We start from the raw sequence: 226,060 nt of genomic DNA on the forward strand, positions 1-226,060 counted from the left end.
GAGTCCGCCTGGTCGGCCCCAAGCCGCGCTGGGCCCGCGCCGACGGCGGCGAGGCCGGCCTGCACCCCTCCAACATCCACGACACCCCGTACTCGGTCGGCGCGGTCGACTACACGGGCGACATGCCGGTGCTGCTGGGCCCGGACGGGCCCTCGCTGGGCGGGTTCGTGTGCCCGGCGACCGTCGTCAGCACCGACCGCTGGAAACTGGGCCAGCTCCGCCCCGGCGACACGGTCCGCTTCGTGCCGGTGCGCACCGACGGCTCGGCGCGCCCGGCGATCGTGGACGGCGGCATCCTCGCCCGCGACGGCGACGTGACGTACCGGCGCAGCGGCGACGACAACCTGCTGGTCGAGTTCGGCCCGATGCAACTGGACCTGGCGTTGCGCCTGCGCGTCCACGCGCTGATGGAGGCGGTCGCCGCGCTCGGCCTGGACGGCGTCACCGACCTCACCCCGGGCATCCGCTCGCTCCAGATCCGCACGGCCCCGGACCGGCTGCCCCAGCACCAACTCCTCGCCGCCGTAAGGGAGATCGCCCGGGCCCTGCCCCCGTCCGACGAACTGGTCGTCCCCTCCCGCACGGTCCACCTCCCGCTCTCCTGGGACGACCCGGCGACCCGTGAGGCGATCGCCCGCTACATGGCGGGCGTCCGCGACGACGCCCCCTGGTGCCCGTGGAACATCGAGTTCATCCGCCGCGTCAACGGCCTGAGCTCGGTGGACGACGTCTTCCGCACGGTCTTCGACGCGGAGTACCTCGTCCTCGGCCTGGGCGACGTCTACCTGGGTGCCCCCGTGGCCACCCCCCTCGACCCGCGCCACCGCCTGGTGACCACGAAGTACAACCCGGCACGCACCTGGACCGCCGAGAACTCGGTCGGCATCGGCGGCGCGTACCTGTGCGTCTACGGCATGGAGGGCCCCGGCGGTTACCAGTTCGTGGGCCGTACGACCCAGGTGTGGTCGCCGTGGCGGCAGCGCGGCGCGTTCGAGCCGGGCTCGCCCTGGCTGCTGCGCTTCTTCGACCGCATCAGGTGGTATCCGGTGAGCGCGGACGAACTCCTGGAGCTGCGCGCCGACATCATCTCCGGCCGCTTCGTGCCCCGCATCGAGGAGGGCACCTTCTCGCTCGCCGAGTACCAGGGCTTCCTCGCCGAACACGCCGATGCCATAGCCGAGTTCAGGGTGCGCCAGCAGGCGGCGTTCGCCGCGGAGCGGGACGCGTGGGAGGCGGCGGGCGAGTTCGCCCGGGCCGAGTCGGTGGCCCCGCCGGCGACCGCCCCGGCCGACATCGCGGTCCCCGCGGGAGGCCGTCTGATCGAGGCCGAGTTCGCCGCCTCGGTCTGGCAGGTGAACGTCCAGCCGGGCGACGAGGTGACGGCCGGACAGCCGCTCCTCGCCCTGGAGGCGATGAAGATGGAGTCCAGGGTGCACGCACCGGCGGCCGGTGTCGTCGCGGAGATCCTGGCCGGACCGGGCGACCAGGTGGAGGCGGGCACGGCACTGCTGGTCCTGGCCCCGCCCGCCCACTGAAGGAGGAGCGAGCCATGTCCAGCACCGTCACCCGGGTCCGTGCCGCCTACGACCGTGTCGAGGCCGTCGACCGCCCCGAGATCTGGATCGACCTGCGCCCGCGGGAGGAGGTCGAGGAGGAGGCCCGGGCGGTCGACGAACGGCTCGCGAGGGGCGAGCGGCTCCCCCTCGCGGGCCGCCTGTTCGCCGCCAAGGGCAACATCGACGTGGCGGGCCTGCCCACCACGGCGGGCTGTCCGTCGTACGCCTACCGTCCCGAGGCCGACGCCCCGGTGGTCGCCCGTCTCCGCGCGGCGGGCGCGATCGTGCTGGGCACCACGAACCTGGACCAGTTCGCGACGGGCCTGGTCGGCACCCGCTCCCCGTACGGCGCGGTCCGCAACGCGTACGACCCGGCGAGGGTGAGCGGCGGTTCCAGTGCCGGCTCGGCGGTCGCGGTGGCGCTGGGCATCGTCGACTTCGCCCTCGGCACCGACACGGCGGGCTCGGGCCGCGTCCCGGCCGCCTTCAACGGCATCGTCGGTCTGAAGCCCACCCGCGGCCTGGTTCCCACGGCCGGGGTCGTCCCGGCGTGCGCCTCGATCGACTGCGTGACCGTCTTCGCGCGCACCCTCCCGGAGGCCGAGCAGGCGCTCTCCCACATGGCGACGGGCACCGCCCCGGCCCTGCCCGGACGCCGCCCCGGCCCCTGGCGGATCGCGGTCCCCGCCCGTGAGCAGCTCGGCGAACTGGACGAGGGCTGGGCGCAGGCGTACGAGACGGCGGTGGACCACCTCGTCACGGCCGGCGCGTCCGTCCGCGAACTCGACCTCACGCCGTTCACGCAGGCGGCGGCGATGCTCTACGAGGGCGCGTTCGTGGCCGAGCGCTACACGGCGGTGGGAGCCTTTGTCGACAAGGCGACGGCCGCGGTGGACGACTGTCTCGACCCCACGGTCGCCGCCATCATCACCCGGGCGCGCGACCTCCCGGCCCATCAGCTCTACGCGGACCTGGACCGGCTGGCCGCTCTCCGCACCCGGGCGCTTACCGAACTGGCCGACGCGGACGCGCTGTTGTTGCCGACGACCCCGGGCCACCCCACCCTCGCCGAGGTCGCCGCCGATCCCCTGGGCGCCAACGCCCGCCTGGGCCGCTTCACCAACTCCACGAACCTGTTCGAACTGGCCGCGGTCGCCGTCCCGGCGGGCGAGGTGCACGGCCTGCCGTTCGGCGTGATGCTGATCGGCCCGGCGCACACCGACGAGCGCCTGGCGAGGATCGCGGGCCTGCTCCGGCCGGAGACCCGCCTCGCGGTGGTCGGCGCCCACCTGACGGGCCAGCCGTTGAATCCCCAACTCCTGTCCCTGGGCGCCCGTTACGACCGTACGACCACCACGGCCCCGGTCTACCGGCTGCACGCCCTGCGCACGGACCCGCCGAAGCCGGGCCTGGTCCACGTGGGCGAGGGCGGCGCCGAGATCGAGGCGGAGGTGTGGCGTCTCCCCGCGGAGGCCCTGGGCCACCTCCTGACGGCCCTCCCCCGCCCGATGACCCTGGGCAGGGTGGCCCTGTCGGACGGCACCCACGTCCCCGGCTTCCTGTGCGAACCGAGCGCCCTGGAGGACGCCGAGGACATCACGTCATACGGAGGCTGGCGCGGCTTTCTGCAACGCGGGTCGAGCTGAGGCTGCAGGGGCGCGGGGAACTGCGCGACCGGCCCCCACGCACCCGCACCCGCCCCCGAAGCCGTCACCCCACCGACGAGTAGGCCACGACCCCCCGCAGCAACAGATCAACGGCCTTGCGCGCGTTCTTCGCGACCGTGGACCCCCCGTTCCCGGACACCGGCGCCGCCGCCGAGATCTGCCCCAGCACGTCGATCACCTGCTTGCACCACCGCACGAAGTCCCCGGCCGGCATCTCCGCCTCCCGGAGCACCTCGTCCAGCCCCTTCCCCGAGGCCCACATGTACGCGGACCAGGCGAACCCGAGATCCGGCTCCCGCTGCCCGACGCCCTCGGCCTGGTTGATCCGGAAGTCCTCCTCCAGGGCGTCCAGCCGACCCCAGATCCGCACCATCTCACCGAGCGCCGCCTTGGCCTTCCCGGACGGCAGCTTGGGCGCCATGGCGTCGTCGCCCACCCGGGACTCGTACACCAACGCCGACACGCACGCGGCGAGTTCGGCGGGGGCGAGCCCCTCCCAGACGCCTTCCCGCAGGCACTCGCTGGCCAGCAGGTCGAGCTCGCCGTACAACCGGGCCAGCCGCTTGCCGTGCTCGGTGACCTCGTCGCCGCGCAGGTAGTCCAGCTCGGTCAGCAGGGCCACGATCCGGTCGAAGGTCCGCGCGATGGTGTTCGTACGCCCCTCGATGCGCCGCTCGAGCTGCGAGGTGTCACGCAGCAACCGGTGGTAGCGCTCGGCCCAACGGGCGTGGTCCTCACGGTCGTTGCAGCCGTGGCAGGGGTGGGCCCGGATCGCCGTCCGCAGCCGCGCGATCTCGCGGTCGTCGGCGGCCTGCGACCGCTGCTTCCGCGCCCGCTCCGGCGGAATGTGCCCGGCCTTGGTGCGCAGCGCGGAGGCCAGGTCCCGGCGGGACTGCGGCGAGCGCGGGTTGAAGGACTTGGGGATCCGCATCCGCTCCAGGGCCTCGACCGGCACCGGGAAGTCCATCGACGCGAGCCGCTTGACCTGCCGCTCGGCGGTCAGCACCAGCGGTCGCGGACCGTCGTGGTGCTCGAAGCCCCGGTGGCCGTTGGACCGCCCGGCGGGCAGGCCCGGGTCCAGCACGAGCGCGAGACCGGCGTACTTGCCCGTCGGCACGTGGATGACGTCGCCCGGCTTGAGCTTCTCCAGCGCCACGGCCGCCTCGGCCCGCCGCTGGGAGGCACCCTGCCGGGCCAGCTCCGTCTCCCGGTCCTTGAGTTCGCGGCGCAGCCGCGCGTACTCCTCGAAGTCGCCGAGGTGGCAGGTCATGGAGGCCTTGTAGCCGTCGAGACCCTCCTCGTTGCGCTGCACCTGCCGGGAGATCCCGACGACCGACTTGTCGGCCTGGAACTGTGCGAACGACGTCTCCAGGAGCTCGCGCGAGCGGTGCCGCCCGAACTGCTCCACGAGGTTGACCGCCATGTTGTACGACGGCTTGAAGCTGGAGCGCAGCGGGTACGTGCGCGTGCCGGCGAGTCCCGCCAGGTGCTCGGGGCTGCTGCCGCGCTGCCACAGCACGACCGCGTGGCCCTCGACGTCGATGCCGCGCCGCCCGGCCCGCCCGGTGAGCTGGGTGTACTCGCCGGGGGTGATGTCGGCGTGCTGCTCGCCGTTCCACTTGACGAGCTTCTCCAGCACCACCGAACGCGCGGGCATGTTGATGCCCAGCGCGAGCGTCTCGGTGGCGAACACGGCCTTGACCAGGCCGCGTACGAACAGTTCCTCGACGACCTCCTTGAAGGTCGGCAGCATGCCCGCGTGGTGGGCCGCGATGCCGCGCTCCAGGCCCTCCAGCCACTCGTAGTACCCGAGGACGTGGAGGTCCTCGGTCGGGATGGACGCGGTGCGCTCCTCGACGAGGGCGCGCACCCTGCCCCGCGCCTCGTCGTCGTTCAGCCGCAGTCCCGCGTACAGGCACTGCTGTACGGCGGCCTCGCAGGCGGCGCGGCTGAAGATGAAGGTGATGGCGGGCAGCAGGCCCTCGGCGTCCAGCCGCTCGATGACCTCCGGCCGGCTCGGCGTCCACACCTTCGACCGCTGCCGCCGCTCGCGCTCCCGGTCGGCCTCGCGCATCGCCCGGCCGCGCCTGCGGTCCTGGTACGACGGCCGCTGGGCCTCCATGCGGGCCAGCCGCGCGAGATCGGGGTTGACGGCCTTCTTGTTGCCCTCGCCCTCCTCGAACAGGTCGTACATCCGCCGTCCGGCGAGCACGTGCTGGAACAGCGGCACGGGCCGGTGCTCGGAGACGATCACCTGGGTGTCGCCGCGGACGGTGTCGAGCCAGTCGCCGAACTCCTCGGCGTTGGACACGGTCGCCGACAGCGACACAAGGGTCACCGACTCGGGGAGGTGGATGATCACCTCCTCCCACACGGCGCCCCGGAAGCGGTCGGAGAGGTAGTGCACCTCGTCCATGACCACGTATCCGAGGCCGAGGAGGGTCTGCGAGCCCGCGTACAGCATGTTTCGCAGGACCTCGGTGGTCATCACGACCACGGGGGCGTCGGAGTTGACGCTGTTGTCGCCGGTGAGCAGGCCGACCTTGTCGGCACCGTAACGGCGGCTCAGGTCCGCGTACTTCTGGTTGGACAGCGCCTTGATGGGGGTGGTGTAGAAGCACTTCTTGCCCTGTTGCAGGGCAAGGTGGACGGCGAACTCGCCGACGATCGTCTTGCCGGAGCCGGTGGGGGCGGCCACCAGCACGCCCTTGCCGGCCTCGAGCGCCTTGCAGGCCTCGATCTGGAAGGGGTCGAGACCGAAGTCGTACATCTCGCGGAAGCCCGCGAGCGCGGTGGCCTGCTCGGCTGCCCGCAGGCGGGCTGCCGCGTACCGCTCGGCCGGTGAGAGGTCCTCTGTCATCGTGCTTTCGAGCGTACCCGGCAGCACTGACAACAGGACGATCATTATCCGGATCGGGGTCCGTGAAACCCGCCCTTCGCGCAGTTCAAGGGCCCACCACGGACACCGCCCCGCGGACGCAGCGCGCGCTCAGCGGCAGCGGTCCGAGCGGCTCGCCGTCCGCGTACCCCGTGACGTCCGCCGCGCTGATCCCGACGCTCGCCGCCCGCAGCACGGTGACCTTGGGATGGTCGACGTGGGTGCCGCGGTACACGCTCGGGAACACCCGCAGCAGGGTCGTACGGCTGCAGTCGCCGACCACGGTGATGTCGAACAGCCCGTCGGTGAGGTCCGCCCCCGGACAGATCCGCATGCCGCCGCCGTACGACGATCCGTTGCCGACCGCCACCAGGGTCGCCTCGACCTCGTGGACCCGGCCGTCGTCGAGCGTGATCCGGTACGGGAGGGGCCGGAAGGCGGCCAGCTCGGCGAGCATCGCGAGGTCGTACTTGAGGCGCCCAGCGGGCCATCTCATGCGGTTGCCGCGGTCGTTGACGCGGGAGTCGAAACCGGAGGCGAGGACGGTGCCGAACCAGTGGTCGCCGACCCGCCCCAGGTCGGTGTCGTGGATCCGGCCCTCCTTGAGGGCGTCGGCGATCAGCCGGCCCGCGGCGGCGGGGTCGCACACCGGCAGCCCGAGGGCGCGGGCGAAGTCGTTGCCGGTGCCCGCGGCGACCAGCCCGAAGGGGGTGCTCGTGCCCGCGACGGCCTGCAGGGCGAGGTTGGCCATGCCGTCGCCACCGACCGCGATGAGGGCGCCGGTGCCGTCCCTGACGGCGGCACGCGCGCGTGCGAGGGCGTCGGCGGCGTCCTCGCCGAGTACGGTCCGCACGGCGAAGCCCGCCGCCCGCAACGCGGAAGCGGCCGGCTGCGCCGCGTGGGCGCCCCGGCCGCGCCCTGCGGTGGGGTTGACGAAGAGGGTGATCTCGCTGGTCACGGAAGTGACCCTACGATCCGCTCCCCGGTCGTCAGGTCACGTCGTCATAACCGTTGACCCGGTCCGTGGCGGCCTGCTCGGGCAACGCCCGGCTGGCGGAGACGGTCTCGACCTCGCCGATGTCCTCGGGGGTCAGGTCCAGGTCGGAGGCCTCGTCGTCGTCGGGGCCCTCGGCATCGCGGCGGCGCCTGCGCCGGTCGTTGAGCAGGGAGAAGGCGGTCGCCGCGAAGTACAGGACCCAGATCGGCGCGGCCAGCGCCAGCATCGTCAGCGGGTCGGTGCTCGGCGTGGCGACGGCCGCGAACACCGTGATGGCCATGATCATGCCGCGCCACCAGCCGAGCATCCGCTTGCCGGTGATCAACCCGGTGAGGTTGAGGAAGACCAGCAGCAGGGGCAGCTCGAAGGAGAGGCCGAAGACCAGCACCATGCGCAGGACGAGGTCGAGCAGGTCGTCCAGCGGCAGCAGGTTGGAGGTGCCGCCCGGGGTGAAGCCGATCAGCACCTGTGCCGTGGTCGGCAGGACCGTGTAGGCGAAGTAGGCGCCGATGAGGAACAGCGGGGCGCCCGTGCCGACGAAGGCGTAGGCGTACTTCTTCTCGTGCCGGTGCAGGCCGGGGGCGACGAAGGCCCAGAGCTGGTAGAGCCACACCGGCGAGGCCGCGACGACACCGGCCATCAGCGACACCTTCAGGGCGAGCGTGAAGGGCGCGAGCAGGCCGTTGATCGTGATCTCGGCGCAGGGCTTGGTCGACTTGGTCGACTTGGCCAGTTCCGCGAAGGACTTGTCACAGCCGACCGAGTCGAGGATCGGCTTGGTGATCAAGTTGATGATGTCGTTGTAGAAGAAGGCGGCGACGACCGTGACAAGTACGATGGCCAGCATCGCCTTCGCGAGCCGGTTGCGGAGCTCACGAAGGTGATCCGCGAGAGGCATCCGCCCCTCGGGATCCCTCTCTTCTCTGCGGGCAGACTTGAGCAACCCACGTTCCCATCTCGTGCGGGCGGGCCGGTGGTCACCGGCCCCGCGTCAGCGCTTGGTCGTGTCCGTCGGCTCGGTGACCGGGCGCGAGCTCGTCACGTCGCCGGGGGCGGCCTGGATGGTGCGCTGAGCCGGGTTCTGCTCGTCGGTGGTGGGCGGGCCGGCCGGGGTGGCCGTGTTGCTGCCGCCCTCCTCCTTCATCGCCTTGGCCTCGCTCTTGAGGATGCGAGCGGACTTGCCGAGCGAGCGCGCCATGTCGGGAAGCTTCTTCGCGCCGAACAGCAGGATGATGACGACGAGGATGAGAATGATCTCGGGGGCGCCGAGCCTTCCGAACATAAGTCTTTACCTTCTCACCGAGGCGGCTTGTGGGGTGCTGTCCGACTGATCGGACAAGTGTCCGATCAGTCGTGCTGGCAGCGATCGTAACGCTCAGGGGTGAACGCCTGGCAATCCCTGTGCGTACTCCCGGTTCGCGGCCGAGCCTCGTTATCCGGTCCGCGACCAGCAGCGTACCTGCCGACCCTGCCACGATGACAGGTCGAAGTGGCCCAAAACGCATGCGGTGCCCTACTCACACCCAACTCTCAGCCGTACTCACAGCGAGTCCACAGAACGGGCCGTGCTCACCGCCGCGCGCTCCAGATCCTCCGCTGCCCTGCTGATACGCCGCGCGGAGTCGGTGACCTGGCGCCCCAGACGCTGCGCCTCCAGGAAGACCCGCACGGCGAGCACCCCGAGCACGACGAGACCCACGAAACCCACAGCTACCGCGAACATCGGCCAGAACATGGCACCGAGCCTAGAGGGTGGAGTGCAGGCGCAGCGTGCGGACCCCGCCGCCGGTCAGCAGCTCCACGATCCGCTCACCGGCCGGCTTGCGGACGGCCGCTCCGCACTCGGGGCAGGTGAAGGAGTAGAAGGTGGTGCGGCTGCTCGCGCCGATGGCCAGGCGGAGCGCGCCGGCGGCCAGCTCGAACCGCTCCCGGCAGTCCGGGCAGCCCGCCCTGAAGGTCACCGGAGCCGCGCTTCTCATCCCCGCGAAGGCGGCAGCCACCGTGATGCCCTCACCGGACGTCGCCGACTCGCTCAAAGCCCCTGCTCCTGCCTGTCGTACGGACCGTCGTCCTGCCTGTCGTGCTCCGCGTCCGCCGCGTGCGCGCCCTGCGCCTCGACCCCGTCGTAGGCCGCCAGGGCCTCGCGGGCGGCCTCGCGGGCGCTGTCGGCGAGGCCGCGCGGCGAGACGATGCGGCCGTCGCGGCCGAGCCGGAGCGCCAGCCTGCGCAGCGACGCCGGGTCGGGGGTGCGCAGGGTAATACGCAGCCCGCCGTCGGAAAGCTCATCCGCACTGTCGTGCGGGTAGTACTCGGCGACCCAGCGCCCGCCGGGGCCGACCTCGACGACCACCTCGGGGTCCTCGGCCGCGGGCTGCACGAGCCCCTCCGAGAGGTCCCTGAGCTCGACCTCGGGCGGCGCGGACGGCTCGTCGAGGATCTTGATCTCGGCGACCCGGTCGAGGCGGAAGGTGCGGCGCGCCTCGGAGCGGCGGCACCAGGCCTCGACATAGGTGTGGCCGACGCTGACCAGCCGGATCGGGTCGATCTCACGCTCGGTGAGTTCGTCGCGGGCGGGTGAGTAGTAGCGGATCCACAGCCGTCGGCGCTCGGAGATGGCCCGGTCGACGTCCGCGAAGACGCCGCCCTCGGACTCGAAGGTCACCGACAGGCGGGCGCTGGCCCCGGCGGTCTCACCGGCCGCGGTCTCCACCTTGGCGGTGGCCCGCAGCAGTGCCTGTCGGTCGCCCTCCCGGAGGCCGGGAAGGGTGGCGACCGCGCGGGCGGCCACCAGCAGCGCGGTGGCCTCGTCGGCGGCGAGCCTGAGCGGCTCGGCCGTCTCCTCGCCGAGGGCGGCGGGGTTGTGCCACCAGATCCGCTCCCCGTCGGTGTCGATGTCGAGGAGGTCGCCGCCGCGGAAGCTGGTGCCGCACATGGGCAGCACATCGAGGTCGGAGACCAGCTCGTCCTCGGTGATCCCGAAGGCGCGGGCCACGTCCTCGACCCGTGCGCCGGGACGCTCCTTCAGATAGGTCACCAGCGAGAGCATCCGCCGGGTCTGGTCGATGGCGTTCGTGGGCCTGACCGGTTTGCCTGCCACAGTTCTCTTCCGCTCCCCCTCAGCCCTTGGCCACGGCACGCAGCCGGTCCACCACGTCGGCCCGCAGCTCGGCGGGCTCCAGGACCACCACGTCGGGACCGAACTCGACCAGCCAGGCGTCCAGCCCGTGGCCGTACGGAATCTCCAACTCGTCCCAGCCGTCGCCCAGTTCCCGCACCGCGGTGGCCTTCGCCCGCAAGGGGTAACCGGCACCCGTGCGCAACCGGATCAGCGCGCTGCGGTCGGCGGTCTCCCCCGCCCAGCTCGCCACGGTCTCCCGCACGGTGACGACGTCGGGCACCGGGGCGGTGAACCGCGCCCCGCGCGAACGCACCTTGCCGGTGATCCGCGAGAGCCGGAAGACCCGCTCGGCACCCCGGTCCCGGTCGAATCCGGCCAGGTACCAGTGGCCGCGCCAGCACTCCAGCGCCCACGGCTCGACATGGCGCGGCTCGGGACGGGCGGCGGTGGCCTTGCGGTAGTCGAAGACGACCGGGCGGCGGTCACGGCAGGCGAGCATCAGCGGCTCGAAGGACGCCTCGTGCACCGGGATGCGCGGCTCGAGGGCGCCGTGCGCCTCGTACGGGTCGACGTCCTCGGGCAGCCCGGCCGCGCGCAGTTTCTGCAGCGCGCCGCTGGCCGCGCCGGCGAGCCGGGCCTGCTGCCACACCTTGGCGGCCAGCCCGAGGGCGGCGGCCTCCTCGGCGTCGAGGGTGATGGGCGGCAGCCGGTTGCTGTCGCGGCGGGCCAGGTAGCCGACTTCGCCGTCGAGGTTCTCAACGGTCTCGATCACCAGCCCGAGTTCGCGCAGATCGTCCTTGTCGCGCTCGAACATCCGGTTGAAGGAGTCGTCGGAATTGGCTTCCAGGTAGGCCTCGATGGACTCCCTGAGCTCGCGCTTGCTCAGCGGCCGTCGCGTCCCGAGCAGACACAGCGCCAGGTTCATCAGCCGCTCGGCCTTGGCAATGGCCATCGACGCCCTTCGCCTCCCTATGTGCTTACGGACGATGACCGTACCGCCCCGGAGGAGCAAGGCAAAAGCCGAGGGCCCATGCCCGGACAGGCATGGGCCCTGCTCGATCAGGTCCGGTCGGATGCCGTACGACGATCAGACCGCGACAGGATCTTTTACGACTTCTCCGGTGACTCCGGTACGACGATCAGACGCCGAGGAGGTCGACCACGAAGATCAGGGTCTCACCGGGCTTGATCGCCGGGGTGGGGCTCTGGTTGCCGTAGGCCAGGTGGGCGGGGATGGTGAGCTGGCGGCGACCGCCGACCTTCATGCCCTGCACACCCTGGTCCCAGCCCTTGATGACCCGGCCGCCGCCCAGCGGGAAGCGGAACGGCTGGCCACGGTTCCAGCTCGCGTCGAACTCCTCGCCGGTGCTGAAGGCCACGCCCACGTAGTGGACGGTGACGGTCTGGCCGGCCTGCGCAACCTCGCCGTCGCCCTCCCAGATGTCCTTGATCTCCAGGTCCGCCGGGGGCTCGCCGCCCGGGAAGTCGATCTCGGGCTTGTCGATGCTCACGTCACTCGCTCCTGCTTGTTCACGGAAAGGCAACAGGGACCAGTCTTACATCCCCGCCACGGGGACCTGCGCGCATGTCCCCCGTGCGTCACATCTTCGCGAGGATGTCCACGGTGAAGACCAGCGTGGAGTCCTTCTCGATACCGCTGCCGGCCGGCGGGTTGTCGCCGTAGCCCAGCTTCGGCGGGATGGAGATCAGCACCCGGCTGCCGACCTTCTTGCCGGTCAGACCCTGCGCCCAGCCCTTGACGACCTGCTGGAGCGAGAACGACGCGAGCTGCTTGCGGCTGTACGTCGAGTCGAACTCCTTGCCGGTGTCCCACACCACGCCCTTGTACTGCACGAGCAGTGTGCTGTCGGCCGCGACCTCGTCGCCGTCGCCCTCGATGACGTACTCCGACACCAGCTTGGTCGGCGCGTCGACCTTGGGGATCTCGATCGAGGGGGCCTTGCCGTCGGTGTTGGTGCCGACCTTGGGCAGCTTGGCGTCGCCCTGTGCGACGTTCTTGCCCTTGGCGGAGCTCTTCGCGTTGAAGGTGTCCTGGACGTCGACGACGAACACCAGCGTGTCGGTGCCCTTGATGCCCGCCTGCGCGTTGCCCTCCTTGCCGTAACCCCAGGTGGGCGGCACGGAGAACATGACCCGGCTGCCGGCCTTCTTGCCCGTCAGGGCGTACCGCCAGCCGTCGATGATGCTGTTCTGCGCGAGCTGGATCACCAGCGCCGTCTTGCGGTCGTAGGAGTTGTCGAAGACCTTGGCCGTGTTCCAGATCTGGCCCAGGTAGTGGGCCTGGACGTAGTCGCCCTCGGCGATGGTGGTGCCGCCGCCGGCGATGAGCGTCTTGACCGCGAGGTCCTTCGACGGATCGCCGGTGCCCTTGGCGACCGTCGGCTTCTCACCGAACTTCGTGCCCGCCGTGACCGCGGGCAGCGGGCCGTCGACGATCTTCGGCGGCGGCGCCTGGGAGACCGAGGACGACGGCGAGGGTGACGTGCTGTCGCTCGCCTTGCTCGAGTCGGACTTGTCGTCACCGCAAGCGGCGAGTGTGGCCAGTCCTGCGGGAACGGCGATGAGAAGGGAGCGTCGGCGCACGGTGGGGGCCTCGTAATCGGTCGATCTTGTTGATGGCGTGCGCGCAACTCTACGGCGTGCGAAGGGCGCCGTACGGGAAACGTACGGCGCCCGTGTTGCGTTCCGGCGGTGACGCGGAACGCACTGCTCACATTCCGGCGATCAGTTTCTCCACCCGGTCGTCCACCGACCGGAACGGGTCCTTGCACAACACCGTGCGCTGCGCCTGGTCGTTGAGCTTGAGGTGGACCCAGTCGACGGTGAAGTCCCGGCGCTGTTCCTGGGCCCTGCGGATGAAGTCGCCGCGCAGCCGGGCCCGAGTGGTCTGGGGCGGCACGGACTTGCCCTCGAAGATCTTCAAGTCGTTGCAGATACGGGCTGCTTGACCCTTCTTCTCCAGGAGGTAGTACAGCCCACGACGGCGGTGGATGTCGTGATACGCGAGGTCTATCTGCGCGACCCGCGGGTGGGACATGGTCATGTTGTGCTTGGCCCGGTACCGCTCGATGAGCTTGTACTTCATGACCCAGTCGATCTCGGTGCCGATCCGGTCGAGATCCTCCGCCTCGATCGCGTCCAGCGTGCGGCCCCACAGCTCCAGGACCTGCTCCACGGTTCCGGTGCGGATGCCCCGGCGCTCGCAGAAGTCCACGGCCTTCTCGAAGTACTCGCGCTGCACCTCCAGCGCGGAGGCCTCCCGGCCGCTGGCCAGACGCACCTTGCGCCGGCCGGTGATGTCGTGGCTGACCTCGCGGATCGCCCGGATCGGGTTCTCCAGGGTCAGGTCGCGCATCACGGTGCCCGCCTCGATCATGCGCAGCACCAGGTCGGTCGCGCCGACCTTCAGCAGCATGGTCGTCTCGGACATGTTCGAGTCGCCCACGATGACGTGCAGGCGGCGGTAGCGCTCGGCGTCCGCGTGCGGCTCGTCGCGCGTGTTGATGATCGGCCGGGACCGGGTCGTCGCCGAGGAGACGCCCTCCCAAATGTGCTCGGCCCGCTGGCTGACGCAGTAGACCGCGCCCCGCGGGGTCTGCAGCACCTTGCCGGCACCGCACAGAAGCTGGCGGGTGACCAGGAACGGAATGAGAATGTCCGCGAGCCGGGAGAACTCCCCGTGGCGGGCGACGAGATAGTTCTCGTGGCAGCCGTAGGAGTTGCCGGCCGAATCCGTGTTGTTCTTGAAGAGGTAGACGTCGCCCGCGATTCCTTCCTCGTGCAGGCGTCGTTCGGCGTCCACCAGGAGTCCTTCGAGAATGCGCTCGCCCGCTTTGTCGTGGGTGACCAGTTCGGTCACGTTGTCACATTCGGGTGTCGCGTATTCCGGATGTGAGCCCACGTCGAGATAGAGGCGTGCGCCGTTTCGCAGAAAGACATTGCTGCTGCGGCCCCATGACACGACACGGCGGAAGAGGTACCGCGCCACCTCGTCGGGAGACAGGCGCCGCTGTCCCCTGAACGTACACGTGACGCCGTACTCGTTCTCCAGCCCGAAAATGCGGCGGTCCATGACTGAACATTACGCCCGATCCCCCGAGCTGAAACGGGGTTCGGCCGCACGGTTTGGATCATTTTCCGATGAAGACGCAACCACCACCCGCCCGGCGGGAGCTGACAGGACGCCTCCCGTGACCAGCAGAACCAGCAGGGACACGCCCCCCGCGACACTCGGCACGGCGAAGCCCCACAGCGCCCCGCCGCCCTCGACGACCGGGCCCGCGAGCCCCGTTCCGACCGAGGCGCCGACGGTGAACGTCGTCACCACCCAGGAGAAGGCCTCCGTGACCGTCCCGGCCGGCGCGTGCCGGTCGACCAGGACGAAGGCACAGGCGATCACGGGCGCCAGGAACACACCCGCAAGGACCATCAGCAGCGTCATCGCGACCGCGCCCGGCATCAGCGTCAGCGGCAGGTAACACACCGCCAGGAACCCCACCAGGACCTGCAGTCGCCGCGCCGGCTCACCGGCCCACTGCCGCGCCCCGTACACCGTGCCGCCCACCAGGGCCCCGAGACCGATCCCGGCCATCAGCCAGCCGTACACCGCGTCCCCGCCGTGCTCGTCCGCGTACGGCACCGAAGCGACCGTGATGGACCCGAGCGCCATCCCGACGAACAGGAACGCCCCGAGCAGCGCCAGGAGTCCGGGCGAGCGCAGCGCACCGAGCCAGTGCGCCTCCCGCGGCCCCGAACGCCACGCGCGCGAGGGCGCCGACACCACGACCGACAGGGCCCCGAGGACCCCGATGACGTTCAGCACCACCAGCGCCGCCTGCGCCGACCACAGCGACACGCACAGCGTCACCAGCAACGGCCCCACGGTGAACATGACTTCCTGCGCCACCGCGTCCATCGCGTACGCCGTGTGCACCTGGTCCTGCCGGCGCAGCACGCTCGGCCACAGCGCCCGCAGACCGCCCTCCAGCGGCGGTGTGAACAGCCCCGCGGCCGCCACGGCCGCGTAGGCGAGCGGAAGCGGGTCGGTGCCGGTGAGGGCGAACAGGGCCATCGCGAGCGCCGACACCACGGCGGCCGGGAGCTGCACCCGGGGCTGGCCGTGCAGGTCCACGAGGCGGCCCAGCACCGGCTGCCCCACGGCGTTGGCGACCCCGTAGACGGCCGCCAGAGCCCCCGCGAGGCTGTACGTACCGCCCTCCGCCCGGACGAACAGCACGATCGCGATCGCCGCGGTGGCGTTCGGCAGCCGGCCCACCAGCGTCCCCGTCAGCAGGCGCGCCGCATGCCTCGCCCTGAGGATCTCCAGGTATCCCGCGGCCATGTCCCGCCTCCAAGTAATACGTATAACGTCGACTCCCATACGTACCATGTGCGCTGTTCGGACGTCCAGACGAAGGAGCGGACCCACGGTGGCACGCAGCAGCACGCGACCGACCAGCCGCGACGTCGCACAGGCGGCCGGCGTGTCCCAGGCCGCCGTCTCACTCGTCCTCGGCGACAAATGGCGCGGCCGGGTCTCCGAGACCACCGCCGAACGCGTCCGCGAAGCCGCCCGCGACCTCGGCTACCGGCCCAACCTCGCCGCCCGCAACCTCCGCCTCGGCCACACCCGCACCGTCCTCCTCGTCGTCCCCGCCCTGACCACCGAGTTCTTCGCCGGCGTCTACACCGGCGCCGCACGCGTCGCCGCCGACCACGGCTTCGGCGTCGTCCTCTACCCCTCCCCCGAAGGCGTCGGCCCCGCCCGCGACCCCTTCGCCTCCGCCCAGGCCGCCCTGGACGGCGTCATCGCCTCCTCCATGGCCGCCGACGCCCTCACCGCCATCCGCGGCGACCAGCTCCCTCTCGTCATGCTCGACAGCGACCCCGCCGGCAGCCTCGGCGCCGCCACCGTCAACCTCGACATCGCCGACGGCGTCCGCCAGGTCGCCGACCACCTCCTGGGCCTCGGCCACCGCCGCTTCCTGCACCTCGCCGCCGACGTGCCCTCCTGGACCTTCGACGTCCGCGCACACGAACTCGCCGCACGCCTCGACACCGTCCCCGGCACCTCAGTCCGCACCGCCCACGCACCCATCTCCATCGACGGCGCCCTGGCCGCCGCGGAAGCCGCCCTCGCCGCCCCCGGGCCCCGCCCCACCGCCCTCGTCTGCGACGACGACAAACTCGCCGCCGGCGCCTACAAAGCGGCACGACGACTCGGACTGCGCGTCCCCGACGACATCTCCGTCACCGGCCTCGACGACCTCGCCCTCGCCACCGCCCTCGACCCCGAGCTCACGACCGTACGACTCGACGCCGAGCTCTTCGGCGAACGCGGCATGCACGCCCTCCTCGCCGTCCTGGAGGGCCGTACACCCGACGCGGGCGACATCCCCGTCGAACTCGTCGTACGGGGCTCCACAGCACCCCCCAGCGCCCCCTGAACGCCCTGTGCCCCGGCCGTAGAACCGGCCGGGGCACAGAAAGGGTGACGATCACACGCGACCCGCGGGGCTACTCCTTGTCGGAGCCCTCCGCCTCGTCCGCACTCTCCGCCTCCGTGGACGCACCCCCGGCCTCCAGAAGCCGACCGAGCTGACGCCCCACGATCCGCTTGAACTTGCGCTGCTGCGGACGCGTACGGTCCAGCACCGCGACCTCCAGCCGCTCCGCGGGAATCTCCCGCTCACTGCCGTTGGTGTCCCGGGACAACGCCTGCACCGCCAGCTTGAGCGCCTCCGCCAGACTCATGCCGTCCTGGTGACGCTGATCCAGATAGCTGCTGATCTGCTCCGCGTTGCCACCCACCGCGACCGAGCCGTGCTCGTCCACGATGGAACCGTCGTGCGGCAGCCGGTAGATCTGATCCCCGTCCGGCGTCTCACCGACCTCGGCCACCACCAGCTCCACCTCGTACGGCTTCTCACCGGCCGAGGAGAAGATCGTGCCCAACGTCTGCGCGTAGACGTTGGCGAGACCGCGCGCGGTCACGTCGTCACGGTCATAGGTGTATCCCCGCAGGTCGGCGTAGCGAACGCCACCGATCCGCAGGTTCTCGTACTCGTTGTACTTGCCGGCGGCCGCGAAGCCGATCCGGTCATAGATCTCACTGAACTTGTGCAGCGCACGGGACGGATTCTCACCGACGAACACGATGCCGTCGGCGTACTGCAGCACGACCAGGCTGCGACCACGGGCGATGCCCTTGCGGGCGTACTCCGCCCGGTCGGCCATCGCCTGCTGGGGGGAGACATAGAACGGCGTCGACACCGGTTATCCGTCCCTTTCTGTGGAAGTCACTGCGATCACCTCGAACAAGACGCGTGGCGCCTACAGCAGCGCGGCCCGCGGGCCGTCCGGCTGCTCCAGACGCCGCTCCAGGATCGAACGGGCGATCTCGGAGGACTCCTCGTCGGTGAGCCGACGGAAGCCGTCCTCGGTGATCACGGTGACGATCGGGTAGATCCGGCGGGCGACATCGGGACCACCGGTCGCCGAGTCGTCGTCGGCCGCGTCGTACAGAGCCTGCACCACCAGCGTGGTCGCCTGCTCCTCGCTCAGATCGTCACGGAAGAGCTTCTTCATGGCACCACGCGCGAAGATCGAGCCCGAACCGGTGGCGGCGAAGTTGTGCTCCTCGGAACGACCGCCCGTCACGTCGTACGAGAAGATCCGGCCCCGCTCCCGGTCCACGTCGTACCCCGCGAACAACGGCACCACGGCCAGCCCCTGCATCGCCATGCCCAGGTTGGAACGGATCATCGTGGACAGCCGGTTCGCCTTGCCCTCCAGCGAGAGCTGCGCCCCCTCGACCTTCTCGAAGTGCTCCAGCTCCAACTGGAACAGCTTCACCATCTCCACGGCGAGACCGGCGGTGCCGGCGATCCCGACGGCCGAGTACTCGTCGGCCGGGAACACCTTCTCGATGTCCCGCTGGGCGATGACGTTCCCCATGGTCGCCCGGCGGTCACCGGCGAGCACGACGCCCCCGGGGAACGTGACGGCGACGATGGTCGTCCCATGCGGCGCCTCGATCACGCCCTGCGTGGGCGGCAGTTGCCGGTTGCCCGGCAGCATCTCCGGCTGATGCGCGGACAGGAAGTCCATGAAGGACGACGACCCAGGCGTCAGGAAGGCAGATGGTAGACGCCCGGTGCTACGAGTGTTGGCTTCCACGCGATTCCTTCCACGTAAGCAGCAGCCCGCCTTATGGCATCGGGCCGATCCTTGAACTGCCCCAGTGCGGCATTGCAGCTGAAGCACAGTACGCCTCGGACCCTACCCGTCTTGTGGCAGTGATCCACATGCTCGGCGGGAGCGTCAAGGCAGATGCAGCAGACGCCCTGCTGCGCCACGATCAACCCGTCCAACTCCGCCGGGGTGAGACCGTACTTGCGCTTGAAGTAACTGATCCGGTTCCGTTCGGCACGGCACTCGCGGCAGTAGCTCGACCAGCCGTCCGACGAGGACTTGTTCCGCTCCCACTCGGAGTGCGGCTTCACCTCTTCGCACTGCGGGCACCGCTTGTGTCCTTGCGGGACCAGGACCTTCTCCCGGACCTTCTTCCCCTTCGCCTCCTGGCGCTGCCGGTAATACTCCGCAGAGCACTCACGGCAGTACGCTTGGAGGCCGTCGGGCATGGACTTGTTGCTGGCGAACGCCGCTCGCGGCAGATGCTGCCTACACCGCGAGCAGCGCCGCCGCCCTGGACCTTCGGCCACCCAAACTCCCCCGCACCACCTTCATTTCGAAGGCGCAAGCGACCTACTGGCCACCCTTCTGAACGAAGGACCTCACGAAATCCTCAGCATTCTCCTCGAGCACATCATCGATCTCGTCCAGGACGGAGTCGACGTCGTCGCTCAGCTTCTCCTGGCGTTCCTTGAGGTCCTCGGAGCCCTGCGCCTCCGCAGTCTGCTCCTCGACCTCCTCGGTGTTGCGGGTGGCCTTCTGCTGTCCGCCGCCGGTGTCCTTGGTCGCCATAACCCCTCACCCCGCTCGGTTCGACGTTCTTGATCAGACCCTACAAGCAGGGTCTGACATCGGCCCCGCAGTTCCTACAACGTACGGGGGCCATCTCGATGATTCCCTCTGGCCGGGTTTTCCACCCTGCGGGAGGACTCGGCCCGGGTATCCGTTCAGTTGCCCGACAACACCCTGACCAGGTCTTCTGCCGTGCGACACCGGTCCAGGAGCTCCTTGACGTGATTTCGCGTTCCGCGAAGCGGTTCGAGGGTTGGGACCCGCTGGAGCGAGTCCCGGCCCGGCAGGTCGAAGATCACCGAGTCCCAGGAGGCCGCGGCGACGTCGTCGGCGTACTGCTCCAGGCAGCGGCCGCGGAAGTACGCGCGGGTGTCCTCCGGGGGCTTGGTGCGGGCCCGCTCGACCTCGTCCTCGTCGAGCAGGCGCTTGATGCGGCCGCGGGCCGCGAGGCGGTTGTAGAGGCCCTTGTCGGCGCGTACGTCGGCGTACTGGAGGTCCAGGAGGTGCAGCTTGGCCGCGTCCCAGTCGAGGCCGTCACGGCGCCGGTAGCCCTCCATGAGCTCGCGCTTGGCGACCCAGTCGAGCTCGCCGGCGAGGCTCATGGGGTCGTTCTCCAGGCGGTTGAGGGTGTCCTCCCAGCGGGCGAGGACATCCTTGGTCTGGTCGTCCGCGTCGGAGCCGAAGCGCTCCTCGACGTACTTGCGGGAGAGCTCGTAGTACTCCATCTGAAGCTGGACCGCGGTGAGTGTGCGGCCGCTGCGGAGGGTGACCAGGCGCTGGAGGGTCGGGTCGTGGGAGACCTGGTGGAGGGTGCGGACGGGCTGGTCGACGGCGAGGTCGACGGCGATGAAGCCGTCCTCGATCATCGACAGGACCAGGGCCGTGGTGCCGAGCTTGAGGTAGGTGGAGATCTCCGAGAGGTTCGCGTCGCCGATGATCACGTGGAGGCGGCGGTACTTCTCGGCGTCGGCGTGGGGCTCGTCGCGGGTGTTGATGATCGGGCGCTTCAGGGTGGTCTCGAGGCCTACCTCGACCTCGAAGTAGTCGGCGCGCTGGCTGAGCTGGAAGCCGTGTTCGTGGCCGTCCTGGCCGATGCCGACGCGGCCGGCGCCGGTGACGACCTGGCGGGAGACGAAGAAGGGCGTGAGGTGGCGCACGATGTCCGAGAAGGCGGTTTCCCGCTTCATCAGGTAGTTCTCGTGCGTGCCGTAGGACGCGCCCTTGTTGTCGGTGTTGTTCTTGTAGAGGTGGATGGGCTGGGCGCCGGGGAGCTGGGCGGCCCGCTCGGCGGCCTCGGCCATGATGCGTTCGCCGGCCTTGTCCCAGAGGACGGCGTCGCGGGGGTTGGTGACCTCGGGGGAGCTGTATTCGGGGTGCGCGTGGTCGACGTAGAGCCGTGCGCCGTTGGTGAGGATGACGTTGGCGAGGCCGATGTCCTCGTCGGTGAGCTGGCTGGAGTCGGCGGCCTCGCGGGCGAGGTCGAAGCCCCGCGCGTCCCGCAGCGGATTCTCCTCCTCGAAGTCCCAGCGGGCCCGGCGGGCCCGGTGCATCGCCGCCGCGTAGGCGTTGACGATCTGGGATGAGGTGAGCATGGCATTGGCGTTGGGGTGGCCGGGGACGGAGATCCCGTACTCCGTCTCGATGCCCATTACTCGCCGTACGGTCATGCGGCCCTCCTTGCCCGGCGGCGCCCTCGGTCGGGGGCGGCGCTCAAGTACCGCTGGCGCTCCGGTGCGTGTGCGGTGCCCGTCCCCGCACTGCGCGACTCGGCGGTACCGAAGAGCCTAGAACGGCTCCGCGCTGGTGGGGAGATCATTTGCGTCATTGCCTTGCTCGCCTTTGATCCGGTTGGTTGCCTGAAAAACAGTCGGCTGCGGGTACCCCGTTGTGGGCACCCGCAGCCGCCCTGTCTTTACAGGTACTGACCGGTGTTCGCCACCGTGTCGATGGAGCGTCCGGTGTCGGCGCCCTGCTTTCCGGTGATGAGGGTGCGGATGTAGACGATCCGCTCGCCCTTCTTTCCGGAGATGCGGGCCCAGTCGTCCGGGTTGGTGGTGTTGGGCAGGTCCTCGTTCTCCTTGAACTCGTCCACGCAGGCCTGGAGGAGGTGGGAGACGCGGAGGCCCTTCTGGTTGTGGTCGAGGAAGTCCTTGATCGCCATTTTCTTGGCGCGGCCGACGATGTTCTCGATCATGGCGCCGGAGTTGAAGTCCTTGAAGTAGAGGACTTCCTTGTCTCCGTTGGCGTAGGTGACTTCCAGGAAGCGGTTTTCCTCGGATTCGGCGTACATGTGTTCCACGGCCGTCTGGATCATGCTTCCGACGGTGGTGGCCTTGCTGCCGCCGTGTTCGCCGAGGTCGTCGGCGTGCAGGGGGAGGCGCTCGGTGAGGTACTTGCCGAAGATGTCCTTGGCGGCCTCGGCGTCCGGCCGCTCGATCTTGATCTTCACGTCGAGCCGGCCGGGGCGCAGGATGGCGGGGTCGATCATGTCCTCGCGGTTGGAGGCACCGATGACGACCACGTTCTGCAGGCCTTCGACGCCGTCGATCTCGGCGAGGAGCTGCGGGACGATGGTGTTCTCGACGTCGGAGCTGACGCCGGAGCCGCGGGTGCGGAAGAGGGACTCCATCTCGTCGAAGAAGACGATGACGGGGGTGCCCTCGCTGGCCTTCTCACGGGCACGCTGGAAGACGAGGCGGATCTGCCGCTCGGTCTCGCCGACGTACTTGTTGAGGAGTTCGGGGCCCTTGATGTTGAGGAAGAAGCTCTTGCCGGTGGCCTGGCCGGTGACCTCGGCGACCTTCTTGGCCAGCGAGTTGGCGACGGCCTTGGCGATGAGCGTCTTTCCGCATCCGGGGGGTCCGTAGAGCAGGACGCCCTTGGGCGGGCGCAGTTCGTGCTCCTTGAACAGGTCCGGGTAGAGGTACGGGAGCTCGACCGCGTCGCGGATGGCCTCGATCTGGCCGCCGAGTCCGCCGATCTGCTCGTAGCCGATGTCGGGGACCTCTTCGAGGACGAGTTCCTCGACCTCGCTCTTCGGAACGATCTCGTAGACGTAGCCGGATCGGGGTTCGAGCAGCAGGGCGTCGCCGGGGCGGATGGTGACGTCCAGCAGCGGCTCGGCGAGCCGTACCACCCGTTCCTCGTCGGTGTGCCCGAGCACCAGGGCGCGTTCGCCGTCCTCGAGGATCTCCTTGAGGGTGACGATGTCCCCGACGCGCTCGAACTCCATGGCCTCGACCACGTTGAGCGCTTCGTTGAGCATCACTTCCTGGCCGCGCCGGAGCTCTTCGAGGTCGACGCTGGGGCTGACGTTCACCCGCAGTTTGCGGCCGCCGGTGAAGATGTCGGCGGTGCCGTCCTCGTTCGCTTCGAGGAAGACGCCGAAGCCGGCCGGGGGCTGTGCGAGCCGGTCGACCTCCTCCTTGAGGGCCACGATCTGGTCGCGGGCCTCACGGAGCGTGTTGGCGAGTCGCTCGTTCTGGGCGGACACGCCGGCCAGGTTGGTCTGCAGCTCGACGATCCGCTCTTCGAGAATCCTCGTGTGTCGCGGAGAGTCGGCGAGCTTGCGTCGCAGGACGGCGATCTCCTGCTCAAGGTAGGCAATCTGCCCGGACGGGTCGTCGGACCCTCGTCCCGGGCGGATGCCGCGGTTCATGTCGTCGTCGTGGGCTGCCACGGTCCTCACCTCCTCCAAGGGGAGCTGGACGCTTCCAGACCCTACCTGGGTGGGTGTCGATTGAAACCCCTAGATCACAAAGACTGTCGAGGTGTGTCCGATCTTCACCCTTGCGCTCTCCCTCACGCCAGGGGAATACCCACCGAACAAGATTGGAAAGCTGCCGAAGGTAGGGTCGAAGTGTTCAACACCCGTCAGAGCTGGCCGGATTCCCGTTCGGCTCGACGCATAAACGGCAGGAGAGATGAGAGTGCAGCAGGAGGTCGGGGCCGGCGGCGAGACCCTGGAGGTCTGGATCGATCAGGACCTCTGTACCGGTGACGGCATCTGTGCGCAGTACGCGCCGGAGGTGTTCGAGCTGGACATCGACGGGCTGGCCTACGTCAAAGGCGCCAACGACGAGCTGTTGCAGGACAAGGGCGCCACAACGCCCGTACCGCTGCCGCTTCTCACCGATGTGGTCGACTCGGCGAAGGAGTGTCCGGGCGAGTGCATCCATGTACGTCGGGTTTCGGACAGCGTCGAGATCTACGGTCCGGACGCAGAGTGACCGGAAAGCCACCCTGCGTGATGACTGTCTGATTTCTCACAGATGTGAGCCTGGCGTGAGTGCTTCGGTCAGACGGTGTGTGTGCCCGCGGGGGTCGAGCGGACGAACGCGCCGTCCTTCCACTGCCATTTCGCCTCGTCCTTCACGTCCGGGCAGCAACTGGGTACGTCGGACGTCGAGTAGCCGAGCAGGGTGGCGCGGACGGCGCCGTCGCTCAGCGTGAAGTCGGTGACGGTGTTGCGGGTCTTCGGGCTCAGCAGGGTGGCGACGACCCGGGGTTCGCCGGTGCCCTTCGCGTGTGTGATGACGTAGACGGCGTCGGGCGGGGTGCCCATGGGTGCGTCGCAGTGCACCACGACGACTGTTTCCGGCCGTCCGTCGCCGTCGAGGTCCCCGGAGACCCGTTTCTGCACCTTCGCCTTGACCGGGCCGCAGTCGATCGGGAAATGGACGTCGGCGGGGTCGGGGGCCGTCGTGGCCACCGGGGCGGTTCTGCCCTCGGGGCCGGCCGCCTGGGCCGCTGTCGCGGGGTTGGGCTGCAGGACCGAGGAAAGGGCCACGACTCCCGCCACGGCCGTGGCGGTGGCGAGCCAGTGGATCGGGCGGGTGTGCGTGTGTGCCAGTTCCGGGACGGCGGATTGCTGCACTAGGAGCGTCTCCTGTGAGGGCTGTGCCGGTGGGGGGGTGGCCAGCATGGTGCCACACGTCACAGGTCGGGGGAACGGCGGGGTGGGTACTCGTACGGGTTTTCCCGCCGTTTTCTCTGCCGCTCCCTCAACACGAAGGCGCCGGGGTGGAGTTCCGCTGGTCTGCGGGAACTCCACCCCGGCGCCTTTACGTTGACTGCGGCACGGGGCCGTCTCAGCGGCCGGAGCCTCCGTCGGCGTTGGGGCCGGCGTAGTCCTCGCCGTAGGCGCCCTTGGCGGGGCGGCGGCGGCGCATGGGCGGCTCGACGCCGTCGGCGAGGCGGCGGGCGGTGAGCAGGAAGCCGGTGTGGCCGATCATCCGGTGGTCGGGGCGGACGGCCAGGCCCTCGATGTGCCAGTTGCGGATCATCGTCTCCCAGGCGGTCGGCTCGTTGAAGCAGCCGATCTCGCGGATGGACTCCACGGTCCGGGCGAGCTGGGTGGTGGTGGCGACGTAGCAGCACAGGATGCCGCCGGGCACGAGGGCCTTGGAGACGGCCTCCAGGCACTCCCAGGGGGCGAGCATGTCGAGGATGACACGGTCGACGTCGGCGTCGGACAGGTTGTCCTGGAGGTCGCCGACGGTGAGCTGCCAGGCGGGGTGCGGGCCGCCGAAGTAGCGCTCCACGTTCTGCTTCGCGATGTCGGCGAAGTCCTCGCGGCGCTCGTAGCTGTGCAGCATGCCCTGGTCGCCGATGGCGCGCAGCAGGAAGCTGCTGAGTGAGCCGGAGCCGACGCCGGCCTCCACGACGCGGGCGCCGGGGAAGATGTCGGCGAAGGCGAGGATCTGCCCCGCGTCCTTGGGATAGACCACGGCGGCACCGCGGGGCATGGACAGGACGTAGTCGGGGAGCAGGGGGCGCAGCGCGAGGTAGGCGACGTTACCGGTGGTGCGGACAACGCTGCCCTCGGGTGCCCCGATCAGCTCGTCGTGCGGGAAGGAACCCTTGTGGGTGTGGAAGTTCTTTCCCTCTTCGAGCGTGAACGTGTAGTGGCGGCCCTTGGGGTCGGTGAGCTGAACCTGGTCCCCGACCTTGAAGGGCCCGCGCCTGCGGGCGGCACCGGTCGGTTCGGACATGTGAACAGCCTACCGTTCCACGGAGGGGCCTCCGACCACTAGGAGGGTCTGGCCATGGCCTTCACGAAGGCGCGCTCGACGTCGGCCGCGGACAGGACGCCGTAGATCTCGCCGGTCTCCTCGACGACGAGGTACTCGGTGGCGGGGGTCGCGCGCAGGGTGTCCAGGAGGTCCTCCCCGGCGAGCTCGGCGGAGACGCGCATGCCGTCGGTGAGGTCCTGGGCGAGTCCGCTGACGGCGACCCAGGGGCGGCGGTGTTCGGGTACGCCGACGATGGCGGCCTCGCGGACGAGGGAGAGCGGGGTGCCCTCGGCGTCGACGACGACCAGGGCGCGGGCGCCGGCGTCGTTGGCGCGGCGCAGGGCCTCGGAGAGGGGGGTGTCGCTCTCGACCGGGACCGCGCGGCGGGTGAGGGTGCGGGCGCGCAGGTCGGGGAGGTGTTCGCGCAGGCGGGCCATGCGCAGGCTGTTGCCGGCGCCGGTCCAGATGATCGCGGCGAGGATCGCGGCGAGCAGGGCGTCCATCACGGTGTCCATGCCGACGTTGTCCTCGGCGGAGGAGCCGAGGGCGCCGGACTGGGTGAGCAGCGGGAGGCCGATGAGGACGCAGACGGCGAGGGCGCGGCCGACCCAGGCGGCGGCGATGGTGCCGCTCATGGGCCTGCCGGTGATCTTCCAGACGACGGCGCGGAGCATGCGGCCGCCGTCGAGGGGGAGGCCGGGCAGGAGGTTGAAGGCGGCCACGATGAGGTTGGAGACCATCAGGCCGGCGAGCAGGACGCCGGGGACGGTGCCGGGTTCGACGGGCTGCATGGCGAGGTAGAAGAGGCCGGCGAGGACCAGCGAGAGGAGCGGGCCGACGAAGGCCAGCACGAACTCCCGGCCGGGGGTCTCGGCCTCCTTCTCGATCTCGGAGACCCCGCCGAAGAACTGGAGCTGGATGCGGCGGACGGGGAGCTTGAAGCGCAGGGCCGCGACGGTGTGGGCCAGTTCGTGGACCAGGACGGAGGCGTAGAAGGCGACCGCGAAGAAGAGGGAGACGAGGTAGCGGGCGGCGCCGAGTTCGGGCAGCACGCGCTCCAGTTGGCCGCCGAACACCCAGGTGATGAGCGCGGCGACGAGGAACCAGCTCGGGGCGACGTAGACGGGCACGCCGAAGGGACGGCCCATCAGGAGGCCGCCGCGCGGCTGGGGGGACGGCGGCGGGGGGCTCTTGGGGGCGCCGGAGTGGGCGAGGGTGCGGTGCTCGTGGCCGGGGTGCCCGTCGGGCTGTCCGGTACCGGTCCCGGTGTCCTGGGGGGTGTCGTCGTCCGGGTCCTGCTGTCGTACGGCGGCGGGGCCGTCGCCCGTGTCGTCGGGGTGCGGTGTCGCGGTGGACGGGGCGACCGCCCGGTTGCCGTTCTCGTGCTGGTCGGGGGCCGTGGGGTCGGTGGTGCGGGCCGTGGGCCCTGTGTGGGGCTCGACCGGCCGGTCCGTACCGGGCCGCGGCTGCCCGCTCCCGCCGCTCTCGTCCACGATGTCCCCTCGTTCGAAGCGTCTTCCGCGCCTGCGGTGCGGAAGGGTCTCGGGTCGATGGTATGCGGCGGTCCCGCCGCGGCCCGCCCCGGCACCCCCCGTGTTTCCTCAGGAGCCACAGCGGTCACGGCCGCGAATGGGTCACTGTCAGTGGCGGGCCGTATGGTCTGTGGTCATGGAGACGAGCACGGAGGCCGTGGCCGAGACCTCAGCCGATGCCCCGGAGACAGCGGCAGCGGCCCGCCCGGGCACGGCCGGGCAGCAGGGTGGGGACACGTCCGCCGATGAGCCGGGGGCGACCGAGGTCTCGCTCGCGGCGCGCCCGGGTCCTGCCGATGCGGACAGCGGGCCGTCGGCGACGGTCCCGGTCGGGCAGGAGAGTGAACCGCGGGCGGTCGACGCGGTGCCCGCTCCGCAGCCCGAGGCGACGCAGGAACCGGCCGCAGCGACCACCGACGTGGCACCGACGGTGACCACCGGGACGACGGACACCGCGCCCGAGACGTCTCAGGAGACGGACGCGGACCACGCCGACAGCGCGCCGGCCGCGGCTCCGACCACGCGGGAGAGCGGGGACGGCGCCGCGGATGCTTCCGGAGCCGGGCTCGCGCCGCGGCCCGGGACCGCTCAGGAGACGGACGCGGACCACGCCGACAGCGCGCCGACCGCGCCGCAGAGCGGAGACGGCACCGCGGATACCTCCGAAGCCGGGCTCGCGGCGCGAGCCGGCGCGGGCGAGGGAGCGGAGACCGTCGGTGCTCGGAGCACGCCTGCGCCGGTCGCCCCGGCTGCCGGCGGTCCGGAGGGTGTCGCTGTCGAACCGGACGTCGCGCGTCCCGCTCCCCCACAAGCCCCGGCCGTCGACGAGACGGTGGTGGGCGGCGGTGGCTCGGGTCGGGCGGCCGGCGCGCCCGCTTCGCTCTCTCCCTCGCGGGCCAACGACTTCATGCAGTGTCCGCTGCTGTACCGCTTCCGGGTGATCGACCGGCTGCCGGAGAAGCCGAGTGCGGCGGCGACCCGGGGGACCCTCGTGCACTCGGTGCTGGAGCGGCTGTTCGACGCCCCGGCCGGGGAGCGGACTCCGCCCGCGGCCAAGTCGCTGATCCCCGGCCAGTGGGACCGGCTGCGGGAGAGCCGGCCGGAGGTGCTGGAGCTGTTCGCCGACGACCCGGAGGGCGAGCGGCTGGCGCGGTGGCTCGCCGAGGCGGAGCAGTTGGTCGAGCGGTGGTTCACCTTGGAGGACCCCGCCCGTCTGGAGCCCGCGGAGCGGGAGCTGTTCGTCGAGGCGGAGCTGGACTCGGGGCTGCGGCTGCGCGGCATCATCGACCGGGTGGACGTGGCGCCGACCGGCGAGGTGCGGATCGTCGACTACAAGACCGGCAAGGCGCCCCGGCCGGAGTACGCCGAGGGCGCGCTGTTCCAGATGAAGTTCTACGCCCTGGTGGTGTGGCGGCTGAAGAACGTGATCCCGCGCCGGCTGCAACTCGTCTACCTCGGCAGTGGTGACGTCCTGACGTACGACCCGGTCCTCGCCGACCTGGAGCGCGTCGAGCGCAAGCTGCTGGCGCTGTGGGAGGCGATCCGGCAGGCCACGCGGACGGGCGACTGGCGGCCGCGTCCGACCAAGCTGTGCGGCTGGTGCGATCACCAGGAGCACTGCCCGGAGTTCGGCGGCACTCCCCCGCCCTATCCCCTGCCGGTGGAGGCGGCGTCCGGCGAGCAGGGCAGAATGGGGCCGGGCTAGCGAAGGAGACACACGTGGCCATCCGCGTCCTACTGGTCGACGACCAGCCGCTGCTGCGTACCGGCTTCCGGATGATCCTGGAGGCCGAGCAGGACATCGCGGTCGTGGGCGAGGCCGGAGACGGCCTGCAGGCTCTCGACCAGGTGCGGGCGTTGCAGCCCGACGTGGTCCTGATGGACATCCGTATGCCGCGGATGGACGGTGTGGAGGCGACCCGGCAGATCACCGGTCCCGGGCGGGACGGTCCGGCCAAGGTGCTGGTGCTGACGACGTTCGACCTCGACGAGTACGTGGTGGAGGCGCTGCGGGCGGGGGCCAGCGGGTTCCTGCTCAAGGACGCCCCGGCCAACGAGCTCGTGCAGGCGATCCGGGTGGTGGCCGCGGGTGAGGCGATGCTCGCGCCGAGCATCACGCGCCGGTTGCTCGACAAGTACGCCACGCATCTGCCGTCCGGTGACGAGCCGGTGCCGGACACCCTGCACACGCTGACCGACCGCGAGGTCGAGGTGCTGAAGTTGGTGGCGCGCGGGCTGTCGAACGCGGAGATCGCCGCGGATCTGTTCGTCAGCGAGACCACCGTGAAGACGCATGTCGGCCATGTGCTGACGAAGCTGGGCCTGCGGGACCGGGTGCAGGCCGCGGTGTACGCGTACGAGAGCGGTCTGGTGCGTCCCGGCGCGCAGTAGCGAGGAGTGGTACGGCGAAGAGGGCGCCCCTTTCCTGACCGGGGGCGCCCTCTTCGTGTCCGTGGGGCCGGATCAGCCCTTGCTGAGTTCCCAGAAGCGGAACACCGTGGACGGGTCGAGGCAGTACTCGAGGCCGTAGACGTCGTCGCGGACGACGGCGTACTGCTTGGCCTGCCAGACCGGCAGGACGGGGACGTCCTCGGCGACGAGGTCCTGGAGCGTGCCGAAGGGGTCGTCGGTGGCGGAGCGGTCCGGCTGGGCGGCGGTCTCGGGGATGAGCGAGCCGGTGATCTTGTTGTTGGTGTAGTTGTTCTCCAGCACGTTGCCCTTGCCGAAGAAGGGGGCCGTGAAGTTGTCGGCGTCCGGGTAGTCGGGCACCCAGCCCTTGACGTAGACGCCGTACTTGCCGGCCGCGATGTCCTTCTCGTACTGGTCGAAGGGCACGGACTTCACGTCGGCGTCGAACAGCCCGCTGGCGTCGAGCTGCTGGGCGATCGTCTTGAGTTCCTGGTCGGTGGCGGGGCCGTAGCGGGACGGCGTCGACCACAGGGTCAGCTTCACCTTGCCGGTGATGCCCTCGTCGGCGAGGGCGGCGGCGGCCTTGGACTTGGACGGCTGGGCGCCGTAGGTGTCGAAGAAGGCCGTGTTGTGGCCCGCGATGCCGGCCGGGACGATCGAGTAGAGCGGGGTCGCGGTGCCCTGGTAGACGTCGTGGATGAGGGCTTCGCGGTCGAGGAGGTAGGCGATGGCCTTGCGGACGCCGAGTTGTCCGGTGACCGGGTCGTCCATGTTGAAGACGAGGTGCTGGACCTCGGCGCTGGTGCCCTCGACGACCTCGACGCCGGAGTCGGGCGCGGCGTTCTCGATGTCGGCGATGTCGCCGGCGCTCAGTCCGCGGTAGGCGAGGTCGATCTTGTTGCCGGTGAGGGCGGTCTTCAGGGCGGCCTGGTCGCCGTGGAAGAACTTGAGGGTGACGCCGGAGTTCTGGGGCTCGGCGGCGCCCTCGTAGTTGTCGTTGACGGAGAACACGGCCTGGTCGTCGTCGAACGAGTCGAGCCGGTAGGGGCCGGAGCCGACCGCCTCACCGTCCTCGCGCAGGCCGTCGGCGTCGTACTGCGTGTGGTCGACGATGGAGCCGGCGCCGGAGGCGATCTTGCTCGGGAAGGTCGCGTCGGGGGTGTTCAGCCTGAAGACGACGGTCTTCTCGTCCGGCGTCTCGACCTTGTCCAGCATCGGGAACATGATCGCGGGGCCGGCGTCGTCGTTGATCTTCAGCGTGCGGTCGAAGGAGAACTTGACGTCCTCGGAGGTCAGCGGGTCACCGTTGCTGAACTTGAGGCCGGTCTTGAGGGTGCACTCGTACACCTGTGTCCTGGTGTCGGTGAACTCGCAGCTCTGGGCGGCGTCCGGCTCCGGTTCCGTGCCGCCCTTGGGGAAGCTGAGCAGCGACTGGAAGACGTTGTTGAAGAGCAGCCAGGAGCCGGGGTCGTAGCCGGAGGCCGGGTCCGTGGCGAGGACGTCGTCCGACATCCCCATGACCACGGAGGAGCCGCCGGCACCGGAGTCCCCCGACTCCGTGCCGCAGCCGGTCAGCAGACCGGCGGCGAGCCCTGCCGCGATCGGCAGGACCTGCCACTGGATGCGCTTGTTCACGTGCGAGTGCCTTGTCGTCGGTTCGTGTGGGATCCCGGGCCCGTCCGCCTGGGCCCGGGGCGCGGGAGGCGTCGACGGTGGTCAGTCGCGGACGCCTTGGCCGAGCGGGCCGGTCAGCCGCCGACGCCCTTGCCGAGCTCCCAGAGCTGCAGCGTCGACGAGGAGTTGAGCGCGTAGGCGGTGCCCGTGACGTCGTCGCGTGCGGCGACGTACTGCTTGCCCTGCCACAGCGGCAGCACGGGGACGTCCTTGGCGACGATGTCCTGGATCTCGGTCAGGCTTCCGGCCGCGGAGAGACGGTCGGCCTCGCGGCGGGAGTCCGGGATCAGGGTGTTGCGGATCTCGGTGTTGGTGTAGGGCGAGCCGAGGAAGTTGTCCTTGTCGAGGAACGGCGCGAGGTAGTTGTCGGCGTCGGGGAAGTCCGGGAACCAGCCCATGCCGTAGACGTCGTACTGGCCCTTCTGCTCCGCGGGGCGGAAGGTCTTCCAGAGGGCGCCCTGGATACTGACGTCGAAGAGCCCGCTGGCGTTGAGCTGCTTCTGGAGGTCCTCGAACTCCTCCTTGGTGCCCGACCCGTAGTGGTCGGTCGTGTAATGGAGGGTCAGCTTCACCGGGGTGGTGACGTTGGCCTGCGTCAGCAGCGCCTTTGCCTTGCTGACGCTCGGGTCGCCGTACTTGTTGAAGAACGAGTTGGAGTGGCCGGTGATGGTGGCGGGGACCAGCGAGTAGAGCGGCTCGGCCTGGGTGCCGTAGACCCGGGAGACGAGTTCGCTGCGGTTGATGAGCTGGGCCATCGCCTGGCGCACGGCACGCGACTTCACGGTCGGGGCGTTGGTGTTGAAGGCGAGGTAGCGGATCTCCAGGCCGGCCATCTCGACCAGGTCGACGTCGCCGCCGGACTCGTTCGACAGCTTCTGGATCTGCTGCGGCGACATGGTGCGGGTGATGAGGTCGATGTCGCCCTTCTCGAGGGCGGTGCCCATGGCGTCGGCGTCCGTGTAGGAACGCAGCACGACCTTGTCGTTGTTCACCGTCAACGACCCCTTGTAGTTGGGGTTCTTGGTGAACACGGCGTCGACGAGCTCGTCGTTCTTGACGTCGGCCTTCATGGTGTACGGCCCGGAGCCGTCGACGTCGAAGCCGTCGCGGAGCTTGTTCTTCGCGTAGTCGTCGGGGTTGACGATGCCGGCGACCGGGGTCGACAGCTTGTACGGGAAGGTGGCGTCGGCGGTCTTGAGGTGGAAGATGACCTCGCGGTCGCCCTTCGTCTCGACGGTGTCGATGGTGGAGAGCAGGGCGAAGACGCCGGAGTCGGCCTTGAGGGCGCGGGCGCGGTCGATGGAGTACTTCACGTCGGCCGCGGTGATGGCGTCGCCGTTCGCGAACTTCAGACCGTCGCGCAGGGTGCAGACGTAGCGTTCGTTGCCGCTGTCGCTGAAGCCGCAGGACTGGGCGGCCTCGGGCACCGGGTCGCCCTCGCCCTTGGGCGAGATCATCAGGGTCTGCACGGTCTGGCGCAGGACGTTCCAGGTGCCGACGTCGTAGGCGAAGGCGGGGTCGAGCGGCGCGGGTTCGCTCTTCGTGGCGGTGAACCGGTCTGTGGTGCCGACGCCGATCGCGTCGCCTCCGCCACTGCCGCTGTCGGACCCGCCGCAGGCGGCGAGCACCGGCGCGAGCAGACCTATGACGGCCGGCAGCACCAAAGTCTTGCGGTTCATGCTCGAGTTTCTCCAGAGCTCTTGGGTCCGTGTACCCGGCATGCAGGGGTGGTGCGGCGGATCACGGGGTTAGGGCGATGTTCTCAGCAGGAGATTAGTCGGCGCCTGCACGAGGGTTCGCTGCGACCGGAGTTGGGCTTCCATCACGCTGTGAAACCGGGTGCGGACGCACCGAAAGGCCGCCAGGGGAAGGATTGGTGCACGGTTTCACCAATCAGGACACATGGGCGCGCCCGCGCCTCCCGCAACGGGGTGTCCGGCACAGCATCGGCCGTGTGTCGAGAGGCTGTCGAGTGGGGAACGTCACACTCTCATGGAGGTGTGGGCGAGCTGGAATTCGATCGTCCGGTGGGCCGCCAATTCCGGCGACAGGGCCCAGGGGAATTACCGTGCTATGCGTGCTGCACGCTGGGTGAACACCGGAGGCATTTCCGTCATCGAAGGGTGATCAGACCGCGCAGAAATGCCAGGTCGACCTCTTCGAGCGAGGCGACGACCGTGCGTCCCGGTGCGGCGGGGATGGGCGCGACGGAGGGCACCACCACGACCTGGCAGCCGGCGGCCTCGGCGGCGGCGACACCGGTCGCGGTGTCCTCGACGACCGCGCATCTGGCGGGGTCCGCGCCGAGCCCGGAGGCGGCGAACAGGTACGGGTCGGGGTGCGGCTTGGTGCGGGGCACCTCGTCGCCGGCGACCGTGAGGGCGAAGTGCCGGCGGCCGAGGGACTCGAGGACCCGGTCGATGATCCGCCGGTGCGAGGCGGAGACCAGGGCCGTGGGGATCCGGTGCGCGGACAGTTCGGCCAGCAGCCGGGTGGCGCCGGGCATCAGCGGCAGGGAGCGGCCGATGCGGTCCTCGAAGCCCTGGTTGAGCAGGACGGTGAGCTCGGGGAGGGTGATGTCGGCGCCGGTGGCCTCGATCAGGAAGCCCGCGCTGCGGGTCATGGGGCCGCCGACGACGACATGGCGCCAGGAGTCGTCGAGGGTGTGGCCGAGTGCGGCGAAGACCTCGACCTCGACGTCCCACCAGAAGCCCTCGGTGTCCACCAGGGTGCCGTCCATGTCGAGGAGGACGGCCTGGAGGGCGGAGCCGTCTGCCGAACGGGTCAATGGCGCGGGGACCGTGCTGGTCATCCACGTACCTCCTCGAGGGACGAGCAGGCCGGCTCCCACGAAGGGAACCGGCCTGCGGTGGACCGACCAGTGTACGACTTATCCGATCAGTGTGCTCGGTGAGCCGGGCTCGGCGAGCGGTCAGCGGGCGTTGAAGTACTTCGCCTCCGGGTGGTGGATGACGATCGCGTCCGTGGACTGCTCGGGGTGGAGCTGGAACTCCTCGCTCAGGTGGACGCCGATGCGCTCGGGGCGGAGCAGGTCGGCGATCTTGGCCCGGTCCTCCAGGTTGGGGCAGGCGCCGTAGCCGAGGGAGAAGCGGGCGCCCCGGTACTTCAGGGCGAACATGTCCTCGACGTCGGCCGGGTCCTCGCCCGAGAAGCCGAGCTCGGAGCGCACGCGCGCGTGCCAGTACTCGGCCAGCGCCTCGGCCAACTGGACGGACAGGCCGTGCAGTTCGAGGTAGTCGCGGTAGGCGTTGGCCTCGAAGAGCTCCGCGGTCCGCTCGCCGATGCGCGAGCCGACGGTGACGACCTGGAGGCCGACCACGTCGGTCTCCCCCGACTCCTCGGGGCGGAAGAAGTCGGCGAGGCACAGCCGACGGCCGCGGCGCTGGCGCGGGAAGGTGAAGCGGGTGCGCTCGTTGCCCTGCTCGTCCAGGATGATCAGGTCGTCGTCCTTGGACACGCACGGGAAGTAGCCGTAGACCACGGCGGCTTCCAGGAGGTTCTCCGTCTGGAGCTTGTCCAGCAGGCCGCGCAGCCGGGGCCGTCCGTCCGTCTCGACGAGCTCCTCGTACGTCGGTCCCTCGCCGGTGCGGGCCTGCTTGAGCCCCCACTGGCCCTTGAACAGGGCGCCCTCGTCGAGCCAGGAGGCGTACTCCTTGAGCTGGATGCCCTTGATGACACGGGTGTCCCAGAACGGCGGGGTGGGCACCGGGTTGTCGGTCGACACGTCGGAGCGGACGTGCCCCTCCTCCGGGCGCTCCTCCTCGACGACCGTGGCGCTCGCGCGCACCCGGCGCTGCTTCAGCTCGGGCAGCTTGGCGCCGGGCACACCCCGCTTGACGCCGATGAGGGCGTCCATGAGGCGCAGCCCCTCGAAGGCGTCGCGGGCGTAGCGGACCTCGCCCTCGTAGATCTCGTGGAGGTCCTGTTCGACGTACGCCCTGGTCAGCGCGGCTCCGCCGAGGATGACCGGGAAGTCGGCGGCCAGGCCGCGCTGGTTGAGCTCCTCCAGGTTCTCCTTCATGATCACCGTGGACTTGACCAGGAGGCCCGACATGCCGATGACGTCGGCGCGGTGCTCGGCGGCGGCGTCCAGGATCGCGGAGACCGGCTGCTTGATGCCGAGGTTGACCACGTTGTAGCCGTTGTTGGACAGGATGATGTCGACGAGGTTCTTGCCGATGTCGTGGACGTCGCCGCGGACGGTGGCGAGCACGATGGTGCCCTTGCCGGCCTCGTCGCCCTCGACCTTCTCCATGTGCGGTTCGAGGTAGGCGACGGCGGTCTTCATGACCTCGGCGGACTGCAGGACGAACGGCAACTGCATCTGGCCGGAGCCGAAGAGCTCGCCGACGACCTTCATGCCGTCCAGGAGGGTGTCGTTGACGATGTCCAGTGCGGGGCGCGTCTGGAGGGCCTCGGCGAGGTCGTCCTCCAGGCCGTTCTTCTCGCCGTCGATGATGCGGCGCTTGAGGCGCTCGTCCAGCGGCAGGGCGGCCAGTTCCTCGGCGCGGCCCGCCTTGAGGGACTTGGTGGTGGCGCCCTCGAAGAGGGCCATCAGCTTCTGCAGCGGGTCGTAGCCCTCGGCGCGCCGGTCGTAGATGAGGTCGAGGGCGGTCTGCACCTCTTCCTCGCTGAAGCGGGCGATCGGGAGGATCTTCGACGCGTGGACGATCGCCGAGTCCAGGCCCGCCTTGGTGCACTCGTCGAGGAAGACCGAGTTGAGCAGGACGCGGGCGGCCGGGTTGAGGCCGAAGGAGATGTTGGACAGGCCCAGCGTGGTCTGGACGTCCGGGTGGCGGCGCTTGAGCTCGCGGATCGCCTCGATGGTGGCGACGCCGTCCTTGCGGGACTCCTCCTGACCGGTGCAGATGGTGAAGGTCAGGGTGTCGATGAGGATGTCCGACTCGTGGATGCCCCAGTTGCCGGTCAGGTCGTCGATGAGCCGTTCGGCGATCTCGACCTTCTTCTCGGGGGTGCGGGCCTGGCCCTCCTCGTCGATGGTCAGCGCGATCAGCGCGGCGCCGTGCTCCTGGGCGAGCTTGGTGACCTTCGCGAAGCGGGACTCGGGGCCGTCGCCGTCCTCGTAGTTGACGGAGTTGATGACCGCGCGGCCGCCGAGCTTCTCCAGGCCGGCCTCGATGACCGGGACCTCGGTGGAGTCCAGGACGATCGGCAGGGTGGAGGCGGTGGCGAAGCGGCCGGCGAGCTCCTTCATGTCGGCGACGCCGTCCCGGCCCACGTAGTCCACGCAGAGGTCCAGCATGTGGGCGCCCTCGCGGATCTGCTCGCGGGCCATCTCCACACAGTCGTCCCAGCGGGCCTCCAGCATGGCCTCGCGGAACTTCTTGGAGCCGTTGGCGTTGGTGCGCTCGCCGATGGCCAGGTAGGAGGTGTCCTGGCGGAACGGGACCGTCTGGTAGAGGGAGGCGGCGCCGGGCTCGGGCTGCGGGTGGCGCTCGGCCGGCGTGAGGTCGCGGACCCGTTCGACGACCTGGCGCAGGTGCTCGGGGGTGGTGCCGCAGCAGCCGCCGATCAGGGACAGGCCGTAGTCGCGGACGAAGTTCTCCTGGGCGTCGGCCAGGCCCGCCGGGTCGAGCGGGAAGTGCGCGCCGTCCTTGGTGAGGATGGGCAGACCGGCGTTCGGCATGCACAGCAGCGGGATGCGGGAGTGCCGGGCGAGGTAGCGCAGGTGCTCGCTCATCTCGGCCGGGCCGGTCGAGCAGTTCAGGCCGATCATGTCGATGCCGAGCGGCTCCAGCGCGGTGAGCGCGGCGCCGATCTCGGAGCCGAGCAGCATGGTGCCGGTGGTCTCGAACGCCATCGAGACCACGAGCGGCACGTCGGCGCCGGTGGCCTCCAGCGCGCGGCGGGCGCCCAGCACGGACGCCTTGGTCTGGAGCAGGTCCTGGGTGGTCTCGACGATCAGGGCGTCGGCGCCGCCGGCGAGGAGGCCCTCGACGTTGGCCTGGTAGCCGTCGCGGATCGTGGCGTAGTCGATGTGGCCGAGGGTGGGCAGCTTGGTGCCGGGGCCGACGGAGCCCAGGACCCAGCGCTGGCGGCCGTCGCGGGCGGTGTGCTCGTCGGCCGCCTCACGGGCGATGCGGGCACCGGCCTCGGACAGTTCGTGCACGCGGTCGGCGATGTCGTACTCCGACGCGGCCGTGTGGTTGGACCCGAACGTGTTGGTCTCGACGCAGTCGACGCCCACCGCGAAGTACGCGTCGTGGACCGAACGGACGATGTCGGGCCGGGTGACGTTCAGGATCTCGTTGCAGCCCTCGAGGTTCTCGAAGTCCTCGAGTGTGGGGTCCTGCGCCTGGAGCATGGTGCCCATCGCTCCGTCGGCCACCACCACTCTCGTGGCGAGCGCCTCACGGAGCGCGGACACACGGGTCCGGCTGTCGGCGGAAGGGGTCAGTGGCGACGAGGCCATGAAGGGGCTCCCTCGGTTGCGACGGCTGTCGGCTTCAGGCGCCCGCGAGTCGTCCCACGCCGGGCGCACCACGCCAGAGTAGCCGGGTCCCCTAGAGGATGGACGGCACGTCCACGGGGCGGACGAGGATGGCGGCCAGGTCACCCGCGGGATACCAGTGACACAACAGATGCCGACCGACCATTAGCGGGAGGTCGGCATCGACCGGTAGTGTTCGACATTGCCGAACAGCGGCATCGACGCCGTGGCACTCGGCTGTCGAAGGGGACGGAGGCAGAACGGCGATGGCACGGAACATCCAGTCGCTCGAACGGGCGGCCGCGATGCTGCGGCTCCTCGCGGGCGGCGAGCGGAGACTCGGCCTGTCGGACATCGCCTCGTCCCTGGGCCTGGCCAAGGGCACCGCGCACGGCATCCTGCGCACCCTCCAGCAGGAGGGGTTCGTGGAGCAGGACGAGGCCTCGGGGCGGTATCAGCTCGGCGCCGAGCTGCTGCGCCTGGGCACCACCTACCTCGACGTGCACGAGCTGCGCGCGCGTGCGCTCGTGTGGACGGACGACCTGGCCCGCTCCAGCGGCGAGAGCGTCCACCTGGGCGTGCTGCACCAGCACGGCGTGCTGATCGTGCACCACGTCTTCCGGCCCGACGACAGCCGGCAGGTGCTGGAGATCGGGGCGATGCAGCCCCTGCACTGCACGGCGCTGGGCAAGGTGCTCTCGGCGTACGACCCGGTGGCGCACAGCGAGGCGCTGGAGAGCGACCGCAAGGCGTTCACCGAGCGGACCGTGTGCGACCTGGAGGACTTCGAGCAGATCCTCGACCTCACGCGCGCGCGTGGGTACGCGGCCGACGTGGAGGAGACCTGGGAGGGCGTCGCCTCCATCGCCGCGCCCATCCACGACCGGCGGCGGATGCCGGTGGGCGCGGTCGGCATCACGGGCGCCGTTGAGCGGCTGTGCCGGCCCGACGAGGAGGGTGCGCTGCGTCCCGAGCTGATCGCGGCGGTGCGGGACTGCGCCCGCGCGGTCTCCCGGGACCTGGGTGCCGGGCGGTTCTGACGACCCTGGGACGGGGCCGGTACGTCGGTGACGTGCCGGCCCTCAGTCGTACCCTGACACAACGGCACAAATCGCCGAAACAAGATCGTTGACTCACAGCAGTCAATAACGATCGAGTTTTCGACTACAGAACTCTTGACGTGCGCGTGAGCCCGGAGCAAGACTCCCGTCCATCGGTCGGCATTGTCGAACACCTACCGGCAATACGCGCTAGAGTGTGACAACGCCAAGGGCCGGCATCGCTCTCACCCCGAGAGCAGCTCGAACCTCCGGAGGGACCCGGGGTTCGGTCCCCTGGACGAAGGACAAAGGAGTCGCGGGTGTCCAGCTCCGACATCTTCATCGGTGAGACCATCGGTACCGCCGTACTCATCCTGCTCGGCGGTGGCGTGTGCGCCGCCGTCACGCTGAAGGCCTCCAAGGCCCGTAACGCCGGCTGGCTCGCCATCACCTTCGGGTGGGGCTTCGCCGTGCTGACGGCCGTCTACACCTCGGCGCCGCTCTCGGGCGCCCACCTCAACCCGGCCGTGACACTCGCGCTCGCGCTGAAGAAGGACGGCATCGACTGGAGTGACGTCCCGATCTACTGGGGCGGTCAGCTCCTCGGCGCCATGATCGGTGCCGCACTGGTGTGGGTGGCCTACTACGGCCAGTTCCACGCGCACCTGACCGACAAGGAGATCGTCGGCGCCCCGGGTGCGCAGGCCACGGCCACCAAGGCCGTCGAGGCGCAGGAGAAGGGCGCCGGCCCGGTCCTGGGCATCTTCTCCACCGGCCCCGAGGTCCGCGTCGCCTGGCAGAACGTCGCCACGGAGGTCATCGGCACGATCGTGCTGGTGCTGGCCGTCCTCACGCAGGGCCTGAACGGCGACGGCAAGGGCCTCGGCACCCTGGGCGCCCTGATCACCGCACTGGTCGTCGTCTCCATCGGTCTGTCCCTCGGCGGCCCGACCGGCTACGCGATCAACCCGGCCCGTGACCTCGGCCCGCGTATCGTGCACGCCCTCCTGCCCCTGCCCAACAAGGGCGGCTCCGACTGGAGCTACGCCTGGGTCCCGATCGTCGGTCCGCTGATCGGCGGCGCGATCGCCGCAGGCATCTACAACATCGCTTTCGCCTAGAACACCGAAGAGCCGCAGAGCGCAGCAGTCGTAGAGCAGTCGCAGCCAGCCCCTCACCCACGGATCCCCAGGAGCACACAGTGACCGACGCCCACACCGCCGGCCCCTTCATCGCCGCCATCGACCAGGGCACCACCTCCAGCCGCTGCATCGTCTTCGACCGGGACGGCCGGATCGTCTCGGTCGACCAGAAGGAGCACGAGCAGATCTTCCCGAAGCCGGGCTGGGTCGAGCACAACGCCAACGAGATCTGGACCAACGTCCAGGAGGTCGTCGCCGGAGCCATCCAGAAGGCCGGCATCACCCGCGACGACATCAAGGCCATCGGCATCACCAACCAGCGCGAGACCACGCTGCTGTGGGACAAGAACACCGGTGAGCCCGTCCACAACGCCATCGTCTGGCAGGACACCCGCACCGACGCCCTGTGCAAGGAGCTCGGCCGCAACGTCGGACAGGACCGCTTCCGCCGCGAGACGGGTCTCCCCCTCGCCTCCTACTTCGCCGGCCCGAAGGCCCGCTGGCTGCTCGACAACGTCGAGGGCCTGCGCGAGCGCGCCGAGCGCGGCGACATCCTCTTCGGCACCATGGACACCTGGGTCATCTGGAACCTGACCGGTGGTGTCGACGGCGGCAAGCACTACACCGACGTCACCAACGCCTCCCGCACCATGCTGATGAACCTCCACACCCTGGAGTGGGACGAGAAGATCGCCGAGTCCATCGGCGTGCCGCTGTCGATGCTCCCCGAGATCCGCTCCTCCGCCGAGGTCTACGGCGAGGTCACCGGCGGCAAGCTGGGCGACCTGCTCGGCGGCATCCCGGTCGCCTCGGCGCTCGGCGACCAGCAGGCGGCCCTGTTCGGGCAGACCTGTTTCGCCGAGGGCGAGGCCAAGTCGACGTACGGCACCGGCACCTTCATGCTGATGAACACCGGTGACAAGATCATCAACTCGTACTCGGGGCTGCTGACGACCGTCGGCTACCGCATCGGCGACGAGGCGCCGGTCTACGCCCTGGAGGGCTCGATCGCCGTCACCGGTTCGCTGGTGCAGTGGATGCGCGACCAGATGGGCCTGATCTCCACCGCCGCCGAGATCGAGACGCTCGCGCTCTCGGTCGAGGACAACGGCGGCGCGTACTTCGTGCCCGCCTTCTCCGGACTCTTCGCCCCCTACTGGCGCCCGGACGCCCGCGGTGTGATCGCCGGCCTCACCCGGTACGTCACCAAGGCGCACATCGCGCGCGCCGTCCTGGAGGCCACCGCCTGGCAGACCCGTGAGATCAGTGACGCCATGACCAAGGACTCCGGTGTCGAACTCGCGGCCCTCAAGGTCGACGGCGGCATGACCTCCAACAACCTGTTGATGCAGACGCTCTCGGACTTCCTCGACGCCCCCGTGGTGCGCCCGATGGTCGCCGAGACCACCTGCCTCGGCGCCGCCTACGCCGCCGGTCTCGCCGTCGGCTTCTGGACCAGCACCGGCGACCTGCGCGCCAACTGGCGCCGGGCCGCCGAGTGGACCCCCAACATGGCCGCGGAGAAGCGCGACCGTGAGTACAAGAGCTGGCTCAAGGCCGTCGAGCGGACCATGGGCTGGCTCGAGGACGACGAGAGCTGAGCACCACCCTCAACAGCTCTGACGAGGAGTAAGAACCCCACCATGACCAGTCAGTCCACCCTGCAGTCCGTGCCTGCCCTCGGTACGCACCCGGCCTCCGGCTCCCACCCGAGCCGCGCCGAGACCCGGGAGCAGCTCTCCAAGGCGTCGTACGACCTTCTCGTGATCGGCGGCGGCATCCTGGGCATCTCCACCGCCTGGCACGCCGCGCAGTCCGGCCTCAGGGTGGCTCTGGTCGACGCCGGCGACTTCGCCGGCGCCACCTCCTCCGCCTCCTCCAAGCTGCTCCACGGCGGTCTGCGCTACCTGCAGACCGGCGCGGTGAAGCTGGTGGCGGAGAACCACTTCGAGCGCCGTGCGGTCTCCCGCCAGGTGGCCCCCCACCTGGCGAACCCGCTCACCTTCTACCTCCCCGTGTACAAGGGCGGGCCGCACGGCGCCGCGAAGCTCGGGGCGGGCGTCTTCGCCTACTCCGCGCTCTCGGCGTTCGGTGACGGCGTCGGCCACCTCCTGTCCCCCGCCAGGGCGGCGCAGGACGTGCCCGAGCTGCGCACCGACAACCTCAAGGCCGTGGCCGTGTACGGCGACGACCAGATGAACGACGCGCGCATGGCGCTGATGACGGTCCGCGCGGCCGTCGAGGCGGGCGCGGTCGTGCTCAACCACGCCGAGGTGACCGGTCTCCGCTTCACCAGGGGCCGGGTGACCGGCGCGGACCTGCGCGACCGGCAGTCCGGCGACGAGTTCGGCGTCAACGCCCGCCTCGTGCTGAACGCGACCGGACCGTGGGTCGACCACCTGCGCAGGATGGAGGACCCGAACGCGGCGCCCTCCATCCGCCTGTCCAAGGGCGCCCACCTGGTCCTGAAGCGGACCTCGCCGTGGAAGGCCGCGCTCGCGACCCCCATCGACAAGTACCGGATCACCTTCGCGCTGCCCTGGGAGGACATGCTCCTGCTCGGCACCACGGACGAGGAGTTCGAGGGCGACCCGGCGGACGTCACGGTCACCGAGAAGGACACGGCCCAGATACTCGACGAGGCCGCGTTCTCGGTCCGCGACCAGCAGCTCTCCCGTGATCTGATCACGTACGCCTTCGCGGGCCTGCGGGTGCTGCCGGGCGGTCCCGGTGACACCGCCAAGGCCAAGCGCGAGACGGTCGTGACCGAGGGCAGGGGCGGCATGCTGTCCGTCGCGGGCGGCAAGTGGACGACCTTCCGGCACATCGGCCGTACGGTCATGCAGAAGCTGGAGGCGCTGCCGGGCGCCCCGCTCGGTGACGACTACGAACCCGTCTCCGCCCTGCCGAAGCGGCTCCCGCTTCCCGGCGTCGCCAACCCGCGCGCGGTCGCGCACCGCCTGCTGGTGGACAACCCGGCGCCCGGTCCGCGCATGGCCGCCGACACCGCCAAGCACCTGGCGACCCACTACGGCTCCCTCGCCTTCGACATCGCCCGCCTCGCCAACGAGAACCCGGAGCTGGGCGAGCGGGTGCACCCGGACGCCCCGGAGATCTGGGCGCAGGTCGTGTACGCCCGGGACAACGAGTGGGCGGAGACGCCGGACGACGTGCTGCGCCGCCGCACCACGCTGACGATCCGGGGTCTGGCCACGGACGAGGTCCGGGCGAAGGTCCAGGACCTGCTCGACAAGAAGTAGCCCCGGGCCCGGTCCCTCCCCTCCCCGACCGGGACCGGCGTTCCGAGAACGGCCCCTCGACTCCCCCGTGGGGCCGGCCGGTGGAAGGGGGCGGCTCCCCGCCGACGGAGCCGCCCCCTTTCGCGTGCCGTGCGGTGCGCGGGCCCGCGCGGAAAGGGGCGGTGCCGGGCAGCCCCATAATGTGCTCAGACATCCGACGTCTCAGCGCACCGCGGGGCGAGAAGGAGGCCGGACATGGCTGTCACCGACGAGGCGATCGAGAAGATCAAGGGCATGATCGTCTCCGGCTCGCTGCGCCCCGGCGACCGGCTCCCCAAGGAGAGCGAGCTCGCCTCCGAGCTGGGGCTGTCCCGCAACTCGCTGCGCGAGGCCGTGCGGGCGCTGTCGCTGATCCGCATCCTGGACGTACGGCAGGGCGACGGCACCTACGTGACCAGTCTGGACCCGCAACTCCTGCTGGAGGCGCTGAGCTTCGTCGTGGACTTCCACCGCGACGACACGGTCCTGGAGTTCCTGGCGGTGCGCCGCATCCTGGAACCGGCCGCCACCGCGATGGCCGCCGCCCGGATCAGCGAGCAGCAACTGGACGCGCTGAGCGCCCAGTTGGACAAGCTCGGCGACAGCCCGTCGGTGGAGGAACTGGTCGCCTGCGATCTCGACTTCCACCGCGGGATCGTGCAGAGCTCCGGCAACTCCGTGCTCTGCTCCCTCCTGGACGGCCTGTCCGGACCCACCACCCGGGCCCGGATCTGGCGCGGCCTGACCCAGGAGGACGCGGTCAGCCGCACCCTGCACGAGCACCGCGCGATCCTGGCCGCGCTGCGGGACCGGGACGGCGAGGCGGCCCGCTCCTGGGCCACGGTGCACATCGCGAGCGTCGAGCAGTGGCTGCGCTCCACGCTGTGAGCCACTCGGGCCCGGGTCGCCCGGACCGGCATCCGGGTGTGGGCGCGCTCCCGGTGAGGGCCCCGACGATCTCCCTGTGGCCGCCGTGCGAGGAGGTGAAACGGTGTGGCCGGGTGGACATCGGAGCTCTTCCGGACCGGGGCGGGCACGGCGTCCGGTACGAGGGGTTGGGCGGCGGTGTGCGCGAGGCGGGGGTGTTCGGGGGTGGCGAACGGGGCAGTGATCGTTCACTCCCCCGTGCAAGGGGGCTGCGGGCGCCCCCGCCGGACGCCGTAAGGTTGGTGCGTTAGGCGAGGGCACGTCGGAAGGAGGCGCTGGGTGATCGAGCTCGAGGGGGTTCCCGAGCTGATCGACCCGGTCATGGTGGCCGCGTTCGAGGGCTGGAACGACGCCGGCGACGCCGCCTCCACCGCGGTCGCGCATCTGGACAAGGAGTGGAAGGGCGAGGTGTTCGCGGCGCTGGACGCCGAGGACTACTACGACTTCCAGGTCAACCGCCCCACGGTGTGGCTGGACGGCGGAGTGCGCAAGATCACGTGGCCGACGACAAGGTTGTCCGTGGTCCGCGTCGGCGGTGAGAAGCCGCGCGATCTCGTGCTGGTCCGCGGAATCGAACCGTCGATGCGATGGCGCTCGTTCTGCAACGAGTTGCTGGGCTTCGCGCACGAACTGGGCGTGGAACTGGTGGTGATCCTGGGCGCGCTGCTCGGTGACACCCCGCACACCCGTCCGGTGCCGATCAGCGGGACCACGTCCGATCCGGACCTGGCCCGGCGGATGGACCTGGAGGAGACCAAGTACGAGGGTCCCACCGGGATCGTCGGCATCCTCCAGGAGGCCTGCACGCACGCGGGCGTGCCCGCGGTGTCGCTGTGGGCGGCCGTACCGCACTACGTGTCGCAGCCGCCGAACCCGAAGGCGACGCTGGCCCTCCTGAACCGTCTGGAGGACCTGATCGACGTGCGGATCCCGCTGGGCGAACTGGCCGAGGACGCGCGGGCCTGGCAGGTGGGCGTGGACCAACTGGCCGCCGAGGACAGCGAGGTCGCGGAGTACGTCCAGACGCTGGAGGAGGCCCGGGACACCGCGGAGCTGCCGGAGGCCTCGGGCGAGGCGATCGCCCGGGAGTTCGAGCGGTACCTGCGGCGCCGGGACGGCGGCCAGCCGGGTCAGCCGGGCGGGCACGCGACCGCGGACGGAAGCGACAGTTCGGCCTATCTGCGGGACGGCCCCGGCGGTCGTGCGAAGCCGTCCAGGCCGCCGCGGCCGGAGGCGGAGAGCGGGCCGGAGCGGGAGCCGGGGACGGACGACGAGGACTCGTCGCCGGAGGACTGAGCGGAGGAGGGCGGTGCGCACGCACCGCCCTCTCCGGTCTCTCAGACCTGGTCCACCGCCACCGCGTCGTACTCGGTGGCGGGCGTGGGTTCCACGTCGAAGCGCGCGTTGGGCAGGTAGAGCCTCTTCCCCCAGGCGGCGACCGTCGTGGGGATGCGGAAGCGCGGGTCGGTGATGCGGGCGATCGCGGTGCCGCGGGTGCCGGAGTCGTTCAGCCGGAACACGTCGATCGCGTTCTGCTGCTGCTGAACGGCGTAGAGGATCCGCCCGAGCAGCAACAGCCCGTCGCCGTTGGGGAGTTTCGCACCGCCCAGGTCGACGGCCCGGGCGGCGCCGGTGCGCGGGTCGACCCGCATGAGGCCGCCGCCGTTCGCGTAGCCGTTCACCACGAGCAGGGCGCGGCCGTCGGGGGTGCGCTCGATGCCGTTGGCGGTGAAGTCGGGCCCCTGCTGCCAGTCCCCGGTCAGCGGTACGGTCGTCACCGCGCCCTTGGCGAGCCTGTAGAGCACCGGCTTGAAGGAGTCGGTGAACCAGGCGGCGCCCGGGGTGAGGATCACGTCGTTCACGAAGGTGCCGCCGGTGGCGTACACGTGCTCGGTCTCGCCGGAGCGGGCGTCGACGGTCCGGATCTCGCCGCTGTCACCGCCCGCGAGGAAGAGTCTGCGGCCGTGCCGGTCGATCTTCAGGCCGACGGTGGGGCGCCCGGAGCCCCGTGCGACGACCTTGCCGCGGCCGGTGGCCAGGCTCGCCCGGTAGATGTCGCCGTCGGCGAGCGAGCCGAACCAGGCGTGGGGCGTGGTGCCGATGGTGATGCCCTCGGGCTGGAAGCCGTCGGGCAGCGGGAACTGCGCGGGCCACGCGGTGTGCCGGGTTCCGGCCGCGTGCGCGGTGCCGCCGAGCAGGGCGGCTCCGGTCAGCGCGGCGGTCGTGGTCAGGAGGGTGCGACGTGCGAAGGAACGGTCTGCGGGTGCCACGGTGCGTCCTTCCGCAAGGGGGCCGGCGTACGGCCGGCCGTACGGTCAAGCGACGCTCCCACCCCATCACATGACGGCCGTCTCCACAGCCGTCGGCCGAATTGTGCCGTGACGCCGGTTCCCTGACAGCCCGGAAGGGGGGCGATTCCACCGCTCGGTGACAACGCCCCCCTTCCGTACGTCCTTCTAGAGGGCCACGCCGAGCAGCGCGTCCACCGCGCGGGTCACCACACCGGGCGCGCCCATGTCGGTACCCCCCTGCTCCTCCTGGAGGGCGGCCCAGCGGTCGACGGCGGCCAGCGCGGCGGGCGCGTCGAGGTCGTTCGCGAGGGCCTCGCGGATCTCCTCGACGAGCGCTTCGGCGGCCGGTCCGTCGGGCCGGGAGACGGCGGCACGCCAGCGGCCCAGCCGGTCCACGGCGTCCCGGAGGACCTGGTCGGTCCACTCCCAGTCCGCCCGGTAGTGGTGGGCGAGCAGCGCCAGCCGGATGGCCGCGGGGTCCACGCCGTCGCGCCGCAGGCGGGACACGAAGACCAGGTTGCCCTTGGACTTGGACATCTTCTCGCCGTCCAGGGCGACCATGCCGGCGTGGACGTACGCCTTGGCCATGGGGAACTCGCCGGTCAGCACCTGGGCGTGGGAGGCGCCCATCTCGTGGTGCGGGAAGGCGAGGTCGGAGCCGCCGCCCTGGACGTCGAAGGTCATGCCGAGGTGGTCCAGGGCGATGGCCACGCACTCGATGTGCCAGCCGGGGCGTCCCGCACCGAGCGAGGCGCCGTCCCAGCTCGGTTCGCCCTCGCGGGCGGCCATCCACAGCATCGGGTCGAGGGGGTTCTTCTTGCCCGGGCGGTCCGGGTCGCCGCCGCGCTCGGCGGACAGCAGCCGCATGGCGGCCGCGTCGAGGTTCGAGACCTTGCCGAAGTTCGGGTCGGACTCGACGGAGAAGTAGACGTCCCCTTCGAGTTCGTAGGCGGCACCGGCGTCCCGCAGCCGCTCGACGAGGGGCACGATCCCGGGTATCGCCTCGACCGCGCCGATGTAGTGCTGCGGCGGCAGCATGCGCAGGGCGGTCATGTCCTCGCGGAAGAGGGCCGTCTCCTTCTCGGCGAGGGCGGCCCAGTCGAGGCTGTCCCGCTCGGCGCGCTCCAGGAGCGGGTCGTCGATGTCGGTGACGTTCTGGACGTAGTGAACCTGACGCTTCGTGTCGAGCCACACGCGCTGCACGAGGTCGAACGCGTTGTAGGTCGCCGCGTGCCCCATGTGGGTGGCGTCGTACGGCGTGATGCCGCAGACGTAGAGACGAGCGACGGGACCGGGGTCGAGGGAGACCAAGCCACCGGTCGCGGTGTCGTGGATCCTCAGGTCGCGGCCCTGACCAGGCAGGGCGGGGACCTCGGAAGCGGGCCAGGCATGCATGTCATGAGCCTAACCGGACGGATGTTCCGTATACGAACCGGACCGGGCCGGATGGCCGGTAAGGCCTTCTTGCGCGGTACCGCCCCCTGTGCAGTGCCCCCTGTGCGGTGTCCCGTCAGACGGGCGGCCAGGGAATGGCCGGCCACTCGCCGCTCGGCTCGGGGTGCTTCCCGGAGTCCAGCAGCGCGTCGACACGCGCGCGTGTGGCGTCGATCTCGGCGGGGGTGATCAGGGTGGCGAGCCGCGCGGCCAGCTCGCCCGCAAGGGCCTCCCTGAGGCCCTTCAGCACGTCGACCGCCTCACCCGTCAGGGGCTCCCCCGCCCAGCCCCACAGCAGGGTCCGCAGCTTGTTCTCGACGTTGAAGGTCACGCCGTGGTCGATGCCGTAGAGACGGCCGCCCTCGGCGGGCAGCAGGTGGCCGCCCTTGCGGTCCGCGTTGTTGATCACCGCGTCCAGGACGGCGAGCCTGCGCAGCCGCTCGTCGTCGGCGTGCACCAGCAGCGCGGTCCGGCCCTCGCCGACCTCGGCGAGACCGATGGCCTTCCAGCCCGGCTCGGGCTCCTCGCCGTCGACCAGGGCGAGCAGCTCACTGCCGGGCGCCCCCTCGATCCAGAGCTGGCACATGCCCTCGCCGAAGGGCCCGTCGCGCAGCACGGTGGGCGGCACCAGGCCCCAGCCGGTCGCCTCGGACACCTCGTACGCGGCGACCTCGCGCTGGGCGAGGGTGCCGTCCGGGAAGTCCCACAGGGGCCGCTCGCCGCGGACCGGCTTGTAGACGCAGAAGGCCTCCTGGCCCTCGTACGCGACGGAGCAGTGCAGCACCGCGTTGGAGGCGTCCCGGATCTGCCCGCGTACCGTCAGCTCGCCCCGGGCGAGCAGCTCTGCCGTGGTCACGCTCCGCGGCGGTATCCGTTCTGGCGCGGACATACGTGTCCTTCCGGGTCGAGCGGGAGGCTGCACAGCGGGCACGGCGGCCGCCCCGCGTTGACGACGTCCAGGGCGCGCTTGGCAAAGGCCCTGGCCTGCGCGCCGGTGAGGCGGACCCGCAGCATCGGGGGTCCGTTCTCCTCGTCCTGGAGGAGTCTCTCCTCGGCCTCGGCGAGGTCCTCCTCGGAGTCGGCCTCCAGCTCCACGAGGGCCTGCGCCTCGACGATCATGCGCTGCTCCTCGCCGTCCCAGGCGAGGGCCATGGTACCGACCCGGAACTCCTCCTCGACGGGGGTGTCGAGGGGCGCCATGTCGGCGATCTCGGTGGGCGGCACGGCGGGCACGGAGGCGCTGCCGCCGCTGCGGCGCACGACCTCGTCGAGGAGTTCGTCCATCCGCTCGGCCAGGGCGGCCACCTGCGTCTTCTCCAGGGCCACGCTGGTCACCCGGGGGCCGGCCGTGGCCTGGAGGAAGAACGTACGGCGTCCGGGCAGTCCGACCGTGCCGGCCACGAAGCGGTCCGGCGGGTCATAGAGGAACACCTGACGGGACACGTCCTGTCTCCATTGGATTCGTGAGTACGGGAACGACGGGGAACGAGGGGGACGTCCATGCGTGAACGCGCTTGTGTGAACCGCTTCACCCTACTGCGCCCGACGATCACGGTGCGCCCGCACCACCACCGACCGGGGCGTCACCGCTCGCGGCCTCCTCGCGCGGCACCAGGGACGCGAAGTCACCGGTGTCGCCGAGGCGGACGAGAAACGGCCGCAGACGTGTGTAACGGATGACGGTGATGGAACACGGTTCGACGGAGATCCTCTGGAAGAGGTCGAGATGAAGTCCGAGTGCGTCGGCGACGAGCGACTTGATGATGTCGCCGTGCGAGCACATCAGATAGACGGCGTCGGCTCCGTGATCGCGCTCCACGCGCGCGTTCCACTCGCGTACGGCCTCCGCCGCGCGCGTCTGCATCGCGCGCATGGACTCGCCGCCGGGGAACGCGGCCGCGGAGGGGTGCGCCTGGACGACCTCCATGAGCGGCTCGTCCATGAGCTCGGCGAGCTTGCGGCCGGACCAGTCGCCGTAGTGGCACTCCCCGATCCGCTCCTCGGTGTGGGCGGGGAGGCCGGGGCGGGCGTCGAGCAGCGGCTGGATCGTCTCCTGGCAGCGTTGCAGGGGGCTGGCGACGACCTCGGAGATCGGCACCCCTTCGAGCCGTCCGGGCAGCGAGGCGGCCTGCGCGGCGCCGCGCTCGTCCAGGGCGACTCCGGGCGTCCACCCGGCGAGCAGTCCCTCGGTGTTCGCGGTGGAGCGTCCGTGCCTGACAAGGATCAACGTGGGCATGCGGCCAGGGTAGGCGTACGCCGGACCGCGGCGTCCTGCGAGCGAAGGGAGAATACGCTCCGTGATCGTTGACTGTGCCATCTACCGGGAGGGGCAGCGCTCGGAGGGCCCCGAGGACCTGTCGGACGCGCTGGATCAGGCGCGGCAGGCGGGCGGGTTCGTCTGGATCGGGCTGCACGAGCCGTCGGAGAAGGAGTTCGAGCTGGTCACCAAGGAGTTCGGACTGCATCCGCTGGCGGTGGAGGACGCCCTCAAGGCGCATCAGCGGCCCAAGCTGGAGGTGTACGACGACTCGCTCTTCGTGGTCCTCAAGCCCGTCGTGTACGAACCGGACAGCGACACCGTGTCCACCGGCGAGGTCATGCTCTTCCTCGGCGACGGCTTCGTGGTGACGGTCCGTCATGGCGTGGGGTCGCCGCTGAAGGCCGTGCGGGATCGCCTGGAGCAGGAGCCGAAGCTGCTCGGCAAGGGGCCCACCTCGGTGCTGTACGCGGTGGCCGACGCGGTCGTGGACCACTACCTGGAGGTGGCGACGGAGCTCGGGACCGACCTGGAGGAGCTGGAGGCGGAGGTGTTCTCGCCGGACGGCGGCGGCTCCCGCAACACCGCTTCGCGCATCTACACCTTCAAGCGGCAGATCCTGGAGTTCCGCCGGGCGACCGTCCCGCTGTCGATGCCGCTGACCCGGCTCGCGGGCGTGGGGGCGTACGGCGGGACGGTGCCGTTCGTGAACGACAAGGCGCGGCCCTTCTTCCGGGACGTCAACGACCATCTCGCGCGCGTGAACGAGTCGGTGGAGGGCCTGGACCGGCTGGTGTCGGACGTGCTGTCGGCGCATCTCGCGCAGATGAGCGTCCGGCAGAACGACGACATGCGGAAGATCTCCGCGTGGGCGGCCATGGCGGCGATCCCCACGATGATCGCGGGGATCTACGGCATGAACTTCGAGCACATGCCCGAGCTGCACTGGGTGTGGGCGTATCCGGCGGTGATCGCGTTGATGGCCGTGCTGGAAGTGCTGCTGTACCGGACGTTCAAGCGCCGGGGTTGGTTGTAGCGGGCGCTCCTCAGGCGAACTCGGGGGCGGAGGTGGCGGGTCCGCCGAGGGCGTTGCGGCGCTCCGGCGGCTTCAGGGAGACCATGCGGCGCCAGCCCGCGGCGCGTTCGTAGGCGTAGACGGCGTGGATGCCCGCGGCGAGGACGGCGGCCTTCGCGCGGGACCAGCCGAGGATGCGGCCCATGTGGGCCATCACCGCGAGGCTGACGTCCCGGTAGACGCGGATCTCGGCCAGCGCGCACTCCCTGAGCGTGCGCTGGATGGCGCGGCCGTGGCCGGCGTGGGCGAAGCGCAGCAGTTCCTCGTGGCAGTAGGCGAGGTGGTTGTCCTCGTCGGCCGAGATCATCTTCACCGCGCGGCCCAGTTCGGGGTGGTCGGCGAAGTGCTTGCGCAGCAGCTCCATCTGCTCGGAGGCGCGCTGCTCGGTGACCCGGCTGTGCGCGAGGTAGGTGACGATGTCGTGCACGGTCAGCGGCTCGTCGCTCTTCAGCTTCTCGTGGGCGAGACCGATGCCGTGCTGCTCCAGGAGCATCGTGTAGTCCGTCTCCGGCGGGACGGGGACGGGTTCGAGGGCGCGCTTCTTCAGCAGGGCGTTGAAGATCCGCCCATGCTTGTCCTCGTCGGCGCCATGGCGGGTGATCTTGGGGGCGAGTGCGCGTTCGCTCGGCGGTACCAGGGCGGCGATGCGGGCGTTCTCCCAGCCGCCCTGCGACTCCCCGCTGGCGGCGATGGAGCAGAACAGCCGGAAGGACTCGTCGTGGTCGAGGATCTCCTGGAACAGACTCTTGGCCGAAAGCATCGTGGGGCACCTCTCTGCGGGATCCGCGGCAATCCGCAAAGAACGAGTCAAATGCGGCGCGAGGGGTGCTGCAACAGCAGTGGCGGAGAACTCCGCCAAAAGGAGGACCACCGGGGTCACCAGAGGGGCGTAACCGCGCGGGCGTGGGCGCGTTGAATCACGGTGACGGCCGTGGCGGGGAAGACCCCCGAGCCCCCACCACGGCCGTAGAGCTTCCGGAGGGCGGTCAGGCGAGACCGGCACGCTCCAGGGCCTCGGTGCCGGCGCGGAGTGAGGCCAGGCGCTCGTCGAGGGTGAAGCCCGCGGGGGCCAGGGTCAGGGTGGTGACGCCGGCCGCCGCGTACTCCTTCATGCGGTCCGCGATGCGGTCCACGGAGCCGAGCAGGGTCGTCTTGTCGATGAGGTCGTGCGGGACGGCGGCCGCGGCGCCGTCCTTGTCGCCGGACAGGTACTTGTCCTGGATCTCGGCGGCCGCCGCCTCGAACCCCATGCGCTGGGCGAGCTGGTTGTAGAAGTTCTGCTTGCGGCTGCCCATGCCGCCCACGTACAGCGCGGTGTAGGGGCGGAAGGTGTCGGCGAGGCTGCTGACGTCCTTGTCCTCGCCGAGCGCGAGCGGCAGGGTCGGGCAGACGTCGAACCCGTCGAGGGTCTTGCCGGCCTTCTCGCGGCCCGCCCGCAGGTACCGGATCGCGGTGTCCTCCAGGTGCTCGGCGGAGGGGAAGATCAGCAGGGCGCCGTCGGCGATCTCGCCGGTCTGCTCCAGGTTCTTCGGGCCGATCGCGGCGATGTACAGCGGGATGTGCTCGCGCTCGGGGTGCACGGTCAGCTTGATCGGCTTGCCGGGGCCGCCAGGCAGCGGCAGCGTCCAGTGCTGTCCCTCGTAGGACAGGCGCTCGCGCGACATGGCCTTGCGCACGATCTCGACGTACTCACGCGTGCGTGCCAGCGGCTTGTCGAACTTGACGCCGTACCAGCCCTCGGAGACCTGCGGTCCCGAGACACCGAGGCCGAGACGGAAGCGGCCGCCGGAGAGGGAGTCGAGAGTGGCGGCGGTCATCGCGGTCATCGCCGGCTGCCGGGCCGGGATCTGGAAGATGGCCGAGCCCACGTCGATGCGCTCGGTCTGGGCGGCGACCCAGGTGAGCACGGTGGCCGCGTCCGAGCCGTAGGCCTCGGCGGCCCAGCAGACGGCGTATCCGAGCCGGTCGGCCTCCTGGGCGACGGCGAGATTGTCCGCGTCCATTCCGGCACCCCAGTAGCCGAGGTTGATCCCGAGCTGCATGGCCGATTCCCCTTACCGATCAGTAACGTCCTTGTCGGCAGACCTTAGCGCGGCGGAGCCGTCCCGGGCAGGCCGCGGCCCCTGCCGTGAACGGGCCTCGAATACCGCGCACCTGTCTGAATCCGTTGTCCACAGGCCCCCACGCGACAGGTTCTGGCCAGTAATCTCGGCGTCCATGGAGCAGAGGCATCTCGGCCGTACCGGCCTGCGCGTGTCCCGCATCGGGCTCGGCACCCTCACCTGGGGCAGGGACACCGACGAGCACGACGCGGCGGACCTCCTGAAAACGTTCTGGGAGGCAGGCGGGACGCTGGTCGACACGGCGGACGTGTACGGCGACGGGGAGGCCGAGTACCTCCTCGGCCGCCTCATAGAGGGCCTGGTCCCGCGCCGGGACCTCGTCATCTCCACGAAGGCGGGCAGCGTCCCCGACCCGGACGTCCGCGTCGACGCCTCGCGTGGCCACCTGCTCTCCGCGCTGGACGACTCACTGGCCCGCCTCGGCACGGACTACGTCGACGTGTGGCACATCCACTCCTACGACCCCCACACCCCGCTGGAGGAGACGCTCCAGGCCCTCGACCTGGCCGTCAGCAGCGGCCGCGCCCGCTACGCCGGGGTCTCCAACTTCTGCGGCTGGCAGCTCGCCAAGGCGGGGACCTGGCAGTTGGCCGCGCCCGGGACGCGCACCCGCCTGGCCGCCACCCAGCTCGAGTACTCGCTGCTCCAGCGCGGGGTCGAGCGGGAGGTGCTGCCGGCCGCGCTCGACCTGGGCATCGGACTGCTGCCCTCCTCGCCCCTCGGCCGCGGTGTCCTGACGGGCAAGTACCGCAACTCCACGCCGGCCGACTCCCGGGGCGCCTCGGAGCATCTGGCGCCGTTCGTCGCGCCGTACCTCGACGACACCGCGAGCCACATCGTGGACGCGGTGACCACGGCGGCCGACGGGCTCGCGGTGACCCCGCTCCAGGTGGCCCTCGCATGGGTGCGGGACCGGCCGGGGGTGACCGCGCCGATCGTCGGCGCGCGCAACTCGCAGCAGCTCACGGCGGCATTGTCAGTGGAGGCCCTTAGTCTTCCTGACGAGATCTGCCGGGCGCTCGACGATGTGTCGGCGCCCGTGCACCGCTATCCCGATCACGACTGGAGCACGCTGTGAGCACGGAGCCGGAGCCCACGGAGAAGACCGAGCCGGGCACGCGGAGCGCCGCGCCGGAGCCGGAGGGCACGGAGGAGACGCCGGCGCAGGAGGCGGACGGCGCCGAGGGCGACGAGGCGGTCACGGGCGAGTCGGCCGGGAGCGAGGCAGGTGACCCCGAGGGCGGCGACGCGGAGAAGGCCCGGTTGTCGGAGGCCGAGGCCGAGTTGGCGGCGCAGCGGATCGAGCGGGAGCGGATCGCCCGGCGCAAGGCCGAGAAGCAGGGACCGATCGAGAGCGGGACCAAGCTCAGCGGCAAGGCGGCCGATCTCCTCGCCGCCGTACGGGCGGTGGAGAGCGGGGCGAAGCCCGTGGCCGCCGTCTTCAGCGAGCCCGAGTCCCCGCGTCGGCCCGCCCAGGAGGCGGCACGGCCCCGGCCGGTGTCGGCGGAGGCAGCCGGCGTCGGTGTCGGTGTCGGCGGTGCGGCCGGTGCCGTCGGCGCGCCCGTGCCGGAGACCGTGGAAGCCGTACGGCTGGTGCTGGCCGGGGGCGGCGCACCGGAGGCCCTCGCGGCGCAGGTCGCCGCCGTCCTCGGGGACGGGGCCGAAGACGAGCTGCGGGCCGACCCCTGGCAGTTGCTGCGGGTCGCGGGCGTACGCCCCGAGCAGGCCGACGGGTTCGCGCGGGCGCTGCTCGGCGCGGAGTGCGCGCCGGACGACGAGCGGCGTGGACGGGCGGTCACCGTCTGGCTCCTGGAGCAGGCGGCCCTCGCCGGGCACACCGCGCTGGAGATGCCGGCGCTCACCGCAGCGCTGGCCCAGCGGGGCGTGCCGGACGCCGACGCGGCCGTGCAGAGCACCCTCGCCGAGGCCGAGGCACTCGTCTTCCAGGACGCCCTGGACCCGGCGGCCCCGGAGCCGGCGGAGGACGACGAGGAGGAGGGCGCGGAGCGGCCGGTGCGGATCCTGGTGGGTCTGGAGCGGTACGCCCTCGCGGAGGAGAGCCTCGCCGACGGACTGGCCCGGCTGATCAACTCGGTGCCCAAGGAGGACGGTTCGGCCGAGGGCTGGGAGCGTGCCGCGGCGGCGGCCGAGGGGTCGGCCGCCGAGCTGATCCGTGCGGTCGCGGCGGGCGGTCTGGTCCTGCACACCGGCGGCGAGGCGTCCCTCGCGGAACCGGCGGCGCTGCTGGCGGCGGCGCGAGGGCTGGGACTGCGGGCGTGGGCGGCCGTGCACAGCCCGCTGGGCCGCGACCGCTTCGGCGCCCTGCTGGAGGCCGGCCGGCCCGCCGCCAGCCGGCCCGCCACCGATCAGCCCGTCACCACCGATCGGCCCGTCACCACCGATCGTCCAATCGCCACCGTCGCCGGGCTGCTCTCCGGTGCCGAGGGGCCCGGGCGGGATGCCGACGGGGCGTTCGACCTCGACCTGCTCGTCGTGCTCGACGCGCCTCAGCTCGACGTGGAGACGGCGGCGCTGCTCGTGGAGTCCCTGCCGGACGGGGCGCGGCTGGTGCTGGCCGGTGACCCGGCGGTGCTGTGGTCGGCCGGGCCCGGGCGGGTGTTCGCGGATCTCCTCGCCGCGCGGATCTGTCCGCAGATCGCCTCGCGCAGGCCGGACCCCGGCCCCCTCGGCGAACTGGTCTCGGGGATCGGCATCGGGGAGCTGAACCAGGTCGAGGCCCCCGGCAAGGAGGTCGTGATCGTGCCGGTGCGGGACGCCGGCGAGGCCGTGCACCGGACCGTGCAGTTGGTCGCGGACTCGGTGCCGCGGGCGATCGGGGTCCCCGCCGAGGAGACTCAGGTGATCACCCCGGGACACGGCGGCGCGGCCGGCACCCGCGTCCTCAACGCGGCTCTGAAGGAGCGCCTGAACCCCGGCCCCGGCCGCTTCGGCGGGTTCGACCCCGGTGACCGCGTCGCCTACTCCCCCGTACCGGGCCGTACGCTCCCGGGCCAGGTGGTGGGGGCCGACGCCGACGGGCTGCGCCTGATCTGCTCCGGGGAGCCCGTCGTCGTACCGAAGGAGCGGGTGGAGCAGTCCGTGCGGCACGGCTGGGCGCTGACCGCGCACCAGGCGGTGGGCGGCCGCTGGCCCGCGGCGGTCGTGGTCCTGCCCGGGGACGCGGCGCAGGCCCTCAGCCGGCCCTGGGTCTACACGGCGTTCGGCCGGGCGGACCGGCACCTGTCCGTGGTGCACGGCGTGGAACAGGCCCTTGCGCGCGCGGTCGCCGAGATCCCCGCCAAGCCCCGGACCACCCGGCTGCCCACGCTCCTCAGGACCCAGTCACCGACGACGGGCTGACCGGAAAAGGAGCGCGGCCCCGGAGACGGTGTCTCCGGGGCCGCGCTCCTTTTGTCTCAGGGCCGGTCCACGTCCAGCGGTTCCAGGTCCTCGTCACCGGAGTCGGGCCCGTCGGCGTCGTCGTCGAGCTCGTCGTCGAACATCGCGCTGACGTCGAACCGGCACACCACCCGCTCCACGTCGACCTGCTCGAACGGCGTTTCCAGCCACTCCCCCGGCTCGGCCGGTTCGTCCGCCGCGGTCACCCACAGCGTGGAGTCGCCCTCCTCCAGCCCGAACTCCTTGTGCCGGGAGGCGATCTCGTCGGGCTCGAACTCACCGAACAGCACCTCCAGCGCGCCGTGCACCGTGCCGGAGGCCTCCGTGCCGAGTCCCTCGTCGGCCGCCTCGACCCGCTGGGCCTGGGCCAGCAGCCGCTGCGGCTCCACCACGGCGTAGTCGCGCCGGATCAGCACGCTCAGCGCGTTCGGCTCCTCGGGGCCCGTGTACGGCGGGGCGTCCTCGGCGCCCGGGATCTCGAAGGGGGTGACCTCGTCGTAGCGGTCGTAGAGCAGCTCGTCGTACACCTCGGCGGCCGCGGCCAGTTCGTTGAAGGCCTCGTAGACGGCGGGGTCGTCCTCCCCCGACCTGCGTTCGACCGCGGCCAGGTGGCGGTCGAGCGCGGTCTTGACCGCCTCGGCGGCGGCACGTACCTCGGCAGCGGTGGGCTGCACAGCATCAGACATAGTGCAGACGCTATCCGTAGCGGGCCCCGGCCCGCACAATAGATGCGATGCCGGAATACGAATTTGTCGACGTGTACGTACCGCGCGGGGTCTCCCGCAAGGACGCCACGCGTCTGCTGACTGACCATGCCGAGTACGGACACTGGGAGTTGGACCGACTGAGCCTCATGCGCGACGGCAGCCGCAGGGTGCGGTTGCGCCGGCGGATCATCCGCCAGGTGCGTGCCACGTGGTGAGGCAGGACGAACGGAGCGGGCCCCGCCGAGGCGGGGCCCGCTCCGTTTCACGCGGCCGGTGCTAGGCCGAGGCCCGTGCCCTGCGGTAGAGGACCGCGCCCGCCAGCAGCGCTCCGGCGCCCACCGGGACGGCCAGCCCGATCGGCAGGTCGCTGCCGGTCTGCGCGAGCTGGGCGCTGCCCAGGGACTGGGCGACCGTCTGGGCGCCGGGGTGGTTGCCGCCGCGCGGGGTCTCGGGGCCCGCCGCGGGGGAACCGGGGTGGCCGGGTTCCACCGGGTTGCCGGGGTGGCCCGGGTTGCCGGGCTGCTCCGGGGTGCCGGGCTGCTCCGGGCCCGCGGGCGGGGTGTGCTGTCCGCTGCCGCCGGCGCAGTCGTTGCCCATGGCGGGGTTGCCGATGCCGATGACGTCGACGCTGTTGCCGCAGACGTTCACGGGGGCGTCGACCGGGACCTCGACGTGGTTGCCCGAGCCGACGCCGGGCGAGCCACCGGTGTGACCGCCGGCGTGCGAGCCGCCGGAGCCTCCCGAACCACCGGAGCCGCTGCCTCCGGAGCCGCCGTGTCCGCCGGGCCCGTGCCCTCCGTGTCCGCCTGAGTGACCGCCCGAGTGACCGCCGCCGTGGCTTCCGGAGCCGGGCGATCCGCTGCCGCCGCCCTGGTTGGCGCACTTGTTGCCCATCGCGGGGTTCAGGACCCCGACGACGTTCACGGTGTTGCCGCACGCGTTCACCGGCGCGTGCACCGGCGCGGACACCGTGTTGCCGGAGAGCACGCCCGGAGAGTTGGCGCTCGATCCGCTCGCGCCCGCGTCCGCGTGGGCGGCGCCTCCGGCGGCGGCGATCACTCCGGTCGCGGCCGCCACTGTCATCAGGCTCTTGCGGGTGACTTGTCGCATGTACCCAATCCCTGCTTTCGACCTTGTCTCGAAATTCCGCTGAATCGCGGATCTTTTTCTTTTCGAAAAGGCCGGTCGGCCCCGGAGCGCATGGCTTGCACTCCGGGGCCGACGGGCTCATCCCTGTTAACTAAGGGCGAGGCACAACGTCACTTGTTGATGCACGTGTTGCCGAAGGCGGGGTTCAGCAGGCCGATCACGGAGACCGTGTTGCCGCAGACGTTCACCGGGACGTGAACGGGAACCTGCACGACGTTGCCGGACAGCACACCCGGGGAGCCCACAGCAGCACCCTGCGCACCCGCATCGGCGACGGCAAGGCCCGCGCCCGCGAGAACCAGGCCACCAGTAGCAGCCGCAGCGGCGACGACCTTCTTGATCATTATTCCTCCTTGTTGGCAATGCGATCCCAAGCAGCGGATCACATGAGTTGTAACGAGGAGGGAGTAATGGGGATACGAGCTTATGAGCGCATTCACCCTTCCCGGCCGATCTCGTACGCGCGGCCGAATAAGCGCGTCAACATGCGTCAGCTCGCGTCGATGAACCGGTCGAGAACCCGCACGCCGAACTTCAGCCCGTCCACGGGCACCCGCTCGTCGACCCCGTGGAACATCCCGGCGAAGTCCAGCTCCGGGGGCAGCTTGAGCGGCGCGAAGCCGAAGCCGCGGATGCCGAGCTCGTCGAAGGACTTGGCGTCGGTGCCGCCGGAGAGCATGTAGGGGATCGCCTTGGCGGCCGGGTCCTCGGCGACCAGCGCGGACTGCATGGCGTCCACGAGCGCGCCGTCGAAGGTGGTCTCGACGGCCTTGTCGGCGTGCACGTCCTCGCGCCGGACCTTGGGACCGAGGATCTTGTCGAGGTCGGCGAGGAACTCCTCCTCGAAGCCGGGCAGGAAGCGCCCGTCGACGTGCGCGGTGGCCTCGCCCGGGATGACGTTGACCTTGTAGCCGGCGCCGAGCTGGGTGGGGTTGGCGGTGTTGCTGAGGGTCGCCCCGATGAGCTTGGCGATACCGCCGAGCCGGGCGAGCGTGCCCTCCATGTCCTCCGGGTCCAGCTCGGTGCCCAGCGCGTCGCCGAGTTCGTCGAGGAAGGCCCGGGTGGTCTTGGTGACCCGCACGGGGAACGTGTGCCGGCCGAGCCGCGCGACCGCCTCCGACAGCTCGGTGATGGCGTTGTCCCGGTGGATCATCGAGCCGTGCCCCGCGGTGCCGGCCACGGTCAGCTTCATCCAGTGCATGCCCTTCTCGGCCGTCTGGATCAGGTAGAGCCGCCGCTGCTCGTTCACCGTGAAGGAGAAGCCGCCCACCTCGCTGATCGCCTCGGTGACGCCCTCGAAGAGGTCCGGGTGGTGGTCGACGAGGTGCCGGGCGCCGTACGTGCCGCCCGCCTCCTCGTCGGCGAGGAACGCGAGGACGATGTCCCGGGGCGGCCTGCGGCCGCTGCGCAGCCGGTCGCGGACGACCGCCAGGGTCATCGCGTCCATGTCCTTCATGTCGACCGCGCCGCGTCCCCACACGCACCCGTCCGCGACCTCGCCGGAGAAGGGGTGGTGGGTCCAGTCCTGCGCGTTGGCCGGTACGACGTCGAGGTGGCCGTGGATCAGCAGGGCGGGCCGGGACGGGTCCTCGCCCGCGATCCGGGCCACCGTGGAGGCGCGGCCGGGGTGCGACTCGTAGATCTGCGGGTCGAGCCCCACCTCGGCGAGCTTCTCCGCGACCCACTCGGCCGCCTCGCGTTCGCCGGGTCCGGAGTGGTCGCCGTAGTTGCTGGTGTCGAAGCGGATCAGCTCGCGGCAGAGGTCCACGACCTCGTCCTCGCCGGTGACGCCCCTGGCCGTGTCCGTGTCGCTCACGCTGTTCCTCCCGCTGTCACTGCTGGTGGTTGCCCTCATCCTCTCTCCGCGCCCCGGTCCTCCCCAAGACCGGGCCCGGCCCGTCACACGCCGTTCACGCACCCCCGGGGCAGGGACGGGGGGTGATCGGGCCCCTTCGAAAGCCTGGTAATGTTTCCTTCGTCGCCGCGAGGGAAACCCCGCACGACAGACACCTTGTCCGGGTGGCGGAATGGCAGACGCGCTAGCTTGAGGTGCTAGTGCCCTTTATCGGGCGTGGGGGTTCAAGTCCCCCCTCGGACACCAGCCGAATCCCCTCGGCCGCTCAGGCGGCCGGGGGGATTCGTCGTGTGCGGCCCCTCGTTCGCTGTATGTGGGGCATCTCTCGCTCGCTGTGAAGATCACCAGGTCAAGGGCGCGCGGCGGCTCGGTCCCGTCCCCCGAACGGCCTTGGCGGGTCGCCGTTTCGAGGGCGCGAACCTAGCGTCGTACTAAAATTTCCGGCTTGTTACGAGCTGGACCCGGACAACCCCAGGCAGACCTGCGGGCCCGCCAGCGCCCCGGAGGCTCCGGGATCGAGACGCGAGGACCGATGGCAGCCATAGACGAGAGCAGCGCTCTCGGCCTGCTCGACGAAGAGCTCAGCGCAGAGATCCACGACCGGTTCGGTGACACCGCCCGTTTCTCCGGGGGCCCCGCCTCCTCCCCCCGCACCCTCGTCGACGTCCTCGACGCGTCCGTGCGGTCCTTCCCCGACGAGCTCGCCCTGGACGACGGCACGACCCGGCTCACCTACCGCGCGCTGGCCTCGGAGGTCGAGCGACTGCGCGGGCGGCTCGCCGCGGCCGGGGTGGGTCTCGGCGACCGGGTGGGCGTCCGGGTGCCGTCCGGCACCAACGACCTCTACGTCGCGATCCTCGCCGTGCTCGCCGCCGGTGCCGCCTACGTGCCCGTGGACGCCGAGGACCCCGACGAGCGGGCCGAGCTGGTGTTCGGGGAGGCCGCGGTGCGGGCCGTGATCGGTGCCGGGCACGAGTTGACCGTCAACGGCCGTGGTGAGGCCCCGGCCGTCCGGCCCGGCGCCGGGCACGACGCGTGGATCATCTTCACCTCCGGCTCCACCGGCAAGCCCAAGGGCGTCGCCGTCTCGCACCGCAGTGCCGCCGCCTTCGTGGACGCCGAGGCCGCGCTGTTCCTCACCGACGACCCCATCGGTCCCGGTGACAGGGTCATGGCGGGGCTGTCCGTCGCCTTCGACGCCTCGTGCGAGGAGATGTGGCTGGCGTGGCGGTACGGGGCCTGTCTGGTGCCGGTGCCGCGCTCCCAGGTCCGCAGCGGCGCCGATCTCGGTCCCTGGCTGGTCGAGCAGGAGATCACCGTGGTCTCCACGGTGCCGACGCTCGCCGCGCTGTGGGAGCCGGAGACCCTCAACGACGTACGGCTGCTGATCTTCGGCGGGGAGGCGTGTCCGCCCGAGCTGGCGCAGCGGCTGGTGACGGAGGGCCGGGAGGTGTGGAACACCTACGGGCCGACGGAAGCGACCGTGGTGGCCTGTGCCTCGCTGATGTCCGGCGAGGAGCCCATCCGGATCGGGCTGCCGCTGGACGGCTGGGAGCTGGCCGTCGTCGACGAGGCCGGGGAGCCCGTGCCGATGGGCGCCACCGGGCAGTTGGTGATCGGCGGGGTGGGTCTCGCCCGGTACCTGGACGCCGGGAAGGACGCGGAGAAGTACGCCCCGCTGGAGTCGCTGGGCTGGGAGCGGGCGTACCGCAGCGGTGACCTCGTGAAGGCGGAGCCCGAGGGGCTGGTGTTCCTCGGGCGGGCCGACGAGCAGATCAAGCTCGGCGGCCGGCGGATCGAGCTCGGGGAGGTCGACGCGGCCCTTCAGGCGCTGCCCGGGGTGGCGGGAGCGGCCGCCGCCGTCCGCACCGCCCGCAGCGGCAACCAGCTCCTCGTCGGGTACGTCGTCACGCAGGACGGCTGGGACCACGCGGCCGCCGTGGAGAAGCTGCGGACCGAACTGCCCGCCGCGCTCGTGCCGTTGATCGCCACCGTCGACGAGCTGCCGACCCGGACCTCCGGCAAGGTGGACCGCAACGCGCTGCCCTGGCCGCTGGAGGGGCTCGAGAGCGGCGGGCCCACCGAGGAGTTGTACGGCACCGAGGCCTGGCTCGCCGAGCAGTGGGCGGAGGTCCTCGGCATCCCGGTCTCCGGTCCACGCGACGACTTCTTCGCGATCGGCGGTTCCAGCCTGGCCGCCGCCCAGTTGACTACCCGGCTGCGCACCCGCTACCCGAGCGCGGCCGTCCTCGACATCTACCAGCGGCCCACCCTGCGGAAGTTGGCCCGCCATCTGGAGGAGTCCGCGCAGGACGACGGGGCGACGCGGGTGGTCGCACCGGTGCCGGTCCGGGCCCAGGTGGTCCAAGTCCTGCTCCTGCTCCCGCTGTTCGCGCTGATGGGGCTGCGCTGGATGGTGCCGCTGGCCGCCGCCGGGAACCTCCTGCCGTCCTACGGCTGGCTGCCGACCGCCTCCTGGTGGCTGCTCGGCGCCGGTGCCGTCGTCCTGTTCAGCCCGCCCGGACGGCTCGTGATCGCCGCGGGCGGGGCCCGGTTGCTGCTGCGGGGCGTCCGGCCCGGCCGCCATCCGCGCGGTGGCAGTGTCCACCTGCGGCTGTGGACGGCCGAGCGGCTCGCCGAGTTCAGCGGGGCGACCTCGCTGACCGGCTCCTGGCTGGAGCGGTACGCGCGGGCGCTCGGTGCCAAGGTCGGTCCCGAGGTGGATCTGCACTCGCTGCCGCCGGTCACCGGCCTGCTCAAGCTGGGCCGGGGCGCTGCCGTGGAGTCCGAGGTGGACCTGTCGGGCTGGTGGCTGGACGGCGACCGGCTGGAGATCGGCCAGGTCAAGGTGGGTGCGCACGCTGTCGTCGGCACGCGCAGCATGCTGTTCCCGGGTGCCCGGGTCGGCAAGCGGTCCGAGGTCGCGCCGGGCTCGGCGGTCACCGGGCAGATCCCGACCGGTCAGCGCTGGGCGGGCGCGCCCGCGGTCAAGCTCGGCAAGGCCAAGCGCAACTGGCCGAAGGAACGGCCGGCGCGGGGCACGTACTGGCGGGTGATGTACGGCCTCACCGGTCTCGCGCTGACCCTGCTCCCGGTGCTGGCGGGCGGCGCAGCGTTCCTGGTGGTCCGGCCCTTCGTCGCCGGTTCCGCTCCGCTGGCCGGCGCCTTCCTCGCCCTGGTCCCGGCGACGCTCGCCTTCGGGCTGGCGTACGCGCTGCTGCTCCTGGTCTCGGTGCGGCTGCTGAGCCTGGGGCTGCGCGAGGGGACGTATCCGACGCACAGCCGGGTCGGGTGGCAGGCGTGGACCGTCACGCAGTTGATGGACCGCTCGCGCGAGACGCTGTTCCCGCTGTACGCCGGGCTGGTCACGCCGGTGTGGCTGCGGCTGCTCGGGATGCGGATCGGGCGCGGGGCCGAGGTGTCGACCGTACTGGCGCTGCCCAGTCTGACGACTGTCGGTGAGGGCGCGTTCCTGGCCGACGACACGCTGACCGCGCCGTACGAGCTGGGTGGCGGCTGGGTCAGGATCGGGCGCGCGGAGATCGGGCGGCGGGCGTTCCTCGGGAACTCGGGGATGACGGCGCCGGGGCGGACCGTGCCGGACGGCGGGCTGGTCGGGGTGCTGTCGGCGACGCCGAAGAAGGCGAAGAAGGGCACGTCGTACCTGGGGCTGCCGCCGGTGAAGCTGCCGCGGAGCGCGGCCGACAGCGACCAGAGCCGGACGTACGAGCCCTCGGCGGGGCTGCTGTGGGCGCGCGGTCTGGTGGAGCTGTGCCGGATCGTGCCGGTGTTCTGCTCGGCCGGGCTCGCCGTGCTGACGGTCGCCGCGCTGTGCGTGCTGGGGGCGTGGGCCTGGCTGCTCGCCGGGGTCGTGCTGCTCGCGGCCGGTGCGGCGGCCGGGCTGGTGTCGATGCTGGCGAAGTGGCTGCTGGTGGGGCGGCACCGCAGCGGGGAGCACCCGCTGTGGAGCGGCTTCGTGTGGCGCAACGAGCTCGCGGACACCTTCGTCGAGGTGCTGGCGGTGCCGTGGCTCGCGGGTTCCGTGCCCGGTACGCCGGTGCTGACGGCGTGGCTGAGGGGACTAGGGGCCCGTATCGGCAGGGGCGTCTGGGTGGAGAGCTACTGGCTGCCGGAGACCGATCTGGTGACGCTGGAGGACGCGGCCACCGTGAACCGCGGCTGTGTGCTGCAGACCCACCTCTTCCACGACCGGATCTTGCGGACGGATACTGTTGTTCTCCGTGAGGGCGCCACGCTGGGCCCTGGCGGGATCGTGCTGCCCGGCAGCACGATCGGGGCCCGCACCACGCTGGGCCCCGCGTCGCTCGTCATGGCCGCGGAGTCCGTCCCGGACGACACCCGCTGGCTCGGCAACCCGATCGAGGCATGGCGGCCCTGAACGCGGGCCACCCGGAGTCGGTGGGCGGTGCACCGGCGGATCCGAGTGGCGACGCGGCGCAGGGAGCGGAAGCGGCAGTGGCAGTTCAGCAGGCGGCGGGTGCGGACCCGTACTTCCCTGACCACGGTGACGTCCGGTACCGGGTGCACCGCTACGAGCTCGCGCTGGACTACCGCCCCGCCCCGAACCGGCTGTCCGGGAGCGCCCGGATCAACGCCATAGCGGGACGTTCGCAGCTCGCCGAGTTCCTGCTCAACCTCTCCGACTTCAAGATCGGCCGGGTGCGGGTGGACGGCCGCCCCGCGCACTACTCGCACCGGGGCGGGAAGCTGCGGGTCCGGCCGGCGAAGCCGGTGCGGCCCGGGGCCGCGTTCACGGTCGAGGTGCAGTGGTCGGGCAACCCCAGGCCGGTGCAGAGCACCTGGGGCGGGCTCGGCTGGGAGGAGCTGGAGGACGGGGCGCTGGTGGCGAGCCAGCCGATCGGGGCGCCGTCCTGGTACCCGTGCAACGACCGGCCCGCGGACAAGGCGTCGTACCAGATCTCGGTGACCACGCCGTCCGCCTACGCGGTCGTGGCGGGCGGGCGGCTGCTGACCCGGACGACCAAGGCGTCCACGACGACCTGGGTGTACGAACAGGCCGCGCCCACCTCCAGCTATCTCGTCGGGCTGGCGATCGGCAAGTACCAGACGGTGCTGCTGGGCGATCCGGGGCCGGGTGGGGTGCCGCAGCACGGGCACATCCCGGCGCATCTGCTGCCGGAGTTCTCCCGGGACTTCGCGCGGCAGCCGCAGATGATGGAGCTGTTCCAGGAGCTGTTCGGGCCGTATCCGTTCGACGAGTACGCCGTCCTCGTCACGGAGGAGGAGCTCGATGTGCCCGTGGAGGCCCAGGGGTTGTCGCTGTTCGGCGCCAACCACGTGGACGGAGCCCGGGGTTCGGAGCGCCTGGTCGCGCACGAGCTGGCACACCAGTGGTTCGGCAACAGCGTGTCCATCGCCGACTGGCGGCACATCTGGCTGAACGAGGGGTTCGCCAAGTACGCCGAGTGGCTGTGGTCGGAGCGCTCGGGAGGCCGTACGGCCCAGCAACTGGCCGCCGCCGCGCACCGGTTGCTGTCCTCGCTCCCCCAGGACCTGCGGCTGGCCGACCCCGGCCGCAAGTCGATGTTCGACGACCGGCTCTACGAGCGGGGCGGACTCACCGTGCACGCGCTGCGCTGTGCGCTGGGCGACGAGGTGTTCTTCCGGATGCTGCGCGGCTGGGCCGGGCTGCACCGGGGCGGGGCGGTGACCACGGCGACGCTCGCGGCCCATGTCAACCGGTTCGCGGACGAGCCGTTGAACGGGCTGTTCGACGCGTGGGTGCACGCGGCGGCGCTGCCGTCCCTGCCGACGCTGGGTCCGGCCAGGCCGGCGCATCCCCCGACCAACGCCGGCTAGGGCTTCGCACGGGCCGGGTTGCGGGAGAATGGCGATCATGTCCCGACGTGCCTCGAAGCCCCGCCCGCGTGCCGCCTCCTCCTGCCCCTGCGGTCTCCCGGAGCCCTACGACGCCTGCTGCGGGCGTTTCCACCGGGGCGAGGCGGCGGCGCCGACCGCCGAGGCGCTGATGCGGTCGCGCTACTGCGCCTTCGTGCAACTGGAGCGGGAGTACCTGCTGCGCACCTGGCACCCCCGGACCCGGCCCGGCGCCCTGGACCTCGACCCGGGCATGCGCTGGACCGGGCTGGAGATCCTGGACACGGTCGACGGATCGGCCTTCCACAGCTCGGGGACGGTGACGTTCCGCGCCTCGTTCCGGGGCGGCTCCCTGCACGAGCGCAGTCGTTTCGAGCGGGTCGACGGGGCCTGGGTGTACGTCGACGGGGAGTTCCTCGACTGAACTACGGGGCGAGGATGTCGAGTTCCTGGAGGGCGCCCTCGGCGATCTCGCGGGTGAGCTCCTCGGCGTGGCCCGCGTCGCCCGCACGGATGGCCTCGGCGAGCCGGACGTGGAGGGTGACGGCGGCCGGGTCGGGGTCCTCGAACATGACCTCGTGGCGGGTGCGGCCGGTGAGGACCTCGGCGACGACGTCCCCGAGGCGGGCGAACATCTCGTTGCCGGAGGCGTTGAGGATCACCCGGTGGAAGGCGATGTCGTGGAGGAGGTAGCCCTCCAGGCGGTGGCCCTTGGAGTGGGCGACCATGCCGAGTGCGCACTCGGTGAGTTCGGCGCACTGCTCGGCGGTCGCGTGCTTCGCGGCCAGGCCCGCCGCCACCGGCTCGATCGCCGAGCGCAGCACGGTCAGTGAGCGCAACTGCTGGGCGCGGTCGGCGCCGTCGAGGCGCCAGCGGATGACCTGGGGGTCGTAGACGTTCCACTCGGCCTTCGGGCGGACCGTCACGCCCACGCGGCGGCGGGACTCGACCAGGTGCATGGACTCCAGGACCCGGACCGCCTCGCGCATCACGGAACGTGAGACATCGAAACGCTGGGCGAGCTCGTCGGTGCGCAGAACGCTGCCCGGAGGGTACTCGCCCGCGGTGATCGCGGGTCCGAGGGCGTCCAGTACGCGTCCGTGCAGCCCCCGGCCCGATGTGCTCATGCACTCAGAGTACGGGGCGCGTCACACCCAGAAAAAGTCAGACTTATTTGTCACAGGGTCTTGTATTAGTCCTACCTAATCGGTTTCAGTAGCTCGACATCAGAGGTGTCGACGAGGACAGCGGACAGTGAGGCAGTGATGAGTACCCCGAAGGTCGTCGTGGTCATGGGCGTCGCGGGCACCGGGAAGACCACCATCGGTCCCCTGCTCGCGGCCCGGCTCGGCGTTCCGTACGCCGAGGGCGACGACTTCCACCCCCCGGCCAACATCGCCAAGATGTCGGCCGGCACCCCGCTCACCGACGACGACCGGTGGCCGTGGCTCGACGCCATCGGCTCCTGGGCGCACGGGCGGGCGGGACTCGGCGGGGTGGTCAGTTGCTCGGCACTGAAGCGCTCGTACCGCGACCGGCTGCGGGCCGAGGCGCCCGGGGTCGTCTTCGTGCACCTGGCGGGCGACCGCTCCCTCATCGAGGACCGGATGTCGCACCGGCAGGGGCACTTCATGCCCACCGCACTGCTGGACTCGCAGTTCGCCACGCTCCAGCCCCTCCAGGAGGACGAGGCCGGGGTCGTGGTGGACGTCGCCGGCAGCCCGGAGGAGATCACCGGGCGGGCCGCGAAGGCGCTCGCCGAACTCCCGTAACACCCCTTTCCGACATACGTCCCCGTACCTGCAAGGGAACCCCCCGTGACCAGACTCAGCGTCGAGATGCTGGCAGCGGACGCACCCGAGCCGATCACCTCGGCCGGTCACGCCCAGCTAGGCATCGCCGTCCTGGCGGGCATCGCCGTCATCGTTGTACTCATCACCAAGTTCAAGCTCCACGCCTTCCTGTCGCTGACCCTGGGCACGCTCGTGCTCGGCGCGGTCGCCGGAGCGCCGCTCGACAAGGCCATCACCAGTTTCACCACCGGGCTCGGCACCACGGTCGCCGGCGTCGGCGTGCTGATCGCCCTCGGCGCGATCCTCGGCAAGATGCTCGCCGACTCGGGCGGGGCCGACCAGATCGTCGACACGATCCTCGCGAAGGCGGGCGGCCGTTCGATGCCCTGGGCGATGGTCCTGATCGCCTCCGTCATCGGTCTGCCGCTGTTCTTCGAGGTCGGCGTCGTGCTGCTGATCCCGGTCGTGCTGATGGTCGCCAAGCGCGGCAACTACTCCCTGATGCGCATCGGCATCCCGGCCCTCGCGGGCCTGTCGGTGATGCACGGCCTGGTCCCGCCGCACCCCGGTCCGCTGGTCGCGATCGACGCGGTCGGCGCCAACCTCGGTGTCACGCTCGCGCTCGGCGTCCTGGTCGCCATCCCGACGGTGATCATCGCCGGTCCGCTGTTCTCGCGGTACGCGGCCCGCTGGGTGGACGTGCCGGCCCCCGACCGGATGATCCCCCAGCGTGCCTCGGAGGAACTGGAGAAGCGCCCCGCCTTCGGCCCCACGCTGGCCACGATCCTCCTCCCGGTCGTCCTGATGCTGTCCAAGGCACTGGTCGACATCGTGATCGACGCCCCGGAGAACCTCACCCAGCGCGTCTTCGACGTCGTCGGCTCCCCGATGATCGCCCTGCTGGCCGCGGTGCTCGTGGGCATCTTCACGCTGCTGCGCCCGGCCGGCTTCGGCAAGGAGCGGCTCTCCCCGCTCGTCGAGAAGGGCCTCGCGCCCATCGCCGGCATCCTGCTGATCGTCGGCGCGGGCGGCGGCTTCAAGCAGACCCTCATCGACTCCGGTGTGGGGCAGATGGTCCTGGACATATCCAAGGACTGGTCGATCCCGGCGCTCCTGCTGGCCTGGCTGATCGCGGTGGCGATCCGGCTCGCGACCGGCTCGGCCACGGTGGCCACGATCTCCGCGGCCGGTCTGGTCGCCCCGCTCGCGGAAGGCATGTCGACCGGGGAGACGGCCCTGCTCGTCCTCGCCATCGGCGCCGGCTCGCTCTTCTTCAGCCATGTCAACGACGCCGGGTTCTGGCTGGTCAAGGAGTACTTCGGCCTGGACGTCGGCCAGACCATCAAGACCTGGTCGATCATGGAGACGATCATCTCGGTGGTCGCGGGCGGTCTGGTGCTGCTGCTGTCGTTGGTCATTTAGACGTACGGCCACGGGGCACCCGGGCGGGCGAGGCGCGGTTCTCCGGCCTCGCCCGTCCGCCGTTCGCGGCATGGAGGAGCGGCCCCGCGGTGCCCTAGAGTCGCCCCCATGCGGCGAAGGACGGGACTGGTGGTGGCCGGGGCCGCGGCTCTGGCCTGGGGCGAGTGGCTGAACCGGCGCTGGTCCCGCGCACTCGTGGGCGACGGCCGGGGCGCCACCTCGGCCGTGGTGGTGCTCGGGTACCGCAACCCCGGGGACACCGCGAACCTGATCAACCGCTGGCGCGTCCGTGCCGGAGTCCGCTCCCTCACCGCCGACGGTACGCACGGGGCCCGGCTGATCCTCAGCGGCGGGACGACCGGCAGCGGCGCGACGGAGGCCCGTCTGATGGCCGACTACGCGAAGTCGGCGCTCGGTTACGACGGCCCGGTGCTCCTGGAGGACCGGTCCACGACGACGTGGGAGAACATCACCCACGTGATCCCGCTGCTCGAGGACGTGGACCGCATCAAGATCGTCTCCCAGCCTGCCCACGCCCTCAAGGCCCGCGCCTACCTGCGGCGGCAGCGCCCGGACCTCGCGGCCCGGCTGGTGCGCGCGGACGACTACCGCCCCGGCGAGTGGATCGTGGTCAAACCGCTGCTGGCGCTGTACGGACTGTGGTCCCTGCGCGGCCTGCGGTCCGAGGAGCGCGGGGCCACGCCGTAGGCAGCCCGCACGTCACGCTACGGCCGCCACAGCGGATGTTCCCGCTCGGCCCACTCCCGGCTGACCGAGCCCGTCCGCAGGCCCCGCCGGGCCTCCGGGTCGCCGAGGGCCATGCCGATGTGGCCCGCGAGGACGATGCCGATGGTGAGGGCGAGCCAGTCGTGGACGAAGGTCGCGCTGGTGCGCCACTGGATGGGGGTGAGGTGGGTGAACCACATCAGCAGGCCGGTGCCGAGCATGACGAGGGTCGCGCCGGCGATCCAGGCGGCGTAGACCTTCTGGCCCGCGTTGAACTTGCCCGCGGGGCGGGACATCCGGCGCTTGTCGCGGCGCAGGGCGGCGCGCAGCCAGACACGGTCGTGCGGGCCGAAGCGGTTGAGGAAGCCCAGGTCGGTGCGGAAGGCGCGGGAGGCAAGGCCCACGAGGGCCGGCAGCGGCAGGGCCAGGCCCGCCCATTCGTGGATGCGGACCACCAGCTCGCGGCGGCCGACGAGTTCGGCGAACTGGGGGATGTACAGGCAGGCGGCCGTGGCCACGCAGACGCCCATCAGGGCGGCCGTCGTGCGGTGCACCCACTTCTGGGAGCGGCCGAAGCGCCGGATCCGTGCGTGCGGCGGGGCGTCAACTCGTAGGTTCATCGTCCCGCCCGTTCGAACGGCCGACCCAGGCGTCCACGTCGTAGCCCCGGTCCTCCCAGTAGCCCGGCTCCACGTCCTCGGTGACGGTGATGCCGGACAGCCACTTGGCCGACTTGTAGAAGTACATGGGGGCCACGTAGAGGCGGACCGGGCCGCCGTGGGAGTGGCCGATGTCCTTGTCCTGCATGCGCAGGGCGACCAGGACGTCCGAACGGCGGGCCTGGTCCAGGGTGAGGCTCTCGGAGTACGCCCCGTCGAAGCAGGTGAAGCGCACGGCGCCCGCCTTGGCGGTCACTCCGGCGGCGTCCAGCAGCGCGGACAGTCGTACGCCTTCGAACGGCGTGTGCGGGACCCGCCAGCCCGTCACGCACTGCACGTCCTTGACCATCCGGGTCTGGGGCAGCGCCCGCAGGTCGGCCAGGGTGTAGGTGCGGGGGCGGGAGACCAGGCCCTCGATCGTGAGGCGGTAGTTCCCGGCGTCCTTGTGCGGCACGGACGAGGTCACCGAGTAGTAGCGGAAACCGCCGCCGTTGGGCAGCAGACCGGTCAGGCCGGTGGGGTCCTTGTCGGCGGCGCTGCCGAGGAAGGCCTCCAGGCCGCGTTGCAGGGTGGGCGCGGCGACCACGCCGAGCGCGCCCAGGCCGAGGGTGCCGAGGAGGACCCGGCGGCCGATCGGGGTGCCCTGCCCCTCCTCGGGTGTGTCGGTGTTCACCCAGCCATTCGAACACCCGCGACCCCGGCGGGGCCAGGACTCGCGGGTGCTCGTCAGACTTCCGTAATCAGTTCTCACCCGGCTCTCAGGCGGCGTCCGGTCCGTGGCGGGTCACTGGGTCTCCCCCGCGGCCTTCTCCAACTGGAACGCCTCGTTGCCGAGCCCGATCCGTGCGTGCGCCTCGGGCCTGCGGGCCCGCAGGAGCAGGCCCTGCACCAGACCCACCAGCACGGCGAGGCCGACGATGCCGGGCAGCACCCAGCTCAGCGAGGAGTCGGGGCCGGCGCCCACCAGGACGTCGAAGTCCTTCACCGTGTAGACGGCGATCACCAGCAGGGCGATGCCCGCGAGGGCCGAGGTGACCAGCCGCCAGGCCTGGGCGGCGGCCGCGCCGCGCCGGACGAAGAAGACGACGACGGACGCGGAGGCCGCGGCCATCAGCACGATCACGCCGAGCGAGCCGATGTTGCCGAACCAGGTGAACAGGTGCAGGACCGGCACCGTCGGGTCGCCGGTGGGTTTGTCGTCGGCGATCGCGAAGACGGCCACGACCACCACGGACACGGCGGTCTGGAGCAGTGAGCCGGTGGCGGGCGCGCCGCTCGCGCTGTTGGTGCGGCCGAAGGCGGCGGGCAGCAGGCCCTCGCGGCCCATGGCGAAGGCGTAGCGGGCGACGACGTTGTGGAAGCTGAGCATGGCCGCGAACATGCCGGTCACGAACAGGACGTGCAGGACGTCGGTGAAGGTGCCGCCGAGGCGGGACTCGGTGAGGCCGAAGAGCAGTCCGGCGCTCTGCTTCTGTGACTCGCCCACGACCGCCGAGGGGCCGGTGGCGACGGTGAGGGCCCAACTGCTGAGCGCGAAGAACACGGCGACGCCGCCGACGGCGAGGAACATCACGCGCGGCACCAGGATGTGCGGGCGGCTGGTCTCCTCGGCGTACACCGGTGCCTGCTCGAAGCCGAGGAAGGCGGCGATGCAGAAGCACAGGGCGGTGCCGACGCCGGCGCCGCTGAGGGTGTCCGGGTTGAAGGCGTGCAGGGACAGGCCCTGGGCCGCCGGGTCGGCGACGGCGGCGATGTCGAAGATGACGACCAGGGCGACCTCGACGATCAGCAGGACGCCGAGCACGCGCGCGTTGACGTCGATCTTCAGCCAGCCCAGCGCCCCCACGACGAGGGCGGCCACCAGCGCCGGTATCCACCAGGCCACCGACAGGTCGGCGTAGGTGGCGAACAGTCCGGAGACCTCGAAGCCGAAGATGCCGTAGATGCCGACCTGGAGGGCGTTGTAGGCGACCAGGGCGACGAGGGCCGCGCTCGCGCCGGCGGTGCCGCCGAGGCCGCGGGAGATGTAGGCGTAGAAGGCGCCCGCGTTGTGGACGTGCCGGCTCATCTCGGCGTAGCCGACGCTGAACAGGACGAGGACGACGCCGAGGACGACGTAGAGCAGGGGCTGGCCGACGATCCCCATCACCGCGAATGTAGTGGGCATGACACCCGCGACGACCATGAGGGGCGCGGTCGCCGCGAGGACGGAGAGCAGCAGGCCCCCGGTGCCGAGGCGGCCGGCCCGCAGCGCGCGGTCCTGTCCCTTGAACGTGCTGATGCCTGGTCTGCTCTTGCTGGAACTCTCGGTGGCCATGACCGTCCTTCCGGGATTCGGGGGTGCTACACCGTGCCGAGCGCGTGGTCGCGGGCGGTACGGAAGGCGGAGTACGGCTCGCGGTCCGGGTAGGACCAGGGGGCCGGGGTGGGGCGTTCGCCGATGCGGTGGAAGAGGGCGGCGGCCTCGGCGCCGCGGCCCTCGCAGACCTTCGCGTGGGCGAGGAAGTTCAGGTCGACCAGCCGGCGGGGGTGGCCCTCCTGCTCCCACTCCAGCCACCAGTCGAAGGCCGCCTTCATCACCTGCCGGGCCCGGCGTCCGGTCCAGTGGCCGGAGGCGACGGGGTCGTGCGGTTCGTGCCCGGCGGCGGCCAGGGCACGGTAGCGCTCGGCGTGCGCGATGACCGGCAGGATCGCGAGCGGTGAGTCGGCGGGGGCCTGCTCGGCGGCCCAGTTCGCGAAGTCGTAGACCTCGTGCAGCGGGTCGGGGCCCGTCTCCGCCTGGTGCTCGGCGAGCCGGGCGACCATCAGGTGGTGCGCGTGGTGGTGGTCGGCGTGCCGCGCCCGGATCTCGCCGAAGACGGCGTCGGCCTCGTCCGCCGTCCCGTGGTCGCGCTCCAGCAGGAGCAGTCCGAGCCAGGGCGTGGGGTCGGCCGGCGCGAGGCGGGCCGCGGTACGGCAGGCCTCCCGGGCCTCGGCGGGCTTGCCCTTGCCGCGCCGGACGCGCTGCACCAGGGCGAGGGCGAGCAGTGCGGCCGCGTCGGCGGAGTCCGGCTCGGCCACCAGCCACTCCCTGGCCCAGGCGTCGCTGTACGGCTCGGCCGCGAGCACCGTGACGCGGTGGCCCCGACGGTCCCACTCATCGCCCGTCCGGGTGAGCAGCGCCCTGGCCGCCTGCCATCTGCCCTGTGCCAACGCGGCGCGGGCGTCGATGAGTTCGGCGTCGTCGAGGGCCGCGTCGAAGGCCTGGGAGGCACGTTTCCGACTGCGGCCGAAGGGGGGTGGGGGCGGGGACACCGTGTGGGTTTTCCTCACGGAACAGGGGGTGCGGTGGGCGGGGGCGGTGGTGGTTGGTGTGAAGGCTGGTGCTGGTGGGACGAAGGGGAACGTCGTGGTGAAAGGGGACGGGTGCGCGGAGGAGGACGCCTGGGCTGCGGTGACCGGCGTGCTAGGCGGTACTGGTGGGACGACAAAACGTGCGTCCGGGTGGTACGGACAGGCCGACCGTCGGCGGGGGCCGACCGGGGGACCGATTCGCACCGCCATCGACTGATCACGGACAGCCAACCCTCCGCCAATGGTTTGCGTCAAGGGCGGTAGGGGCGTTACACGCGTCAACTCTCCGTACGGGAGGGGAAGTTGTGGCGGCTGGTGCTGGTGGGAACCGGTCAAGGCCCTGCTTCTGTGGCGTACGCCATGGCGCTGCCCTCCGGCGCATCGCACCATGGCGGGACACCCGGCGCCGAAATGGTTCGGCGGCCGAGTCGACAGCCCGATTCCGGGTACTCCCAGGGGCAAGCCGGACGCTGGGACGCTACAGTCGGCGACAACCACCCCGCCGCCCGGCCGAACGATCGAGGTACGCAGCGTGTCGGTTCTGGTTCTGGTTCTCGCCGTGAGTGCTGCCTGCTGCCTGGGCTTCGGCTTTGTGCTGCAGCAGAACGCGGCGCGTCAGGCCCCGCTGAGCGACTTCCTCTCCCCGAGGCTCCTGCTCGACCTGGTGAAGGTGCCGCGCTGGCTCGGCGGCATCGCCCTGATGGTGGCCGGCATGGTGCTCGGCGCGATCGCGCTCGGCCAGGGCGAGGTGTCCCTGGTCGAACCCCTCCTCGCCACGAACCTCCTGTTCGCCCTCGCCCTCTCCCGCAAGCAGAGCAAGCAGCCGCTGGGCCGGCAGGGCTGGGCGGGTCTGGCGCTGCTGGCGGGCGGGGTGAGCGCGTTCATCGTGGCGGGCGAGCCGCGCGGCGGTACGGCGGTCACCGACCCCTTCCGCCACTGGCTGATCATCGGCGCCATGATCGGTCTCGCCCTGCTGCTCACGACGTACGCCAAGCGCTCCCGCCTCAGCGCGGGCCCGGTGCTGCTGGCCCTGGCGGCGGGACTGCTCTACGGCGTCCAGGACGCCCTCACCCGGGTCAGCGGCCAGCGCTTCTCCGCGGGCGGCCTCGCCGAGCTGCTGACCGGCTGGCAGCCGTACGCGGTACTGGCCCTCGGGGTCACCGGGCTCGTCCTGGTGCAGAGCGCGTTCGAGACCGCGCCGCTGCGGATGTCGCTGCCCGCGCTGACCGCGGCCCAGCCGATCGCCGGGATCGTGTGCGGGGTGGGCTTCCTGGGGGACCGCCTGCGCACCGACAACGTCGCGCTGACCTGGGAGGCCGTGGGCCTCGCGGCCGTCGTCGGCGGCATCGTCCTGCTGGGCATGCACCCGGCGATGCCCTGCGGAGCGACCCGTACGGAGCCGACGCGGGACCTCCAGCCGAGCTGACACCCGCGCCCCCGGGGCGGCGGGGCCCGCACGGGCGGCACGGCCTCCGGTCGGCCGGCGCGGGGCTCCTGCTTGGATGGCCCCATGAGCGCTGCTGACGAGATCCTCGACATCGTCGACGAGCACGACAACGTCGTCGCACAGTCGCCCCGCGGGGAGGCGTACGACAAGGGCCTGCGGCACCGTTGTGTGTTCGTGCAGGCCAGGGACGCGCAGGGGCGGCTCTTCGTGCACCGCCGGACCCCCACCAAGCTGGTCTTCCCGTCCCTCCACGACATGTTCGTCGGCGGAGTGGTCGGGGCGGGCGAGTCGTACGACGACGCGGCCCTGCGCGAGGCGGAGGAGGAGCTCGGGGTGGCGGGCCTGCCCCGGCCGGAGTACCTCTTCAAGTTCCTGTACGACGACGGGGCCGGCCGGACCTGGTGGTCCGCGGTCTACGAGGTCCGCTGCGAGCTCCCGGTCAGTCCCCAGGTGGAGGAGGTCGCCTGGCACGCCTTCCTCACCGAGGACGAGGTGGAGCTGCGTCTGCGGGAGTGGGAGTGGGTGCCGGACGGGCTGGCGGCCTACGAGCGGCTCAAGGCGTACCGGTCGATGGGGTGAGTCCGCGGTCCGGAACCCGCCCCCGATAGGCTCGTGCGCGTGATCGATTTCGCACGGAACGTCCGCGTCTGGTTCGCCCCCGAGGAGGTCCGGCGGGAGGGCCGTACGCCCGACTACCGGTTCTCGCTGGCCAACGAACGCACCTTCCTGGCCTGGCTGCGCACCGCGCTCGCGCTCATCGGCGGCGGCTTCGCCGTGGACCAGTTCCTGCCGGATCTGCGCTGGGGCTGGCGGGTCGGCCTGGCGCTCGCGCTGCTCGCGGCGGGCGTGCTGTGCTCGCTGCGGGCGGTCAACCACTGGGTGCGGTGCGAGCGGGCGATGCGCAAGGGCGAGGACCTTCCGGTGTCGCGGTTCCCGGCACTGCTGAGCCTGGTGGTGGCGGTGGTCGCCGTGGCCATGGTCGTCGTCGTGCTCGTGGGGTGGGAGGGGTGAGCGAGGACGCGGGCGCCGAGCGCGACCCGGGGCTCCAGCCCGAACGCACCCGGCTCGCCTGGCGCCGTACGACCCTCTCGGGCACCGTCTCCGCCGTGCTCGCCGTGAAGACGGCCCTGCACGGCGGCCCGTCCCCCACCGCACTCGTCGCCTGCGCCCTGTGCTGCGCGCTGTGGCTCGGCTTCCTGTACCTGGCGCACCGCCGCATCCACACCCTGACCTCGTCCGATCCCCCACCAGCCCTCACCCCGCGAACCGCCACGACAGCGGTGCTGTGCACGGTGGCGATGGCGGTGTGCGGGGCGGCACTGGTGTTCTGAACGGCAACGCGCCCTTTTCCTGTCCGGCCCCGCGCCCTTTTCCTGGCCCGGCCGCGCGCCCCACCCGAGCCCGACCTACACCTATCGAGCTTGCCCCCGGACTGCGACGCAGCACCTTTGCTCGATCCGGCCACCGGCCCCACCTGAGCCCCGAGGGGGCGACTCCCGAGCCCGACCCCGCACCCCACCTGCTTACGACCCAACGCCCCGGCCGGTCCAGCCACTGCTCCCCAGCACCCGATCACCGACCCGGGCCCGAGCCCGCCCGCCCCCGCACGGGCAGCCGGTCGAGGCCGGGCGCGGGGGCGCGCGGCGCGTCCCCGGGGGTGCGCATCGGCTTACGTCCCAGCGCCCCTGTCAGTCCAGCCACCGCTCCCCAGCACCCGATCACACCCGGGCCCGAGCTCAACCCCGCACCCCACCGGCCTACGACCCAACACCCCCGCCGACCCAGCCACCTCTCCCGATCACCACCCCGGGCCCGAGCCCGACCTGACACCCATCGAGCCCGCCCCGCGCTCAGCCGACTGCGACGCAGCACCTTTGCTCGATCCGGCCACCGACCCCACCTGAGCCCCGAGGGGACGACTCCCGAGCCCGCCCCCGCACCCCACCTGCTTACGACCCAACACCCCGGCCAGCCCAGCCACCGCTCCCCCAACACCCGATCACCACCCAGGGCCCACGATCGCCGCGCTCACCGCCAACCGTCGTACCCGCCGGAGTCAGGCCGCCCGTGCGCCGGTCTCGCTCCTCCGAGGTACTCGGGCGCCACGCAGGAGCGAATCGCCGGATACGTCCCGTTCGCGTGGCAGCCTGGCCGACGTCAGCACCCCCTTGCTTCGAAGGTGAGCACCATGACCACCCTTCACCACGAACACGCCTCCCACGCGCACACGCACGGCTCGGACTGCGGGCACACCGAGGTGCGGCACGAGGACCACGTCGACTACGCGCACGACGGGCACCTGCACCGCGAGCACGAGGGGCACTGGGACGAGTGCGAGCCCGGCGGGCACGTGTCGCACGAGGGGCACGAGCACCGGCACGGCCAGGACTGCGGTCACGAGAGCGTGCTGCACGGCGACCACGTCGACTACCTCCACGACGGGCACCGGCACGCCGCCCACGAGGGCCACTGGGACGACCACTGAGACGATGAACCGACGGCTCCCCGCCACCACGCGGGGAGCCGTCGGCCTATCGTGGGCCGGATCACGTTCACCCTTCCCCCTGGACGACATACCGACCAGTCGGCATGATGGTCGGTACCCGTTCCCGCGCGCGTAAGGAGCCCTGATGAGCCCCGACCATCCGCCAGGCCTCGATCTCGACCGGCTGCGCGGCCTGCTCGACCGTGAGCGGCCCGGCCTGGTGCAGGGCCCTCTGACCGGCCGGCTGATCGAGGGCGGACGGTCCAACCTCACGTACGCGGTGTCGGACGGCACCACGAAATGGGTCGTACGACGGCCCCCGCTCGGCCATGTCCTGGCCACCGCGCACGACATGAAGCGCGAGCACCGGGTCATCAGCGCCCTGCACCCCACGGACGTGCCGGTCCCGAACCCCGTCCTGCTGTGCGAGGACCCCGGGAACGAGGCGGCGCCCGGATCGCCCTTCTACGTCATGGAGTTCGTCGAGGGCATCCCGTACCGCACCGCCGACCAGCTCGCCCCCCTGGGCCCCGAGCGCACCCGTGACGCCGTGCTGTCCCTCGTCGACACCCTCGTCGAGCTGCACGCGGTGGACCCGGCGGAGGTGGGGCTCGCGGACTTCGGGCGCCCGGAGGGCTTCCTGGACCGCCAGCTCCGCCGCTGGGGCAAGCAACTGGACGCCTCCCGCAACCGCGACCTCGCCGGCATCGACGAGCTGCACGCGACGCTCGGCCGGCGTCTCCCCGAGTCCCCGACGGCCACGGTCGTGCACGGCGACTACCGGCTCGACAACGTCCTGATGGGCGACGACGACCACATCAGGGCGATCCTCGACTGGGAGATGTCCACCCTCGGCGACCCGCTCACCGACCTCGGCCTGCTGGTGATGTACAGCCTGCCGCTGGGCATGCCCGACTCCCCGGTCTCCACGACCGCCGAGGCCCCGGGCCACCCGGACCCCTCCGAACTGGTCGCGCGGTACGCCGAGCGCTCGGGCCGGGACGTCTCCGCGGTGTCCTGGTACACCGCGTTCGCCTGGTTCAAGCTCGCCGTGATCCTGGAGGGCATCCACTACCGCTACACCAAGGGCCAGACGGTCGGCCGCGGTTTCGACCGCATCGGCGACCTCGTCCCGGTCTTCATCCAGCACGGTCTCACCACGCTTCGCGACGGCATCCAGGAAGGCTGATCCGCATGGACTTCGCGTTCGACGCACGCACCGAGGAGCTGCGCGCCAAGCTGCTCGCCTTCATGGACGAGCACGTCTACCCCGCCGAGGCCGTCGCCGAGGAGCAGCGCGCCCGGCTGTCCTCACCGTGGGACACCCCGGCCGTGGTGGAGGAGCTGAAGGCCGAGGCCCGCCGTCAGGGCCTGTGGAACCTCTTCCTGCCCGACGCCGAGTACGGCGCCGGACTGACCAACCTCCAGTACGCGCCGCTCGCCGAGATCACGGGCCGCTCCCCGCAGTTGGCGCCCACCGCGCTGAACTGCGCGGCGCCCGACACCGGGAACATGGAGGTGCTCAGCCAGTTCGGCGACGAGCAGCAGAAGAAGCAGTGGCTGGAGCCGCTGCTGGCCGGTGAGATCCGCTCCGCGTTCGCGATGACCGAGCCGGAGGTCGCCTCCTCGGACGCCACGAACATCACCACCCACATCGAACGTGACGGCGACGAGTACGTCGTCACCGGCCGCAAGTGGTACATCTCCGGGGCGATGAACCCGGACTGCAAAATCTTCATCGTGATGGGCAAGACCGACCCGGACGGCACGGACATCCGCCGCCAGCAGTCCATGGTCCTGGTCCCCCGCGACACCCCCGGCGTCACGGTGCAGCGCGCGATGCGGGTCTTCGGCTACGAGGACCACTACCACGGCGGCCACGCCGAGGTGGTCTTCGACCACGCGCGCGTGCCGGCCGCGAACCTGATCGGCGAGGAGGGCGGCGGGTTCGCCATCGCGCAGGCCCGCCTGGGCCCGGGCCGGATCCACCACTGCATGCGGCTGATCGGCATGGCCGAGCGGGCGATCGAGCTGATGTGCCGGCGGGCCGTCTCCCGTACGGCCTTCGGCAAGGCGCTGGCCCAGCAGGGCGTGGTCCACAACTGGATCGCCGACGCGCGCGTGACCGTCGAACAGCTCCGTCTGCTGGTCCTGAAGACGGCCTGGCTGATGGACACGGTCGGCAACCGGGGCGCCCACACCGAGATCCAGTCCATCAAGATCGCCACGCCCCGCGCGGTCGTCGACATCATCGACCGGGCGATCCAGCTCCACGGCGCGGGCGGGGTCAGCCAGGACTTCCCGCTGGCCGAGCTGTACGCCGGCGCCCGCACGCTGATGATCGCGGACGGCCCGGACGAGGTCCACCAGCGCTCGCTGGCCCGCCGGGAGCTGAAGAAGTACCTCTAGCCGGCGCTTTACGGCCGCAGGGACCGCAGGAGGAGGTCGGCCAGGTGGTCGGCGACCTCCTGCGGGCCCATCGGGCCGTCGGGGCGGTACCAGGTCGACAGGTGGTGGACCGAGCCGAAGTGGTAGTCCACGACGAGGTCGGCCGGGGTCGCCGTCGAGAAGACGCCCGCTTCCTGGCCCTCTTCGATGAGCGCGCGGAAGCGCTCGTGGTACTTGCGGCGCTCGGCGCGGACCTGCTTGTTCTTCTCCGGGCTCAGGTGGTGCATCGAGCGGAAGAAGATCGACGCGTCGTCGAGGTTCTCGATCGTGGTGACCACGACGTCCGCGGCGGCGGCCCGCAGTCGCTTCTCGATCGGCTCGTCGGCGTTCGCGAGCGCGTCCAGGCGTTCCTGCTGGACCCGCAGCACGCGCGCGTACACCTCGTGCAGGAGGTCGTCCTTGGAGCCGAAGTAGTGGTACAGCGCCCCCTTGGTGACGCCGGCCGCCTCGACGATCTCCTGCACGGAGGTGCGGTCGTAGCCCTGCTCGGCGAAGAGCCGGGTGGCGGCGGCCAGCAGCCGCTGCGGGACGGGCGTACCGTCTCCGTCCGTCGTCCTGGGCACTGTGCCGCCACCTGCCTTCCGAGAGGTCATTCGCCGTCGTGCGGTCGGGAACGGAGTTCCCGACGGAGGATCTTGCCACTGGCCGTCTTCGGCAGCTCGGGCAGGATCTCCACCTGTCGCGGGTACTTGTAGGCCGCCAGTCTCTCCTTGCAGTACGCGGCGAGCGCATCGGGGTCGGTTTCGACACCCGGACGGAGGCTGATGTACGCCTTGACGGTCTCCCCGCGGTACCCGTCGGGCACCCCGACGACGGCCGCCTCGCGCACCGCCGGGTGCGTGTACAGCACGTCCTCGACCTCGCGCGGCCACACCTTGAAGCCGGACGCGTTGATCATGTCCTTCTTGCGGTCGACGACGTACAGCCAGCCCTCGGCGTCCATGAACCCGATGTCGCCCGTCCGCAGTTCGCCGTCCGGGAAGGTCTCGGCGGTCGCCTCCGGCCGCCGCCAGTACCCGGGCACCACCTGCGGTCCGCGCACGACGATCTCGCCCTGCTCGCCGAAGGGCACCTCGGCACCGCTGTCGTCGACGATCCGTACGACCGTGTCGGGCCCCGGCACGCCCACCGCGAGCGTCCCGGACACCGGGTCGACGGGCGCCTCCCGCTCCGGCGGCACGGACGCGCAGGGCGCGGAGCACTCGGTCAGCCCGTAGCCGTTGCGGATGTACGGCCCGAAACCGGCCCGGAACTTCTCCACCAGGGCGGGCGGCAGCGGGGCCCCGCCCGAGGAGATGTTGACGAAGGACGAGAAGTGCCCGGGAGTGACGTCCGGGTGGGCGGCCAGCGCCATGAAGGCCGTCGACGGGCCGACCGTGTAGTGCGGCCGGTGCTCGGCGAAGGCCTCCAGGACCACGCCCGCCTCGAAGCGGTACGTCAGCACGAGCGTGCCCACGCTGTTCAGGCACGCCCCGAGCTGGCAGACCATGCCGGTGATGTGGAAGAGCGGCGCCAGGGCGTAGTACACGGGCCCCTCGGGCAGCCCGAGCCCGGTCCGCTGCCGCTCGGCGTTGTACATGATGTTGCCGTGGGTGTTGGTGGCGCCCTTGGGGGTGCCGCTGGTGCCGGAGGTGTAGCTGATCAGCGCGATGTCGCAGGGCGTGACGTCCCGTCCCTCGGGCGCCTTGTGCCCGGCTCGCGCGACCGCGACCAGGTCGTCGGCGTCCTCGGCCTGCGGCAGCCGCTCGAAGGTGAGCACGCGCGCGTCCCCGCGGGTCTGGAAGTCCAGCTCGCACCCGGTCAGCACGATCCGCACCGGCGAGCCGGCCGCCGTCTCGCGCAGGTACGACTCCCAGGCCCGGTCGGAGCAGATCAGCGCGGCCACCTCGCCGTCCCGCAGGACGTGGCCGACCTCCCCCGACTTGTACATGGGGTTGACGGGCACGACGACCGCGCCCGCCTTCCAGGCGCCGAGCAGCGCGAGCACGAACAGCGGCGAGTTCTGGAGCAGGATCGCCACCCGGTCCCCGCGCTCCAGACCGCGGGCGGCGAGATGCCCGGCGACGGAGTCGCTCAGCTCGTCGACCTCGCGGTAGCTGAGCCGTCCGTCGAAGTAGGCGAGGAAGGGCCGCTCCGGTGCCTCGGCGACGGCTCGCCGCAGGGAGTGCACCAGGGAGTCGTCGGGCTCGACCGGGCCGCGCTGGGCCTCGCTGAGCAGGGCGAGCCAGGGCTTGGCGGCGTAACGGGACTCGCTCATCGGACCTCTTCCCACTTGCGCTGGAGGTGGTTCATGCCGGACAGCCAGCGGTCGGGCTCGGCGGCCCGCACCTGGTAGTACTCGGCGACCTCGGGGTGCGGCAGGATCAGGAACCGGTCCTCCGCCATCCCCCGGAAGAGCGCCTCGGCGACGTCCTCCGGCTCGACGGCGGTCGGCTTGAGCACCAGGTCCCCGGCGGTCCCGGTGGCGGCGAGCATGTCGGTCCGCACGCCCTGCGGACAGATGGCGTGCACCTTGATCCCCCGGTGCCGGTACGTCAGCGACAGGTACTCGGCGAAGGCGTACGCCCCGTGCTTGGTGACGGCGTAGGGCGCGGCCCCGATCATGGTGAGCAGTCCGGCGGCGGAGACGGTCGACACGAACCGCCCGCTCCCCCGCTCCAGCCACGCCGGAAGCAGCGCGTGGGCGGCCCGGACATGGGCCATGACGTTGACGTCCCAGGAGGTGGCCCAGCCGGTCTCGTCGAGCGGCTCGTCGGCGTTCCCGCCCCCGAAGGCGACCCCGGCGTTGGCGCAGTAGACGTCGACCGTGCCGTCCAGGGCGTCACGCGCCTCGGAGATCACGGCGGAGGCGTCCCCGTCGACGGCGATCCCGCCGATCTCCTCGGCCACCGCCTTGGCCCGCCCGGCATCGAGGTCGTTGACGACGACCCGGGCCCCTTCCGCGGCGAACCGCCGCGCGAGCGCGGCCCCGATGCCACCTCCCGCCCCGGTCACGACCACTCCGGCACCTTGCAGGGCTTCCACCATCGGTCTCCTTCGACTCCGGCTCGACTGCCCGGCCAGACTAACCGGTCGGTATGTCGGAAGGAAGGGTGCCAGGTGCGCCCCTTCAGGGGCGCGGGGAACTGCGCGACCAGCCAAGGACAACCCGCACCCTCCCCACAACCCGCGGGAGCGCATAACGTGCACAACATGCGCCTATCCAGACGAGCCCTCCTCGCAGCGACCACGGCAGCAGCCCCGTTCACCTCAGCCACGCCGGCCTCGGCGGCCAGGCCCCGCAGACGAACCGGCTTCGAGAACCTCGCCGCATCCGGCTACGAACAACTCCGGGGCCGGCGCATCGGCATCGTCACCAACCCCACCGGCGTCACCCGGAACGTCCAGCACATCGTCGACGTGATGCACGCCGACGAACGAGTGAACCTGGGGGCCGTCTTCGGTCCCGAACACGGCTTCCGGGGCACCGCCCAGGCGGGCGGCTCCGAGGGCCGCTACGACGACCCCGCGACCGGGCTCCCCGTCTACGACACTTACCTGAAGAGCGGCCAGGCCCTCGCCGACGTCTTCACCGCCTCCGCCGTGGACACGGTCGTCTTCGACATCCAGGACGTCGGCGCCCGCTTCTACACCTACATCTGGACCTTGTACGACTGCATGGAGGCGGCCCAGCTCGCCGGCAAGCGCTTCGTCGTCCTGGACCGCCCCAACCCGGTCACCGGCCGCGCGGCCCAGGGCCCGGTCCTGCACCGGGAGTTCGCGACCTTCGTGGGCCGGCAGCCCATCTCCCAGGCGCACGGCATGACCGTCGCCGAGCTGGCCCGGCTCTTCAACGGCGAGTTCCTCACCACGCCCGTCCCCCTGGAGACGGTCCTGATGACGGGCTGGCGGCGCTCGGAGTTCTACGACGACTGGGACCTGCCCTGGGTCCCGCCGAGCCCGAACATGCCGACCCCCGACACCGCCCTCGTGTACTCCGGCACCTGTCTCTTCGAGGGCACGAACCTCTCGGAGGGCCGCGGTACCACCCGCCCCTTCGAACTGCTCGGCGCGGAGGGCCTGGACGGCCGCTGGGCCGCCGCCGCCAACGAACTCGGCCTGCCGGGCGTGCACTTCAGGGAGGCCTACTTCACGCCCACCTTCTCCAAGTTCCAGGGGAAGACGATCGGCGGGGTGCAGATCCACGTCCACGACCGGCCGGCGTACGACCCCGTCCGCACCGGCATCGGCCTGCTCGTGACCGCCAGGCGGACCTGGTCCGGGTTCGCCTGGCGCCCCGACAACTGGATCGACAAGCTCACCGGGTCCACCCGGGTGCGCACGATGATCGACGCCGGCGCGAGCACCGACGAGGTCGTGGCGGGCTGGCGGGAGGAGCTGAGCGCCTTCCGGCGGATGCGAAGGAACTACCTCCTCTACGGATGAGGCGGGAAGTATGGCCAACTTCGCCCCGTAGCAGGACGATGCGCACCATCCGGGGACGAGGGGGTCGGTGATGGCTGATCCGACGATGAGTGTGACGCCGTACTGGGAGCTGACGTTCGACGCGGACGGGGACCCGGACACAACCCGGCTCTGCTGGGGTGCGTGGGGGTCGTACAGCCGTCGATGCGGTTCTCGGACGGGCCGATCCCGGACTTCCCGCGGGCGGTGGCCGCCGAGATGTCGCCGCGTCCGATGGTCGACAAGGACGCCCGGCACACGCTGCCGAAGACCTTCCCGGACGGGCCACCGTGATCGACCAGGTGGCCCGGCTGCTGGACCAGCAGCCGGGGCTGCCCGCGGAGGGCTGTGTGAACGTCGACGCGGCGGCCGTCGTCAGACGCGGCGGGCCACCCGCGGGCGCCCACAGCGACATCTGCCACCGTGAGCTGGCCCGCCTGGTGCCGGCGGCGGGCCGTATCCACTGACCCGCCGCCAACCGCCGTACGGCTGCCCGGACTTCTGCCGGTACTTCTACGGGTACTCCTACCGGTGCGAGGTGAACTCCACCACCTGCTGGTAGGTCGGGCGGTTCTGCCAACTGATGTTGTGGTGCTTGATGCCGCCCAGGGTGCGCTGCACGATCGAGTCGGCGCACCACTGGTCGCCCGCCGAGCACAGGTCGTCGCCGGGGTAGACCTGGGCCGCGGTCTTGCCGGCCGCCGTCTTCAGGGTGCTGATGAGGACGTCCCGGCAGGCGCCGAGGCTGCCGCCGCCGCAGTACCTGTCCGCCAGCGGGCCCTGCACGCTCTCGCCGAGCACCGCGCGGACGTCCTTGTCGACGTAGCTCCACCAGCCGTACTGGAAGGAGCTGCCCGCGTGGGCGCCGGTGGGGCCGTGCGCGGCGGACGGGGACTCGTCGACGGGCAGGTTGGCCTGCATGGCGGTGTACAGGGAGGTGCCGAGGCCCGGTTCGAAGATGCCCTTGGCCAGCAGCGGCCACCACGCGTCCAGGATGCGGATCGCGTCGGTGTCGGCGTACTTCTTCGAACCCGCCGACGTCTCGGTGCGCTTGCCGCCGGCCGTCAGCCATGTCTGGAGCTTGCTCACCGCGGCGGCGGCCGTGGCGTCGGTGACCGTCGAGCTGTTGATCACCTTGAGCAGGTCCGGGAGGACGTCCTCCGCGCGCAGGTCGGCGAGGGACGCGTCGGCCATGGCCTTCACCAGCGAGACCCGGGTGACCCCGCCCGCGGCGACCAACTGCTTGACCCGGTCCTCCAGCAGGTTGCCGCGGTGCACCGAGCCGTCGCCCCAGGGTGCGGTCGTGTAGTCCTTGGCCTGCTTGTTGTTCCAGGAGATGTAGTAGTCCTGGTCGACGGAGTTGGGGTGCGCGGAGGCCGGCGTGTAGTCGGCGGTGTTGGTCGCCGGGTTCCAGTTCCGCCACTCGTACGCCGACTGCGCCCACACCGGGAACTCCGCGTCGACGCCGGACGCGCGCACCGGGTTGTCCCCGCTGTTGTAGTACGCGGTGTGCGTGGCGTCGGCGTAGAACCAGTTGAAGGTGTAGTTGATGTGCTGCACCGCGCTCTGGAAGGTCCCCGGGCTCTTGACGTAGTCGGGGTCGTTCAGCATCTGGAAGCCGATGATCGAGTCGGCCTCGTGCAGGTAGGAGGAGCGCAGGGTGGTGTAGGCGACCTTCTTGCCGCCGACCGTCGCCCGGTACTCGACGGGACCGTACTTCGTGCGCCAGACCCGCATCGTGTACGACCCCGCGGCGGTGCCGTCGGCCGTGGTCGGGGTCCAGGAGTTCTTCTGCTCGATCTTCTCCATGGCCGTGCAGGTGCCGTGGTACAGGTAGTGGTAGTCGTCCTGGCACAGTTCGACGGCGTAGGTGTCGATGATGTCCTGGCCCGAGGTCGTGGCGGACCACGAGTAGTCCTGGCCGCGGCCGAGTTCGACATACATGCTCAGGCCCGCGAAGGAGGCGCCGCGGGCGCTCAGGCCCGGGCCCTGGATCTCCTGGAGCATGAGGAGCTGCGGCGCGAAGTAGCCGGTCTGCGGTCCGAAGACGGCGACGGGGTGACCGCTGGCGGTGTACTTCCCGCTGACCACGAGGGCGTTGGACATCCCGCGCCTGGCCGAGGTGAGCGCGTTCGCGGTGGCCGTGGCGGAGGCGGCGCTCGCGCTCTGGTCGGCGCCGGTGCCGGAGGCGTCGTGGACCAGCGGCTCAGTGGTCACCGAGCCGGCGTCGGGCAGCGCCCCGCCCTGCGGGTTCGCGGGCTTGCCGGCGTACGGGAAGCTCTCGCCGTTGTGGACGGTGAGGACGGCCTCGGGGTCGTTGCGCTCGCGGAAGGACTCCCAGACCTCGGTGCCCTTAGTGACGCCGTACCGCTCCTGGGCGGCCATCAGCGAGATCGCGTTGTTGACCTCGCCGCCGCCCCCGGAGCCGAACAGGGCGCCGATGACGGAGGCCAGCGCGACCAGGTCGGTGACCTTGAAGTGGTCGATGGTGCCGGCGTTGGTGATCGAGTCCTTGTGGCCGGTCAGGACGTACTCGCCGGGGAAGTAGCGGCCGCTGTCGGAGGCGTCGATGTAGGCGTTGATGCCGGCGAGATAGGCGTTGGCGTCGGCGAGTGCCTGCTGGCCGCGGGCGCCGTTGGAGGCGACCGCGTTGTCGATCTGCGCCTGGAGGTCGGCCTCGCTGTAGGGCGCGTTGCGCCAGAACTGCTGCTCCAGGCCCTGGTTGGAGGGGGCACCGCCCGCGAAGGTGGTCAGTTGGCCGCGCCCCACGTGCCGGAAGACGTCCATCAGCCACAGCCGGTCCTGTGCGGCCGCATAGCCCGCGCCGAACTCGGTGCCGTATCTGGTGGTACCGGTGATGTGCGGGACGCCCGTCTTCTTGTCACGGACGATCTTCACGTCGGTGCGGCCGGCGGGGCTCAGGGTGGAGGCGACCTGATCGGACGGGACCCCGAAGGACGCGTCGTTGAAGAAGGTGTTGATGGTGGAACTGGTGAGCGTGGGGTACCCCTTGGCCAGGTTGGCGTAGGGGCCGAGCTGGTCCTCGGCGTGGTCGGGCTGGGTGCCGAAGGCCTGGTTGAGGAGGATCTGCGCGAGGGTCGCGTTGCCGTTCTGACCGGGCGGCAGGATGTCGGAACACTGGCCGCCGCAGTAGTCGTTCGGGGCCGCGGCCTCGGCGGCGGACGCCGTCTGGGCAAGCGGGGACAAAAGACCGGCAATCAGGACGCATACGGATGCGGACTTCAGGAACCCGGTGAGTCTGTTGGGAGTTCTCAGTCTGTCGAGTGCGGTGCGTGAGGTGCGCCGTGGCATGGCAGCTCCAACCGACGGGGGTGTGGCCGGACGTTACCGCCGGTATCCCCGGGATTGAAGATGAACATGCGTCAAGTTTTGGCAGGGGTTCTCGAGCTTATGGGGGGCATCGGAAATCGGATGGAGCCAAATCGTCTGTCGATACGTCTATTCGGCAACGCCGTGCGAAGGCCGTGCGGTGACGCCGAAGTGACCGAAGTACAGGTGCAGGTGTGACGGAGGTGCAGGGCGATGGCCGGTTTCCGGAGTCTGGCGAGACAGGTGCGGGATCCGCGGTGCGATCTGGCGCTTCGGCGCTACTCGCTGCGCAAGTGCCTTGAGCGGTTCGCCCCTTACGGGCACAGGGCGACCTGGGACCACTTGTGCTCCCGGGCGGGATTCGGTCCCGAGGACCGCTCCCCCGATCCGGCGCGGCTCGTGGCCGCACTGGAGGAGTTGGAGGAGGCGCGTTCGGTCTGGCTCGCCTACGAGGTCGAGTTCGCCGAGCGACGCAAGAAGGAGAAGCACGACGGGTTGCGCAGGCCGGGCAGTGTGGACGACTGGCACCGGCTGACCTGGGGCGGGTTCGGAGTCGCGTGGTGCGACGACCCCAGGGTGCACCCCGATGACTCGCTGGCCGAGGTGTTGCGCAGGCTGATCTCCGCGCTGGAGCGCGAGCCGGGCGCGGTGTGCCCGGTGTGCGACGGGGACCGGCTCGTCTGGAGGTACGAACTGGACCATGAACCCTCGACCGGCCCGGTCTGCGCGGACTGCGGAATCCTGGTGCCGCGGCCCGTGCTCACACCCGAGGCCCTGGCGGACGCCAGGCGCGGACGGTTGCTGATGTCGGCCTAGAGCGTGTGGGCGCGCCGGGGGTGCGCCGGGGATGCCGCACCCCCTGTTGAACAGGTTGCACAGGCTCGGACTGTCGGTGCCGCCTGGCACCATCGAGAAATGGTGCAGGTGTGTCTCAACGGCCCGCGTGGGGCCGCGGACGGGGCGGCGGTGCCGCTCACGCCCGAGTCCATGGCGCGGTCGGCGGCCGAGGCCGTCGCGGCGGGCGCCACGGACATCCATGTCCACCCCAAGACTCCGTGCGGTCGGGACAGTCTGTCGCCGCGGGTGGTCGCGGCGACGCTGGAGGCGATCCGTGCGCGGGTGTCGGTCCCGGTCGGTGTGACGACCGGCGCCTGGGCGGAACCCGACCCGGTGGCCCGGGTCGCCCGCGTCCGGAGCTGGACCGCGCTGCCCGACCACGCCTCGGTGAACTGGCACGAGCCCGGCGCGGAGGAGACGGCCGCCGCGCTGATCGACCTGGGCGTCGGCGTGGAGGCGGGCATCTGGTCGGGCACGGACGCGGCCGGGCGGTTCGCGCGCTCCCCGCTCGGCCCGAAGGTGCTGCGCGTCCTCGCTGAGGTGACGGACACCGACGCGCCCGAGGCCAACGCGCGCACACTGCTCGCCGAGCTCGGCGGGGCCCACGGTCGCCCCGTGCTGCTGCACGGCGAGGACGCCGGCGCCTGGCCGCTGTTGCGGCTGGCCGGTCGGCTGGGACTCGCGACCCGGATGGGCCTGGAGGACACGCTGCTCCTGCCGGACGGCCGACGGGCCCTGTCCAACGCTCAGTTGGTGGCCGAGGCGCTGGCCCAGTACGGATGCGCCCAGCGCTCGCCGTAGGGCAGGCCGAGGAGTTCGGCGCGGATCGCCAGGTGGGGTTCGCCCTGGGCGCGGAGCCGGTCGGGGGCGTGCCGGGAGAGCCAGGCCCGCAGTCGGGGCACGGCGGCCTCCTCGCCGTACCGGAACCAGCCGAACGGCGAGTCGTCGACGAGCAGTTTCTCCAGCCACCAGTCGACGCAGCGCGCGAGGTGCGCGTCGGCGACCGGGCTCGCGTGCCAGCGGTCCAGCAGCGGGGTGACCGAGCGCAGCACGGAGGCGCACAGCTCGAAGATCTCGACGATCCAGTACGGCGGTTGCGGCGCCGTGAGGACGTCCTCCCACCAGGCGAGCACGAACGCCTCCACGGCGGCGGACTGCTCGGCGGGCCAGGCGCGCCAGTCGACCACCGCGAGCCCGTGGAACCCTAGGCCGAGCGGTTCCATCTCCCCCGCGACCAGCGCGCGCACCCTGCGGGAGCAGTCGGCGCATCGCGGCCGCCTGGTCGTCGAAGTGGTCGGAGACCTCGAAGGTGTACATCCGCAGCACGTCCGCCGGCACCCGGACGTACGGCGTGCGCAGGTACGCGGCCTCCTCGGGGAGGTGGCAGAGTCCGCAGGCCGACTCGCCGGGGCTGGCGAAGCCGTTGAAGACGGTGTCGATGTCGGCCAGGGCCGCGTCAAAGGCCTTTGATGTCATGGGAGTTGATCCCGTCAGGACTCCGGACGCGGTGTCGCCGCCGGCCGAAGATCGCGACGCTACCAGGAACGCGGCGGCGGTGCCGGTGGTTTTTGGTACCGCCCGGCGGCCGGCCGAGCGGCTGCCGCACCGGCCCCGCGGCTCAGCGGCACTCGTCCGCCGGCTCCTGCCGTTGCGGAGTCCGGCGGGCGCTCTGCTGCGCGCCGCCGCTCCGCTCCACCAGCAGCCGCGACCCGGTCAGCCGGTCGCCGAAGACGTCGTCCGGGTTGGACAGGACACAGGTGTCGAGGGAGAGGCAGCCGCAGCCGATGCAGTCGGTGAGGTGGTCACGGAGGCGGTTCAACTGCTTGATCCGCTCGTCGAGTTCGGAGCGCCAGGCCTCGGAGAGGCGGGCCCAGTCCTCGCGGGTGGGGGTGCGCTCCTCGGGGAGTTGGGAGAGGGCGTCGCGGATCGTGGCCAGGGGGATGCCGACGCGTTGGGCGGCCCGGACGAACGCGACCCGCCGCAGCGCGTCACGGGAGTAGCGGCGCTGGTTGCCCGTGGTGCGGCGGCTGCTGATCAGGCCCTTGGACTCGTAGAAGTGCAGGGCGGAGACGGCGGCGCCGCTGCGGGCGGCGAGCTGGCCGACCGTGAGTTCGTGGATCTTCTCGGGAATCTGGGGCACCCCTCGAACCCTACCCATGCCGTCACCCTCGCGGTCCGTTGACAGGGGCTTCCCGGCCGACCATGCTAAGCAGTCGCTTAGACATCATGTGGCGAGGAGGCCGGGACATGGCAGAGCCGAGGATCTTCAACGGCGCCGACGACCTGAAGGCGGCGGTCGGCGAGCAGCTCGGGTACACCGACTGGCTGGAGGTCGACCAGAAGCGCATCGACCTGTTCGCGGACGCCACGGGTGACCACCAGTGGATCCACGTCGACCCGGAGAAGGCCGCGCAGGGTCCTTTCGGCACGACCATCGCGCACGGCTATCTCACCCTGTCCCTGCTGCCGCTGTTCGGGCCGCAGCTCATCAAGGTCGAGGGCGTGAAGATGGGCGTCAACTACGGGACGAACAAGGTGCGGTTCCCCGCGCCGGTGCCCGTGGGCTCCCGTCTGCGCGCCACCGCGCGGATCACCGGCGTCGACGACGTGGCGGGCGGCGTGCAGGTCGCCGTCGCCTTCAGCGTGGAGCGCGAGGGCGGCGACAAGCCGGTGTGCGTCGCGGAGTCGGTGTCCCGGTACTACCTGTAGGCGGTCACTTGGACACGCCCACCATGCGCAGCACGAGGTCGGCGTCGAGCGCGCCGACCTCGTCGGGCGTCCAGGGGCCGTCGACGTTGAACCAGCGGGCCACGTCGATGCAGAGCGACATGACGGCGAGGGTGGTGCCCTTCACGTCGAGCACGTCGAACTCGCCGGAGGCCACGCCGTCCTCGATGATCCCGCGCACCTCCGCGTCGCACTGCCGGCGCAGGTCGAGGATCTCGGCGCGGGCGTCGGGGCCGAGGGAGTCCAGTTCGTACTGGACGACCCGGGCGGTGGTACGGCCGCCGGCGTGCCAGCGCACGAAGGAGCTGACCGCGTCCGCGAGCCGCTCGGTCGCGGTGCCGTCGCCGCGGGCCGCGACCCGGAGGATCTCCAGCGCCTTCGCGTGGCCGATCCGGCTGATGCGGTGCAGCAGCTCTTCCTTGGTCTTGTAGTGGATGTAGAGCGCGGCGGGGCTCATCCCGGCCCGGCCCGCGATGTCACGGGTCGTGGTGGCGTGGTAGCCGCGCTCGGCGAACGCCTCCACCGCGGCGACGAGCAGCCGCCGCGCCGCGTCGGGCGTGACCTCGCCCCACGCCGACATCTCGCCGCCGGCCGTCTCCTCCGCCGTACTCATCGCACGCCCCTCTCCACTGTCAGAACCCCCACCATACCGCCGAACCTGAGCGAGCGCTTAGCATCCCCGCTCAGAGGGACGCCGGGGGTGGGCCGAAGTGGGGGCTCCTCCAGGGGGAGGGACCGCGGGCAACCGCCCCCGGGGCACCGTGCGGGCCTGAGCGGTGAGACCGGCTCCGGGGAGCCGCGTACTGCGGGCAACCAGCGCGGCCTGGGCCGGGGCACCGGGGGGTGGGGCACTGCGACGCGCCCGCCCCCCGTACGGACAGGATCACGACCCCGTGGACCTAAGCGGCCGTGGGACCAGGCGGCCCAGGAGCCGGGAACGGTGAACAACTGGCGCGGCCGGGGTCCTCGGACGGACACGCTCACCGCAGACGCGGAGGCGCCTGCGGCAGGGCCGAAGGTCGTGGGCACCGCCGACGCGCCGGCCCCCGTACGAACAGGATCACGGCCCCCCGGGCCGGAGCGGCCGTCCGACCAAGCGGGCCCCGGGGAGCCGGAAGCGAGGGGCACGGCCGGGCCCCATCGGCCAGACACGTTCACCGCAGACGCGGAGGCGCCTGCGGCAGGGCCGAAGGTCGTGGGCACCGCCGACACGCCAGCCCCCGCACAGGCAGGATCACGCCCTGTGGACCTGAGCGGCCGTCCAACCATGCAGGCCCCCGGGGAGCCGGAAGCGAGGGGCACGGCCGGGCCCCATCGGACGGACCTGTTCGCCGCAGGCGTGGAGGTGCCTGTGGCGGCCGGCTCCGTCCTAGTCCCCTCCAGGCGGTGACGTTCAAGCCATCGGCCGCGCGTGCGTCACAGCTTCTCGAACGGGTCGTGTTCGGCGAGGAGCTTCTCCAGGCGGGCCTGGTCGACCCGGCTGACGATCTGGCCCGCCTCCTGGCGGTCGCGGATGACCTTGGCGAGCGTGAAGGCGGAGGTGACCAGGTACAGGACGGCGATGGCGAGGAAGCCCCGCACCCAGGCGTCGGCGTTGAGACGGAAGATGCCGACGGCCGTCGCGGCCATGGCCACGGCGAAGGAGGCGACGGCCTGGCCGTAGAAGGCGGCCGTGTTCTGCTGCTTGACCGGTGTGTCACTCATGGCCAGAGTCTCGGCCACGCGTGGCACGGGCCACATCCGCTCAGGTACTCAGACGGTACTCAGAACGCCGAGACCCCCGTCAACGCCCGCCCGATCACCAGCTTCTGGATCTGGCTCGTGCCCTCGTAGAGGGTCATCACGCGGGCGTCGCGCAGCAGTTTGCCCGCCGGGTACTCGTCGATGTAGCCGTAACCGCCGAACACCTGAAGCGCGTTGTTCGCGGCACGCACCGCCGCCTCCGAGGCGAAGAGCTTGGCCTTGGAGGACTCGACGGCGAAGGGCTCGCCGCGGTCGATCAGGTCGGCCACCCGCCAGGTCAGCAGCCGGGCCGCGTCCACGTCGACGGCGATGTCGCTGATCAGCTCCTGGACGAGCTGGTGCCCCGCGATCGGCTTGCCGAACTGCTCACGCTCACCGGCGTACCGGACGGCCGCGTCCAGCGCGGCCTGCGCGATGCCGACACAGCCCGCCGCCACCGCCATCCGCCCCTTGGCCAGCGCGGACATGGCGACGGAGAACCCCTTGCCCTCCTCGCCGAGCATCGCGGAGGCGGGCACCCGCACCCCCTCAAGGACCAGCTCGGCGGTGGCCTGGCCGCGCAGCCCGAGCTTGCCGTGGATGGTGCGGCGGGTGAGTCCGGGGGTGTCCGTCGGCACAAGGAAGGCGGAGACGCCCTTGTGGCCGGGCGCGTCCGTGGACCGGGCGAACAGCAGCACCACGTCGGCCCACGTGCCGTTGGTGATGAACATCTTGGTGCCGTCGATGACGTAGTCGTCGCCGTCCCGCACCGCACGCGTGACGAGGTTGCCCGCGTCGGAGCCGGTGCCGGGCTCGGTGAGGCCGAAGCAGCCGACGTGGGCGCCGGAGGTGAGCCCGGGGAGCCAGCGGCGCTTCTGCTCCTCGCTCCCCCACGCGGCGACCGTCTTGGCGACCAGCCCCAGGGAGACGGACACGATCCCGCGCACGGACGAGTCACCCCGTCCCAGCTCCTCGGTGACCAGGCAGTACGCCAGGTGGTCGCCGCCCGAGCCGCCGTACTCCTCGTCGATCGTCAGCCCCAGGAAGCCGACCTCGCCGAGCTTCTTGACGATGGACCGGTCGACCTCCTCGGCGCGGTCCCAGTCGACGACGTGGGGCGCGATCTCCCGGGTCACGAAGTCCCGCGCGAGCCGCCGGACGGCGCTCTGCTCCTCGCTGAGCCCCAGGTCGACCACGAGATCACCTCACTTGAGAGAAGGACACCTTTAAATTAGCACTGCTAGTTTCTTGTTCGCAGCCCTACTATGTGCGCCATGGCCCGACCGCGCAAGCCCCTCCTCAGCACCGACCGGATCGTCGAGACGGCACGCGCGCTCGTGGACGCGGAGGGCCTCGCGGCACTGTCCACCCGCCGGCTGGCGGCGGAGCTCGGGGTCAGCGGGCCGTCCCTCTACAACCACTTCCGGACCAAGGACGAGATCCTGGAGGCGGTCGCCGACTCGGTGAGCGCCCAGGTCGACCTGTCGATGTTCGAGGACGGCCGGGCCTGGCGGACGGCCCTGCACGACTGGGCCGTCTCCTACCGCACCGCCCTGCGCGACCACCCCAACATCGTCCCGGTACTGGCCCAAGGCCCCGGCCGCCGCCCGGCCGGACTGCGCCTCGCCGACGCCGTCTACGGCGCGATGGTCGACGCGGGCTGGCCGCCCGCGCAGGCCACGTCCATCGGCGCGCTGATGCGGTACTTCATCATGGGCTCGGCGCTCGGCTCCTTCGCGGGCGGCTTCGTCGACGACAAGAGCGCGTACGACCCCGCGGACTATCCCCATCTCGGCCAGGCGCACCTGCTCGCCGAGCAGCAGGAGAAGATCGACGAGCGGGCGTTCGAGACCGGGCTCCGGGCCCTGCTGGACGGTCTCGCCCAGCAGTACGAGCAGGTCGGGCGGCCCGCGTAACCATGTTTCGGTGAGCGCCGAAGCGTCCCTGCCGCATGCTGGACGGCATGACCAAGGACCCGCAGGCACCGCACCTGGCGCGGCTCGCCGCCCTGATCGCCGACGAGACCCGGGCCGCCTGCCTGCTGGCCCTCCTGGACGGCCGGGCCTGGACCGCGGGCGAGCTCGCCCGCCACGCGGGGGTCGCCGCGTCGACCATGAGCGAGCACCTCGGCCACCTGGTCGCGGGCGGCCTGCTGGCGGAGGAGCGGCAGGGGCGCCACCGGTACGTGCGCCTCGCCGACGCGAGGGTGGCGCACCTGGTCGAGGACCTCGCCGCGCAGGTCTCCCCGGACCCGGACACGGCCCGACGCCCGCGGAATCTGCGGGAGTCGAGCGCCGGTTCGGCGATGGCCCGGGGCCGCACCTGCTACGACCACTTCGCGGGCCGTCTGGGCATCGCCCTGACGGATGCTCTGACGTCCCGTCAATTCCTGCGGCAGGACACGGGGTTCGCGCTCACCGAGGCGGGCCTCGGGTGGTTCGAGGAGGCCGGCATCGCCCTCGAACGCACGGGCCGCCGCCCCCTGGCCCGTGCCTGCCTCGACTGGACGGAACGCCGACCGCACCTGGCGGGCGTGGCCGGAGCCGCCCTGTGCCGGCACGCCCTGGACGCGGGCTGGTGCGTGCGCATCGGCTCCGAGCGGGCGGTGAAGGTGACGGCGACAGGAGAACAGGCGTGGGCCGATCTCCTGGGCCTCGACGCCCGAGCGCTGCGCTGAGCGGTCCACCGACAGCCCGTCCGAAATCCGCGAGCCCCCGCACGCCCCCTTCCCTAACCTCAGGAGCATGATGAACCCCCGCCGCACCGAGCTTCTCGCCGCCGCCGCGGCCACCGTCACCGTCGTCCTGTGGGCGTCCGCCTTCGTCTCCATCCGCAGCGCGGGCGCCGCCTACTCACCCGGCGCGCTGGCCCTCGGCAGGCTCCTCTCCGGTGCCCTCGCCCTGGGCGCGATCTGCCTGATACGCCGGGAAGGGCTCCCCCCGCGCTCCGCCTGGCGCGGCATCGCGGTCTCCGGCGTGCTGTGGTTCGGGTTCTACATGGTCGTCCTGAACTGGGGCGAGCAGCAGGTGGACGCGGGTACCGCGGCCCTGGTCGTGAACATCGGCCCCCTCCTGATCGCGCTGCTCGGCACCCGTCTGCTCGGCGACGCGATGCCGCCCCGGCTGCTGGCCGGGATGGCGGTGTCCTTCGCGGGCGCGGTCACCGTGGGCCTGTCGATGTCGGACGACGGCGGCGCCTCGGTGCTCGGCGTGGTCCTGTGCCTGCTCGCGGCCATCGCCTACGCCGCCGGGGTCGTCGCGCAGAAGCCGGCCCTGGCCTCCGGGACCCCGTTGCAGGTGACGGCGTTCGGCTGCTTCGTGGGCGCCGTCGTCTGCCTGCCGTTCGCCGGTCAACTGGTGTCGGAGGCGGCCGACGCCCCCGCCTCGGCGACCCTCAACATGGTCTACCTGGGCGTCTTCCCGACCGCCCTGGCCTTCACCACCTGGGCCTACGCCCTCGCCCGTACGACCGCCAGCCGCATGGGCGCGACCACCTACGCGGTCCCCGCACTGGTCGTCCTGATGTCATGGCTGGCGCTCGGCGAGGTCCCGGGGCTGTTCACGCTCGCGGGAGGGGTGCTGTGCCTGGCGGGCGTGGCGGTGTCCCGCTCCCGCGCCCGGGCGGCCGCGGCCCCGGTGACGGCACCGGAACCGCGGCCCGAGAAGGCGTCGGACCCCGCGTGAACGCGCCCTGCCCGCCGGCACCGTGACGGAGAGCGGCGCGATCACCGCTTGCTCAGAACACCACCAGGGCCCTGCCGCCCTTGCCATCCAGCATGTTGTCGAAGGCCGCGGGGATCCCGTCCAGCGCGATCCGCTCGGTGACCAGCATCCCGAGGTCGAGGCGGCCGGCCCGGACGTGTCCGGCGAGCACCGGGAGGTCCTCGGCGGGGTCGGAGTCGCCGTAGACGCAGCCCGCGAGGGTGCGGCCCCAGTGGAAGATCTCCAGGGCGTTGAAGGTGACCTGCTGGTCCTTGCCGCCGATGCCGACGACCGTCGTACGGCCGCCGCGGCGGGTGGAGTCCCAGGCCGTGCGGATGGTCGAGGCGCGGCCGACGCACTCGACGGCGACGTCGACGCCCTGCTTGCCGGTGAGGCCCCTGATCTCACGGGCGGTGCCGTCGGAGGCGATCACGTAGTCGGTGGCTCCGGCGGCGCGCGCCAGCTCCTCCTTCTCCGGGGAGACGTCGACCGCGACGATCTTCGACGCACCCGCGATCCGGGCGGCCTGGAGTGCGGCCAGGCCCACTCCCCCGACGCCGTACACCGCGACCGTCTCGCCCTCGCGGACCCGCGCCGAGTGGTGGACGGCGCCGTAGCCGGTGAGGACCGCGCAGCCCAGCAGGGCGGCGTCGGTGAGCGGGATGCCCTCGGGCAGGGGCAGCAGACAGGACTCGGGGACGACCGTCTCCTCGGCGAACGCGGCGACGTTCAGGCCGGGGTGGAGGTCGGTGCCGTCGGCGGTGCGGGCGTACACGTCGGCGGCGCCGTTGAGGGCGTTGGCGCACAGCCACACCTCGCCGAGCGAGCAGGCGTGACAACGGCCGCAGGACGGAGCCCAGTTGAGGACCACCTCGGCGCCGGGCGACACGCTCGTGACCCCCTCCCCCACGGCGACGACCGTGCCCGCGCCCTCGTGGCCGAGGACGGCCGGGACGGGGACGCGCATGGTGCCGTTGGACAGGGACAGGTCGGAGTGGCAGACCCCGGCGGCGGCGAGACGGACCCGGACCTGACCGGGGCCGGGGTCCGGGAGGTCGATGTCGGTGACCTCCAGGGGAGCGCCCACGGCGGGAAGGACGGCGGCACGAACCACGGGAAGGCTCCTCAGAACTGGAGGGACTTGGTCTGGAGGTACTCGGCGAGACCGTGCGGGCCGAGCTCGCGGCCGACGCCCGACTGCTTGTAACCGCCGAAGGGGGCAAGGGGGTTGAAACGGCCGCCGTTGATGTCGACCTGCCCGGTGTCCATCCGGCGGGCGAAGGCCACGGCCTCCGGCTCGTCGCCCGCCCAGACGGCACCCGCGAGGCCGTAGACCGTGCCGTTGGCGATGCGCAGGGCGTCCTCCTCGTCCTCGTAGCGCAGGATCGACAGGACCGGGCCGAAGATCTCCTCCTGGGCGACGGTCATCTCGGGGGTCACGTCGGCGAAGACGGTCGGGGCGACGAAGTAGCCCCGCTCGCGCGGGGATTCGGGGCCACCGGCGACGAGCCGGGCCCCCTCGGCGACGCCCTTCTCGATGTAACCCCGCACCCGTGCCTGCTGCTTGGCGTTGACGACCGGGCCGATGCGCTCGCCGTACTTCGCGGCGGCGGTGGCGGCGAGCTCGACGGCCTCGTCGTACTGGTCCCGGTGCACCAGCATCCGGGTCCAGGCGCTGCACGTCTGGCCGGAGTTGGACATCACGTTGGCGACGCCGACGTTGACCGCCTTGGCGAGGTCGGCGCTGGGCAGGATGACGTTGGCGGACTTGCCGCCGAGTTCCAGGGCGACCTTCTTCAGGGCGGCCCCTGCGGTGGCGCCGATCCTCCGGCCGACCGCGGTGGAGCCGGTGAAGGAGACCAGGTCGACGTCCGGGTGCCCGGCGAGGGCCTGCCCGGCGACCGGGCCGAGGCCGGTGACCAGGTTGAAGACCCCGGCCGGGACCCCGGCCTCGTGGACGGCCTCGGCGAAGAGCTGGGCGACCAGCGGGGTGTCCTCGGCGGGCTTGAGGACGACCGTGCAGCCCGCGGCGAGGGCCGGGGCCACCTTGGCGACGATCTGGTGCAGCGGGTAGTTCCAGGGAGTGATCGCGGCGACCACGCCGACCGGCTCCAGGTGGACGGTGGAGTTGCCGAGCCTCTCCTCGAAGGAGTAGGTCGCGGCGAGCTCGGCGTAGGAGGCGGCCACCGCGACAGGGACGGCGGCATGCACGTTCTGCGAGAACTTCAGCGGGGAGCCGAGCTCCGCGGTGACCGTCTCGGCGATCTCGTCCTTGCGGGCGGCGAGGACGTCCCGCAGCGCGGCCAGCCGGGCGGCCCGCTCGGCCGGAGCGGTCGCCGCCCAGGCCGGAAGGGCGGTACGGGCGGCCCGTACGGCGCTGTCGACGTCCTCGGCGGTGCCGGCCGGGACCCGGGCGATGACCTGCTCGTCGGCCGGGTTCACGACCTCGATCACGTCCGGGCCGGCGGCCGGGCGCCACTCGCCGTCGATGTACATGCCGTCGTGCGCCTTCATGGTGCGTCCTCCCGGGCTGGGCCGTGCCGTGTCGTCGTCCGGCTCATAAACTAGCGACGATAGTTTTCTTGCGCCAGAGCGGACCGGACCCTCCAGGACATCAGAAGTCCGCACGGGCCCAGGCGTCCACCCGCCCACGACCTTCTCGGCGGCAGGGCGGCGCCGGGGCGGAGGGCCCCGGTCCGGGAGAGGTACGTGAGCATGCGCACCTGCCTGACGGGAGGGCGCGCCCGGGCCGGGCGGCGCGCCCTCGGTTCACTCCTTCCGGGCGCAGCGGACCGGTACAGCGGCATCAGCGCAGGGCACGACCCGTGACGGCGTCCTGCTCGATGGGGCCGTCCATGCTCGCGGACGCGGATTCGGTGTCGCCCTTCCTCACTCGTCCAGGTCGGGCAGGTGGTCCGGGGACGGGCAGATGCGTTCGCCGTGCTGGTCGAAGACGAACAGGTGGGAGATGTCGACGAGGAGGGGGACCTGCATGCCGCGCCGCAGGTCGATGTCCGGGGTCGTGCGGACAACGAGATCGCCGGGGAGGCGGGGGTCGGCGGAGGGGGGTTCGGGGGCGGGCTCCGGGGCGTCCTCCAGGACCACGACGGGGCCCGCGCGGCGGGAGACCGCGCGGTCTCTCAGACGGTCCAGGACCGTGCCCTCGCGGCGGCGGCGCCGGGGCGGGCGCGCTGCGGGGCGCGGGGCCTCCAGTTCGGGCACGAAGGCGGGGCGGGAGCCGGTGTTGAAGTGGACGAGCACCTCGTGGCCCTGGAACTCCACGTGCTCCACCAGGCCGGTGATCGGCATCTCCCCGGGGCGGGCCGAGGTCCGCTTGGCGATGCGGATCGCCTCCGAGCGCAGGCCTACGATCACCTCGCGGCCCTGCTGGACGCGGAGCAACTGGTGGTCCAGGGACAGGGGTTCGGGCAGCCGCAGGTACTGCTTGCCGAGGCTGATGGTCATCGCGCCGTCCAGCGGGGCCCGGACCAGTCCGCGCAGGAGGTTGATGCGCGGGGTGCCGATGAAGGCGGCGACGAAGACGTTGCGGGGCAGCGCGTACACCGAGCGCGGGGTGCCGACCTGCTGGAGGACTCCGCCGCGCAGGACGGCGACCCGGTCGCCGAGCGACATCGCCTCGGCCTGGTCGTGGGTGACGTAGACCGTGGTGACGCCCAACTCGCGGGTCAGTCCGGCTATTTCGGCGCGCAGGTGGTTGCGGAGCTTGGCGTCGAGGTTGGACAGCGGCTCGTCCATGAGGAAGGCGGAGGGGCGGCGGGAGATGGCCCGTCCCATCGCCACGCGCTGGCGTTCGCCGCCGGAGAGCTGGCCCGGGTAGCGGTCGAGGAGGTCCTCGATGCCCAGCATCCGGGCGGTGGCGTCCACGCGGGCCCGGGGGTCCTCGTCGGGGGCCTCGATGCGCAGCGGGAAGCCGATGTTCCCCCGGCTGGTCATGTTGGGGTAGAGGGCGAAGTTCTGGAACACCATCGCCATCCGGCGCTCGGCGGGCAGCAGGTCGTTGGCGTACTCGCCGTCGAGCCTGAGCTGGCCCTCGGTGATCTCCTCCAGCCCGGCGATCATCCTGAGCACGGTGGATTTCCCGCAGCCGGAGGGGCCGAGCAGGACGAGGAACTCGCCGGGCGCGATGTCCAGCGAGAGCCGGTCCACCACCCGGGCGCCCCGGGTGTAGGTCTTGCTCACGTGGTGCAGAGATATGGCGCGTGTCATGACGGTGCCCCCGGGGGCTGGTTCAGGCGCTGGTGCTCCGCGGTCGAGAGGCCCCGTGCGGGTCGTACGGGGCTGTGAGTCACGGAAGTTAACGGAATGCATGCGGCCGGGGGAAGAGACTGGGCGGGATCGGACGCTACGGTCCAGCCTGCGAGATAACGGACTCCCGGATTCAGCACCCCGTCCAGCGCCCCGGGAGGCCGTCGCCCCCTCATCGCACCGCCGCGCCCCCGGCGACGCCTTGACTGCGCGGTACGGCTTCGCTCGCCGGGAGGGTCCCGGTCATCGGCGCCCCGCCGCCTGTCGGCGCGGTCCCGGTCGCCGACGTCCCGTCACTTCCCGGCCGGCTCTCGGCGGCCCTCGGCGGGCTCTCGCTCACCGGGGCACCTCCGCTCACCGGCGCGGCCCGGCTCCCCGGCACAGCTCCGGCCCCCAGCGGGGCCTCGCTCCTCGGCACCCCTTCGCTCCCTGGCACGTCCCAGTCGGTCGGCGCGCCTTGACTCCCCGGTACGCCCTCGGACTGCAGCGGGTCCGCGCTCCCTGGTACGGCCTCGGACTTCAGCGGATCCGCGTTGGCCGGCGCACCCCCGTTCTTCGGCGAACCCTCGTTCCTGGTCGCGGCCGCGCTCTTCCCCGGCCGTGGCTCACGGGTCTGGGTGAGGTGGGCGAAGACGACGACGTTGCTGCTGTAGCCGGTCCGCCGGTTGAAGAGGCCGCCGCAGGTGATCACGCGGAGCTCCGGGCGCCTGGCCGGCCCGTAGACCTCCTTGTCGGGGAAGCCCGACTTGTCGAAGATCTTCACGCGGTCCACGGTGTAGACGGCGGTACGGCCGTCCGCGCGCACCGCCTCGATCAGCTTGCCGGGCTTCACCTGGCCGAGCGCGGCGAAGACCGCGGGGCCGGTCCTGGTGTCGCGGTGGCCGACGGCGATCGCCGTACCGGACTCGCCGGGTGTGGCGCCGCCCCGGTACCAGCCCACGAGTTTCGGCTTGTCGACCGGCGGGGTCGCCAACTCCCGGCCCTTGGTGAGCCCGAGGCCCATGACCGGGGCGTCGATGCCCAGGGACGGGATGCGGAAGGCCGTCGGCCGGGAGCGGGACAGCGGGCGGGGCGGGGGCGTGCGGGTGGGCTTGGGGCGGGCGGAGGGGGCCGGCTCGTCGGCCGCCCCCGCTTCCGGGCCGGCGGCCGCCACGGCGTCCGGTCCGCCGGGTCCGTCCGGTGCGGTCGGCGTGCCGTCGCCCGTACACCGGACCCCCACCGTCACCAGGACGACCGTGAGCAGGGCCGTCCTGGTGAGGCGGTAGGCGCGGGTCCGGTACCAGGGCCTGCGTCTGCGCCTACGCGGCGCCATTGGGCCGACGGCGGTTCAGCCGGAAGTACGCGACAGCGCCGACCGCCACCAGGCCGACGGCCCCCGCGGCGGTGACCGGCGCGAACGCGGCCGCGGTGTCGACGAGACCGCCGCCGCCCGCGTGCACACCGCCCTTGGGGCCGCCGCCCTCGTTGTTGTTCCAGCCCCCGCCCTGCTGGTCCTCGATCTGGTCGCCGGCCCGGCGTTCGCCGTCGCGCTTGCCGTCGTGGCAGTTGACGCGGAAGACCTTCTCCTTCGGGGCGCCCGCGACGATCCAGGTGAGCTTGTACTGCCCGTCCGCGACCCCCAGCGGGTCGGTGTGTCCGGCGCCCCCGGCGAGCTGGATGGTGCCGGCGACGGTGGCGGCCGTGGGCAGCGGCGGCTGGGGCGTGATGGTGTACGCGATGGTCGTGAGGACGTCGAAGTTGACGGCGTCCAAGTAGAACTTGCAGACCCGGGGATCATCCTTGGAGACGCCGAAAGGCACGCCCACGTGATGGATCCGGATGTCGCCGTTCTCGCCCGCGGCGGACGCGGTCGGCGCGGCCACCCATGACGCGCCGGCCGCGGCGAGGGCGGTGAGGACGACCGTGGCGCCCGCTCGGACGCGGAAGGTACGTGGGAGTGTCAGGGTGGGCATGCGCGCTCCTCCGATTCAGACGATTTCCATACAAATCGCTCTTTCGGCAGCACTCTCCTTCATGCGCGCGACGGTCGGCCGCATCGGTGTGCGGCGCGCCGTCAGATATCGCTCGTGCGGCGCAATCCCGGGCGCTCGGGCCGCTTCCCGGCGGTCGGTCCGGCCCCCTCGGACCGTCCGGGCGACCGCAGCGCCACCCCCGCCGAGAGCAGCAGCAGGGTTCCGAGCATCACGAACGGCGCGGCCACCCCCACGAGTCCCGCGACCAGGCCCGCGGTGGCCGGTGCGGCGACCTGGCCGAGGCGGTTGCCGGTCAGCCGCAGGGCGAGGGCGGTGGAGCGGGCGCCCTCGGGGGCGGCCTGGACGACCGTCGTCATGGACAGCGGCTGTCCCACGCCGAGGCAGAAGCCGAGCACCGCGAGCATGACGGCCAGCGCCCACACCGGGACGGGCAGCGCGATGCCGGCACACAGCAGGGCCGCCAGCAGGCACGTCACGGTCAGGAGCAGCGCCCGCCCCAGCAGCCGCAGCAGCGGGGTCAGCACCAGGCGGCAGGCGATCGTGGCCGCCGCGCGCAGGCTCAGCAGCACGCCGATCACCGAGGGGGCGATGCCCCGGTGCTCGCCGACCACCGGAAGGTACGCGGTGAGAATGTCCGTGGCGGACAGCACGGACAGGCTCACGAAGATGCCCCCGGGCACGCCCCGGGACCGCAGGATGCGTCCGACGGGGACCCGGTCACCGTGCCCCGTACGGGAGTCGGCCCCCGTGTCGCGGTGCTCGATGCGCCACAGCGACGTGCACGCGACCGCCGCCCCCGCGGCCGAGACGAGCAGTGCGAACGCACTCGTGCCGGCCATGTCGGAGCCGCCGATCAGCGCGCCCGCAGCGACCGGGCCGACCAGTTGGCCGAGGGAGGCGCCGATGGTGAAGTGGCCGAAGTTGCGGTCCTGTTCGTGCGGGGCGGACTGCCGGGCGACGAGGGACTGGGCGCCGATGACGAAGCAGAGGTGGCCGAGTCCCATCACCCCGCTCCAGACGGCCATGGCCCACAGCGAGTCCGCGAGGCCGCTGAGGGCGCAGCCGCCGGATATCAGCACCACACCGACCGGCAGCAGCGGCGCGCACCGCCCGTGGTCCGTACGGCGGCCGAGCGGTACGGCGGCGAAGAGGGGCAGCAGCGCGTACACACCGGCGATGACACCGATCGCGCGCTCGTCCGCGCCCAGCGCGAGGGCCCGGTAGGAGACGGCGGGCCGTGCCATCGACACCGCCCCCTGCGCGAAGCTGAAGGCGATGACGAGGCGGAGCAGCCAGCCGCGGTTCCCACCGGGCGCCATGGTCTTGTCCTCCTGGACGAGAAGAAGCGGATCAGATGATTCCGAAGAGGATTCCTGCCCCGAGGATCAACAGGCATGTGAGCGCGGCCCACTTGACGACGAACCTGGTGTGGTCGCCGAACTCCACCTTGGCCATGCCGACCAGGACGTACACGGCCGGGACGAGCGGGCTCGACATGTGCAGCGGCTGACCGACGAGCGAGGCGCGGGCCATCTCCAGCGGCGAGACGCCGTGCGCCGCGCCCGCCTCGGCGAGGACCGGCAGGACACCGAAGTAGAAGCCGTCGTTGGACATGAAGTAGGTGAGCGGGAGGCTCAGGACGCCGGTCACCAGGGCCATGTGCGGGCCCATGCCCTCGGGGATGACGTCCACCATCCAGCGGGCCATGTGGTCGACCATGCCGGTGCCCTGGAGGACGCCGGTGAAGACGGCGGCGGCGAAGACCATGCCGGAGACGTTGAGGACGTTGTCGGCGTGGGCGGCGAGGCGGGCCTTCTGGTCCGGGATGTGCGGGAAGTTCACGGTGAGCGCGAGGGCGGCGCCGAGCAGGAACAGCACCGGGATCGGCAGCCACTCCATGATCATGGAGGTGAGCAGGGTGGCGGTGAGCAGCGCGTTGAACCAGTACAGCCTGGGGCGCAGGGTGGGGCGGCTGGGGTCCAGGACCTGGAAGCGCTCCGCGTCGCCGGCCTCGTCGTCCTCGGCGCCGGTGCCGGAGCCGCCGGTGGCCACCGCGGCCTTGCCCGGCCCGGAGGCACCGGAGCCGGCGCCGGCGCCGACCAGCACGGTCTCGGTCTCCTCGACCTTCTCGTCGACCAGGACCTCGTTCAGGGTGAGCACGCCGAGCCGCTTGCGCTCGCGCATGCCGAGGACGTACGAGAGGACGAAGACGCCCAGCAGGCCGACGGCGAGGGCCGGGATCATGGGGACGAAGATGTCGCTGGCGTCGAGCTTCAGCGCGGTGGCGGCACGGGCCGTCGGACCGCCCCAGGGCAGCGTGTTCATCACGCCGTTGGCCATGGCGGCGACACCGGTCATCACGACCAGGCTCATCTTCAGGCGCTTGTACAGCGGGTACATCGCCGAGACGGTGATCATGAAGGTGGTCGAGCCGTCGCCGTCCAGCGAGACGATCGCGGCGAGGATCGCCGTGCCGACGACGATCCTCATGGGGTCGGCCTTCGCGAACTTCAGGATGCCGCGCACGACCGGGTCGAAGAGGCCGACGTCGATCATCACACCGAAGTAGACGATCGCGAACATGAGCATCGCCGCGGTGGGGGCGAGGCTGGTGACGCCTTCGATGACGTAGTCACCAAGCTTGGCGCCCTTCCCGACGAAGACGCAGAACAGGGCCGGGATCAGTACGAGCGCCGCGATCGGCGACATCTTCTTCATCATGATCAGGACCAGGAAGGTCGCGATCATGGCGAAGCCGAGGATGGTCAGCATGAGTGGATACCTAACGTTCGCCCTTGAACTCCCACCGGAGTCGGCAGTGCGATGACGTTAGGACCCGTCAAGTGGCGTTAACAAGACGTTGACATGCGAGCAATAAGCGCAAAACTGCTGGTCACAGCTTTGCACTGCTCACAGCGTCGCCGCGGCGGACAGTTTTACCGGTATGCCGTTGAGGACCGCGTTGCCCGACAGGGGGTCGAGCAGGCTGCCGTCGAGGAGCTGGTTGACGTTGACACCGGGGTTCTCGGCGGCGTGGCCGAGCCGGGTGCCGGGGCGGTCGTGGCCCCAGCCGTGCGGCAGGCTGACCACGCCGGGGCGCACGCCGTCGGTGACCTCGGCCTCGGTGACCACCTCTCCCCCGGCCCCCTTGATCCGCACCGCCGAGCCGTCCGCCAGGCCCAGCCGCTCGGCGTCCTCGGGGTGGATGTGCAGGGTGCAGCGGTTGGAGCCGCCGGTGAGGGCAGGGACGTTGTGCATCCAACTGTTGTTGGAGCGCAGATGCCGGCGGCCGACGAGGACCAGCCCCTCCGCCTTGTGGCTCAGGGCCTCGCGCAGCCGGGGCAGGTCGTCGGCGATCGGCCGCGGCAGCAGTTCGACCTTGCCGCTGCGGGTCTTCAGCGGTTGCGGCAGCCGGGACTCCAGCGGTCCGAGGTCGATGCCGTGCGGATGCGCGAGCAGCCTGGTCAGGCTCAGCCCGTCCGGTCGTACGCCGAAGCCGTCGCCGTAGGGGCCGAGGCGCAGCATCATGTCGAGCCGCCGCTCGGGGCCGGTCTCACCTTCCAGGAGTGCCGTCAACTCGTGCGGCTCGCGGCCGTGCACGGGCGAGTGGGTGTCCTTGACGGCCTTGCCGAGGGTCTGGCCGATGACCAGGTCGTCCACGGCGGACGGGTCGGCGCCGTGCATGCCGGTCGCGGCGAGGACCAGCCGGGCGAGGATCTCGGTCTCCGCCATCCGGCCGGGCTCCAGCGGGACGGCGGGGCGGGTGTAGCGGACCTGGTTGCGCACGGCCAGGGTGTTGAAGGCGAAGTCGTGGTGCGGGCTCTGCGAGGGCGGGGGCGGCGGCAGCACGACGTGGGCGTGGCGCGAGGTCTCGTTCAGGTACGGGTCCACGCTGACCATGAAGTCGAGCGAGCCGAGAGCCTTGTCGAGCCGGTCGCCGTCGGGGGCGGAGAGCACCGGGTTGGCGGCGACGGAGACGAGCGCGCGGATCGGCTCGCCCTCCTCGGTCGCGGTGTCGATCTCCTCGGCGAGCGCGGAGAGCGGCAGCTCCCCCTTGGCCTCGGGGTGCCGGCTCACCCGGGAGTGCCAGCGGCCGAGGGCGAACCCGTGGCTGGGGCCCGCGGGCCGGGGCGTCCGGTCGGTGGCCGCCTGCGGGAAGAGCGCGCCGCCGGGCCGGTCCAGGTTGCCGGTGAGGATGTTGAGCACGTCGACGAGCCAGCTCGCCAGGGTGCCGTGCGGTACCGTGCAGCTCCCGATGCGGCCGTACACGGCGGCGGTGGGGGCGGCGGCGAGTTCGCGGGCGAGGGTGCGGATGAGCCCGGCGTCCACGTCACAGGCACCGGCGACGGCGTCCGGGGTGAAGTCGCCGACGGCTGAACGGAGTTCGTCGAGACCTTCGAGGTGCGGGGTCAACTCCCCCGGGTCCACCAGCCCTTCCTCGAACAGCACGTGTGCCATCGCCGCCAGCAGCAGGGCGTCGGTGCCGGGCCGGACGGCGATGTGGCGGTCGGCGAGCCTGGCGGTGCGGGTGCGGCGGGGGTCGATGACGGTGAGGGTGCCGCCGCGGGCCTTGAGCGCCTTGAGCCGGCCGGGGAAGTCGGGGGCGGTGCACAGACTCCCGTTGGACTCCAGGGGGTTGGCGCCGATGAGGAGCAGGTGGTCGGTGCGGTCGAGGTCGGGCACGGGGATGGCGTTGGCGTCGCCGTAGAGCAGGCCGCTGGAGACGTGCTTGGGCATCTGGTCGACCGTGGAGGCGGTGAAGACGCTGCGGGTGCCGAGGCCGGCGAGCAGGACCGGCGGGTACAGGGCGCCGGCCATGGTGTGGACGTTGGGGTTGCCGAGGACGACGCCGACCGAGTTCGCCCCGTACCGCTCGTCCGCCGTGCGGAGGCCTGCGGCGACCGCGTCGAAGGCCTCCTCCCAGGTGGCCTCGCGCAGTTCCCCGCCCTGTCGCACGAGGGGGGTGCGCAGCCGGTCGGGGTCGCCGTCGACGGCCCCGAAGGCGGCACCCTTCGGGCAGATGAACCCCTTGCTGAACACGTCGTCGCGATCCCCGCGGGCCCCGGTGACCCGGGTCCCCTCGATCGTGAGCGTCAGACCACAGGTGGCCTCGCACAGGGGGCAGATACGCAGAGCGGTGCGGGACACGGGTCCTCCCGGGGCAGCGGTGCCTGTCCCGGGGAGCATACCGACCGGTACGGATGCTGGGGAGGGGGTGGGGGGGGAGGGGGTCTCGGGGGAGGGCTCGGGGGCCGGGTCAGTCCAGGACCCTCGCGAGATAGGCGCGCAGCATCTCCCGGGCCTCCTGGATGATCCGCTCGTCGCCCTCGGGAGCCACCCGGAAGGCCAGGTGGACCAGGGTGTCGGCGGTCTCCACGGCGATGAGGAAGGTGCGGCGCAGATCCTCGTCCGGCTCGCGGGAGAGATAGCCGGAGAGGAGCTCGGTGAGGCGGTCGGCGACGCGGTGGTTGGGTTCGGCGTGCCGGGCGCCGACGGGGATCTGGTTGCCGAAGTCGACGAGCGAGAAGCCGGGGGCGGTGCGCTTCATGGCGAGGTACTCGTCCAGGACGACGTCCATCGCCGTACGCCAGCCCCCGTCCGTGCCGGACTCCTTGAGGCGGTCGGTGACGCCGGCGGTGAAGCGCTCCAGGTTGCGCTGGGCGAGGGCGTCGGCCATCTGCCGCTTGTTGCCGAAGAAGCGGTAGACGGAGCCGATGGGCACGCCGGCGCGCGCGGCGACGGCGCGGGTGCTGAGCGCGTCGTAGCCGACCTCGTCGAGCAGGTCGGCGCAGGCGTCGAGGATTCTGGTCAGCCGTTCGGCACTGCGCCGCTGCACGGGGGCGCGGCGAAGCGAGGTCGCTTGGGGCACGGGCTTCATGATGCCTTTCCGCGGTCGTCCGGTGAACCCTGCCACCTGGTACGGGGCGAGGGGCCTGCGTCACTCACCGACCACCGCCGATGCTCGCCGCGGGCTGCGTTTCGTGGGTGACGCCGGTGGGGGCCTGCGTGAGCCGGGTTATCAAGGTCCCGCCACGCGCGCCGACGCCGACCTGCGGGGCGGGGAGACCGCGGGTGACGGTCGCCGGGGGCCGGAGCCGCAGGGCCGTGTTGCCGTTGGCGGTGTCAGCGCGAGAGGCGGGAAGGTCGCCGGTCACCCTCGCCGGGAGCCAGAACCCCAAGACCGCGCCGCCGTTGCCGGTGTCGGCCCGAGAGGCGGGAAGACCAGCGCTGGCGCTCGCCGGGAGTCGGAACCCCACGGCTGCACCGCCGTCGCCAGTGTCACCCTGAGCGGGAAGACCGTCAGTCGCCCTCGCCGGGGGCCGGAACCGCAAGACCGTGCTGCCATTGCCGGTGCCAGGCCAAGAGGCGGGGAGACCAGCGCTGGCGCTCGCCGGGAGCCAGAGCTCCAAGGCCGCGCCGCCGGCGCCCCGAGAAGCGGCAAGACCGCCGGTCGCGCTCGCTGGGAGCCAGAGCCCCCGGACCGTGCTGCCGGTGCCGCCCCGAGAAGCGGGGAAGCCGCCGCTGGCGCTCGCCCGGAGCCCCAAGACCGCACCGCCGTTGCCCCGAGCAGCCGGAAGGTCGTCAGTCGCCCTCGCCGGGAGCCGGAACCGCAGGGCCGCGAGGCCGTTGCCGGTGTCCGTGTCGGTCTGCGCGACCGGTACGCCGCCCGTTCCCCTCGCAGGTCCCGCCGCCGGAGGCGAGCCGTGGGTGTTCGTGCCCGTCGGCGGAGTCGGGGCGTCGTCACCCCCCGCCCACCCCCGACCTATGACATCGTTGCCCAAGCGCCTGACCAGCGGCGATCGCGGAGCGCTCGGGGTGGTCGGCAGGGCCGGTGCAGTTCCGCGCACGTCCCTCGGGGTGCCCGCGGCGACCACACCCCCCGTGTCCCCCATCGCCTGCGGCTTCGACGCCGTCACGTCCGCCGTGCTCTCCACCGGGGTGCCGTCGACGGCCCAGACGGTGCCGTCGTCGGCGTAGAGGCGGGCGGTGACCTTGTGGGTGCCCTGCGGGACGTACGCGGCCGCGAGGCGGTAGGACGGGGTGCGCAGGGTGGTGACGGGGCGGTCGTCCACGAAGAGGACGGCGACCCCGCGGCCGGGGACCGCCTTGGCCTTGGCCGCCGGGGGCGAGAAGGTGAAGTTCTCGACGGTCAGCCGCACGGTCCAGCCGTCGTCGGTGTCCGGCTGCACCACTATGCCGACCTCGGGGGCGTTCTCCTGGTCGACCTCCCGGTAGTGCCGCCCCTCGTGATCGGTGTCGTCGAGGACCTTGCCCACCGGTGAGACCGACTGTCCGTCCCTGTTGTCCTTCGCCCCGTCGGCGCCACAGCTCACGGATCCGGTCACCAGCAGGACACAGACCGCGAGCAGGGCAAGGAGTCCCCGCGTCCACTGCATGCCGGGGAGCGTAGAACACCGGTCCGACAACGCGAATCCCCCTGGGGTCTGGTTCTGCTGGTCCTCCCTGAGGAGGTCACCGCGGGGGAATCGGTTCCAGGGAATGACCCCTTGCGCCGATGAAACCGCAATCCTACGGTGTCCCATAGGAATCAGACCGCAAGGGAGCGATCATGAGCGGGGACGCACGGAAGACCGCCGAGGGCCTGGCCCACCTCTCCGGTTTCGGCAACGAGCACGCCTCGGAGGCCGTCCCGGGCGCCCTCCCCCAGGGCCGCAACGCCCCGCAGCGCGCCCCCCTCGGCCTGTACGCGGAACAGCTCAGCGGTACGGCGTTCACCGAGCCCCGCGCCCACAACCGCCGCTCCTGGCTCTACCGGATCCGCCCCTCCGCCGCCCACCCGGCGTTCACCCACACCCACAACGGCCGGATCCGCACGGCCCCGTTCACCGAGTCGGTCCCGGACCCCAACCGGCTGCGCTGGAACCCGCTGCCCGAGCCCCCCGAGGGCACCGACTTCCTGGCCGGCCTGTGGACCCTCGGCGGCAACGGCGACGTCACCCAGCGCACCGGCATGGCCGTGCACCTCTACCACGCCACCGCCTCCATGGACCGCGTCTTCAGCGACGCCGACGGCGAGCTGCTGATCGTCCCGGAGCGCGGCGGACTGCTGCTGCGCACGGAGTTCGGGCTGCTCCATGTGGAGCCCGGACATGTAGCACTGATTCCCCGTGGTGTGCGCTTCCGTGTGGAGCTGCTCGACGAGTCCGCCAGGGGTTATGTGTGCGAGAACTACGGGGCGCCCTTCCAGCTCCCCGACCTCGGCCCCATCGGCGCCAACGGCCTCGCCAACGCCCGTGACTTCCTGGCCCCCGTCGCCGCGTACGAGGACGTCGAGGGACCGGTGGAGGTGGTCAACAAGTTCTGCGGCAACCTCTGGACGGCGACCTACGACCACTCCCCGCTGGACGTGGTCGCCTGGCACGGCAACCACGTCCCGTACGTATACGACCTGCGCCGCTTCAACGTCATCGGCTCCATCTCCTACGACCACCCCGACCCGTCGATCTTCACCGTGCTGACGTCCCCGTCGGACACCCCGGGCCTGGCCGGCGTCGACTTCGTGGTCTTCGCGCCGCGCTGGCTGGTCGGCGAGGACACCTTCCGGCCGCCGTACTTCCACCGCAACGTGATGAGCGAGTACATGGGCCTGATCGAGGGCGCCTACGACGCGAAAGCGGAGGGCTTCGTGCCGGGCGGCGGCTCGCTGCACAACATGATGTCGGCGCACGGCCCCGACCGGGAGACCTTCGACCGGGCGAGCGCGGCCGAGCTCAGGCCGCAGAAGGTCGACGACGGGCTGGCGTTCATGTTCGAGACGCGCTGGCCGGTGACGCTCACCGCCCAGGCGGCCGGGGCGGACCACCTCCAGTCGCACTACGACGACGTGTGGCGGGGCCTGGAACGCCACTTCCGCCCGTTGCACTGACCGATCCGCGGAAGGTACGGATAGCCCGTGACCTCCTTCGCCCCGGACTCGATCGTCCTGAACCGCAAGCTGCCGCTCTGGTACCAGGTGTCGCAGTCCCTGCGCGCCTCGATACTCGGCCGCTCCCCCCAGGACCCGCTGCGCCTGCCCACCGAGGAACAGCTCGCCGGACACTACGGCGTGAGCGTGCTGACCATGCGTCAGGCGCTGAAGGAGCTGGAGGACGAGGGGCTGATCACCCGGCACCGCCGCCGGGGCACCTTCATCGAGCCGGACGCCCGCCGGGGCAGCCCGGTCCGGCTGCTCGGCTCGGTGGACGCGATCGTGGCCCAGCAGTCCGGTATGACGACCGAGTTGCTGGAGCACGGCAAGTCCGCCGTGCCGTCCGAACTCGCCGAGCACTTCCCGGACCTGGACGAGGTGACGGCGTACCACCGGCTGCGCAGCGACGAGCGGACGGGCGAGCCGACCAACCACGCCCGCAACTACCTCCGCCCCGAACTGGCCGCCCTCATCGACCCGTCCGACCTGGCGCGCTGGCCGATGACGAAGGTGCTGCGGGACGTCGTCGGGGCGGACATCAGCCGTATCACGGACACCGTGGAGGCCCGTCTCGCGGACCCGGAGACGGCCCGGCTGCTCCAAGTCCCGCTGCTCAGCCCGATCCTGCACTACACGGGCCTGGCGTACGACACGGAGGGCCGGGTGCTGGACGCGGCGGTGATCCACTACCGGGGGGACCGGTTCTCCTTCACCGTCACCCTGGACGCCACGTGAGCCCACCGGCCCCGGCTGGCTGTCGGTGAAAGGTCGTACGATGCCCAGCGTGACGCACGACGACGCTCCGCCGCTGGCGGACCTCATGCCGTGGTCCGTCGCACCGCCGCGGCTCGGCCGGGGGTGGCCGACGGGCCCCGACGCGGCATCCCTCAAGGCCCGCTGGGACGCCCTGCTGAAGGCCGAGGGGCCCGACCGGGAGGCCCTGTTCGAGCCGACGCGCTCCCGCACCCTGCGCTCGGCGGTCGGACAGCTTCCGGGACGCACGGGCGGCACCGAGAGACTCGCCCGCGCCACCGGCCCCTGCCCGGAGCCGGTGCGGGTCCTGCACGCACCCTTCGACGAGCAGTGGCTGATCCCCGACCACCGGCTGATCGACGCCGCCCGGCCCGAGCTGTGGCGGGTGGCGGACGACGCCCAGGTGTTCGTGGTGGAGACACCCACGGACGGGCAGGGCCCCCGGCTCCTCGCGACCTCCCTCCTCCCCCTGCTCCGACCGAGCCGCGTCCGCCCGCTGTACCGCCGCCCCGGCGGCACCGAGGCGAACCTGGCCCCGGGCCTCCTGGAGCACCTGCGCACCCGGCTCGGGGTCCCGGTGCAGCCCTTGGACGTCCTCGCCTGGATCCTGACGGCGGTCCGCGCCGACCTCACGGTCCCGTTCACCGACGATCCCGAACTGTGGCTGCGGGGCGTGGAGTCGGGCCATCGCACGCTGTGGCTGATGCGTCGCCACGGCGACCGCCCGAAGCTGCCCGGCGGCCGCCGCCCGTACGTCCGCGCGCCCCTGCCGTCCCGCCCTGTGCTCCTGGACTACGACCGCGAGGAGGAGGCCCTGCTGCTGGACGAGGGCCGGGTATCCCCGGTGCCGCCGGAGGCCTGGGACTTCGAGGCGGGCGGGGTGCGGGTGCTGGAGCAGTGGTTCGCGGCCCGGGTCGCGGAACCGGAGCCGGGCACGCTGTCCGCGATCCGCCCGGCGACCTGGCCGCAGACGTGGACGTCGGAACTGCTGGAGCTGATCACCGTGCTGGCGCTGCTGGCGGATCTCCAGCCGCTCCAGGACGAGTTGACGTCACGGATCACGACGGCCGAGCTGCGGGGAGCGGGAGTGCTGCCGCCTCCGGACTCGTCACGCAGGCCGGCGTCGGTCCTGGACGGCCACGAGGAGGGCCCGGAGGGTCAACTCACGTTGCTGTAGCCCCCAGGGGCGCGGGCTGCTTTGAATTCGCGGCTACCGCCGCGCGGGCGCGACCAGCGCCGCACCCGGCACTCCACGGTCACCCGCGCGGCGCGAACCCGTCCAGCACACGCCCCAGCATCCGCTCGAACACCGCGTCCAGATCGATCGGCCCCGAGTCCTCCGTGAAGGACGCGGCCAGTCTCGGATACGCCCCGGACGCCACCTGGCTGCCCAGATACGCGATCCGCACCGCGTTCTCCTGCTCCTCGGTCCACGGCAGCGACCGCACCCGCTCGGCCGTGGAGAGCTCGTTCGAGACGTATGTCGTCACACAGCCGTTGAGCATCGCGACCAGCTCGATCTTCGTGCCGGCGGGGGCGTCCAGCGGGTCGAGGCAGGCGAGGCAGTGCTCCAGGTAGCGCAGGGCGTTGGGGCTGAAGCCGTACACCCCCGACATCAGCCGCACCATCCAGGCGTGCCGGTGCATGAGCGCCTTGGTCTGGCGGGCGTTGCGGAGCATGTCGGCCCGCCAGTCGCCCGTCGGTTCGAACAGCTCGTGCTCCCCGCTGACCGCGTCCACCATCAACTCGTACAGGTCCTCCTTACGGGGGACGTAGTTGTACAGCGACATCGTCCCGCAGCCCAGTTCGGCCGCGACGTGCCGCATGGAGACAGCGTCCAGCCCTCCGGCGTCGGCCAGTCGCACCGCCGCCGCCGCGATGTCCGCCCTGGTGAACGCGGGCTTCGGTCCGCGACCTGTCCGCTCGGGACGGGCCCAGATCACTTCGGGTACGGCCGCTCGGCCCGCCATCGATCATCACCTCGGCCACCATCCTAGTTACGTACAGCGTACGTAGTGCGCTATGGTCCTGCCATGACTTCTACGTACGCTGTACTTAGTGAAGGTCTGGAAAAGCGCTTCGGGGAGGTCCATGCCCTGCGCGGGCTGGATCTCGCGGTCGCTCCGGGCACGGTCTGCGGCATCCTCGGCCCCAACGGGGCGGGCAAGACCACTGCCGTACGGCTGCTGACCACGCTGCTGCGGCCGGACGCCGGGTCCGCGCGGGTCGCCGGGCGCGATCTCGTGCGGGAGCCGGAGGCGGTGCGCCGCGCCATCGCCGTCACCGGGCAGTACGCGTCGGTCGACGGGGACCTCACCGGACGGCAGAACCTCCGGCTGTTCGCCCGGCTGCACCGCGTGCGGGGGCCGGCCGAGCGGGCCGCCGAGCTGCTCGACCGCTTCGGGCTGACCGAGGCCGCCGACCGCGCCGCGTCCACCTACTCGGGCGGTATGCGCCGCCGACTGGACCTGGCGGCCAGTCTGATCCGCCGCCCCGAGATCCTGTTCCTCGACGAGCCGACGACCGGGCTCGACCCGGCCGGCCGCACCTTCGTGTGGGACGCCGTACGCGATCTCGCGGCGGACGGCACGACCGTGCTGCTGACCACGCAGTACCTGGAGGAGGCCGACCAACTCGCCCATGACATCGCTCTGGTGGACCAGGGGCGGGTCGCGCACACCGGTTCGCCCGCCCAGCTCAAGGCACTGGTCGGGGAGCACGTGGAGGTCGTCGTCGCGGACGCGGACGCGCTGGGCAGGGCGGCCGGTGTCCTGGACCGACTCACCGGCGGGGAACCGTCGTTCGACCACGACCGGAACGCGGTCGGCGCGGTCACCCGGGACACCACGCTCACCCTGCCCCGGCTGGTGCGCGAACTGGACGCGGCCGGGGTGCCGTTGCTCGACGCGAGCATCCGGCCGCCGACCCTCGACGACGTCTTCCTGCGACTCACCAAGGAGCTTGCGGCATGAGCACGTTGGCCTACGACGGCAGCGCGATGCTGGGCCGTCAGCTACGGCGGGTCCGGAACAACCCGGGGCTGCTGATCCTGACCCAGACCATGCCGATCACCATGCTGCTGTTCTTCGGCTACGTCTTCGGCAGCGCGCTGGCGATGCCGGGCGGGGAGTACCGGTCCTTCCTGGTGCCGGGCCTGCTGGTGGCGACGGCGGCGAACGGGATCATGACCGGGATGTTCCAGGCCGCCCAGGACGTCCACCGGGGCGTCACGGACCGGCTGCGCACCCTGCCGATCAGCCGGGCGGCCGTGCCGCTGGGGCAGTCGGTCGCGGACGTGGTGGTCACCGCCGCGGGCACGGTGCCGTTCCTGCTGGTCGGGCTCGCGGTGGGCTGGCGGATCGAGGGGTCCGCGCTCGAGGCGCTGGGCGCCGGCGCGCTGTTGCTGCTGTTCCGGTTCGCGACCACCTGGATCGGGATCTTCCTCGGTCTGCTCACCGGCAGCGAGGAGGCCGCGGGTCAGCTCGGCGGGGCGACGTTCGTCCTGCCGCTGCTGTCGAACGCGTACATCCCGACCGAGGGGCTGCCCGGGTGGCTGCGCGCCCTCGCCGAGTGGAACCCGATCAGCGCGGTGACGACGGCCCTGCGGGACCTGTTCGGCAACGCGCCCGTGCCGGAGGGGGCCGCCTGGCCGGTGGCCCATCCGGTCGCCGGGTCACTGCTGTGGTGTGCGGTGCTGATCGCGGTCTTCACACCGCTCGCCGTACGCAGGTACGCGCACGGCGGGAGCTGAACACCTCCTGCCGGGAGGGGAGTTCGAGCCCTGCCGGGGCCCGGGCCGACCTCGGAGGCGTGCATGCCAAAGGTGTTGCGTACGGGGAGGCCGAGCCGGGGCACGGGTCCCGCGCTCGGCCGACTCACCTGGATCGTGCTGCATGCCGTGGGGATGACGGGCAGGATCGCAGCACGACACCGGGCGGCGAGGGCTCAGTGCCCGCCGAACAGCGAACGGCGCAGTCGGCGCAGAGGCGCGAACAGCGAGACACGGCGAACCCGCGCACCCCTGTCACTACGCTCCTGCTTGCTGGTGTCACGCGCGGTCAGCTCAAGCATCAGCGACGTCGCCTCGGCCGTCTCCCGCTGCGGGACAGCAGGTCCCGACAGCACCGAGAGATGGCGGTCGAGGCGCGAACTGGTCGCGCTGCTCCCGCAGGTGATCGCAGGGACCCTCGCCCTGCGCACTGCTATCTGTTCCATGTCACTCCCCACCCGTACGAGTCCACCCGGCCCGGGCAGGGTAACCCTATCGCCCCTGCGGGGCACACGTGTATCGGCGTCACAGGATTCACCTTCCCCGCAAGGGCGTTGACGACCCCTCCATGATTACTCTCCGAATCCAACAGATTTCAGGGCGAGTTGGACAACCGGCTGGGTAGTGGGCTGCGGTGATCCCCCGTCGGGCTCGACCGTCACTGCGAGTGATGTCGCGGACTTGTCGAGTCCGCTCGCCACCAAGGGCGTGTCGGCGGCGAAGAGCCCCAGGGAGCGCGGTTGCCCTTCGGGGCGCATGAGCCACAGTTGGCGCACCCGGCCGCTCGGAGGCGCGGGGTACCCGCTCAGGGTGACGACCGCACGTCCCTCGGATGCGGAAGCGATCACTCCGATGGTGCGGCCCTGGGCGTCCTGACTCCGGGTCGCCAGCGCGTCCGCGGCCTGCAGAACGTGGGCGATCTCACTGGCCTGGGCCTTCTGCGCGTCCAGTTCGTCCTGGGTGCGGTTGGCCTGGACGGCGAACAGGGAGGCGACGACGAGGGCCGCTGCGGCGGTGGCCGTCGCGAAGGGCACGAACAGGGGCCGCCGCTGACGCTGCCGGGGTGGCGGCTGCGCACCCCAGACGTGCGGCGGCAACTGCACCCGGCGCGCGCGGGCGGGCTCCGGCCGTACGCGGGCCGGCTCGGGCCGCGCGGCGGACTCCTGCGGGGTGGCCCGTACGGCGGCCAGCACCCGGTCGCGCATCGCGCTCGGCGGCGGAGCGGCGGCCGACCAGGCGAGCCGTACGGCGTCCTCGGACAGCGCGCGCACCTCGGCCGCACAACTGTCGCAGCCCTTGAGGTGCCGCTCGAAGCGGGCGCGTTCGGCGGGCTCCAGCGCGTCGAGGGCGTACGGGGCCGCGAGGGAGTGGAGATCTTCCCGGCGGAAGAGGCTCATGCCGCACCTCCCAGGCACTCCCGCAAGCGGGTCAGTCCGTCACGCATCCGCGTCTTCACCGTCCCCAGCGGCAGACTCAGCCGCTCGGCCACTTCACGGTACGTGTAGCCGTCGTAGTAGGCGAGGGTGACCGACTGGCGCTGGAGCTCGGTCAGCCGCTCCAGGCACCGGCGCACCCATTCGCGTTCGAGGCCCGCCTCGACCTCCTCGGTCACCTGGTCGAAGGCGGGGTGGTGGGCCCGGCGCGCCTCGCGCTGCTCGCGCTCCCCGGCCGCGCGGGCGCTGCGCACCCGGTCGACGGCCCGGCGGTGCGCGAGGGTGAGGACCCAGGACAGCGCGCTGCCCCGGCGCGGGTCGAAGCGCGCGGCGGACCGCCAGAGTTCGAGCAGCACTTCCTGCGACACCTCCTCCGACTGCGCCGGATCACGCACCACACGCCGTACGAGCCCGAACACCGGCCCGGCGACGAGCCCGTAGAGCTCCTCGAACGCCCTCTGGTCCCCGCCCGCCACGAGCAGCAGTAGCTCGTCCGCCTCCAACTCGCCGCCCCCTCCCGCAAAGCCGCATCTGGGCCGTCCCGTCCCACGAGGTATTCGCAACGAACACACCTCCGGATGGGGTTACGGATCAGATCGTCGAAAACGCGGGTCGAGCAGCAGAAAAGAAGTTTTGAGATTCGACCAATCCGGCCCGGCCACCACTCCGAATCCCCGAGCGTCAGGCAAGTTGGACTGAGGACGGACGGCATGACACCTATCTCCAGGAGCGGCTCGGGACGCAGGAGTCTCGCGACCCTCGTATGTGGTGCGCTGGCCGCCGGGGGGCTCGCAGCCGCCGGCGTGGCCACGCTGGAACCGGGGGCGGCCTCCGCCTCCAGTCACCGGGAGGCCCCGCTGATCTCGGGCGACCCGCAGTACGACAACACCGACGTGTACGCGTTCGTCAGCCCCGACAAGCCGGACTCGACGACGATCATCGCCAACTGGATCCCCTTCGAGGACCCGTCGGGCGGCCCGAACTTCTACCAGTTCGCCGAGGACGCCCAGTACGACATCCACATAGACAACAACGGTGACGGACAGGGCGAACTGCTCTACCGCTTCACCTTCAAGACGCACATCAAGAACAAGAAGACGTTCCTGTACAACACGGGTGCGGTCGACAGCCTCGACGACCCGGACCTGAACGTCACGCAGACGTACGACATCGAGCTGTTCCGGCTGAAGAACCAGAAGGTCCAGTACAAGACGAAGGTCGCCGACGACATCCCGGTGGCGCCGTCGAACGTCGGCAAGGCGTCGATGCCGAACTACGAGAAGCTGCGCGACCAGGCGGTCTACAAGCTTCCCGGTGACGCGACGGCGTTCGCCGGCCAGGCCGACGACCCGTTCTTCCTGGACCTGCGCGTCTTCGACCTGCTGTACGGCGGGAACCTCAGCGAGGTCGGCAACGACACGCTCAAGGGCTACAACGTCAACTCCATCGCCCTGCAGGTCCCGACGGACATGATCACCGAGTCCTCGCACCAGCCGGTGGTGGGCATCTGGTCGACGACCCAGCGCAGGAACGCGCAGGGCTACTACTCCCAGGTCTCGCGCCTCGGCAACCCGCTCGTCAACGAGGTCGTCAACCCGCTGAAGGACAAGGACAAGTTCAACGCGTCCGCGCCCTGGGACGACGCGCAGTTCCTGAAGAACGTCACCAACCCCGAACTGCCCAAGCTCATCGAGGCGATCTACAAGATCCCGGCCCCGAAGGAGCCCCGCAACGACCTCGTGGACGTCTTCCTGAAGGGTGTGAAGGGGCTGAACCAGCCGCCCCACGTGCGGCCCGCGGAGGAGCTGCGCCTCAACACGTCCATCAAGCCCACCGATTCTCCGAAGCGGCTCGGTGTGCTTGATGGCGACAACGCCGGGTTCCCGAACGGGCGTCGGCTGACCGACGACGTGATCGACGCGTCGCTCCAGGTCGTCGAGGGCGAGCTGGTCGGGTCCAAGAACGACCTCGGTGACGCGGTCGACAAGAACGACAAGGACTTCGAGAAGTCGTTCCCGTACGTCGCGCTGCCGACGGAGGGTTCGCGGGGTCCGCTCGCCAAGGGCACGTCCGGTGGGAACGACGTCCGCAACCAGCTCGGGGACGCGCTGTCGCCGGCGGGGTCCTCCGGGTCGGACAACATGTCACTGATCGCCGGGTCCGCGGGCGCGGGTGCGGCCGGGATCGTGCTCATCGGGGCGGCGCTGGTGTGGTGGCGCCGGATGCGGAGGCGTGCCTACTAGGGTGCCTCGATCCGTCGGCCGGCGGCTGCGGGTCCGTGGGGGCCGGTCGCGCAGTTCCCCGCGCCCCTGAAAGCCTCGCAGCCACCCCCGTTACTGGCGCGGCCTGCACGTACCCATCCCCCACGGTGCAGGCCGCGCCGCACCACACGATCACCACAGAACCAGGAGAGGGCAATGTCCGGGTCCACTACCGACAGCGCAGCCGAGAACGAGCACGACGGGTCGTCGGAGACCTCGGAGATCGTGACGCCCTCTGCTCGGTCCGAGGACGAGAAGGTCGCCGCCGTGCGGCGGGTCGCGGCTGCCGGTCGGCGCTGGCGGGCCGCTCAACTCGCAGGATGCGCGGCCCTGTTGGCCGTCGCCCTGACGGGTGGGTCGATCGCCTTCGGGGCGCTGCGGGACGGCGGCCCGGCCACCGTCGCCAGTACGTCCCCCGCGGTCTCGCCCGGGCTGATGGCGAGCGGGGACCTCGACGCGGGCATCAGGGCGGTGCAGGCCCATCTGCGCGGCCAGCCGAAGGACTTCGGCGGCTGGGCCACCCTCGGGCTCGCCTACGTCGAACAGGCCCGGACCAAGGGCGACCCCTCGCGCTACCCGCAGGCCGAACAAGCCCTCGAGAAATCACTGGAGTTGAGGGCCGACAACGAGCAGGGCTTCGCCGGTCTCGCCGCGCTCGCCGCGGCCCGGCACGACTTCAAGGGCGCCCTCCGGTACGCCGACCAGGCCCTGAGGCAGAACCCGTACAGCGAGCGCGCCCTCTGCTCCCGGATCGACGCCCTCGTCGAACTCGGCCGCTACGACGAGGCGGCCGAGGCCGCCGACCTCGCGGACGAACGGCGCCCCGGCATACCGGTGTTCACCCGCTACGCCTACGTCCACGAACTCCGCGGCGACGTCCGCACCGCCCGTTCCGTCCTCGAGCGGGCCCTGTCGAGCGCGACCACCCCGGGCGACATCGCCTACGTGGCCACGGCGCTGGGCCAACTCGCCTGGAACCAGGGCGACCACGACACGGCCCTGACCGACTACGCCCGCGCCCTGGCCGCCGACGACGCCTACCTCCCCGCCCTGGAGGGCAGGGCCCGCGCGCAGGCCGCGAGCGGGGACCGGGCGGCCGCGATCAAGGGCATGGAGGCGGTCGTGGCCCGGTATCCGCTACCCGGGCCGCTCGTCGCGCTCGGTGAGCTGTACGAGGACCGGGGCGGTGCGGGCGACAAGGCCAGGGCCGGCGACCAGTACGCGCTCGTGGACGCCTGGACGGCCCTCGCCCGGGCCAACGGCGTCAACGCCGACCTCGACACCGCGATGGCCGCCGCCGACCACGGCGACCGAACCGCCGCCCTGCGCGCCGCCCGCGCCGAGTGGGCCCGTCGGCACACCGTGCACACCGCGGACGCCCTCGCCTGGGCCCTGCACGTCAACGGCCGCGACCAGGAGGCCCTGCCCTACGCCCGGCGGGCCACCGCCACCGGCTACCGCAACGCCTCCTTCCGCTACCACCGCGGGATGGTCGAGCTCGCCGCGGGCGACCGGAAGGAAGCCCGGTCCCAACTCGCCTCCGCCCTGAAGCTGAACCCCGGCTTCTCCCCGCTCGGTGCCCGCGAGGCCCGCAAGGCACTGAAGGAGATGGCCCGTTGAAGCCCCGCCGTCTGTTCGCGTCCCTCACGGCCGTCCTGACGGCGGCTTGTGCGCTCGCGCTGCTCCCTTCCAGCAGCGCGAGCGCCCACCCTCTCGGGAACTTCACCGTCAATCGCTACGACGGTCTGGTCGCCGCCCCGGGCCTGCTCCGCGTCGACCACGTCGAGGACCTCGCCGAGATCCCCGCGACCCAGGCCCGGCCGGACATCGAGAGGCTCGGCATGACCGAGTGGGCCGGCCGGCGCTGCCGGAACGCCGCCGACGGCACCGAGCTCACGGTCGGCGGCCGTACGGTCCGCCTCACCGCGCAGAGCAGCCGCGCGCGCGTGCGTCCCGGCCAGGCGGGGCTCGACACCCTGCGCGTGGAGTGCCGGCTGACCGCCCCGCTGCCCGAGGACTCCGACGTCACGCTCGGCTTCCACAGCGCGGGCACCGACTCCGGGCCCGGCTGGCGCGAGATCACCGCGCGCGGCGACCGGATGACGCTCACCGCGTCGGACGTGCCGAAGACCTCGGTGTCCGACGAACTGACGTCGTATCCGCAGGAGTTGCTGTCCTCCCCCGCCGACACCGTCACCGCCTCCCTGCGGGTGCGGCCCGGTGGGGCGGCCCTCGCCGAGGAGCGGTCGGACGCCCCCGCGGCCTCGGTGCTGCCCCGGGGCGCCGACCGCTGGACCCGCGCGCTGGACTCCCTGGTCGCCCGGCACGACCTCACCGTCGGCTTCGCGGCGCTCGCCCTGCTCGTCGCGGTCGCCCTCGGCGCGCTGCACGCGCTGGCCCCGGGGCACGGCAAGACCCTGATGGCCGCGGTGGCCGCGGCCCGCGGCGGCCGGGCCCGGATGAAGGACGTCCTGCCGCTGGCCGCCTCCGTGACCGTCACCCACACCCTGGGCGTGGTCGCCCTGGGCCTCCTCGTCGCGGCCGGCTCGACGGCGGCGCCCTCGGTGATCGCATGGCTGGGCATCGCCAGCGGGGTGATGGTGACCGCGGCGGGCGTCGCCCTGCTGCGCCGCGCCCTGCGCACCCGCGCCCACCAGCACGGACACACGCACGACCACGACCACTCGGCCGACCACGCCCACACCGACACCGACCGGCCCGAGGAACGCTCACTGGTCCTGGTCGCCGCCCACACGGAGACCTCCCCGGCAGCGGTGACAGCGACGGCCCGCCCGCACACCCACGCACTGGAACACCCGCACAACCACCCCCACGCATCGGAAAACCCGCACGACCACCGCCACGGCCACGATCACGGGCATGCACACGGTCACGATCACGCGCACGACCACGGCCACCCGCACCCCCATGATCACGATCACGACCATGGCCACGACCACCCCCACACCCTGGAGCACACCCACGGCGGCTTCACCCACAGCCACGCCGTCGCCCCCACCCTCCGCGGCACGATCCTGCTCGGCTTCGCCGGCGGTCTCGTGCCCAGCCCGTCCGCCGTCGTCGTGCTCGTCGGTGCCGCCGCGCTGGGACAGGCCTGGTTCGGGCTGCTGCTCGTCGTGGCGTACGGGGTCGGGCTGGCCCTGACCCTGACCGCGGCCGGATTCGCCGTCGTCAGGCTGGGCAGTGGAGTCACACGGCTGCTGGACAGGCGCCCCCGCCTGGCCGCGAGCCCGATGACCGCGCTGGTGCGCAGGACCGCGCCCCTGATGTCGGCGTTCGTCGTGGTGGCTCTCGGGGCAGGATTGGTGCTCAAGGGGGCGGCATCCGCACTCGGCTGAGCTACTTTTGTACAGAATTCACGCGCAACATCACGCGGAGTGGAGATTTCGCCCGGATGCGAATGGGGGACGCCCGTGTCCGAAGAACCGGGCAGTGAACGAGTGATCGCGGGCCGCTACCGCCTCCTGACCCCGCTCGGCGAGGGCGGCATGGGAACCGTGTGGCGGGCCCGTGACGAGGTGCTGCACCGCGAGGTAGCCGTCAAGGAGGTGCGCGCGCCGCACGGACTGCCGACGCACGAGGTCGAGCGGCTGTACGCCCGCCTCGAACGCGAGGCGTGGGCGGCGGCCCGGGTCGCCAACCGCAATGTGGTGACGGTCTACGACGTGGCCACCGAGGACGGCCGGCCCTGGATCGTCATGGAGCTGGTGCGCGGCATCTCGCTCGCCGAACTCCTCGACGCGGAGGGCCCGCTCGGTCCGCAGCGGACCGCGCACATCGGCGCCGAGGTGCTCTCCGCGCTGCGGGCCGCGCACGAGGCCGGGGTGCTGCACCGGGACGTGAAGCCCGCCAACGTACTGCTGTCGAACGACGGCCGCGTGGTGCTCACCGACTTCGGCATCGCCCAGGTCGAGGGCAGTGCCGCGCTCACCATGACCGGCGAGGTCATCGGCTCCCCCGAGTTCCTCGCCCCGGAGCGGGCGCTGGGCCGCACCCCGGGCCCGGAGTCCGACCTGTGGTCGCTGGGCGTGCTGCTGTACGCCGCCGTCGAGGGCAACTCCCCCTTCCGCCAGAACACCCCGCTGAGCACCCTGCGCGCGATCGTGGACGAGGAGCTGCCGCCGCCGTACCGGGCAGGTCCCCTCACCCCCGTGATCGAGGGGCTGCTGCGCAAGGACCCGGCGGAGCGGCTGCCGGCCGAGCAGGCCGAGCAGGAGCTGCGGATCATCGGCGCGGGAGGCACGCCCCGGGCGGACGCCGTGCAGGCGGGGCCGTACGCCCCGACCGTCGCGGCGCCCTTCCCGCAGGAGCCTCCGACGGCCCCGTACCGGCCCGCGCCCACTCCCACGTCCACGCCCACCACGGCCTCCCGGCCGCCGGAGCGCAACCGCCGGGCGGCCGTCGTCCTGGTCGCGGGCGTGCTGGCCCTGGCGCTGGCGATCGCGGGGCTGACGTACGCGCTGCTGAACCGGGACGACGGCGACAAGGACGGGGAGACCGCCAAGGACACCGCTCCGGCGGTCAGTTCGCCCGCGCCGACCGGGAGGGACGAGACGGGTGAGGACACCCCGTCGCCGAGTCCGAGCAAGAGCACCACGAGCGCGCCCCCGCCGCAGTCGGTGGACGTGTCGCTGTCGGGCTCGCACACCGACTACACGGGCACCTGCCCGCCGGACCGGTCAGCGGCGCCCACCTTCACGGTCAGGCTGACGGTCGGCCGGCTCCCGGCGACGGTGACCTACCGCTGGGTGTCGGAGAACGGCTCGGTGAACGGCAGTTGGAAGACGCTCACGTTCCCGGCCGGTGGCGGCAGGACTCAGGAGGACCGGCGGTTCGTCACCACGCAGGACGACAGCGGGACGTTCGAGGACACCATCAGCGTGGAGGTCCGCGAGCCCGTCGAGAAGACGTCCGAGTCGGTTCCGTTCTCGCTGACGTGCGTGACGGAGACCCCGACCGGTACCACCGGCGGGGCCTCCTCCTCCGCTTCCCCGTGAGGGATGCTCAGGCCGCGCTGTTCAGGACCGGGAGGTAGCCGCCGGACTGGCCGGCCGCGGTCGGGTGGTAGGACTCGCCGATGTTGAGCAGGTTGAGGCTGTGCAGCCAGGCGCTGCCGGAGCAGAGTTCGTGGCCGGTGAAGGTGGGGCGGACGTCGCCCCAGGTGAAGCCGTGGTCCGCGGCCCGCTTGGCGATCGCGGTGTCGAGGTGATCGGCGGCGTCGTTGATGGCCTTCCGCTTGGTCTCGGAGAGGCCGAGGCAGGTGGTGCCGAGCCGGTAGAAGCGGGGGTAGCCGAGGACGACGACGTGGGCGTTGGGGGCCCTGTCGCTGATCTGCGTGTAGACGGTGTCCAGTTGACCCGGGAGGGTCGAGTCGACGTACGCCTTCGCCGTGTTGATCCGGGAGAGGCAGGAGCTGTCGGACTGGAGCACACAGGTCGTCATGACGTCGGCGAAGCCGGCGTCGTTGCCTCCGATGCTGATGGAGACGAGGGCGGTGGCGGAGCTGAGCGGGGTGAGCTGGTTCGCCAGAACATCACCCGTACGGGCGCCCGAGCAGGCGGTGAAGGCGAACGACGAGGGTGAGTGGGCGGCCGCCCAGAGGTAGGGGTAGGCCTTCGTGCTGCGCTTGCAGTCGCCGCTCGACGAGAGGTAGCTGCCGGCGCCGACACCCGAGGAATACGAGTCTCCCAGGGCCACATAGGGGCCCTCGGCGGCGTGGGCGGTGCCTGTCCCGGTGAGGACTGCGGCGAGGGCGAGGAGGAGTGAGCCGACGTACGCGGCAAATCGGGAACGTCTCATGGAACCTCCCTTTAGCAGGATCTCTGCCGTAACCGTCGTAGCAACGACACGCGGCGACGGGAAGTGTCCATGCCAAAATCGGTGCCGCCGCCATCGACCGCGGTGTTGTGCGCCCTTGACGCTCCCCCGGGCGCTGCGCGACATTGAAGCCCGGCATCCGGCGCTTTCTGGGGGGAAACGTCGCCCATGCAGACAACAGACATCCAAAGACCTTCCCGTGCGTCGGGAAGAGACCTGACGCCCTTGCTCGCGGGCGCCGCGACGGCCGTGGGGGGATGCGGCGCACTGCTCGCGCTCACCGGCTCCGACTCACCGCTGCGCGCCCCGCTCACGCTCTTCTTCCTGCTCGTGGCGCCCGCCGCGGGCATCGCCGCCGCCCTGCGCGGCTTCGATCCGTTCGCCCGGACGCTGGCCTCGCTGGCCGGCTCGGTCGTCCTCAACATGCTGGTGGCGCAGGGCATGCTGGCCACGCACCGCTGGTCGGCGCGCGGCGGGGTCGTGGCGACGGCCGTGCTCAGCGTCCTGATCCTTCTGCTGGTACTGCTGCTGCGGCGCCGTACGGCGAAGGGTCAGGACGTCTGACGTGGACATCAGCGTGTACCGCCCCGGCGAGCTGAGCGAGGCCGACCGGGTGGCGTGGACCGCTCTGCAGTCCAAGGCCCATCTCCAGGGCTCGCCGGGCCTGGCGAACCCGTTCCTGTCCCCCGAGTTCGCGCTCGCGGTGGGCCGGTGCAGGCGGGGCGTGCGGATCGCGGTCGTACGGGAACAGGGCGAGCCGGCCGCGTTCCTCCCCTTCCAGCGGACCGCCGCCGGTGTCGGCCGGGCCGTCGGACTGGGTGTCTCGGACGCCCAGGGGCTGGTGCACCGGCCCGGATTCACGTGGGACGCCCGGGAGTTGCTCCGTGCCTGTGGGCTCGTCGTCTGGGAGTTCGACCATCTGGTGGAGGGGCAGGGGCCGTTCGAGGCGGAGGCCTCCGGCCGGTTCCCCTCTCCGGTGATGGACGTCGAGGAGGGGTACGAGACCTATCTGGCCGGACTGCGCGAGCGTGCACCGAAGTTCACCCGCACCACCCTCGCCAAGGAGCGCAGACTGGCCCGCACGGCGAGCGGGGTGCGCTACGTCCACGACGAGCGCGACCCGGCCGCCCTGCGCGCGCTGATGGACTGGAAGTCCGCCCAGTACCGCAGGACCGGCCGCAGCGACCGCTTCGCGCACGGGTGGATCGCCCGGCTGGTGGAGCGGCTCTTCCACACCCGCACGGAGTCGTTCGCCGGGATCCTGTCGGTGCTGTACGCCGACGGGAAGCCGGTGGCCGCCCACTTCGGGCTGCGCACCGAGCGGGTGCTCGCGTGCTGGTTCCCGGCCTACGACCCGCGGTACGCGAAGTACTCGCCGGGCCTGGTCCTGCACCTGCGGATGGCCGAGGCGGCGGCCGCCGACGGCATCGCCCACCTCGATCTGGGCCGGGGGCGGAAGGAGTACAAGGACTCCCTGAAGACACGGGACCTGACCGTGTCGGAGGGGTGGGTGACGCGCCGGCACCCGGTCGCGGTCGGACACCGCGTCCGCCGGGTTCCGGTGCGGGCACTGCGCAACGCCGTAGTGGCACGTCCGGAGCTGTTCGAACCCGCCGACAGGCTGCTGAAGAAAATAGGAAAGATCCGCTCCGGCGCGTCGGTAACGGTCAAACCAACAAAAACGTGAGACGTCGTTCCAGGTCTTGCCATACAGGTTCAAACGTCAATACCGTCATACATCACACCCGCTTCGTCCCGTCATCGAGCGGCTCTAGGGGAGGGCTCAAGGACCGCGACGGGGGACGCGGGGCGCGGTAGGGGGGTGCCGTGCTCGGTGACCGCACTGTGTGACCGAGTCGTGCCGCGCGACCGGCTGTCGTCTCTTCGGAACAAGCACAGCACGACGGCGGTCGGCCAGCTTTGCCAGCTCACCCGGCAGGTACGGAGATTCCTTCCGGCATGCCGTGCGTGAGAACCCCCCTTTCGAACCGGAGCAACAAACCGGACCGCCCAGGGGCGGGCGGTCCACCGGACGAGAGGGAACCAGACTCATGAGTTCAGTTCTGCGCCCGGCGACTGCGGGCCAGGATGTGCCGACAGCCAGCCAGTACCGGCCCGTCTCCACCCATCTGGCCATCGCGCCACCGGTGAGCGTGGTCATACCCGCCATGAACGAGGCGGAGAACCTTCCGTACGTCTTCAAGACCCTGCCCGACTGGATCCACGAAGTCGTCCTGGTGGACGGCAACTCCACGGACGACACCGTCGCGGTGGCCCGCGAGGTGTGGCCCGAGGTCAAGGTCGTGAAGCAGCTCGGCAAGGGCAAGGGGGACGCCCTGATCACCGGGTTCGAGGCCTGCACCGGTGACATCGTCGTCATGATCGACGCGGACGGCTCGGCCGACGGCAACGAGATCGTCTCCTACGTCTCCGCCCTCGTCTCGGGCGCGGACTTCGCCAAGGGCTCCCGCTTCGCCAACGGCGGCGGCACCGACGACATGACCTTCATCCGCAAGCTCGGCAACTGGGCGCTGTGCACCATCGTCAACCGCAAGTTCGGCGCCCGCTACACCGACCTCTGCTACGGGTACAACGCCTTCTGGCGGCACTGCCTCGACAAGATCGACCTCGACTGCACCGGCTTCGAGGTGGAGACCCTGATGAACATCCGGGTCGTCAAGGCCGGGCTGAAGGTGCAGGAGATCCCGAGCCACGAGTACCTCCGCATCCACGGCGCGAGCAATCTGCGGGCCGTGCGCGACGGGTTCCGGGTGCTCAGGGTGATCCTCGGGGAGCGGTCCAACCGGCGTGCGCTGCGCCGCCGCGCCCGTCGCTCGCCCATGCTCGACTCGGTCCGGGGAGAGGTGTCTTGAGCGGTCCCGACGTCTCCGTCGTGATCTGCGTGTACACCGAGGACCGCTGGGAGGACATCCTCGCGGCGGTCGCCTCGGTGCGGACGCAGTCGTACCCGGCCCTGGAGACGCTGCTGGTCGTCGACCACAACGCGGCGCTCCTGGACCGGCTGGCCAAGGAGTACAAGGAGGTCGGGGAGGTCCGGGTGCTCGCCAACGCGGGCCCCCGCGGCCTGTCCGCGGGCCGCAACACCGGGATCGCCGCCTCGCGCGGCGAGGTGATCGCCTTCCTGGACGACGACGCCGTCGCCGAGCGCGACTGGCTGCGGCACTTCGCCGCCGGCTACGCCGACCCGCGGGTCATGGCGGTCGGCGGCCGTACGGTGCCGATCTGGGCGTCGGGGCGCCGGCCGGCCTGGTTCCCGGAGGAGTTCGACTGGGTGGTCGGCTGCACCTACAAGGGCATCCCCGCCGGTCTGGTCCGGGTGCGCAACGTCCTCGGCGGCAACGCCTCCTTCCGCCGCAGCGCCTTCGACGCGGCGGGCGGCTTCGCCACCGGCATCGGGCGGGACGGCGACAAGCGCCCGCTGGGCTGCGAGGAGACGGAGCTGTGCATCCGGCTGAGCCGGGCCGCGCCGGACGCGGTCCTGCTCATCGACGACCGGGCGGTGATCCACCACCGGGTGCCCGAGGCACGCGAGCACTTCGGGTACTTCCGCACGCGCACCTGGGCGGAGGGCCTGTCCAAGGCGCTGGTGGCCCGAAGTGTGGGTGCCGACAAGGGACTTGAGTCGGAGCGCCGGTACACCACGAAGGTCCTGCCGGCCGGGGTGGTGCGCGGGCTGCGGGACGCGGCGCTGGCCCGGCCGGGCGGCGCGGGCCGGGCGGGCGCGATCGTCGCCGGGGTGCTCACCGCGGCCGGCGGATATGTGGTCGGCACCGTCCGGGCGCGGCGCGGCGCGGCCACGTTCTCGGTCGTGGACATCCAGGGGGACAGCGATGGCTGAGCCGCCGGTTCCCGTCCTCATGTACCACTCGGTCGCCACCGACCCGAACGACACCACACGCGTGCTGTCGGTGTCCCCGGAGTCCTTCGCCCAACAGATGGAAACCGTCGTCCAGTTGGGGCTCACCCCGATCAGGACGGCGGACCTCGCGGCCGGTTGGCGGGAGGGCCGCCCGCTGCCCGAGCGACCCGTCCTGATCACCTTCGACGACGGCTACGAGGGCGTCCACCGACACGCCCTGCCCGTGCTCGCCAAGCACGGCTTCCCGGCCACGGTGTTCGTCACCACCGGCTGGCTCCGGGGGCCGTACGACACCGGCGGCGGCCTGGACACCATGCTGGACTGGGACCAGGTCCGCGAACTCGCCGCGGCGGGCGTCGAGATCGGCGGCCACACCCACACGCACCCGCAGCTCGACCAGCTCGACGACACCGCGCTGCGCCACGAGCTGATCCACTCCAGGGAGATCGTCACCGACGAACTCGGCACCGCGCCGGCCTCGCTCGCCTACCCGTACGGCTACTCCAGCCGCCGGGTGCGCGAGGCGGTCCGCGAGACCGGGTACGGCCAGGCGCTCGCGGTGAACAACGGTCTCGCGCGGCGCCGCCAGGGGCCGTACGCGCTGACCCGGCTGACCGTGCGCCGGGCCACCACGGCCGAGGAGTTCGAGCGGCTCGTCCAGGGCCGGGCGATCGCCCGGGACTTCGCCAGGGACCGTGCCCTCACCAAGGGGTACGCGTTGGTCCGAAGAGCACGACAGGTCCGCCGGAAGGTCTCCCGTTCCCGTGTCTGACACGACGACCACGACCCAGCCCGAGTCGACCGCGGCCAAGGCGCCCGAGCAGTCGGGGCGCCGTCTGAGGCTGCCCGGCCTCGGCAGAAGCGGGGGCGGCGGGGGCAGCCAGCTCTTCCGCAACGCCTACGCCCTGATGCTGAACACGGGCATCTCCGCGGTGCTGGGTCTCGGATTCTGGCTGGCGGCCGCCCGCTACTACTCCGAGTCGGCGGTCGGCCAGGGCTCCGCCGCCATCGCCGCGATGAAACTCCTCGCGGGACTGACCGCGGTGACCCTGACCGGGGCGCTGGCCCGCTTCATACCGGTCGCGGGCCGGGCCACCGGGCGCCTCATCGCCCGTACGTACGCGGGCAGTTCGGTGGTCGTGGCGATCGCCGCGGCCGTCTTCCTGCTCACCCTGGACGTGTGGGGGCCGTCGTACCGGTTCCTGCACGGGCCGGTCAACGGCCTCGGCTTCATCGCCGCCGTCGTCGCCTGGAACGTGCTGACCCTCCAGGACGGCGTGCTGACCGGGTTGCGCAGCGCGCTGTGGGTGCCGGTCGGCAACACCGTGTTCTCCGCGGTCAAGCTGGGACTCCTGGTCGCGTTCGCGGTGGCGATCCCGACGGCCGGTGTCTTCGTGTCGTGGGTCGCGGCGATCGCCGTCTCGGTGCTGCCGCTCGGCTGGATGGTGTTCCGGCGCCTGGCGCCACGCCATGTGAAGGCGACCGAGGAGCACGCGAAGCCGCCCTCCCTGAGGGAGATCGGGCGTTTCCTCGCGGGCGACTACACCGGCTCGCTGTTCTCGCTCGCCGTGGTCTACCTGGTCCCGGTGATCGTGGCCTCCCAGGTCAGCTCCCAGGACAACGCGTACTTCTACATCACCACGACGATCGGCGGCACCTGCAACCTGCTCGCCATCAACATGGGCGCCTCCCTGACCGTCGAGGGCTCGCACGACCCGGGCCGGCTGGCCGCCAACACCCGTGCCGCGCTGAGGCGGATGGCGCGGATCATGCTGCCGGTGGCCGGGGTCCTGTTCTTCGGGGCGCCCTGGATCCTCGGGGTGTTCGGGGCGGGCTACGCGGACGCGGCCACCCCGCTGCTGCGGTGGTTCGCCGTCGGCGCGGTGCTCCGGGTCGTCATGGAGACGTACTTCGCGGTGCTGCGCGCACAGAGCCGCACCTCCGGACTCGCCTGGCTGCAGGGCCTGTTGTGCGCCATGGTGCTCGGTCTGACGCTGCTGCTCCTGCCCCGGATGGGGCTCACCGGAGCGGGCGTCGCCGAGATCTCCTCGCTCGCGGTGATCGTCGCGATCGCCGCGCCCAGGCTGTACCGGACGGTCCGGCACGCCCCGGCCGCCGAGGTGCCCGCGGCCGCCGCGCCCGACGGTGACCTTGCCGACCTCGGGGCCCGCGAGGCGCCGGCCGCCGGCCGTGGCCGCCGCCCCGGCTGGGCGCTCGACCAGGACACCCTCGCGCTGGGCATCCACGTCGACTTCGACCACCTGGAACGCCGGCCCGACGTACGGCCGGGGCCCGGCACCCCGCCCACCGGCACGCCCGTCGTGCCGCCGACCCGCGACCGGCCGACCTGGGCCCTGAAGAAGTTCCCCGAGTTCGGGCTGCCGGTGGAGGAGCGGGAGCCCGGCTCCGAGTCCTCCGTGGGGCCGTCCGAGACGGAGGTGGACGCGCCGTTCGAGGTGGCCTTCGACGCGGGCAAGGAGATCGCCGTACGGGAGGGGCCCGCCGCGGCGGAGGAGCCGGTGGCATCGGAGGAGGCAGTGCGGCCCGTGGAGCCGCCACGACCCCTGTCCGTGCGGGAGAGGCTGCAACCCACCTGGCTCGGGGTGTTCCTCGGCGCTCTGCTCGCCGTCGCCCTGCTCCTGTACTGGGTGCCGGTGCTGGGCCTGGGCGAGGCCGACCTGGACCGGATGGGCGGGCTCGGTCTGATCTCGGTCCTGCCGCTGCCCACGGCGGCCGGCGCGGCGCTGCTGGTCGTGGTGTTCGCCTCGCTGCTCTGGCTGGGGCGCGAGCACAGGGCGCTGCTGCTGCTCACGCTGGTGGCGACCGTGGTCTCGCTGCACGCGCTGCCCGCGGTGATCGAGACGGAACCGCGGTTCGCGACGGCCTGGCAGCACCTCGGGTTCATCGACTACATCGACCGGACCGGCTCCGCGGTGCCCGACCTGGATGCCCGCTGGAGCTGGCCGGGCTTCTTCGCGGCGGCCGCGTTCGTGGCGCGGGCGTGCGGGGTCACCGACCTCACCGAGGTCATCCGCTGGTGGCCGACCGCCATCCAACTCGCCTATCTGGCACCGATGTTCCTGCTCGTACGGCACATGCGGGCGAGCTGGCGGGCCAAGTGGACCGGCATCTGGATCTTCGTGCTGAGCGGCTGGGTCGGCCAGGACTACTTCTCCCCGCAGGGCTTCACCTATCTGCTGTACCTGGTGTTCGTGGCGGTCCTGCTGGTCTGGTTCCGCGCCCCGCGGGTGATCTGGACGAAGCGGCGCCCCGGCGAGGCGGAGGTCGAGCCGACCGACCGGCGTCAACGGGCCGTGCTGCTCGCCGTGTTGATCGGCCTGTTCGCGGCGAGCGTGCCCGCCCACCAGCTCACCCCGTTCGTGATGCTCGGCGTGCTGGCGGCGCTCGTGCTGATCGGCCGCAGCGAACTGCGCGGCCTGCCCGTCCTGTTCGCCGTCATGGTGACCGCCTGGATCGGCTGGATGGCCGAGCCGTACTGGTCGGGTCACTTCGACGACCTGTTCGGCGGGGTCGGCGGCGTCGGCGGCAATGTCTCCTCGTCGGTCTCCGGCCGTATCGAGGGCGGCAGTTCGACCCACAAGCTGGTCCTGTACGTGCGCGTGCTGCTGGCCGGCGGGGTCATGGCGCTGGCCTGCTACGGCTGGTGGCGCCGGCGCGAGCACCGGTACCGGGAGGCCGCGCTGCTCGTCCTCACCTTCGTGCCGTTCCTCGGCTTCGGCATGCAGTCGTACGGCGGCGAGATGGCCCTGCGTGTCTTCATGTTCGCCCTGCCGGGCGCCGGCCTGCTCGCCGCGCTGGCGCTCTTCCCGCGCACCGGGGTCACCGCGAAGGAACGCGAGAAGGACCGGGTCAGTCTCGCCCCGGTGGCCGCGCTGCTGGCGGGTCTGCTGCTCGTCGGCGGCTTCCTGGTGGCCCGTTGGGGCAACGAGCCGTTCGAGCGGATCCAGCCCGGCGAGGTCGCCGCCATGGACTACGTCTACGCCCACGACGATCCGACGGTCCGGGTGCTGTGGCTTTCCAACGACACGGTGAACAACGTGACCCCGGCGATGCCGTGGGGCGCGAGGGACATGGAGAAGGTGTCGTACGTGCCGACCCTGGCACCGACCGACCCGGTGCTGGTGTCGAGCCTGGTCAAGGCGCTCAGGGACGCGGGCCCGAACTCGTATCTGATGGTCAACGTCAGCCAGGTCACGTATCTGCGGCTGGACGTGGGCTATTCGCGGACGTGGGAGCCGCGGCTGCTCGACAACCTGGACAGCCGCAAGGAACTCAGGCGGGTTCTCACCAACGACGACGTGACCATGTACGCCCTGCGCGACCAGCCCGCCGGAAAGGTCCCCCGGGCCGATCCCGGGCCGATCGGACCGCAGGTGACCTGGACGCCGTGGTCGGTGGTGGGGGCGCTGGCCGCGCTGGCGCTGATCCTGCTGCTGTCGGCGCGCGAGGTGGTGCGGGTCGCGGTGCGGCCGGGGGTGCGGCAACTGCGGTGGTTGCAGAGCAGTTTCTGGTTCGCGCTGCCGCTCCTCGCGGTGTTCCTGGCGGCCCTGGTGCAGCGCTTCCTGACGATGAAGTAGGTCCGGTGCGCACCGGAGCCCGTTCTCCCCGGTGGCCCCGGTGCGCGCCGATAGGGTGCGGGCGTGGAGCACGGCGGTCAGCCGGACGGGACGTCCGACGGTCGGGCGCGGGGCGAGCTGTCGCCCCGGACGGCCCGCAGGCTGTGGTGGGGATCGGCGGGGGCGGTGCTCGCCGTCCTCGGCACTCCGGTGCTCGTCGCGGGCACGGACCACGAGCGGCGGCTGCCCTTCGCCGTGGTCCTGGTCCTCGCCCAGGCCGGTGCCCTGCGGTGGCAGTCGCGCTTCCCGGCCCTCGTGCTGGCGGCGACCGCGGTGACGGGGCTCGCGGTGTGGGGGCTGCTGCCCGAGGTGACCTTGACGGGAGCGTTGTTCGCGGCGCAGATCTCGTTGTGCGTGCTGTCGGCCACCGGGACGCGGCGGGCGTCGGCGCGGGCGCTGGCGGCGATGTGCCTGCCCGCACCGCTGGCGTTCGGTGCGGGCGGTCCCGCGGGACTGGCGGTGTATCTGCTGACGGTGGCCCTGGCGTGGACCGCGGGTCAGTGGCGCCGGGCGCAGCGGGAACGGACGAGGGCGGAGATGCGCCGGGCCGTGGTGGAGGAGCGGGCGCGGATCGCCCGCGAGGTGCACGACGTCGTGGCGCACACCCTGTCGGTGATGGTCGTGCAGGCGGGGGCCGCCGACGACGTGTTCGGCGACCGGCCCGACCAGGCGCGTGAGGCACTGCGGGCCATCGAGACGGGCGCCCGCTCGGCCCTCGGCGAACTGCGCCTGCTGCTGCGGGCGTTCAGGCCCGAGGCGGAGGAGGCGGCGGACCTGGCCGGGGAACGGTGGGAGACGGCCGGGTCCGGGGAGCGACGAGAGGCCGGGCCCTCGCTCGCCCGCCTCGACGAACTGGCGGACACCGTGCGCGCGACCGGGATGACCGTGCGCGTGCACCGCGAGGGCGTCACCGAGGGACTGCCGGCCGCGGTGGACCTGGCGGCGTACCGGATCGTCCAGGAGGCCCTCACCAACGCGCTGCGGCACGCGGCCGGCGCTGACGAGGTGCGGGTGCGCGTGATCGCCGAGGAGGAGTGCGTGAGGATCACGGTGACCGACAACGGGAGTACGGCGCCGGGTGGTTCGGCGCTGGGGGCGGGACGGGGCCTGGTGGGGATGAGGGAGCGCGCCCGGCTCGTGGGCGGCGGCCTGCGCTCCGGTCCGCGGGCCGGGGGCGGCTTCGAGGTGGCGGCGTGGCTGCCGGTGGAGCGGGCGTCATGACCCTGCGGGTGGTGGTGGCCGACGACCAGGCCCTGGTGCGTACCGGGTTCCGCATGATCATCGACGCCCGCGACGACCTGGAGGTGGTCGGTGACGCCGGCGACGGCCTGGAGGCGGTGCGGCTGACGCGGGAACTGGCGCCCGACGTGGTGCTGATGGACGTACGCATGCCCGTCCTTGACGGTATCGAGGCGACCCGGCGGATCGTGGAGTCGGGCGTCGCCGCCCGGGTGCTGGTGCTGACCACGTGGGACGTGGACGCGCATGTGGTCGCCGCCCTGCGGGCCGGGGCGAGCGGCTTCCTGCTGAAGGACATCCGTCCCGCCGAGCTCGTCGACGCGATCCGGGTGACCGCGCGCGGCGACGCGCTGCTGGCGCCGGCCGTACTGGGCCGCGTCCTCGACCGTTTCCTGCGCACCGCGCCCGACGCGGCACCGCCGCCCTCCTTGACCGGCCTGACCGGCCGTGAGCGGGAGGTGCTCACCCTGATCGGGCAGGCGTTGTCGAACGCGGAGATCGCCGGACGGCTGGGGCTGTCGGAGGCGACCGTCAAGAACCATGTGACCTCGGTGCTGCGCAAGCTGGGACTGCGCGACCGTGTGCAGGCCGTCGTCGCCGCCTACGACCACGGTCTCGTGCGCCCGCGTCGCCCCTGACCCCGTCCTCCTCCTCAGGGAGGAGACCGGGCGGCGGTCCTCCCGTGCTCCCGGTGCCGGGCCCTCCGCGCGGCCGATCCGCGGCCCGGTAGGGCGGTCCTACGGTCGGGAGGTGACCGACGACCTGGCCTCCCTCATGTATCTGCTCGCCCACGACGACACGGCCGAGGGCCCCTTCGACCGTTCCCGCACGGCACTGCTGGTCCGTGCCGCCGCCCTGGCCGACCTCGCGTCGCGCGGCCGGCTCGCGGAGGCGGACGGCGAGGTCACCGTGTCCGGCACGGAACCGACCGGCGATCCCGTCCTGGACGGCGTCCTGCGTGACGCGGCCGGCGGGCACGGCTGGAAGCACCTGGTGCGCCGGCGTCGCCGGGGCACCCTGACCGAGGTGGAGGACCGGCTCGCCGCGGCGGGGCTGCTCACCGTGGAGGCGCCCCGCACCCGCCTCGGCGCCCGGCGGCTGGCCGTGTCCGACCCCGCCGTGCCCGCCGCGCTCCACGCGCGCGTGTCCACCGCGCTGCGCGCGACCGCCCCCGTGCGGGAGATCCCGGCCGCCGACGCCGTCCTGCTGGCGCTGGCCGCGGCCGGCGGCGTCCGCTCTGTCGTGTCACGGCGGGACCAGAAGACCTTCCGGGCCCGTATCGACGCCTGCACGAGGACACTCGGCGCCCTCGCTCCCGGCCTGGAGAAGGCCGTACGAGCCCTGCCGACGACCATGATCGCCGCACAGGGCGGCATGGGCGGCGGCTGACCGAACGGGGAGACGATGACCACCCACACCCACCGCGTCCTGGCCACCCTCCTGGGCTGCGCCCTGACCGCCACGCTCACGACGGCCGCCGCGACTCCTGCTGCGACCTCGCCTCCCGCGTCGACGACCACAGCTACAGCCTCGGCCTCGGCGACCGTGCACACCCGCGACGGGATCGTGCGCGGGTCCGTCCGCGCCGGATACCGCACCTACGAGGGCATCCCCTACGCCGCGCCCCCGGTCGGCCGGCTGCGCTGGGCCCCGCCCCGCCGGCCGGTCCCCTGGCCCGGGGTACGGGACGCGACCCGGCCCGCGAGCGCCTGCCCGCAGCCGGCCGGTGAGGTGCCCGGGGGCAGCACCGACGAGGACTGCCTCCACCTCGACGTCACGACGCCCGAGGGCGCCGGACCGGACCGGCCCCGGCCCGTGATCGTGTGGCTGCACGGCGGCGGCTTCACCACCGGAGCGGCCGCCTCGTACGACGCCCACCGCATGGCGCCCCGTGGCGACGTCGTGGTCGTCACCGTCGACCACCGCCTCGGCGCCCTGGGTTTCCTCGCGCACGACCGCCTGCCCGGCTCCGGCACCTTCGGCCTGGCGGACCAGCAGGCGGCACTGCGCTGGGTCCGCGCCGAGATCGGCTCCTTCGGCGGCGACGCGCACAACGTGACGCTGGCCGGCGAGTCGGCGGGCGGCTACAGCGTCTGCGCCCAGTTGGCCTCACCCGCCGCCGCGGGGCTCTTCGACCGGGCGATCATCCAGAGCGGTCCGTGCACCGGCCGCCCCGACCGGCCGTTCGCCCCGTACTCCGTGCCCCTGTCCACGGCACGCGCCGCGGGCGCCGGTCTCGCGGCCGAGGTCGGCTGCGGCTCCGCCCGCGACGCCCTGGCGTGTCTGCGGCAGGTGCCCGTGACCCGGCTGCTCGCGGCCCAGGCCGCCGACCAACAGCCCTCCTACGCGACCCCGTTGCTGCCCTCCGACCCCGCGGCGGCGGTCACCGCCGGCCGCTTCCACCACGTCCCCGTCCTGATCGGCAGCAATCATGACGAGGGCACCGGCTGGGCCGCCGGGATCATCGAGGCGGGCAACCCCGTGACGCCCGACGCCTGGCCCGACGTCGTGGGCGCCTTCTTCCCCTCCCCAGGGCAGGCCGAGGCGATCGTCCACGCGTACCCGGTGCACCGCACCGACGGGGGCCCGGTGTTCGGCGCGGTCATCGGCGACGCCGACTTCGCCTGCCCCACCGCGGCCACCGGCGAGCTGCTCTCCGCCCAAGTGCCCGTCTGGCGGTACGAGTTCGCCGACGAGCACGCTCCGCCGCTCACCTCGGGCACCCCGCCGTTCCCGCTCGGCGCACCGCACGCGAGCGAACTGCCGTACCTCTTCGACCTGGGCGGCCGCCCCCGCGAGCTGACCGCGGCACAGCACCGGCTCGCCGACACCATGATCGGTTACTGGACCCGCTTCGCCCGCACCGGCGACCCCGCCGGTCCGTCGTCGCCCCGCTGGTCCCGGCGCACGGTGCTGTCGCTGGCACCGGACCGCGTCGTCCCGACCCGCACCGCGCGGCTCCGCCATCACTGCGCGTTCTGGGACGCGCTCAACGGCTGAGCCACTTGACTTCGTACGCCTGCATGTCGAACCGCTTCCCGTCGACCTCCGCGCTGATCCTCCGGTCGAGCGTGTTGACCACCAGGACCGTGCTGTCGGTGGCGAGGACGCGGACGTTGGGCACGTCGTCGACGGCGACGGGGACGGTCGTGAAGGCGGTCCCCGGCGGGAACGCCCTGCCGAAGCGGCTGAGGAGGTCGTACATCGGCAGGGGCTGCCCGCCGCCCCTGCCGCTCGTCGGCGTCCAGAGGCAGCCCGCGCAGTCCGTGCCCTTCTCGTTCTCGGGGTTCCAGTAGAAGGCGGACGTGGTGCCGCCCCTGGCCAGCGCGATCATTCCGGCGGCCTGCACGGCGACCCGGCGGCTCTCGGACCAGCCCTCGCGTTCGTCCCGGCCGTCGGCGGGCTCGACGTAGTACTCGGCCCACCACAGCGGCAGTTCGCCGGTCCGCTGCCGCACCCACCTGCTCACCGCCGTGAACTTGTCGGTGGCCGCGAACTCGTTCGGCAGCAGCTCGTCGTCGTTGGTGTAGCTGGAGCCGTCCACGACCACGAAGTCGGCGCCGGCCTTGTTCCTGTTCCAGTAGTCGAAGGCGTCGAGGATGCGCTGGTCCATCGCGCCCCAGGGGCCCTTGAAGCTCGCGGAGGCGTCCGGGGAGCGTGGGTCGACGCTGTCCATCACGAGGTAGGGGCCGCCCACCATGATCCTGGGGTCGACCTTCTTCAGCGCCTTGTAGACCAGGTTGTAGAGCCGGGTGTACCCCTCGTAGTCCCAGCGGGCCTCCGCGTCGTTCCAGAAGCCCTTGAACTCGTTCCACACGATGAAGTGGCGCACGTCCGGATAGCGTTTGGCGACGGTCGCGGCGAGCGCGGCGTAGTCCGCGAAGTGCGCGGGCTCCGGCGCGGTCTCCAGCGACGCCTTGCTCCAGTCGGTGTTGCCGACGCCCGCCTCGCCGCCCTTCATCCAGTCCGGCGCGCAGCACAGGGTGATGGTCGGGGTGGAGCCGGAGGCGCGCACGAAGTCGACGCGCCGGTCCAGGTCCTCGAAGTCGTAACGCCCCTTGACCGGCTCGGGGTTGTCGGCGCCCCAGCCCATGATGTGCTGGTTCTGCGGGAGCCCGCCGCCATCCCTGAGTCGCTGTTCCACCCGCTTGACGGCCGTGGGGCTGCCCTCGTCGGCGCTGAACTGGGTGTGGGTGAAGCCCCAGCCGACGTCCGGGGTGTCCGCGTCCGGCGTGGTCGTCGGAGTGCCGTGCACCTTGTCGCCGTTGCGTGAGGTGCCGTCGGTGCTCGCGCCGCTGCCCGGAAGCGTGTTGAGGAGGGTCACGACCAGTGCCAGAGCCGCCGCGCCCACACCGAGCAGTGCGGTGAGCCGCCACCGCCGTGCCCCCGAGTTCCACTCATGACGTCCCATCGGAGGCCACGGTATCCGCGAACACACCGGTGCGGGCAGATGCCGGAGATGCACAGATCTGTAACAGGACGTACGGGACAGAGCGGAAGCACGGGACACGCGCGACACACCCGACGCACCACGGAAACCGGATGCGTGGGGAGGACTCGTGCCGGATCATGGGCGGCATGTCTGCGAACCCACACGACGCGCTGCCGATCCGGCTCAACGTCGACGACAGCGACTCGCCGTCCGACGTCGTCGACGCGCTGTTCCTCGGCCGCTTCGCGACGGGCGAGCAGCCGTACTCGCACGCGGCCAACATCGACCGGGTCCGCTCCGGGGCCACGCTGCTGCCGCCGGGCGCCCGGGTGCTGCGCGTCGCCCGCGACGACGACCGCAGCGCGACGCTCGCCGAGGGCGACGGCTGGACCCTGCTCATCTCCCGCTGGAACCGCGGCGCCGACGTCACCGTCACGGCGACCGACGCCGAACTGGCCAAGAAGGTCCTCGACCAGGCCACCGACGGGGCGGCCGACGAGCCGGAACCCCAGCCGGAGAACGTGACGATGGGCTTCTGGTACGTCTCCCCCAGGCGCGGCCCGCACCGCACGACCCGGCAGATCTCCGCGGGCACCTGGGAGGAGGTGCGGGAGAACTACACGGCACCGGTCGCGGACGCGATGGACAGCCTGATGAAGACGACCCCGGAGGACATCGCGGGCCGGCTGCTCCTGCTGCACGGCCCGCCGGGCACCGGCAAGACCTCCGCCCTGCGCACGCTCGCCCGTTCCTGGCGGGACTGGTGCCAGGTGGACTGCGTTCTGGACCCGGAGCGGCTGTTCTCCGACGTCGGCTATCTGATGGACATCGCGATCGGCGAGGAGGACGCCACGGGCAAGGGCCGCTGGCGGCTGCTGCTCCTGGAGGACTGCGACGAGCTGATCCGCGGCGAGGCCAAGCACACGGCGGGCCAGGCCCTGTCGCGGCTGCTGAACCTGACCGACGGCCTGCTCGGCCAGGGCCGCAACGTCCTGGTGGGTGTCACCACCAACGAGGACCTGGAGCGCCTGCACCCCGCCGTGGTCCGCCCCGGCCGCTGTCTGGCCCGGATCGAGGTGGGCCCGCTGACCCGGCGGGAGGCGGTGGGCTGGCTCGGCACCGAGGAGGGTGTGGGTCGCGAGGGAGCGACCCTGGCGGAGCTGTACGCGCTGCGCCGGGGGACGTCACCGACGGCGGTGCCGGAGCCGCGGCCCGGGGCGGACGCGGGGCTGTACCTGTAGTGCTTTGATGGGTGTATGACCCTGTTCGTCGGCACGTCGGGGTGGCAGTACAAGGACTGGCGGGGCGTCCTGTACCCCGACGGTGTCCCCGTGCGGCTCTGGCTCGAGGAGTACACGGCGCACTTCCCGACGGTCGAGATCAACAACGCGTTCTACCGGCTGCCGTCGCGGGAGACCTTCGAGGCGTGGCGGCAGCGGGTGCCCGGGGACTTCGTCGTGGCGGTGAAGGCGAGCCGGTACCTGACCCACATCAAGCGGTTGAAGGACCCGAAGGAGCCGGTGCACCGGTTGATGAGCCACGCGGAGGGGCTGGGCGACCGACTGGGCCCGGTGCTGCTGCAGTTGCCCCCGACGCTGCGCGCCGACACGGAACTGCTGGACGCCTGCCTGGCCTGTTTCCCCGCCTCGGTCCGGGTCGCGGTCGAGCCCCGGCACACGTCCTGGTGGACGCCCGCGACCCGCGAGGTGCTGGAGACCCGGGGGGCGGCCCTGTGCTGGGCCGACGTACGGGCCCGTCCGGTGACCCCGCTGTGGCGCACCACCGACTGGGGGTACGTCCGCCTCCACGAGGGCCGGGCACAGGCGTGGCCGCACTACGGCAGACGGTCCCTGCAGACCTGGGCCGAGCGGATCGGACGGACCTGGACCGGGGGCGAGGACGTGTACGTGTACTTCAACAACGACCCGAACGGCGCGGCCGTACGCAACGCGAAACTGTTCACGACCCTGACCGTGACTGCCGACGCGGACCGTTCTACGGGCAAGGGCCCCGCGTCGCCCTGACCGTGGCCCGACACCGGAGCGAACTTCTACGGGCGCGAGCCCCACGTCACCCCGACCGTGGGCCCGGCGCCGGAGCAAATGTTCTGCGAGCGAGGCGTCCCCTGACCACGGGCCCTGCGCCGACCCCGTCCGCGCCACGGGCCTGAGCCCCGCGTCCCCTGATCACGGACCCTGTGCCAGCCCCGACCGCGCGACGGGCGTGAACCCCACGTCACCCTGACCACGGCCCCTGCGCCAACCGCGACCGCGCCACGGGCCTGAGCCCACGTCCCCCCGACCACCGGCCCCACGCCAACCCCGCCCCCGCCACGCGCGCAAGCCCCACGTCGCCCCGACCGTGCTGCCGGCGTGGGCCCCGTGTCAGTCCCGGCCGAAGCCCGCCCGCAGGGCGTCCCGTACGGTCGCCAGGGCCTCGCCCTCGGTCAGCCCCAGCCGCCGCACGCGCTCGACGTAGGTCTGAGCAGCCGACGCCGCCTCCCGCTCAGCGGCCGAGCCGGCGGCGGCCACGAACGTGCCGTTGCGCCCCCGCGTCTCGATCACCCCGTCGCCCTCCAGCGCCCGGTACGCCTTGGCGACGGTGTTGGCGGCGAGCCCGAGCGACTCGGCGAGCCCGCGCACGGTCGGCAGCCGGTACCCCACCGGCAGCACCCCCGCCCGCGCCTGCTCGGAGATCTGCACCCGCACCTGCTCGTACGGCGGCGCACTGTCGTCGATGTGGATCTTCAAGGTCACGAGCCGATTGTCCCGCACCCGCCGGAAAATGAGAGGCACCCGAGCGGGCACCCCACGTAACGTGCGCCTTCATGACCGTGATCGTGCGCGACCTGCGCCCCCAGGACCCGGCCGACGTCGAGAGCTTCGCCCACGTCCGTCATCTGGCCCTCCCGTACGTGCTGTGGACCCCGGCCGGCGTGCTGCACCGTCTCGTCCACACCCACCCGGACGCGCACTACGCCTCCCTGGTGGCCGAGGAGGACGGCGAGGTGATCGGCACGGCCCAGGTCGGCATCGCCCACGACAGCCCGGAACCGGGCCAGGGCTACCTGAACATCTACGTACGCCCGGACCGCACCCGGCGCGGCGCCGGCGCCCTCCTCGTCCGCACCGCCGAGGAGCACCTGGCGGCGCACGGGGCGACCAGGCTGTTCTCCTGGGTCCTGGACGAGCCGCAGAACCGGGTGTTCGCCGAGCGGCACGGCTACCGGCCCAGCCGCTCCGCGCACTTCCTGCGCCTGGACCTGGCGAACGCCCCGCTGCCCCCGTTCCCGCCCCTCCCCCCGGGTGTGGAGGTGCGCACGGCCGCCGACTTCGCGGACGACCCGCGGTTCTTCTTCGAGCTGGACGCGGAGACCTCGGGGGACGAGCCGAGCGACGTGGACACCGAACTCACCGACTACGAGGGGTGGATCGAGGAGAACTGGAAGCATCCCCTCCTTGACCATGCCCTGACGACGATCGCCCTCGTCGACGGCCGCCCGGCCGCCTTCAGCGCCGCCCACACCGACGGCGCCGGCCGCTACGCCACCGCCATGACCGGCACCGCCCGCGCCTTCCGCGGCCGCGGCCTCGCCAAGCTCGCCAAGAACGCCTCCCTGCACCGCGCCCGCGCCGCCGGCTGCACGGAGGCCCTCACCGGCAACGACGCCGCCAACGAAGCCATGCTCGCGATCAACAAGTGGTTCGGATACGAGATCTGCGCCACGGAGGTACGTCATGTCCGCGAACTCACCTGAGCCCCTGGGCCGTGTGGACGTCGTCCTGCTCAAGGCGGGCCGCACGAAGATCCGTTACGCGGCCGAGCTCCTCACCGACGACGGCACCCGCCTCACGGTCCGGGCCCCCTGGGCGGGAGAGGGCGTCCGCGACTTCGGCTTCGTCCGCTTCGAGCCGGGTGACGTGTTCACCGAGCACTACTGGCGGGACCGCTGGTACTCCGTGAAGGAGGTCCGCACTTCCGACGGCACCCTGAAGGGCTGGTACTGCGACATCACCCGGCCCGCGACCCTGAAGGGCGCCGAGCTGGTCGTGGAGGACCTGGACCTCGACCTGTGGGTCTCGGCGGACGGCGAGGACGTCCTGCGCCTGGACGAGGACGAGTTCGAGGAGAGCGGCCTGGCGGAGAGGGACCCGGAGGCAGCGTCAGCGGCGACGAGGGCCCTGGACGAGTTGGCGGCGCTGGCCCACGCCTCCAGGGGCGCGGGGAACTGCGCGACCAGCAACGACGAAGCCGCAGCCGACACACCGCACTGGCTCGCGGGCACCTAGTCGCTCCTGTCGCTCCTGACCACCACCGCGTACCGCTCGTCGTCCACGTCCTTCCCCCACAACGAGGAGTCCTGCGACAGCCGCTCCACCCCCACCCGCCCACCGAGCGGCTGCACCAACCCGGACACCGTCTCGGCCGATATCCCGGCGGTGGCCCACACCCCCTCCACCAGCACCAGCCGGCCGCCCGGCCGCAGCAACCCCCACCACCACCGCAGCGCCCGCCCGGGATCCGGCAGCGCCCACAGCACATGCCGTACGAGGACGACGTCGAACCGCTGCTCCCCCACCGGCGGCGCCGCCGCGTCACCGACGAGGAACACCGCGTCACGGCCGGCGAGCTTCGCGCGGGCCAGCTCCACCATGGCCGGTGACCGGTCCACCCCGGTGACCCGGTGTCCCTGCTCGGCCGCGAGGAGCGACAGGCTGCCGGTCCCGCATCCGAGGTCGAGGACGTCGGACGCCCGCTCCGGGAGCCACTCCCGCAGCCGCCCGGCCCAGGCCGCGCGCACCTCGGGGTCCCGCAACCCGTGGTCGGGCTCCTCGTCGAAGGACGCGGCCTCGGCGTCCCAGTCCACGCCGTCCCCGCCCCCACCGTCACTGTTCTGCGTCATGCGCCCAAGAGTGACACCCGCCACTGACAGTCGAATCGTGACAACCGCCACTGACAGACCGGCGAGCGATGAGGAACTCTCCCCCAAAGGGTCTACCTCCGTGAGAACGCGGAACTCGGTAGGCACTGAAGGAGGCAGCCATGCGCCGCACCACCGTGCAGAAGCCCCTGAAGAGGACGGACGCCCGGCGACTCCCGGAGGAGGCCGACGAGCGCCCCGCGGGACGACCCGAGGTCCGCAAGGACGTCGCGCGGACCTGGTGGCCCGACGGCTGACGGCGGCAGGCATGCTCCGTGTCAGACCAGTCGCTTGCGGTAGTGGATGCGGTCGTAGGGCCCGTCCACGCGTCGTTCCACGACCTCGTAGCCGAACTTCGGATAGATCTTCTGGTTCTCCCACATCAGCGCGTTGGTGTAGAGCCTGACCTCGGGCAGCCCCCGGGCACGCGCGTGTGCCTCGACGAACCGCAGCAGCCGTCCGCCGACGCCCTGCCCCTGGGCGTCGGGCCGGACGGCGATGTTGTCGAGGTACAGGTGGTCCGGGTGCTCCTCGACCACCACGAGCCCGCTCACGGGGTCGCCCGTGACGTACACCCGCCCCGCGGCCACGTTCGCCGCGTGGTCCCGCTCCATGGGCTGCGGCACCTGCCCGATGCGCTCGATGTAGTGCTCGTACGCGGCGTCGGTGACGGCTTTCACGGCCGGTACGTCGGCCGCCCCGGCGCGTCGGATCTCCTCGTTCGTCATGGGCGCACGCTACCTACCTGATCTGCGTCTCAGCACTCCCTTAAGAGGGCCATAAAGATCGCCACGGGCCGTCACAGGCCGGGGATTTCAGGGTTTCTTTGATCCGGCACGCATCAGTACCGGTTCCGAGGAGATCCCCCATGCCCGCACGCCGCAAGGCCGCAGCCGTCGCCGCCGTCGGCCTCGCCCCGCTCGCCCTGACCGCGCTGGCCGCGGCGCCCGCGTCCGCGCACGGCTCGATGGGCGACCCGGTCAGCCGGGTCGCGCAGTGCTACGCGGAGGGTCCCGAGAGCCCGAGGTCCGACGCGTGCAGGGCGGCGGTCGCGGCGGGAGGCACCCAGGCGCTCTACGACTGGAACGGCATCCGCATCGGCGACGCGAACGGGCGGCACCAGGAGCTCATCCCGGACGGCAGGCTGTGCAGCGCGAACAACGACGAGTTCAAGGGGATCGACCTGGCCCGCGCCGACTGGCCGGCGACGAGCGTGAGCAGTGGGTCGTACACCTTCAAGTACCGCGTGACCGCCCCGCACAAGGGCACCTTCAAGGTGTACCTGACCAAGCCGGGCTACGACCCGACGCAGCCGCTGGGCTGGGACGACCTGGACCTGTCGAACCCGGTCGCGACGGCCACCGACCCGGTCGCCTCGGGCGGCTTCTACACGTTCTCCGGCACGCTCCCCGAGCGTTCGGGCCGACAGCTCCTGTACGCCGTCTGGCAGCGCTCGGACAGTCCGGAGGCGTTCTACTCCTGCTCGGACGTGACGTTCGGGGGCGGTGCCTCCGGTGGTTCGGCCGGCGGTACGACGCCTGCCCCGAGCGCCTCCGCGCCCTCCGAGGAGCAGATCGAGGACGGCACCGACAAGTCGACGATCGAGCACCACGGACACGGTGACGACGACGCCGGCACGTCGGCGGCACCGGTGGCCGCCGCGACCGAGAGCCTCCCCGCCAACGACGTACAGGCGGCGGGCAGTTCACAGCGTCTCGCCGAGACCGGCGGCGACAGCAGTACCTCGTACCTCGCGATGGGCGGCGCCGCCGTGCTCGCGGCCGGCGCGGCGATCCTGTTCGGCTCGGTGCGCCGGCGCGGGGCGAACGGCGGTGCACGGCACGGCCGTTGACGCACGAACTTCCGGGGCCTGACCGGCGGCTCAGGCCTGACAGGCCCCGGTTCTGCTCAACTCAGCGCGGACGCACAGGTGGTGGCGGTGGCGTGGGCCGGGTCGAGGGCGTTGGCCACCTCGTGGAAGGCGATCCGGTCGAACAGTCCGATCGCCACGTGCTCGGAGAGGTCGAGCGGACACAGGTCCTGGAGGAGGACGTTGCGGACCTCGGGCCCGCTGAGGAACTGGCTCCGGTACGGGGTCACCACCTCGTCGTACCTGGTGGCGAGGACGGTGTACCTGACCCCGGGGACGGTGTCGCCGCCCGCGTTGAGCTTGGTGAGGAAGGCGGAGCCGGCGACCTGGTCGGCGAGGGCGGGGGTGTTGGTGGTGAGGAAGTCCCCGACGCCCGGGAAGTAGGGCAGCAGGTTGGTGAGGCCGGACAGGGTGGTGCCGTGGTTGTCGGGGGCGATGCCGACCAGGGCGTTCACCTTGGCGGCCCCGCCGAGGAACTTGAGGTAGTAGCGGGGCATCAGGCCGCCCTGGGAGTGTCCGACGAGGTCGGTCTCGGTGGCGCCGGTGGCGGCGAGCACCTTGTCGACGAAGGTCCTCAGTTGCTCCGCCGACTTGTCGATGGGGCCGAGGCCGTGGACGAGGGGCACACCGGGGAGCTGGCCGTAGTCGAGGGAGAAGACGCAGTAGTCGCGGCTCTCCAGGTAGGGGGCGAGGGCCAGCCAGTTGTCGACGGAGTTGGCGAAGGTGCCGTGCACGAGGACGACGGGGCGGGGGTGGGCGGCGGAGGGCTTGCAGGAGTAGTCGTTCCATCCGCTGGTGGGGGCGCCGGCCGCCTGGGCGACTCCGGCGGCGGGGACGACGGCGACCGCGGCCGTCAGGAGCAGGGCGGTGAGGGGTCTGAGCAGTCGTTTCCAGGGCAGCATCGGGTGATCTCCTTGCGGCTCAAGGGGAAGGTGCGATGGCCGTACGCCCTGTGACCCGGATCACGAGGATGCTGTTCAATTCGAAAGTTACGGACGAGTAGTGCACTTGTGAAGTTACGCGTCAGTAAAAACTTCCAGCGCTAACCGTCGCGCATGCGTCTGCTGATGAACCGTCACCAGGCGGGCCTGATGGGACCATAGGGAGCGATCCGCCCCAATCGGTCGCGCAACGCGCGCACTTCACTCTCACCGAGTACGTCGACCCACGCCCGCACGGCCTCCGCGGCGGCTTCCTCCGCCGCCCGGGTACAGGCCCACCCCCGCTCGGTCAGCACCACGAGCCGGGCCCGCGCGTCCCCGGGATGCGGCCGCCGTTCGGCGTACCCCTTGCGGACGATCTCGTCGACGAGCTGGCTCGCGGCCTGCTTGGTCACCCCGAGGTGGGCGGCGAGTTCCGTGACCGTCGCCCCGTCCGGCGCGAGCCGTGTGAACGCGAAGCCCCAGGCGGGCCGTGCCTCGAAGCCCCGGGCGACGACCCCGTCGTTGATGCGCTGGGTCAGGTCGCCGGCGGCGGCGAGCAGAGCGGCGGACAGGGCGAGGGCTTCGGAGTTCTGCATCCAGGCATTGAAACACCCTTGACGAATTGGTCAAGCAGCTTGACCATAGAGCCATATAGTCAAGCTGCTTGACCATCTGTCGACCTGGAGGTCCCATGCCCGTCGTCCGCTCGTCCGAGGCCGTCACCCACGAGATCCACGGCGCCCGTTTCGTCTCGTACGCCACCCCCCTCACCGGCACCAAGGAGCTCTGCGCCTGGCGGGGCGAGATCCCCGCGGGGACGAAGGCGCCGGCTCACACCGTCAGCTGTGAGGAGATCTTCCACCTGCTCATCGGCGAACTCCTGGTCACCCTCGACGACACCACCCAGCGGATCACCGCGGGCGACACGGTGATCGTCACCGCCGGGGTCACCTTCGCCGTCGAGAACCCCACCGATCACACCGCCCTCACCTGGGTCACCACCTCCGTCGGTCTGGAGGCGACGCTGGCGGACGGCACCCGGATCACCCCGCCGTGGGCCAACTGACCCGGGGCCTGGCCTAGGCGGCCAGCGTCCCCGGCAGCACCGCCAGCGGTCCGAACCGCGCCCGGGCGCGGTCCGCGGCCTCCTCGACACGGCGGAGCTTCTCGTCGGTGGGGTCGAAGGTGAGCTGGTGGGAGGCCTGTTCGGCGGGGTCGAGGCCCTCGGCGCGCAGGGCCATGGAGCGGACCCGGGCGCGCTGGAGACCGAGCGCCTCGTACATGCCGTAGGCCGCCCGGGTGAGGGCCGCCGAGTGGGCCGTCGGTTCACCGAGGGTGCGGCTGCGGGTGGTCGCGGTGCGGTCGGCGTAGCGGACGGTGAGGGTCAGGGTGCGGCAGACCTTGTCGAGGGCGCGCAGCCGGGAGCCCAGTTCCTCGGCGGCGGAGAGCAGGGCGCGGCGGTGCCGGTCGGGGTCCAACTCATCGCGGTTGAAGGGGCGTTCGGTGGCGAGTGACCGGGAGACACCGTTCGGGACCACCCGGCCGCGGTCCACGCCGTTCGCCTTCTCGTGCAGTTCGCGGCCGGCTTTCGCGCCGACCAGGCGCTGGAGCGTGGACAGGGGTGCGGCGGCGACCCGGCCCAGGGTGTCGAGGCCGTACTCGCACAGGGTGCGGGCGGTGGCGGTGCCGACGCCGGGGAGCGCGGCGACGGGCCGGCCGGCGAGGAACTCCGCCGCCGCGCCCTCGGGCACCGAGCGGGTCACCCCGGGCCGGGCGTCCTTCAGCGCCATGCGGGCCAGCATCGGCCCGGGTCCGGCGCCGATCGCGCAGTCGACGCCGTGCAGGGCGAGGGCGCGGACCCGGATCACCGAGGCCAGTTCGACGGCGTCCCGCTTGAAGTACCGTTCGGCACCACGTAGATCGACCAGGGCCCGGTCCGGCGGCAGCGCCTCGACGACCGGGGTGAACTCCTCCAGGAGGCCCAGCAGTTCGGGCAGGGCCGCCTCCCGCGTCGGCGGCAGTTGGAAACGTACGCAGAGGATGGTCATCCCGCACTCCCCGGACTCTGGTGCCACAACTTCCTTGTCTGTGAGGCCTCTTGACCCGCCGGTCGCAGATCGGCCCACGGATGCAGTTCGTATCCCGTCGGCATTTGGATTCGCCGGCCGCCGGTCGGATCGCCGGTCGCGTCCCCGGCCTTGTCCGGCACCGGCTCGGCCAGGCGTGCCGCCACCGCGTCGAGGCCCTCCCCGTCCCGCAGTTCGACCAGTTCGGCGAGGTTCCAGGCGGCCGCGCCCACCACGCTGAGGCTGCGCGGTCCGCGCCGCTGCACCACCCCGCGCACCAGCAGCAGCCAGGAGTGGAAGACGGTGTGCGCGCAGGTGTCGTGCGAGTCGTCGAAGAAGGCCAGGTCGACCAGGCCGGTGCCGTCGTCCAGGGTGGTGAAGATGACCCGCTTGCCGGACCGGATCGGCGGTGTCTGGGTGGCCGCCTTGGCCCCCGCGACCAGCACGGTCTCACCGTGCCGCGCCTCGCGCAGCCGTCGCGCGCCGACCACGCCCAACTCCTCGAGGAACTCCCGGTGGTCGTCCATCAGATTGCGCGAGACGTCCATCGACAGCACTCCCAGCTCGGCGCTGAGCTTCTCCACGGAGGACAGGTCGGGCAGCCCGACCGAGGCCGTCTTCCGCCCGCCGGACAGGGGGAGTTGGCCCCCGCGGCCGGCGCGGGCGCCCCGGTGCAGCTCGGTCAGGTGCAGTTGCAGATCACGCCGGTTGGCGCCGAAGGCGTCCAACGCGCCCACCTGGGCGAGCCGCCCGGCCACCGGACGGCTGGGCCGCCCCCGCTCCCAGAAGTCCAGCAGCGAGGAGTACGGCTGCCCCTGGGCGATCCGTTCCGCCTCGGCCTCGCTGATGCCGTGCACGTCGGAGAGGGCGAGCCGCAGGCCCCACACCGAAGGGTTATCAGACACCAGTTCGATCCTGTGTGCGACTCCCGACTCGTTCACGTCCAGGGGCAGGATCGGCACCCCGCGCCGCCGCGCGTCCGCCAGCAGCAGCCGCTTCGGGTACATCCCGGGGTCATGGGTGAGCAGCCCGGCGTAGAAGGCCGCCGGGTGGTGCGCCTTCAGCCACGCCGACTGGTACGTGGGTACGGCGAAGGCGACCGCGTGCGCCTTGCAGAAGCCGTACGACCCGAAGGCCTCGACGATCTCCCAGGTGCGCTGAATCGTTTCCGCGCTGTATCCGTTCGCCGCCGCGTGCTGGGCGAACCAGAACCGGATCCGGCCCTGCGCCTCCGGGTCGGACAGCCCGCGCCGCACCTGGTCCGCCTCGCCGCGCCCGCACCCGGTCATGATGTCGACGATGTCGATGATCTGCTCGTGGAAGACGACGACCCCGTACGTCTCCTTCAGCGGCCGCTCCAGGTCCCGGTGCGGATACCGGACGGGCGCCCGTCCGTGCCGTGCCTCGATGAACGGCCGCACCATGTCGGCGGCGACCGGACCGGGCCGGAAGAGCGAGATGTCCACGACGAGATCGTGGAAGGTGGCCGGCTGCAACCGCCCGACCAGGTCCCGCTGGCCCGGCGACTCGATCTGGAAGCACCCCAGCGTCTCGGTGGACCGGATGAGCCGGTACGTCTCCGGGTCGCCCGGCGGCACGGCGTCCAGGTCGACCCGCTCCCCCGTCGCCCGCTCCACCTCCGTGACCGCGTGCGCCATCGCCGACTGCATCCGCACGCCCAGCACATCGAGCTTGAGCAGCCCGAGGTCCTCGACGTCCTCCTTGTCGAACTGCGACATGGGCAGCCCCTCGCCGCTGGTCGGCACGACCGGGGTACGGCGGAGCAGGGACGCGTCGGAGAGCAGCACCCCGCACGGGTGCATGGCGATTCCGCGGGGCAGCGCGTCGAGCGCCTCGACCAGCTCCCACAGCCTGCCGTACCGCTGCTTCTCCTCCGCGAGCGCCTTGAGTTCGGGCAGCTCCTCCAGGGCCGCGCGGGCGTCCCGTGCCCGGATGTGCGGGAAGGACTTGGCGATGCGGTCGATGTCGGCGGGGTCCATGGACAGGGCCGCCCCCACGTCCCGGATCGCGTGCCGCACCCGGTACGTCTCCGGCATCGAGACGGTGGCGACCCGCTCGGTCCCGAACCGCCCGATGATCGCCCGGTAGACCTCGATGCGGCGCGCGGACTCCACGTCGATGTCGATGTCGGGCAGCGCGAGCCGCCGCTTGGACAGGAACCGCTCCATCAGCAGTCCGTGCTCGACGGGGTCGGCGTGGGCGATCCCCAGCAGGTGGTTGACCAGGGAACCGGCGCCGGAGCCGCGCGCGGCCACCCGGATGCCCATGTCCCGTACGTCGTCGACGACCTGAGAGACCGTCAGGAAGTAGGAGGCGAAGCCGTGGTGGGCGATGATGCCCAGTTCCTCGTGCATCCGCTCCCAGTAGGCGCGCCGGCCCGCGTATCCCTTCAGCACCATCCCGGCCGCCGCCCGGGAGGCCAGGGCCCGCTGGGCGCTGCGCCGGCCCGCGCCGACGAGGTGCGGTTCGGGGAAGTGGACGGTGCCGATCCCGAGGTCGTCCTCGGGGTCGACCAGGCACTCGGCGGCCGTCGCCCGCGTCTGCTCCAGCAGCCGGTTCGCGGTGTCGCGCCGGAAGCCCGCGGCCTCGACGATCCGCTCGGCGGCCGCCAGCATCGCGCCCGCGTCCTTGAGCCAGGCCTCGCCCGAGTCCAGTTCCCTGACGGCGCCGACGGGGACCAGGCGGCGGGCGGAGTCCAGGATGTCGGCGACCGGGCCCTGACCGGGGTCGGCGTACCGTACGGCGTTGCTGAGCACGGGCCGGACCCGCTGCTCGGCGGCGAATCCGACCGTACGGGCGGCCAGCCGCAGGGAGCCGGGTCCGGTGCCCTCGCGTCCGTGCCAGACGGCTTCCAGGCGCAGCGCGTCGCCGTAGGTCTCCCGCCAGGGCACGAGCAGCCGGGCGGCCCGGTCGGGGCGGCCGGCGCCGAGGGCGCGGCCGACATCGGAGTCGGGCCCGAGCAGCACGGTCAGCCCGTCCCCCCGGTTCTCGGCCCGGGGCACCAGGGGCGTGCCCCGCTCGTCCTTGTCGGCGTGCGCCGCCGTGACGAGCCGGCACAGGTCGGCCCAGCCGCGGGCGCCGTCCCGGGCGAGGAAGGTGACACGGGGAGCCGACTCGTCGACGAAGGCGCCTCCGCGCACGGGGGCGCGGCGCCGCTCCTGCCGTACCGGCTCGCCCTCCGCCACGGCCAGCTCCGCCCCGAACAGCGGACGCACTCCCGCCTTCGCGCAGGCCTTGGCGAACCGGACCGTGCCCGCGAGGGTGTCGCGGTCGGTGAGCGCGAGGGCGTCCATGCCCCGCTCGGAGGCGCGCTCGGCGAGGCGCTCCGGGTGCGAGGCGCCGTAGCGCAGGGAGAACCCGGAGACGGTGTGCAGATGAGTGAAGCCAGGCATCCGCACCTCCCGCTGTCGAACATCAGTTCCCTATCGCCTCACCTCCACCATAGACCAAAAACCGAACATGCGTACGATGGTGTTCGAGCCGCCTCCCACCTGCGGAAACGGCTATTCGGACCCGGATGTGTCGGTCTCGGTGGATTCCTCTCCGCGGGGCTCGGCCGTGCCGCCCTGCGGGGCCCCGGCGGCCGTCGCGCGCTGCGCGGTCTCCAGGGCGTGCAGCCGCCGTTTGATGTCCCGGAGCTCGGTCAGAAGGGTGTCGGGGCGGTTGATCCTGGTCACGGGGTGCTCCTCGGCTTCAGGGGGTGTCGGTGGCGGGGGTGACGGTGAGCTGGACCTGCTCCTCGCCCGCGTCGTTGCCCGGGGTGACCTCGATCCCGGTGATCCGTACGCCGAACCGGACGCCCTCCGGGAAGAACACGTCCTTGATGACGACGAGGGCGTCGTCGCCGACCTGGTAGGAGCCGAGGACCGGCTCCAGGTCGGCGCGCACGGTCAGCTCGGGCAGGACGACCGGGGCGCAGACGGCGGCGAGGGCCGAGCGGGCCTGGGAGCGCAGCAGCTCCGGGTCGGTGAGATGGACGTAGGAGACCTCGGTCTCGGTGAGCGGGCGCCCGGTGGCGGTGTCCTCGGCGACCGCGACGAGCTGGCTGGACTCGCCCTGCTCGCCGAGGGCGAAGACCCGGCTCGCGGTGGAGGCGCCGTCGGCCGGCCAGGTGTAGCCGATGAGGTTGGCGCCGTACTCCCACACGTGCGGGGTGCCCTGCTGGCCGAGGTGCGGGGTGCCCACGCGCAGTCTGCGCACGGGACGGCCGTCGCCGCCGTACGCCATGTCGAAGAGGAAGTCGGGGCCGTCCTCCAGGCTGGCCAGTTCCCGCAGCGCCTCCCCCGTGCTCTTGAGGTCGCTGCCGGGGTAGACCAGGGTGCGGGCGATGCCGGAGCGGGTGTCGGCCTCGGGGCGTACCCGGATGTCGCCGCCGGGATGGGCCTGGGCGATGGCGACGAGGTCGCGGGCGATGTCGGACTGGTCGCGGTCGGTGAAGGGAACCGAGACCGAGGCCAGGTCGGACACGGCCGGGTCGAAGGCGGCCGGCAGGACGCGGCGGTGGTCGAAGTAGGAGAGGAAACCGGCCGCCCCGAGCTCCAGATGCTGGTCGGCGGAGGTGTACTTGACGGTCCAGATCACCCCGCCCCAGACGAGGACGCCGTCCCGCTCGACGTAGAGGGCGGCGCGGCCCGGCTCGGTGAGTTCGCGGGGGCGGTGGACACCGATCCGCGGGTCCCCCAGCGGCAACCGGGCCCGGAACTCGCCCGCTTCGTTGAGCTCGGTGCTGAACGTGGCGTCGTACAAAGGCAGTTCATCGGTGATGGCACCGGTGGCGAGGTCGGCGGTGTAATAGGTGTAGCGGGTCGGACGACCGGTCACTGGCCCACCAGCCAGGTGGTGTTGACGTAGACCAACTGGTCGGCGGGCAGGGCGGAGGTCTGCGGGTAGAGGTTCACGTTGCCGTCGGTGTCGACGATGCCCTCCACGCCCGTCCGGGTGCCGCCGAGCACCGCGTACCAGTGGTGCCGTACCGCCGGGCGGAAGGCGGCCGGGAGGTTCATGACGACCGTGGGGTTGGCGGACTGGGCGACACCGGTGCGGATCGCACCGCGCAGATAGGCGACCGCGCCGACCCGGCGGACGGCCGGTGTCTCGTTGTTGTACACGGTCCAGTTGGCGGACGGGGTGAGCGTGGTCCAGCCGGTGTCGTTGTTGACCGCCCGCCAGCCTGTCGAACTGTCGTACCACTCCAGGTGGTTGGTGTCCCAGCGGTGGATGTACATGCCCGAGTAGGGGTACGTGGGCCGGCCGCCCTCGCCCCAGACCCGCAGGATGCCGCCGGCCGCCGCGGTCCAGGGACGCAGGTCGTCGATGTCGGCGGCGCCGACCGAGGAGGCGTTCTTCGCCACCCTGATCCGGGCGAGCGGGATGAAGTCGCCGGTCACCGCGGGATCGCCGGGGGTGGCGGCGGCGGTCCCCTTCACGAGTTCCACGGTCATGCCGGTGCCGGCGTCGCCGTACTGCGCGTCGCGCTGCCGGGCGATCACGAGGTCGTTGCGCGGGTTGCTGGAGTCGGCGGGGTTCGTGCCGAGCACGTCGAGGGTCTTCTGCTGGCCGAGGGTGACGAGGTAGGCGCCGGTCGCGCTGGCCCGGGTCCCCTGGATCACCCCCTGGAACGGGGCGACGGTGACCTTGCCGGAGACGGTGGCGGTGGCCTGGACCCGGCCGGGGTCCCCGGTGGCCGGCCGGATGCCGCTGCGGGCCTGGACCGGGCTGGGCCCGGGCGCGGCGAACACGCCCGTGGCCAGTCGGGCGTCCTCGGCGTCGACGACTCCGCCGGAGATCCAGCCGGAGTCGCGTTCTGGGGTGGGCGTGCTCATGGGGATGCCTCTTCCGGTCGGGGCGTCACGGGACGGGGAACGCGATCACACGCAGGCCGGTGTAGTGCGCTGCGGACGAGCCCACGCCGGCGGTACCGGTGGTCATGCCACCGCCCCGGGCGACGTACTGGGTCAGTACCAGCGGTGTCGCGGCGGGCAGCAGGTAATGCCCCTGGGCGACGCTGGTGGTGATCCTGCTGGGGCCGCCGTGGAAGCAGGCGAGGGACACGGCCGTCCCGTCCTGCTTGCGCACCACGTGGTCCCACCGCTCGTCGGCACCCGAGGTCACCGCGTACAACTGCCCGGTGATCAGCAGCATGCGGGGGTACGGCGCCGCGGGCACGGTGACCTGGTTGAAGGTGTACCCGGTGGCTCCCGCCGAGCCGCTGGTCAGCGGCCAGCCCGGGTCGGCCGGGCCGAAGAACTCCACCGCCCCCGTGACCGCGGGGCGCCAGGCCGTGCCGGTGCGCACCAGATCGAGGCCGCTCTCCAGGTCGTACAGCCGCTGGCCCGAGTAGCCGTCGGCGGGGAGCGACTCGTAGGACTGCAACGGCAGCACTCCGCCCGCGGCCACGGTGAACACCCGCAGATCCTTGATGTCCGCCTGGGTGACGGAGCCCGCGTTCGCCCGCACGGTGATCTGGGCGAGGGGCAGGACGTCGCCGGTGACCGTGGGCGCGACCGGCGTCACCGCGGCCTTCCCGGCGATCACCCGGACGAGCATGCCGTCGCTCTCGTCGCCGTACTGCCGGTCGGTCTGCTGGGCCACGACGAGGGCGATGCGCGGGTTGGACGAGTCGGCCGGGGCCGCGGTCAGCACGTCGAGGGTCTTCTGCTGGGCGAGCGTGATCAGGTACGCGCCCGCGGCGGTGGTACGGGTGCCCTGGACGACCCCCTGGAAGGGGCGGACCGTGACATTGCGCGAGGGGGTGGAGGTCGCCTCGACGTTGCCCGGGCTGCCGGGGCCCGGCCGGATGCCGGTGCGGGCCGCGATCGGGTTGCCGGGGTCGGCCGCCGCCGAGGCGAGCACACCGGTGGCGAGCCGGGCGTCCTCGGCGTCGACGACGCTGCCGGAGAGCCATCCGGAGTCGCGCTCGAAGTCAGCCATGCGGGTGCGTTCCTTCTGTCTGGGGAGCTGTCGGGGCCGGTCAGAGCCAGGCGTCCCGCCACTCCGCGGTCAGCCGGGCGGCCGGGGCGTAGTCGCGGGCGCGGAAGAGCACGGGCGTCGCGCCCGGCCGGAGCGGGAACCAGTCCGAGCCGGGCCGCAGCGTGGCGCGGCGGGAGGCCGTGCCCTGGAGGAGGACCGAGCGCGCGTCGGTGTCGACGAGCAGGAACTCGCCTTCCTGGAGGGTGAGTTCGAAGGCGAGTTCCTCGCCGGTCTCGGTGTTGCTGATCACCGGCTGCACACACGGGCCGACGATCCGCCAGACCGGCCAGGTCGGGACGGTGCCCTTGTTCTCCAGGAGCAGCCGGCCGCCCGAGGAGCCGCTGCCGAAGTCCAGGGGGAAGGAGAGCGGGAAGGCGACACCGCCGCTGGAGGAGGGCAGCGGACAGGTGCTGCTGTTGAGTCCGTACGAGTACCGCAGCGGGTCCGGCGCGGTCATGGTCAGGGAGAACTCGAAGGCACCGGACTTGCGGTCGACGATCTTCGTCTCGGCGGTGAGCCGGACCAACGCCCGCCGCACGCGGTGCGGTTCGGTGACGACGAGCGGCGACAGCGTGCTGCCGTCGGCGAGCACGGCGGCCAGCCGGTCCTTGGCCTCCTCCCGTACGGCGCGTTCGGGGGCGATGGCCATGCCCTCCAGGGTGACCACGCGAGGTCCCCGGTAGGAGGGGGCGTCGAACGCGCCGTGCCGTTCGGGGCGGTCGGTCAGGGTGAGCCGGACGGGCGGGGTGGCGGCCCAGCCCTGCTCGCTGGTGACCCACCACTCGACACCGTCGTCGTCGACGGTGTTCCCGGCCCAGCCGTCCACCTCGAACACCGGCTGCTGGAGCTGGCGCCCGCTCATCGCTTGGCCGCCCAGGCGAGTTCGCGGGCGGTGATCCGGCCGATCTCGTACTCGGACTGGCCGGGGCGGGGGTGGACGTTGACGGTGACGGGGGCGGTGGCCGCCGCCGCTGCCGTACGGCCTCCCGAGCGGGCGGCGGTGCCGGTGAGGCCGTAGCCGGGCCCGATCACCCCGCGCGCGGTGGCACTGGCGAGCCGGCCGGCGGCTCCGGCCACCCTGGTCCCGGCGCCCTCCATGCCGAGGGCGAGTCCTTCGCCGACGTCACCGCCGAAGCCCATCATCACCTTGGACGGGGACGAGATGCCCAGGATGCTGCGGATGGGTCCGGGAATGGTGTTGACGATGAAGTTCTTCACGGTGTTGAGCAGGGCGGATGCCGAGTTCTTGATGCCGTTGATGAGCCCCATGACGATGTCGCCGCCCAAGTGCAGGAGCTTGTCGGGGAGTTCGGCGAAGAACCCCCAGATCTTCCCGGGTACGCCCCGCAGGAAATCCACCACGGCGTTCCACTTGTCGACGATCCAGTCCCGCACCGACCCGACCGCTTCCTTGATCCGGTCCCAGTGCTTGACGATCGCGAGCACGGCGATGCCCACGGGGCCGGTGAGGATGGCGACGAGCAACGGCCAGTTGGCCTTGAGCCAGTTGACGACGTTCTTGCCCGCGTCGATCAGCCAGTTGATGGCGACCGACGCCCCCTTCATGACCGTCCCCACCACCTGCCCGATGATTTTGAACGCCGCCTGCATGACGGCCTGCACGGTCTTCGACTGCATCGCCATGTCGATGAGCTTGGTGATGAGCGGCATGATCAGGGCGAGGATGGCGCCGAGGATGTTGGCCTTCATGGCGGTGTTGAGGCCGCGCTGGGCGGTGGTGGCGGTGCGCAGTCCCTGACTGAACCGGGAGAAGAGCCCGCCGCCCGACGCGGCGTTCCGCCCGGCCCGCTGCACATCGGTGGACGCCCGGGCGGCGGCGGTCCGCACCTGGTTGAGCCCGGCGCTCGCCTGGGTGGCGGAGGTCCGCAGCCGGCCGGTGGCGGTACTGGCCTGGGTGGCCGCACTCTTGAGCCGGTCAACCGAACTGCTGGCCCCGGTCGCAGCGGTGCGCAGGCGGCTTCCGGCCGCGGTCGTCTGGGTCATCGCGGTCCGGAAGCGGGTGAGCGCGCTCGTTGCCTGAACCAGTGCGGTTCTCATGGTCGACTCCTGTGGGGCGGGCGGGGCGGACAGCTCACTTCTTCAGCTCCCGTTCGATCTGGGCCATCTCCCGCGAAAGAGCGGCCGCTTCGGGAACTGCTCCCTTCACGACGCGAACGAAGTGCGCGATGGTCGCCCTGAGCTGCCTCTCCTGCTGGTGCAACTGGCGGAGGTTCGGGTCCGGGGTGTTGCGCCTGACCGAGGGGATGTCGTCACGCGGGTTCTTCTTCCTGCCCCTCAGATCCTTGATCTGGTTCTGGGCCCACGTGTGGTTCTCAGTGACGTCCTTGCGCAGCTCACTGAGACTCTTCGGCTTGTCCAGCCTGCCTTCCAACGTGGTCAGCCGGTTCTTCACCCTGGTGATCTCCTCCTTGGCCTTGTTGGCCTCGGCCAGGAGGTTCTCGGGTTTCTGGTCCCTGGCTTCCTTCCGCTTCTCCTCCGAGCGGAACCTGTTCAGGAACCACTCGTCGTACTTGTCCTGGAGCCCGAACAACTTGACGGGATCGAAGAAATTGAACTCGGCCTTCATCGCGTTGGCCGCGATGTTGGCCACCATCCCCTCCACCTTTCCCGACCCGAGGGCCAGCGCCACCTTTTCCTCCGTGGTGACCTCGATGAACTTCAGCAGGATGGGTTTCGACGCCGCCTTCTCCAGGTCACTGATCCGCTGCTGCAACTGCTCGACCGGACTGGGCAATGAAGGAGGGTGGGACATCAATGGCCTTCTCTCGTCCAAGGTGTCTCAGGGGGAACCGAAGAACGCCACGATCTCGGCAGGGCTCGCCGATCGTTCCTCTCCGGTGACCGACAGACCGGCCGTCGTACCGTCCGGCGTCGCAGCGAGTCGGCCCGGGCCGCCACCCGGTCGCGGCACCGCCTCCGGATACTCCGCCGGTTCCGTGTCCTCGTCGCGGTTGACCGTCGCGAACATCCAGTTGGCCACGGCGAGATGGTCGACGACCGCGGCCAGCAGATGGTCCGTGACCGTCCAGTCCGCCTGTTCGCCGTGGACCGCCCGGGCGAAGGACGAGTCCGCGGGAAGGTGTTCCACGAGGACCCGCAGCCGGCGGGAGGAGAGCCGGCCCCGGTGCCAGTCGAGCAGGTCGACCCCGTAATGGCGGAGCAGATCCGCCTCCAGAGCCTCGGCGTGCTCGTCGACCAGCGCGCCGAGGCTCAGCCTTCCCCCAACGACATGCCGGTGTCGTTGCCGTACGCCTCCAGGATCGCGGAGACGTCCTGGACACTGGTGTCGTACTTGCAGAAGCGCTCGAACTGCTCCGCGCCGAGCAGCAGCGCCAGCAACCCGTCGATGTCGTTGTCGTCCAGCGCGGCGATCTGCTTGGCGATGCTGCGCGGGAACTCGGTGGGCAGCCGGAACACATCCCCGTCCACCTCGAACTCCCAGTTCTTTCCGACTGCTTCGAGGCGCTGGGCACGGGCGGCGTTGACGTTGAAGGGGGCCATGTCGGTGGAGCTCCTTGCTGCGAGAGAGGACGAAGGGATCAGGCCGCGCTGAAGCTCGGGTCCTTCATCAGGAAGGTCGCCAGCGGAGCACCGTCCACCGTGGCCAGCGCGGTGAAGGTGACGCCGAGCTTCACGGGCGCGGTACGGACGAGCGCGACCTCCTCCGTCTCGGTCACCTGACCGCGGGCGACGATCATGCGGTACTTGACCTCGTCCCCGTCGGTGAACTCCAGCCCGAGCATCCGCTCGTCGAACCTCGGCTCGGCCGCCAGCTCGTACTTGTAGAGGCCGGACCCGGTCGCCGTCTCCTTCACCTGCCCGCCGCCGAAGAAGAACGGCAGGGTGTCCTCGTTGAGCTGGAGGAGCTGGAACTTGAAGCTGAGGTCGCGGTCGGAGTAGACGAACCTCGCCGAGCTGACGCTCTGCCAGGTGTCCACCGGGTCCAGCTTGTCCTTCTTGGAGATCTTGACCCCGTCGGTGGTGGTGTAGCCGAGGTCCTTCCACCCGGCACCCCACGCCGCGGCGGTGTCGGCGGGCGGTGCGGTGGCGAGCGGGGCGATGAGCACACGGCCACTGCCCGCGACCCGGATCTCCTTGGCGTTCGTTCCGGCCATCACTGCTCCTTGCTGGGAGATGGACATGACGTGCTGAGGTGGGGAGTACGGCGAAGTCACGCCGGGAGTACGGCCGTTCAGGCCGGGCGGACCACCAGGCGGGTGGTCGAGACGTAGCGGTTGGCACTGCCGTGCCGGTAGTCGGGCAGCCAGCGCGGCCCGTCCTCCTCGACGACGTCCACGACGGTCGCCCCGCCGTGGCGCACCCCCCGGAGCTGGAGCATCAGGGAACGCGCGACGAGGGAGACGGTGTGGGCGGCCGCCTTGGAGGGGCCGTACACCTCCAGGTCGACCAGCGGGTTGTCGAGCCGGGGATCCTCCGCCCAGGCACCGCCCATCCGGGAGACCAGTACGGCACGCTGCGAACCGTCGAACCCCGAGGGCGGCTCCACGTCGACGACGACACCCGCCAGCTCGCTGCGGTCCTTGAGCAGGTCGACGACCAACTGCTCGACGTCCGGAAAGGTGACGTACGGCTCACTCATCGGAGTCTGCGGAGTCTTCGGCGTCGTCGCTGCCCTCCGCGGGCCGCGCGATGACACCGAGCAGTTCCCGCGCGGTCGGGTCGTCGACGTCCACGACGTCACCGGGCTCGTGCCCGTCCCACCAATAGGTCAACTGGATCTTCTGCACAGCGTTTCCCCCGAAACGATTGCCTGTGAGGACCTGACGAGTGATCAACTTCCATTGGTCAAGCGGAAGTTGAAGCCCCAGGAACCGCAAATGTAACGGCCGCCCCAAGCACGACGTGAGCAACTTGAGGTCTCGAACGGATAACGATGACGGACAGCGGCGGCGGGAAAACGCGGAAGTCCCGCCCCCACACAGGGGACGGGACTCCACGCACCACCGGACCGCACCGCCGGACCGCACGACCGGCCCACCGAACGATCAGCCGATCGACGCACCCGTCGCCGACAGCGCCTCCGTCACCGGCTGGAAGAACGTCTCCCCGCCGGAGGTGCAGTCACCGCTGCCACCGGACGTCAGCCCGATCGCGCTGCTCCCCGAGAACAGCGAGCCGCCGCTGTCCCCCGGCTCCGCGCACACATCGGTCTGGATCAGCCCGTTCACGATGTCGCCGTTGCCGTAGTTCACCGTCGCGTCCAGCCCGGTGACCCTCCCGGAGTGCACCTGGGTCGTGGACCCGCTCCGCGTCACCGACTGGCCGACGGTCGCCGCCGCGGCCCCCGTGATCGCCTGCGCGGACCCGTTGTAGAGGTCCACCTCGCTGGGGTGGGCGACATCGGCCGTGTACTTCACCAACCCGTAGTCGTTGTCCGGGAAGCTCGACACCTCGTTGGTGCCGATCTGCTTGCCGCCGGCGTCCGACCACGTCGAGATCGCCTCGGTGCAGTGCCCGGCGGTGAGGAAGTACGGCTCCCCGCCCTTGACCACGTTGAAGCCGAGCGAGCACCGCCCGCCGGACCCGTTGATCGCGTCGCCGCCCGCGATGAAGGGCTTGAACTCCCCCTTCGTGCGCTGGAGTTCGGCCACCTGGCCCAGTCCGTCGACCACCTCGGTGAGCTTGGCCCACTCGGCGGCGGAGACCGTGCGGTCGGCGGTGACGACGACCTTGTTGGTGGTGGGGTCGGTCACCCAGGACGTGCCCGGGACGGTCGCGTCCTCGGCGAGTGTGGTGCGCGCGCTCCTCAGCTCGGCGAGTGAGTGGGAGACGACTCTGGCCGAGGCCCCGGCCGCCGTGACGGTCCGCGCCGCGTCCTCGTCGAGCACGTTCACCACAAGGCTCTTGGTCTTCGCGTCGTAGAACGTCCCCGCCGCGTCCGCGCCGAGTTCCGTCCCGAGCGTCGAGGCGAGCTTTCCGGCCGCGAGGGCCGAGAGGGTCCTCACTTCCGGCGCGGTCGGCGTCTCGCTGGCGTTCGCAGTCTGCAAGGTGACTCCCGCGGCGACCAGCGCGGTGACACCCGCGCCCGCCACGACGATCCGCCGCCTGGGTATGCGTCGGTGCTGCAACTCGCGTCCTCCTGTGGGGGGTCGGCCCCGGAGACTGTGGGGGTCTCGGGGGCCGGAAGGCTGGTTGACGAGCCCTCACTCTTCCGAACCCCGCGGGGAGCGCACAAGGGTGACTTCCGGACGCGCGTAGAACGCGGTTGCGCGCCCCCGGTATTTTGACGGTCCACGGTCACCACTGGCCGTTCACGCTGCAAACACTACGAGCGAGTAACACCTCATCAGCCTGTGAGGTCTAGTCCTGTCCTGAATTCGCCCCTGCGGAATCCCGATCCGGCCGGGGCTCAAGAGACGCACGTTGCTCCTGCACCGATTGCTCCACCGGCTGCGGCACCGGAGCGGCCGGCACCGGAGACTGCGGGACCGGCGTCGGAGATTGTGCGACCGGCGCCCCCACCCCCTGCTGCGCCTTCTCCAGGAACCGCAGCAGTTCGACGGGGAACGGCAGCACCAGCGTCGAGTTCTTTTCCGCCGCCACCGCCACCACCGTCTGCAGCAGCCGCAGTTGCAGCGCGGCGGGCTGCTCGGACATCTCCTTGGCCGCCTCGGCCAGCTTCTTCGACGCCTGGAGCTCCGCGTCCGCGTTGATGACCCGGGCCCGCCGCTCCCGGTCCGCCTCCGCCTGCCGGGCCATGGACCGCTTCATGGTCTCGGGCAGGGAGACGTCCTTGATCTCCACCCGGTCGATCGTGACGCCCCACTCCACCGCGGGACTGTCGATCATCAACTCCAGCCCCTGGTTGAGCTTTTCGCGGTTGGACAGCAGATCGTCCAGCTCGCTCTTGCCGATGATCGACCGCAGCGAGGTCTGCGCCATCTGCGCGACGGCGAACCGGTAGTCCTCGACCCGCACGACCGCCTCGGCCGGCGAGGTCACCTTGAAGTAGACGACGGCGTCCACCCGCACCGTGACGTTGTCCCGGGTGATGCCCTCCTGCCCGGGCACCGGCATGGTCACGATCTGCATGTTGACCTTCCGGAGCTTGTCGACGCCCGGGACGATCAGCGTGAACCCCGGCCCGCGCACCTCCGGCAGGAGCTTTCCGAGGCGGAAGACCACGCCCCGTTCGTACTGCTTGACGACCCGCGCGGCCGCCATCACGTACACCGCTCCGGCGGACACGAGCGTCACGCCCGCCGCCACCAGCTCCTCGACCATCGCGACCCCCAGGGTCCGAACCAGGCGCTCAAGGTGTGTACTTCGACGGTAACTCCGCTGTGTACACGAAGGGGAGACGGAGGACACAGGTGGCCCACGGCATCAGGACACGGGACGGCCGACGCCTGACCGTCGAGGAGTACGGCGACCCGGACGGCAGCCCGGTCGTCCTGCTGCACGACACCCCGGGCTGCCGCTTCGGCGTCGTACCCGAGGAAGTCGTGGCCGCGCACCCGCACATCCGGTTCGTCGCCTACGACCGCCCCGGCTACGGCGACTCGGACCGTCTGCCGGGCCGCCGCGTGGCCGACGCCGCCCGGGACGTGGCGGAACTGGCCGGCGCCCTCGGCCTCGGCCGCTTCTGCGTGCTCGGCCTCTCCGGCGGCGCCCCGCACGCCCTGGCCTGCGCAGCGCTGCTGCCCTCGCGGGTACGGCGGGCGGCGGCGCTGGCGTCACCCGCGCCTCCGAACGCGCGGGACCTGAGCTGGTTCGACGGCATGGCCGCGTCCCGGGTCGAGGAGTTCACCCGGGCGCTCACCGACCCGCTCGCCTTCGCCGAGCGCCGCGCCGCCCGGGCCGCCGACATCCGGCGCGATCCCGCACACCTGCTCGTCTCCCTGCGCGACGGGCTCACGGACTCCGACCGGCGGATCCTCTCCGTCCCGGCGGTCGGCGAGATGCTGCTGCGCACCTACCGGGAGGCGCTGCGCGGTTCGGCGTACGGCTGGCTCGACGACGACCTCGCCCTGCTCAGCGACTGGGGCTTCGACCCGGCGGCCGTCACCCGGCCGGTCCTGCTGTGGCACGGCGCCCGGGACACGCTCTCCCCCGTCGGCCACTTCACCTGGCTTGCGGCCCGCATCCCCCGGGTGCGGCCCGTCCTCCAGCGGGACACCGGGCACTTCGGCGCCCTGGAGGCCCTGCCCGCCGTACTGGACTGGCTCTGCGCGCCGGCGCAGCGGACCGCGCCATGACCACGACGAACCCCCGTACGGCGGATGCGTACGGGGGTTCGCCGGGTGCCGGTCGTGCTGCTGACCGTGTCCGGGTCTAGAAGACGCTGACGCCGTAGGCGCTCAGGGCCTCGGTGACCGGCTGGAAGAAGGTCGTGCCGCCGGAGGAGCAGTTGCCGCTGCCGCCGGAGGTCAGACCGTAGGCGATACCGCTGTTGGAGTAGAGCGGGCCGCCGGAGTCGCCGGGCTCGGCGCAGACCGTGGTCTGGATCATGCCGTAGACGACGTCGCCGCCGCCGTAGTTGACGGTGGCGTTCAGCGCGGTGACCCGACCGTTGTGGATGCCGGTGGTGGAACCGCGGCGGTAGACCGTGGTGCCCACGCTCGGGGTGGCGGCACTGGTGATGTCGACGCTTCCGACGGTGCCGGAGATCGACGAGGTCGGGTAGCTGGACGAGTACCGGACGAGCCCGTAGTCGTTGGTCGGGAAGCTGGAGCCCGCCGTCGAACCGAGCGTGGAGGTGTGCCCGGAGTTCGACCACCAGGTGCCCGCGCCGTCGGTGCAGTGACCGGCGGTCAGGAAGTAGTAGGTGCTGCCGCTGCGGACGTTGAAGCCGAGGGAGCAGCGCCAGCTACTCGCATAGATGGCGTCGCCGCCGGAGATCAGCTTGTTGAACTTGCCCGGGGTCCGCTTGATCGTGAGCGCGTCGGCGTTGCTGCCGGCCTGCTCCTTGATCTTGGCGATCTCGGCCTGCGAGACCGTGCTGTCGATGGTGACGACGACACGGTTGGTCTTGCTGTCGACGGCCCAGGCGGTGCCCGGGATGTCGGCCTTGAGGACCGAACTGCTGGCGCTCTTGAGTTCGGCGGTGCTGAACGGGGTGGCAGCGTTCGCGGTCGCGCTGGGGACCGCGATCGCGGCCGCGGCCACGAGGCCGGTGGTGCCGGCGATCAGCCGGGTCCGTCTCGTGATGCCGCTGCGGGGGTTGGTGCGCTTGATCCTCACGTTTCGTTCCCTCCAAGGGAAGTCGGGGGCCCGCGTGGGGTCGGGGCCCGTGAGGCGCAGTCAGCGGCCCGAGTGTCCGGTTTACGAACACGCCGTGCTCCTGACAAGCGCTGAGGGGGAGTATTCGGCCGAACGGACGGTCGGCGCAAGGGCGCCTTTCGGCCTTCAACCTTTGAAAGACCTTTGTGTTTCAGCGGGAACCACAACGCCCCCGGACACGTCCCGCTCCGTCGCCGCGACGGCGTCTTCCGGAGCCCCCCGTGGAGGCAGAAGGCCGCAGACGCCGTGGTCGGCGAGGGGACGTGGCGTCAACGGCGCCCGGTCGAGGCCGCCTTGGGTACGGCCGTCGGCGTCCGGCGCGCCCTGGTACGGAAACGGAATCCGCGGTTGTCGTCCTCGTGCGCCGGATCGCCGAAAACAGTCCCCCGGCGATTCCCCCGCGCGACGCCCGCGACGGCGGCGGGCGCCCGGGAGCGAGCGACCCGCGGGCATCCCCACGCGGCTCACGAGGCTCTGCCGTTCCCGGCTTCCCGCCGGGCGGGCCCGGCGAGGCCCAGGTGTTCGCGGAGCGTGCTGCCCGGATAGAAGGTGCGGAACAGTCCGCGGTGCTGGAGCACCGCCACCGTGCCGTTGACGAGCCGTTCCAGGTCGCGCGCCGGTTCGGCGGGCGTGAGGTGGAAGCCGTCGACGACACCCTCGCCGTGCCAGGTGGCGATCAGTTCCGCGAGGTCGACGGGGCCGCCCCGGTACAACGGCCCCCGCACGCTCTGGCGGGGACCGCCGCCGCCGTGCCCCGGCTCGGCCGCGTGCTCGCCGTCCCCGAGATCGACGAGGAGCGCGGCAAGGACCCGCGGTTCGTCGGGACGGCGCCCGAACTCCGCTGCCATACGGCGGAGTTGGTCCCGTACGGCGGTGGCCTGTGCGGCACTGGCGGCGCGCACGAGAGCCACGTCGGCGTACCGGGCGGCGGCCCTGCGGGCGGCCCCGTCGGTGGCGTCGACCACGTGGACCGGCCGGCCGTACGGAGATCCCGGCACGACCGTCGGCGGAGCCTTGACGGAGGAGGACGCGCCCCGGAAGCCGACGCGGTGCGGCCCGTCACGGTCACCGACGGCACCGACGGCACCGACGGCACCGACCGGCACATCCCCCGACCCGACCGTCCCCCGGGCGCCTTCCTCCGTCTCCTGCCACCGTGCGCCGTCCGGCCCCGCCGGCCCACGGCCTGGTGGACGCCCCCTCCCCTCGGCGGTCATGACATCGATCCACCAGCCGGCGCGGCCCCCGCTGATCCGGTCGAGGGCCGCGACGCCGGCATGGGCCTGGCACGGCTCGGTGTGCGGGGCCGGGACGGCGGCCACCAGGCCGATCCGGTCGGTGGCGGGCGCGACGCGGGACAGCACGGAGAGCGCGTCGAGGCCGGGCCCGGCGAACGTGTCGTCCAGGGTCACGAAGTCGAGCCCGCCGCGTTCGGCGAGCCGCGCCGCCTCGACACAGGAAGCCACGTCGTACGACGAGGGCCGGTCGAGGGCGGCGGCCAGGTGCACCAGCCCCCGGCCGAACGAGGAAGCCATGTGGAGAAGTCCTTTCGGGGAAGAGGGAATCCGGCCCGCCGCGCCAGGGAGCGACCCCGAGCGGCGGACCGGCGGCCGGGTCGGTCGCTCACCGCGCCTCGGAGAGCACCGTCGAGGACCTCGATTCACCAGCCGCGGTGACGGCCGACCCGGCCGACCCGGCCGCCCCCGCCGCCCCGTCCGCCCCGTCCGACCCGTCCGCCCCCGAGAGGAACAGCAGCACGGCCCGCGCGGTCGCGTCGTTCTGCCGGAACGCGGGGCCGCCGGTACGGGGCCGGGTGAAGGCGCCCGGTGTACGGCCGTCGGTGTGCGGCCCGAGCGCGAAGCGCCGTGGGTGCGGCCGGCCCGACCGGTCCAGGAGCCGCCCGTCGGCACGGTCCACGCGCAGCAGCCCGTCCGGGGTCTCGCCCACGCCCTCGGCGTGCAGCCCGCGCAGCAGCGGATCGCGGGCCCGCCGGACGGTCGGTTCGGGCAGCCGGGCCTCGACCAGTGCCCGCGCCTCGACCAGGTGGCCCGGCACGGTCGGGCTCGACGCCCGGAACACCCCGTCCGCCGCACGCACTTCCATGTCGGCCCCGACGAACCTGAGCACCCCGGCCCGGGACAGCGCGAGCAACTGCCGCAGCCGGGGCCCGGGCGGCCCGGAGGCGAGGTAGCTGAAGAACCCGTGCCACCAGCCGCCGATGTCCCCGAGCCGGACCACCTGCCCGTAGACGGAGAGCAGCCCCAGAAACACCGCCAGGTCGGGACTGTGCCGCCGGTCATGGCGCCGTCTCAGGTCATCCTCGACGTACGCCCGCAGCCCTTCCTGGAACTCCTCGTGCGTCGCGTACCGCACTCCCTCCAGCGGCCGGTCGAGCACGGCGAGGTCGAGCCGGTCGCGGGGATCGGGGACGGCGGAGGCCACCAGGGCCGCGCGTTCGACGGCGTCCCCGGCGGCCGCGTACTTCTCGTCGAAGTCGGCCCAGGACAGCACCGTCCGCTCCGGGTGCACGGTGAACAGCCGGTGGTAGTGCGCGAATCCGAGCTCCTTCTCCACCAGCGGCCACACGTCCCGCCGGAAGTCGAAGCCCTCCGGCCGGGCGAGCAGCCCGTCGATCTGGGCCGGCCCCAGGAAGCGGGGCAGGGGCGGCCGCTCCCCGGTCCAGTCGTAGCCGATCTTCGAGTGGTACGGCACTCCGCGCCGCGATCCGACGTGCAGCACCGGCTCCCGCCCCGACGGGACGTAGGTGTCCCCGTCGTACCGTCCGCCGCGGCCCTCGGTGAGCAGCGCCATCAGGTCGACGAAGGCGAGCCCGAACCCGCGCACCAGGACCGGTTCGCCGGGCGCGAGGGCGGACAGGTCGCTGTCGGCGGTGAAGTCGGGCGGCAGATGGACGAGACCGTGGGTCCGGGCGTACTCCGCCAACCCCGTCTGTTCGTCGTCGGGTTCGGCGTCGAGATGGCCCAGGGCGAGGACGACCAGGTCGGCGAGGAGCGGGCGCGGGCGGCCCGCCAGCCAGACCCGCTGGTGTCCGTCGCGCGGTCCGCTCACCCGCACGGCACGTCGCGGATGGTGGTGGACGCGGACCGACGACGGCAGCGCGGCCACCGCCTGCTCGTGCACCCAGCGCAGGTAGGCGCCCTGGAGCTGCCGGTCCGCGAAAGTGCGGCCGTCGATGCCGGCCCACTCGTGCAGGGTGGGGCCGGGGCGCACGGGTCCGGCCATGTCCACCGTCTCGTCGGTGAACATGGTGACGTCCTCGGCGTGCGAGTTCATCCACAGCAGCGGTGACTGGGCCGCGCGCCAGATGCGTCCGGCGCCGGGCGGGTGCGGGTCCACCAGGTGCAGGTCGAGCCCCGGACCGTCGTACAGCTCGGGCGCGTTGGCGGCGATCCGCTCGATCAGGCCGGTGCCCCGCGGCCCGGCTCCGACGATCACCAGTGAGCGCCTCATCGGGTGCGCCCCGAGCCGGGGATCAGCCGTTCCGGATGCTCGCGCGGTGCGCGGCCGTCGGGTGCGGCGGGGGTGGTGACAGGGGTGTGGGAGGGCATGCGTGGGCTCCGTGGCATCGAGTCGGTCGAACTCGGATCGATGCCTTCACACGCGTACGTCTGACGCGGCCGAGCCCCTCAGCAGGGCCGCGTCCGCCGAGACTACGGGGCCGTTTCCCCGGACTGTCAAGGCTGTCCACACTGTGAGCGGTACGTCTCAAGTCGGTTGACGCCGCACCGGATGCCTGTTCCACTTGCCCCATGCATCCGCAGCAGTGGCTGGTCAAGCGCTCCCACATCGACCTCGGTCGCGTGTGGTCCTCTTCCTGTTGAGCTGACCCACTGCGCGCCCCGCGTCCGCGGGGCGCCTTTCGCGTTCTCCTTCTCCGCCTTCACAGGCGCCCCCGCCTTCACACGCGCCCTCCCCTCACCCGGCGTTTCTTCTTTCCCAGGAAACCTCTTCTTCCCGCGCCCGTACGCCTGAGCAATCGTCAGATTCGATACCCGTAAGCGGACGGCGACGGGCCCGGCGAATCCGCGAACGACGATTCCCCGTGGCCGGCACGGCGTTGAGCAGCGGGTTCGTCCCGGGCGTGGCGTTCACCCGTACGCCCCGCGCCTCACCCGTACGCCGTGAAGAATCATATTTCACTCACAGTCAGCAGCCGTATGGGACGCGACCCTTGGGGTACCTGGGCTCTCGACGTATTCGCTGTGCACCAGTACCGTCACAAACCCCCCGCGCGGCGGCTATCCACTTGGCGCGCGATCCGCATCATGGATGACCATAGGGATACAGAAGCAAGAGAAACCGCTGTGAGAGGAGGCGTCCATGGGATCGGTGCGCAAGGCGAGTGCCTGGCTGGGCCTCGTTGACGACAACGATGACGAGCGTTACTACGACGACGACGGATACTCCGAAGGGACCGAGCCCGGGGATGCCTGGGTCACCGACCCCCGGGTCAAGGTGGCCTCGGACGTCGCCGAGGAGAAGGGCCGTCGCATCGGCACGGTGACCCCGGACAGCTTCCGGGATGCCCGCGCCATCGGCGAGCTGTTCCGTGAGGGCGTGCCCGTCATCATGAACCTCACCGCGATGGAGGCCGGTGACGCCAAGCGCGTCGTCGACTTCGCCGCGGGGCTGATCTTCGGACTGCGCGGTTCCATCGAGCGCGTGTCCACCCGGGTGTTCCTGCTGACCCCGGCCAACACCGAGATCGTGAACGGCGACCCGGCCGCGCGCCGCACGGACGGCTTCTTCAACCAGAGCTGAGGCAGGGCCGCTCACCGGCCCTGCCCCCAGCAGGGTTCACCGGAAGGCATCCAGTCCGGTGAGCGCCTTGCCCAGCACGAGCTGGTGCATCTCGACGGTGCCCTCGTACGTGAGCACCGACTCGAGGTTCGTCGCGTGCCGCATCACGGGGTACTCCAGCGAGATACCGTTGGCACCGAGGATCGTCCGCGCCGTACGGCAGATCTCGATGGCCTCGCGGACGTTGTTGAGCTTGCCGAAGCTGACCTGCTCGGGACGCAGGCGGCCGGCGTCCATGCGCCGCCCCAGATGGTGGGCGAGCAGAATTCCCTTGTGCAGTTCGACCGCCATGTCGGCGAGTTTGGCCTGGGTGAGCTGGAAGCCCCCGATCGGCCGCCCGAACTGCTCCCGTGTCTTCGCGTACTCGACGGCACTCTCGAAACACGAACGCGCCGCCCCCATCGCGCCCCACACGATCCCGTACCGGGCGTGCGAGAGACAGCTCAGCGGCCCCTTGAGCCCGACCACCTCCGGCAGCACCGCGTCGGCGGGCAGCCGTACGTCGTCCAGGACGAGCTCGCTGGTGACGCTGGCCCGCAGCGACCACTTGTGCTTGATCTCCGGAGCCGAGAATCCCGGCGTGTCGGTCGGCACCGCGAACCCGCGGATCCCCTCGTCGGTCTGCGCCCACACCACGGCGACCCCGGCGACCGACCCGTTGGTGATCCACATCTTGCGCCCGTTCAGGACCCAGTCCGTGCCGTCCTTCTTGGCGTACGTCCGCATGGAGGCGGGGTCGGAGCCGTGGTCCGGCTCGGTGAGCCCGAAGCAGCCGATGACCTCACCGGCGGCCATGCGCGGCAGCCAGTGCTGCTTCTGCTCCTCGCTGCCGAACCGGTGGATCGCGTACATGGCGAGGGAGCCCTGCACGGAGACGAGGGAGCGGATGCCGGAGTCGGCGGCCTCCAGCTCCAGACAGGCAAGTCCGTACTGGACGGCCGAGGCGCCGGCGCAGCCGTAGCCGCTCAGCGACATCCCGAGCGCGCCGATCCCGCCGAGTTCCCGGGCGAGTTCCCTGATCTCCGGCAGCTCGCCCTTCTCGTACCAGTCGGCGACCCGGGGCAGGACGCGGTCGGCGGCCCAGCTCCGCACGGTCTCCCGGATCGCCAGGTCCTCCGGCTCCAGCAGGTCGTCGAGGCCGAGGGGGTCGGCGGGGTCGAACGGGGGCATGGCACATCCTCCGGCAGACGAACGGCTCGAAACTAGCGGCGCTAATTAAGCTGCGCGGCCGACGTTACAGCGCGGTCCCCCGCTCAGCCAGACACCGTCAGGCCGAGACGCGTGACTCCGCGACTTCCCTGGGCGCCGGAAGCTCGACGGCCGCCGGGGCCTCACCGCACTGCATCGTGCGCGGCAGCCGCAGCGCCATCACCGCGCCCAGCAGCAACAACCCGGCACTCACCAGCAAGGTCACGTGCAGGCCGTGCACGAAGGAGTCCCGGGCGGCCCGGCGCAGGGCCACCCCGGCCGACCCGCCGAGGCGTCCGGCGACCTCGTAGGCCTCGCCCAGGGAGTGCCCGGCCGACCTGGACGCCGACTCCGGCACGCCGGGCACGCCCGAGAGGCCGGGGGTGTACGCCGCGTTCATCACGCTGCCCAGCAGCGCGATCCCGATGCCCGCGCCGAGCTGGTACGAGGTCTCGCCGATCGCCGCGGCCCCGCCCGCCTGCTCCGGCGGGGCCTCACTGAGCATCGACTCGTACGCCCCGAATAGGGTCGTCTCCAGTCCGAAGCCGAGCAGCACGAACCCGAACACCAGCAGGCCCGTGTTGTCCGCGTCGCCCATCGCGGTCAGCAGCAGCACGGCCAGGGCCGTGAGGCAGAACCCGGCGCTGACCATCCGGCGCGGCCCGAACCTCCGCAGCAGCCGCGCCCCGGCCAGCCCCGCCGCCATCGCGGCGATCGTCAGTGGCAGCAGCCGCAGACCGGTCTCCAGCGGGGACAGGTCGAGCACGAGTTGGAGGTACTGCGCCGCGATCAGTTCGAGTCCCACCAGCGCGAGCATCGCCAGGACGATGCAGCCGACCGAGGTGCTGAACGCGGGGCGCCCGAACATCCGCAGGTCCACCAGGGGATGCGTGAGCCGCCGCTGCCGCCGTACGAAGAGGACGACCAGGGCAGCGCCCACGACCAGCGGAATCGCGGTGAACGCGTCGAGGTCTCCGCCGCCGAGCCGCTTCACGCCGAGGACGAGGGCGAACAGGCCGGCGGCGGCCGTCAGTGCGCCGACCACGTCCCAGGGGCCGTCGCCGCTGCCCTTCGACTCGGGCAGCAGCAGCCGGCCCACCGGCAGGCTGACCAGCATCAAGGGGATGTTGACGAGGAAGACCGAACCCCACCAGAAGTGCTCCAGCAGGAAGCCGCCGAGCAGCGGTCCGACGGCCGCGCCGACGGCCGCGACCGCGCTCCAGATGCCGATCGCGAGCGCCCGCTCACGCCGGTCGGGGAAGACCTGGCGGAGGATGGACAGCGTCGCGGGCATGATCATCGCGCCGCCGACGCCGAGCAGCGCCCGCGCGAGGATCAGCACCTGGGCGGTGTCCGCGACGGCGGCGACACCGGAGGCGACGCCGAAGAGGGCGTAGCCGAGGAGGAGCACTCTCCTGCGGCCCACGCGGTCGCCCAGCGTGCCGAACAGGATCAGCAGCGAGGCGCAGACGAGCGGATAGACGTCGACGATCCAGAGCAGTTCCATCGCGCCGGGCTTGAGGTCCTCGGTGACGGCGGGCACCGCCACGTGCAGCACGGTCGCGTCCAGGGCGACCAGGAGCAGGCTCACGCACAGGACCACCAGGACGACCCAGCGGTTTGCACCGGCCCCGGCCGCCCGACGGCGCAGCACATCGGCGGCCGTGGTCGTCCCGGACATGTACGTACCTCCCAGATGTTCCCTCGCGTTCGGCGGGCACACGGGGTGGGGACTCCCCATGCTCTCGGCCGGAGAGGAGCGGTGGTCTCCGGCCCGCGCAGCGAACGGCGGGTGACACGTCAGCGTACGCGAGTTCACGCTCAGGCCCAGTGGCGGACCTCTCAGACTTCGGGGCCGACACGTGTGGCGTACGCCACTCCCACCGCCCGTCGCCCCGACCCGGCGGACGGGCGGGTCCGGCCACCGGTCGATAATCGGGCCCGTGACCGATCTTGGAACGCGCACCGAACCGGCCCTGCGCCGAGCCGCCCCGGCGCTGCTCGGCTACGCGGCCGTCCGCGCCCTGGGCCTCCTCGCGCTGGCCCTGTGGAGCGCGGCGCGCGACAAGAACGCCTACACCCTGCTGACCGCACGCTGGGACGCCCTCTGGTACACGAGGGTCGCCGAGCTCGGGTACGGCTACGAGGTGCGGCTGCCCAACGGCGACGTGCACTCGAACCTGGCGTTCTTCCCGCTGCTGCCGTGGCTGGAGCGGCTGCTGTCCGCGGCGACACCGCTGTCGTACGCCGACGCGGGCTTCACGGTCTCCCTGCTCGCGTCCCTGGCCGCGGCCTGGGGTGTCTTCGCGGTCGCCGATCACGTGCACGGCCGCCGGGCGGGCGTCTGCGCGGTCCTGCTGTACGCCGTCCTGCCCGTCGGGATCGTCCAGTCGATGGCGTACAGCGAGTCGCTGTTCACGGCGCTGGCGGCCTGGTCGCTGTACGCGGTGCTGACCGGCCGCTGGGTGACCGCGGGCCTGCTGGCCGCCCTGGCGGGCCTGACCCGTCCGGTGGGTCTCGCGGTGGTCGCGGCGGTGTGGGCGGCGGGCATCGCCGCGTTCCTGCGGGACCGGCGGCCCCCCGACGCGGGCGCCGCCCGGACGGCCGTCCCGGTCCGCCGCGCCCTGGGCATGGCCCTCGCCCCCCTCGGCGCCGCCGCCTACGTCCTGTGGGTGGGACACCGCACCGGCCGGGGCCCGCTCGGCTATCTCGACGTGCAGGCGGGCTGGCGCAACGGATTCGACGGCGGGTACGCCTTCGCTCGTTTCGTCGCCGACAAGTTCACGTCGTTCCCGTCGGCCCTGGCCGGGGTCGGCCTGATCGTCGGCGTCGGGCTGGTGGTGTGGCTGTACGTCGTCTGCGCACGGCAGGGCCAGCCGCTGCCCGTCCTGGTGTACGCCGGGGTCGTCACCGCGCTCGCCCTGTGCGCGTCGAGCTACTTCGGCTCGAAACCGCGCCTGCTGATGCCCGCCTTCCCCCTGCTGTTCCCCCTCGCGCAGGCCCTCGCCCGGGCACGGACCCGCAGGTCAGCCATGCTCGTGGCGCTGATCGCACTCGGCTCCGCCCTGTACGGCGCCTTCTGGCTGAACGGCTCGGGTCCGCCATGATCCACTCCGGGCGTCGATGAGCGCCCGGAGAATTCCGCCCCATGATTCGGTGAACGAATTCATAAGGGCCATAAAACCACCACCCGGAATGATCAAAGGAATTGAAGGACGCAGCATCCGGCCTTTACGGAATCCTTGGAAATAGACCCCCGCCTGAGAGGAATCCCACATCACATCGTCATCACAAAGCCGCTGATTCGACGGGGAACAGAGCTCACTCGCTGTAACGTCGATTGGGTGCGTACCGAACGAGACCCCACCCGTCTGGACCGGGTGTTCGCCAGGCTGGACCGTGAGAGGGAACGGCCGGCCCACCTCAGCGTGCCGCGGGCGAGCCGCCACCGGACCGTCCTCGTGGTCGCCGCGCTGGCGTTCTACCTGGCGATCGTGTGGCTGGTGGTGACCACCTCGTGGCTGGTCCGCCTGGACTGGCAGGTCATGTTCTTCCGGCCGTACCAGCAGTGGGCCTCCATCCACTGGTTCGTCGACTACTACGTGGTGCTGGGCCAGCGCGGCCCGACCGCGGTGATGGTCGCGGCCTGGCTGGGCTGGCGTTCCTGGCGGCAGCACACCCTGCGTCCGCTGCTGACCCTGGGCACCTCGCTGCTGCTGCTGAACATCACGGTCGGCGCCGCCAAGTACGGCATGGGACGGCTCGGACCGCACTACGCCACCGTCATCGGCTCCAACGAGATGGGTCTGGGCGGCGATATATTTCCCAGCGGCCACACCGCCAACGCCGTGGTGACCTGGGGAATCCTGGCCTATCTGGCCTCCACCCCGAGGGCCCGCCGCTGGCTGTCCGCGATCTCCGCGGTGACCTCGCTGGGCGTCGGCATGGCCACCGTCTACCTCGGTACGCACTGGCTGAGCGACGTCCTGCTGGGCTGGGTCGCCGGTCTGCTGATCCTGCTCGCGCTGCCCTGGTTCGAACCGCTGATCGCCCGCACCGAGGACTACGCCTTCGACCTGCGCGACCGCTGGCGGGCCCGCGGCGGCGTCAAGGCCCCGGCCCCGGTCACCCCCGTCACGGCGCCCGCGCCCGCCCGCCTCAAGCCACTCACGGCCCCGCAGAACGAGACGGCGGCCCGCGAGGCCACCGCCCCGGCGCGCGGCCCCAGGTCACCCGTCCATCTGGCGCCGGGCCCGCACACCGCGCGCTCGGAGCGCACCCCGGTCACCCCGACCGGCAGCCGCCGCCCGCCGCACCCGGACCGGGTCATGCGCGGTACGACGTCCCCGGCCACCCGGCCGGTGAGCGGCGGCTGACCCGCCTCACCACCGTCGGGGCCGGTACGCACCGCCCGCCCCGGGCACGACACGGGCCCCGGTTCCGCCAGCGGAACCGGGGCCCGTGCCATGCGGTTCAGCCCTTCCAGGCCCGCGCCACGCGGCCGTCCTTCACCTCGAAGTTCAGCCGGCCCGCGCGGTACTCCATCGTGATGATCGCCCCCGGCGGCAGCGACCGGACCGTGGACCAGCCCCGCTCCCGCGCGATCCGCTCGGCGGAGTCGGAGTCGAGGCCGACGTAGGTGTCCGGGCTGTCCTGGGGTTCGGCGGGCGGTGTCGGAATGGGTGCCATACGGCCACGCTAGGCCCTGCCCGGCGACCGCGGAAGTCCGGATCCCGCCCGCCCCCTGTCACGCTTCTGTCACAGGATGCCGCCACCCGTTTCCCTCGCGCAGCGTCACACGGACGGGCGTTTCCCTAGCCCTTCCGCGCGTATTCGAACGCAATTCCCGCGTGTCGTACGACTTCCATGAATGCACCCCGAGAAGGCTTGTCCGAGAACTGGCCCGGGCCCCTTTGCCCACCGATTCCGGACAGGGCCACGCAGGCTGACACCGCATAGGAAATACACGGTTCCAGCACAGAACCCCCTTACGCCCCCTGTCGCCGCGCACGACGGCGCGAGCATCATGGCGTGAGCCGAGCGAAGGGGCGAGCGATGGGGACGCAGACCGTGCAGGCGACGGCACGACCCGTGCGGACCAAGCGGCACGGGCGGCTGATCGTGGACTGGCTGACCACGACCGACCACAAGAAGATCGGGCACCTCTACCTGATCACATCATTCCTGTTCTTCCTGGTCGGCGGGGTCATGGCGCTGCTGATGCGCGCCGAGCTCGCCCGGCCGGGGCTGCAGATCGTGGACAACCAGCAGTTCAACCAGTTGTTCACGATGCACGGCACGGTGATGCTGCTGCTGTTCGCGACGCCCAGCTTCGCGGGCTTCGCCAACGAGCTGATGCCGCTGCAAATCGGCGCCCCGGACGTGGCGTTCCCCCGGCTGAACATGCTGTCGTACTGGTTCTTCCTGTTCGGCGGCCTGATCGTGATGGGGTCGCTGCTGGTGCCGTCCGGTCCGGCCGCCTTCGGCTGGTTCGCCTACGCGCCGCTCAACAACTCCGCGCACTCCCCCGGTGTCGGCCCCGACCTGTGGATCATGGGCCTCGCGCTGGCCGGCTTCGGCACGATCCTCGGCGCGGTCAACTTCATCACCACGATCATCGGGATGCGCGCGCCCGGCATGACCATGTTCAGGATGCCGATCTTCACCTGGAACACGCTGTTCACGTCGATCCTGATCCTGCTGGCGTTCCCGGTGCTGGCGGCCGCGCTGCTGGTCCTGGAGGCCGACCGGCGCTTCGGCTCACAGGTGTTCGAGGCCGACAACGGCGGGGCGCTGCTGTGGCAGCACCTGTTCTGGTTCTTCGGCCATCCCGAGGTGTACATCATCGCGCTGCCGTTCTTCGGGATCATCACGGAGATCATCCCGGTCTTCAGCCGCAAGCCGATCTTCGGCTATCTGACGCTGGTCGCGGCGACGATGTCGATCACCGGTCTGTCGATCGTGGTGTGGGCGCACCACATGTTCGTCACCGGCGCGGTGCTGCTGCCGTTCTTCTCCTTCATGAGCTTCCTGATCGCCGTCCCGACAGGCGTGAAGTTCTTCAACTGGACCGGGACGATGATCAAGGGCTCGCTGTCCTTCGAGACGCCGATGCTGTGGGCCACCGGCTTCCTGGTGACGTTTCTGTTCGGCGGACTGACCGGGGTGCTGCTCGCCTCGCCGCCGCTGGACTTCCACGTCTCGGACACCTACTTCGTGGTGGCGCACTTCCACTACGTCGTGTTCGGCACGGTCGTCTTCGCGATCTTCGGCGGGCTGTACTTCTGGTGGCCGAAGTTCACCGGGAAGATGCTCGACGAACGGCTCGGCAAGATCCAGTTCTGGACGCTGTTCGTCGGCTTCCACACCACGTTCCTGGTCCAGCACTGGCTGGGCGCCGAGGGCATGCCCCGCCGCTACGCCGACTACCTCGCGGCCGACGGCTTCACCGCCCTGAACACCATCTCGACGATCGGCGCGTTCCTGCTCGGCGCCTCCACGCTGCCGTTCCTCTACAACGTCTGGAAGACGGCCAGATACGGCGTGCCGGTGGACACCGACGACCCCTGGGGCTTCGGCCGCTCCCTGGAGTGGGCCGCCTCCTGCCCGCCGCCCCGGCACAACTTCACGACGCTGCCGAAGATCCGTTCCGAGTCCCCGGCGTTCGACCTGCACCACCCGGAGTACGCGGCGCTGGCTCCGCAGCCCGAGCCGAAGAGCGAGCAAGCGAGCGAGCGAGGCGGTCGTGAGCCGTCCTGATCGCCTCGGTCAGCTCGGCCGGCTCCAGCACCTCGAAGTCGAAGCCCGTCATCATCACGTGGATCACCATCACGTCGAGGCTCGACGCCCCGGTGCGCAGGACGCAACTGTCGGGTCCCTCCGCCTCCAGCACCCCGGCACTCGGTGAGATCCGCTCGGCGGCCCGCTCCTTGGACACCAGCAGCCGCACGACCGCGTGCGAGGCGTACGCGCGCGTGGAGACGCCCCGCGAGACATAGGCGGCGAGGTCCTCGGCGGGCGGGGTGCGCGGCGCGAACCGGGGGCCGTGCGGCGGCTTCGGGGTGATCCGGTCGACGCGGAAGGTCCGCCAGTCGTCCCGGTCGAGGTCCCAGGCGACCAGGTACCAGCGCCGCTCGCTGCACACCAGGCGGTGCGGTTCGACGGTACGGCGGCTGGCGGCGCCCATGGGGGTCCCCCCGGTCGAGGTTGTTCGAGACTGGGGGCGGTCGCTGTACTCGAAGCGCAGCCGCTCGGCGTCCCGGCAGAGGTTGGCGAGCTCGGTGAGGACGCCCGGGTCGACGGCGGAGGGCTGGGGGCCGCGCAGCATCGGCACCGTGAAGGCGTTCAGGGCGCCCACCCGGCGGCGCAGCCGGCCCGGCAGGACCTGCTCCAGCTTGGCGAGCGCCCGTACCGAGGTCTCGCCGATGCCCTCGATGCCCTGACCCGCGGCCGTGCGCAGGCCGACGGCGACCGCGACGGCCTCGTCGTCGTCGAGGAGCAGCGGGGGCAGTTCCGCGCCCGCGCCGAGCTGGTAGCCGCCGCCGGTGCCGGGGCTGGCGTTGACGGGATAGCCGAGCTCGCGCAGCCGGTCCACGTCCCTGCGCACGGTGCGCGAGGTGACGCCGAGGCGGTCGGCGAGATCGGCGCCGGACCATTCGCGGTGGGCCTGCAGGAGCGAGAGCAGGCGCAGGAGTCGTGCCGAGGTCTCCAACATGGTGCCGAGTCTGCCAGCCGTCGCGGACAGCCCCTGTCCGCAAGCCCTCCTAGCTTGGACTCATGGCAGACAACAGCACGACCGCAGAGAACCGTGAGATCCGCGAGGGCCGTGAGGGTCATGAGATCCGTCCCTTCCGGATCGACATCCCGCAGGCGCAGCTCGACGACCTGCACACCCGCCTGGACCTCACCCGCTGGCCGGACGAACTCCCGGACGCGGGCTGGGAGTACGGCGCATCCCTGCCGTACCTGCGCGATCTCGCCGCCTACTGGCGCGGTGCCTACGACTGGCGCGAGCACGAGGCCGCCCTCGACGAACTCCCGCAGTTCGTCACCGAGATCGACGGCGCCCAGGTGCACTTCCTGCACATCCGCTCCGCCCGCCCGGACGCGCTCCCGCTGATCCTGACGCACGGCTGGCCGGGATCGGTCGTGGAGTTCCTCGGGGTGATCGGCCCGCTGAGCGAGGACTTCCACCTGGTGATCCCGTCCATCCCGGGCTTCGGCTTCTCCGGCCCCACCCGCGAGAAGGGATGGAACGTCAACCGGGTCGCCCGCGCCTGGGCGGAGCTGATGCGCAGGCTCGGTTACGAGCGCTACGGCGCCCAGGGCGGCGACCTGGGCGCGCTGATCTCCCCGGCGCTCGCCCGGATCGCGCCCGAGTCCGTGGTCGGCGTCCATGTGAACGCCGCCTCGGTCGGCTTCATCCCGCTCGGCCCGGTCGACGAGGAGGCCCGCGAGGGGCTCACCGACCGCGAGCTGAGGAGCCTCGCGAGCATCGCCGACTTCACCACGGACGGCTTCGGCTACAACGCCCTCCAGTCGACCCGCCCGCAGACCCTGTCCTACGGCCTCACCGACTCGCCGGTCGGCCAACTGGCCTGGATCATGGAGAAGTTCCAGGCGTGGACGCACTCCTCGGCCGTACTCCCGGAGGACGCGGTCGACCGGGACACCCTCCTGACGAACGTGATGCTGTACTGGCTGACCGGCACCGCCGGTTCCGCGGCCCGCATGTACTACGAGAACAGCCATGTGCCGGACTGGTTCCCGACGTCGAGCTCCGGGGTGCCGACCGCGGTGGCCGACTTCGGCGAGGACGTGGCGATCCGCAGGTGGGCCGAGCAGACCAACACCGTCGTGCGCTGGACGGAGTTCGACCGCGGCGGCCACTTCGCGGCCCTGGAGGTGCCCGAGCTGCTGGCCGGCGACGTCAGGGAGTTCTTCGGCTCAGCGCGGTGAGGGGCAGACGGTGACGGACACCGACAGGTCGTTGTCCCGCGTGTAGTACGGCCCGGCCTCCACCGGGCCGTACACCGTCTCCACGCGTGCGCGTGGGTAGGTGAACACCGGCTTCTTGTCGGCGACGGCGTCGAGCAGCCGCGCGATCCGCACCCGGGGTCCGGCCTCGCCGTGCGGCCGCAGCCACAGGTCCCAGACCCCGGGCCCGAGCGCCGCGTACGGCACCGAGAAGCCGAACCGTACGTCGTCCAAAGCGACTTCGAGGCGGCGGGCGGGCCCCGGGGCGTGCCGGAGGCGCACCTCGGCACAGGCACCCGCGGCGAACCCGGTGCCGTACAGCCGCCCGCGGACGGTCAGTCCGATGGCGTGGGCGCGCAGTTCGCCCGCCTCGGCGTGCGGGGCGCGCAGCCAGCTCCGGACGGTGAGGTTGCCCTGCCGGGTCGCGTACGGGATGCGGACGGCGACATGGCCGCGGGAGCCGCTCGGGGTGCGGGCGGCGAGCGCGCGCAGGTCGGTGGCGCCGGGCGCGAGGCGCAGCGGTTCCTCGTCGCGCACACACGCGTACGCGTCCCAGCGGCCTTCGGGCAGGGCGACCGTGCTGGGCAGGGCGGCGCGCAGCCGTCCGTCGGCGGCCGGGGCCAGCGGCAGCCCCACCTCCTCGTGCCCTCCCCCGCTCTCGAACCCGCCGGAGCGGGAGGGCTCCCCTCGTCGGCGCAGCACCAGCCGGGCCGTACTGCTCGCCCCGTCGGCGGTGACGTCGAAGGTCAGTCCGCCCGCGGAATCGGCGACACAGTCGGCGCGCAGCCGTACGTCCTGCCCTGCGGGCATGGTTCTCCCGTGGTTCATGGTGTCCGGTCAGACCGTCGTGCACCCCCGTTGGTTGCCTGGATCCGGTGACTCACTGCTGATACGGCAGTTGCGGAACGTCGAAGCACGTGCGGTTCATGTCGCCCTGCGAGACCCAGCCCCGGCCGTCCCGCCAGCGGGCCACCGAGAGACAGGTCCTGCGGGACCTCGGCGGTTCGGCCAGGCGCTCGAACCGGACGGGGAGGAGCAGGCCGTGCGCGGTGTGGTCCTGGGCGCGGTCCATGGAGGCGTCGACGCACGCGCGCGTGACGCCCTGCGGCGCGCACGACTTCGCGGCGTCGGTGAACCACATGGCGGCGGCCCAGCCCTCCAACTGCCACTGGGAGTGCGTCTCAAGGTTCTTCGTGGCGTCCCTGAACTCCCGTACGGCCGCGTTGCCGGTGTCCGCGTAGTTGCGGCTGGAGCCGGTGGCCCACAGGGCGTTGCGGCAGCGCGGGGCGTCCTTGTAGTCCTGTCGGACGGTGGACGTCCAGTTCTGCACGTTGGTGACCTTGGCGGTGACCTCGACGCCGGCCGCGTCCATGGCCTCGCAGAGCCGGGCGTTGCCGTGGCTGTCGACGGCGTCGAAGACCAGGTCGGCGCCCTGCTCCTTCAGGTCGGCCGCCACGGCACGGAAATTGGGCAGCGCGAAGTCGACCTGCTCGGTGACGACCTTGTAGCCCTCGGCCCGCAGCCCCTGTTCGACGAGCCGGGCGTAGGCGGCGGACGCGGCCTGGTTGTAGGAGACGACGGCGGCCGTGCGGGCCCCGTGCTCGCGCTTGAAGTAGCGGTAGACCTCGGTGCCGCCGTACTGCTTGCCGTCCCACCCGGTCGTGCCGTCCCGGGGCGCGAGGCTGCCGTAGATGCCGTAGAGGTGCGGCCAGGTGTCGTAGGCGGCGCCGACGGGCTGGCCGCCGATGTCGGGCACGCGCGCGTGGGAGACCCGGGAGGCGCCCGCGTAGTCGAGGACGGTGGTGGCGACCAGGGCGACCACCTTGTCCTCGTCGATCAGCCGGTGCACACAGGTGTTGTTGCCGACCCCGCTGCCGCCGTCGTCGCACTCACGCACCTCGACGCGGCGGCCGTCGAGGCCCCCGCGCGCGTTGAGCCGCTCGAAGTAGGCCCGGGCGCCGTCGCGCGGGCCGGTGAAGGCGCTGCCGCCGACCGGGCTGGTGGCGCTGGTGACGATGCCGACGCGGATCGGGGTGCGGTCCTGGGCGGGGGCTGTGCGCCCGCGGTCCTCGAAGTCGCTCTCCGGCAGCCTGCTGCCGCACGCCGAGACGAGCGTGAGCAGCAGGACCGCGAGGGCGGCCTCAGCAGCCCGGAAGAGCCGACGCCGAGGCATTGCCGCTCAACTGGACCAGCGCGCACAGGGTGTTGACCGACACCTTCCAGGTGCCGTCCTGTTCGACCGCCGTCCCGGAGGCGTCCGGCAGGGCGGTGGCGCCGTTCAGCAGCAGGGTGTACGACACGTCGGCCGCGGTCGGCCCGGTGAACGCCACCTCGGTGACCTTCGCCTGCACCTGTCCGCCGCGCTGGTCACCGCTGAAGGCCTGGAGCACCGGACCCATGTCGTCGCCGTTCTCCAGGACGGCCTGCTTGTCCTTGGTCGGGGTCTTCGGATCGAAGAACTTCTCCCAGTTCGCCTTGACCTCCCGCTGGGCGGCGGCCGCGTCGGCGGGGCCGCTCGGCGAGGGTGCCGCGGACGGTGCGGTCCGTTCCACGGACGGTGTGGGCGGCGGGCTCTCGCTGCCGCCGCCGCTGTCGTCGCTGCACGCCGTGAGGGCCACGGCGAGGGCGAAGCCCACCGCCACCAGCCCCCGGCTGCCGTTCCCCCATGTGCGGTCGCTCCCGAGAACCATCTGGCTCACCACCGGGTGTCGGTCCGGGCCACGTGCGCCCGGTGCTTTCAGGGTCAGCTTCAAGAAGGCATAGTGCAAGCGATTGGCTTACATGGACAGGCATGCGACATGTGGGAGCCAGAGATGCGGACAGCCCGACTGCGGACCGTGCACCCCGTCCTGTGGGCCGGCTGGGCCGCGCTCGCCGCGGGCGCGGTCCTGTGCGTCCTCGGCTGGTACGGCGTCTCGGGCGAGCGCTTCGCCGAACGGCAGGTGCCCTACCTCGCCTCCTGCACGGTGCCCGGCGCCGCGCTGATCGTCGCCGGGGCGGTGCTCCTCACCCACGGCCGCGGCGCGCTGGCCGCCGCCCGCGTGGAGGAGCTCTACGGCCTCCTGGTGGCCGTGGAGCCCGCCGGGGCGGAGGAGCCCGGTACGGCGGCGGGCGCGCCACTGGCGGTCAGCGGGGACCTGCTGATGGTGCCCGGCGGCACGCTCTGGCACCGCGCGGACTGTCCGCTGGTCGCCGGGAAGGCGGAGTCGATCCCGGTGGACGCCAAGCTGCTGGCGAGCGGTGAGCTGGGCCCCTGCCCGATCTGCGAGCCCGTCGAGGAAACCGACTGATGTCGTCGCTGACCTACGACCTGACCCTCGCCGGGTTGTCGGTCGGCAGCGCGGCCGCGCTCACCGGGATCGGCCTGGTCGTGACGTACCGGGCGACGGGGGTGCTGAACTTCGCGCACGGGGCGGTCGCGATGGTGTGCGCCTACGTGCTGCGGCAGTGCGTGGTGGAGTGTGGCTGGCCGCTGTGGGCGGGGGCCGCGGTGACCCTGCTGGTCCTGGCACCGGCCCTGGGTGTGCTGCTGGAGCGTTTCGTCTTCCGGCCCCTGGCCGTTCTGGGCGGCGACCCCGCCCAGACCCTGGTGGCCTCCCTCGGCGTCTTCGTGCTGCTGGTGGGCGGGGCCGCGCTGCTGTGGGGCCAGGGCGCCCGGGACGACGCCCCGGAGCTGGTGCCGGCGGACCCGTGGGGGCAGCTCGCGGTGGTCCTCGTCCTGGCCGCGGGCGTCGGCGCGGTGATCCGCTGGACGCGTTTCGGACGGGAACTGCGGGCCGTCGTGGACGACCGCGGGCTGGCCGTGCTCGGCGGGATCGACGCCGACCGGGTGGCGGCGGCCGGCTGGGCGTTCGGGTCGTTCACGGCGGGCCTGACGGGTGTCCTGCTGGCTCCCTACGTCCGTCTGGACCCGTACGGGCTGCCCCTGCTCGTCATGGAGGTGGTGGCGGTCGCGGTGGCCGCGCGGATGCGCAGCCTGCCGGTGGCGGTGGTGGCGGCGCTGGCCGTCGGGGTGGGGCAGAGCCAGCTCACCCGGCTGCACCCCTCGGGCCGGCTCGAGCCGTTGCTCCAGGCGGTGGGGGCGAACCTGTTCGTCGTGGCCCTCCTCGTCGCGGCCCTGGCCCTGCCGGGCATCGGCACCCGGGACGTGCTCCCGCGGACGGCCACCGCGCGCGTGCCCACCCCGCAGGGCGCGTGGATCGTGGCGGTGGTGCTGTTCCTGCTCCCGCTGGGCTTCGCGGGCTCGGACCTGCACACCTCGGTCCAGGTCCCGGCGCTGGGCGTGGTGCTGCTCTCCCTGGTGGTCGTGACCGGCAGGGGCGGGCAGATCTCCCTGGGACAGGCGGCCTACGCCGGCCTCGGCGCCCTGTTCACGGCCCTGCTGGCGGCGGGCCGCTTCCCGGGCCTGCCCCGCCTGCCGGAACTGGCCGCGCTGGCGCTCGCGGTGGTCCTGGTGGCTCCGCTGGGCCTGCTGACGGGTTGGCCCGCGATCACCCGCCGGGGCCTGGCGCTGGCCCTGGCGACCTTCGCGGTCGGCGTCGGCGTGAGCCGCTTCGTCTTCGCCCAGCCGTACGCCACCTCCGGCCTGTCCCTGGACCGCCCCAAGGGCTTCGACGGCGACCGCGCGTACTACGTCCTGGAGCTGGCCCTGCTCGCGCTCGCCCTGCTGGCGACCCGCGCGCTGCGCAGGGGCCGCACGGGCCGGGCCCTGGCCGCCCTGCGCGACCACGAGTCCGGGGCCTCGGCGGCGGGGGTCCGGGTGCCCGCGCTGAAGCTGCTCGCCTTCGTGGCGGGGGCCGCGCTGGCCGCCCTGGGCGGCGGCATGCTCGGCATGGGCCTGCGCGCCTTCGACCCCACCGCCTACGACCCCGTCCGCGGCCTCCTCTGGTTCGCCGCGGTCGTCGTCCTGGGCGCCGACAGCACCCTGGGCGCCCTGGCGGCCGCGGCCCTGCTGGTCGGCCTGGACGCGGGGGCGCGGGGCGGGGTGGCGGCGGCGCTGATCGGCGTGCTGGCGGTACTGGTGGGCCGTTTCCCGGGCGGACCGTACGAGGCGGTGCGAGCGCTGACGACTCGCCTGAGGCCGACCGGCCCGGCGACCCTGACCCCGCGGGGAGCCGAGGTGAGACACCGCCTGCACAAGCAGCCGGCACCCAGCCCCTCCGAAGCCGAAGAAGCCGGGCCCGTCGAGGAAGCCGCACCCGCCGACGGCGCTCCACCCCCACAGGGGCCACCCGCACCCGACCATGCAAGCGGCACGGGTGGTGCGGGTGGTGCGGGTGGGATCACGAACCCGGCCGCGGGCCGGGCAGTCCTCACCGCCCACGATCTCCACGCCCGCTACGACGGCTTCACCGCCCTCGCCGGAGTCGACCTCACCGTCCCACCCGGCCGCATCACCGCGATCATCGGCCCCAACGGCGCCGGAAAATCCACCCTGTTCCACTGCCTGGCAGGCACGGTCCGTCCCACCCGGGGCCAAGTCCGTTACGGCGACCGCGACATCACCCATCTGTCCCCCCACGCCCGCACCCGCCTCGGCATCGCCCGCACCTTCCAACAGCTCGCCGTCTTCCCCACCTTGACCGTGGCCGAGAACATCCAGGTGGGCGCGGAACAAGCCCGCACCCCGGACCCGACAGCGCTCGACCGCGCCCTGCGACTGTTCCGTCTGCACGACCTGCGGGACGCCCCCGCCGCCGACCTCCCCACCGGCACGCTCCGCCGGGTCGAACTCGCCCGGGCCCTCGCCGGCTCCCCGGGCGTCCTGCTCCTCGACGAACCCGCCGCCGGTCTGGACACCGCCGAGGTGGCCGCCCTGGCCCGCGTGCTCAGGGCCCTCGCGGCGGACGGCACCGCCCTCCTGGTGGTCGAGCACGACCTCGACCTGGTCGCCGACCTCGCGGACGTCGTCCACGTCATGACCGCGGGCCGGGTCGTCGCCTCCGGTCCCCCGGCCCACGTGCTGGACACGCTCGACGCCCGGGAGACCGCCGTATGACCGCGCGAACCGCCGTGTCCCTGCGCCACGCGCGCGTGCGCTACGGCCCGTTGGAGGCCCTGCACGGCGTCACCCTCACCGCGCCCGGCCCCGGGCTCACCGTCCTGCTGGGGCGCAACGGCTCCGGCCGTACGACGGCACTGCGCGCCCTGGCCGGGACGGTGCCGCTCACCGACGGCAGCGTGGTGTGGGACGGCGTCGACGTGACCCGCGTACCGGCGTACGAGCGGGCCCGGCGCGGCCTGTGCCTGGTCCCCGAGCGCCGGGCGGTGTTCGGCTCCCTCACCGTCCGCGAGAACCTCGAACTCGCCGCCCCCGATCCCGGTCCGGCCCTGGACGCCTATCCGCAGCTCGCTCCCCTGCTCGCCCGTCGGGCCGGCACCCTCTCCGGCGGCGAGCAGCGCATGCTCGCGCTCTCCCGCGCCCTGCTGGCACGCGCGCGCGTGGTGCTCGTCGACGAGCCCGCGCAGGGCATGTCCCCCGCGGTCGCGGCCCGCACCTACGAACTCCTCGGCGCGCTGGACGCGTGCGTGGTCGTGGCCGAGCAGCGGCTCCCGCCCGCGCTGCCCGCCCGGACGGCGATCGTGCACGAACTGCGGCGCGGCGCGGTCGTGTTCAGCGGTGAGGCCGCGGAACTGCGGTCCGGGCGACTCGGACGGCCCTGACCGCCCTGTCTGCGCCCGCACGGCCGGGGTCCCGCCCGGTCGCAGGACCGGACGGGACCCCGTGCGGAACAGGAGGCTCTCAGATGTCCAGGCGCTGACCGGGGACGATCACGTCGGGGTCGGCGCCGATGACGGCCTTGTTGGCGGCGTAGAGCTGCTGCCAGGTGGTCCCGTGCCGGGCGGCGACCTCGCTCAGCGTGTCGCCCGCGCGGACGGTGTAGTCGCCGCGGGAGGCACCGCGGTCGGTCCGGTTCTCCGAACGCGTCGGCGCCTTCTCCGGTTTGGCACCGGCGGTCGCGGACGAGGTGCCCGAGGAGGCCGCGGGGGCGCTGCCGTACGCCCCGGCGCGGGCCGAGCAGGTCGGCCAGGCGCCCCAGCCCTGGGCGCGCTGGACCTTGGCGGCCACCGTGATCTGCTGCGACCTGGTGGCCTGGTCGGCGGTGGGCGCGTAGTCCGTGCCGCCGTACGCGCGCCAGGTGCCGGCGGAGAACTGGAGTCCTCCGTAGTAGCCGTTCCCGGTGCTGATGTGCCAGTTCCCGCCGCTCTCGCACTGGGCGATGCGGTCCCACACCCCGCCGTCCGCGGCCACCGAGTTGCCGGCCGCGGCCAGCAACCCGAGGGGGGCGAGCAGGGCGGCCCCGGCGAGGGCCGCGGTGGTTCGGGTCCTACGAGCGCTGTCGCGCTTGGTATCCGCACATTCGGACATGTGATCCCCTCTCGAAGGACTCGGGGTCCCCCAAGACGGAACGCGCTCCCGGCACAGGGGCCGGGCGTACGCGCTCCGCCCCGTCCGCCGGAAGGTGGTGCGAGATGCCGGCTTCGTGCGTCGACGGACGTTCCCGAGCGGTGCTCGCTGCACACGGCGGAGGAATGTAGAGAGCCCGGCCGGTCGGCATCAACCAACGGCTTGTCATTCGAGGCCAGTTCGCCGTTACCACGGGTATCAGCGATTTCCGGCCACCCACTTCATTCCCTGATTTCCTGATTTGTCGACCAAGCGCCATGACGATCTGTGACCCACTTCACGCAACCAACTTCCTTGCATTTCCCGGGAATTGACAGTGAGTGCCGGATTCCGCACGACCTGTGACGCTGCGCTGTGGATGGTTCGATTCCGTTCGCCGTGGAGCGTGACTCCCGCCACAGATCACCCGTTGTCTTCTTCATGAGCCCGGGACCGCCCGGTTCACGGGCCGGGAGCCACCCGGTCCCGCCACGCACCACTTCCCGAGGGAGCCACCCGTGCCGCGCATGCTCGACGTCAGCGACGAGGTACGCGCTGAGATCGGCGACGAAGAAGCCGACCGGCTGCTCGCCGGAGAGAACGCCCCCGGCAGCTACGACTGCACGTCCTGCCGCACCCAGGGCGACTCCGACCAGGAGCGCACCAGCACCGTCCTGTTCATCGGCGACGAGACCGCCGTGCTGGCCTTCGCCCACGCCACCTGTCTGCCCTCCCAGGTCGTCCAGGTCACCGAGGAGCAGCTCCAGGGCGCGGTGAAGTCCATCACCGGCGACACCGTCGACCTGGACCCGGACAAGGTCGTACCCGAGCAGGCGGTGCTCGGGGTGACCAGCGGACTCGTCCTGATCGCCGGGGAGTTGCACCCGGCGCTGGTCGTGGAGCCGACCGGGCCGATCGCGCGGCCGGGCGCCACGGGACGCGGCGACGACTTCCTGCCGCTGCTGATCGAGCAGGGGTTCATGCCGCTGACCGCGATCGAGTCGGTGCCGCCGGTGCTGCACGGGTGGTCGGTGCTGCTGGCGGTGGGGCAACTGCACGCGGTGCTCCAGCCGTCGCCGAACGGCGGTCAGCCGGTGGCCTGGTGGCAGGCGCACCAGCCGCTCCAGGTCACGGAGAGCTGGCGGGCCGCCGCCAACAAGCACCAGCAGGTGCTGATGTTCGCCGCGCCGGTGGGCTCCATCGGACGGCAGCCGCGCGAGGACCTGCTGCGGGACGCGCTGGACAAGGCCGCCGCCAACGGCAAGTTGGTCGCGGCCGCGATGCCGCTCGCGGGCACCTGAGCACCGGCTGAAGGATCACGGCGAACCGCATCCCCGAGGTCCCGGTGTCGTTTGGACATACGTGCACCCATACGACGCTCCGCGCCGGTTCTCCGGCGGACCATCGGCCACGCCGATCTACGACGCGCTCTACTCCGAGTACGTCAAGACCTTCCGTTCGCTGCCGGGTGACCGCAGCGGCGAGGAGGAGCTGGGCTTCACCGCGTTCGGGAACATCCCGCACGCCTCGGGCTCGTTCAGCAGCTCGTACAGCGCCTACAGCGCGGGGGCGTTCAGCGCCCGCCAGCAGTCGCAGTGGCAGCGGGTGGGACACATCGGGCAGCAGCACACCGGGATGCACCACGTCCCGGCGGCGCTGCCACCCGGCCCCCGCAGAGGGACCTGACACATGAGGAAGGGCGGCCCCGACGGGGCCGCCCTTCCTCATGTCCTCATGCCGTCGTCACTTCTTCTTGGCGCCGCGCTTCTCGCGCACCCGCACCGAGATGTGGATCGGGGTGCCCTCGAAGCCGAACTCCTCGCGCAGCCGGCGCTCGATGAAGCGCCGGTAGCCCGCCTCGATGAAGCCGGAGGCGAAGAGCACGAACCGCGGCGGCTTGGTGCCGGCCTGGGTGCCGAAGAGGATGCGCGGCTGCTTGCCGCCCCGGACCGGGTGCGGGTGAGCGGCGACCAGCTCGCCGAGGAAGGCGTTGAGGCGGCCCGTCGGGACGCGCGTCTCCCAGCCGGCCAGTGCCGTCTCGATCGCGGGGACCAGCTTCTCCATGTGCCGGCCGGTGCGCGCCGAGACGTTCACCCGCGGCGCCCAGGCGACCTGGCCGAGCTCGGTCTCGATCTCCCGCTCCAGGTAGTAGCGGCGCTCCTCGTCGAGGGTGTCCCACTTGTTGTAGGCGAGGACGATCGCGCGGCCCGCCTCGACGGCCATGGTGACGATCCGCTGGTCCTGGACCGAGATGGACTCGGAGCCGTCGATCAGGATGACCGCCACCTCGGCCTTCTCGACCGCGGCGGCGGTGCGCAGCGAGGCGTAGTAGTCGGCGCCCTGCTGGAGGTGGACCCGCTTGCGGATACCGGCGGTGTCGACGAACTTCCAGGTGACACCGCCGAGTTCGATCAGCTCGTCGACCGGGTCACGGGTGGTGCCGGCCATCTCGTTGACGACGACCCGCTCCTCGCCGGCGACCTTGTTCAGCAGCGAGGACTTGCCGACGTTCGGGCGGCCGATCAGCGCGATCCGGCGCGGGCCGCCGATCCCGGCGCCGCCGAAGCTCTGCTCGGGCGCCTCCGGCAACGCCTCCAGAACGGAGTCGAGCATGTCGCCGGTGCCGCGGCCGTGCAGCGCGGAGACGGGGTGCGGCTCGCCGAGTCCGAGGGACCACAGGTACGAGGCGTCGGCCTCGCCGCTGGGCCCGTCGACCTTGTTGGCGCACAGCACCACGGGCTTGCCGGCCTTGCGCAGCAGTCGTACGACCGCCTCGTCGGTGTCGGTGGCGCCCACCTTGGCGTCCACGACGAAGACGACGGCGTCGGCGGCCTCGATGGCGTACTCGGCCTGCGCGGCCACGGAGGCGTCGATGCCGAGGACGTCCTGCTCCCAGCCGCCGGTGTCGACGACCTTGAAGCGGCGGCCCGCCCACTCGGCCTCGTAGGTGACACGGTCGCGGGTGACGCCGGGCTTGTCCTCCACGACGGCCTCGCGGCGCCCGATGATGCGGTTCACCAGGGTCGACTTGCCGACGTTCGGGCGCCCGACGACGGCGAGCACCGGCAGCGGGCCGTGGCCGGCCGCCTCGATGGCACCCTCGACGTCCTCGGGGTCGAAGCCCTCTTCCGCGGCGAGCTCCATGAACTCCGCGTACTCGGCGTCGCCAAGCGCCCCGTGGTCGTGCTCCTCGCCCGAGCCCTCGGAGTGGATGTGGTCGTTCATGAAGTCCGTACCTCGTTCATCGTGGTGATCGGTGGACCCGCGGCTGTTCCGCCGGCTGATCCACTACTCAGTGTCGCCTAGCGCCCGGTCAGGCGCCTGGCGTTTTCCAGGTGGGCGCTGAGCTGCTTCTGGATGCGCTCGGTCGCCTCGTCGAGCGCCTTGCGCGTGCGCCGTCCGCTGCCGTCGCCCGCCTCGAAGGGGTCGCCGAAGACGACGTCGACCCGGCTGCGCAGCGGAGGCAGCCCCTTTATCAACCGTCCCGGCCTACCGGAGCTTCCCAGCACCGCGACCGGGACGACCGGCGCCCCGCTGCGCACCGCGAAGTACGCGAGCCCGGCGCGCAGGGAGGCGAAGTCGCCCTCGCCCCGGGTGCCCTCCGGGAAGATCCCGAGGACCCCGCCGGCCTTGAGGACGTCGAGCGCCTGGGTGATCGCCCCGCGGTCGGCGCCCGAGCGGTCCACCTTGACCTGCCCGATGGCGGTCAGGAAGGGGTCCAGCGGCCCGACGAACGCCTCCTTCTTGATCAGGAAGTGCGTCGGCCGGGGCGCCACGCCCATGACCATGGGGCCGTCGATGTTGTGGGAGTGGTTGACGGCGAGGATGGCCGGCCCGGTCGCGGGCATCCGCCAGGCGCCGAGCACCCGCGGCCTCCACAGCCCGTACATCAGGCCCACGCCGATGCGCCGGCCGACCTCGGCGCCCTTCTCCGACGGAACGGTCACTTCCCGGCCCGCTTCTCCTCGACGAGGGTGACGACGCACTCGATGACCTGCGCGAGGGTGAGCTCGGTGGTGTCCACCTCGACCGCGTCGTCCGCCTTGGCCAGCGGCGAGGTCTTGCGGCTGGAGTCGGCCGCGTCCCGCTTGATCAGGGCCTCGCGGGTGGCCTGGACGTCGGCGCTCTTGAGCTCCCCGCTGCGGCGGGCGGCGCGGGCCTCCGGCGAGGCGGTGAGGAAGATCTTGAGGTCGGCGTCGGGCAGCACGGTCGTACCGATGTCCCGGCCCTCGACGACGATGCCCTTCTCGGCGGAGGTCGCGATCGAGCGCTGGAGCTCGGTGATCCGGGCCCGCACCTCGGGCACCGCGCTCACGGCGCTGACCTTGGAGGTGACCTCCTGGCCGCGGATCGGACCGGCCACGTCGGTCCCGTCCACCGTGATCGTGGGGTTCTGCGGGTCGGTGCCGGAGACGATCTCCGCCTTCCCGGCCACGGCGGCGATCGCGGTCGGGTCCTCGATGTCGATCCCGTTGGTCACCATCCACCAGGTGATCGCCCGGTACTGGGCGCCGGTGTCCAGGTAGCTCAGCCCGAGCTGTGCGGCGACAGCCTTCGAGGTGCTCGACTTGCCCGTGCCGGAGGGGCCGTCGATGGCGACAATCACGGGCTGGGCGGCGCCGTTTTCCACGGGGGGACACCTTTCGGGTGCGGTCTGGCGAGGGTGTGGGGACGCGACTGTGCCCCGCACCAGGTTACTGGGTGCGCGTCACTCGTCCGGACGCGTCTCCCCGGCGCCGTCCGGGCCGGGCGGGGGCGACGCGCCGGGCCCCACCGGCACGGCGGGCCCCGTCGGCGGTCGGGCTCCTACTGTCGGATGGCCCAGCCCCGCTCCCGCAGCGACGCCGCCAGCACGGGCGCGGCCGACGGCTCGACCATCAACTGCACCAGACCCGCCTGCCGGCCGGTCGCGTGCTCGATCCGCACGTCCTCGATGTTGACCCCGGCCCGGCCGGCGTCCGCGAAGATCCGCGCGAGCTGCCCCGGCTGGTCGTCGATGAGCACGGCCACGACCTCGTACACCCGCGGAGCGGACCCGTGCTTCCCGGGCACCCGCACCTGCCCGGCGTTCCCCCGCCGCAGCATGTCCTCGATCCCGGACGTGCCCTCGCCCCGCTTGGACTCGTCGGCGGACTGGAGCGCCCGCAGGGCCCGCACGGTCTCCTCCAGGTCCCCGGCCACATCGGTGAGCAGATCGGCCACCGGCCCCGGGTTCGCGGAGAGGATGTCGATCCACATCCCGGGGTCGGAGGCGGCGATCCGGGTCACGTCCCGGATGCCCTGGCCGCACAGCCGTACGGCGGCCTCCTCGGCGTGCTCGAGCCGGGCGGCGACCATGGTGGACACCAGGTGCGGCATGTGGGAGACGAGCGCCACGGCACGGTCGTGGGCGTCGGCGTCCATGACCACCGGCACCGCGCGGCAGTGCGAGACCAGTTCCAGCGCGAGGTTCAGCACCTCGGTGTCGGTGTCCCGGGTCGGGGTCAGCACCCAGGGCCGCCCCTCGAAGAGGTCCCCGGAGGCGGCCAGCGGCCCGGACTTCTCCCGCCCGGACATCGGGTGCGTGCCGATGTAGGGGGACAGGTCGAGTCCGAGGCCCTCCAGCTCCCGCCGGGGGCCGCCCTTCACGCTGGCCACGTCGATGTACCCGCGGGCCGCACCCCGCCGCATGGCGTCGGCGAGCACGCCGGCCACGTGCGCGGGCGGCGCGGCGACGATCGCGAGGTCCACCGGCCCGGCGGGCGGCTCGTCGGTGCCGGCGCCGAGCGCGGCGGCCGTGCGGGCCTGCTCGGGGTCGTGGTCGGCGAGGTGGACGGTGACGCCCCGGCTCACCAGTGCCAGCGCGGCGGACGTCCCGATGAGCCCGGTCCCGATGACGAGTGCGGTCCTCACTGGGCGATGTCCTTGCGCAGGGCGGCCGCGGCACCGAGGTAGACGTGCGCGATGTCGGCGCGGGGCCGGTCGGACTCGACGTGCGCGAGGACGCGGACGACCCGGGGCATGGCGCCCTCGATGTCCAGCTCCTGCGCGCAGATCAGGGGTACGTCGACGATGCCGAGCTTGCGGGCCGCGGCCGCCGGGAAGTCGCTGTGCAGGTCGGGCGTGGCCGTGAACCAGATGCTGATCAGGTCGTCCGCGGTCAGTTCGTTCCGCTCCATGACGGCGGTGAGCAGCGCTCCGACCTGCTCGTCCATGTGGCCGGCCTCGTCCCGTTCGAGTTGGACGGCGCCCCGGACCGCTCGTACCGCCACGGCATTGCTCCTTGCTGATGTACAACCCGGCTCTTGGTCCGACCAAGCCTAGTCAGCCCGCGCGGGGCCGGTGCGCGGCGCCCGCCTCCTGAGACGGCCTCCCGGACCGTGTCAATGTCACCTGAATGTCGCAGTTCCGCTACTTGGGGTGAAAACACACCCGTGCGCCTCTGGACGCGGGACCCGGGGTCCGCTCTCATGGGCAGGAAAACCGCCTCGGGGGAGGCCCCTTTCATGAAGCGTTCCGGACCGCTGCTGACACTGCTCGCGGGCTTGCTGCTCGGCCTGTTCATGCTCTCGCTCAACGCCACCACGGGAGAGAAGCCGACCTCGGCGGCCGTGCAGCCGTCCGCGTCCGGGAAGCCGTCACCCGGCACCAAGGCGTCACCGGGCACCGCGCCGGCGCGGACGTCCGCGCCGGCCGGCCCGTCCCCGGCCCGGACCGCCGTGCCCGAGGGCGTCTACACGGGCCGTACCGACGACGACTCCTCTGCGGTCGCGATCACCGTGCGCGACGACAAGGCGATCGCGTACGTCTGCGACGGCCACAACATCGAGTCGTGGCTCCAGGGCGACGTGCGGGACGACGGCAGTCTGCGGCTCACCGGCAAGGGCGGCGCGAGCCTCGACGGCAGGGGCAAGGGCACCCAGGAGATCCGCGGCACGGCCCATGTCGGCAGCGGAGGGTACGCCTTCACCATCGGCCGGACGGAGAAGTCGTCCGGGCTCTACCGCGCGAACAGCGAGGTGGCCGGCGCGAAGATCGAAGGCGGCTGGATCGTCCTGCCGGACGGCGAGCAGGTCGGCATCCTCAAGCGCGACGGCAAGCCCTCCCCGGCACCCGAGATCGACCCGGAGACCGGTGCGGTGACGGTCGACGGACAGCAGCTCACGGCCCGCCCGGTAACCCCCTGACCTCGCCCGAGGGAGCCGATCATGACCGTCGACCCGAACGCGGCCACCCAGAGCTGGCCGTCGCCCGAACCCGAGCGCGGCCCCGGCGCGGCCCGCTATCTGGTCCCGGCCCTGGTCGCCGCCGCGGTGGCGGTCGCCCTGGGCACCTACGGCAAGGTGCACGACCCGGCGGGCACGGCCTTCAACCTCGCCGGCTTCAGCAGCACCGGCGCGGTCAAGTCCTGGCTGGCGACGGTCGCGTTCCTCTTCGCGCTGGTACAGCTCGTCTCGGCGCTGATGGTGTACGGCAGGCTGCCGGGCCCGAGCTGGTCCGCCACCCTGCACCGCTGGTCCGGCCGGGCGGCGTTCCTCTTCGCGGTGCCGGTCGCGGTGCACTGCCTGTACGCGCTGGGCTTCCAGTCGTACGAATCACGCGTTCTGTGGCACTCCCTCCTGGGGTGTTTCTTCTTCGGCGTGTTCAGTGCCAAGATGCTGCTGCTCCGCTCGGAGCGACTTCCCGGATGGCTGCTGCCGATCGTCGGCGGGCTCGTCTTCACCGCGCTCACGATCCTCTGGCTGACCTCCGCCCTCTGGTTCTTCCGCACCTTCGGAGTCACGACATGACGCACAGCCCGACGCGGCGCACGATCCTTCTCGCGACGGGCGCGGCCACGCTGACCGTCGGCTGCGGCGAGTACGGCGACGAGAACAGCGACTCCGGGTCGAGTTCGGTGCAGGCCGGCACCGAACTGGCGAAGGCGAGCGAGATCCCGGTCGGCGGCGGGAAGATCTTCAAGGACGAGAAGGTCGTCGTCACCCAGCCGACGAAGGGCGAGTTCAAGGCCTTCTCCAGCATCTGCACCCACCAGGGCTGCCAGGTGACCAGCGTGTCCGGCGGCACCATCAACTGCCCCTGCCACGGCAGCAAGTTCGACATCACCAACGGCTCGGTGGCCAACCCGCCGGCCGACCAGCCGCTGCCCGAGAAGCAGATCAAGGTCAGCGGGGACTCGATCGAGCTCGCCTAGGCGACCGGCCCGGCGCACCGGCCGGGTAGAGTCGCGCGGTGCCCGAGCTGCAGCGGCTCCACGCCGGCCATGCCCCGGCGGTCCTGGCCTTCGAGCTGGCGAACCGCGCCTACTTCGCCGCCTCGGTCTCCGACCGCGGCGACGCCTACTTCGACCGGTTCACCGAACGGTTCGACGCATTGCTGGCCGAACAGGAGGCGGGCGTCTGCGTCTTCCATGTGCTCGTCGCCGGGGACGGCTCGGTGCTGGGCCGGTTCAACCTGTACGACCTGGAGGACGGAACCGCCGTGCTGGGCTACCGGGTCGCGCAGCACGCGGCCGGCCGCGGCACCGCGACCGCGACCGTGCTGGAGCTGTGCGACCTGGCGGCGGCACGGTACGGACTGCGCACCCTGCGGGCGGCCACCGCCCACGTGAACATCGCGTCCCGGAGGGTGCTGGTGAAGGCCGGGTTCGTCCCCGTCGGGCCGGCCGACCCGGCCGCACTCGGCGGCAAGCCGGGCACCTGGTACCGGCGCGAGCTGAACCCGGGGCGGTAGCCGGACGGGGACGGCTTTCGGGCCGTCAGGCGTCCCAGAGCGCTCCGAGCGTGACCAGCTCACTGCCGTACTCGATCCGGTCGGCCCACTCGACGGGCCACGCCTCCGCTCCCAGATGGGCACCCGCGAAGGCACCCGTCAGACAGGCGATCGAGTCGGAGTCGCCGGAGCTGCACGCGGCCCGCCGCAGGGCCGTCAGCGGCTCGTCGGGGAACTGAAGGAAGCACAACAGCCCGGTCGCAAGGGCCTCTTCGGCGATCCAGCCGGCCCCGGTGGCCAGGCACGGGTCGTCCTCGGGCGAGGCACCGCGCACGGCCGCGTCGAGCCGGTCGAGGACCGTGAGGCACTCGTCCCAGCCCCGCGCGATGAACTGCCCGGCCGACGGGTCCTGGCTCCTCGTCCACAGGTCGCCGAGCCAACGCTCGTGGTACTGGCCCCGGTTCACCAGGGCGTACGACCGCAGCAGCGCGACCAGTTCGCCCGGCCCGGTGCCCTGCGCGAGCAGCCGTACGGCACGCGCGGTGAGGTCGGACGCGGCGAGCGCCGTCGGGTGGCCGTGGGTGAGCGCGGCCTGCAACTGGGCGGCGCCCGCCCGCTGTTCGTCACTGAGTCCGGGGACGAGTCCGACGGGGGCCACGCGCATGTTGGCACCGCAGCCCTTGGAGCCGATCTGGCTGGCGTACTGCCAGGGCAGCTCCGGGCGCTCCAGCAGTTCGCAGGCGCGCAGGCAGGTGTTGCCCGGGGCGCGGTTGTTCTCCGGGGAGCGGTTCCACGCGATGAACTCCCGCCGCATCGGCTCCGCCATCTCGGGCCCGAGCACGCCCCGGTCCATCGCCGCCCGCAGTCCCCTGCCCACCGCCAGCGTCATCTGCGTGTCGTCGCTGACCACCGCGGGCGTGATCAGCTCCATCTCCCGCCAGGGCCCGCACTTGGCGAGGATCGAGGCCACGTCGTTGAACTCGGTGGGGAAGCCGAGGGCGTCCCCGAGGGCGAGTCCGACGAGGGTGCCGGTGGCGGCGCGTTTGGTCAGGATCATCGTCATGCGGGGCGTCCTTCCGGGGACGGGCGGAGGAGAGGGGGGCGCAGGGCGGTCGCCGGCCCCGCGCGGTAGAGCGCGGCCGGTTTGCCGCGGCCGCCGGTCAGTCGCGCGGCACCGGGGACGGCCTCGACGAAGCCGGGGGTGGCGAGCACCTTGCGGCGGAAGTTGGGCCGGTCCAGGGCGGTGCCCCACACGGTCTCGTACACCTGCTGGAGCTCGCCGAGCGTGAACTCGGGCGGGCAGAAGGCGGTGGCGAGGCAGGTGGACTCGAGCTTGGCGCCGACGTGTTCGTGGGCGTCGGCCAGGATGCGGTCGTGGTCGAAGGCGAGCGGTCCGGCCTTGTCGTACGGCACCCAGCGGGCCTCGGCCGCGTCGCTGCCGCCGTGCGGCTCGGGCGGGTCGGGCAGCAGTGCGGCGAACGCCACGGAGACGACCCGCATCCGGGGGTCGCGGCCGGGCTCGCTGTAGGTCCGCAGTTGCTCCAGACGCAGTCCGGAGAGGTCCGACAGGCCGGTCTCCTCGGCGAGTTCGCGCCGGGCCGCGGTCTCCGCGGACTCGTCCGGGTGCACGAATCCGCCGGGCAGCGCCCAGTGTCCGGCGTACGGCTCCTGCCCCCGCTCCACGAGCAGGGCGTGCAGGGCGCCTTCGGCGACGGTGAGGACGGCGAGGTCGACGGTGACGGCGAAGGGTTCGTGGGCGTACTTGTCGTAGCCGGGTGGAACGGACACGCTCGCGCACCCCCTTTATGGTCAGCATGACTAATAGTCACTACGACTATAAAGAGGGTGCCCGGGTTCGGCAAGCCCCTGCGAGCGGGTCCAACGGAGCCCGCCCGCATCCGCCCCGGGGGTCAGCAGGCCTCTCGGACATCCCGCCCGAGGAATCCCAGAAGCCGGGCCTCGGGCCGTGCGCCGGACGGCACGGCGACCGGTTCGGCGAACCGCACGCCCCGGTCCTCCTCCCCCACCACGCACTGGGCGACGGACAGGAGCTCGGCCGCGAGACCCTCCGGAATGGGCCGCGGCCGGCCACAGGACCGGGCCACGTCCCAGCCGTGCACGGTGATCTCCACCGCGCCGACGGCGGCCATCACCCGCACGTCCAGCGGGCGTTCGCCCACCAGCACGCACCCCGGCGGACCGGCGGCCCAGGCGCCGAGCACGGCACACGCGCGCGTACGGAACCCGCAGACCCGGTCGGTCTGCGGGAGCAGTCCGATCCGCCCGCCGCTCAGCCCCTCGTACAGCGCGTCCAGCGAGTCGTCGAGATGCCCGAGCAGCTCGCCCAGGTCCCACTCGGCGCACGGCGTGCCCCGGTCGAGCCCGACCTGCCGTGATCCCGCCACGCTGCCCAGCGCGTAGGCGAGCGAACGCTCCAGCAGCTCCCCCGCGCTCATGACCGCATCCCCGCCGCACCGCCGCAGCGGCCTCTCAGCGGCCTCGCGGACATCTCCCGAGCCCCTGGGAGCCCGCCGGGCCGCGCGGGCCGCACAGGGCCCTCCAGCGCCTGCGGACCCGCCTCGCCACGGTTGTCGTTCCTCCGGTCCATCCCCACTCCCTCCGTCACGGATACAGACGTGCGGCGGGGCGAAAACGCATCGGCCGGCCCCGGAGGATTCCGGAACCGGCCGCACGCACGCAGGGAGGCTCTACAGATCGACTTCCTGCATCAGCATGCCGACCTCGGTGTTGGACAGCCGCCGCAGCCAACCCGACTTCTGGTCGCCCAGGGTGATGGGGCCGAAGGCGACCCGCACCAGCTTGTCGACCGGGAAGCCGGCCTCGGCGAGCATCCGGCGGACGATGTGCTTGCGCCCCTCGTGGAGGGTGACCTCGACGAGGTAGTTCTTGCCGGTCTGCTCGACGACCCGGAAGTGGTCCGCGCGCGCGTACCCGTCCTCGAGCTGGATGCCGTCCTTGAGCTGCTTGCCCAGGTCGCGCGGGATCGGGCCCACGATGTGCGCGAGGTAGACCTTCTTCACGCCGTACTTGGGGTGGGTCAGCCGGTGGGCCAGCTCGCCGTGGTTGGTGAGCAGGATGACGCCCTCGGTCTCGGTGTCGAGCCGTCCCACGTGGAAGAGCCGCGTCTCACGGTTGGTGACGTAGTCGCCGAGGCACTGCCGGCCCTCGTTGTCCTCCATCGTCGAGACCACACCGGCGGGCTTGTTCAGCGCGAAGAACTGGTACGACTGCGTCGCCACCGTCAGGCCGTCGACCCTGACCTCGTCCTTCTCCGGGTCGACCCGCTTGCCCTGCTCCAGCACGATCTCGCCGTTGACCTCGACCCGCGCCTGCTCGATGAGCTCCTCGCAGGCCCGCCGCGAACCGTAGCCCGCGCGCGCGAGGATTTTCTGGAGCCGCTCGCCCTCCTGCTCGGCGCCCGGGAAGGTCTTGGGGAGCTTCACGTCCTTCTTGCCGGCGTACCGCTCCCGGTTGCGCTCCTCGGCCCGCGCCTCGTACTCGCGGGAGGTCGCCGGCACCCAGCGGCCGCGCCCGGTGCCCTGGCCCTGCTTCGGGCCGCCCTTGGCGCCGCCGCGCGCCGAGGCGCCGCGCCCCGACTTCGGGCCGTCCGGGGAGGCGCCGGGACCCACGTCGTAGCGGCGCTCCTCGGGGCGGGGCTTCTTCGGCCGGCCGCCCTGCTTGTCGTCGCGGTCGTTCCCGGCGCCGCGGTAGGCGCCGCGTCCTCCGGTGCTCCCGCCGCGACCACCGCTGTTCCCACCGCGGCCGCCGCTGTTGCCACCACGGCTCCCGCCGTTGTTTCCGCTGCTGTTCCTGCCGCTGCTGCTTCGCATCAAAGTTCCGTCTTGTCGTCTGCGTCCTCGGAATCCGGGGCGTCCGGATCGAACGACGGTACGGCTTCCTGGGTCTCGGCCTCGATCGCCTCCGCCTCCGGGAGGAAGGGCGCGAGCTCCGGGAGCTCGTCCAGACCGCGCAGGCCCATCCGCTCCAGGAAGTAGTTCGTCGTCACGTACAGGATCGCACCTGTTTCGGGTTCCGTGCCCGCCTCCGCGACCAGACCCCGCTGGAGAAGGGTGCGCATCACACCGTCGCAGTTCACTCCGCGCACCGCGGAGACCCGGCTGCGGCTGACCGGTTGGCGGTAGGCGACCACCGCCAGCGTCTCCAGGGCGGCCTGGGTGAGCCGGGCCTGCTGCCCGTCCAGGACGAACCGTTCCACGGCCGGGGCGTACGCGGCCCGGGTGTAGAACCGCCACCCGTTCGCGACGTGCCGCAGCTCGAAGCCGCGGCCCTGTGCGGCGTACTCGCCCGCCAGCTCCCGCAGCGCCCTGGTGATCTGCCGCTTCGGCCGCTCCAGGATCTTCGCCAGGTGCTCCTCGGTCGCGGGCTCGTCCACGACCATCAGGACGGCCTCCAGGGCCGGCTTCAGATCGAGGTCGGCGACGCCCGGCAGTCCCGCCGGCGCCTCGGTGGTCTCCTCGCTCACGCCTTGTCCTCCTTGGGCGGCTCGGGCGGTCGGTCGAACTCGTCGGTCACCGTCGGCTCGGCCTCCCCCGCGCCGCCGGTCCAGCGCACGACCAGCTCCCCGAGCGCGGTCTCCTGGTCCAGCGCCACGGCCTTCTCCCGGTACAGCTCCAGCAGCGCCAGGAACCTCGCCACGACGGTCAGGGTGCCGTCGGCGTCCTCCACCAGCAGCCGGAAGCTGGCCTCCCCGAGCTCCCTGAGCCGGGCGACCACGATCCCCGCCTGCTCCTGGACGCTCACCAGGGGCGCGTGGATGTGGTCGACGTACACCTGCGGCTTGGGCTTGGGCTGCATCGCCTTCACGGCGAGCTTCGCGAACCCCTCGGGCCCGATGCTGATGACGACCTCGGGCAGCAGGTCGGCGTGGTGCGGTTCGAGTCCGACGGTACGGGGATAGCGCCGGGCCTCCTCGTCGAGCCGCCGGTTGAAGATGTCGGCGATCTGCTTGTAGGCGCGGTACTGGAGCAGCCGCGCGAAGAGCAGGTCCCGGGCCTCCAGGAGCGCCAGGTCGGCCTCGTCCTCGACCTGGGCGGCGGGCAGCAGCCGGGCCGCCTTCAGGTCGAGCAGGGTGGCGGCCACGACGAGGAACTCGGTCGTCTCGTCGAGGTCCCAGTCCGGCCCCATGCCCCGGATGTACGCCATGAACTCGTCGGTGACCTTGGAGAGCGCGACCTCGGTCACGTCCAGTTGGTGCTTGGAGATGAGCTGGAGGAGGAGGTCGAAGGGACCCTCGAAGTTGGCGAGCCGCACCTTGAAGACACCGTCGGCCTCACCCTCGGGTGAACCCGTGGAGGCGGCCTCGGGCACCGAGCCGATCCCGGTCGCCGGACCGATCCCGGGCTCAGTGTCGGCCTCAGGCTCCAGCCCGGGTCCAGCCTCCTGCACTGGCTCGTGCACGGCCCCGGATACGGCCTCCACCACCGGCTCGGCCTCCGGCTCCGGGCGAGCCACGGGCCGCGGCACAGCCTCCGACTCCGGCACAGCCTCGGGCCGCGGCTCCGGGAGGGCCTCCGGCTCCGGCGCAGCCTCGGGCTCCGGCACAGTCTCGAACCCCGCGCCCTCGATCTCCGGCTCGTCCGGGACCGGCATCGCCCCTGCCCCCGGCGTGACCCGCGGAGCGCCCGGTCCCCGGCCCAGCGCACGCCGGCGTCCGGCGGAGCCGCCGGGGCCGGGGACAGAAGAGTCGTTCGAGGTCATAGCCCCCGCAGGCTACCGCTACCGCCCGCGCAGCCGACGGACGAGGATGCTCGCGTCCCCGCGGGACTCCAGATCGGCCAGCACCACGGCGACCGCCTCGCGCACGATCCGCCCGCGGTCCACCGCCAGCCCGTGCTCGCCGCGGAGCACGAGTCGGGCATGCTCCAGATCCATGAGCTCCTCGGCCGACACGTACACGGTGATCTTCTCGTCGTGCCGCTCACGTCCGCTGGGCCGCCGGGCGGGCGACCGGCCACGCTTGCCGCGCGGCTGTGCGCCGGCGGCCGGGGCAGAACCTTCCTGCGCCTCCTGACGTCGAGCGGTGCGCTCCGCCGCGGCCGCCCGGAGACGGGACTCGCCCGCCTCCGCGGACTCGGCGTCGACCGCCACATGCTCGGCCCCGTCGCCGTCCCCGCCCTGCGCGGGCACGGACTGCGGCGCGTCCTCGGCCCCGTCGGGCTCCCCCGCGGGAGCCGGTACCCGAGCCTCGCCGTTGGCCCCCCGCCGGGGAGTGGACGCCTGGAGCGCCATCCCCCCTGTCGTACGGAACAGTTCGTCGGCCCCCGGCAGACTCACTCGGCGTGACACCGGGCGAGCACCTCCCTGGCGAGCTGGCGATAGGCGGCGGCACCGACGGAGTTGGAGGCGTACGTGGTGATCGGCTCACCGGCGACCGTGGTCTCCGGGAAGCGCACCGTGCGCCCGATGACCGTGTGGTAGACGTGGTCGTCGAACGCCTCGACCACACGGGCCAGCACCTCACGGCTGTGGACCGTGCGCGAGTCGTACATGGTGGCGAGGATCCCGTCGAGCTCCAGCTCCGGGTTGAGCCGCTCCTGGACCTTCTCGATGGTCTCCGTCAGCAGTGCGACACCACGCAGGGCGAAGAACTCGCACTCCAGAGGCACTATCACCTTGTGCGCGGCCGTCAGGGCATTGACCGTGAGCAGGCCGAGCGAGGGCTGACAGTCGATCACGATGTAGTCGTAGTCGGCCATGAGCGGCTTCAGGGCACGCTGCAATGTCGACTCGCGGGCGACCTCGGAGACCAGTTGGACCTCCGCCGCCGACAAGTCGATATTGCTCGGCAGCAGGTCCATGTTCGGGACCGCGGTCTTCAGCAGGACCTCGTCGGCCGCCATGCCCCGCTCCATGAGCAGGTTGTAGACGGTGAGGTCGAGCTCCATCGGGTTGACACCGAGACCCACCGACAGCGCGCCCTGCGGGTCGAAGTCCACGAGCAGCACCCGCCGGCCGTACTCCGCGAGCGCGGCACCCAGGTTGATGGTCGACGTGGTCTTGCCGACGCCGCCCTTCTGGTTGCACATCGCGATGATCTTCGCGGGGCCGTGGTCGGTCAGCGGGCCCGGGATCGGGAAGTACGGCAGCGGCCGGCCCGTCGGACCGACGCGCTCACGGCGCTGGCGGGCCGCGTCGGGCGCGAGCGTGGCCGCGTACTCCGGATCGGGCTCGTACTCGGCGTCGGGGTCGTAGAAGTGCCCCTCGGGCAGTTCGTCGTAGTCGGCGAAGTGGTTGTGGGGCGCGCCACTTCCGTCGCCGGCCATGGCGTTCACGTGATGGCCATCCATGCTCTGGTGTGCTGTCCGCACGGTCTGCGGACGACTCTGGTGGGCTGCGAAGGTGCGCACCGCGACGGAGCCGACAGCCTCGAACCCTGCGGGGCTCTGGGCCCCGGCAGGCATTCCTGGTTGACCACCCCCGGGAGAAAATGTCGACTCATTCACAAGTCGTCTTACCTCCTTGGTGACCAGGAAACTTCTAGACAAGGTCAGCGTGGCACCATGCCGACGGTTGGCGACTCTATGGCGTGTCGGGTGTTCACAGCAACACAATCCGCCGGACCCGGCAGGATGTGTCGGCAATGAAACATCCCGCTGTCAAGGGCGTACGGCAGTCGCACGGCAGGTTTCGCCGGTGTACGAATCGGTTCAAGGGTTACGTTCGACGCGAGTTGACCGAGAGTCGCAAAGTGACCATACACACATCCGGCCGGACCTTGTGGGCAAGGTCCGGCCGCATGTGACTCGTTGACGCGTCTTGTTGACGTATCGCCTTCACGAAAAGGTGACTTAGCTCTCTGCCGAGGTCACAGGCTCAGCCGAGCAGCGTCTCCAGCTCGACGTGCTCCAGGCCGTGGGCCTCCGCGACCTCCCGGTAAACGACCTTGCCGTCATGGGTGTTGAGGCCCTTGGCGAGCGCGGCGTCGCGGCGCAGCGCCTCCACCCAGCCGCGGTTCGCCAGCTCGACGATGTAGGGCAGCGTGGCGTTGGTGAGCGCGTAGGTCGAGGTGTTGGGCACCGCGCCGGGCATGTTGGCGACGCAGTAGAAGACCGAGTCGTGCACCTGGAAGGTCGGCTCGGCGTGGGTGGTGGGGCGGGAGTCCTCGAAACAGCCGCCCTGGTCGATCGCGATGTCGACAAGGACACTTCCGGGCTTCATCCGCGAGACGAGCTCGTTGGTGACCAGCTTCGGGGCCTTGGCGCCCGGGATGAGCACCGCGCCGATCACGAGGTCGGCGTCCAGCACGGCCTTCTCCAGCTCGAAGGCGTTGGACATGATCGCCCGGACCTTGGTGCCGAAGACCTTGTCGGCCTCGCGCAGCTTGTTGATGTCGCGGTCGAGCAGCGTGACGTGGAAGCCCATGCCGACGGCGATCTGAGTGGCGTTCCAGCCGGAGACACCGCCGCCGATGACGACGGCACGCGCGGGCTGGGTGCCGGGCACACCGCCGGGCAGGACACCGCGGCCGCCGACCGAGCGCATCAGGTGGTAGGCGCCGACCTGCGGGGCCAGCCGGCCCGCGACCTCGGACATCGGGGCGAGCAGCGGGAGCGCGCGGGAGGGCAGCTCGACGGTCTCGTAGGCGATCGCGGTGGTGCCGGACTCGATGAGCGCGTCCGTGCACTCCTTGGAGGCGGCCAGGTGCAGATACGTGAAGAGCGTCTGGTCCTTGCGCAGGCGGTGGTACTCCTCGGCGACCGGCTCCTTGACCTTCAGCAGCAGGTCGGCCGTGGCCCACACCTCGTCGGCGGTGTCCAGGATGCGGGCGCCCTCGGCGACGTACTCCTCGTCCGGGATGGAGGAGCCGAGGCCGGCGCCCCGCTCGATGACGACCTGGTGGCCGTGGCGCACCAGCTCGTGCACGCCTGCGGGGGTGATGGCCACCCGGAACTCGTTGTTCTTGACCTCGCGGGGGATGCCGACCTTCACGGGGATCACGGTCCTTGGCTCAGAGAGTGTGTGGGGCAATACAACACATACCCGGGCATGCGTGAGCACACCAGGAGACACCGCAGGAGAAGGTGCGGCAGAGCCAGTCTAATGAAGGTGTTCCCGCTGTCTAGCCTTTCATTGCATCAATCTTCAGCGGATGCACTACGGATTTCGCAGGCATTCTCGCCTTGTTTCGGGTCCTCGGCCTGTTGGGAGCCGGGTTCCTCCCCGGAAAGCTCCTCCCCCAGCAGCCGTTCGGCAGCGCCGCGGTGGAGCTGGGCGGCAGCGGGATCGCCGAGGCGGTCCAGCGTGTCCGCGAGCCGGACCTGGAGCGCGGCCAGCAGCCGGAGGTCCTCGGCGCGCCGGGCCCACTCCACGGCCTCCTGGCAGGTGCGCAGCGACTCCTCGGGGTGTCCGGCGTACTCCTGGACCCGGGCTAGCTCGCTCAACGCCCGTGCGTGGGCGGGCACATCGCCGTTCCTGCGGTATCCGGCCAGGGCGGCCCGCCAGTTCCTGACCGCCTCGCCGTAGTGGCCCGCGCAGGTGTGGGCGGCGGCGATACGGCCGTACAGCCGGGCGGCCTCCTCCCGCTCGCCGCGGGCCTGCCGCTGGGCGAGGGCCCGGCCGAACCAGTCGGCGGCCCGCTCGTAGTCCCCGAGCTCCAGATGCGCGCCGCCTACGGATTCCATCGCGCGGCCGGTCGCGTACGGGTCGTTGGCCTCCCGGCCGGCGTCCAGGGCCGCCCGGTAACGGGTCAGCGCCTCCCGGGTGCGGCCGGTCTGGGCGTCCAGGTCGGCGAGGTTCAGCAGGGCGGCGGCCTTCTCGCGGGGCAGGGCGCGCCGCTCGGCCACGTCCAGGACGAGGCCGTGGAGGATGTAGAGGTCGGGGGCCGCGGCCTTCATCCCGAAGTGGGCCACCATCGTGCGCACGAGCTGGGACATCAGGCGCCGGGCCAGGGTGTCCAGTTCCCCGTCGGCTACCGCGAGGCGGGCCGAGGCGAGCAGGGCCGGCCTGCGGATGCGCAGCCAGTCCTCGGCGGCCCGCGGGCTGGGGAAGCGCACCGAGGGCGGCATGCCCTGGAGCTTCTCCCGGGCCTCGGGACTGTCGGTCTCGGTGATGACACGGGAGGACTGCAACAGCCGTACGGTCCGCTCCAGCATGCGGGCGCGGGCCAGCCGGAGCTCGCCCGGCCGGTCCTGGGTGTCGGCGAGGGCCCTGAGCAGGGGCTGGAGACAGCCGGGGACCTCGTACTGCGGCAGCGGGGACGCCACGGCGTGCAGCAGGCCCAGCGCGACGAAGTCGTCCAGGGTGGAGCGGGCCTCGGCCACCGAGCAGCCGGCGAGCGCGGAGGCGGTGTGCGGGTCGACGAGGCCGGCCGGGGCGAGGGAGAGCAGGCGCAGGGTGCGGGCCGCCGCGGTGGGCAGGGTGCTGTGGACGAGCTTGAAGACCCGGCTGAGCGGGCTCCCCTCGTCACTCTCCGCATGCAGATGCTTGGCGAGGTCGGCGACGGCCGCCTTGGGCCGGGCGGCGAGCCAGCCCCCCGCCAGCATCAGCGCGGCGGGGTGGCCCTGGCACTCCTCGACGAGCCCCTCGGCGGAACGGGGATCGACGGTGACGCGGACCGACCCGGTGTGCCGGGACAGCAGTTCCAGCGCGGCCTTGGTGTCGAGACCGCCGAGGGTGCAGGGACGGACGTCCGCGATCCCGGTCAGCGGACCTCCCGAAACGGCCACGACCAGGCACTCCGGGGTGTCCGGGAGCAGGGCGTCCACCTGTTCCGCGGCCACCGCGTCGTCGAGCAGGAGCAGCGCGCGACGGTCGGCGAGGGCCTCGCGCAGCACCGCCGTGAGGTCGTCCTCGGCGGCGCCGGCGGGTGCCGGGACGTCGAGCGCGCCGAGCAGTTCCCGGGCGACGTCCGCGACCGGTACGGGGGTGCCGTCGGGCTCGCTCAGGCGGGCGCGCAGCACCCCGTCGTCGTAACGGTCCGCGACCGCCCGGACGAGTTCCTCGGCGAGCGCGGTACGGCCGGAACCGGGGCGTCCCGCGATGAGCAGGACGCGCGCGCGAGGTGCCTTGCGGCCGGCGAGCGTGTCGAGTCCGGCCCGCTCGATGTCGGCGCGCAGTTCCTTCAACTCCCGCGTCCGCCCCAGGAATTGGCCCTCGCCGGACAACCGTACGCCGCCTGGGTCCACCGCCTGATCCGTCACGGGCCACACTCCCGTCCCACCGCACGCGCAAAGCCCGCCGGTGACCCCGGTTCGGGCACCAAAAGCCTAGTTCACGCTGTGCAACGTTCCGGGCGGAGCGCGGCGGTGGAGCCGCGAGAGTCCCTCAATCGGATCAACGGATCATAGGATCTCGGGGATCCGGCAGTACCGGTGTCAGGGGCGCGGGGAACTGCGCGACAAGCCACGACGCAACCGGCACCCCGCGACGAACCGCTCCCCCCCCACGGCGAACCCCGCAGAACATCAGGCGTCGAAAGGCCTCGCAGGCCACTCCGCCTCAGCGGACCGCAACCCGTCCAGCCCGCCGGAGGCCCGCGCGGCGACCAACGACAGAACCCCCACCACCAGGCAGTTGTTGTGGAGCTCCCCCGCCAGCACCCCCCGCACGAGCTCGGACACGGGCACGCGCGCGTACTCCAGGTCGATCTCCTCGTGCTCGACCTCGAAGCGCTCGCCGTCCGCCTCGGACAGCCCCCGGGCCAGGAAGATCCGGATCGCCTCGTCGCAGCCGCCCGGCGACGTGTAGACGTCGGTCAGCACCCGCCAGTCCTCCGCCTTTACGTGCGCCTCCTCGTACAGCTCCCGCTGGGCCGCGTGCAGCGGGTTCTCCCCGGGCACGTCCAGCAGCCCCGCCGGGATCTCCCACAGCTTCTGCCGCACGGGGTGCCGGTACTGGCGGATGAGCAGGACCCGGTCCTCGTCGTCGAGCGCGAGCACGGCCACGGAACCCGGGTGGACCTGGTAGTCGCGGCCGACCACCGTCCCGTCGGGCATGACCACCTCGTCCGTGCGGACGGAGGTCTTCTTGCCCACGAAGGGGGTCCTCGTGGCCCGGATCTCCCACTCCTCCGGGGCGTCCTTGATCGTCATGCCCTGTCCTTCCCCACGTGCCCAAAAGAAGCCGGGGCACTCGCCTTTGAATGCGTGTGCCCCGGCCACCGTACAACTGTCGTGCTACTTGGAACTCTGCCGCTCCACCGCCGCCTTCACCAGGCCGGCGAACAGCGGGTGCGGCCTGGTCGGACGCGAGCGCAGCTCGGGGTGGGCCTGTGTGGCGACCAGGTACGGGTGGACGTCGCGCGGGTACTCGACGTACTCGACGAGCTTGCCGTCCGGCGAGGTGCCGGAGAACAGGATGCCCGCCTTCTTCTCCAGCTCGGCGCGGTAGGCGTTGTTCACCTCGTAGCGGTGCCGGTGCCGCTCCTCGACGTACTCCTTGCCGTCGTACACCTCGCGGACGATGGAGCCCTCGGCGAGCTTGGCGGGGTACATGCCGAGCCGCATGGTGCCGCCCAAGTCACCCTCACCGGCGACGATGTCGAGCTGCTCGGCCATGGTGGAGATGACCGGGTGGCCGGTGGCCGAGTCGAACTCGGTGGAGTTGGCGTCCGGGATGTCGGCGAGGTTGCGCGCGGCCTCGATCACGATGCACTGCAGGCCCAGGCACAGGCCCAGCAGCGGGATCCGGTTCTCGCGGGCGTACTTGATCGCGCCGACCTTGCCGAGCACACCGCGGTCGCCGAAGCCGCCCGGGATGCAGATGCCGTCCACGTCGGCGAGCTGCGCCGCGGCACCGGCCGGGGTCTTGCAGTCGTCGGAGGTGACCCACTTGATCTTGACGCGGGCCTTGTTGGCGAAGCCGCCCGCGCGCAGCGCCTCGGTGACCGAGAGGTAGGCGTCGGGCAGGTCGATGTACTTGCCGACCAGGGCCAGGGTGATCTCGTGGTCGGGGTTGTGGACGCGGTCGAGCAGGTCGTCCCAGGTCGTCCAGTCCACGTCCCGGAACGGCAGGTCCAGCTTGCGGACGACATAGGCGTCCAGGCCCTCGCCGTGCACGGTCTTCGGGATGTCGTAGATCGAGCGGGCGTCGGGGCAGGCCACCACGGCGGCCTCGTCGACGTCGCACATCAGCGAGATCTTCCGCTTGATCGCGGTCGGCACCTCGCGGTCGCAGCGCAGCACGATGGCGTCCGGCTGGATACCGATGTTGCGCAGCGCCGCAACCGAGTGCTGGGTCGGCTTCGTCTTCAGCTCTCCCGACGGGCCGATGTACGGCAGGAGGGAAATGTGGACGACGAAGACGTTGTCACGGCCGACCTCGTGGCGGACCTGGCGGACCGTCTCCAGGAACGGCAGCGACTCGATGTCGCCGACCGTGCCGCCGACCTCGGTGATGACGACATCGACCTCGTCGGTCGCCATGCGGCGGATGCGGTGCTTGATCTCGTTGGTGATGTGCGGGATGACCTGAACGGTGTCGCCCAGGTACTCGCCGCGGCGCTCCTTGGCGATCACCGTGTTGTACACCTGACCGGTGGTGACGTTGGCGGAACCGTCGAGGTCACGGTCGAGGAAACGCTCGTAGTGGCCGATGTCCAGGTCGGTCTCGGCGCCGTCGTTGGTGACGAACACCTCGCCGTGCTGGAAGGGGTTCATCGTGCCCGGGTCGACGTTGAGGTACGGGTCGAGCTTCTGCATCACGACGCGCAGGCCCCGCGCCTTGAGCAGCATGCCGAGGCTGGAGGCCGTCAGCCCCTTGCCGAGCGAGGAGGCGACACCCCCAGTGACGAAGATGTGCTTGGTCGTCGTGGCTGTGCTGTTTCGAAAAGCAGCGGTCATGGCCAAGAGGGGGCTCCCGTGGTCGCGATCTTGAGGTGCGGTTCGGGGGTCAGACGCCCACCGGTCCACGGGCTACCAGGGTATCAGCGCCTCGGGGAGATGGCTTCCGGCCACGCTCCGCACACATGCCGACACGGACCCGCACGAAGACACCCGTTTCTCACCCGTTGCTCACCCGTTCGGCCCAGCCGCGTTGCCCGGAGCGGCACACAGATCATCTACGTGCGTCGTATCCTGCTCGGACACTCACTGCCGAGCCCGGCCGGAAACACGGGACCACCCCCACCCGTAGGCCCCGGAACAACGAGAGCTCGTCAGTTCGTTGAGCAACAGTTGTCGTTTTGCCTCACAGCGGCAGGACTGTTTTGCTTCACCGCTCAACGACGCATTACAACGACCCCCTTGACCGCACCAAGCGACAGCCCCCTTTTCCTGCAGGGGGTGACGTGGCCGTTCGACTGGAGTTGCACGTGGCCGGGCGCATCGAAGACTACGCACTCATCGGAGACATGCAGACCGCGGCGCTGGTCTGCCGGGACGGCACGGTGGACTGGCTGTGCCTGCCCCGCTTCGACTCGCATGCCATCTTCGCCGGCCTGCTGGGCACCGAGGAGCACGGCTTCTGGCGTCTCGGACCCGCCCACGCGGCGGACGCCGAGCCCCCCACCGCCGCCCGGCGCACCTACCGCGGCGACTCGCTGATCCTGGAGTCGGAGTGGGACACCTCACGCGGCACCGTCCGGGTGACCGATTTCATGCCCCCGCGTGACGGCGCCCCGCAGCTCATCCGGATCGTGGAGGGCGTCTCGGGCCGCGTGCCCATGCGCTCGGCCCTGCGGATGCGTTTCTCGTACGGCCGTGTCGTGCCGTGGGTCCACAAGCACGAGGGGCGCACGGTCGCCGTCGCGGGCCCCGACTCGGTGTGGTTCGACACCGACTGCGAGACCTACGGCAAGTCCCTGACGACGTACTCGGACTTCACGGTCGCCCCGGGAGACCGGATCGCCTTCACCATCTCCTGGCAGCCCTCGCACAAGGAGCCGCCGCCGCTGCCGGAGCCGGAGCAGTCGCTGGAGGCCACCGAGGACTTCTGGCGGGAGTGGGTCGAGCACTGCACGTACCACGGCCCCTACCGCGAGGCCGTCATCCGTTCGCTGATCACCCTCAAGGCGCTGACGTACGCCCCCACCGGCGGCATCGTCGCGGCCCCCACGACCTCCCTCCCGGAGGACATCGGCGGCGTCCGCAACTGGGACTACCGCTACACCTGGCTGCGCGACGCGGCCATCACCCTCTCCTCGCTGCTGCGCACCGGCTACCGCGAGGAGGCCCGCGCCTGGCGCGAGTGGCTCCTGCGCGCGGTCGCCGGCGACCCCGAGAACCTGCAGATCATGTACGGCATCGCGGGCGAACGGGAACTGGGCGAGGCCGAGTTGGACTGGCTGCCCGGCTACGAGGACTCCGCGCCCGTCCGGGTCGGCAACGGCGCCGCGCACCAGCTCCAGCTCGACGTGTACGGCGAGGTCACCGAGGCCCTGCACCTGGCCCACATGACGGGCCTGTCCCGCAACGACTACGCCTCCCTGCTCCAGCTCAAGCTGATCCGCTACCTGGAGCAGCACTGGGACGAGCCGGACGAGGGCATCTGGGAGGTGCGCGGCCCGCGCCGGCACTTCGTGCACTCCAAGGTGATGGCCTGGGTCGCGGTGGACCGCACCATCAAGCTGATCGAGTCCGGTGACGCGGACGGCCCGCTGGAGAAGTGGCGCGAACTGCGCGACGACATCCACCGGGACGTCTGCGAGAAGGGCTACGACAAGGAGCGCAACACCTTCACGCAGTCGTACGGCTCGAAGGAGCTGGACGCCTCCCTGCTGTTGATCCCGCAGATGGGCTTCCTGCCGCCGGACGACAAGCGGGTCATCGGCACCATCGAGGCGATCCAGCGCGAGCTGTCCACGTCGGACGGCTTCATCCTGCGCTACCCGACCACCAGCGGCGACGAGAACGTCGACGGCCTCCCCGGCGACGAAGGGGCCTTCCTGGCCTGCTCGTTCTGGATGGCGGACGACCTCGCGATGATCGGCCGCGTGGACGAGGCCCGCAAGCTCTTCGAGAAGCTGCTGTCCCTGCGCAACGACCTCGGTCTGCTCGCCGAGGAGTGGGACCCGCGCCTGCAGCGCCAGGTCGGCAACTTCCCGCAGGCCTTCAGCCACGTCCCGCTCATCGACACCGCCCTGCGGCTGACGGCGTCGGGGGCGTACGGCGGCTGAACAGGACCGGAGCGCCGGGCCCGCCTAGGCTGGGAACCACCATCAGCCCCTGCACGGAAGGGGGCGCCCCATGGCATCCCCGTCGAAGGCGGGCGCGGCCCTCACCGCGCTGCGCGAGGATCTGGTCGGCGACGTGTTCGCCCCGGGGGATCCGGGCTACGACGAGGCCCGGACGGTCTTCAACGCGATGGTCGACCGCCGGCCCGCGGTGATCGCGCAGTGCGTGGACGAGGACGACGTCGTCCGGGCCGTGCGCTTCGCCCGTGACCTCGACCTGCCGATCGCGGTGCGCGGCGGCGGCCACAGCGTGGCGGGCACGGCGGTGAACGACGGCGGAATGGTCGTCGACCTGCGCCACATGCGCGCGGTCGTCGTCAGTCCCACGGCCCGGGCGGTCCAGGTCGCGGGCGGCGCCACGATGAGCGACCTGGACCGCGCCTGCCAGCCGCACGGCCTCGCCACCACCGGCGGCCGGGCCTCCACGACCGGTGTCGGCGGTTTCGTCCTGGGCGGCGGCAGCGGCTGGCTCGACCGGTGCTGCGGACTCGCCGTCGACAACCTGCTCGATGTGGAACTGGTCACCTCCGACGGCACCAGACTGCACGCGAACGCCGAGGACAACCCCGACCTGTTCTGGGCCCTGCACGGCGGTGGCGGCAACTTCGGCATCGCCACCGCGCTGACGCTGAGACTGCACGAGCTGCCCGACTTCTCCATCGCGCTGCTGCTGTACCTGCCGGAGTTCGGCCCCGAGGTGGTGCGCACCTACCGGGACCTGATCGCGGCCGGTCCGGACGAGGCGTCGGGCGGGGTGCTCTACTTCACCGGCCCGCCCGAGGAGTTCGTACCGCCGCACCTGGTCGGCACCCTGCTGTGCGGCGTCCTGCTGACGTACGCCGGCGAGGAGGCGGGCCTGCGCAAACTGGTCGAACCGCTGCTGGCCCTTCCGCATGTGACGGAGATCGTCGGGGCGATGCCGTACGCCGACGTCCAGTGCATGATCGACGACCCGCCGGGGATGCGGAACTACTGGTCGGCGGAGTACCTGACGGGCGCGCCGGACGACTTCGTGGACGTCTACTGCGCCCGCGCGGACTCCCTGCCGGTGCCCACCGGCACCCAGCAGGTGCTGCTGCCGCTGGGCGGGGCGATCGCCGGCGGTCCCCGCGAGTTCCCGGTGCCGTACCGGGACGCGGCCTGGGCCGTGCACCCGTTCGGGATCTGGGAGGACCCGGCGGACGACGAGCGGTGCGTGCGGTGGGTCCGGGACGTGCGCGCCGACGTCCAGCCGTGGAGCACCGGCGCGGTCTACCTCAACTTCATCGGCGACGAGGGCGCGGACCGCGTGGTGGCCGGGGTCGGCGCCGAGAACACCCGGCGGCTGGCCGAGCTGAAGCGCCGGTACGACCCGGACAACGTGTTCCGCTTCAACCACAACATCAGTCCGGCCTGAGTCCTGCCGGGCCACGGCCAGGTGCCGGCCGCCGCCCCGCACGGCACCGGGCGCGCCTCGGGTAGCGTCCGGCTCATGGACAGCGGCACGAACAGCGGTTTCGACACCCAGGGCAGCGGGATCACCGTGCAGCGCGCGCTGGAGCTGCCCGGTCTGCGCAGCGGGCTCCCGGAGATCCTGGCGGGCGCGGACCGGCTGCACCGGACCGTGCGCTGGGTGCACGCGGGCGAGGTGCCGAACATCGCCTCCCTGCTCAAGGGCGGCGAGCTGCTGCTGACCACCGGCTACGGGCTCGGCACCCGGCCGGCCGAGCAGCGCGCGTTCGTGCGGACGCTGGCCGAGCGCGGGATCGCGGCCCTGGTCGTGGAGCTGGGCCCGCGCTTCACCCGGCTGCCCGCGGCCCTCGTCGACACGGCCCGCGCGACCGGCCTCCCGCTCGTCCAGTTGCACCGCGAGGTGCCGTTCGTGGCGGTCACCGAGGAGATCCACACCGAGATCGTCAACGGCCACTACGCGCTGCTCCAGCGGGCCGAGGAGGTGCACCGGCGCTGCACCGAGGCCCTGCTGGGCGGCGGCGGGGTCCCGCAGGTCCTCGGCATCCTGGCGGACTTCAGCGGCAACCCGGTCTTCCTGGAGACGACCGACGGACAGCTCCTGTACGCCGCCGGGGAGGGGCCCGAGGGCGCCGACCCGCTCCAGGTGTGGGAGGGGCTGCGCGGCCAGCACAAGGACGCTCCGCCGTCCGGCTCGGCCCTGGTGGACGTCCCCGGGGGCGGGCCGGGGACGGGTTCGGTACGGGCCCGGCTGGTCCTGCTTCCGGTGCGGGCCCCGCTGGCCCCCGTGCACCGGATGGCGGCGGAGCGGGCGGCGGGCATCCTGGCCGTCGTCCTGATGCAGGCCCGCCAGGAGGAGGAGCTCGCGGCCCGCGGCCGCGGGGACTTCCTCACCGACCTCGCCGAGGGCCGCATCACCCCCGAGGACGCGCCGGCCCAGGCGCGCGTGCTGGGCTTCAAGCCGGGCACCGGACCGCTGCTGCCGGTCGTGATGCGGCTCGGCGACACCCTCGCCCCGGGCGGCGGCTGGGCCGTCCTGGCCCGGGCGGTCTCCGAGGAGCTGGCCGCGGTCGGCGTGCCCGTCCTGCTCGGTGTCCGGCCCGTCGAGGGCCGGGTGCCGGTCCTGCTCGGGCTGCGCTCCGAGTCGGAGCGGGCGGCGGTCGCGGACCGGGTCGCGGCGGCCCTGCGGGCGGGCGTGGAGCGGGCCGGGATGCAGCGGCCGGGTGCCCAGCCGCCGGTCGTGGTCGTCGGGGTCGCCGGCGGCTGGGCGGCGGCCTCGGCGGGCCTGCGCCACGCGGCCGAGACGGCGACGGCGGCGCAGGGCCTGTCGGACCGCCCCTGGTACGACGCCCGCCGCCTCGACATCGACCTGCTGCTGTGGCGGCTGCGCGACCACCCGGATCTCGCGGCCTTCGTGGACCGCGCCATCGGCCCGCTGCGCGCCCACGACGACCGCTCCAAGCCGCCCCTGCTGCCGACCCTTCAGACCTATCTGGCCCACGCGGGCCGCAAGGCGGAGACGGCCCGCGAGCTCCACCTCAACCGGCAGACCCTCTACAATCGCCTCGCCCGCATCGGCGAGTTGTTGGGCACCGACCTCGACGACCCGCAGACGGTACTGGCGTTGAGCCTCGCCCTGCGGGCACGCCGGCACGTGCCCTAGGCACCGGCCGGTTCGCGGAACTTCAGAGGAGCGGCCGGGGCTGCGTCAACTCGTCGTAGACGCTGAGCACTTGCGCCACCGTCATGTCCTCGGTCGGCCAGGTCGCCGCCTGCCGCGTCCCGCGCTCCCTGAGCAGCTCCCGGCGCTCGGGATCGTCCAACAGCCGTACGACCGCGCCGGCGAGCGCCTCCGCGTCGCCGTACGGGACGAGTTCGGCGGCGTCACCGACGAGTTCGGGGATTCCGCCGACCTCGGTCGCGACGAGCGGCACCCGCGCGTGGAACGCCTCCTGGGCGAGCACCGAACGGGCCTCCCAACGGCTGGGCAGGAGCACGAGATCGGCGGCGGCGAGCAGTTCGGAGATGTCGTCGCGCCGCCCGAGCAGCCGGACCGGCAGCCCTTCGCCCTCGATACGGCTCTGCAGGACCGCCCGCAGCGGCCCCTCGCCCGCGACGACGACCAGCGGCAAGGGGTCGAGAAGGCGCCACGCGCGTGCCGCGTCCAGCAGCGTCTCGTAGCCCTTGTGCCGCTCCAGGGCGCCGACCGCCATCAGCAACGGGCGGCCGATGGCGCCGAGTTCGGCCCGCACCTTGGGCCGCAGCGGGTCGGGGTCCTCCTGCTCGACGACTCCGCGCGGCCTGGGCAGGGCGACGGCGGCGAGGCGCGCGTCCCGGGCACCGGTCCTGCGGGCCCGGTCCACGAGCGCCGAGGTGGACCCGAGCACCACGGAGGCCGCCTTCACGACCCGGCGTTCCAGAAGACGCACGAAATGGGCCCGGGCTCCCTCGGCGTACGCCCGGTCGTGCCAGGTGACGACGAGCGGGGTCCGCCGCCCGCTGAGCGCCAGCACCGCGCGGAAGGAGGCGTGCAGTCCGTGCGCGTGCACCAGATCGGCGTCCGCGCAGGCCGCCCGCAGCACGGCGACCGAGGTCGGATCGCTGCTGCGCGGCACGTGCACGTGGTCCGCCCCGGCGCCCGTGAAGTCGTAGGCGCGGTCCGCCTCGGCGGGGGCGCACACCGTGACCCGCACGCCCCGCGCGACGAGCCCCGAGGTCAGGGAGCGCACGTGCGCGCTGCTGCCGGCGTTGCCTCCGCCCAGCACCTGCACGGTGCGCAGCGGCGACTGGCCGTGCGGTGAGTGGCTGCTCACGGGGGTCACGTGGCCGGGCTCCTGGTTCGGGTCGGACGGTCACGAGGAAACGTACAGAAGGTGTCGAGCGGAGGGGTGTACCGCGCGCTTCCTACGCGTGATGGGTTTCTCTGCCAAGGATGCCAGGACGTACGGGTGTTCCGTGCATGCGGAGAACGGGGGGAGGGTGTGTGCGGCGAGTCGCGTCACTCACAAGAGTGACGTGACCCGCTTTCCGACCCAAGGGTGTCCGACCTGAAGGGGCGCGGGGAACTGCGCGAGAAGCCCCACCGGCCCGCAGCCGCCGTACTCACCTGCTCCCCGCACAGGGTCGCGGCCACCACCCCGGCGGCATGCGCGACCAGTCCCACCCGCCCGTTCCCGGCGACGACGGCGGTCCCCAACGCCGCCCCCAGCGCATGCGCCCCCACGTCGCCGATCATCACGCGCTCCCTGACGTCGTCCGGCAACACGGCAGCCGCCGCCCCCACCGCGACCCCGGCCAGCTCCGAGCGCGGCATCCCCGGCACCCCGAGCGCGACCACCGCACCGGCCGCCCGACCGGGCCGTACGTCCAGGAGGTTGACGACATGCGCGAACCCGGCGATCACCACACCCGCGAGGACCTTGTCGACGACCCGCTCCTTCATCAGCGCGCCCGCGACCAGTCCGGCCGCCGAGATCCCGAACAACTTGACGGCCCCGCTGGTGACTTCACCGTCCCGCAGCGCGCCCAGATGCGCCCGGAAGCCCCGCCGGTGGTCCCCGGCGAGGTCGTCGTACGCCCCGCAGAGCCCGGCGACGGCGACGGCCGCTCCGGCAGCGGGCCGGATCCGCGCCGCCCCGAGGGCCACGGCCAGGGCGGACGCGGGCCCGGCGTACAACTCGACCGTCCGCCCGGCGTAGTTGGTCCGCTCCCACCGCTCCCGGCCGCCCGGCGCCCCGGCGCGAAGGACGGCCGTGCCGGCGCGTGTCAGGGCGGCGGTGAGCCCCAGGGACGCACCCCTCACGCGTCCGCCCGGGCCGTGGCCAGCAACTCCTCCGCGTGTGCCCGGGCCGTCTCCGAGTCCTCCTGTCCGGCGAGCATCCGGGACAGCTCCCGGACCCGGTCCTCGCCCTCCAGCACCTTCACACCGGACCGGGTGACGGACCCGTCGTTGGTCTTCTCGACCAGCAACTGCCGGTCGGCGAAGGCCGCGACCTGCGGCAGGTGGGTCACCACGACGACCTGCGCGGTCTTCGCGAGCCGCGCGAGGCGCCGCCCGATCTCGACCGCCGCCTTGCCACCGACACCTGCGTCGACCTCGTCGAAGAGGTACGTCGGCACGGGGTCGGTCCCGGCGAACACGACCTCGACGGCGAGCATCACGCGCGAGAGCTCACCGCCGGACGCGCCCTTGGCGATGGGCCGCGGCGGGGCGCCCGGGTGCGGGGCGAGCAGCAGCTCGACCTCGTCGACGCCGGCCGGCCCGTACGCGACCGCGCGACCGCCGACCTCGACGCCGTCCGGGTCCTCGGTCTGCCGGATCGCGAAGGACACGCGCGCGTGGGGCATCGCCAGCGAGGCCAGCTCCGCCGTCACCGCCGCCGCGAACCGCTCCGCGGCCTCGGTCCGCGCATCCGTCAACGCCTGCGCGAGTCCGCCCAGTTCGGCCCGGAGCGCGTCCCGCTCGGCGGTCAGCTCCTCGATCCGCTCGTCGTCGCCGTCGAGTTCGGTCAGTCGCGCGGCGCTCTGCTCGGCCCAGGTGAGCACGGCGGCCACGTCCTCGCCGTACTTGCGGGTCAGCGCGGTGAGCGCGGCCCGCCGCTCCTCCACGGCCGACAGCCGCAGCGGATCGGCGTCCAGGTCGTCGGCGTATCCGGCGAGCTCCCCGGCCACGTCGCCCAGCAGGATCCCGATCTCCCCGATCCGGTCGGCGAGCGCGGACAGCGCGGGGTCGTGCGACCGGACGGCCTCCAGGGCCCGCTGGGCGCCCGCCACGAGCGTCGCGGCGTCGATGCCCTCCGGGTCCTCGGGATTGCCCGCGAGGGCGGCGTGGGCGGCCGTGGCCGCGGACGACAGCGCCTCGGCGTGACCGAGCCGCTCCGCCTCCTCCGCCAGCTCGACGTCCTCGCCGGCCCGCGGCTCCACAGCCGCGATCTCGTCGAGCCCGAACCGCAGCAGGTCGGCCTCCTGGGCCCGCTCACGCGCGCGCGTGACGATCTCGTCCAGCTCGACGGAGACGGCCCGCAGCCGCCGGTAGGCCTCGGTGTACTTCGCGAGCGGCACGGCGACCGCGTCGCCCGCGTACCGGTCCAGCGCCTGCCGCTGCCGGTTCAGCTTGAGCAGCCCCTGCTGATCGGTCTGCCCGTGGACGGCGACCAGCTCGTCGGCGAGCTCCGCGAGCACCCCGACCGGCACGGACCGCCCGCCCAGATGCGCCCGCGACCGCCCCTCGGCGGAAACGGTACGGCTGATGAGCAGCGCCCCGTCGTCCAGCTCGGCCCCGGCCTCCTCGGCCCGGACGACGACGGAGTCGCCGGCGGACACGGTGATCCGCCCCTCCACGACCGCCTTCTCGGCCCCGATCCGCACGAGCGCCGCGTCCGCCCGCCCACCGAGCAACAGCCCGAGGCTGGTGACCACCATGGTCTTGCCCGCACCCGTCTCACCGGTGACAGCGGTGAACCCGGGCGACAGCTCGACAACGGCGTCATCGATGACTCCGAGCGACCGTATCCGCATCTCTTCCAGCACGGTGAAGACCTTACGAGGTCGGGACGGGCGAGTGCGAGGTGCCCTTGTCACTCGGGCGAGTGTCAGGCTTTTCTGGGGGTGCGGGGAACTGCGCGAGAAGCCCCACCGGCCGTCGCCGCCCACGCTCCGCAACCACCCCCCACGCACACGCACGGCTAGTGCGGCGCACCCCGCCACCCGGAGACCGGCAACGCGAACTTCGCCACAAGCCGGTCCGTGAACGACGCGTGATGCAGCCGAGCCAGCCGCACCGGCACAGCCCCCCGCCGAACCTCCACCCGCGCCCCCGGCGGCAACTCGAACGTCCGCCGCCCGTCGCACCACAGCACACCCGGCGGAATATGAGGCAGCAACTCCACGGCCAGCACGGAGTTCGGCGAGGTCACCAACGGCTTCGCGAACAGCGCGTGCGCGGAGATCGGCACCATCAGCAGCGCCTCCACCTCCGGCCACACCACGGGCCCGCCCGCGGAGAAGGCGTACGCCGTCGACCCGGTGGGCGTGGACAGCACGATCCCGTCGCAGCCGAACCCGGTCACCGGCCGCCCGTCGATCTCCAGCACGACCTCGAGCAGCTTCTCCGCACCGGCCTTCTGCACGGCGGCCTCGTTGAGCGCCCAGTCGGTGTGGACGATGTCCCCGTTCCGGTGAACGACGACGTCGACGGTCATCCGCTCCTCGACCTCGTACGCCTTGGTCACGACCCGGTCGACGACCTTGTCGAGGTCGTCCCGCTCGGCCTCCGCGAGGAACCCGACACTGCCCAGGTTGACGCCGAGCATCGGCACCCCGGACGCGCGCGCGAACTCGGCACCGCGCAGCAGCGTCCCGTCACCGCCGAGCACGATGAGCAGCTCACACCCTTCGAGGCACTGCGGAGTCGCCTCCTTGACGAGTTGCACCTCGGGCGGCAGCGGCAGGTCGGCCGCCTCGTACTCCAGGACGCGCACGCCGATCTCGGAGCGCAGCAGCCCCTTCACGACCAGTTCGGCACTGCGGATCGCGGCGGGCCGCCCGGTGTGGGCGAGCAGGAAAACAGTACGAGCTCGGTTCTGGCTCAACGCGGCCCCTCCGCAACTGCACGGTCGACATCGGCCGGGTCCAGGGCGGGCGCCCCGGCACGCAGCCACAGAAAGTATTCGACATTGCCCGAGGGTCCGGGCAACGGACTGGCCGTGACCCCGTTCACCCCGAGGCCGAGCTCCCCCGCCTTCCCGGCCACTCCCCGCACGGCCTCCGCCCGCAGTGCCGTGCTCCGTACCACTCCCCCGCTGCCCAGCCGTTCCTTCCCCACCTCGAACTGCGGCTTCACCATCATCACCAGATCGGCGTCCGGCTTCACGCACCGCACCAGGGCGGGCAGTACCAGGCCGAGCGGGATGAAGGACAGATCCCCCACGACAAGATCCACTGGTTCCCCATCGATCGCTTCGAGCGTCAACTCGCGTACGTTCGTACGGTCCTTGACGGTGACGCGTTCATCGCTCTGGAGAGACCACGCGAGTTGTCCGTAACCGACGTCGACGGCGACCACGTGTGCGGCCCCGGCCCGCAGCAGCACATCGGTGAAGCCGCCCGTGGAGGCGCCGGCGTCCAGCGCCCGCCGTCCCTCGACGACGAGCCCCCGGGGCACGAACGCCTCCAGGGCGCCCGCGAGCTTGTGCCCGCCCCGGGACACGTAGTCGGGATCGCTGCCGTCGCTCTGCACCACGATCGCCGCCGCGGTCTCCACCTGGGTGGCGGGCTTGGTCGCGACGGTCTTGCCGACGGTGACCCGCCCGGCCGCGATGAGCTGGCTGGCGTGCTCACGCGAGCGCGCCAGCTTCCGCCGGACCAGCTCCGCGTCCAGCCGACGGCGTGCGACTCCTGCCACGTTCGGTTCAGCTCCTAGTGCCATACGAGGGTGAGGGCGCCCTCTGGTCGTACGACGGCGAGGGCGCCGGTGGTCCGGGGCGGGCGTCGAGCGCGGTGAGCGCGTCGCGCAGCCCCCGGTGTACATCCTCGTACACCTCGACGTGTCCGTCCGTGGCGAGGTGGTCGGCGTCGCCGAGCCGCTCCAGTCGGGCGTCGACCTCGGCGTTGCCGGTGGGGATGCGAGGGACGTGCAGGGGGGCGGGGGCGGCCGGGTCGTGCTCGGGTTCGGCCGCGGCCTCGTGTGAAGGCTCCGGAACAGCGTCGCTCATGCCCAGACGCTACCCCGAACCGCTGCGGTACCGTCGATCGCGATGGCCACGACCGAGGAGTGCCGCGCCGCACTCGAGAAGCTCTCCGACAGCATGGGCGACGCCGAGGGGGACGTCGCCGCGGCGGCGTCCATGGACCGCTCGGTGAGCTGTCGCATCACCGATCTCGACGTCACCTTCGTCGGCCGGATGACCGGCGGCCGGATCGTGGTGCACGACACCCTGCAGGGCCCGCCGCGGGAGAAGGCCCAGATCAGACTGGCCATGTCCGGCGACGACCTGGTGGCCCTGGTCGACGGCGAGCTGAACTTCGCCAAGGCCTGGGGCTCGGGCCGGGTGAAGCTGGAGGCGGGCCTCAGGGACCTGTTCCAGCTCAGGAAGCTTCTTTAGCGATCACACCCGCGCGGGCCTTGCGCGCGGCCGGCACCACCAGCGGTGTGCCCGTCTCCGGGTCGTCGATGACCTGGCAGCGCAGTCCGAAGACCTCCTCGACCAGTTCGGCCGTCACGATGTCGTTCGGGGCGCCCTCGGCGATGATCCGCCCGCTCTTCAGCGCGATCAGATGCGTGGCGTACCGGGCCGCGTGGTTGAGGTCGTGCAGCACGGCGACCAGGGTGCGGCCCTGCTCCTCGTGCAGTTCGGCGCACAGGTCGAGGACGTCGATCTGGTGCTGGATGTCGAGGTAGGTCGTCGGCTCGTCCAGGAGCAGCAGGGGTGTCTGCTGAGCGAGCGCCATCGCGATCCACACCCGCTGCCGCTGGCCGCCGGACAGCTCGTCGACGTACCGCTCGGCGAGTTCGGCGACCCCGGTCTGCCGCATGGACTCCCGGACGACCCGCTCGTCCTCGGTGGACCACTGGCGCAGGATGCCCTGGTGCGGGTAGCGGCCGCGGCCGACCAGGTCGGCGACGGTGATCCCGTCGGGCGCGATCGACGACTGCGGGAGCAGGCCGAGGGTCCGGGCGACCTTCTTCGCCGGCATCGACTGGATGACCTGTCCGTCGAGCAGCACCTTGCCCTGGCTGGGCCTGAGCATGCGCGAGAGGGCCCGCAGGAGCGTCGACTTGCCGCACGCGTTGGGGCCGACGATCACCGTGAAGGACCGGTCGGGTATCTCCACCGAGAGCTGCTCGGCGATGACGCGCTGGTCGTAGGCCAGGGTGACGGTGTCGGCGGACAGGCGGTTCACGGTGCTCCTCGGGTTGTTCAGTCCGCTGGTGGGGGTGGTCTCGGCGGTCATATCCGGCCCGCCCTGCGCTCGGTGACCAGGAGCCACAGCAGGTAGACGCCGCCGAGGACACCGGTGACCACGCCGACGGGGAGCTGGTCCGCGCCGAAGACCTTCTGCGAGACCCAGTCGGCGGTGACCAGGAGGGTCGCGCCCATGCACAGGGACGGCAGCAGGTTGGGGCCGGGCGAGCGGGTGAGGCGGCGGGCCAGTTGCGGTGCGGTGAGCGCGACGAAACTGACCGGCCCGGCGGCCGCGGTGGCGGCGGCGGTGAGCAGGACGGCGGCGACCAGGAGCAGCAGCCGTACGCGTTCGACGCGCACCCCGAGCGCGTTGGACACGTCGTCGCCCATCTCCATCATCCTGAGGCCGCGCGCGTTGGCGAGGACCAGCGGGACGAGGACGGCGCACAGCCACAGCAGCGGCCACACCTGCGCCCAGTCCCGGCCGCTGAGCGAACCGGTCATCCAGACGACGGCCTGGGCCGCCTCGGTGAGGGTGGACCTGGTCAGCAGATAGCCGTTGACCGCGGTCACGATGGCGGAGACACCGATGCCGACCAGGACCAGCCGGTACCCGTGCACCCCCTGCTTCCAGGCGAGCAGATAGATGGCGAGTCCGGTCACCAGGCCGCCCGCGAGTGCGCCGAGGGTGACCTGGGCCGCGCTTCCGGAGAACAGCACGATCATCGTGAGCGCCCCGGCCGTGGCCCCCTGGCTGAGGCCGAGGACGTCCGGACTGCCCAGCGGATTGCGGGAGACGGCCTGGAACAGCGCGCCCCCGAGCCCGAGCGAGGCACCGACCAGGAGCCCGACGAGGACCCGCGGCAGCCGCAGCTCGTTGACGATGAACTCCTGCCCGGCGTTGCCGTTGCCGAGCAGCGTCCTCAGCACGTCCTTGGCGGGGATCGGGAAGTCGCCGGTGCCGATCAGCACCACGCTCGCGCCGAGCGCGGCCAGGAGGATCAGGGCGACGACGACGGTGGCCCGGACGTCCAGCCGGACGGAGAGCCCGCCGGGGGTCCTGATGGCACGGTTGGTCCTCACAGTTGCGCCGTCCTCCGCCGTCGTACGAGAAAGATGAAGACCGGTCCGCCGATGACCGCGGTGACGATGCCGACCTGGAGCTCCGCCGGCCGGGCCACGATCCGGCCGATGACGTCGGAGCCCAGCAGCAGCACGGGCGACAGGACGGTCGCGTACGGGAGGATCCAGCGCAGGTCGGGGCCGGTGAAGGAGCGCACGATGTGCGGCACCATCAGGCCCACGAACACGATCGGGCCGCAGGCTGCGGTCGCGGCCCCGCACAGCACGGTCGCGGAGAGCATGGCCAGCGCCCGGGTGCGGTTGAGGTTGGCGCCGAGGGCCTTCGCGGTGTCGTCGCCCATCTCCATCGCGTTGAGCGGCCGGGCCAGGGCGAGCGCGAGGAGGGACCCGGTCGCGAGGAACGGCAGCACCTGGAGGATGGTCGAGTTGTCCGCCGAGGACAGCGAACCGACCGTCCAGAAGCGCATCTTGTTGAGCGCCTGGTCGTCGGTGATCATCACGGCCTGGAGGTAGCCGTACAGGGCCGCGCTGATCGCCGTGCCGGCCAGCGCGAGCCGCACCGGCGTGGCGCCCCGGCTGCCGCCCAGGAACCAGACCAGTGCGCCCACCGCGGCCGCGCCGACGAAGGCGAACCACACATAGCCGCTGAGCGAGGTGACGCCGAAGAAGGTGATCGCGGTGACGACCGCGGCGGACGCGCCCGCGTTGATGCCGAGCAGTCCGGGGTCGGCCAGCGGATTGCGGGTGAGCGCCTGGAGCACCGCCCCGGACAGGCCGAGCGCGGCCCCCGCGAGCAGCCCGAGGACGGTCCGCGACAGCCGGTCGGCCACCACGACGTCGCCGTAGGTCCCCGTGTCCTGGAACAGTCCGTGCCAGACCTGCTCCACGGACAGCCCTTTCGCCCCGACCGCGATGCTCGCCGTCGCGACGAGCGCCAGGATCACGACGGACCCGAGGAGCCCAAGGACGCGTATCGCCCGGCGGGTTGGGGGCGCGGGGGCGGTCTCCGCGCGCTGTTCTGGAGGACTGTCGACCA

204 protein-coding genes, 1 tRNA gene and 3 pseudogenes (2 of these 208 running past the window's edge) are annotated in these 226,060 nt (G+C 71.8%); 84 read left to right on the top strand and 124 right to left on the bottom strand.

All coding sequences use genetic code 11. The annotated features are described in order from the left end of the window. On the top strand, positions 1 to 1,535 hold the end of the coding sequence (locus tag ACZ66S_RS24800) for a 5-oxoprolinase/urea amidolyase family protein (protein ID WP_469903703.1). Its footprint begins 1,972 nt before the window's first position; 1,535 of the gene's 3,507 nt are visible here — the last part of the coding sequence; its start codon lies beyond the left edge, outside the window; the stop codon is at positions 1,533 to 1,535. A 14-nt stretch (positions 1,536 to 1,549) separates the two neighbouring features. Next, complete coding sequence (atzF, locus tag ACZ66S_RS24805; protein ID WP_469903704.1) at positions 1,550 to 3,202, top strand: allophanate hydrolase; 1,653 nt, start codon at positions 1,550 to 1,552, stop codon at positions 3,200 to 3,202. 64 nt (positions 3,203 to 3,266) lie between these two features. Here the strand turns inward: atzF and ACZ66S_RS24810 are convergent, their stop codons facing one another. The 12 genes from ACZ66S_RS24810 to ACZ66S_RS24865 all read right to left on the bottom strand — a co-directional run bounded on the left by ACZ66S_RS24810 (position 3,267) and on the right by ACZ66S_RS24865 (position 15,578). After that, complete coding sequence (locus ACZ66S_RS24810) at positions 3,267 to 6,128, bottom strand: DEAD/DEAH box helicase (RefSeq protein WP_469903705.1); 2,862 nt, start codon at positions 6,126 to 6,128, stop codon at positions 3,267 to 3,269. A gap of 40 nt (positions 6,129 to 6,168) precedes the next feature. Further along, positions 6,169 to 7,059, bottom strand: coding sequence for a diacylglycerol kinase (locus ACZ66S_RS24815; protein ID WP_469903706.1), 891 nt, complete (start codon positions 7,057 to 7,059; stop codon positions 6,169 to 6,171). A 31-nt stretch (positions 7,060 to 7,090) separates the two neighbouring features. Continuing rightward, the gene (tatC, locus tag ACZ66S_RS24820; RefSeq protein ID WP_469903707.1) at positions 7,091 to 8,041 is read right to left on the bottom strand and encodes a twin-arginine translocase subunit TatC; all 951 of its coding nucleotides are present in this window, start codon (positions 8,039 to 8,041) and stop codon (positions 7,091 to 7,093) included. 48 nt (positions 8,042 to 8,089) lie between these two features. Next, positions 8,090 to 8,380: a Sec-independent protein translocase subunit TatA gene (gene tatA, locus ACZ66S_RS24825; RefSeq protein WP_359035312.1), complete on the bottom strand. Its 291-nt coding sequence runs from the start codon at positions 8,378 to 8,380 to the stop codon at positions 8,090 to 8,092. Between the two features lie 258 nt (positions 8,381 to 8,638). Next, on the bottom strand, positions 8,639 to 8,833 hold the full coding sequence (locus ACZ66S_RS24830) for a hypothetical protein (RefSeq protein WP_356592705.1): 195 nt from the start codon (positions 8,831 to 8,833) through the stop codon (positions 8,639 to 8,641). A gap of 10 nt (positions 8,834 to 8,843) precedes the next feature. Beyond that, a complete protein-coding gene (locus tag ACZ66S_RS24835) occupies positions 8,844 to 9,134 on the bottom strand; it encodes a hypothetical protein (protein WP_469903708.1) in 291 nt (96 codons plus the stop codon). After that, positions 9,131 to 10,195 carry a helix-turn-helix transcriptional regulator gene (locus ACZ66S_RS24840; RefSeq protein WP_469903709.1) on the bottom strand — a complete coding sequence of 355 codons (1,065 nt, stop codon included), beginning with the start codon at positions 10,193 to 10,195 and terminating at the stop codon, positions 9,131 to 9,133. The genes ACZ66S_RS24835 and ACZ66S_RS24840 overlap by 4 nt, the downstream gene beginning before the upstream one ends. 19 nt (positions 10,196 to 10,214) lie before the next feature. After that, on the bottom strand, positions 10,215 to 11,168 hold the full coding sequence (locus ACZ66S_RS24845; protein WP_468374915.1) for a helix-turn-helix transcriptional regulator: 954 nt from the start codon (positions 11,166 to 11,168) through the stop codon (positions 10,215 to 10,217). A 187-nt stretch (positions 11,169 to 11,355) separates the two neighbouring features. Continuing rightward, complete coding sequence (locus ACZ66S_RS24850) at positions 11,356 to 11,727, bottom strand: FKBP-type peptidyl-prolyl cis-trans isomerase (protein ID WP_020117713.1); 372 nt, start codon at positions 11,725 to 11,727, stop codon at positions 11,356 to 11,358. A gap of 88 nt (positions 11,728 to 11,815) precedes the next feature. Continuing rightward, positions 11,816 to 12,820, bottom strand: a complete 1,005-nt coding sequence (locus ACZ66S_RS24855) for an FKBP-type peptidyl-prolyl cis-trans isomerase (protein WP_469903710.1) — start codon at positions 12,818 to 12,820, stop codon at positions 11,816 to 11,818. 127 nt (positions 12,821 to 12,947) lie between these two features. Beyond that, on the bottom strand, positions 12,948 to 14,309 hold the full coding sequence (pafA, locus tag ACZ66S_RS24860; RefSeq protein WP_121404192.1) for a Pup--protein ligase: 1,362 nt from the start codon (positions 14,307 to 14,309) through the stop codon (positions 12,948 to 12,950). A 9-nt stretch (positions 14,310 to 14,318) separates the two neighbouring features. After that, positions 14,319 to 15,578, bottom strand: coding sequence for an MFS transporter (locus ACZ66S_RS24865; RefSeq protein ID WP_469903711.1), 1,260 nt, complete (start codon positions 15,576 to 15,578; stop codon positions 14,319 to 14,321). A gap of 88 nt (positions 15,579 to 15,666) precedes the next feature. Here ACZ66S_RS24865 and ACZ66S_RS24870 point away from each other — a divergent pair, with 88 nt between their 5' ends. After that, on the top strand, positions 15,667 to 16,683 hold the full coding sequence (locus tag ACZ66S_RS24870; protein ID WP_469903712.1) for a LacI family DNA-binding transcriptional regulator: 1,017 nt from the start codon (positions 15,667 to 15,669) through the stop codon (positions 16,681 to 16,683). A 70-nt stretch (positions 16,684 to 16,753) separates the two neighbouring features. Here ACZ66S_RS24870 and prcA read toward each other — a convergent pair whose 3' ends face one another. From prcA to arc, 6 genes are all read right to left on the bottom strand, one after another. Then, entirely contained in the window at positions 16,754 to 17,509 is a 756-nt protein-coding gene (gene prcA / locus ACZ66S_RS24875) for a proteasome subunit alpha (protein WP_469903713.1), read from the bottom strand. 60 nt (positions 17,510 to 17,569) lie between these two features. After that, the gene (prcB, locus tag ACZ66S_RS24880; protein ID WP_469903714.1) at positions 17,570 to 18,415 is read right to left on the bottom strand and encodes a proteasome subunit beta; all 846 of its coding nucleotides are present in this window, start codon (positions 18,413 to 18,415) and stop codon (positions 17,570 to 17,572) included. Further along, complete coding sequence (locus tag ACZ66S_RS24885; RefSeq protein WP_469903715.1) at positions 18,367 to 18,879, bottom strand: endonuclease VII domain-containing protein; 513 nt, start codon at positions 18,877 to 18,879, stop codon at positions 18,367 to 18,369. Before ACZ66S_RS24885 ends, prcB begins: the two co-directional genes overlap by 49 nt. A 124-nt stretch (positions 18,880 to 19,003) precedes the next feature. Then, positions 19,004 to 19,222: a ubiquitin-like protein Pup gene (locus ACZ66S_RS24890; RefSeq protein ID WP_067429475.1), complete on the bottom strand. Its 219-nt coding sequence runs from the start codon at positions 19,220 to 19,222 to the stop codon at positions 19,004 to 19,006. Positions 19,223 to 19,377: 155 nt separating this feature from the next. After that, positions 19,378 to 20,889, bottom strand: coding sequence for a depupylase/deamidase Dop (dop, locus tag ACZ66S_RS24895; protein WP_469903716.1), 1,512 nt, complete (start codon positions 20,887 to 20,889; stop codon positions 19,378 to 19,380). Positions 20,890 to 21,134: 245 nt separating this feature from the next. Beyond that, positions 21,135 to 22,901 carry a proteasome ATPase gene (arc, locus tag ACZ66S_RS24900; RefSeq protein ID WP_469903717.1) on the bottom strand — a complete coding sequence of 589 codons (1,767 nt, stop codon included), beginning with the start codon at positions 22,899 to 22,901 and terminating at the stop codon, positions 21,135 to 21,137. A gap of 244 nt (positions 22,902 to 23,145) precedes the next feature. On the opposite strand from arc, the gene ACZ66S_RS24905 reads away from it, so the two are divergent. After that, complete coding sequence (locus ACZ66S_RS24905) at positions 23,146 to 23,451, top strand: ferredoxin (RefSeq protein ID WP_280852521.1); 306 nt, start codon at positions 23,146 to 23,148, stop codon at positions 23,449 to 23,451. A gap of 68 nt (positions 23,452 to 23,519) precedes the next feature. Here the strand turns inward: ACZ66S_RS24905 and ACZ66S_RS24910 are convergent, their stop codons facing one another. The 3 genes from ACZ66S_RS24910 to ACZ66S_RS24920 form a co-directional block, all read right to left on the bottom strand. Then, entirely contained in the window at positions 23,520 to 24,098 is a 579-nt protein-coding gene (locus ACZ66S_RS24910; RefSeq protein ID WP_469903718.1) for a hypothetical protein, read from the bottom strand. A gap of 214 nt (positions 24,099 to 24,312) precedes the next feature. Next, positions 24,313 to 25,215, bottom strand: coding sequence for a tRNA (adenine-N1)-methyltransferase (locus ACZ66S_RS24915; protein ID WP_280852519.1), 903 nt, complete (start codon positions 25,213 to 25,215; stop codon positions 24,313 to 24,315). Positions 25,216 to 25,253: 38 nt separating this feature from the next. Further along, positions 25,254 to 26,729, bottom strand: coding sequence for a site-2 protease family protein (locus ACZ66S_RS24920; protein WP_469903719.1), 1,476 nt, complete (start codon positions 26,727 to 26,729; stop codon positions 25,254 to 25,256). Between the two features lie 871 nt (positions 26,730 to 27,600). Here ACZ66S_RS24920 and ACZ66S_RS24925 point away from each other — a divergent pair. Together ACZ66S_RS24925 and ACZ66S_RS24930 are read left to right on the top strand one after the other, a co-directional pair. After that, positions 27,601 to 28,473, top strand: coding sequence for a RecB family exonuclease (locus ACZ66S_RS24925; RefSeq protein ID WP_469903897.1), 873 nt, complete (start codon positions 27,601 to 27,603; stop codon positions 28,471 to 28,473). A gap of 14 nt (positions 28,474 to 28,487) precedes the next feature. Beyond that, the gene (locus ACZ66S_RS24930; protein ID WP_020141342.1) at positions 28,488 to 29,159 is read left to right on the top strand and encodes a response regulator; all 672 of its coding nucleotides are present in this window, start codon (positions 28,488 to 28,490) and stop codon (positions 29,157 to 29,159) included. Positions 29,160 to 29,231: 72 nt separating this feature from the next. On the opposite strand, the gene ACZ66S_RS24935 is transcribed toward ACZ66S_RS24930, so the two are convergent. The 4 genes from ACZ66S_RS24935 to metH all read right to left on the bottom strand — a co-directional run bounded on the left by ACZ66S_RS24935 (position 29,232) and on the right by metH (position 37,305). Continuing rightward, positions 29,232 to 30,812 (bottom strand): ABC transporter substrate-binding protein, encoded by a 1,581-nt coding sequence (locus ACZ66S_RS24935; protein ID WP_469903720.1) that lies wholly within the window; start codon positions 30,810 to 30,812, stop codon positions 29,232 to 29,234. A 113-nt stretch (positions 30,813 to 30,925) separates the two neighbouring features. Next, positions 30,926 to 32,530, bottom strand: coding sequence for an ABC transporter substrate-binding protein (locus ACZ66S_RS24940; RefSeq protein WP_469903721.1), 1,605 nt, complete (start codon positions 32,528 to 32,530; stop codon positions 30,926 to 30,928). Positions 32,531 to 32,964: 434 nt separating this feature from the next. Beyond that, on the bottom strand, positions 32,965 to 33,663 hold the full coding sequence (locus ACZ66S_RS24945; RefSeq protein WP_469903722.1) for an HAD family hydrolase: 699 nt from the start codon (positions 33,661 to 33,663) through the stop codon (positions 32,965 to 32,967). A gap of 120 nt (positions 33,664 to 33,783) precedes the next feature. Continuing rightward, positions 33,784 to 37,305, bottom strand: coding sequence for a methionine synthase (gene metH, locus ACZ66S_RS24950; RefSeq protein WP_469903723.1), 3,522 nt, complete (start codon positions 37,303 to 37,305; stop codon positions 33,784 to 33,786). A gap of 284 nt (positions 37,306 to 37,589) precedes the next feature. On the opposite strand from metH, the gene ACZ66S_RS24955 reads away from it, so the two are divergent. The 6 genes from ACZ66S_RS24955 (at position 37,590) to ACZ66S_RS24980 (ending at position 45,006) form a co-directional block, all read left to right on the top strand. Beyond that, the gene (locus ACZ66S_RS24955) at positions 37,590 to 38,363 is read left to right on the top strand and encodes an IclR family transcriptional regulator (RefSeq protein ID WP_469903724.1); all 774 of its coding nucleotides are present in this window, start codon (positions 37,590 to 37,592) and stop codon (positions 38,361 to 38,363) included. A gap of 320 nt (positions 38,364 to 38,683) precedes the next feature. After that, a complete protein-coding gene (locus ACZ66S_RS24960; RefSeq protein ID WP_469903725.1) occupies positions 38,684 to 39,484 on the top strand; it encodes an MIP/aquaporin family protein in 801 nt (266 codons plus the stop codon). Between the two features lie 80 nt (positions 39,485 to 39,564). Further along, complete coding sequence (glpK, locus tag ACZ66S_RS24965; RefSeq protein ID WP_469903726.1) at positions 39,565 to 41,106, top strand: glycerol kinase GlpK; 1,542 nt, start codon at positions 39,565 to 39,567, stop codon at positions 41,104 to 41,106. A 42-nt stretch (positions 41,107 to 41,148) separates the two neighbouring features. Further along, positions 41,149 to 42,765, top strand: coding sequence for a glycerol-3-phosphate dehydrogenase/oxidase (locus ACZ66S_RS24970; protein ID WP_469903727.1), 1,617 nt, complete (start codon positions 41,149 to 41,151; stop codon positions 42,763 to 42,765). A gap of 234 nt (positions 42,766 to 42,999) precedes the next feature. Then, positions 43,000 to 43,671, top strand: a complete 672-nt coding sequence (locus ACZ66S_RS24975) for a FadR/GntR family transcriptional regulator (RefSeq protein ID WP_469903728.1) — start codon at positions 43,000 to 43,002, stop codon at positions 43,669 to 43,671. Positions 43,672 to 43,989: 318 nt separating this feature from the next. Beyond that, a complete protein-coding gene (locus tag ACZ66S_RS24980) occupies positions 43,990 to 45,006 on the top strand; it encodes a PAC2 family protein (RefSeq protein WP_469903729.1) in 1,017 nt (338 codons plus the stop codon). Between the two features lie 41 nt (positions 45,007 to 45,047). Here the strand turns inward: ACZ66S_RS24980 and ACZ66S_RS24985 are convergent, their stop codons facing one another. The 5 genes from ACZ66S_RS24985 to ACZ66S_RS25005 all read right to left on the bottom strand — a co-directional run bounded on the left by ACZ66S_RS24985 (position 45,048) and on the right by ACZ66S_RS25005 (position 49,671). Continuing rightward, on the bottom strand, positions 45,048 to 45,980 hold the full coding sequence (locus tag ACZ66S_RS24985; protein WP_469903730.1) for an SMP-30/gluconolactonase/LRE family protein: 933 nt from the start codon (positions 45,978 to 45,980) through the stop codon (positions 45,048 to 45,050). A gap of 186 nt (positions 45,981 to 46,166) precedes the next feature. Continuing rightward, the gene (gene mshC / locus ACZ66S_RS24990) at positions 46,167 to 47,396 is read right to left on the bottom strand and encodes a cysteine--1-D-myo-inosityl 2-amino-2-deoxy-alpha-D-glucopyranoside ligase (RefSeq protein WP_469903731.1); all 1,230 of its coding nucleotides are present in this window, start codon (positions 47,394 to 47,396) and stop codon (positions 46,167 to 46,169) included. Between the two features lie 115 nt (positions 47,397 to 47,511). Continuing rightward, on the bottom strand, positions 47,512 to 48,324 hold the full coding sequence (locus tag ACZ66S_RS24995) for an SCO1664 family protein (RefSeq protein ID WP_469903732.1): 813 nt from the start codon (positions 48,322 to 48,324) through the stop codon (positions 47,512 to 47,514). Then, a complete protein-coding gene (locus ACZ66S_RS25000) occupies positions 48,288 to 48,878 on the bottom strand; it encodes a DUF3090 domain-containing protein (RefSeq protein WP_469903733.1) in 591 nt (196 codons plus the stop codon). Before ACZ66S_RS25000 ends, ACZ66S_RS24995 begins: the two co-directional genes overlap by 37 nt. 106 nt (positions 48,879 to 48,984) lie before the next feature. Beyond that, positions 48,985 to 49,671, bottom strand: coding sequence for a histidine phosphatase family protein (locus tag ACZ66S_RS25005; protein WP_469903734.1), 687 nt, complete (start codon positions 49,669 to 49,671; stop codon positions 48,985 to 48,987). A gap of 61 nt (positions 49,672 to 49,732) precedes the next feature. Here ACZ66S_RS25005 and corA point away from each other — a divergent pair, with 61 nt between their 5' ends. Next, positions 49,733 to 50,728, top strand: a complete 996-nt coding sequence (gene corA / locus ACZ66S_RS25010) for a magnesium/cobalt transporter CorA (protein ID WP_469903735.1) — start codon at positions 49,733 to 49,735, stop codon at positions 50,726 to 50,728. Between the two features lie 10 nt (positions 50,729 to 50,738). On the opposite strand, the gene ACZ66S_RS25015 is transcribed toward corA, so the two are convergent. Both ACZ66S_RS25015 and ACZ66S_RS25020 read right to left on the bottom strand, forming a co-directional pair. Beyond that, the gene (locus tag ACZ66S_RS25015; RefSeq protein WP_469903736.1) at positions 50,739 to 51,527 is read right to left on the bottom strand and encodes a ferritin-like domain-containing protein; all 789 of its coding nucleotides are present in this window, start codon (positions 51,525 to 51,527) and stop codon (positions 50,739 to 50,741) included. A 226-nt stretch (positions 51,528 to 51,753) separates the two neighbouring features. Next, a complete protein-coding gene (locus ACZ66S_RS25020; protein ID WP_469903737.1) occupies positions 51,754 to 52,809 on the bottom strand; it encodes an LLM class F420-dependent oxidoreductase in 1,056 nt (351 codons plus the stop codon). A gap of 175 nt (positions 52,810 to 52,984) precedes the next feature. Between ACZ66S_RS25020 and ACZ66S_RS25025 the strand changes: the two genes are divergently transcribed. Beyond that, positions 52,985 to 53,968, top strand: a complete 984-nt coding sequence (locus tag ACZ66S_RS25025) for an aldo/keto reductase (protein WP_469903738.1) — start codon at positions 52,985 to 52,987, stop codon at positions 53,966 to 53,968. After that, positions 53,965 to 56,250: a helix-hairpin-helix domain-containing protein gene (locus ACZ66S_RS25030; protein WP_469903739.1), complete on the top strand. Its 2,286-nt coding sequence runs from the start codon at positions 53,965 to 53,967 to the stop codon at positions 56,248 to 56,250. Before ACZ66S_RS25025 ends, ACZ66S_RS25030 begins: the two co-directional genes overlap by 4 nt. A 56-nt stretch (positions 56,251 to 56,306) precedes the next feature. Here ACZ66S_RS25030 and ACZ66S_RS25035 read toward each other — a convergent pair whose 3' ends face one another. After that, positions 56,307 to 56,975, bottom strand: coding sequence for a hypothetical protein (locus ACZ66S_RS25035; protein WP_469903740.1), 669 nt, complete (start codon positions 56,973 to 56,975; stop codon positions 56,307 to 56,309). A gap of 47 nt (positions 56,976 to 57,022) precedes the next feature. On the opposite strand from ACZ66S_RS25035, the gene ACZ66S_RS25040 reads away from it, so the two are divergent. Then, positions 57,023 to 57,211 carry a DUF5703 family protein gene (locus ACZ66S_RS25040; protein ID WP_007380901.1) on the top strand — a complete coding sequence of 63 codons (189 nt, stop codon included), beginning with the start codon at positions 57,023 to 57,025 and terminating at the stop codon, positions 57,209 to 57,211. 61 nt (positions 57,212 to 57,272) lie between these two features. On the opposite strand, the gene ACZ66S_RS25045 is transcribed toward ACZ66S_RS25040, so the two are convergent. The 3 genes from ACZ66S_RS25045 to ACZ66S_RS25055 all read right to left on the bottom strand — a co-directional run bounded on the left by ACZ66S_RS25045 (position 57,273) and on the right by ACZ66S_RS25055 (position 59,961). Next, positions 57,273 to 58,106: a chaplin gene (locus tag ACZ66S_RS25045; RefSeq protein WP_469903741.1), complete on the bottom strand. Its 834-nt coding sequence runs from the start codon at positions 58,104 to 58,106 to the stop codon at positions 57,273 to 57,275. Positions 58,107 to 58,255: 149 nt separating this feature from the next. Continuing rightward, positions 58,256 to 58,489 (bottom strand): chaplin ChpH, encoded by a 234-nt coding sequence (chpH, locus tag ACZ66S_RS25050; RefSeq protein ID WP_007380902.1) that lies wholly within the window; start codon positions 58,487 to 58,489, stop codon positions 58,256 to 58,258. A 146-nt stretch (positions 58,490 to 58,635) separates the two neighbouring features. Further along, on the bottom strand, positions 58,636 to 59,961 hold the full coding sequence (locus ACZ66S_RS25055; protein WP_469903742.1) for a M20/M25/M40 family metallo-hydrolase: 1,326 nt from the start codon (positions 59,959 to 59,961) through the stop codon (positions 58,636 to 58,638). A 197-nt stretch (positions 59,962 to 60,158) separates the two neighbouring features. Between ACZ66S_RS25055 and ACZ66S_RS25060 the strand changes: the two genes are divergently transcribed. The 4 genes from ACZ66S_RS25060 to ACZ66S_RS25075 all read left to right on the top strand — a co-directional run bounded on the left by ACZ66S_RS25060 (position 60,159) and on the right by ACZ66S_RS25075 (position 66,283). Beyond that, positions 60,159 to 60,246: transfer RNA gene (locus ACZ66S_RS25060), tRNA-Leu, on the top strand. Between the two features lie 286 nt (positions 60,247 to 60,532). Then, positions 60,533 to 64,399 (top strand): Pls/PosA family non-ribosomal peptide synthetase, encoded by a 3,867-nt coding sequence (locus tag ACZ66S_RS25065; protein WP_469903743.1) that lies wholly within the window; start codon positions 60,533 to 60,535, stop codon positions 64,397 to 64,399. A 77-nt stretch (positions 64,400 to 64,476) separates the two neighbouring features. Next, a complete protein-coding gene (locus ACZ66S_RS25070) occupies positions 64,477 to 65,841 on the top strand; it encodes a M1 family metallopeptidase (RefSeq protein WP_469903744.1) in 1,365 nt (454 codons plus the stop codon). Between the two features lie 37 nt (positions 65,842 to 65,878). Then, positions 65,879 to 66,283: a YchJ family protein gene (locus tag ACZ66S_RS25075; RefSeq protein ID WP_469903745.1), complete on the top strand. Its 405-nt coding sequence runs from the start codon at positions 65,879 to 65,881 to the stop codon at positions 66,281 to 66,283. A 1-nt stretch (position 66,284) separates the two neighbouring features. Here ACZ66S_RS25075 and ACZ66S_RS25080 read toward each other — a convergent pair whose 3' ends face one another. Then, on the bottom strand, positions 66,285 to 66,986 hold the full coding sequence (locus ACZ66S_RS25080; RefSeq protein ID WP_469903746.1) for a FadR/GntR family transcriptional regulator: 702 nt from the start codon (positions 66,984 to 66,986) through the stop codon (positions 66,285 to 66,287). Between the two features lie 138 nt (positions 66,987 to 67,124). Between ACZ66S_RS25080 and ACZ66S_RS25085 the strand changes: the two genes are divergently transcribed. The 3 genes from ACZ66S_RS25085 (at position 67,125) to ACZ66S_RS25095 (ending at position 69,782) form a co-directional block, all read left to right on the top strand. Beyond that, positions 67,125 to 67,631 carry a gluconokinase gene (locus ACZ66S_RS25085; RefSeq protein WP_469903747.1) on the top strand — a complete coding sequence of 169 codons (507 nt, stop codon included), beginning with the start codon at positions 67,125 to 67,127 and terminating at the stop codon, positions 67,629 to 67,631. Between the two features lie 45 nt (positions 67,632 to 67,676). Continuing rightward, complete coding sequence (locus tag ACZ66S_RS25090) at positions 67,677 to 69,074, top strand: GntP family permease (protein ID WP_469903748.1); 1,398 nt, start codon at positions 67,677 to 67,679, stop codon at positions 69,072 to 69,074. 108 nt (positions 69,075 to 69,182) lie between these two features. Further along, positions 69,183 to 69,782 (top strand): YdcF family protein, encoded by a 600-nt coding sequence (locus ACZ66S_RS25095; protein WP_469903749.1) that lies wholly within the window; start codon positions 69,183 to 69,185, stop codon positions 69,780 to 69,782. A gap of 17 nt (positions 69,783 to 69,799) precedes the next feature. On the opposite strand, the gene ACZ66S_RS25100 is transcribed toward ACZ66S_RS25095, so the two are convergent. The 4 genes from ACZ66S_RS25100 to ACZ66S_RS25115 form a co-directional block, all read right to left on the bottom strand. Continuing rightward, a complete protein-coding gene (locus ACZ66S_RS25100) occupies positions 69,800 to 70,420 on the bottom strand; it encodes a cytochrome b/b6 domain-containing protein (protein ID WP_469903750.1) in 621 nt (206 codons plus the stop codon). Beyond that, positions 70,404 to 71,132, bottom strand: a complete 729-nt coding sequence (locus ACZ66S_RS25105; protein WP_469903751.1) for a molybdopterin-dependent oxidoreductase — start codon at positions 71,130 to 71,132, stop codon at positions 70,404 to 70,406. Before ACZ66S_RS25105 ends, ACZ66S_RS25100 begins: the two co-directional genes overlap by 17 nt. Before the next feature lie 111 nt (positions 71,133 to 71,243). Then, positions 71,244 to 72,776 carry an APC family permease gene (locus ACZ66S_RS25110; protein WP_469903752.1) on the bottom strand — a complete coding sequence of 511 codons (1,533 nt, stop codon included), beginning with the start codon at positions 72,774 to 72,776 and terminating at the stop codon, positions 71,244 to 71,246. A 26-nt stretch (positions 72,777 to 72,802) separates the two neighbouring features. Further along, positions 72,803 to 73,753 carry a hypothetical protein gene (locus ACZ66S_RS25115; protein WP_469903753.1) on the bottom strand — a complete coding sequence of 317 codons (951 nt, stop codon included), beginning with the start codon at positions 73,751 to 73,753 and terminating at the stop codon, positions 72,803 to 72,805. A 571-nt stretch (positions 73,754 to 74,324) separates the two neighbouring features. Here ACZ66S_RS25115 and ACZ66S_RS25120 point away from each other — a divergent pair. From ACZ66S_RS25120 to ACZ66S_RS25150, 7 genes are all read left to right on the top strand, one after another. Beyond that, complete coding sequence (locus tag ACZ66S_RS25120; RefSeq protein WP_469903754.1) at positions 74,325 to 75,218, top strand: DMT family transporter; 894 nt, start codon at positions 74,325 to 74,327, stop codon at positions 75,216 to 75,218. 84 nt (positions 75,219 to 75,302) lie between these two features. Further along, positions 75,303 to 75,818 (top strand): NUDIX hydrolase, encoded by a 516-nt coding sequence (locus ACZ66S_RS25125; protein WP_469903755.1) that lies wholly within the window; start codon positions 75,303 to 75,305, stop codon positions 75,816 to 75,818. A gap of 39 nt (positions 75,819 to 75,857) precedes the next feature. After that, a complete protein-coding gene (locus tag ACZ66S_RS25130) occupies positions 75,858 to 76,250 on the top strand; it encodes a YidH family protein (protein WP_365457577.1) in 393 nt (130 codons plus the stop codon). After that, the gene (locus ACZ66S_RS25135) at positions 76,247 to 76,570 is read left to right on the top strand and encodes a DUF202 domain-containing protein (protein WP_469903756.1); all 324 of its coding nucleotides are present in this window, start codon (positions 76,247 to 76,249) and stop codon (positions 76,568 to 76,570) included. The genes ACZ66S_RS25130 and ACZ66S_RS25135 overlap by 4 nt, the downstream gene beginning before the upstream one ends. An 857-nt stretch (positions 76,571 to 77,427) precedes the next feature. After that, positions 77,428 to 77,724 (top strand): hypothetical protein, encoded by a 297-nt coding sequence (locus tag ACZ66S_RS25140; protein ID WP_469903757.1) that lies wholly within the window; start codon positions 77,428 to 77,430, stop codon positions 77,722 to 77,724. A gap of 145 nt (positions 77,725 to 77,869) precedes the next feature. Continuing rightward, positions 77,870 to 78,913: a phosphotransferase family protein gene (locus tag ACZ66S_RS25145; RefSeq protein ID WP_469903758.1), complete on the top strand. Its 1,044-nt coding sequence runs from the start codon at positions 77,870 to 77,872 to the stop codon at positions 78,911 to 78,913. Positions 78,914 to 78,918: 5 nt separating this feature from the next. Beyond that, positions 78,919 to 80,133 (top strand): acyl-CoA dehydrogenase, encoded by a 1,215-nt coding sequence (locus ACZ66S_RS25150; RefSeq protein ID WP_469903759.1) that lies wholly within the window; start codon positions 78,919 to 78,921, stop codon positions 80,131 to 80,133. Between the two features lie 8 nt (positions 80,134 to 80,141). Here ACZ66S_RS25150 and ACZ66S_RS25155 read toward each other — a convergent pair whose 3' ends face one another. Genes ACZ66S_RS25155 through ACZ66S_RS25165 form a run of 3 tightly spaced genes read right to left on the bottom strand, consistent with a single transcriptional unit; the run spans position 80,142 to position 83,199 of the window. Further along, a complete protein-coding gene (locus ACZ66S_RS25155) occupies positions 80,142 to 80,735 on the bottom strand; it encodes a TetR/AcrR family transcriptional regulator (protein WP_469903760.1) in 594 nt (197 codons plus the stop codon). Between the two features lie 26 nt (positions 80,736 to 80,761). Then, positions 80,762 to 82,429: a class I adenylate-forming enzyme family protein gene (locus ACZ66S_RS25160; protein WP_469903761.1), complete on the bottom strand. Its 1,668-nt coding sequence runs from the start codon at positions 82,427 to 82,429 to the stop codon at positions 80,762 to 80,764. Continuing rightward, positions 82,426 to 83,199 (bottom strand): SDR family oxidoreductase, encoded by a 774-nt coding sequence (locus ACZ66S_RS25165; protein ID WP_469903762.1) that lies wholly within the window; start codon positions 83,197 to 83,199, stop codon positions 82,426 to 82,428. Before ACZ66S_RS25165 ends, ACZ66S_RS25160 begins: the two co-directional genes overlap by 4 nt. A gap of 165 nt (positions 83,200 to 83,364) precedes the next feature. Here ACZ66S_RS25165 and ACZ66S_RS25170 point away from each other — a divergent pair, with 165 nt between their 5' ends. The 3 genes and pseudogenes from ACZ66S_RS25170 to ACZ66S_RS25180 all read left to right on the top strand — a co-directional run. Continuing rightward, positions 83,365 to 84,597 carry an exo-beta-N-acetylmuramidase NamZ family protein gene (locus ACZ66S_RS25170; RefSeq protein WP_469903763.1) on the top strand — a complete coding sequence of 411 codons (1,233 nt, stop codon included), beginning with the start codon at positions 83,365 to 83,367 and terminating at the stop codon, positions 84,595 to 84,597. A 162-nt stretch (positions 84,598 to 84,759) separates the two neighbouring features. Beyond that, positions 84,760 to 84,909 carry a hypothetical protein gene (locus ACZ66S_RS25175; RefSeq protein WP_469903764.1) on the top strand — a complete coding sequence of 50 codons (150 nt, stop codon included), beginning with the start codon at positions 84,760 to 84,762 and terminating at the stop codon, positions 84,907 to 84,909. Between the two features lie 38 nt (positions 84,910 to 84,947). Then, positions 84,948 to 85,082, top strand: a pseudogene (locus tag ACZ66S_RS25180) (serine-threonine protein kinase); the annotation flags it as partial. A gap of 58 nt (positions 85,083 to 85,140) precedes the next feature. Here the strand turns inward: ACZ66S_RS25180 and ACZ66S_RS25185 are convergent. Continuing rightward, on the bottom strand, positions 85,141 to 87,927 hold the full coding sequence (locus ACZ66S_RS25185) for a penicillin acylase family protein (protein ID WP_469903765.1): 2,787 nt from the start codon (positions 87,925 to 87,927) through the stop codon (positions 85,141 to 85,143). Positions 87,928 to 88,158: 231 nt separating this feature from the next. Between ACZ66S_RS25185 and ACZ66S_RS25190 the strand changes: the two genes are divergently transcribed. Together ACZ66S_RS25190 and ACZ66S_RS25195 are read left to right on the top strand one after the other, a co-directional pair. Next, positions 88,159 to 88,761, top strand: coding sequence for a hypothetical protein (locus tag ACZ66S_RS25190; protein ID WP_469903766.1), 603 nt, complete (start codon positions 88,159 to 88,161; stop codon positions 88,759 to 88,761). A 99-nt stretch (positions 88,762 to 88,860) separates the two neighbouring features. Then, complete coding sequence (locus ACZ66S_RS25195) at positions 88,861 to 89,583, top strand: 3-keto-5-aminohexanoate cleavage protein (protein ID WP_469903767.1); 723 nt, start codon at positions 88,861 to 88,863, stop codon at positions 89,581 to 89,583. On the opposite strand, the gene ACZ66S_RS25200 is transcribed toward ACZ66S_RS25195, so the two are convergent. Both ACZ66S_RS25200 and soxR read right to left on the bottom strand, forming a co-directional pair. Next, a complete protein-coding gene (locus tag ACZ66S_RS25200) occupies positions 89,529 to 90,005 on the bottom strand; it encodes a hypothetical protein (RefSeq protein WP_469903768.1) in 477 nt (158 codons plus the stop codon). The genes ACZ66S_RS25195 and ACZ66S_RS25200 overlap by 55 nt on opposite strands. A 395-nt stretch (positions 90,006 to 90,400) precedes the next feature. Then, positions 90,401 to 90,922, bottom strand: coding sequence for a redox-sensitive transcriptional activator SoxR (gene soxR / locus ACZ66S_RS25205; RefSeq protein WP_469903769.1), 522 nt, complete (start codon positions 90,920 to 90,922; stop codon positions 90,401 to 90,403). 107 nt (positions 90,923 to 91,029) lie between these two features. Between soxR and ACZ66S_RS25210 the strand changes: the two genes are divergently transcribed. Further along, complete coding sequence (locus ACZ66S_RS25210) at positions 91,030 to 91,491, top strand: MaoC family dehydratase (protein WP_469903770.1); 462 nt, start codon at positions 91,030 to 91,032, stop codon at positions 91,489 to 91,491. 4 nt (positions 91,492 to 91,495) lie between these two features. Here ACZ66S_RS25210 and ACZ66S_RS25215 read toward each other — a convergent pair whose 3' ends face one another. The 3 genes from ACZ66S_RS25215 to ACZ66S_RS25225 form a co-directional block, all read right to left on the bottom strand. Beyond that, entirely contained in the window at positions 91,496 to 92,122 is a 627-nt protein-coding gene (locus tag ACZ66S_RS25215; RefSeq protein ID WP_469903771.1) for a TetR/AcrR family transcriptional regulator, read from the bottom strand. Between the two features lie 803 nt (positions 92,123 to 92,925). After that, the gene (locus ACZ66S_RS25220; RefSeq protein WP_020117785.1) at positions 92,926 to 93,213 is read right to left on the bottom strand and encodes a YiaA/YiaB family inner membrane protein; all 288 of its coding nucleotides are present in this window, start codon (positions 93,211 to 93,213) and stop codon (positions 92,926 to 92,928) included. A 59-nt stretch (positions 93,214 to 93,272) separates the two neighbouring features. After that, positions 93,273 to 94,427, bottom strand: a complete 1,155-nt coding sequence (locus ACZ66S_RS25225; RefSeq protein WP_469903772.1) for an acyl-CoA dehydrogenase family protein — start codon at positions 94,425 to 94,427, stop codon at positions 93,273 to 93,275. 78 nt (positions 94,428 to 94,505) lie between these two features. Between ACZ66S_RS25225 and ACZ66S_RS25230 the strand changes: the two genes are divergently transcribed. The 3 genes from ACZ66S_RS25230 to ACZ66S_RS25240 all read left to right on the top strand — a co-directional run bounded on the left by ACZ66S_RS25230 (position 94,506) and on the right by ACZ66S_RS25240 (position 96,914). Next, positions 94,506 to 95,147: a TetR/AcrR family transcriptional regulator gene (locus ACZ66S_RS25230; RefSeq protein ID WP_469903773.1), complete on the top strand. Its 642-nt coding sequence runs from the start codon at positions 94,506 to 94,508 to the stop codon at positions 95,145 to 95,147. Between the two features lie 35 nt (positions 95,148 to 95,182). Next, positions 95,183 to 95,908, top strand: a complete 726-nt coding sequence (locus ACZ66S_RS25235; RefSeq protein WP_469903774.1) for an ArsR/SmtB family transcription factor — start codon at positions 95,183 to 95,185, stop codon at positions 95,906 to 95,908. A gap of 70 nt (positions 95,909 to 95,978) precedes the next feature. Continuing rightward, the gene (locus ACZ66S_RS25240; RefSeq protein WP_469903898.1) at positions 95,979 to 96,914 is read left to right on the top strand and encodes a DMT family transporter; all 936 of its coding nucleotides are present in this window, start codon (positions 95,979 to 95,981) and stop codon (positions 96,912 to 96,914) included. 52 nt (positions 96,915 to 96,966) lie between these two features. Here ACZ66S_RS25240 and ACZ66S_RS25245 read toward each other — a convergent pair whose 3' ends face one another. From ACZ66S_RS25245 to ACZ66S_RS25290, 10 genes and pseudogenes are all read right to left on the bottom strand, one after another. Next, positions 96,967 to 98,046, bottom strand: a complete 1,080-nt coding sequence (locus ACZ66S_RS25245; RefSeq protein WP_469903775.1) for a Zn-dependent alcohol dehydrogenase — start codon at positions 98,044 to 98,046, stop codon at positions 96,967 to 96,969. A gap of 11 nt (positions 98,047 to 98,057) precedes the next feature. Further along, positions 98,058 to 99,446 (bottom strand): aldehyde dehydrogenase family protein, encoded by a 1,389-nt coding sequence (locus tag ACZ66S_RS25250; protein ID WP_469903776.1) that lies wholly within the window; start codon positions 99,444 to 99,446, stop codon positions 98,058 to 98,060. Positions 99,447 to 99,821: 375 nt separating this feature from the next. Continuing rightward, on the bottom strand, positions 99,822 to 101,159 hold the full coding sequence (locus ACZ66S_RS25255; protein WP_469903777.1) for an ABC transporter ATP-binding protein: 1,338 nt from the start codon (positions 101,157 to 101,159) through the stop codon (positions 99,822 to 99,824). Between the two features lie 643 nt (positions 101,160 to 101,802). After that, a pseudogene (locus ACZ66S_RS25260) lies at positions 101,803 to 102,510 on the bottom strand (class F sortase); the annotation flags it as partial. Continuing rightward, complete coding sequence (locus tag ACZ66S_RS25265) at positions 102,497 to 103,150, bottom strand: hypothetical protein (protein WP_469903778.1); 654 nt, start codon at positions 103,148 to 103,150, stop codon at positions 102,497 to 102,499. The pseudogene ACZ66S_RS25260 and the gene ACZ66S_RS25265, both read right to left, overlap by 14 nt. A 101-nt stretch (positions 103,151 to 103,251) precedes the next feature. Further along, on the bottom strand, positions 103,252 to 104,490 hold the full coding sequence (locus ACZ66S_RS25270) for an MFS transporter (protein ID WP_469903779.1): 1,239 nt from the start codon (positions 104,488 to 104,490) through the stop codon (positions 103,252 to 103,254). Between the two features lie 31 nt (positions 104,491 to 104,521). Beyond that, on the bottom strand, positions 104,522 to 105,943 hold the full coding sequence (locus ACZ66S_RS25275; RefSeq protein ID WP_469903780.1) for a CitMHS family transporter: 1,422 nt from the start codon (positions 105,941 to 105,943) through the stop codon (positions 104,522 to 104,524). A gap of 138 nt (positions 105,944 to 106,081) precedes the next feature. Next, entirely contained in the window at positions 106,082 to 108,319 is a 2,238-nt protein-coding gene (locus ACZ66S_RS25280; protein WP_469903781.1) for a molybdopterin oxidoreductase family protein, read from the bottom strand. 109 nt (positions 108,320 to 108,428) lie between these two features. Continuing rightward, entirely contained in the window at positions 108,429 to 109,049 is a 621-nt protein-coding gene (locus tag ACZ66S_RS25285) for a TetR/AcrR family transcriptional regulator (protein ID WP_469903782.1), read from the bottom strand. A 64-nt stretch (positions 109,050 to 109,113) separates the two neighbouring features. Next, positions 109,114 to 110,568 (bottom strand): hypothetical protein, encoded by a 1,455-nt coding sequence (locus ACZ66S_RS25290; protein WP_469903783.1) that lies wholly within the window; start codon positions 110,566 to 110,568, stop codon positions 109,114 to 109,116. A gap of 173 nt (positions 110,569 to 110,741) precedes the next feature. Here ACZ66S_RS25290 and hmgA point away from each other — a divergent pair, with 173 nt between their 5' ends. Genes hmgA through ACZ66S_RS25305 form a run of 3 tightly spaced genes read left to right on the top strand, consistent with a single transcriptional unit; the run spans position 110,742 to position 114,030 of the window. Further along, complete coding sequence (gene hmgA / locus ACZ66S_RS25295; RefSeq protein WP_469903784.1) at positions 110,742 to 112,058, top strand: homogentisate 1,2-dioxygenase; 1,317 nt, start codon at positions 110,742 to 110,744, stop codon at positions 112,056 to 112,058. A gap of 27 nt (positions 112,059 to 112,085) precedes the next feature. Next, the gene (locus ACZ66S_RS25300) at positions 112,086 to 112,835 is read left to right on the top strand and encodes a GntR family transcriptional regulator (protein WP_469903785.1); all 750 of its coding nucleotides are present in this window, start codon (positions 112,086 to 112,088) and stop codon (positions 112,833 to 112,835) included. A 40-nt stretch (positions 112,836 to 112,875) separates the two neighbouring features. Continuing rightward, positions 112,876 to 114,030: a type ISP restriction/modification enzyme gene (locus ACZ66S_RS25305; RefSeq protein ID WP_469903786.1), complete on the top strand. Its 1,155-nt coding sequence runs from the start codon at positions 112,876 to 112,878 to the stop codon at positions 114,028 to 114,030. 79 nt (positions 114,031 to 114,109) lie between these two features. Here the strand turns inward: ACZ66S_RS25305 and ACZ66S_RS25310 are convergent, their stop codons facing one another. After that, entirely contained in the window at positions 114,110 to 114,823 is a 714-nt protein-coding gene (locus ACZ66S_RS25310; protein WP_469903787.1) for a TetR/AcrR family transcriptional regulator, read from the bottom strand. 63 nt (positions 114,824 to 114,886) lie between these two features. Here ACZ66S_RS25310 and ACZ66S_RS25315 point away from each other — a divergent pair, with 63 nt between their 5' ends. Then, entirely contained in the window at positions 114,887 to 115,825 is a 939-nt protein-coding gene (locus ACZ66S_RS25315) for an ATP-binding cassette domain-containing protein (protein ID WP_469903788.1), read from the top strand. Continuing rightward, entirely contained in the window at positions 115,822 to 116,604 is a 783-nt protein-coding gene (locus tag ACZ66S_RS25320) for an ABC transporter permease (RefSeq protein WP_469903789.1), read from the top strand. The genes ACZ66S_RS25315 and ACZ66S_RS25320 overlap by 4 nt, the downstream gene beginning before the upstream one ends. Before the next feature lie 194 nt (positions 116,605 to 116,798). On the opposite strand, the gene ACZ66S_RS25325 is transcribed toward ACZ66S_RS25320, so the two are convergent. The 3 genes from ACZ66S_RS25325 to ACZ66S_RS25335 form a co-directional block, all read right to left on the bottom strand. After that, positions 116,799 to 117,068, bottom strand: coding sequence for a hypothetical protein (locus tag ACZ66S_RS25325; protein WP_053852397.1), 270 nt, complete (start codon positions 117,066 to 117,068; stop codon positions 116,799 to 116,801). 126 nt (positions 117,069 to 117,194) lie between these two features. Then, positions 117,195 to 118,019 carry an anti-sigma factor gene (locus ACZ66S_RS25330; protein WP_469903790.1) on the bottom strand — a complete coding sequence of 275 codons (825 nt, stop codon included), beginning with the start codon at positions 118,017 to 118,019 and terminating at the stop codon, positions 117,195 to 117,197. Next, the gene (locus tag ACZ66S_RS25335; protein WP_469903791.1) at positions 118,016 to 118,558 is read right to left on the bottom strand and encodes a sigma-70 family RNA polymerase sigma factor; all 543 of its coding nucleotides are present in this window, start codon (positions 118,556 to 118,558) and stop codon (positions 118,016 to 118,018) included. The genes ACZ66S_RS25330 and ACZ66S_RS25335 overlap by 4 nt, the downstream gene beginning before the upstream one ends. Positions 118,559 to 118,765: 207 nt before the next feature. On the opposite strand from ACZ66S_RS25335, the gene ACZ66S_RS25340 reads away from it, so the two are divergent. The 4 genes from ACZ66S_RS25340 to ACZ66S_RS25355 all read left to right on the top strand — a co-directional run bounded on the left by ACZ66S_RS25340 (position 118,766) and on the right by ACZ66S_RS25355 (position 125,334). Further along, positions 118,766 to 120,298 carry a DUF4331 domain-containing protein gene (locus ACZ66S_RS25340; RefSeq protein ID WP_469903792.1) on the top strand — a complete coding sequence of 511 codons (1,533 nt, stop codon included), beginning with the start codon at positions 118,766 to 118,768 and terminating at the stop codon, positions 120,296 to 120,298. Positions 120,299 to 120,472: 174 nt separating this feature from the next. Next, positions 120,473 to 121,936, top strand: coding sequence for a tetratricopeptide repeat protein (locus ACZ66S_RS25345; protein WP_469903793.1), 1,464 nt, complete (start codon positions 120,473 to 120,475; stop codon positions 121,934 to 121,936). After that, on the top strand, positions 121,933 to 123,675 hold the full coding sequence (locus ACZ66S_RS25350; RefSeq protein ID WP_469903794.1) for an urease accessory protein UreH domain-containing protein: 1,743 nt from the start codon (positions 121,933 to 121,935) through the stop codon (positions 123,673 to 123,675). Before ACZ66S_RS25345 ends, ACZ66S_RS25350 begins: the two co-directional genes overlap by 4 nt. Before the next feature lie 75 nt (positions 123,676 to 123,750). Then, entirely contained in the window at positions 123,751 to 125,334 is a 1,584-nt protein-coding gene (locus tag ACZ66S_RS25355) for a serine/threonine-protein kinase (protein ID WP_469903795.1), read from the top strand. A 7-nt stretch (positions 125,335 to 125,341) separates the two neighbouring features. Here ACZ66S_RS25355 and ACZ66S_RS25360 read toward each other — a convergent pair whose 3' ends face one another. Further along, the gene (locus tag ACZ66S_RS25360) at positions 125,342 to 126,136 is read right to left on the bottom strand and encodes an SGNH/GDSL hydrolase family protein (protein WP_469903796.1); all 795 of its coding nucleotides are present in this window, start codon (positions 126,134 to 126,136) and stop codon (positions 125,342 to 125,344) included. Between the two features lie 243 nt (positions 126,137 to 126,379). Here ACZ66S_RS25360 and ACZ66S_RS25365 point away from each other — a divergent pair, with 243 nt between their 5' ends. The 10 genes from ACZ66S_RS25365 to ACZ66S_RS25410 all read left to right on the top strand — a co-directional run bounded on the left by ACZ66S_RS25365 (position 126,380) and on the right by ACZ66S_RS25410 (position 138,910). Beyond that, positions 126,380 to 126,718, top strand: coding sequence for a hypothetical protein (locus ACZ66S_RS25365; RefSeq protein WP_469903797.1), 339 nt, complete (start codon positions 126,380 to 126,382; stop codon positions 126,716 to 126,718). Between the two features lies 1 nt (position 126,719). Next, complete coding sequence (locus ACZ66S_RS25370; protein WP_469903798.1) at positions 126,720 to 127,841, top strand: GNAT family N-acetyltransferase; 1,122 nt, start codon at positions 126,720 to 126,722, stop codon at positions 127,839 to 127,841. A 364-nt stretch (positions 127,842 to 128,205) separates the two neighbouring features. Continuing rightward, positions 128,206 to 129,027, top strand: coding sequence for a glycosyltransferase family 2 protein (locus tag ACZ66S_RS25375; RefSeq protein WP_469903799.1), 822 nt, complete (start codon positions 128,206 to 128,208; stop codon positions 129,025 to 129,027). Next, a complete protein-coding gene (locus tag ACZ66S_RS25380; protein ID WP_469903800.1) occupies positions 129,024 to 130,013 on the top strand; it encodes a glycosyltransferase family 2 protein in 990 nt (329 codons plus the stop codon). The genes ACZ66S_RS25375 and ACZ66S_RS25380 overlap by 4 nt, the downstream gene beginning before the upstream one ends. Then, positions 130,006 to 130,806, top strand: a complete 801-nt coding sequence (locus tag ACZ66S_RS25385; RefSeq protein WP_469903801.1) for a polysaccharide deacetylase family protein — start codon at positions 130,006 to 130,008, stop codon at positions 130,804 to 130,806. The genes ACZ66S_RS25380 and ACZ66S_RS25385 overlap by 8 nt, the downstream gene beginning before the upstream one ends. Further along, positions 130,799 to 134,632: a lipopolysaccharide biosynthesis protein gene (locus tag ACZ66S_RS25390; protein ID WP_469903802.1), complete on the top strand. Its 3,834-nt coding sequence runs from the start codon at positions 130,799 to 130,801 to the stop codon at positions 134,630 to 134,632. Before ACZ66S_RS25385 ends, ACZ66S_RS25390 begins: the two co-directional genes overlap by 8 nt. A gap of 63 nt (positions 134,633 to 134,695) precedes the next feature. Next, a complete protein-coding gene (locus ACZ66S_RS25395; protein ID WP_469903803.1) occupies positions 134,696 to 135,892 on the top strand; it encodes a sensor histidine kinase in 1,197 nt (398 codons plus the stop codon). Continuing rightward, positions 135,889 to 136,548, top strand: a complete 660-nt coding sequence (locus tag ACZ66S_RS25400; protein ID WP_469903804.1) for a response regulator — start codon at positions 135,889 to 135,891, stop codon at positions 136,546 to 136,548. Before ACZ66S_RS25395 ends, ACZ66S_RS25400 begins: the two co-directional genes overlap by 4 nt. Positions 136,549 to 136,660: 112 nt before the next feature. Next, positions 136,661 to 137,299 (top strand): GPP34 family phosphoprotein, encoded by a 639-nt coding sequence (locus ACZ66S_RS25405; RefSeq protein WP_469903805.1) that lies wholly within the window; start codon positions 136,661 to 136,663, stop codon positions 137,297 to 137,299. A 15-nt stretch (positions 137,300 to 137,314) separates the two neighbouring features. Next, entirely contained in the window at positions 137,315 to 138,910 is a 1,596-nt protein-coding gene (locus ACZ66S_RS25410; RefSeq protein ID WP_469903806.1) for a carboxylesterase/lipase family protein, read from the top strand. On the opposite strand, the gene ACZ66S_RS25415 is transcribed toward ACZ66S_RS25410, so the two are convergent. Next, positions 138,900 to 140,321, bottom strand: a complete 1,422-nt coding sequence (locus ACZ66S_RS25415; RefSeq protein WP_469903807.1) for a GH39 family glycosyl hydrolase — start codon at positions 140,319 to 140,321, stop codon at positions 138,900 to 138,902. The genes ACZ66S_RS25410 and ACZ66S_RS25415 overlap by 11 nt on opposite strands. 167 nt (positions 140,322 to 140,488) lie before the next feature. Here ACZ66S_RS25415 and ACZ66S_RS25420 point away from each other — a divergent pair, with 167 nt between their 5' ends. Together ACZ66S_RS25420 and ACZ66S_RS25425 are read left to right on the top strand one after the other, a co-directional pair. Next, a complete protein-coding gene (locus tag ACZ66S_RS25420) occupies positions 140,489 to 141,583 on the top strand; it encodes a DUF5925 domain-containing protein (protein WP_469903808.1) in 1,095 nt (364 codons plus the stop codon). Between the two features lie 15 nt (positions 141,584 to 141,598). Continuing rightward, the gene (locus tag ACZ66S_RS25425; protein ID WP_469903809.1) at positions 141,599 to 142,366 is read left to right on the top strand and encodes a DUF72 domain-containing protein; all 768 of its coding nucleotides are present in this window, start codon (positions 141,599 to 141,601) and stop codon (positions 142,364 to 142,366) included. A 360-nt stretch (positions 142,367 to 142,726) separates the two neighbouring features. On the opposite strand, the gene ACZ66S_RS25430 is transcribed toward ACZ66S_RS25425, so the two are convergent. Next, on the bottom strand, positions 142,727 to 143,098 hold the full coding sequence (locus ACZ66S_RS25430) for a GntR family transcriptional regulator (RefSeq protein WP_469903810.1): 372 nt from the start codon (positions 143,096 to 143,098) through the stop codon (positions 142,727 to 142,729). 71 nt (positions 143,099 to 143,169) lie between these two features. On the opposite strand from ACZ66S_RS25430, the gene ACZ66S_RS25435 reads away from it, so the two are divergent. After that, positions 143,170 to 144,099: a GNAT family N-acetyltransferase gene (locus ACZ66S_RS25435; RefSeq protein WP_469903811.1), complete on the top strand. Its 930-nt coding sequence runs from the start codon at positions 143,170 to 143,172 to the stop codon at positions 144,097 to 144,099. Continuing rightward, positions 144,080 to 144,631 (top strand): ribonuclease FAU-1 family protein, encoded by a 552-nt coding sequence (locus tag ACZ66S_RS25440; RefSeq protein ID WP_469903812.1) that lies wholly within the window; start codon positions 144,080 to 144,082, stop codon positions 144,629 to 144,631. Before ACZ66S_RS25435 ends, ACZ66S_RS25440 begins: the two co-directional genes overlap by 20 nt. Here ACZ66S_RS25440 and ACZ66S_RS25445 read toward each other — a convergent pair. Further along, the gene (locus ACZ66S_RS25445; protein ID WP_469903813.1) at positions 144,628 to 145,245 is read right to left on the bottom strand and encodes a class I SAM-dependent methyltransferase; all 618 of its coding nucleotides are present in this window, start codon (positions 145,243 to 145,245) and stop codon (positions 144,628 to 144,630) included. The two genes, ACZ66S_RS25440 and ACZ66S_RS25445, sit on opposite strands and share 4 nt — an antisense overlap. Positions 145,246 to 145,385: 140 nt before the next feature. Here ACZ66S_RS25445 and ACZ66S_RS25450 point away from each other — a divergent pair, with 140 nt between their 5' ends. Continuing rightward, entirely contained in the window at positions 145,386 to 145,520 is a 135-nt protein-coding gene (locus ACZ66S_RS25450) for a hypothetical protein (RefSeq protein ID WP_469903814.1), read from the top strand. A gap of 21 nt (positions 145,521 to 145,541) precedes the next feature. Here ACZ66S_RS25450 and ACZ66S_RS25455 read toward each other — a convergent pair whose 3' ends face one another. Beyond that, positions 145,542 to 145,991, bottom strand: coding sequence for a GNAT family N-acetyltransferase (locus ACZ66S_RS25455; protein ID WP_469903815.1), 450 nt, complete (start codon positions 145,989 to 145,991; stop codon positions 145,542 to 145,544). 140 nt (positions 145,992 to 146,131) lie between these two features. Between ACZ66S_RS25455 and ACZ66S_RS25460 the strand changes: the two genes are divergently transcribed. Next, positions 146,132 to 147,115, top strand: coding sequence for a lytic polysaccharide monooxygenase auxiliary activity family 9 protein (locus tag ACZ66S_RS25460; RefSeq protein WP_469903816.1), 984 nt, complete (start codon positions 146,132 to 146,134; stop codon positions 147,113 to 147,115). 56 nt (positions 147,116 to 147,171) lie between these two features. Here the strand turns inward: ACZ66S_RS25460 and ACZ66S_RS25465 are convergent, their stop codons facing one another. Continuing rightward, a complete protein-coding gene (locus ACZ66S_RS25465; protein ID WP_469903817.1) occupies positions 147,172 to 148,035 on the bottom strand; it encodes an esterase/lipase family protein in 864 nt (287 codons plus the stop codon). A gap of 173 nt (positions 148,036 to 148,208) precedes the next feature. Further along, entirely contained in the window at positions 148,209 to 148,652 is a 444-nt protein-coding gene (locus tag ACZ66S_RS25470; protein WP_469903818.1) for a MarR family winged helix-turn-helix transcriptional regulator, read from the bottom strand. A 95-nt stretch (positions 148,653 to 148,747) separates the two neighbouring features. Between ACZ66S_RS25470 and ACZ66S_RS25475 the strand changes: the two genes are divergently transcribed. After that, positions 148,748 to 149,122, top strand: a complete 375-nt coding sequence (locus ACZ66S_RS25475) for a cupin domain-containing protein (RefSeq protein ID WP_469903819.1) — start codon at positions 148,748 to 148,750, stop codon at positions 149,120 to 149,122. A 13-nt stretch (positions 149,123 to 149,135) separates the two neighbouring features. Here ACZ66S_RS25475 and ACZ66S_RS25480 read toward each other — a convergent pair whose 3' ends face one another. The 16 genes from ACZ66S_RS25480 to ACZ66S_RS25555 form a co-directional block, all read right to left on the bottom strand. Continuing rightward, the gene (locus tag ACZ66S_RS25480) at positions 149,136 to 150,104 is read right to left on the bottom strand and encodes a DNA polymerase Y family protein (RefSeq protein WP_469903820.1); all 969 of its coding nucleotides are present in this window, start codon (positions 150,102 to 150,104) and stop codon (positions 149,136 to 149,138) included. Continuing rightward, the gene (locus tag ACZ66S_RS25485) at positions 150,101 to 153,535 is read right to left on the bottom strand and encodes a DNA polymerase III subunit alpha (RefSeq protein WP_469903821.1); all 3,435 of its coding nucleotides are present in this window, start codon (positions 153,533 to 153,535) and stop codon (positions 150,101 to 150,103) included. The genes ACZ66S_RS25480 and ACZ66S_RS25485 overlap by 4 nt, the downstream gene beginning before the upstream one ends. Before the next feature lie 111 nt (positions 153,536 to 153,646). Next, the gene (locus ACZ66S_RS25490) at positions 153,647 to 153,820 is read right to left on the bottom strand and encodes a hypothetical protein (RefSeq protein ID WP_469903822.1); all 174 of its coding nucleotides are present in this window, start codon (positions 153,818 to 153,820) and stop codon (positions 153,647 to 153,649) included. A gap of 16 nt (positions 153,821 to 153,836) precedes the next feature. Then, positions 153,837 to 154,964, bottom strand: coding sequence for a hypothetical protein (locus tag ACZ66S_RS25495; protein ID WP_469903823.1), 1,128 nt, complete (start codon positions 154,962 to 154,964; stop codon positions 153,837 to 153,839). Then, positions 154,961 to 155,965, bottom strand: a complete 1,005-nt coding sequence (locus ACZ66S_RS25500) for a hypothetical protein (protein WP_469903824.1) — start codon at positions 155,963 to 155,965, stop codon at positions 154,961 to 154,963. Before ACZ66S_RS25500 ends, ACZ66S_RS25495 begins: the two co-directional genes overlap by 4 nt. Before the next feature lie 25 nt (positions 155,966 to 155,990). Beyond that, on the bottom strand, positions 155,991 to 157,073 hold the full coding sequence (locus ACZ66S_RS25505; RefSeq protein WP_469903825.1) for a hypothetical protein: 1,083 nt from the start codon (positions 157,071 to 157,073) through the stop codon (positions 155,991 to 155,993). Positions 157,074 to 157,113: 40 nt separating this feature from the next. Beyond that, positions 157,114 to 157,974, bottom strand: coding sequence for a phage distal tail protein (locus ACZ66S_RS25510; protein WP_469903826.1), 861 nt, complete (start codon positions 157,972 to 157,974; stop codon positions 157,114 to 157,116). After that, complete coding sequence (locus tag ACZ66S_RS25515; RefSeq protein ID WP_469903827.1) at positions 157,971 to 159,170, bottom strand: phage tail protein; 1,200 nt, start codon at positions 159,168 to 159,170, stop codon at positions 157,971 to 157,973. The genes ACZ66S_RS25510 and ACZ66S_RS25515 overlap by 4 nt, the downstream gene beginning before the upstream one ends. A gap of 34 nt (positions 159,171 to 159,204) precedes the next feature. Beyond that, on the bottom strand, positions 159,205 to 159,846 hold the full coding sequence (locus tag ACZ66S_RS25520) for a hypothetical protein (RefSeq protein ID WP_469903828.1): 642 nt from the start codon (positions 159,844 to 159,846) through the stop codon (positions 159,205 to 159,207). A 66-nt stretch (positions 159,847 to 159,912) separates the two neighbouring features. Then, positions 159,913 to 160,221: a hypothetical protein gene (locus ACZ66S_RS25525; protein ID WP_469903829.1), complete on the bottom strand. Its 309-nt coding sequence runs from the start codon at positions 160,219 to 160,221 to the stop codon at positions 159,913 to 159,915. A gap of 122 nt (positions 160,222 to 160,343) precedes the next feature. Next, a complete protein-coding gene (locus ACZ66S_RS25530) occupies positions 160,344 to 160,634 on the bottom strand; it encodes a hypothetical protein (RefSeq protein WP_020139388.1) in 291 nt (96 codons plus the stop codon). A gap of 38 nt (positions 160,635 to 160,672) precedes the next feature. Next, positions 160,673 to 161,248 (bottom strand): phage tail tube protein, encoded by a 576-nt coding sequence (locus tag ACZ66S_RS25535; protein WP_469903830.1) that lies wholly within the window; start codon positions 161,246 to 161,248, stop codon positions 160,673 to 160,675. Positions 161,249 to 161,325: 77 nt separating this feature from the next. Continuing rightward, positions 161,326 to 161,733, bottom strand: a complete 408-nt coding sequence (locus ACZ66S_RS25540) for a hypothetical protein (RefSeq protein WP_469903831.1) — start codon at positions 161,731 to 161,733, stop codon at positions 161,326 to 161,328. After that, a complete protein-coding gene (locus ACZ66S_RS25545) occupies positions 161,726 to 161,881 on the bottom strand; it encodes a hypothetical protein (RefSeq protein WP_469903832.1) in 156 nt (51 codons plus the stop codon). The genes ACZ66S_RS25540 and ACZ66S_RS25545 overlap by 8 nt, the downstream gene beginning before the upstream one ends. Before the next feature lie 258 nt (positions 161,882 to 162,139). Continuing rightward, a complete protein-coding gene (locus ACZ66S_RS25550) occupies positions 162,140 to 163,222 on the bottom strand; it encodes a S1 family peptidase (protein WP_469903833.1) in 1,083 nt (360 codons plus the stop codon). A 232-nt stretch (positions 163,223 to 163,454) separates the two neighbouring features. Next, a complete protein-coding gene (locus tag ACZ66S_RS25555; RefSeq protein WP_469903834.1) occupies positions 163,455 to 164,378 on the bottom strand; it encodes a slipin family protein in 924 nt (307 codons plus the stop codon). Positions 164,379 to 164,467: 89 nt separating this feature from the next. Here ACZ66S_RS25555 and ACZ66S_RS25560 point away from each other — a divergent pair, with 89 nt between their 5' ends. After that, positions 164,468 to 165,352 carry an alpha/beta fold hydrolase gene (locus ACZ66S_RS25560; protein ID WP_469903835.1) on the top strand — a complete coding sequence of 295 codons (885 nt, stop codon included), beginning with the start codon at positions 164,468 to 164,470 and terminating at the stop codon, positions 165,350 to 165,352. A gap of 76 nt (positions 165,353 to 165,428) precedes the next feature. On the opposite strand, the gene ACZ66S_RS25565 is transcribed toward ACZ66S_RS25560, so the two are convergent. From ACZ66S_RS25565 to ACZ66S_RS25575, 3 genes are all read right to left on the bottom strand, one after another. After that, on the bottom strand, positions 165,429 to 166,337 hold the full coding sequence (locus ACZ66S_RS25565) for a S1 family peptidase (RefSeq protein WP_469903836.1): 909 nt from the start codon (positions 166,335 to 166,337) through the stop codon (positions 165,429 to 165,431). 503 nt (positions 166,338 to 166,840) lie between these two features. Then, the gene (locus ACZ66S_RS25570) at positions 166,841 to 167,911 is read right to left on the bottom strand and encodes an LLM class flavin-dependent oxidoreductase (protein ID WP_469903837.1); all 1,071 of its coding nucleotides are present in this window, start codon (positions 167,909 to 167,911) and stop codon (positions 166,841 to 166,843) included. Positions 167,912 to 167,999: 88 nt separating this feature from the next. Beyond that, positions 168,000 to 169,847 carry an FAD/NAD(P)-binding protein gene (locus tag ACZ66S_RS25575; protein WP_469903838.1) on the bottom strand — a complete coding sequence of 616 codons (1,848 nt, stop codon included), beginning with the start codon at positions 169,845 to 169,847 and terminating at the stop codon, positions 168,000 to 168,002. 870 nt (positions 169,848 to 170,717) lie between these two features. Between ACZ66S_RS25575 and ACZ66S_RS25580 the strand changes: the two genes are divergently transcribed. Further along, complete coding sequence (locus tag ACZ66S_RS25580; RefSeq protein ID WP_469903839.1) at positions 170,718 to 171,158, top strand: cell division protein SepF; 441 nt, start codon at positions 170,718 to 170,720, stop codon at positions 171,156 to 171,158. 36 nt (positions 171,159 to 171,194) lie between these two features. Here ACZ66S_RS25580 and ACZ66S_RS25585 read toward each other — a convergent pair whose 3' ends face one another. Then, positions 171,195 to 172,367: an acyl-CoA dehydrogenase family protein gene (locus tag ACZ66S_RS25585; RefSeq protein WP_469903840.1), complete on the bottom strand. Its 1,173-nt coding sequence runs from the start codon at positions 172,365 to 172,367 to the stop codon at positions 171,195 to 171,197. Positions 172,368 to 172,464: 97 nt separating this feature from the next. Further along, on the bottom strand, positions 172,465 to 174,066 hold the full coding sequence (locus ACZ66S_RS25590; RefSeq protein ID WP_469903841.1) for an MFS transporter: 1,602 nt from the start codon (positions 174,064 to 174,066) through the stop codon (positions 172,465 to 172,467). 262 nt (positions 174,067 to 174,328) lie between these two features. Here ACZ66S_RS25590 and ACZ66S_RS25595 point away from each other — a divergent pair, with 262 nt between their 5' ends. Beyond that, positions 174,329 to 175,492, top strand: coding sequence for a mannosyltransferase family protein (locus tag ACZ66S_RS25595; RefSeq protein ID WP_469903842.1), 1,164 nt, complete (start codon positions 174,329 to 174,331; stop codon positions 175,490 to 175,492). 237 nt (positions 175,493 to 175,729) lie between these two features. Beyond that, positions 175,730 to 176,761, top strand: coding sequence for a phosphatase PAP2 family protein (locus ACZ66S_RS25600; RefSeq protein WP_469903843.1), 1,032 nt, complete (start codon positions 175,730 to 175,732; stop codon positions 176,759 to 176,761). Between the two features lie 97 nt (positions 176,762 to 176,858). Here ACZ66S_RS25600 and ACZ66S_RS25605 read toward each other — a convergent pair whose 3' ends face one another. Further along, positions 176,859 to 177,074, bottom strand: coding sequence for an I78 family peptidase inhibitor (locus tag ACZ66S_RS25605; RefSeq protein ID WP_392663448.1), 216 nt, complete (start codon positions 177,072 to 177,074; stop codon positions 176,859 to 176,861). A gap of 366 nt (positions 177,075 to 177,440) precedes the next feature. On the opposite strand from ACZ66S_RS25605, the pseudogene ctaD reads away from it, so the two are divergent. After that, positions 177,441 to 179,012, top strand: a pseudogene (ctaD, locus tag ACZ66S_RS25610) (aa3-type cytochrome oxidase subunit I); the annotation flags it as partial. Here ctaD and ACZ66S_RS25615 read toward each other — a convergent pair. Then, positions 179,011 to 180,099, bottom strand: coding sequence for a helix-turn-helix transcriptional regulator (locus tag ACZ66S_RS25615; RefSeq protein ID WP_469903844.1), 1,089 nt, complete (start codon positions 180,097 to 180,099; stop codon positions 179,011 to 179,013). The pseudogene ctaD and the gene ACZ66S_RS25615 sit on opposite strands and share 2 nt — an antisense overlap. 62 nt (positions 180,100 to 180,161) lie before the next feature. Between ACZ66S_RS25615 and ACZ66S_RS25620 the strand changes: the two genes are divergently transcribed. Continuing rightward, entirely contained in the window at positions 180,162 to 181,343 is a 1,182-nt protein-coding gene (locus ACZ66S_RS25620; RefSeq protein WP_469903845.1) for an epoxide hydrolase family protein, read from the top strand. Here ACZ66S_RS25620 and ACZ66S_RS25625 read toward each other — a convergent pair. From ACZ66S_RS25625 to ACZ66S_RS25635, 3 genes are all read right to left on the bottom strand, one after another. Continuing rightward, positions 181,332 to 182,171 (bottom strand): hypothetical protein, encoded by an 840-nt coding sequence (locus tag ACZ66S_RS25625; protein WP_469903846.1) that lies wholly within the window; start codon positions 182,169 to 182,171, stop codon positions 181,332 to 181,334. The two genes, ACZ66S_RS25620 and ACZ66S_RS25625, sit on opposite strands and share 12 nt — an antisense overlap. Positions 182,172 to 182,241: 70 nt before the next feature. After that, positions 182,242 to 183,534, bottom strand: a complete 1,293-nt coding sequence (locus ACZ66S_RS25630) for an ABC transporter substrate-binding protein (RefSeq protein ID WP_469903847.1) — start codon at positions 183,532 to 183,534, stop codon at positions 182,242 to 182,244. Beyond that, a complete protein-coding gene (locus ACZ66S_RS25635; protein ID WP_469903848.1) occupies positions 183,503 to 184,051 on the bottom strand; it encodes an MTB12 C-terminal domain-containing protein in 549 nt (182 codons plus the stop codon). Before ACZ66S_RS25635 ends, ACZ66S_RS25630 begins: the two co-directional genes overlap by 32 nt. Positions 184,052 to 184,174: 123 nt before the next feature. On the opposite strand from ACZ66S_RS25635, the gene ACZ66S_RS25640 reads away from it, so the two are divergent. The 3 genes from ACZ66S_RS25640 to ACZ66S_RS25650 are packed head-to-tail and all read left to right on the top strand — an operon-like array spanning position 184,175 to position 188,024. Continuing rightward, complete coding sequence (locus ACZ66S_RS25640; RefSeq protein ID WP_469903849.1) at positions 184,175 to 184,651, top strand: hypothetical protein; 477 nt, start codon at positions 184,175 to 184,177, stop codon at positions 184,649 to 184,651. Continuing rightward, a complete protein-coding gene (locus ACZ66S_RS25645) occupies positions 184,651 to 187,359 on the top strand; it encodes an ABC transporter permease subunit (protein ID WP_469903850.1) in 2,709 nt (902 codons plus the stop codon). Before ACZ66S_RS25640 ends, ACZ66S_RS25645 begins: the two co-directional genes overlap by 1 nt. Continuing rightward, positions 187,356 to 188,024: an ABC transporter ATP-binding protein gene (locus tag ACZ66S_RS25650; RefSeq protein ID WP_469903851.1), complete on the top strand. Its 669-nt coding sequence runs from the start codon at positions 187,356 to 187,358 to the stop codon at positions 188,022 to 188,024. Before ACZ66S_RS25645 ends, ACZ66S_RS25650 begins: the two co-directional genes overlap by 4 nt. A gap of 79 nt (positions 188,025 to 188,103) precedes the next feature. Here the strand turns inward: ACZ66S_RS25650 and ACZ66S_RS25655 are convergent, their stop codons facing one another. Further along, on the bottom strand, positions 188,104 to 188,730 hold the full coding sequence (locus ACZ66S_RS25655) for a LysM peptidoglycan-binding domain-containing protein (RefSeq protein ID WP_469903852.1): 627 nt from the start codon (positions 188,728 to 188,730) through the stop codon (positions 188,104 to 188,106). 536 nt (positions 188,731 to 189,266) lie between these two features. Here ACZ66S_RS25655 and ACZ66S_RS25660 point away from each other — a divergent pair. Together ACZ66S_RS25660 and ACZ66S_RS25665 are read left to right on the top strand one after the other, a co-directional pair. Further along, the gene (locus ACZ66S_RS25660; RefSeq protein ID WP_469903853.1) at positions 189,267 to 190,049 is read left to right on the top strand and encodes a hypothetical protein; all 783 of its coding nucleotides are present in this window, start codon (positions 189,267 to 189,269) and stop codon (positions 190,047 to 190,049) included. Between the two features lie 61 nt (positions 190,050 to 190,110). Continuing rightward, positions 190,111 to 190,434 (top strand): hypothetical protein, encoded by a 324-nt coding sequence (locus ACZ66S_RS25665; protein ID WP_469903854.1) that lies wholly within the window; start codon positions 190,111 to 190,113, stop codon positions 190,432 to 190,434. A gap of 57 nt (positions 190,435 to 190,491) precedes the next feature. Here the strand turns inward: ACZ66S_RS25665 and der are convergent, their stop codons facing one another. The 5 genes from der to aroH form a co-directional block, all read right to left on the bottom strand. Continuing rightward, on the bottom strand, positions 190,492 to 191,973 hold the full coding sequence (gene der / locus ACZ66S_RS25670) for a ribosome biogenesis GTPase Der (protein WP_469903855.1): 1,482 nt from the start codon (positions 191,971 to 191,973) through the stop codon (positions 190,492 to 190,494). A 77-nt stretch (positions 191,974 to 192,050) separates the two neighbouring features. Next, complete coding sequence (locus tag ACZ66S_RS25675) at positions 192,051 to 192,638, bottom strand: lysophospholipid acyltransferase family protein (protein ID WP_469903899.1); 588 nt, start codon at positions 192,636 to 192,638, stop codon at positions 192,051 to 192,053. Positions 192,639 to 192,691: 53 nt separating this feature from the next. After that, positions 192,692 to 193,378, bottom strand: a complete 687-nt coding sequence (cmk, locus tag ACZ66S_RS25680; protein WP_469903856.1) for a (d)CMP kinase — start codon at positions 193,376 to 193,378, stop codon at positions 192,692 to 192,694. 176 nt (positions 193,379 to 193,554) lie between these two features. Continuing rightward, on the bottom strand, positions 193,555 to 194,640 hold the full coding sequence (locus ACZ66S_RS25685) for a prephenate dehydrogenase (RefSeq protein ID WP_469903857.1): 1,086 nt from the start codon (positions 194,638 to 194,640) through the stop codon (positions 193,555 to 193,557). Continuing rightward, on the bottom strand, positions 194,637 to 194,999 hold the full coding sequence (gene aroH / locus ACZ66S_RS25690; protein ID WP_469903858.1) for a chorismate mutase: 363 nt from the start codon (positions 194,997 to 194,999) through the stop codon (positions 194,637 to 194,639). Before aroH ends, ACZ66S_RS25685 begins: the two co-directional genes overlap by 4 nt. A 234-nt stretch (positions 195,000 to 195,233) precedes the next feature. Between aroH and ACZ66S_RS25695 the strand changes: the two genes are divergently transcribed. From ACZ66S_RS25695 to ACZ66S_RS25710, 4 genes are read left to right on the top strand one after another with little or no spacing between them, the layout of a single operon-like run. Further along, positions 195,234 to 195,914, top strand: a complete 681-nt coding sequence (locus tag ACZ66S_RS25695; RefSeq protein ID WP_469903859.1) for a hypothetical protein — start codon at positions 195,234 to 195,236, stop codon at positions 195,912 to 195,914. A gap of 21 nt (positions 195,915 to 195,935) precedes the next feature. Next, positions 195,936 to 196,517, top strand: a complete 582-nt coding sequence (locus ACZ66S_RS25700; protein ID WP_469903860.1) for a DUF6529 family protein — start codon at positions 195,936 to 195,938, stop codon at positions 196,515 to 196,517. Next, positions 196,514 to 196,921 carry a Rieske (2Fe-2S) protein gene (locus ACZ66S_RS25705; RefSeq protein WP_469903861.1) on the top strand — a complete coding sequence of 136 codons (408 nt, stop codon included), beginning with the start codon at positions 196,514 to 196,516 and terminating at the stop codon, positions 196,919 to 196,921. The genes ACZ66S_RS25700 and ACZ66S_RS25705 overlap by 4 nt, the downstream gene beginning before the upstream one ends. 38 nt (positions 196,922 to 196,959) lie before the next feature. Next, the gene (locus ACZ66S_RS25710; protein WP_469903862.1) at positions 196,960 to 197,460 is read left to right on the top strand and encodes a GNAT family N-acetyltransferase; all 501 of its coding nucleotides are present in this window, start codon (positions 196,960 to 196,962) and stop codon (positions 197,458 to 197,460) included. Between the two features lie 25 nt (positions 197,461 to 197,485). On the opposite strand, the gene ACZ66S_RS25715 is transcribed toward ACZ66S_RS25710, so the two are convergent. The 12 genes from ACZ66S_RS25715 to ACZ66S_RS25770 all read right to left on the bottom strand — a co-directional run bounded on the left by ACZ66S_RS25715 (position 197,486) and on the right by ACZ66S_RS25770 (position 211,259). Next, complete coding sequence (locus ACZ66S_RS25715; RefSeq protein ID WP_469903863.1) at positions 197,486 to 198,502, bottom strand: ADP-ribosylglycohydrolase family protein; 1,017 nt, start codon at positions 198,500 to 198,502, stop codon at positions 197,486 to 197,488. Further along, positions 198,499 to 199,227 carry an NUDIX hydrolase gene (locus ACZ66S_RS25720; RefSeq protein ID WP_469903864.1) on the bottom strand — a complete coding sequence of 243 codons (729 nt, stop codon included), beginning with the start codon at positions 199,225 to 199,227 and terminating at the stop codon, positions 198,499 to 198,501. Before ACZ66S_RS25720 ends, ACZ66S_RS25715 begins: the two co-directional genes overlap by 4 nt. Before the next feature lie 122 nt (positions 199,228 to 199,349). Beyond that, on the bottom strand, positions 199,350 to 199,895 hold the full coding sequence (locus tag ACZ66S_RS25725) for a TIGR03086 family metal-binding protein (protein ID WP_469903865.1): 546 nt from the start codon (positions 199,893 to 199,895) through the stop codon (positions 199,350 to 199,352). Between the two features lie 252 nt (positions 199,896 to 200,147). After that, the gene (locus ACZ66S_RS25730; RefSeq protein WP_469903866.1) at positions 200,148 to 201,290 is read right to left on the bottom strand and encodes a pseudouridine synthase; all 1,143 of its coding nucleotides are present in this window, start codon (positions 201,288 to 201,290) and stop codon (positions 200,148 to 200,150) included. Then, positions 201,290 to 201,943, bottom strand: coding sequence for an SMC-Scp complex subunit ScpB (gene scpB, locus ACZ66S_RS25735; protein WP_469903867.1), 654 nt, complete (start codon positions 201,941 to 201,943; stop codon positions 201,290 to 201,292). The genes ACZ66S_RS25730 and scpB overlap by 1 nt, the downstream gene beginning before the upstream one ends. Then, entirely contained in the window at positions 201,940 to 203,178 is a 1,239-nt protein-coding gene (locus ACZ66S_RS25740; RefSeq protein WP_469903868.1) for a segregation and condensation protein A, read from the bottom strand. Before ACZ66S_RS25740 ends, scpB begins: the two co-directional genes overlap by 4 nt. 18 nt (positions 203,179 to 203,196) lie before the next feature. Continuing rightward, positions 203,197 to 203,766 carry a hypothetical protein gene (locus ACZ66S_RS25745; RefSeq protein ID WP_469903869.1) on the bottom strand — a complete coding sequence of 190 codons (570 nt, stop codon included), beginning with the start codon at positions 203,764 to 203,766 and terminating at the stop codon, positions 203,197 to 203,199. Then, the gene (locus ACZ66S_RS25750) at positions 203,751 to 204,881 is read right to left on the bottom strand and encodes a ParA family protein (RefSeq protein WP_020117888.1); all 1,131 of its coding nucleotides are present in this window, start codon (positions 204,879 to 204,881) and stop codon (positions 203,751 to 203,753) included. Before ACZ66S_RS25750 ends, ACZ66S_RS25745 begins: the two co-directional genes overlap by 16 nt. Before the next feature lie 412 nt (positions 204,882 to 205,293). Next, positions 205,294 to 206,409 carry an alanine dehydrogenase gene (gene ald / locus ACZ66S_RS25755; RefSeq protein WP_469903870.1) on the bottom strand — a complete coding sequence of 372 codons (1,116 nt, stop codon included), beginning with the start codon at positions 206,407 to 206,409 and terminating at the stop codon, positions 205,294 to 205,296. 146 nt (positions 206,410 to 206,555) lie between these two features. Beyond that, on the bottom strand, positions 206,556 to 208,619 hold the full coding sequence (locus ACZ66S_RS25760) for a tetratricopeptide repeat protein (protein ID WP_469903871.1): 2,064 nt from the start codon (positions 208,617 to 208,619) through the stop codon (positions 206,556 to 206,558). Positions 208,620 to 208,883: 264 nt separating this feature from the next. Then, on the bottom strand, positions 208,884 to 209,510 hold the full coding sequence (locus ACZ66S_RS25765; RefSeq protein ID WP_469903872.1) for an NUDIX domain-containing protein: 627 nt from the start codon (positions 209,508 to 209,510) through the stop codon (positions 208,884 to 208,886). A gap of 84 nt (positions 209,511 to 209,594) precedes the next feature. After that, positions 209,595 to 211,259 (bottom strand): CTP synthase, encoded by a 1,665-nt coding sequence (locus ACZ66S_RS25770; RefSeq protein WP_469903873.1) that lies wholly within the window; start codon positions 211,257 to 211,259, stop codon positions 209,595 to 209,597. Positions 211,260 to 211,729: 470 nt separating this feature from the next. Here ACZ66S_RS25770 and ACZ66S_RS25775 point away from each other — a divergent pair, with 470 nt between their 5' ends. The 3 genes from ACZ66S_RS25775 to ACZ66S_RS25785 all read left to right on the top strand — a co-directional run bounded on the left by ACZ66S_RS25775 (position 211,730) and on the right by ACZ66S_RS25785 (position 216,701). Then, a complete protein-coding gene (locus ACZ66S_RS25775) occupies positions 211,730 to 213,532 on the top strand; it encodes a glycoside hydrolase family 15 protein (protein ID WP_469903874.1) in 1,803 nt (600 codons plus the stop codon). Positions 213,533 to 213,602: 70 nt separating this feature from the next. Further along, positions 213,603 to 214,985 carry an FAD-binding oxidoreductase gene (locus ACZ66S_RS25780; protein WP_469903875.1) on the top strand — a complete coding sequence of 461 codons (1,383 nt, stop codon included), beginning with the start codon at positions 213,603 to 213,605 and terminating at the stop codon, positions 214,983 to 214,985. A 75-nt stretch (positions 214,986 to 215,060) separates the two neighbouring features. Then, complete coding sequence (locus ACZ66S_RS25785; protein WP_469903876.1) at positions 215,061 to 216,701, top strand: PucR family transcriptional regulator; 1,641 nt, start codon at positions 215,061 to 215,063, stop codon at positions 216,699 to 216,701. 22 nt (positions 216,702 to 216,723) lie between these two features. On the opposite strand, the gene ACZ66S_RS25790 is transcribed toward ACZ66S_RS25785, so the two are convergent. The 6 genes from ACZ66S_RS25790 to ACZ66S_RS25815 form a co-directional block, all read right to left on the bottom strand. After that, positions 216,724 to 217,860 (bottom strand): glycosyltransferase family 4 protein, encoded by a 1,137-nt coding sequence (locus ACZ66S_RS25790; RefSeq protein WP_469903877.1) that lies wholly within the window; start codon positions 217,858 to 217,860, stop codon positions 216,724 to 216,726. A 176-nt stretch (positions 217,861 to 218,036) separates the two neighbouring features. Further along, complete coding sequence (locus ACZ66S_RS25795; RefSeq protein WP_469903878.1) at positions 218,037 to 218,840, bottom strand: hypothetical protein; 804 nt, start codon at positions 218,838 to 218,840, stop codon at positions 218,037 to 218,039. Beyond that, positions 218,837 to 220,555 carry a DNA repair protein RecN gene (gene recN, locus ACZ66S_RS25800; RefSeq protein WP_469903900.1) on the bottom strand — a complete coding sequence of 573 codons (1,719 nt, stop codon included), beginning with the start codon at positions 220,553 to 220,555 and terminating at the stop codon, positions 218,837 to 218,839. Before recN ends, ACZ66S_RS25795 begins: the two co-directional genes overlap by 4 nt. Positions 220,556 to 220,722: 167 nt before the next feature. Then, positions 220,723 to 221,628: an NAD kinase gene (locus ACZ66S_RS25805; RefSeq protein ID WP_469903879.1), complete on the bottom strand. Its 906-nt coding sequence runs from the start codon at positions 221,626 to 221,628 to the stop codon at positions 220,723 to 220,725. Further along, positions 221,625 to 222,440: a TlyA family RNA methyltransferase gene (locus ACZ66S_RS25810; protein ID WP_469903880.1), complete on the bottom strand. Its 816-nt coding sequence runs from the start codon at positions 222,438 to 222,440 to the stop codon at positions 221,625 to 221,627. The genes ACZ66S_RS25805 and ACZ66S_RS25810 overlap by 4 nt, the downstream gene beginning before the upstream one ends. A 7-nt stretch (positions 222,441 to 222,447) precedes the next feature. Further along, positions 222,448 to 222,750 (bottom strand): hypothetical protein, encoded by a 303-nt coding sequence (locus ACZ66S_RS25815; RefSeq protein ID WP_469903881.1) that lies wholly within the window; start codon positions 222,748 to 222,750, stop codon positions 222,448 to 222,450. A gap of 42 nt (positions 222,751 to 222,792) precedes the next feature. On the opposite strand from ACZ66S_RS25815, the gene ACZ66S_RS25820 reads away from it, so the two are divergent. Further along, positions 222,793 to 223,140 carry an SCP2 sterol-binding domain-containing protein gene (locus ACZ66S_RS25820; protein WP_469903882.1) on the top strand — a complete coding sequence of 116 codons (348 nt, stop codon included), beginning with the start codon at positions 222,793 to 222,795 and terminating at the stop codon, positions 223,138 to 223,140. Here ACZ66S_RS25820 and ACZ66S_RS25825 read toward each other — a convergent pair. The 3 genes in view from ACZ66S_RS25825 to ACZ66S_RS25835 are tightly spaced (each overlapping or abutting the next) and all read right to left on the bottom strand, a layout consistent with a single transcriptional unit that may run on beyond the window. Further along, a complete protein-coding gene (locus tag ACZ66S_RS25825) occupies positions 223,124 to 223,990 on the bottom strand; it encodes an ABC transporter ATP-binding protein (protein WP_469903883.1) in 867 nt (288 codons plus the stop codon). The genes ACZ66S_RS25820 and ACZ66S_RS25825 overlap by 17 nt on opposite strands. Next, positions 223,987 to 225,024, bottom strand: a complete 1,038-nt coding sequence (locus ACZ66S_RS25830) for a FecCD family ABC transporter permease (protein ID WP_469903884.1) — start codon at positions 225,022 to 225,024, stop codon at positions 223,987 to 223,989. The genes ACZ66S_RS25825 and ACZ66S_RS25830 overlap by 4 nt, the downstream gene beginning before the upstream one ends. After that, positions 225,021 to 226,060, bottom strand: partial view of a FecCD family ABC transporter permease gene (locus ACZ66S_RS25835; RefSeq protein WP_469903885.1) — the 3' portion only. It continues 4 nt past the right edge of the window; 1,040 of the gene's 1,044 nt are visible here — the last part of the coding sequence; its start codon lies beyond the right edge, outside the window — the gene reads right to left on this strand; its stop codon occupies positions 225,021 to 225,023. The genes ACZ66S_RS25830 and ACZ66S_RS25835 overlap by 4 nt, the downstream gene beginning before the upstream one ends.

Source organism: Streptomyces sp. NPDC107471 (assembly GCF_055582845.1).

Bases quoted from the DNA above. Each gene is read 5' to 3' on its own strand.
- ACZ66S_RS25705 (WP_469903861.1), top strand. From the start codon at position 196,514: ATGACGCACAGCCCGACGCGGCGCACGATCCTTCTCGCGACGGGCGCG.
- ACZ66S_RS25785 (WP_469903876.1), top strand. From the start codon at position 215,061: ATGGACAGCGGCACGAACAGCGGTTTCGACACCCAGGGCAGCGGGATC.
- ACZ66S_RS25630 (WP_469903847.1), bottom strand. From the start codon at position 183,534: ATGCCTCGGCGTCGGCTCTTCCGGGCTGCTGAGGCCGCCCTCGCGGTC.
- ACZ66S_RS25765 (WP_469903872.1), bottom strand. From the start codon at position 209,510: ATGACGATCAAGGACGCCCCGGAGGAGTGGGAGATCCGGGCCACGAGG.
- ACZ66S_RS24915 (WP_280852519.1), bottom strand. From the start codon at position 25,215: ATGTCCGAACCGACCGGTGCCGCCCGCAGGCGCGGGCCCTTCAAGGTC.
- ACZ66S_RS25535 (WP_469903830.1), bottom strand. From the start codon at position 161,248: ATGGCCGGAACGAACGCCAAGGAGATCCGGGTCGCGGGCAGTGGCCGT.
- ACZ66S_RS25580 (WP_469903839.1), top strand. From the start codon at position 170,718: ATGGGATCGGTGCGCAAGGCGAGTGCCTGGCTGGGCCTCGTTGACGAC.
- ACZ66S_RS25110 (WP_469903752.1), bottom strand. From the start codon at position 72,776: ATGGCCACCGAGAGTTCCAGCAAGAGCAGACCAGGCATCAGCACGTTC.
- ACZ66S_RS25740 (WP_469903868.1), bottom strand. From the start codon at position 203,178: ATGACCTCGAACGACTCTTCTGTCCCCGGCCCCGGCGGCTCCGCCGGA.
- ACZ66S_RS24995 (WP_469903732.1), bottom strand. From the start codon at position 48,324: ATGTCCGCGCCAGAACGGATACCGCCGCGGAGCGTGACCACGGCAGAG.
- ACZ66S_RS25400 (WP_469903804.1), top strand. From the start codon at position 135,889: ATGACCCTGCGGGTGGTGGTGGCCGACGACCAGGCCCTGGTGCGTACC.
- ACZ66S_RS25275 (WP_469903780.1), bottom strand. From the start codon at position 105,943: ATGCTGACCATCCTCGGCTTCGCCATGATCGCGACCTTCCTGGTCCTG.
- ACZ66S_RS25635 (WP_469903848.1), bottom strand. From the start codon at position 184,051: ATGGTTCTCGGGAGCGACCGCACATGGGGGAACGGCAGCCGGGGGCTG.
- ACZ66S_RS25075 (WP_469903745.1), top strand. From the start codon at position 65,879: ATGTCCCGACGTGCCTCGAAGCCCCGCCCGCGTGCCGCCTCCTCCTGC.
- ACZ66S_RS24845 (WP_468374915.1), bottom strand. From the start codon at position 11,168: ATGGCCATTGCCAAGGCCGAGCGGCTGATGAACCTGGCGCTGTGTCTG.
- ACZ66S_RS25375 (WP_469903799.1), top strand. From the start codon at position 128,206: ATGAGTTCAGTTCTGCGCCCGGCGACTGCGGGCCAGGATGTGCCGACA.
- ACZ66S_RS24905 (WP_280852521.1), top strand. From the start codon at position 23,146: ATGAGAGTGCAGCAGGAGGTCGGGGCCGGCGGCGAGACCCTGGAGGTC.
- ACZ66S_RS25015 (WP_469903736.1), bottom strand. From the start codon at position 51,527: ATGCTTTCGGCCAAGAGTCTGTTCCAGGAGATCCTCGACCACGACGAG.
- ACZ66S_RS25700 (WP_469903860.1), top strand. From the start codon at position 195,936: ATGACCGTCGACCCGAACGCGGCCACCCAGAGCTGGCCGTCGCCCGAA.
- ACZ66S_RS25455 (WP_469903815.1), bottom strand. From the start codon at position 145,991: ATGACGAACGAGGAGATCCGACGCGCCGGGGCGGCCGACGTACCGGCC.
- ACZ66S_RS25005 (WP_469903734.1), bottom strand. From the start codon at position 49,671: ATGCCCACGTTGATCCTTGTCAGGCACGGACGCTCCACCGCGAACACC.
- ACZ66S_RS25025 (WP_469903738.1), top strand. From the start codon at position 52,985: ATGGAGCAGAGGCATCTCGGCCGTACCGGCCTGCGCGTGTCCCGCATC.
- metH (WP_469903723.1), bottom strand. From the start codon at position 37,305: ATGGCCTCGTCGCCACTGACCCCTTCCGCCGACAGCCGGACCCGTGTG.
- ACZ66S_RS25510 (WP_469903826.1), bottom strand. From the start codon at position 157,974: ATGAGCGGGCGCCAGCTCCAGCAGCCGGTGTTCGAGGTGGACGGCTGG.
- ACZ66S_RS25255 (WP_469903777.1), bottom strand. From the start codon at position 101,159: ATGACACGCGCCATATCTCTGCACCACGTGAGCAAGACCTACACCCGG.
- ACZ66S_RS25230 (WP_469903773.1), top strand. From the start codon at position 94,506: ATGGCCCGACCGCGCAAGCCCCTCCTCAGCACCGACCGGATCGTCGAG.
- ACZ66S_RS25625 (WP_469903846.1), bottom strand. From the start codon at position 182,171: ATGCCCGCAGGGCAGGACGTACGGCTGCGCGCCGACTGTGTCGCCGAT.
- ACZ66S_RS25620 (WP_469903845.1), top strand. From the start codon at position 180,162: ATGGCAGACAACAGCACGACCGCAGAGAACCGTGAGATCCGCGAGGGC.
- ACZ66S_RS25095 (WP_469903749.1), top strand. From the start codon at position 69,183: ATGCGGCGAAGGACGGGACTGGTGGTGGCCGGGGCCGCGGCTCTGGCC.
- ACZ66S_RS25820 (WP_469903882.1), top strand. From the start codon at position 222,793: ATGGCCACGACCGAGGAGTGCCGCGCCGCACTCGAGAAGCTCTCCGAC.
- ACZ66S_RS25200 (WP_469903768.1), bottom strand. From the start codon at position 90,005: ATGGAACCGCTCGGCCTAGGGTTCCACGGGCTCGCGGTGGTCGACTGG.
- ACZ66S_RS25270 (WP_469903779.1), bottom strand. From the start codon at position 104,490: ATGGCGCCCGGTGGGAACCGCGGCTGGCTGCTCCGCCTCGTCATCGCC.
- ACZ66S_RS25715 (WP_469903863.1), bottom strand. From the start codon at position 198,502: ATGACGATGATCCTGACCAAACGCGCCGCCACCGGCACCCTCGTCGGA.
- ACZ66S_RS25420 (WP_469903808.1), top strand. From the start codon at position 140,489: ATGTCTGCGAACCCACACGACGCGCTGCCGATCCGGCTCAACGTCGAC.
- ACZ66S_RS25210 (WP_469903770.1), top strand. From the start codon at position 91,030: ATGGCAGAGCCGAGGATCTTCAACGGCGCCGACGACCTGAAGGCGGCG.
- ACZ66S_RS25235 (WP_469903774.1), top strand. From the start codon at position 95,183: ATGCTGGACGGCATGACCAAGGACCCGCAGGCACCGCACCTGGCGCGG.
- ACZ66S_RS25530 (WP_020139388.1), bottom strand. From the start codon at position 160,634: ATGGCCCCCTTCAACGTCAACGCCGCCCGTGCCCAGCGCCTCGAAGCA.
- ACZ66S_RS25360 (WP_469903796.1), bottom strand. From the start codon at position 126,136: ATGAGACGTTCCCGATTTGCCGCGTACGTCGGCTCACTCCTCCTCGCC.
- ACZ66S_RS25080 (WP_469903746.1), bottom strand. From the start codon at position 66,986: ATGAGCACATCGGGCCGGGGGCTGCACGGACGCGTACTGGACGCCCTC.
- ACZ66S_RS25285 (WP_469903782.1), bottom strand. From the start codon at position 109,049: ATGAAGCCCGTGCCCCAAGCGACCTCGCTTCGCCGCGCCCCCGTGCAG.
- ACZ66S_RS25085 (WP_469903747.1), top strand. From the start codon at position 67,125: ATGAGTACCCCGAAGGTCGTCGTGGTCATGGGCGTCGCGGGCACCGGG.
- mshC (WP_469903731.1), bottom strand. From the start codon at position 47,396: ATGCATGCCTGGCCCGCTTCCGAGGTCCCCGCCCTGCCTGGTCAGGGC.
- ACZ66S_RS25645 (WP_469903850.1), top strand. From the start codon at position 184,651: ATGTCGTCGCTGACCTACGACCTGACCCTCGCCGGGTTGTCGGTCGGC.
- ACZ66S_RS24890 (WP_067429475.1), bottom strand. From the start codon at position 19,222: ATGGCGACCAAGGACACCGGCGGCGGACAGCAGAAGGCCACCCGCAAC.
- ACZ66S_RS25215 (WP_469903771.1), bottom strand. From the start codon at position 92,122: ATGAGTACGGCGGAGGAGACGGCCGGCGGCGAGATGTCGGCGTGGGGC.
- ACZ66S_RS25415 (WP_469903807.1), bottom strand. From the start codon at position 140,321: ATGGGACGTCATGAGTGGAACTCGGGGGCACGGCGGTGGCGGCTCACC.
- ACZ66S_RS25540 (WP_469903831.1), bottom strand. From the start codon at position 161,733: ATGAGTGAGCCGTACGTCACCTTTCCGGACGTCGAGCAGTTGGTCGTC.
- chpH (WP_007380902.1), bottom strand. From the start codon at position 58,489: ATGATCAAGAAGGTCGTCGCCGCTGCGGCTGCTACTGGTGGCCTGGTT.
- ACZ66S_RS25040 (WP_007380901.1), top strand. From the start codon at position 57,023: ATGCCGGAATACGAATTTGTCGACGTGTACGTACCGCGCGGGGTCTCC.
- ACZ66S_RS25675 (WP_469903899.1), bottom strand. From the start codon at position 192,638: ATGTACGGGCTGTGGAGGCCGCGGGTGCTCGGCGCCTGGCGGATGCCC.
- ACZ66S_RS25445 (WP_469903813.1), bottom strand. From the start codon at position 145,245: ATGACGCAGAACAGTGACGGTGGGGGCGGGGACGGCGTGGACTGGGAC.
- dop (WP_469903716.1), bottom strand. From the start codon at position 20,889: ATGACCGTACGGCGAGTAATGGGCATCGAGACGGAGTACGGGATCTCC.
- ACZ66S_RS25310 (WP_469903787.1), bottom strand. From the start codon at position 114,823: ATGGCGGGCCGAGCGGCCGTACCCGAAGTGATCTGGGCCCGTCCCGAG.
- ACZ66S_RS25440 (WP_469903812.1), top strand. From the start codon at position 144,080: ATGTCCGCGAACTCACCTGAGCCCCTGGGCCGTGTGGACGTCGTCCTG.
- ACZ66S_RS25240 (WP_469903898.1), top strand. From the start codon at position 95,979: ATGAACCCCCGCCGCACCGAGCTTCTCGCCGCCGCCGCGGCCACCGTC.
- ACZ66S_RS25290 (WP_469903783.1), bottom strand. From the start codon at position 110,568: ATGCAGTGGACGCGGGGACTCCTTGCCCTGCTCGCGGTCTGTGTCCTG.
- ACZ66S_RS25250 (WP_469903776.1), bottom strand. From the start codon at position 99,446: ATGAAGGCGCACGACGGCATGTACATCGACGGCGAGTGGCGCCCGGCC.
- ACZ66S_RS25410 (WP_469903806.1), top strand. From the start codon at position 137,315: ATGACCACCCACACCCACCGCGTCCTGGCCACCCTCCTGGGCTGCGCC.
- ACZ66S_RS25650 (WP_469903851.1), top strand. From the start codon at position 187,356: ATGACCGCGCGAACCGCCGTGTCCCTGCGCCACGCGCGCGTGCGCTAC.
- ACZ66S_RS25780 (WP_469903875.1), top strand. From the start codon at position 213,603: ATGGCATCCCCGTCGAAGGCGGGCGCGGCCCTCACCGCGCTGCGCGAG.
- ACZ66S_RS25435 (WP_469903811.1), top strand. From the start codon at position 143,170: ATGACCGTGATCGTGCGCGACCTGCGCCCCCAGGACCCGGCCGACGTC.
- ACZ66S_RS25605 (WP_392663448.1), bottom strand. From the start codon at position 177,074: ATGGCACCCATTCCGACACCGCCCGCCGAACCCCAGGACAGCCCGGAC.
- ACZ66S_RS25140 (WP_469903757.1), top strand. From the start codon at position 77,428: ATGACCACCCTTCACCACGAACACGCCTCCCACGCGCACACGCACGGC.
- ACZ66S_RS25730 (WP_469903866.1), bottom strand. From the start codon at position 201,290: ATGCGAAGCAGCAGCGGCAGGAACAGCAGCGGAAACAACGGCGGGAGC.
- ACZ66S_RS25750 (WP_020117888.1), bottom strand. From the start codon at position 204,881: ATGCCTGCCGGGGCCCAGAGCCCCGCAGGGTTCGAGGCTGTCGGCTCC.
- ACZ66S_RS25500 (WP_469903824.1), bottom strand. From the start codon at position 155,965: ATGAGCACGCCCACCCCAGAACGCGACTCCGGCTGGATCTCCGGCGGA.
- ACZ66S_RS25825 (WP_469903883.1), bottom strand. From the start codon at position 223,990: ATGACCGCCGAGACCACCCCCACCAGCGGACTGAACAACCCGAGGAGC.
- ACZ66S_RS25315 (WP_469903788.1), top strand. From the start codon at position 114,887: ATGACTTCTACGTACGCTGTACTTAGTGAAGGTCTGGAAAAGCGCTTC.
- ACZ66S_RS25770 (WP_469903873.1), bottom strand. From the start codon at position 211,259: ATGACCGCTGCTTTTCGAAACAGCACAGCCACGACGACCAAGCACATC.
- ACZ66S_RS25170 (WP_469903763.1), top strand. From the start codon at position 83,365: ATGCGCCTATCCAGACGAGCCCTCCTCGCAGCGACCACGGCAGCAGCC.
- ACZ66S_RS25160 (WP_469903761.1), bottom strand. From the start codon at position 82,429: ATGAGCGAGTCCCGTTACGCCGCCAAGCCCTGGCTCGCCCTGCTCAGC.
- ACZ66S_RS24940 (WP_469903721.1), bottom strand. From the start codon at position 32,530: ATGAACCGCAAGACTTTGGTGCTGCCGGCCGTCATAGGTCTGCTCGCG.
- ACZ66S_RS25020 (WP_469903737.1), bottom strand. From the start codon at position 52,809: ATGCAGCTCGGGATCAACCTCGGCTACTGGGGTGCCGGAATGGACGCG.
- ACZ66S_RS25640 (WP_469903849.1), top strand. From the start codon at position 184,175: ATGCGGACAGCCCGACTGCGGACCGTGCACCCCGTCCTGTGGGCCGGC.
- ACZ66S_RS25575 (WP_469903838.1), bottom strand. From the start codon at position 169,847: ATGAGGCGCTCACTGGTGATCGTCGGAGCCGGGCCGCGGGGCACCGGC.
- ACZ66S_RS25615 (WP_469903844.1), bottom strand. From the start codon at position 180,099: ATGTTGGAGACCTCGGCACGACTCCTGCGCCTGCTCTCGCTCCTGCAG.
- hmgA (WP_469903784.1), top strand. From the start codon at position 110,742: ATGAGCGGGGACGCACGGAAGACCGCCGAGGGCCTGGCCCACCTCTCC.
- ACZ66S_RS25195 (WP_469903767.1), top strand. From the start codon at position 88,861: ATGGTGCAGGTGTGTCTCAACGGCCCGCGTGGGGCCGCGGACGGGGCG.
- ACZ66S_RS25340 (WP_469903792.1), top strand. From the start codon at position 118,766: ATGACACCTATCTCCAGGAGCGGCTCGGGACGCAGGAGTCTCGCGACC.
- pafA (WP_121404192.1), bottom strand. From the start codon at position 14,309: ATGGACCGCCGCATTTTCGGGCTGGAGAACGAGTACGGCGTCACGTGT.
- ACZ66S_RS25185 (WP_469903765.1), bottom strand. From the start codon at position 87,927: ATGCCACGGCGCACCTCACGCACCGCACTCGACAGACTGAGAACTCCC.
- ACZ66S_RS24975 (WP_469903728.1), top strand. From the start codon at position 43,000: ATGGCTGTCACCGACGAGGCGATCGAGAAGATCAAGGGCATGATCGTC.
- ACZ66S_RS24945 (WP_469903722.1), bottom strand. From the start codon at position 33,663: ATGACCAGCACGGTCCCCGCGCCATTGACCCGTTCGGCAGACGGCTCC.
- ACZ66S_RS25100 (WP_469903750.1), bottom strand. From the start codon at position 70,420: ATGAACCTACGAGTTGACGCCCCGCCGCACGCACGGATCCGGCGCTTC.
- ACZ66S_RS25460 (WP_469903816.1), top strand. From the start codon at position 146,132: ATGCCCGCACGCCGCAAGGCCGCAGCCGTCGCCGCCGTCGGCCTCGCC.
- ACZ66S_RS25165 (WP_469903762.1), bottom strand. From the start codon at position 83,199: ATGGTGGAAGCCCTGCAAGGTGCCGGAGTGGTCGTGACCGGGGCGGGA.
- ACZ66S_RS25425 (WP_469903809.1), top strand. From the start codon at position 141,599: ATGACCCTGTTCGTCGGCACGTCGGGGTGGCAGTACAAGGACTGGCGG.
- ACZ66S_RS25220 (WP_020117785.1), bottom strand. From the start codon at position 93,213: ATGAGTGACACACCGGTCAAGCAGCAGAACACGGCCGCCTTCTACGGC.
- tatA (WP_359035312.1), bottom strand. From the start codon at position 8,380: ATGTTCGGAAGGCTCGGCGCCCCCGAGATCATTCTCATCCTCGTCGTC.
- ACZ66S_RS24830 (WP_356592705.1), bottom strand. From the start codon at position 8,833: ATGTTCTGGCCGATGTTCGCGGTAGCTGTGGGTTTCGTGGGTCTCGTC.
- ACZ66S_RS24810 (WP_469903705.1), bottom strand. From the start codon at position 6,128: ATGATCGTCCTGTTGTCAGTGCTGCCGGGTACGCTCGAAAGCACGATG.
- ACZ66S_RS25480 (WP_469903820.1), bottom strand. From the start codon at position 150,104: ATGACCATCCTCTGCGTACGTTTCCAACTGCCGCCGACGCGGGAGGCG.
- ACZ66S_RS25305 (WP_469903786.1), top strand. From the start codon at position 112,876: ATGCCCAGCGTGACGCACGACGACGCTCCGCCGCTGGCGGACCTCATG.
- ACZ66S_RS25475 (WP_469903819.1), top strand. From the start codon at position 148,748: ATGCCCGTCGTCCGCTCGTCCGAGGCCGTCACCCACGAGATCCACGGC.
- ACZ66S_RS25045 (WP_469903741.1), bottom strand. From the start codon at position 58,106: ATGCGACAAGTCACCCGCAAGAGCCTGATGACAGTGGCGGCCGCGACC.
- atzF (WP_469903704.1), top strand. From the start codon at position 1,550: ATGTCCAGCACCGTCACCCGGGTCCGTGCCGCCTACGACCGTGTCGAG.
- ACZ66S_RS25555 (WP_469903834.1), bottom strand. From the start codon at position 164,378: ATGGTCGAGGAGCTGGTGGCGGCGGGCGTGACGCTCGTGTCCGCCGGA.
- ACZ66S_RS25065 (WP_469903743.1), top strand. From the start codon at position 60,533: ATGGCAGCCATAGACGAGAGCAGCGCTCTCGGCCTGCTCGACGAAGAG.
- ACZ66S_RS25590 (WP_469903841.1), bottom strand. From the start codon at position 174,066: ATGTCCGGGACGACCACGGCCGCCGATGTGCTGCGCCGTCGGGCGGCC.
- ACZ66S_RS25320 (WP_469903789.1), top strand. From the start codon at position 115,822: ATGAGCACGTTGGCCTACGACGGCAGCGCGATGCTGGGCCGTCAGCTA.
- ACZ66S_RS25505 (WP_469903825.1), bottom strand. From the start codon at position 157,073: ATGGCTGACTTCGAGCGCGACTCCGGATGGCTCTCCGGCAGCGTCGTC.
- ACZ66S_RS24970 (WP_469903727.1), top strand. From the start codon at position 41,149: ATGACCAGTCAGTCCACCCTGCAGTCCGTGCCTGCCCTCGGTACGCAC.
- ACZ66S_RS25725 (WP_469903865.1), bottom strand. From the start codon at position 199,895: ATGAGCGCGGGGGAGCTGCTGGAGCGTTCGCTCGCCTACGCGCTGGGC.
- ACZ66S_RS25330 (WP_469903790.1), bottom strand. From the start codon at position 118,019: ATGAGCCTCTTCCGCCGGGAAGATCTCCACTCCCTCGCGGCCCCGTAC.
- der (WP_469903855.1), bottom strand. From the start codon at position 191,973: ATGAACGACCACATCCACTCCGAGGGCTCGGGCGAGGAGCACGACCAC.
- ACZ66S_RS25570 (WP_469903837.1), bottom strand. From the start codon at position 167,911: ATGGCTTCCTCGTTCGGCCGGGGGCTGGTGCACCTGGCCGCCGCCCTC.
- ACZ66S_RS25515 (WP_469903827.1), bottom strand. From the start codon at position 159,170: ATGAGAACCGCACTGGTTCAGGCAACGAGCGCGCTCACCCGCTTCCGG.
- ACZ66S_RS24955 (WP_469903724.1), top strand. From the start codon at position 37,590: ATGGCACGGAACATCCAGTCGCTCGAACGGGCGGCCGCGATGCTGCGG.
- ACZ66S_RS25465 (WP_469903817.1), bottom strand. From the start codon at position 148,035: ATGCTGCCCTGGAAACGACTGCTCAGACCCCTCACCGCCCTGCTCCTG.
- ACZ66S_RS25265 (WP_469903778.1), bottom strand. From the start codon at position 103,150: ATGCCCACCCTGACACTCCCACGTACCTTCCGCGTCCGAGCGGGCGCC.
- ACZ66S_RS25485 (WP_469903821.1), bottom strand. From the start codon at position 153,535: ATGCCTGGCTTCACTCATCTGCACACCGTCTCCGGGTTCTCCCTGCGC.
- ACZ66S_RS25035 (WP_469903740.1), bottom strand. From the start codon at position 56,975: ATGTCTGATGCTGTGCAGCCCACCGCTGCCGAGGTACGTGCCGCCGCC.
- ACZ66S_RS25145 (WP_469903758.1), top strand. From the start codon at position 77,870: ATGAGCCCCGACCATCCGCCAGGCCTCGATCTCGACCGGCTGCGCGGC.
- ACZ66S_RS25655 (WP_469903852.1), bottom strand. From the start codon at position 188,730: ATGTCCGAATGTGCGGATACCAAGCGCGACAGCGCTCGTAGGACCCGA.
- ACZ66S_RS25345 (WP_469903793.1), top strand. From the start codon at position 120,473: ATGTCCGGGTCCACTACCGACAGCGCAGCCGAGAACGAGCACGACGGG.
- recN (WP_469903900.1), bottom strand. From the start codon at position 220,555: ATGCGGATACGGTCGCTCGGAGTCATCGATGACGCCGTTGTCGAGCTG.
- ACZ66S_RS25150 (WP_469903759.1), top strand. From the start codon at position 78,919: ATGGACTTCGCGTTCGACGCACGCACCGAGGAGCTGCGCGCCAAGCTG.
- ACZ66S_RS24885 (WP_469903715.1), bottom strand. From the start codon at position 18,879: ATGCCCGACGGCCTCCAAGCGTACTGCCGTGAGTGCTCTGCGGAGTAT.
- ACZ66S_RS25325 (WP_053852397.1), bottom strand. From the start codon at position 117,068: ATGGAACAGATAGCAGTGCGCAGGGCGAGGGTCCCTGCGATCACCTGC.
- ACZ66S_RS25695 (WP_469903859.1), top strand. From the start codon at position 195,234: ATGAAGCGTTCCGGACCGCTGCTGACACTGCTCGCGGGCTTGCTGCTC.
- ACZ66S_RS25815 (WP_469903881.1), bottom strand. From the start codon at position 222,750: ATGAGCGACGCTGTTCCGGAGCCTTCACACGAGGCCGCGGCCGAACCC.
- ACZ66S_RS25385 (WP_469903801.1), top strand. From the start codon at position 130,006: ATGGCTGAGCCGCCGGTTCCCGTCCTCATGTACCACTCGGTCGCCACC.
- ACZ66S_RS25470 (WP_469903818.1), bottom strand. From the start codon at position 148,652: ATGCAGAACTCCGAAGCCCTCGCCCTGTCCGCCGCTCTGCTCGCCGCC.
- ACZ66S_RS25585 (WP_469903840.1), bottom strand. From the start codon at position 172,367: ATGCCCCCGTTCGACCCCGCCGACCCCCTCGGCCTCGACGACCTGCTG.
- ACZ66S_RS25190 (WP_469903766.1), top strand. From the start codon at position 88,159: ATGGCCGGTTTCCGGAGTCTGGCGAGACAGGTGCGGGATCCGCGGTGC.
- ACZ66S_RS25125 (WP_469903755.1), top strand. From the start codon at position 75,303: ATGAGCGCTGCTGACGAGATCCTCGACATCGTCGACGAGCACGACAAC.
- ACZ66S_RS25450 (WP_469903814.1), top strand. From the start codon at position 145,386: ATGCGCCGCACCACCGTGCAGAAGCCCCTGAAGAGGACGGACGCCCGG.
- ACZ66S_RS24865 (WP_469903711.1), bottom strand. From the start codon at position 15,578: ATGGCCGCGGGATACCTGGAGATCCTCAGGGCGAGGCATGCGGCGCGC.